This window comes from Streptomyces sp. NBC_01591 (genome assembly GCF_035918155.1).
Lineage (GTDB): Bacteria > Actinomycetota > Actinomycetes > Streptomycetales > Streptomycetaceae > Streptomyces.
Genome location: NZ_CP109328.1, coordinates 907089 through 1135228 on the forward strand (window position 1 = coordinate 907089; position 228140 = coordinate 1135228).

At 68.8% G+C, this 228140-nt stretch carries 192 protein-coding genes and 50 pseudogenes (1 of these 242 only partly in view); 122 read left to right on the forward strand and 120 right to left on the reverse strand.

Annotated features, from left to right (window positions below):
- Positions 1-235 precede the first annotated feature (235 nt).
- Positions 236-451: pseudogene (locus OG978_RS45500) on the forward strand (maleylpyruvate isomerase family mycothiol-dependent enzyme); the annotation flags it as partial.
- Between the two features lie 63 nt (positions 452-514).
- Here OG978_RS45500 and ligD read toward each other — a convergent pair.
- Both ligD and ku (OG978_RS45510) read right to left on the reverse strand, forming a co-directional pair.
- Positions 515-1468, reverse strand: a complete 954-nt coding sequence (gene ligD / locus OG978_RS45505; protein ID WP_442817896.1) for a non-homologous end-joining DNA ligase — start codon at positions 1466-1468, stop codon at positions 515-517.
- Between the two features lie 22 nt (positions 1469-1490).
- The gene (gene ku, locus OG978_RS45510; protein ID WP_326770915.1) at positions 1491-2450 is read right to left on the reverse strand and encodes a non-homologous end joining protein Ku; all 960 of its coding nucleotides are present in this window, start codon (positions 2448-2450) and stop codon (positions 1491-1493) included.
- 226 nt (positions 2451-2676) lie between these two features.
- Between ku (OG978_RS45510) and OG978_RS45515 the strand changes: the two are divergent.
- From OG978_RS45515 to OG978_RS45525, 3 genes and pseudogenes are all read left to right on the forward strand, one after another.
- Positions 2677-3244, forward strand: a pseudogene (locus OG978_RS45515) (hemerythrin domain-containing protein).
- 45 nt (positions 3245-3289) lie between these two features.
- On the forward strand, positions 3290-4063 hold the full coding sequence (locus OG978_RS45520; protein WP_326770916.1) for a VOC family protein: 774 nt from the start codon (positions 3290-3292) through the stop codon (positions 4061-4063).
- Between the two features lie 320 nt (positions 4064-4383).
- Positions 4384-4665, forward strand: a complete 282-nt coding sequence (locus OG978_RS45525) for a hypothetical protein (RefSeq protein WP_326770917.1) — start codon at positions 4384-4386, stop codon at positions 4663-4665.
- Positions 4666-4982: 317 nt separating this feature from the next.
- Here the strand turns inward: OG978_RS45525 and OG978_RS45530 are convergent, their stop codons facing one another.
- Together OG978_RS45530 and OG978_RS45535 are read right to left on the reverse strand one after the other, a co-directional pair.
- Positions 4983-5285 carry a hypothetical protein gene (locus tag OG978_RS45530; protein ID WP_326770918.1) on the reverse strand — a complete coding sequence of 101 codons (303 nt, stop codon included), beginning with the start codon at positions 5283-5285 and terminating at the stop codon, positions 4983-4985.
- A 94-nt stretch (positions 5286-5379) separates the two neighbouring features.
- Positions 5380-5592 carry a hypothetical protein gene (locus tag OG978_RS45535; RefSeq protein ID WP_326770919.1) on the reverse strand — a complete coding sequence of 71 codons (213 nt, stop codon included), beginning with the start codon at positions 5590-5592 and terminating at the stop codon, positions 5380-5382.
- Positions 5593-5747: 155 nt separating this feature from the next.
- On the opposite strand from OG978_RS45535, the gene OG978_RS45540 reads away from it, so the two are divergent.
- Positions 5748-5924 (forward strand): hypothetical protein, encoded by a 177-nt coding sequence (locus OG978_RS45540; protein ID WP_326770920.1) that lies wholly within the window; start codon positions 5748-5750, stop codon positions 5922-5924.
- A gap of 179 nt (positions 5925-6103) precedes the next feature.
- Here OG978_RS45540 and OG978_RS45545 read toward each other — a convergent pair whose 3' ends face one another.
- The gene (locus OG978_RS45545) at positions 6104-6430 is read right to left on the reverse strand and encodes a hypothetical protein (RefSeq protein ID WP_326770922.1); all 327 of its coding nucleotides are present in this window, start codon (positions 6428-6430) and stop codon (positions 6104-6106) included.
- A gap of 1221 nt (positions 6431-7651) precedes the next feature.
- Here OG978_RS45545 and OG978_RS45550 point away from each other — a divergent pair.
- A pseudogene (locus tag OG978_RS45550) lies at positions 7652-7795 on the forward strand (IS630 family transposase); the annotation flags it as partial.
- A 50-nt stretch (positions 7796-7845) separates the two neighbouring features.
- Positions 7846-8708: pseudogene (vph, locus tag OG978_RS45555) on the forward strand (viomycin phosphotransferase).
- 136 nt (positions 8709-8844) lie between these two features.
- On the opposite strand, the gene OG978_RS45560 reads toward vph, so the two are convergent.
- Positions 8845-9507 (reverse strand): response regulator transcription factor, encoded by a 663-nt coding sequence (locus OG978_RS45560; protein WP_326770923.1) that lies wholly within the window; start codon positions 9505-9507, stop codon positions 8845-8847.
- Complete coding sequence (locus OG978_RS45565) at positions 9504-10631, reverse strand: sensor histidine kinase (RefSeq protein ID WP_326770924.1); 1128 nt, start codon at positions 10629-10631, stop codon at positions 9504-9506. Before OG978_RS45565 ends, OG978_RS45560 begins: the two co-directional genes overlap by 4 nt.
- A 227-nt stretch (positions 10632-10858) precedes the next feature.
- Here OG978_RS45565 and OG978_RS45570 point away from each other — a divergent pair, with 227 nt between their 5' ends.
- The 4 genes and pseudogenes from OG978_RS45570 to OG978_RS45585 all read left to right on the forward strand — a co-directional run bounded on the left by OG978_RS45570 (position 10859) and on the right by OG978_RS45585 (position 13604).
- Positions 10859-11242, forward strand: coding sequence for a DUF6223 family protein (locus tag OG978_RS45570; protein WP_326770925.1), 384 nt, complete (start codon positions 10859-10861; stop codon positions 11240-11242).
- Between the two features lie 197 nt (positions 11243-11439).
- Positions 11440-11946 (forward strand): annotated as a pseudogene (locus OG978_RS45575) (IS6 family transposase); the annotation flags it as partial.
- Between the two features lie 64 nt (positions 11947-12010).
- Positions 12011-13191, forward strand: a protein-coding gene (locus OG978_RS45580) for an IS3 family transposase (protein ID WP_326770926.1) whose coding sequence is annotated in 2 segments (ribosomal slippage) — positions 12011-12278 and positions 12278-13191 — 1182 coding nt in all. Because the reading frame shifts where the segments join, the coding sequence is not laid out codon by codon here.
- Positions 13192-13232: 41 nt separating this feature from the next.
- Complete coding sequence (locus OG978_RS45585; protein WP_326771080.1) at positions 13233-13604, forward strand: hypothetical protein; 372 nt, start codon at positions 13233-13235, stop codon at positions 13602-13604.
- A 136-nt stretch (positions 13605-13740) separates the two neighbouring features.
- Here the strand turns inward: OG978_RS45585 and OG978_RS45590 are convergent.
- The 5 genes and pseudogenes from OG978_RS45590 to OG978_RS48730 all read right to left on the reverse strand — a co-directional run.
- A pseudogene (locus OG978_RS45590) lies at positions 13741-14277 on the reverse strand (IS630 family transposase); the annotation flags it as partial.
- Positions 14278-14392: 115 nt separating this feature from the next.
- Entirely contained in the window at positions 14393-15904 is a 1512-nt protein-coding gene (gene ltrA / locus OG978_RS45595; RefSeq protein ID WP_326770927.1) for a group II intron reverse transcriptase/maturase, read from the reverse strand.
- Between the two features lie 605 nt (positions 15905-16509).
- Positions 16510-17058 (reverse strand): annotated as a pseudogene (locus OG978_RS45600) (IS630 family transposase); the annotation flags it as partial.
- A gap of 35 nt (positions 17059-17093) precedes the next feature.
- The gene (locus OG978_RS45605) at positions 17094-17249 is read right to left on the reverse strand and encodes a hypothetical protein (protein ID WP_326770928.1); all 156 of its coding nucleotides are present in this window, start codon (positions 17247-17249) and stop codon (positions 17094-17096) included.
- Positions 17246-17482 (reverse strand): annotated as a pseudogene (locus OG978_RS48730) (hypothetical protein). The gene OG978_RS45605 and the pseudogene OG978_RS48730 overlap by 4 nt, the downstream one beginning before the upstream one ends.
- A gap of 211 nt (positions 17483-17693) precedes the next feature.
- Between OG978_RS48730 and OG978_RS45615 the strand changes: the two are divergent.
- Together OG978_RS45615 and OG978_RS45620 are read left to right on the forward strand one after the other, a co-directional pair.
- Positions 17694-18500, forward strand: a complete 807-nt coding sequence (locus OG978_RS45615) for a hypothetical protein (RefSeq protein ID WP_326770929.1) — start codon at positions 17694-17696, stop codon at positions 18498-18500.
- Between the two features lie 147 nt (positions 18501-18647).
- A pseudogene (locus OG978_RS45620) lies at positions 18648-19363 on the forward strand (IS6 family transposase).
- A gap of 94 nt (positions 19364-19457) precedes the next feature.
- Here OG978_RS45620 and OG978_RS45625 read toward each other — a convergent pair.
- A complete protein-coding gene (locus tag OG978_RS45625; RefSeq protein WP_326770930.1) occupies positions 19458-20141 on the reverse strand; it encodes a DUF899 family protein in 684 nt (227 codons plus the stop codon).
- 216 nt (positions 20142-20357) lie between these two features.
- Here OG978_RS45625 and OG978_RS45630 point away from each other — a divergent pair, with 216 nt between their 5' ends.
- Both OG978_RS45630 and OG978_RS45635 read left to right on the forward strand, forming a co-directional pair.
- Positions 20358-21077: an IS6 family transposase gene (locus OG978_RS45630; RefSeq protein ID WP_326770931.1), complete on the forward strand. Its 720-nt coding sequence runs from the start codon at positions 20358-20360 to the stop codon at positions 21075-21077.
- Positions 21078-21415: 338 nt separating this feature from the next.
- Complete coding sequence (locus OG978_RS45635; protein ID WP_326770932.1) at positions 21416-21784, forward strand: hypothetical protein; 369 nt, start codon at positions 21416-21418, stop codon at positions 21782-21784.
- A 180-nt stretch (positions 21785-21964) separates the two neighbouring features.
- On the opposite strand, the gene OG978_RS45640 is transcribed toward OG978_RS45635, so the two are convergent.
- The 3 genes from OG978_RS45640 to OG978_RS45650 all read right to left on the reverse strand — a co-directional run bounded on the left by OG978_RS45640 (position 21965) and on the right by OG978_RS45650 (position 23280).
- Positions 21965-22306, reverse strand: coding sequence for a transposase (locus OG978_RS45640; protein WP_326770933.1), 342 nt, complete (start codon positions 22304-22306; stop codon positions 21965-21967).
- Positions 22307-22350: 44 nt separating this feature from the next.
- Entirely contained in the window at positions 22351-22989 is a 639-nt protein-coding gene (gene map / locus OG978_RS45645; protein WP_326770934.1) for a type I methionyl aminopeptidase, read from the reverse strand.
- Between the two features lie 162 nt (positions 22990-23151).
- Entirely contained in the window at positions 23152-23280 is a 129-nt protein-coding gene (locus OG978_RS45650) for a hypothetical protein (RefSeq protein WP_326770935.1), read from the reverse strand.
- A 371-nt stretch (positions 23281-23651) separates the two neighbouring features.
- On the opposite strand from OG978_RS45650, the gene OG978_RS45655 reads away from it, so the two are divergent.
- The 6 genes from OG978_RS45655 to OG978_RS45680 all read left to right on the forward strand — a co-directional run bounded on the left by OG978_RS45655 (position 23652) and on the right by OG978_RS45680 (position 36667).
- On the forward strand, positions 23652-24518 hold the full coding sequence (locus OG978_RS45655; protein ID WP_326770936.1) for a DUF4132 domain-containing protein: 867 nt from the start codon (positions 23652-23654) through the stop codon (positions 24516-24518).
- The gene (locus OG978_RS45660; RefSeq protein WP_326770937.1) at positions 24515-29431 is read left to right on the forward strand and encodes a DNA-binding protein; all 4917 of its coding nucleotides are present in this window, start codon (positions 24515-24517) and stop codon (positions 29429-29431) included. Before OG978_RS45655 ends, OG978_RS45660 begins: the two co-directional genes overlap by 4 nt.
- A gap of 149 nt (positions 29432-29580) precedes the next feature.
- Positions 29581-30735: an ATP-binding protein gene (locus OG978_RS45665; protein WP_326770938.1), complete on the forward strand. Its 1155-nt coding sequence runs from the start codon at positions 29581-29583 to the stop codon at positions 30733-30735.
- Complete coding sequence (locus OG978_RS45670) at positions 30732-34505, forward strand: vWA domain-containing protein (protein WP_326770939.1); 3774 nt, start codon at positions 30732-30734, stop codon at positions 34503-34505. Before OG978_RS45665 ends, OG978_RS45670 begins: the two co-directional genes overlap by 4 nt.
- On the forward strand, positions 34502-36373 hold the full coding sequence (locus OG978_RS45675) for a hypothetical protein (protein ID WP_326770940.1): 1872 nt from the start codon (positions 34502-34504) through the stop codon (positions 36371-36373). Before OG978_RS45670 ends, OG978_RS45675 begins: the two co-directional genes overlap by 4 nt.
- A gap of 153 nt (positions 36374-36526) precedes the next feature.
- A complete protein-coding gene (locus tag OG978_RS45680; RefSeq protein WP_326770941.1) occupies positions 36527-36667 on the forward strand; it encodes a hypothetical protein in 141 nt (46 codons plus the stop codon).
- A 3-nt stretch (positions 36668-36670) separates the two neighbouring features.
- On the opposite strand, the gene OG978_RS45685 is transcribed toward OG978_RS45680, so the two are convergent.
- On the reverse strand, positions 36671-37270 hold the full coding sequence (locus OG978_RS45685) for a TetR/AcrR family transcriptional regulator (protein WP_326770942.1): 600 nt from the start codon (positions 37268-37270) through the stop codon (positions 36671-36673).
- A gap of 111 nt (positions 37271-37381) precedes the next feature.
- On the opposite strand from OG978_RS45685, the gene OG978_RS45690 reads away from it, so the two are divergent.
- Entirely contained in the window at positions 37382-38434 is a 1053-nt protein-coding gene (locus tag OG978_RS45690) for an alpha/beta hydrolase (protein WP_326770943.1), read from the forward strand.
- 377 nt (positions 38435-38811) lie between these two features.
- Here the strand turns inward: OG978_RS45690 and OG978_RS45695 are convergent, their stop codons facing one another.
- Both OG978_RS45695 and OG978_RS45700 read right to left on the reverse strand, forming a co-directional pair.
- Complete coding sequence (locus OG978_RS45695; protein ID WP_326770944.1) at positions 38812-39810, reverse strand: helicase associated domain-containing protein; 999 nt, start codon at positions 39808-39810, stop codon at positions 38812-38814.
- Between the two features lie 76 nt (positions 39811-39886).
- The gene (locus OG978_RS45700; protein ID WP_326770945.1) at positions 39887-41422 is read right to left on the reverse strand and encodes a hypothetical protein; all 1536 of its coding nucleotides are present in this window, start codon (positions 41420-41422) and stop codon (positions 39887-39889) included.
- Between the two features lie 295 nt (positions 41423-41717).
- Between OG978_RS45700 and OG978_RS45705 the strand changes: the two genes are divergently transcribed.
- Entirely contained in the window at positions 41718-42344 is a 627-nt protein-coding gene (locus OG978_RS45705; protein WP_326770946.1) for a type I-G CRISPR-associated protein Cas7, read from the forward strand.
- On the opposite strand, the pseudogene OG978_RS45710 reads toward OG978_RS45705, so the two are convergent.
- The 3 genes and pseudogenes from OG978_RS45710 to OG978_RS45720 all read right to left on the reverse strand — a co-directional run.
- Positions 42270-42449: pseudogene (locus OG978_RS45710) on the reverse strand (hypothetical protein); the annotation flags it as partial. The gene OG978_RS45705 and the pseudogene OG978_RS45710 sit on opposite strands and share 75 nt — an antisense overlap.
- 84 nt (positions 42450-42533) lie before the next feature.
- On the reverse strand, positions 42534-42956 hold the full coding sequence (locus OG978_RS45715; RefSeq protein ID WP_326770947.1) for a DUF4267 domain-containing protein: 423 nt from the start codon (positions 42954-42956) through the stop codon (positions 42534-42536).
- Positions 42957-43019: 63 nt separating this feature from the next.
- The gene (locus tag OG978_RS45720; protein WP_326770948.1) at positions 43020-43733 is read right to left on the reverse strand and encodes a 2-oxoglutarate/malate transporter; all 714 of its coding nucleotides are present in this window, start codon (positions 43731-43733) and stop codon (positions 43020-43022) included.
- Between the two features lie 40 nt (positions 43734-43773).
- Between OG978_RS45720 and OG978_RS45725 the strand changes: the two genes are divergently transcribed.
- Positions 43774-44400, forward strand: coding sequence for a TetR/AcrR family transcriptional regulator (locus tag OG978_RS45725; protein WP_326770949.1), 627 nt, complete (start codon positions 43774-43776; stop codon positions 44398-44400).
- Positions 44401-44456: 56 nt separating this feature from the next.
- On the opposite strand, the gene OG978_RS45730 is transcribed toward OG978_RS45725, so the two are convergent.
- Positions 44457-45098, reverse strand: coding sequence for a TetR/AcrR family transcriptional regulator (locus tag OG978_RS45730; RefSeq protein WP_326771081.1), 642 nt, complete (start codon positions 45096-45098; stop codon positions 44457-44459).
- Positions 45099-45199: 101 nt separating this feature from the next.
- Here OG978_RS45730 and OG978_RS45735 point away from each other — a divergent pair, with 101 nt between their 5' ends.
- The 3 genes and pseudogenes from OG978_RS45735 (at position 45200) to OG978_RS45740 (ending at position 46740) form a co-directional block, all read left to right on the forward strand.
- The gene (locus tag OG978_RS45735; protein ID WP_326770950.1) at positions 45200-46243 is read left to right on the forward strand and encodes an FAD-dependent oxidoreductase; all 1044 of its coding nucleotides are present in this window, start codon (positions 45200-45202) and stop codon (positions 46241-46243) included.
- A 46-nt stretch (positions 46244-46289) separates the two neighbouring features.
- Positions 46290-46460: pseudogene (locus OG978_RS48735) on the forward strand (hypothetical protein); the annotation flags it as partial.
- A gap of 46 nt (positions 46461-46506) precedes the next feature.
- On the forward strand, positions 46507-46740 hold the full coding sequence (locus tag OG978_RS45740) for a hypothetical protein (RefSeq protein ID WP_326770951.1): 234 nt from the start codon (positions 46507-46509) through the stop codon (positions 46738-46740).
- 410 nt (positions 46741-47150) lie between these two features.
- Here the strand turns inward: OG978_RS45740 and OG978_RS48740 are convergent.
- From OG978_RS48740 to OG978_RS45765, 3 genes and pseudogenes are all read right to left on the reverse strand, one after another.
- A pseudogene (locus tag OG978_RS48740) lies at positions 47151-48213 on the reverse strand (IS630 family transposase).
- A gap of 48 nt (positions 48214-48261) precedes the next feature.
- Positions 48262-49164: an IS5 family transposase gene (locus tag OG978_RS45760; RefSeq protein WP_326770955.1), complete on the reverse strand. Its 903-nt coding sequence runs from the start codon at positions 49162-49164 to the stop codon at positions 48262-48264.
- Positions 49165-49989: 825 nt separating this feature from the next.
- A pseudogene (locus tag OG978_RS45765) lies at positions 49990-51373 on the reverse strand (IS1380 family transposase).
- A 169-nt stretch (positions 51374-51542) separates the two neighbouring features.
- Between OG978_RS45765 and OG978_RS45770 the strand changes: the two are divergent.
- From OG978_RS45770 to OG978_RS45780, 3 genes are all read left to right on the forward strand, one after another.
- Positions 51543-52754, forward strand: a complete 1212-nt coding sequence (locus OG978_RS45770) for an IS4 family transposase (protein ID WP_326770956.1) — start codon at positions 51543-51545, stop codon at positions 52752-52754.
- A gap of 262 nt (positions 52755-53016) precedes the next feature.
- Positions 53017-53439, forward strand: a complete 423-nt coding sequence (locus OG978_RS45775; RefSeq protein ID WP_326770957.1) for a hypothetical protein — start codon at positions 53017-53019, stop codon at positions 53437-53439.
- Positions 53440-53636: 197 nt separating this feature from the next.
- Entirely contained in the window at positions 53637-54233 is a 597-nt protein-coding gene (locus OG978_RS45780) for a hypothetical protein (RefSeq protein WP_326770958.1), read from the forward strand.
- A gap of 149 nt (positions 54234-54382) precedes the next feature.
- Here OG978_RS45780 and OG978_RS45785 read toward each other — a convergent pair whose 3' ends face one another.
- On the reverse strand, positions 54383-56089 hold the full coding sequence (locus OG978_RS45785; RefSeq protein WP_326770959.1) for a tetratricopeptide repeat protein: 1707 nt from the start codon (positions 56087-56089) through the stop codon (positions 54383-54385).
- 575 nt (positions 56090-56664) lie between these two features.
- Positions 56665-57327, reverse strand: a complete 663-nt coding sequence (locus tag OG978_RS45790; RefSeq protein ID WP_326770960.1) for a M15 family metallopeptidase — start codon at positions 57325-57327, stop codon at positions 56665-56667.
- A gap of 133 nt (positions 57328-57460) precedes the next feature.
- Between OG978_RS45790 and OG978_RS45795 the strand changes: the two genes are divergently transcribed.
- From OG978_RS45795 to OG978_RS45805, 3 genes and pseudogenes are all read left to right on the forward strand, one after another.
- Positions 57461-57688, forward strand: coding sequence for a hypothetical protein (locus OG978_RS45795; RefSeq protein WP_326770961.1), 228 nt, complete (start codon positions 57461-57463; stop codon positions 57686-57688).
- Between the two features lie 447 nt (positions 57689-58135).
- Positions 58136-58435: a hypothetical protein gene (locus OG978_RS45800; RefSeq protein WP_326770962.1), complete on the forward strand. Its 300-nt coding sequence runs from the start codon at positions 58136-58138 to the stop codon at positions 58433-58435.
- Positions 58436-58552: 117 nt separating this feature from the next.
- Positions 58553-59542 (forward strand): annotated as a pseudogene (locus OG978_RS45805) (integrase core domain-containing protein).
- A gap of 76 nt (positions 59543-59618) precedes the next feature.
- Here the strand turns inward: OG978_RS45805 and OG978_RS45810 are convergent.
- From OG978_RS45810 to OG978_RS45820, 3 genes are all read right to left on the reverse strand, one after another.
- The gene (locus tag OG978_RS45810; RefSeq protein ID WP_326770963.1) at positions 59619-61262 is read right to left on the reverse strand and encodes an amidohydrolase; all 1644 of its coding nucleotides are present in this window, start codon (positions 61260-61262) and stop codon (positions 59619-59621) included.
- Between the two features lie 154 nt (positions 61263-61416).
- Positions 61417-62880, reverse strand: a complete 1464-nt coding sequence (locus tag OG978_RS45815) for a sodium:solute symporter family protein (RefSeq protein WP_326770964.1) — start codon at positions 62878-62880, stop codon at positions 61417-61419.
- Positions 62877-63098 carry a hypothetical protein gene (locus OG978_RS45820; RefSeq protein WP_326770965.1) on the reverse strand — a complete coding sequence of 74 codons (222 nt, stop codon included), beginning with the start codon at positions 63096-63098 and terminating at the stop codon, positions 62877-62879. Before OG978_RS45820 ends, OG978_RS45815 begins: the two co-directional genes overlap by 4 nt.
- A 162-nt stretch (positions 63099-63260) precedes the next feature.
- Between OG978_RS45820 and OG978_RS45825 the strand changes: the two genes are divergently transcribed.
- Entirely contained in the window at positions 63261-64298 is a 1038-nt protein-coding gene (locus OG978_RS45825) for an Lrp/AsnC family transcriptional regulator (RefSeq protein ID WP_326770966.1), read from the forward strand.
- A gap of 236 nt (positions 64299-64534) precedes the next feature.
- Here the strand turns inward: OG978_RS45825 and OG978_RS45830 are convergent.
- The 5 genes and pseudogenes from OG978_RS45830 to ltrA (OG978_RS45850) all read right to left on the reverse strand — a co-directional run.
- Positions 64535-64858, reverse strand: a pseudogene (locus OG978_RS45830) (transposase); the annotation flags it as partial.
- A gap of 257 nt (positions 64859-65115) precedes the next feature.
- Positions 65116-65400, reverse strand: a complete 285-nt coding sequence (locus OG978_RS48745) for a tyrosine-type recombinase/integrase (RefSeq protein ID WP_442817897.1) — start codon at positions 65398-65400, stop codon at positions 65116-65118.
- 495 nt (positions 65401-65895) lie between these two features.
- Entirely contained in the window at positions 65896-66699 is an 804-nt protein-coding gene (locus OG978_RS45840; protein ID WP_326771095.1) for a hypothetical protein, read from the reverse strand.
- 388 nt (positions 66700-67087) lie between these two features.
- Positions 67088-67612: pseudogene (locus OG978_RS45845) on the reverse strand (GNAT family N-acetyltransferase); the annotation flags it as partial.
- Between the two features lie 396 nt (positions 67613-68008).
- Complete coding sequence (gene ltrA, locus OG978_RS45850) at positions 68009-69463, reverse strand: group II intron reverse transcriptase/maturase (protein ID WP_326763267.1); 1455 nt, start codon at positions 69461-69463, stop codon at positions 68009-68011.
- Positions 69464-70181: 718 nt separating this feature from the next.
- Here ltrA (OG978_RS45850) and OG978_RS45855 point away from each other — a divergent pair.
- A complete protein-coding gene (locus tag OG978_RS45855) occupies positions 70182-70973 on the forward strand; it encodes a hypothetical protein (protein ID WP_326770968.1) in 792 nt (263 codons plus the stop codon).
- 37 nt (positions 70974-71010) lie between these two features.
- On the opposite strand, the gene OG978_RS45860 is transcribed toward OG978_RS45855, so the two are convergent.
- The gene (locus tag OG978_RS45860; RefSeq protein ID WP_326770969.1) at positions 71011-71766 is read right to left on the reverse strand and encodes a helicase associated domain-containing protein; all 756 of its coding nucleotides are present in this window, start codon (positions 71764-71766) and stop codon (positions 71011-71013) included.
- 255 nt (positions 71767-72021) lie between these two features.
- A pseudogene (locus tag OG978_RS45865) lies at positions 72022-72516 on the reverse strand (ATP/GTP-binding protein); the annotation flags it as partial.
- 156 nt (positions 72517-72672) lie between these two features.
- Here OG978_RS45865 and OG978_RS45870 point away from each other — a divergent pair.
- From OG978_RS45870 to OG978_RS45885, 4 genes and pseudogenes are all read left to right on the forward strand, one after another.
- Complete coding sequence (locus OG978_RS45870; protein ID WP_326770970.1) at positions 72673-73140, forward strand: hypothetical protein; 468 nt, start codon at positions 72673-72675, stop codon at positions 73138-73140.
- Positions 73141-73713: 573 nt separating this feature from the next.
- Entirely contained in the window at positions 73714-74040 is a 327-nt protein-coding gene (locus OG978_RS45875; RefSeq protein ID WP_326770971.1) for a hypothetical protein, read from the forward strand.
- 13 nt (positions 74041-74053) lie between these two features.
- Positions 74054-74362 (forward strand): hypothetical protein, encoded by a 309-nt coding sequence (locus OG978_RS45880; RefSeq protein ID WP_266424830.1) that lies wholly within the window; start codon positions 74054-74056, stop codon positions 74360-74362.
- A 112-nt stretch (positions 74363-74474) separates the two neighbouring features.
- Positions 74475-74885 (forward strand): annotated as a pseudogene (locus tag OG978_RS45885) (helix-turn-helix domain-containing protein); the annotation flags it as partial.
- Positions 74886-75089: 204 nt separating this feature from the next.
- Here the strand turns inward: OG978_RS45885 and OG978_RS45890 are convergent.
- A complete protein-coding gene (locus OG978_RS45890; protein WP_326770972.1) occupies positions 75090-77306 on the reverse strand; it encodes a hypothetical protein in 2217 nt (738 codons plus the stop codon).
- On the reverse strand, positions 77293-77763 hold the full coding sequence (locus tag OG978_RS45895) for a hypothetical protein (RefSeq protein ID WP_326770973.1): 471 nt from the start codon (positions 77761-77763) through the stop codon (positions 77293-77295). The genes OG978_RS45890 and OG978_RS45895 overlap by 14 nt, the downstream gene beginning before the upstream one ends.
- A gap of 467 nt (positions 77764-78230) precedes the next feature.
- On the opposite strand from OG978_RS45895, the gene OG978_RS45900 reads away from it, so the two are divergent.
- Entirely contained in the window at positions 78231-79568 is a 1338-nt protein-coding gene (locus OG978_RS45900; RefSeq protein WP_326771083.1) for a DUF6801 domain-containing protein, read from the forward strand.
- On the opposite strand, the pseudogene OG978_RS45905 reads toward OG978_RS45900, so the two are convergent.
- Positions 79534-79804: pseudogene (locus OG978_RS45905) on the reverse strand (transposase); the annotation flags it as partial. The gene OG978_RS45900 and the pseudogene OG978_RS45905 sit on opposite strands and share 35 nt — an antisense overlap.
- A 131-nt stretch (positions 79805-79935) precedes the next feature.
- On the opposite strand from OG978_RS45905, the gene OG978_RS45910 reads away from it, so the two are divergent.
- Together OG978_RS45910 and OG978_RS45915 are read left to right on the forward strand one after the other, a co-directional pair.
- On the forward strand, positions 79936-80625 hold the full coding sequence (locus OG978_RS45910; protein WP_326770974.1) for a hypothetical protein: 690 nt from the start codon (positions 79936-79938) through the stop codon (positions 80623-80625).
- 124 nt (positions 80626-80749) lie between these two features.
- Positions 80750-81397: a hypothetical protein gene (locus OG978_RS45915; RefSeq protein WP_326770975.1), complete on the forward strand. Its 648-nt coding sequence runs from the start codon at positions 80750-80752 to the stop codon at positions 81395-81397.
- Positions 81398-81488: 91 nt separating this feature from the next.
- On the opposite strand, the gene OG978_RS45920 is transcribed toward OG978_RS45915, so the two are convergent.
- The 7 genes from OG978_RS45920 to OG978_RS45950 all read right to left on the reverse strand — a co-directional run bounded on the left by OG978_RS45920 (position 81489) and on the right by OG978_RS45950 (position 86538).
- A complete protein-coding gene (locus tag OG978_RS45920) occupies positions 81489-81842 on the reverse strand; it encodes a hypothetical protein (RefSeq protein WP_326770976.1) in 354 nt (117 codons plus the stop codon).
- A gap of 534 nt (positions 81843-82376) precedes the next feature.
- Positions 82377-83096, reverse strand: a complete 720-nt coding sequence (locus OG978_RS45925) for an IS6 family transposase (RefSeq protein WP_326770977.1) — start codon at positions 83094-83096, stop codon at positions 82377-82379.
- Between the two features lie 32 nt (positions 83097-83128).
- A complete protein-coding gene (locus tag OG978_RS45930; RefSeq protein ID WP_326770978.1) occupies positions 83129-83461 on the reverse strand; it encodes a hypothetical protein in 333 nt (110 codons plus the stop codon).
- Entirely contained in the window at positions 83458-84435 is a 978-nt protein-coding gene (locus OG978_RS45935; RefSeq protein WP_326770979.1) for a helix-turn-helix domain-containing protein, read from the reverse strand. Before OG978_RS45935 ends, OG978_RS45930 begins: the two co-directional genes overlap by 4 nt.
- Positions 84436-84675: 240 nt before the next feature.
- On the reverse strand, positions 84676-85239 hold the full coding sequence (locus OG978_RS45940) for a dihydrofolate reductase family protein (RefSeq protein WP_326770980.1): 564 nt from the start codon (positions 85237-85239) through the stop codon (positions 84676-84678).
- Positions 85240-85324: 85 nt separating this feature from the next.
- Positions 85325-85717, reverse strand: coding sequence for a hypothetical protein (locus tag OG978_RS45945; RefSeq protein ID WP_326770981.1), 393 nt, complete (start codon positions 85715-85717; stop codon positions 85325-85327).
- Positions 85705-86538, reverse strand: coding sequence for a helix-turn-helix transcriptional regulator (locus OG978_RS45950; RefSeq protein WP_326770982.1), 834 nt, complete (start codon positions 86536-86538; stop codon positions 85705-85707). The genes OG978_RS45945 and OG978_RS45950 overlap by 13 nt, the downstream gene beginning before the upstream one ends.
- A 117-nt stretch (positions 86539-86655) precedes the next feature.
- Here OG978_RS45950 and OG978_RS45955 point away from each other — a divergent pair, with 117 nt between their 5' ends.
- Complete coding sequence (locus tag OG978_RS45955; protein ID WP_326770983.1) at positions 86656-87720, forward strand: aldo/keto reductase; 1065 nt, start codon at positions 86656-86658, stop codon at positions 87718-87720.
- A gap of 143 nt (positions 87721-87863) precedes the next feature.
- On the opposite strand, the pseudogene OG978_RS45960 reads toward OG978_RS45955, so the two are convergent.
- The 3 genes and pseudogenes from OG978_RS45960 to OG978_RS45970 form a co-directional block, all read right to left on the reverse strand.
- Positions 87864-89552 (reverse strand): annotated as a pseudogene (locus tag OG978_RS45960) (ISAzo13 family transposase).
- Positions 89553-89773: 221 nt separating this feature from the next.
- Positions 89774-91150, reverse strand: coding sequence for an IS1380 family transposase (locus OG978_RS45965; protein WP_326763658.1), 1377 nt, complete (start codon positions 91148-91150; stop codon positions 89774-89776).
- 122 nt (positions 91151-91272) lie between these two features.
- Positions 91273-91452, reverse strand: coding sequence for a hypothetical protein (locus tag OG978_RS45970; protein ID WP_326763659.1), 180 nt, complete (start codon positions 91450-91452; stop codon positions 91273-91275).
- Between the two features lie 645 nt (positions 91453-92097).
- Here OG978_RS45970 and OG978_RS45975 point away from each other — a divergent pair.
- A complete protein-coding gene (locus OG978_RS45975) occupies positions 92098-93840 on the forward strand; it encodes an endo-1,4-beta-xylanase (RefSeq protein WP_326770984.1) in 1743 nt (580 codons plus the stop codon).
- Between the two features lie 201 nt (positions 93841-94041).
- Here the strand turns inward: OG978_RS45975 and OG978_RS45980 are convergent, their stop codons facing one another.
- Complete coding sequence (locus tag OG978_RS45980; protein ID WP_326770985.1) at positions 94042-94593, reverse strand: DUF6225 family protein; 552 nt, start codon at positions 94591-94593, stop codon at positions 94042-94044.
- A 1-nt stretch (position 94594) separates the two neighbouring features.
- Here OG978_RS45980 and ku (OG978_RS45985) point away from each other — a divergent pair, with 1 nt between their 5' ends.
- A complete protein-coding gene (ku, locus tag OG978_RS45985; protein ID WP_326770986.1) occupies positions 94595-95584 on the forward strand; it encodes a non-homologous end joining protein Ku in 990 nt (329 codons plus the stop codon).
- Positions 95585-95842: 258 nt separating this feature from the next.
- Positions 95843-96151, forward strand: coding sequence for a hypothetical protein (locus OG978_RS45990; protein ID WP_326770987.1), 309 nt, complete (start codon positions 95843-95845; stop codon positions 96149-96151).
- A 162-nt stretch (positions 96152-96313) separates the two neighbouring features.
- Here OG978_RS45990 and OG978_RS45995 read toward each other — a convergent pair whose 3' ends face one another.
- The 5 genes and pseudogenes from OG978_RS45995 to OG978_RS46020 form a co-directional block, all read right to left on the reverse strand.
- On the reverse strand, positions 96314-97078 hold the full coding sequence (locus tag OG978_RS45995; protein WP_326770988.1) for a cytochrome c biogenesis CcdA family protein: 765 nt from the start codon (positions 97076-97078) through the stop codon (positions 96314-96316).
- A 1-nt stretch (position 97079) separates the two neighbouring features.
- A complete protein-coding gene (locus OG978_RS46000) occupies positions 97080-97694 on the reverse strand; it encodes a TlpA family protein disulfide reductase (RefSeq protein WP_442817898.1) in 615 nt (204 codons plus the stop codon).
- 268 nt (positions 97695-97962) lie between these two features.
- Positions 97963-99343: pseudogene (locus OG978_RS46005) on the reverse strand (IS1380 family transposase).
- Between the two features lie 122 nt (positions 99344-99465).
- A pseudogene (locus tag OG978_RS48750) lies at positions 99466-100543 on the reverse strand (IS630 family transposase).
- Between the two features lie 120 nt (positions 100544-100663).
- Positions 100664-101026 (reverse strand): annotated as a pseudogene (locus OG978_RS46020) (hypothetical protein); the annotation flags it as partial.
- Positions 101027-101385: 359 nt separating this feature from the next.
- On the opposite strand from OG978_RS46020, the gene OG978_RS46030 reads away from it, so the two are divergent.
- Both OG978_RS46030 and OG978_RS46035 read left to right on the forward strand, forming a co-directional pair.
- Positions 101386-101544 (forward strand): hypothetical protein, encoded by a 159-nt coding sequence (locus OG978_RS46030; protein WP_326770991.1) that lies wholly within the window; start codon positions 101386-101388, stop codon positions 101542-101544.
- 236 nt (positions 101545-101780) lie between these two features.
- A complete protein-coding gene (locus OG978_RS46035) occupies positions 101781-102134 on the forward strand; it encodes a hypothetical protein (protein ID WP_326770992.1) in 354 nt (117 codons plus the stop codon).
- A 123-nt stretch (positions 102135-102257) separates the two neighbouring features.
- Here OG978_RS46035 and OG978_RS46040 read toward each other — a convergent pair whose 3' ends face one another.
- Complete coding sequence (locus OG978_RS46040) at positions 102258-102989, reverse strand: helicase associated domain-containing protein (RefSeq protein ID WP_326770993.1); 732 nt, start codon at positions 102987-102989, stop codon at positions 102258-102260.
- A 395-nt stretch (positions 102990-103384) separates the two neighbouring features.
- Here OG978_RS46040 and OG978_RS46045 point away from each other — a divergent pair, with 395 nt between their 5' ends.
- From OG978_RS46045 to OG978_RS46050, 3 genes are read left to right on the forward strand one after another with little or no spacing between them, the layout of a single operon-like run.
- Complete coding sequence (locus OG978_RS46045; RefSeq protein ID WP_326771096.1) at positions 103385-104272, forward strand: hypothetical protein; 888 nt, start codon at positions 103385-103387, stop codon at positions 104270-104272.
- The gene (locus OG978_RS48755; protein WP_442817899.1) at positions 104256-104519 is read left to right on the forward strand and encodes a Tn3 family transposase; all 264 of its coding nucleotides are present in this window, start codon (positions 104256-104258) and stop codon (positions 104517-104519) included. The genes OG978_RS46045 and OG978_RS48755 overlap by 17 nt, the downstream gene beginning before the upstream one ends.
- A complete protein-coding gene (locus tag OG978_RS46050; RefSeq protein WP_442817900.1) occupies positions 104449-104811 on the forward strand; it encodes a Tn3 family transposase in 363 nt (120 codons plus the stop codon). The genes OG978_RS48755 and OG978_RS46050 overlap by 71 nt, the downstream gene beginning before the upstream one ends.
- Positions 104812-104915: 104 nt before the next feature.
- On the opposite strand, the gene OG978_RS46055 is transcribed toward OG978_RS46050, so the two are convergent.
- Positions 104916-105482: a TetR/AcrR family transcriptional regulator gene (locus tag OG978_RS46055; RefSeq protein ID WP_326770994.1), complete on the reverse strand. Its 567-nt coding sequence runs from the start codon at positions 105480-105482 to the stop codon at positions 104916-104918.
- Positions 105483-105633: 151 nt separating this feature from the next.
- On the opposite strand from OG978_RS46055, the gene OG978_RS46060 reads away from it, so the two are divergent.
- The 13 genes and pseudogenes from OG978_RS46060 to OG978_RS46120 all read left to right on the forward strand — a co-directional run bounded on the left by OG978_RS46060 (position 105634) and on the right by OG978_RS46120 (position 120621).
- Positions 105634-107103: an MFS transporter gene (locus OG978_RS46060; protein ID WP_326771085.1), complete on the forward strand. Its 1470-nt coding sequence runs from the start codon at positions 105634-105636 to the stop codon at positions 107101-107103.
- A gap of 265 nt (positions 107104-107368) precedes the next feature.
- Positions 107369-107455 (forward strand): annotated as a pseudogene (locus OG978_RS46065) (antibiotic acetyltransferase); the annotation flags it as partial.
- A 934-nt stretch (positions 107456-108389) separates the two neighbouring features.
- Positions 108390-108708 (forward strand): annotated as a pseudogene (locus OG978_RS46070) (AAA family ATPase); the annotation flags it as partial.
- 716 nt (positions 108709-109424) lie between these two features.
- Complete coding sequence (locus OG978_RS46075; RefSeq protein ID WP_326770995.1) at positions 109425-110681, forward strand: ATP-grasp domain-containing protein; 1257 nt, start codon at positions 109425-109427, stop codon at positions 110679-110681.
- Entirely contained in the window at positions 110678-111511 is an 834-nt protein-coding gene (locus tag OG978_RS46080; protein WP_326770996.1) for a Rossmann-like domain-containing protein, read from the forward strand. Before OG978_RS46075 ends, OG978_RS46080 begins: the two co-directional genes overlap by 4 nt.
- A complete protein-coding gene (locus tag OG978_RS46085; RefSeq protein ID WP_326770997.1) occupies positions 111508-112599 on the forward strand; it encodes a PLP-dependent cysteine synthase family protein in 1092 nt (363 codons plus the stop codon). Before OG978_RS46080 ends, OG978_RS46085 begins: the two co-directional genes overlap by 4 nt.
- Positions 112596-113651 (forward strand): dipeptide epimerase, encoded by a 1056-nt coding sequence (locus OG978_RS46090; protein ID WP_326770998.1) that lies wholly within the window; start codon positions 112596-112598, stop codon positions 113649-113651. The genes OG978_RS46085 and OG978_RS46090 overlap by 4 nt, the downstream gene beginning before the upstream one ends.
- Positions 113648-114907, forward strand: a complete 1260-nt coding sequence (locus OG978_RS46095) for an MFS transporter (RefSeq protein WP_326770999.1) — start codon at positions 113648-113650, stop codon at positions 114905-114907. The genes OG978_RS46090 and OG978_RS46095 overlap by 4 nt, the downstream gene beginning before the upstream one ends.
- A 14-nt stretch (positions 114908-114921) precedes the next feature.
- Positions 114922-115728 carry a class I SAM-dependent methyltransferase gene (locus OG978_RS46100; protein ID WP_326771000.1) on the forward strand — a complete coding sequence of 269 codons (807 nt, stop codon included), beginning with the start codon at positions 114922-114924 and terminating at the stop codon, positions 115726-115728.
- 45 nt (positions 115729-115773) lie between these two features.
- On the forward strand, positions 115774-117360 hold the full coding sequence (locus OG978_RS46105; RefSeq protein ID WP_326771001.1) for an ABC transporter substrate-binding protein: 1587 nt from the start codon (positions 115774-115776) through the stop codon (positions 117358-117360).
- Positions 117357-118310: an ABC transporter permease gene (locus OG978_RS46110; RefSeq protein WP_326771002.1), complete on the forward strand. Its 954-nt coding sequence runs from the start codon at positions 117357-117359 to the stop codon at positions 118308-118310. Before OG978_RS46105 ends, OG978_RS46110 begins: the two co-directional genes overlap by 4 nt.
- A complete protein-coding gene (locus tag OG978_RS46115; protein ID WP_326771003.1) occupies positions 118307-119089 on the forward strand; it encodes an ABC transporter permease in 783 nt (260 codons plus the stop codon). The genes OG978_RS46110 and OG978_RS46115 overlap by 4 nt, the downstream gene beginning before the upstream one ends.
- Positions 119086-120621 carry an ABC transporter ATP-binding protein gene (locus OG978_RS46120; protein ID WP_326771004.1) on the forward strand — a complete coding sequence of 512 codons (1536 nt, stop codon included), beginning with the start codon at positions 119086-119088 and terminating at the stop codon, positions 120619-120621. The genes OG978_RS46115 and OG978_RS46120 overlap by 4 nt, the downstream gene beginning before the upstream one ends.
- Positions 120622-121095: 474 nt before the next feature.
- Here OG978_RS46120 and OG978_RS46125 read toward each other — a convergent pair whose 3' ends face one another.
- From OG978_RS46125 to OG978_RS46135, 3 genes are all read right to left on the reverse strand, one after another.
- A complete protein-coding gene (locus OG978_RS46125; protein WP_326771005.1) occupies positions 121096-121377 on the reverse strand; it encodes a hypothetical protein in 282 nt (93 codons plus the stop codon).
- 217 nt (positions 121378-121594) lie between these two features.
- The gene (locus tag OG978_RS46130) at positions 121595-121960 is read right to left on the reverse strand and encodes a hypothetical protein (RefSeq protein WP_326771006.1); all 366 of its coding nucleotides are present in this window, start codon (positions 121958-121960) and stop codon (positions 121595-121597) included.
- Entirely contained in the window at positions 121957-122220 is a 264-nt protein-coding gene (locus tag OG978_RS46135) for a hypothetical protein (RefSeq protein ID WP_326771007.1), read from the reverse strand. The genes OG978_RS46130 and OG978_RS46135 overlap by 4 nt, the downstream gene beginning before the upstream one ends.
- Positions 122221-122350: 130 nt before the next feature.
- Between OG978_RS46135 and OG978_RS46140 the strand changes: the two genes are divergently transcribed.
- Together OG978_RS46140 and OG978_RS46145 are read left to right on the forward strand one after the other, a co-directional pair.
- Positions 122351-122878 (forward strand): hypothetical protein, encoded by a 528-nt coding sequence (locus OG978_RS46140; protein ID WP_326771008.1) that lies wholly within the window; start codon positions 122351-122353, stop codon positions 122876-122878.
- Between the two features lie 111 nt (positions 122879-122989).
- Positions 122990-124087: an integrase core domain-containing protein gene (locus OG978_RS46145; protein ID WP_326763383.1), complete on the forward strand. Its 1098-nt coding sequence runs from the start codon at positions 122990-122992 to the stop codon at positions 124085-124087.
- Positions 124088-124656: 569 nt separating this feature from the next.
- Here the strand turns inward: OG978_RS46145 and OG978_RS46150 are convergent.
- Positions 124657-125289, reverse strand: coding sequence for an SMI1/KNR4 family protein (locus OG978_RS46150; protein ID WP_326771009.1), 633 nt, complete (start codon positions 125287-125289; stop codon positions 124657-124659).
- 473 nt (positions 125290-125762) lie between these two features.
- Between OG978_RS46150 and OG978_RS46155 the strand changes: the two genes are divergently transcribed.
- Complete coding sequence (locus tag OG978_RS46155) at positions 125763-125942, forward strand: hypothetical protein (protein ID WP_326771010.1); 180 nt, start codon at positions 125763-125765, stop codon at positions 125940-125942.
- Positions 125943-126152: 210 nt separating this feature from the next.
- Positions 126153-126533 (forward strand): hypothetical protein, encoded by a 381-nt coding sequence (locus OG978_RS46160; RefSeq protein ID WP_326771011.1) that lies wholly within the window; start codon positions 126153-126155, stop codon positions 126531-126533.
- Between the two features lie 38 nt (positions 126534-126571).
- On the opposite strand, the gene OG978_RS46165 is transcribed toward OG978_RS46160, so the two are convergent.
- Positions 126572-127921, reverse strand: coding sequence for an IS630 family transposase (locus OG978_RS46165; protein ID WP_326771012.1), 1350 nt, complete (start codon positions 127919-127921; stop codon positions 126572-126574).
- 245 nt (positions 127922-128166) lie between these two features.
- On the opposite strand from OG978_RS46165, the gene OG978_RS46170 reads away from it, so the two are divergent.
- The 3 genes from OG978_RS46170 (at position 128167) to OG978_RS46180 (ending at position 130011) form a co-directional block, all read left to right on the forward strand.
- Entirely contained in the window at positions 128167-128394 is a 228-nt protein-coding gene (locus tag OG978_RS46170; RefSeq protein WP_326771097.1) for a hypothetical protein, read from the forward strand.
- A gap of 742 nt (positions 128395-129136) precedes the next feature.
- Positions 129137-129286, forward strand: coding sequence for a hypothetical protein (locus OG978_RS46175; protein WP_326771013.1), 150 nt, complete (start codon positions 129137-129139; stop codon positions 129284-129286).
- 74 nt (positions 129287-129360) lie between these two features.
- Positions 129361-130011 (forward strand): hypothetical protein, encoded by a 651-nt coding sequence (locus tag OG978_RS46180; protein ID WP_326771014.1) that lies wholly within the window; start codon positions 129361-129363, stop codon positions 130009-130011.
- Between the two features lie 57 nt (positions 130012-130068).
- Here OG978_RS46180 and OG978_RS46185 read toward each other — a convergent pair whose 3' ends face one another.
- Positions 130069-133848, reverse strand: a complete 3780-nt coding sequence (locus OG978_RS46185) for a DNRLRE domain-containing protein (RefSeq protein ID WP_442817901.1) — start codon at positions 133846-133848, stop codon at positions 130069-130071.
- A gap of 582 nt (positions 133849-134430) precedes the next feature.
- On the opposite strand from OG978_RS46185, the gene OG978_RS48760 reads away from it, so the two are divergent.
- A protein-coding gene (locus OG978_RS48760) for an IS630 family transposase (protein ID WP_442817902.1) occupies positions 134431-135508 on the forward strand; the annotation gives its coding sequence in 2 pieces (ribosomal slippage) (positions 134431-134912 and positions 134911-135508; 1080 coding nt in all).
- A gap of 521 nt (positions 135509-136029) precedes the next feature.
- Here OG978_RS48760 and OG978_RS46200 read toward each other — a convergent pair.
- The 3 genes and pseudogenes from OG978_RS46200 to OG978_RS46210 form a co-directional block, all read right to left on the reverse strand.
- Positions 136030-136788: an IS6 family transposase gene (locus OG978_RS46200; RefSeq protein WP_326771087.1), complete on the reverse strand. Its 759-nt coding sequence runs from the start codon at positions 136786-136788 to the stop codon at positions 136030-136032.
- Between the two features lie 90 nt (positions 136789-136878).
- Positions 136879-136968: pseudogene (locus OG978_RS46205) on the reverse strand (hypothetical protein); the annotation flags it as partial.
- Between the two features lie 299 nt (positions 136969-137267).
- On the reverse strand, positions 137268-138713 hold the full coding sequence (locus OG978_RS46210) for an MFS transporter (RefSeq protein ID WP_326771017.1): 1446 nt from the start codon (positions 138711-138713) through the stop codon (positions 137268-137270).
- 102 nt (positions 138714-138815) lie between these two features.
- Between OG978_RS46210 and OG978_RS46215 the strand changes: the two genes are divergently transcribed.
- A complete protein-coding gene (locus OG978_RS46215) occupies positions 138816-139706 on the forward strand; it encodes a helix-turn-helix transcriptional regulator (protein WP_326771018.1) in 891 nt (296 codons plus the stop codon).
- A 60-nt stretch (positions 139707-139766) separates the two neighbouring features.
- Positions 139767-140150: pseudogene (locus OG978_RS46220) on the forward strand (IS701 family transposase); the annotation flags it as partial.
- Positions 140151-140348: 198 nt separating this feature from the next.
- Here OG978_RS46220 and OG978_RS46225 read toward each other — a convergent pair.
- Positions 140349-141349, reverse strand: a pseudogene (locus OG978_RS46225) (IS5 family transposase).
- A 72-nt stretch (positions 141350-141421) separates the two neighbouring features.
- Complete coding sequence (locus OG978_RS46230; RefSeq protein WP_326771088.1) at positions 141422-142336, reverse strand: ketopantoate reductase family protein; 915 nt, start codon at positions 142334-142336, stop codon at positions 141422-141424.
- A 483-nt stretch (positions 142337-142819) separates the two neighbouring features.
- Here OG978_RS46230 and OG978_RS46235 point away from each other — a divergent pair, with 483 nt between their 5' ends.
- Together OG978_RS46235 and OG978_RS46240 are read left to right on the forward strand one after the other, a co-directional pair.
- A complete protein-coding gene (locus OG978_RS46235; protein WP_326771019.1) occupies positions 142820-144463 on the forward strand; it encodes a hypothetical protein in 1644 nt (547 codons plus the stop codon).
- A gap of 11 nt (positions 144464-144474) precedes the next feature.
- Positions 144475-145062: a DUF6262 family protein gene (locus OG978_RS46240; protein ID WP_326771020.1), complete on the forward strand. Its 588-nt coding sequence runs from the start codon at positions 144475-144477 to the stop codon at positions 145060-145062.
- A 159-nt stretch (positions 145063-145221) separates the two neighbouring features.
- Here OG978_RS46240 and OG978_RS46245 read toward each other — a convergent pair whose 3' ends face one another.
- Positions 145222-145947: a dienelactone hydrolase family protein gene (locus OG978_RS46245; protein WP_326771021.1), complete on the reverse strand. Its 726-nt coding sequence runs from the start codon at positions 145945-145947 to the stop codon at positions 145222-145224.
- Positions 145948-146331: 384 nt separating this feature from the next.
- On the opposite strand from OG978_RS46245, the gene OG978_RS46250 reads away from it, so the two are divergent.
- Complete coding sequence (locus OG978_RS46250) at positions 146332-146616, forward strand: hypothetical protein (protein ID WP_326771022.1); 285 nt, start codon at positions 146332-146334, stop codon at positions 146614-146616.
- 159 nt (positions 146617-146775) lie between these two features.
- The gene (locus OG978_RS46255) at positions 146776-147564 is read left to right on the forward strand and encodes a DUF6892 domain-containing protein (protein ID WP_326771023.1); all 789 of its coding nucleotides are present in this window, start codon (positions 146776-146778) and stop codon (positions 147562-147564) included.
- A 550-nt stretch (positions 147565-148114) separates the two neighbouring features.
- On the opposite strand, the gene OG978_RS46260 is transcribed toward OG978_RS46255, so the two are convergent.
- A complete protein-coding gene (locus OG978_RS46260) occupies positions 148115-149350 on the reverse strand; it encodes an IS110 family transposase (RefSeq protein ID WP_326763311.1) in 1236 nt (411 codons plus the stop codon).
- A gap of 782 nt (positions 149351-150132) precedes the next feature.
- Here OG978_RS46260 and OG978_RS46265 point away from each other — a divergent pair.
- Positions 150133-150402 carry a hypothetical protein gene (locus OG978_RS46265; protein ID WP_326771024.1) on the forward strand — a complete coding sequence of 90 codons (270 nt, stop codon included), beginning with the start codon at positions 150133-150135 and terminating at the stop codon, positions 150400-150402.
- 1159 nt (positions 150403-151561) lie between these two features.
- Here OG978_RS46265 and OG978_RS46270 read toward each other — a convergent pair.
- Positions 151562-151930 (reverse strand): VOC family protein, encoded by a 369-nt coding sequence (locus OG978_RS46270; RefSeq protein ID WP_326771025.1) that lies wholly within the window; start codon positions 151928-151930, stop codon positions 151562-151564.
- Positions 151931-151993: 63 nt separating this feature from the next.
- Between OG978_RS46270 and OG978_RS46275 the strand changes: the two genes are divergently transcribed.
- From OG978_RS46275 to OG978_RS46285, 3 genes are all read left to right on the forward strand, one after another.
- On the forward strand, positions 151994-152452 hold the full coding sequence (locus tag OG978_RS46275) for a MarR family winged helix-turn-helix transcriptional regulator (protein ID WP_326771026.1): 459 nt from the start codon (positions 151994-151996) through the stop codon (positions 152450-152452).
- A gap of 194 nt (positions 152453-152646) precedes the next feature.
- Complete coding sequence (locus OG978_RS46280; RefSeq protein WP_326771027.1) at positions 152647-152901, forward strand: hypothetical protein; 255 nt, start codon at positions 152647-152649, stop codon at positions 152899-152901.
- A gap of 14 nt (positions 152902-152915) precedes the next feature.
- Entirely contained in the window at positions 152916-153272 is a 357-nt protein-coding gene (locus OG978_RS46285; protein WP_326771028.1) for a PIN domain-containing protein, read from the forward strand.
- 32 nt (positions 153273-153304) lie between these two features.
- Here the strand turns inward: OG978_RS46285 and OG978_RS46290 are convergent.
- The 4 genes and pseudogenes from OG978_RS46290 to OG978_RS46305 form a co-directional block, all read right to left on the reverse strand.
- A pseudogene (locus tag OG978_RS46290) lies at positions 153305-153937 on the reverse strand (DUF6225 family protein).
- A 230-nt stretch (positions 153938-154167) separates the two neighbouring features.
- Positions 154168-154322, reverse strand: a pseudogene (locus OG978_RS46295) (IS481 family transposase); the annotation flags it as partial.
- A 34-nt stretch (positions 154323-154356) separates the two neighbouring features.
- On the reverse strand, positions 154357-154860 hold the full coding sequence (locus OG978_RS46300; RefSeq protein ID WP_326771029.1) for a hypothetical protein: 504 nt from the start codon (positions 154858-154860) through the stop codon (positions 154357-154359).
- Between the two features lie 213 nt (positions 154861-155073).
- Positions 155074-155751, reverse strand: a pseudogene (locus tag OG978_RS46305) (ATP-binding protein).
- Positions 155752-155938: 187 nt separating this feature from the next.
- On the opposite strand from OG978_RS46305, the gene OG978_RS46310 reads away from it, so the two are divergent.
- The 4 genes and pseudogenes from OG978_RS46310 (at position 155939) to OG978_RS46325 (ending at position 158700) form a co-directional block, all read left to right on the forward strand.
- Positions 155939-156373 carry a DUF6892 domain-containing protein gene (locus OG978_RS46310; RefSeq protein WP_326771030.1) on the forward strand — a complete coding sequence of 145 codons (435 nt, stop codon included), beginning with the start codon at positions 155939-155941 and terminating at the stop codon, positions 156371-156373.
- 43 nt (positions 156374-156416) lie between these two features.
- Complete coding sequence (locus OG978_RS46315; RefSeq protein WP_326771031.1) at positions 156417-157508, forward strand: IS630 family transposase; 1092 nt, start codon at positions 156417-156419, stop codon at positions 157506-157508.
- Between the two features lie 43 nt (positions 157509-157551).
- Positions 157552-158012 (forward strand): annotated as a pseudogene (locus tag OG978_RS46320) (IS5 family transposase); the annotation flags it as partial.
- Positions 158013-158112: 100 nt separating this feature from the next.
- On the forward strand, positions 158113-158700 hold the full coding sequence (locus tag OG978_RS46325) for a hypothetical protein (RefSeq protein WP_326771032.1): 588 nt from the start codon (positions 158113-158115) through the stop codon (positions 158698-158700).
- On the opposite strand, the gene OG978_RS46330 is transcribed toward OG978_RS46325, so the two are convergent.
- Complete coding sequence (locus OG978_RS46330; protein ID WP_326771033.1) at positions 158621-159448, reverse strand: IS5 family transposase; 828 nt, start codon at positions 159446-159448, stop codon at positions 158621-158623. The two genes, OG978_RS46325 and OG978_RS46330, sit on opposite strands and share 80 nt — an antisense overlap.
- 165 nt (positions 159449-159613) lie before the next feature.
- Positions 159614-160063 (reverse strand): helicase associated domain-containing protein, encoded by a 450-nt coding sequence (locus OG978_RS46335; RefSeq protein ID WP_442817903.1) that lies wholly within the window; start codon positions 160061-160063, stop codon positions 159614-159616.
- Positions 160064-160179: 116 nt separating this feature from the next.
- Here OG978_RS46335 and OG978_RS46340 point away from each other — a divergent pair, with 116 nt between their 5' ends.
- Together OG978_RS46340 and OG978_RS46345 are read left to right on the forward strand one after the other, a co-directional pair.
- Positions 160180-160488, forward strand: a complete 309-nt coding sequence (locus OG978_RS46340; protein WP_326771034.1) for a transposase — start codon at positions 160180-160182, stop codon at positions 160486-160488.
- Positions 160485-161399: an IS3 family transposase gene (locus tag OG978_RS46345; protein ID WP_326771035.1), complete on the forward strand. Its 915-nt coding sequence runs from the start codon at positions 160485-160487 to the stop codon at positions 161397-161399. The genes OG978_RS46340 and OG978_RS46345 overlap by 4 nt, the downstream gene beginning before the upstream one ends.
- 207 nt (positions 161400-161606) lie before the next feature.
- Here OG978_RS46345 and OG978_RS46350 read toward each other — a convergent pair whose 3' ends face one another.
- The gene (locus OG978_RS46350) at positions 161607-162002 is read right to left on the reverse strand and encodes a hypothetical protein (RefSeq protein ID WP_326771036.1); all 396 of its coding nucleotides are present in this window, start codon (positions 162000-162002) and stop codon (positions 161607-161609) included.
- 266 nt (positions 162003-162268) lie between these two features.
- On the opposite strand from OG978_RS46350, the gene OG978_RS46355 reads away from it, so the two are divergent.
- Both OG978_RS46355 and OG978_RS46360 read left to right on the forward strand, forming a co-directional pair.
- Positions 162269-163438: a PP2C family protein-serine/threonine phosphatase gene (locus OG978_RS46355; RefSeq protein ID WP_326771089.1), complete on the forward strand. Its 1170-nt coding sequence runs from the start codon at positions 162269-162271 to the stop codon at positions 163436-163438.
- 188 nt (positions 163439-163626) lie between these two features.
- Positions 163627-164085 carry a hypothetical protein gene (locus OG978_RS46360; protein ID WP_326771037.1) on the forward strand — a complete coding sequence of 153 codons (459 nt, stop codon included), beginning with the start codon at positions 163627-163629 and terminating at the stop codon, positions 164083-164085.
- Between the two features lie 301 nt (positions 164086-164386).
- On the opposite strand, the gene OG978_RS46365 is transcribed toward OG978_RS46360, so the two are convergent.
- Positions 164387-165295, reverse strand: coding sequence for a helix-turn-helix domain-containing protein (locus OG978_RS46365; RefSeq protein WP_326771038.1), 909 nt, complete (start codon positions 165293-165295; stop codon positions 164387-164389).
- Positions 165296-165430: 135 nt separating this feature from the next.
- Here OG978_RS46365 and OG978_RS46370 point away from each other — a divergent pair, with 135 nt between their 5' ends.
- The 3 genes from OG978_RS46370 (at position 165431) to OG978_RS46380 (ending at position 168426) form a co-directional block, all read left to right on the forward strand.
- Positions 165431-166699 (forward strand): MFS transporter, encoded by a 1269-nt coding sequence (locus OG978_RS46370; RefSeq protein ID WP_326771039.1) that lies wholly within the window; start codon positions 165431-165433, stop codon positions 166697-166699.
- 113 nt (positions 166700-166812) lie between these two features.
- Entirely contained in the window at positions 166813-167835 is a 1023-nt protein-coding gene (locus OG978_RS46375) for a zinc-dependent alcohol dehydrogenase family protein (protein ID WP_326771040.1), read from the forward strand.
- Positions 167836-167898: 63 nt separating this feature from the next.
- Positions 167899-168426 carry an SDR family NAD(P)-dependent oxidoreductase gene (locus OG978_RS46380; protein ID WP_326771041.1) on the forward strand — a complete coding sequence of 176 codons (528 nt, stop codon included), beginning with the start codon at positions 167899-167901 and terminating at the stop codon, positions 168424-168426.
- Here the strand turns inward: OG978_RS46380 and OG978_RS46385 are convergent.
- The 3 genes and pseudogenes from OG978_RS46385 to OG978_RS46395 all read right to left on the reverse strand — a co-directional run bounded on the left by OG978_RS46385 (position 168398) and on the right by OG978_RS46395 (position 172090).
- Positions 168398-169933, reverse strand: a complete 1536-nt coding sequence (locus tag OG978_RS46385; RefSeq protein ID WP_326771042.1) for a bifunctional phosphatase PAP2/diacylglycerol kinase family protein — start codon at positions 169931-169933, stop codon at positions 168398-168400. The two genes, OG978_RS46380 and OG978_RS46385, sit on opposite strands and share 29 nt — an antisense overlap.
- Positions 169934-170597: 664 nt before the next feature.
- A pseudogene (locus tag OG978_RS46390) lies at positions 170598-171455 on the reverse strand (Helicase associated domain protein); the annotation flags it as partial.
- Between the two features lie 326 nt (positions 171456-171781).
- On the reverse strand, positions 171782-172090 hold the full coding sequence (locus OG978_RS46395; protein WP_326769874.1) for a hypothetical protein: 309 nt from the start codon (positions 172088-172090) through the stop codon (positions 171782-171784).
- 288 nt (positions 172091-172378) lie between these two features.
- Between OG978_RS46395 and OG978_RS46400 the strand changes: the two genes are divergently transcribed.
- The 3 genes from OG978_RS46400 (at position 172379) to OG978_RS46410 (ending at position 174750) form a co-directional block, all read left to right on the forward strand.
- Positions 172379-172573 (forward strand): helicase associated domain-containing protein, encoded by a 195-nt coding sequence (locus tag OG978_RS46400; RefSeq protein ID WP_266767368.1) that lies wholly within the window; start codon positions 172379-172381, stop codon positions 172571-172573.
- Positions 172574-173524: 951 nt separating this feature from the next.
- Positions 173525-173833: a transposase gene (locus OG978_RS46405; RefSeq protein ID WP_176740405.1), complete on the forward strand. Its 309-nt coding sequence runs from the start codon at positions 173525-173527 to the stop codon at positions 173831-173833.
- The gene (locus OG978_RS46410) at positions 173830-174750 is read left to right on the forward strand and encodes an IS3 family transposase (protein WP_326763363.1); all 921 of its coding nucleotides are present in this window, start codon (positions 173830-173832) and stop codon (positions 174748-174750) included. The genes OG978_RS46405 and OG978_RS46410 overlap by 4 nt, the downstream gene beginning before the upstream one ends.
- A 28-nt stretch (positions 174751-174778) precedes the next feature.
- On the opposite strand, the gene OG978_RS48765 is transcribed toward OG978_RS46410, so the two are convergent.
- Positions 174779-175471: an ATP-binding protein gene (locus tag OG978_RS48765; protein WP_442817635.1), complete on the reverse strand. Its 693-nt coding sequence runs from the start codon at positions 175469-175471 to the stop codon at positions 174779-174781.
- A complete protein-coding gene (vanY-N, locus tag OG978_RS46415; RefSeq protein WP_266694172.1) occupies positions 175452-176003 on the reverse strand; it encodes a D,D-peptidase/D,D-carboxypeptidase VanY-N in 552 nt (183 codons plus the stop codon). Before vanY-N ends, OG978_RS48765 begins: the two co-directional genes overlap by 20 nt.
- 86 nt (positions 176004-176089) lie before the next feature.
- Between vanY-N and OG978_RS46420 the strand changes: the two genes are divergently transcribed.
- Positions 176090-176785: a response regulator transcription factor gene (locus OG978_RS46420; RefSeq protein WP_317865726.1), complete on the forward strand. Its 696-nt coding sequence runs from the start codon at positions 176090-176092 to the stop codon at positions 176783-176785.
- Positions 176778-177899 (forward strand): sensor histidine kinase, encoded by a 1122-nt coding sequence (locus OG978_RS46425; protein WP_326769889.1) that lies wholly within the window; start codon positions 176778-176780, stop codon positions 177897-177899. The genes OG978_RS46420 and OG978_RS46425 overlap by 8 nt, the downstream gene beginning before the upstream one ends.
- Before the next feature lie 118 nt (positions 177900-178017).
- Here OG978_RS46425 and OG978_RS46430 read toward each other — a convergent pair.
- Both OG978_RS46430 and OG978_RS46435 read right to left on the reverse strand, forming a co-directional pair.
- Positions 178018-178314: pseudogene (locus OG978_RS46430) on the reverse strand (peptidoglycan bridge formation glycyltransferase FemA/FemB family protein); the annotation flags it as partial.
- A 263-nt stretch (positions 178315-178577) separates the two neighbouring features.
- Positions 178578-179960 carry a UDP-N-acetylmuramoyl-tripeptide--D-alanyl-D-alanine ligase gene (locus tag OG978_RS46435; protein WP_317865730.1) on the reverse strand — a complete coding sequence of 461 codons (1383 nt, stop codon included), beginning with the start codon at positions 179958-179960 and terminating at the stop codon, positions 178578-178580.
- Positions 179961-180401: 441 nt separating this feature from the next.
- On the opposite strand from OG978_RS46435, the gene vanH reads away from it, so the two are divergent.
- Genes vanH through OG978_RS46455 form a run of 4 tightly spaced genes read left to right on the forward strand, consistent with a single transcriptional unit; the run spans position 180402 to position 183718 of the window.
- Positions 180402-181442: a D-lactate dehydrogenase VanH gene (gene vanH / locus OG978_RS46440; protein ID WP_326763362.1), complete on the forward strand. Its 1041-nt coding sequence runs from the start codon at positions 180402-180404 to the stop codon at positions 181440-181442.
- The gene (gene vanA / locus OG978_RS46445; protein WP_326763361.1) at positions 181430-182470 is read left to right on the forward strand and encodes a D-alanine--(R)-lactate ligase; all 1041 of its coding nucleotides are present in this window, start codon (positions 181430-181432) and stop codon (positions 182468-182470) included. Before vanH ends, vanA begins: the two co-directional genes overlap by 13 nt.
- Positions 182467-183075, forward strand: a complete 609-nt coding sequence (gene vanX / locus OG978_RS46450; RefSeq protein WP_326763360.1) for a D-Ala-D-Ala dipeptidase VanX — start codon at positions 182467-182469, stop codon at positions 183073-183075. Before vanA ends, vanX begins: the two co-directional genes overlap by 4 nt.
- On the forward strand, positions 183047-183718 hold the full coding sequence (locus OG978_RS46455; protein ID WP_326763359.1) for a hypothetical protein: 672 nt from the start codon (positions 183047-183049) through the stop codon (positions 183716-183718). The genes vanX and OG978_RS46455 overlap by 29 nt, the downstream gene beginning before the upstream one ends.
- A gap of 160 nt (positions 183719-183878) precedes the next feature.
- On the opposite strand, the pseudogene OG978_RS46460 reads toward OG978_RS46455, so the two are convergent.
- Positions 183879-184152: pseudogene (locus OG978_RS46460) on the reverse strand (IS5/IS1182 family transposase); the annotation flags it as partial.
- 865 nt (positions 184153-185017) lie between these two features.
- Between OG978_RS46460 and OG978_RS46470 the strand changes: the two are divergent.
- The 3 genes and pseudogenes from OG978_RS46470 to OG978_RS46480 all read left to right on the forward strand — a co-directional run.
- Positions 185018-185716, forward strand: a pseudogene (locus OG978_RS46470) (ABC transporter transmembrane domain-containing protein); the annotation flags it as partial.
- Positions 185717-185903: 187 nt separating this feature from the next.
- Positions 185904-186650 carry a cation:proton antiporter gene (locus OG978_RS46475; protein WP_326770304.1) on the forward strand — a complete coding sequence of 249 codons (747 nt, stop codon included), beginning with the start codon at positions 185904-185906 and terminating at the stop codon, positions 186648-186650.
- Between the two features lie 217 nt (positions 186651-186867).
- Positions 186868-188007 (forward strand): lipid II:glycine glycyltransferase FemX, encoded by a 1140-nt coding sequence (locus tag OG978_RS46480; protein ID WP_442817634.1) that lies wholly within the window; start codon positions 186868-186870, stop codon positions 188005-188007.
- A 30-nt stretch (positions 188008-188037) separates the two neighbouring features.
- On the opposite strand, the pseudogene OG978_RS46485 reads toward OG978_RS46480, so the two are convergent.
- Both OG978_RS46485 and OG978_RS46490 read right to left on the reverse strand, forming a co-directional pair.
- Positions 188038-188237, reverse strand: a pseudogene (locus tag OG978_RS46485) (ferredoxin).
- 631 nt (positions 188238-188868) lie between these two features.
- A pseudogene (locus OG978_RS46490) lies at positions 188869-189528 on the reverse strand (TniB family NTP-binding protein); the annotation flags it as partial.
- 32 nt (positions 189529-189560) lie between these two features.
- On the opposite strand from OG978_RS46490, the gene OG978_RS46495 reads away from it, so the two are divergent.
- Entirely contained in the window at positions 189561-189749 is a 189-nt protein-coding gene (locus OG978_RS46495) for a hypothetical protein (protein ID WP_326763357.1), read from the forward strand.
- A gap of 27 nt (positions 189750-189776) precedes the next feature.
- Here the strand turns inward: OG978_RS46495 and OG978_RS46500 are convergent, their stop codons facing one another.
- Together OG978_RS46500 and OG978_RS46505 are read right to left on the reverse strand one after the other, a co-directional pair.
- Positions 189777-190253 carry a hypothetical protein gene (locus tag OG978_RS46500; RefSeq protein ID WP_326763356.1) on the reverse strand — a complete coding sequence of 159 codons (477 nt, stop codon included), beginning with the start codon at positions 190251-190253 and terminating at the stop codon, positions 189777-189779.
- 160 nt (positions 190254-190413) lie between these two features.
- On the reverse strand, positions 190414-191049 hold the full coding sequence (locus OG978_RS46505; protein ID WP_326763355.1) for a TetR/AcrR family transcriptional regulator: 636 nt from the start codon (positions 191047-191049) through the stop codon (positions 190414-190416).
- 128 nt (positions 191050-191177) lie between these two features.
- On the opposite strand from OG978_RS46505, the gene OG978_RS46510 reads away from it, so the two are divergent.
- The 5 genes and pseudogenes from OG978_RS46510 (at position 191178) to OG978_RS46530 (ending at position 194381) form a co-directional block, all read left to right on the forward strand.
- Positions 191178-192116 (forward strand): alpha/beta fold hydrolase, encoded by a 939-nt coding sequence (locus OG978_RS46510; RefSeq protein WP_326763354.1) that lies wholly within the window; start codon positions 191178-191180, stop codon positions 192114-192116.
- 337 nt (positions 192117-192453) lie between these two features.
- Positions 192454-192726, forward strand: coding sequence for a DUF6225 family protein (locus tag OG978_RS46515; RefSeq protein ID WP_326763353.1), 273 nt, complete (start codon positions 192454-192456; stop codon positions 192724-192726).
- A gap of 104 nt (positions 192727-192830) precedes the next feature.
- Positions 192831-193322 (forward strand): NUDIX hydrolase, encoded by a 492-nt coding sequence (locus OG978_RS46520; RefSeq protein WP_326769886.1) that lies wholly within the window; start codon positions 192831-192833, stop codon positions 193320-193322.
- Between the two features lie 82 nt (positions 193323-193404).
- A pseudogene (locus tag OG978_RS46525) lies at positions 193405-193785 on the forward strand (transposase); the annotation flags it as partial.
- A 62-nt stretch (positions 193786-193847) separates the two neighbouring features.
- A pseudogene (locus tag OG978_RS46530) lies at positions 193848-194381 on the forward strand (hypothetical protein).
- Here the strand turns inward: OG978_RS46530 and OG978_RS46535 are convergent.
- Together OG978_RS46535 and OG978_RS46540 are read right to left on the reverse strand one after the other, a co-directional pair.
- Positions 194338-195255 carry an IS5 family transposase gene (locus OG978_RS46535; protein ID WP_326763352.1) on the reverse strand — a complete coding sequence of 306 codons (918 nt, stop codon included), beginning with the start codon at positions 195253-195255 and terminating at the stop codon, positions 194338-194340. The pseudogene OG978_RS46530 and the gene OG978_RS46535 overlap by 44 nt on opposite strands.
- 176 nt (positions 195256-195431) lie before the next feature.
- Entirely contained in the window at positions 195432-195581 is a 150-nt protein-coding gene (locus OG978_RS46540) for a hypothetical protein (protein ID WP_326770308.1), read from the reverse strand.
- On the opposite strand from OG978_RS46540, the pseudogene OG978_RS46545 reads away from it, so the two are divergent.
- The 7 genes and pseudogenes from OG978_RS46545 to OG978_RS46570 all read left to right on the forward strand — a co-directional run.
- A pseudogene (locus tag OG978_RS46545) lies at positions 195538-195666 on the forward strand (undecaprenyl-diphosphatase); the annotation flags it as partial. The gene OG978_RS46540 and the pseudogene OG978_RS46545 overlap by 44 nt on opposite strands.
- 286 nt (positions 195667-195952) lie before the next feature.
- Positions 195953-196765 (forward strand): annotated as a pseudogene (locus OG978_RS46550) (IS110 family transposase); the annotation flags it as partial.
- 428 nt (positions 196766-197193) lie between these two features.
- Complete coding sequence (locus tag OG978_RS46555) at positions 197194-198435, forward strand: IS110 family transposase (RefSeq protein WP_326769885.1); 1242 nt, start codon at positions 197194-197196, stop codon at positions 198433-198435.
- Between the two features lie 23 nt (positions 198436-198458).
- A pseudogene (locus OG978_RS46560) lies at positions 198459-198866 on the forward strand (transposase); the annotation flags it as partial.
- An 82-nt stretch (positions 198867-198948) separates the two neighbouring features.
- Positions 198949-199161: pseudogene (locus tag OG978_RS48770) on the forward strand (DUF3761 domain-containing protein); the annotation flags it as partial.
- Positions 199162-199494: 333 nt separating this feature from the next.
- Positions 199495-199752 carry a hypothetical protein gene (locus tag OG978_RS46565; protein ID WP_326769884.1) on the forward strand — a complete coding sequence of 86 codons (258 nt, stop codon included), beginning with the start codon at positions 199495-199497 and terminating at the stop codon, positions 199750-199752.
- A gap of 158 nt (positions 199753-199910) precedes the next feature.
- Complete coding sequence (locus OG978_RS46570; RefSeq protein WP_326763351.1) at positions 199911-200588, forward strand: IS6 family transposase; 678 nt, start codon at positions 199911-199913, stop codon at positions 200586-200588.
- A gap of 152 nt (positions 200589-200740) precedes the next feature.
- Here OG978_RS46570 and OG978_RS46575 read toward each other — a convergent pair whose 3' ends face one another.
- The 3 genes from OG978_RS46575 to OG978_RS46585 form a co-directional block, all read right to left on the reverse strand.
- Positions 200741-201535, reverse strand: a complete 795-nt coding sequence (locus OG978_RS46575) for an SDR family NAD(P)-dependent oxidoreductase (RefSeq protein WP_326763350.1) — start codon at positions 201533-201535, stop codon at positions 200741-200743.
- A gap of 88 nt (positions 201536-201623) precedes the next feature.
- The gene (locus tag OG978_RS46580; protein ID WP_326763349.1) at positions 201624-202241 is read right to left on the reverse strand and encodes a TetR/AcrR family transcriptional regulator; all 618 of its coding nucleotides are present in this window, start codon (positions 202239-202241) and stop codon (positions 201624-201626) included.
- A 10-nt stretch (positions 202242-202251) separates the two neighbouring features.
- On the reverse strand, positions 202252-202458 hold the full coding sequence (locus tag OG978_RS46585) for a hypothetical protein (protein ID WP_326763348.1): 207 nt from the start codon (positions 202456-202458) through the stop codon (positions 202252-202254).
- Here OG978_RS46585 and OG978_RS46590 point away from each other — a divergent pair.
- Together OG978_RS46590 and OG978_RS46595 are read left to right on the forward strand one after the other, a co-directional pair.
- Positions 202457-202726: pseudogene (locus OG978_RS46590) on the forward strand (hypothetical protein); the annotation flags it as partial. The gene OG978_RS46585 and the pseudogene OG978_RS46590 sit on opposite strands and share 2 nt — an antisense overlap.
- A 155-nt stretch (positions 202727-202881) precedes the next feature.
- Positions 202882-203072, forward strand: a pseudogene (locus OG978_RS46595) (IS630 family transposase); the annotation flags it as partial.
- A gap of 418 nt (positions 203073-203490) precedes the next feature.
- Here the strand turns inward: OG978_RS46595 and OG978_RS46600 are convergent.
- From OG978_RS46600 to OG978_RS46640, 9 genes and pseudogenes are all read right to left on the reverse strand, one after another.
- Positions 203491-205446 (reverse strand): hypothetical protein, encoded by a 1956-nt coding sequence (locus tag OG978_RS46600; RefSeq protein ID WP_326763347.1) that lies wholly within the window; start codon positions 205444-205446, stop codon positions 203491-203493.
- A gap of 26 nt (positions 205447-205472) precedes the next feature.
- A complete protein-coding gene (locus tag OG978_RS46605; protein ID WP_326763346.1) occupies positions 205473-206846 on the reverse strand; it encodes a glycoside hydrolase family 5 protein in 1374 nt (457 codons plus the stop codon).
- A gap of 8 nt (positions 206847-206854) precedes the next feature.
- Positions 206855-207727, reverse strand: a complete 873-nt coding sequence (locus tag OG978_RS46610) for a carbohydrate ABC transporter permease (protein ID WP_326763345.1) — start codon at positions 207725-207727, stop codon at positions 206855-206857.
- Positions 207717-208574, reverse strand: coding sequence for a carbohydrate ABC transporter permease (locus OG978_RS46615; protein WP_326771045.1), 858 nt, complete (start codon positions 208572-208574; stop codon positions 207717-207719). Before OG978_RS46615 ends, OG978_RS46610 begins: the two co-directional genes overlap by 11 nt.
- 116 nt (positions 208575-208690) lie before the next feature.
- Positions 208691-209986, reverse strand: coding sequence for an extracellular solute-binding protein (locus OG978_RS46620; RefSeq protein ID WP_326763343.1), 1296 nt, complete (start codon positions 209984-209986; stop codon positions 208691-208693).
- A gap of 24 nt (positions 209987-210010) precedes the next feature.
- Entirely contained in the window at positions 210011-211606 is a 1596-nt protein-coding gene (locus OG978_RS46625; RefSeq protein WP_326763342.1) for an FAD-dependent oxidoreductase, read from the reverse strand.
- 11 nt (positions 211607-211617) lie between these two features.
- Positions 211618-212664, reverse strand: a complete 1047-nt coding sequence (locus tag OG978_RS46630; protein ID WP_326771044.1) for a LacI family DNA-binding transcriptional regulator — start codon at positions 212662-212664, stop codon at positions 211618-211620.
- Positions 212665-213152: 488 nt separating this feature from the next.
- A pseudogene (locus OG978_RS46635) lies at positions 213153-213369 on the reverse strand (MBL fold metallo-hydrolase); the annotation flags it as partial.
- Between the two features lie 211 nt (positions 213370-213580).
- Positions 213581-214126, reverse strand: a pseudogene (locus OG978_RS46640) (PLP-dependent aminotransferase family protein); the annotation flags it as partial.
- Position 214127: 1 nt separating this feature from the next.
- Here OG978_RS46640 and OG978_RS46645 point away from each other — a divergent pair.
- A pseudogene (locus OG978_RS46645) lies at positions 214128-214277 on the forward strand (NUDIX domain-containing protein); the annotation flags it as partial.
- On the opposite strand, the pseudogene OG978_RS46650 reads toward OG978_RS46645, so the two are convergent.
- From OG978_RS46650 to OG978_RS46685, 8 genes and pseudogenes are all read right to left on the reverse strand, one after another.
- Positions 214245-215471, reverse strand: a pseudogene (locus OG978_RS46650) (IS1380 family transposase); the annotation flags it as partial. The pseudogenes OG978_RS46645 and OG978_RS46650 sit on opposite strands and share 33 nt — an antisense overlap.
- A gap of 432 nt (positions 215472-215903) precedes the next feature.
- Positions 215904-216833, reverse strand: coding sequence for a phosphotransferase family protein (locus tag OG978_RS46655; protein ID WP_326763340.1), 930 nt, complete (start codon positions 216831-216833; stop codon positions 215904-215906).
- 201 nt (positions 216834-217034) lie between these two features.
- The gene (locus OG978_RS46660) at positions 217035-218447 is read right to left on the reverse strand and encodes an NF041680 family putative transposase (RefSeq protein WP_326763339.1); all 1413 of its coding nucleotides are present in this window, start codon (positions 218445-218447) and stop codon (positions 217035-217037) included.
- 189 nt (positions 218448-218636) lie between these two features.
- The gene (locus OG978_RS46665; protein ID WP_326763338.1) at positions 218637-219296 is read right to left on the reverse strand and encodes an HAD family hydrolase; all 660 of its coding nucleotides are present in this window, start codon (positions 219294-219296) and stop codon (positions 218637-218639) included.
- A complete protein-coding gene (locus tag OG978_RS46670) occupies positions 219293-219817 on the reverse strand; it encodes an orotate phosphoribosyltransferase (protein WP_326763337.1) in 525 nt (174 codons plus the stop codon). Before OG978_RS46670 ends, OG978_RS46665 begins: the two co-directional genes overlap by 4 nt.
- Positions 219814-220368 carry an LOG family protein gene (locus OG978_RS46675; RefSeq protein ID WP_326763336.1) on the reverse strand — a complete coding sequence of 185 codons (555 nt, stop codon included), beginning with the start codon at positions 220366-220368 and terminating at the stop codon, positions 219814-219816. Before OG978_RS46675 ends, OG978_RS46670 begins: the two co-directional genes overlap by 4 nt.
- Complete coding sequence (locus OG978_RS46680; RefSeq protein ID WP_326763335.1) at positions 220365-221279, reverse strand: nucleotidyltransferase domain-containing protein; 915 nt, start codon at positions 221277-221279, stop codon at positions 220365-220367. The genes OG978_RS46675 and OG978_RS46680 overlap by 4 nt, the downstream gene beginning before the upstream one ends.
- 40 nt (positions 221280-221319) lie before the next feature.
- Positions 221320-222189, reverse strand: a complete 870-nt coding sequence (locus tag OG978_RS46685; protein ID WP_326763334.1) for an aspartyl/asparaginyl beta-hydroxylase domain-containing protein — start codon at positions 222187-222189, stop codon at positions 221320-221322.
- Positions 222190-222383: 194 nt separating this feature from the next.
- Between OG978_RS46685 and OG978_RS46690 the strand changes: the two genes are divergently transcribed.
- Positions 222384-223937 (forward strand): hypothetical protein, encoded by a 1554-nt coding sequence (locus tag OG978_RS46690; RefSeq protein ID WP_326771043.1) that lies wholly within the window; start codon positions 222384-222386, stop codon positions 223935-223937.
- 20 nt (positions 223938-223957) lie between these two features.
- Here the strand turns inward: OG978_RS46690 and ku (OG978_RS46695) are convergent, their stop codons facing one another.
- The 5 genes from ku (OG978_RS46695) to OG978_RS46715 all read right to left on the reverse strand — a co-directional run.
- Positions 223958-224905: a non-homologous end joining protein Ku gene (gene ku, locus OG978_RS46695; protein ID WP_326763332.1), complete on the reverse strand. Its 948-nt coding sequence runs from the start codon at positions 224903-224905 to the stop codon at positions 223958-223960.
- 236 nt (positions 224906-225141) lie between these two features.
- Positions 225142-225333, reverse strand: a complete 192-nt coding sequence (locus OG978_RS46700) for a hypothetical protein (RefSeq protein WP_326763331.1) — start codon at positions 225331-225333, stop codon at positions 225142-225144.
- A gap of 5 nt (positions 225334-225338) precedes the next feature.
- The gene (locus OG978_RS46705; protein WP_326763330.1) at positions 225339-225665 is read right to left on the reverse strand and encodes a hypothetical protein; all 327 of its coding nucleotides are present in this window, start codon (positions 225663-225665) and stop codon (positions 225339-225341) included.
- A gap of 915 nt (positions 225666-226580) precedes the next feature.
- Positions 226581-227951, reverse strand: coding sequence for an APC family permease (locus tag OG978_RS46710; protein WP_326763329.1), 1371 nt, complete (start codon positions 227949-227951; stop codon positions 226581-226583).
- Positions 227948-228140, reverse strand: the 3' end of a protein-coding gene (locus tag OG978_RS46715; RefSeq protein ID WP_326763328.1) for a carbon-nitrogen hydrolase family protein. It continues 686 nt past the right edge of the window; the window shows 193 of its 879 coding nt (coding positions 687-879); its start codon lies off the right edge, out of view; its stop codon occupies positions 227948-227950. Before OG978_RS46715 ends, OG978_RS46710 begins: the two co-directional genes overlap by 4 nt.

The window sequence follows — 228140 nt, forward strand, 5'->3', positions numbered from 1 at the left end:
ACGCACCGGTTGAACGGCTGCGCGCACTGGTTGTTGGTGTGCGGTGGGAGGGATAGGCCCCAGGGTTCCGCCAGGTGCGGGCCTGGGGACCCAGCGGGATGTCGACCGAGGCGGGGGAGTAACCGTGACATCCGATGAGATTGTGACCTGCCGGGCGGGGATGCAGCAGCACCGGTTCCGGCCCGGGTCGGGTGTCTCACTCCACTGGTCTGCGGCCGCGACTGTTGCACCCACCCGCCAGCAGATCCGCCACGCCACCGGCCAGGACACCGACCCCGGTCCGCGGTTCCTGTCCGTGGTCCTGGACACCTTCATGCGAGCCCTGCCCCACACCCTGCGCGAGGTCACCGCGCCGGTCGGCACGCAGATCCAGATGCGGATCAACGGCCCAGCCGACGGCACCTGGACGGTGACGGCCACCGGGGATCGATGGTCGCTCGCCGAGCCGGACAAGCCTTGCCAGATCTGTAATCCGCAGACGGGACTGCAGGCGCCGCAGTAGGAAGCGCCCGGGTCAGGTGATGTCGTCCGGGGCGAGGTCGGGCCGCAGCCGGTGCCAGGAGGGGTGCCGCAGCAGTCCCGCCCGGGTGCTGCCCGTGTAGCGGACCTCGCCGACCAGGCGCGGCAGTACCCACCGCGCGCCGGTCACGCCCGGCGCCGTCTCGAAGGGGCACTCGTCGATCGCGGCAACCTGGAGCAGTTCGGCGAGCGTGGTGCGTTCGGTGTCGCTCCATCCGGTGCCGACGCTGCCCACATACCGCAGGCCGCCTTCATGCACCTCGCCCACCAGCAGGGCGCCGGGCAGGCCGGTGAGCCGGCCGCGGCCGGGCACCCACCCGCCCACGACCACATCGACGGTCCGGACGTGCCGGATCTTGATCCACGCACGGGACCGGCCCCCGGGCTCGTACACAGAGGCAAGCCGCTTCGCGAGCACCCCCTCCAGGCCCGCGGCCCGGGTCATCTCCAGCGCCTGCTCGCCGTGCCCGACGACCGCTGCCGGTGTCGACCAGTGCTTCCCGTCCAGTCCCAGGTCCTCCAGGCGTGTGCGGCGCTCGGTGTACGGCAGCCCGATCAGGCTGTGGCCGTCCAGGTGCACGGCGTCGAACAGAATCAAGTGGGCGGGTACGACCTGGGCCGTGCGGGCGGCCTTCGCCGGTGACCCGGTCAGTCCCATGCGGGACTGCAGTCGCTCGAAGTCGCTGCGACCCTGGCTGTCGAGCGCGACGATCTCGCCGTCCAGGACCGCGGGCCGTCCGAGCACGGCCCCGAGTACCGCGAGCTCCGGGTAGGCGCTGGTGATGTCCGCCCCGGAGCGGGACCGCAGTGTCACCGTCCCGTCGCCCGGCAGGTAGACCATGGCCCGCTGCCCGTCCTGCTTCACCTCGAACGCCCACCGGTCCTCCACGGCCGCGGGCGGCAGGCTGCCCGGCGTGGCGAGCATCGGAGCGATCCGCGGCAAGCTCATGACCATCCCGCTCCGCGCCCGCTCAGGAAGCGCTGCGCTTCCTCGCGGCCGCGGTCTTCTTCGTGGTCGTCTTCTTCGCCGTGAGCTTTTTCCCGGCTGCGGTCTTCTTCGCGGTGGTCGTCCTGGCCGGGGCGGCCTTCTTCGACGCGGTCTTCTTGCTTGGCTGCATCGTGTGCACGGTGGCGTCCTGGCCGTTCTCGCCGCGTGACTCCCTGGCCGCCTTGACGGAAGCGTTCAGGGCAGCCATCAGGTCCACTACCTTCCCGGACTCCCGTTCCTCGCCCTCGGCTGGCTCCGGGAGCTCCTTGCCCTCCGACTTCGCCTCGATCAGCGCCTCCAGGGCGTCGCGGTACTCGTCCCGGAAGCCGGTGATGTCGTCGAGGGCCATGGTGTCGGTGAGCTGGACGGCACGCTCGATCTCGTCATCGTCCAGGTCCACGGCCTTGGGCGCGAGGGACTCGGGACTGCGGACCTCGTCGGGCCACCGCATCGCGTGCAGCACGATCGCGTCATCGCGCACCCGGAGCAGCCCGAGGCGCTCGCGGTTGTGCCACGCGAACTTCGCGACGGCGACCTTGTCGGACCGCTCCAGCGCCTTGCGGAGCAAGGTATAGGGCCGGGCTGCGACCTTCCCGTCGATCGCGAGGAAGTATGAATCGCTGATGCGGATCGGGTCGATGCTGTCGGCGTCGACGAACGCCACGATCTCAATGGCCTTCGCGGTGGGCAGCGGCATCTCGTCGAGCTCTTCATCGGTGACCGGGACGACCTCGTCCCGGGTGAGCTCGTAGCCCTTGCCGATCTCCTCCTGCGGCACGACCTCATCCTCGATCGAGCACACCTTGCGCGTGCGAACCCTGCCCATGTCCTCCAGATGCACCTGGTGGAAATGAACCGAGCGGTCCTCGGTCGCGCTGACCACCTTGATCGGGATGCTGACCAGGCCAAAACTCACCGCTCCGGTCCACAAGGGCCTCGGCATCCGTACCTCCAGGCCCCCCTGGCGGGCATGGGCCGGGAAGTGGACCGGCGCGTCGGGAAAAGGAGGCTGTCCCCGCGGTCGAGACCGGGGGGCAGGGCGCGGCCGGGCCACCGCCCGTAGTCCGATCCTTGTGCGGGGCGGCGGTGATCGCATCACGGGACATGGGCCGGGGAGGTGAGTACGGCGTGGTTCCCGCGCGCGTGGCGCGGAGAGGTGCTGTGTCGCGATGGGACCTGGTGGCGATGCGATCGCGGAGCTCGCGGCCGATCACCGTGAGCTGGAGGCGTTGTTCTCGCAGATCGAGTTGCAGCCGGTCGACCACCCCCGGCGGCGGGAACTCGCGGACCGACTGACCGCGGAACTGGTACGGCACACGGTCGCCGAGGAACTGCATCTCTACCCCGTGGTCCGCGAGCATGTACCGTACGGTGCGGCACTGGCGGACAAGGAACTCGCCGATCACGCCAGAGCCGAGCGCATGCTCAAGGAGCTCGAAGACCTGAGCGTCGATGACCCGCGGTTCAACGACACGATCGCGAAGCTGAAGTTCGAGGTCGCCTCCCACGTGCGCGAGGAAGAGCACGAACTGTTCCCGAAACTCGCAGCCACCCTCCCGCCCGAGAAGCTGGACGAACTCGGCCGGCTGGTACGCCGGGCCAGGGAAACCGCCCCCACCCGCCCCCACCCGCCCCCACCGCTCGCTCCCGAACACCCCGCCCACCGGCAGACTCCTCGCTCCGGGCGCCGGTCTGGTGGACCGGGTACGCGACCTGCTCCGCACCACCACCCGTTGAACCCGACATGGCCCGCCGTCCATCACGCACCCGCAGGAGCACCGAATGCCAGCCCTCGAAGGAACCGTGCCGGTGGCCGGTGCGCCCTGCTGGGTGAGCCTGATGGCACGGGACCTGCGCGCGGCACAGTCCTTCTACTCCGGTGTCATGGGCTGGACGTTCAGGCCCAGCCCGCTCGGCAGCGACTTCTCGGTGGCTCTGGCCCATGGTGAACCGGTTGCCGGGATCGGATGCTGCCCGGGCGGTGGCCATCTGGCCGTCTGGACCCCGTACTTCGCCGTCGGGGACGCGGACGAGACGGCGGCCCGGATCAGTGAGCGCGGCGCCACGCTCGCCGTCGGCCCTCTGGTCCTGGGTGAGGGCCGTGCCGGGATCGCCGCGGACCGGGACGGGGCCGTGTTCGGATTCTGGGAAGGCCCGGCCCTGACCTGGCCGGTGGGACGGGGCAGGGCCCCGGTGAGGCTGGACCTCCAGACCCGTGACGCGTTCGACGCCGCCATCTTCTACGCGGAGGTCTTCGGCTGGGCCCAGCCTCCCGGCGGCTGCACGGTCGACTACGCCCAGGACCACATCATCGTCCAGGCCGGGGGACGCACCGTCGCCACCCTGCGCGGCGGAGGCGACGAAACCGCCCCGGACCCAAGAGTTCAGCCCCGGTGGAACGCCCACTTCCGGGTGAGGGACGGCGGACAGGCCGCGGCAGCCGCCGTCACGGCCGGAGGTGAATCCTCACCGGTTCCCACACCGGCCGGTACCCCGGACAGCGCGTTCATCATCCGCGACCCCGACGGCGCCCTCACCACCCCGTCCGGCGCCTGACGAAGGCCACCCCAGCCAGGCACTCACGCCGACCAGGTCGGCTCCCAACCCGGGGCTTCGCCCGTAGTCAGTTCGTCGCGCAGCCCCCAGACCGTCCGGACGGGGCGATCGTCGCCACCACTGCCCCGAAGCGATGGGAAGGCGAGCCGGTGCGCGTCCTGAACCTCAATACGGTCTCTGGCGGCCGTCGGCCACGCGTCGGTGGCGGCCGTCACACCCATCGATGCCTCCTGACCACCGGCTTTCAACCTCGCCCCCACCCCTGCGACAATCGGAAGCCGCAGCCTCGCCGCTATGACACTCACCTGGGAGAGCCGACCGTGCCTGAAGACCCCATCGCCCACAGCGAGCTGTCCGCCCTGACTCGCCGCTACGAAGAGACTGCGCAGAAGACCGACCGCGAGTTCGGCATCGTCAAGAGCGACCTGACCGCGCTCCGCCTCCAGGTCGGCAATCTCGACCAGAAGGTCGACGGCCTGGGCGAGCGCCTCGATGGGCTGGAACGGAAGATCGACGGGTTCCTGACCGAACAGCGCAGTGTGAATACCACCCTGGTCGAACTGCTCTCGGGCCTCGTCGGCAAGGACACCTCCTCCAGCTGACCCTGTGGGCCTTGCCGGAGGGGTCTCTGCCGGTTCGCCGTCTCCGCTCGCTGCGAGGCCGCTCCGCCGTCCCGGACGGGCCCGGCCCTTGTGGAAGCGGTGCGGTGGGAGAGCCGGCGATGCGAGGGCTGCCCTGCCGCATGTTCCCCGAGTCCGGGCGACGGATCTGGCTGTGGAGGTGCCCGGGGGGCTTGGCGGCTGGCGTTTCCTGGCTGAGGTCACCGGCGCGTGGGCCCGCCGGCCCCCGGGTGGAACTCCGACTGGGCGGGAGGCGGACTTCCGAGGACCTCCGAGACCTGGTGTCGGTCCCACCTTCCTTACACCGTCACCGTGGGGCATTCCTCGCAGGTGAGCCGCATGCCCAGCACTCCTCCACTGCCAAGGGTCCGGTCTGTGTTGCAGGTGCCGCACCACTCGTTTTCCTTGCGGTCGGCGTGTGCCTGCGGCCCGGGGATTCCGTCCCGGATCTGTACGGCGATTTCCCGGGCGAGTTCGGGCAGTTCCAGGATGACGGTGTCGACCGCCTGCTCGGCTGTGGTGGCCCGGGCAGCGATGTAGGGACCGACGGCCGCCGCTGCGGCGGCGAATGCTGCCGCCCTGATCTGCTGTTCCTGATTCATGTCCTGACTCCTTGCTGACTGTCCATGTGACGTCTGGATTGCTGGCGCGCTCGGTGTGAGCTGCGCGTTCGGGTACAGCGGCGGCCCCTCCGGATCAGGTGTGCCGTCCGCGGTGGGCGGTGACCAGGGGCTGCCACCGTTGGCGGGTGGCCTGCTGTCCGTCCAGCCAGTGCGTCGGCGAGGGGCCGGCGGCGGGGAGGCCCGTGATGAAGCAGGCGATGTCGGTGTAGTACGTGTAGTCGCCGCTGCGGGTGAGTTCTTCCAGCCGGGCGATGCCGTTCCGGGCAGCGGTGTCGTCGCCGCGCACGGTGTGGTGCAGGACGAGGGCGAGTTCGAGGAGCAGCGCGGCCCGCGGTGATTCCGGCGGTGGTGATCTCTGTCCGCAGCAGGGCGGCGCGGTCCTCGATGTCCGGGCCCGGTGTGCCGGCGTCGCGGGCGAGGGCGGCGATTTTGGCGGTCAGGGTGGGGCGCGTTGCGGTCGCCGGTGTCCTCGAACGTGTCGAACAGGACTACCGGCACGACGGATTTGTCGGCGGGGAGCCGGGCGAGCTCCCAGGCCAGCAGGTACGGGTAGTAGGACAGGGCGTCGATGTCCGGCTCGGCGTCCAGGAGGTCCGCGAGCAGGGGGCAGTCGGCTAGGGCGCGTACGGTCTGTCGGCGTTCGCGCAGCGCGCTGGTCAGGGCGCCGGTGATCTGGCCGACGGCGGAGCCGACGCTGCCGGGCAGCAGCAGGGCCTGGGCGACGTCGCCGAGCGCGGACTGCATCTGCTGCGGCAGGGCCTTGCCCTGTCGCGGACCCTGGAGGCCCGGTTCGCTTATCAGATGATCACTTGCACGCCATCCGGCTTGGGGAACGGCATCATGTCCCAGCCGGAGGGCCAACCCCGTTCGCGGCTTTCTCCGGCTTCACCCTCAAGCAGTCGAGGGATGCGCCACTTCCACCACTGGCTCTCTTCCTCCCCCCGGCCGGGCCACTGGATCGTTGCCGCGCGGAACCGCCCGTCGAGTTCATGCAGTGCTGATTGCTGGATGAACTGGACGCGCGGGGGCAACAGGGGCCAGACGCGCGCCAGCGCACTCCGACACCAGATGTCGTTGTCGAGCTCTGGCGCGCACTTTGAATAGCCCTCTTCCAGCTCTGCCACAACATCACTCCACCGCGTGAGCAATGAGTTGAGCGTGCATGGCTGTCCGCCAGCCCAGCGGCCAGCACCAGCAGATACCGCGGCATGCACTGCCTCGTACTCCTCCTGAGACAGGAGCATCCCGTCGCTGTGCTGGGGCGTTCGATCCATTCGTCGACTATCCCAGGGATGTCATGTCGTTGAGGCGGGATAGAGGGAATGCCCAGGTCCACGGGGGGAAGCTGCTGCGAGCGGTGGACCTGGGACCGCCCATGAAACGAGGACATGCAGAGATCCTCTGCACCCACCAGGCAGAGCACCAGCCGATCACCAAATTGGTGCAGTCAACAGACCAGGCCCTCCACCGCGCATCGGCATCGGCGCCGCCGCCGTCACCACCTGGCTAACCACCCGCCCCGGCGCCCACCGGTGAGCCGCACCCGCCTGGACCGCGTCCGCGCCTCCGTCGGCATCGCCCAGCTCGCCCTCCACTGATCAGCCGCACCGGCCACCGCTGGCGCTCCTGCCGCCTCGTCTCCTGACCCCGCCCGGCAAGCCTTCGTGCAGTGGGCCGGCGGCGCGATTTCCCCGCCGCGCCGCCGGACGCCGTTGCGGAGCGGCCAGAGGGTTGCACCGGCAGCCGTCTGCACCGTTTTCCATGCGATAGCCGTGGATGGGGAGGCTGAGGTTGTCCGGCGGGCGGCGTGTCAGTAATCGGGTCAGTGCCCGTTCCTGAACCCCCGGAACGCGGGCGCTCGGTAGCGTGGCGTCAGGCGGACCGAGGGCGAAGGTGACGGCCGTCACCTTCAGATCGATCAAGCTGCCGGGCTCCGGATGGTGGTGGTGCTCACCACCACCATGGCGTTCGCCGCTTCTCTCACCCGCATGACGCCAGCTTCAGCCTGGTGCGCAACGGGTCGCTCAACAGGTTGCCAACGCCTCTGATGGGTGGGTGCTGCGCCGCAGATCACCGCCGGTGGGTCAGCGCTGCTCAGGGGCCGACACTTCTCTCTGCAAGAGAGAGGTCCCCCTCATCCACCTTCCCCGGGGCAAGAGCCGTGAGCGTGCGGCTGCGCCGCGTTACGGTGGGCGTCGACTGATCAACGCGGGGGTGGCCTGGATGGTGACGACTCGAACGAGGCGCATGGCGGCGCTGTGCCGCTCGCTCTGCTGCTGGCGGGATGCGGTTGGCGGGCGACGACGTTGCGAAGCCATCTGGGGGCCACACCAGCCGCCTCGGCGCAGGCCCTGCACCGCTACCTTCGCTGGCGCAACGCCAACGCCCGCCACCCCGACGTCCTCGCCGCCCAGCGCAAGGAACGCGCCCGCATCCGCAGCGAGAAGGGCATCCGCTGGGGTGGACGTCCGCTTGTCCACGCAGCTTGACAGCACCCCGGGTTCACCTCCGCGCCAGGAAGGATCCAGAGGTCATTCTCGTGAACATCCGCACAACGCATCACGCTCTGCTGAGCCGTCTGCTGCCTGACGACAAACCGGAGGACCTTTCCGTACGCCAGGGGCAATTCCATAACGTAGTCATTGACTCAGACCGCGTCGTGTGCCTGCCTCGCACCCGGGCGGCGGCCGCCCGGCTGCCCGAGCGGGTGGCCACACTGCGCGCACTTGCCGGCTCGACCTCGGCTTCCGCACACCTGAGCCGCTGTTCGAGGGCGGAGCCGATGGCACCAGCGAGGTGCCGTTCCTTGTGCTCAGCCGCATTCCTGGGGAACCGTTGTTGGCTGACGCGCTCAACGACGCCCAAGTGGCTGGCACCGTGGCGGCGCAGTACGCCACGCTGCTGGCCGGGCTCGGCCGTGCCAGCACCGACGAGACGGTACGAGCGGTTCTGCCCCAGGCATTGCAAGGCCGGTGGCATCGATTCGCGGAGAGCGTGCGCGCGGAGTTGTTCCAGCTCATGTCCGACAGCGGGCGCCTACGGGCTGAGCGGGAACTCGCAGCACTCGACAGCCTTTCCCACCTCACCCGTGCAGTGGTGCACGGTTACCTCGGTGCCGAAAACGTCCTGTGGGAGTGGAGGCACGGCCTGCCGCACCTCGCCGGAGTACTCGACTGGGACGATGTCACACTCAGCGACCCGGCCGAGGACCTCGCAGCCCTCAGCGCCAGCTACAGCCGCGACCTCCTGGAGCGAGTGCTCGCCCTTGGCAGCCGGTCAGACAACGGTCTCGCCACCCGCATTGCCGCGATCCGCGGCACATTTGCCCTTCAGCAAGCCCTCTACGCCATCCGCGACGGCGACGCAGAAGAACTGGCGGACGGACTGGCCGACTACTGCTGATGGTCGTCCGGCTCGCAGGCGACACCGCCAGGCGGGACAGCACCCCGTCCAAGGCGTCTGACGACACTGATGACGCTTGCGAGGGTGTTCAGTTACAGGATCACCGGCGGGCAGGCATCCAGCCGGACCATGGATGTCAAGAGCTGCGCGGGGCTACCAGACCGGATTCGTAGGCGAGGACCACGAGTTGGGCCCGGTCACGGGCATGGAGCTTGGCCATGGCCCGGTTGATGTGGGTTTTCGCGGTCAGTGGGCTGATCACCATACGGCCCGCGATCTCGTCGTTGGACAGGCCATGCGCGACCAGAACGACGGCCTCGCGTTCGCGGCTGGTCAGCTCCTCCAGCCCCGTGCCGGTGCCGGTGTTGAGCGGCTGGGTGACGAACCTGTTGATCAGCTTGCGGGTGATCGTGGGTGCGAGCAGGGCGTCGCCGCGCGCGGCGACGCGTACGGCGTGTAGGAAGTCCTCCGGCACGATGTCTTTGACGAGGAATCCGGCTGCGCCGGCGCGCAGGGCGTTGAAGACGTATTCGTCCAAGCCGTAGTTGGTCAGGATGACGACGTGCACCCCGGCCAGGGCCGGGTCCGCGGCGATGCGCCGGGTCGCCTCGATGCCGTCGACGACCGGCATCTGGATATCGATGAGAGCGATGTCGGGCAGGTGCTCTTTGGCGAGCGCCAGGCCCTCCTTCCCGTCGGCGGCCTCGGCCACCACCTCGATGTCGTCTTCGAGATCGAGGAGCGCGCGAAATCCGCTGCGGATGAGCGGCTGGTCGTCGACCAGCAGGACACGGATCATGACGCTCGGTCCAGGGGGAGTTCGGCCTGGACGGTGAAGCCACCCTCCCTGCGCGGTTCCGCCCGCAGCCGGCCGCCGAGGGCGGTGACGCGTTCGCGCATCCCGAGCAGCCCGACGCCAGGCGTCAGTGCGATGACTGGTGTGGCCTTGCCGTCGTCATCGATGCGTACTGCGAGGGTGTCCGGGCGGCAGTCGATCCGGACTGACGCCGTGCCTGCGTTCGCGTGACGGGCGATGTTGGTGAGCGACTCCTGAACGATCCGGTAGACGGTCCGGCCCACCGCGGCCGGCACATCGTGCTGCTGTCCCTCGAACGTCAGAGTCGCGTCCAGGCCGGTCCTGCTGGCCCCTTCCACCAGTTCCGGGATGTGGTCGAGCCCGTGCGGCGGGGTCGTGTCGTCGTCGCGCAGTGCCTCCAGGGTCGCTCGCAGTTCCCGGGCCGCCTCACGACCGGCCTCCCGGATCGCCAGCAGTGCCTCCGGTACCTGTTCACCCTGCTTGCGGGCCACGTGGACGGCGACCTCGGACTGCACCTTGATGACCGAGATCTGGTGGGTGAGCGAATCGTGCAGCTCCCTCGCGATGTGCAGCCGCTCTTCGTCGGCGCGGCGCCGCGCGGTCTCCTCCCGGGTGCGCTCGGCCTCATCCGCCCGCCACTCGGCCTGCCGCAGTGCTTCCCCCGCCGCACCGGCGGCGATCAGCCAGGCCAGTTCAAGGGCGCCTCGGGCCTGCGCGAACGCCTCACCAGTGTCGTGCAGGCCCGAGGCCAGGGCCGCGAGGGGGAGAGCGGCCAGCATGGTCACGCTCGCCACCACCGTGATGGTGCGGTGTCCCGCCCGCACGGCGGCGTACACCGCGAACAGATACGCGACGGCAGGCACTTCGAAATCGGCCGCCTGGTACCCCACCGCACACAGCCCGGTGACGGCCAGGACGGGCACCGGAGCCCTGCGGCGCGCGGCCAGCGCTAGGCCGCCGGCCACCAGCAACGCGTAGCCGAGCAGGCCGAGGCTGGTGGCGGAGTGCTGCCCGGACAGGCCGGTAACCAGCAGCGCCGCCGCCACACCAACGGCGATCACCCAGTCTCTGACACCGGCCGGAACACCGAAGCGTCCTTTGCTCATGCGCGCACCCTAGCCGGATGCCCCCGCGGGGGAGTCCCGCTCGCGGACGAGCGGCCGACTACCGCGCGCGCAGTACCTTCGCGGCACCTGCCGCGCCTGCAGCAGCCGGGTGTGCCATCGGCGGCAGCGCGAAGTTCCTGCGCCTGCAGGACGACCGGCGATGGGTCCAGCGGACATGATCAGGCGACGTCCAGTCGTCGTAGTCGTCGTATGAGAAGGAGCACGTCATGCCCGTCCGTCACCTGCTCGCCACACCGGCGGCCGCGCACGTCTCGGTCCAGCCGGTCGCCGCCAGTGTTTCCGGCCTGACCCCCGAGCGAGCCTGGGCCACCACAGCCGCGCTGCTGGCGCTGGTCGGCGTGGTCCTCGGCGGGATGGCTCTGGCCCGCTCCGCTGGTCATATCGGCAACGGCATCGGGGGAAGGGGGGCCATTGCGGCCCTGGGGGCGGGGCTGATCGCCGTGGTCAACGGCGGGCTGGTGGTGGTCACCGCCGACGGTGGTCTCGGCACCGGCAACGGGATCGCCGGCGGCTACGTGGCCCTGGTGCTGGGGCTGATCGCCGTGGTCCTCGGCGGGTTGGCTCGGACCCGCTCCCGCCGCGCCGGCTGACCGCTGCAGATACGAGCGCGCGTTTCGGGTCTGCCTGAAGACCGATCAGATGCTGCCGCGAACATCGCTCGTGCAGCACGCAGGCAGATGGCGGTAGTCGCCTCCGAAAGAGGGGCGACTCAAAACGCTCGCCGAGCCCAGGTCCCCAGGGCCCGAAAGGTCCCAAGGGCACTGTCACGTTGACTGACCGGCCTGGGATGATCTTCTGGTTGGTCGTGCTGGGAGGGGGCGTCCGTGGACAGCGCACCCCGTCGTACAAGGGGCACCGGTACCCGGTGGAGATCATCGCGCACTGCGTGTGGCTGTACTTCCGTTTCCCGCTGTCGTTCCGCGAGGTCGAGGAGCTGATGCTCGAGCGCGGCGTGATCGTCTCCCACGAGACGGTCCGCCGCTGGTGTACGAAGTTCGGGCAGGCCTACGCCAACGGCCTACGCCAACGGCCTGGGCCGCCGGCGTGTGCAGCCGGGCGACAAGTGGCACCTGGACGAGGTCTTCCTCAGGATCAACGGTGAGCTGAAGTACCTGTGGCGGGCCGTCGACGCCGATGGCAACGTGCTCGACATTTTGTCCAGAACCGGCGGGACACCGCTGCGGCCAGGCGGTTCTTCCGCAAACTGCTCAAGAAGACCTGCTTGGTGCCGAGGGTGGTCGTCACCGACAAGCTGCGCTCCTACGGCGCGGCCCACCGCGAGGTCATGCGGGCGTTTCCCCTTGATCGTGGACACCCTGATCATTGGATCGTGAAGATCCATAGGACAGGAGTTCCCGTTGGGGACGTCGAAGTACTCGCCTGAGTTCCGGGCCGATGCCGTCGCGCTGTACCACGCCAGTCCGGGTGGGACGTATGCGTCGGTGGCCAAGGACGTGGGCGTCAGCCACGAGACGCTGCGCACGTGGGTGCGGGACGCCGGGCAGGCCGCCCGGCCCGGGGCCGTGGAGGCCACCGCGATGGAGAAGGAGAACCGGCAGCTGCGGGCACGGGTGAAGGAACTCGAGCTTGAGCGGGAGATCCTGCGGAGGGCCGCGAAGTATTTTGCGGCGGAGACCAGCTGGTGAGCAGCCGCTTCCAGTTCGTCGACGATCACCGTGGCGCCTTCGGCGTCAAGCGGCTGTGCCGGATGCTGCATGTCTTGCGTTCCGGCTTCTGCCGGTGGCTGGCCGGCGCGGACGCGCGGGCTGCCCGGGCCCAGGCAGATGCAGAGCTCGCCGAACGTATCGCTGAGATCCACCGGGAATCGGACGGCACCTACGGGGTCCCGCGCGTCACCGCCGAGCTGAAGGACGCCGGGAGGCGGGTCAATCACAAGCGCGTCGAGCGCGTCATGCGCACGTTCCGCATCGTCGGGCTGCACCTGCGCAAGAAGGTCCGCACCACCATTCCCGAGCCATCGGCGACGCCGGTGCCAGACCTGCTGCGGCGCGACTTCACCGTCCAGGCGCCGAGCACCAAGTACGTGGGCGACATAACCTGTCTCCCGATCGGAGGCGGCCGATTCCTCTATCTGGCAACGGTGTTGGACCTGCACTCGAAGCGGCTGGCGGGCTGGTCGATCGCCGACCACATGCGCACGGAGCTGGTCACCGACGCACTCAGGGCCGCCGCAGCGGCCCGCGGCGCCGACGGCCTGCACGGGGCGATTTTCCACAGCGACAACGGAGCCCAGTACGCGTCGAGGGAGTTCGCCCAGGTCTGCTCGGAACTCGGCGTGACCAGATCACGCGGCGCGGCGGGCACGAGCGCGGACAACGCCACCGCGGAGAGTCTGAACGCGACCATGAAACGCGAGACGCTCCAGGGACGGAAACGGTGGGACGGGGCCCGCGAGGCCCGCCTCGCGGTCTTCCGATGGGCAACCCGCTACAACACCCGCCGACGGCACTCCCGCCTCGGCCAGATCAGCCCGATCGCCTACGAACAACGATCAACTACGCTGGCCACCGCCGCATGACAACCGGTGTCCACGATCAAGGGGAAGGCCCCACTCCCCGGATGACCAACACAGGGAACGAGGTTCACCAGGGCTGGGATGAACCTTGGTACCGCGTCCGCACAGATCGCTTCGAGGCGTCGTTCTTGCCCAGCGCGGGCGAGGATCTGGATGCCGTCTGCAACGTCGACGTCGAGGTGCGGTTGACAGCGGACGGCTCCCGCTGGAGCGCAACCGTGTTCACTCTCGCCGAGGTCGAGCGACTGATGAAGAGGTGGTCCCAGACAGGCGAGGAGTTGGGCGGTCGCTACTTCTGGTGCTCTGACGGCCTGATCGTCCGGGACCCCGGCATCGAGAGCATGACTCAGGTGCTCGCCGGCCTGCTCGATGCTGGTGACTTCACGCAGGTTCTTCAGCGGCTCGACGACGAGTGACCGGCTGACTCATTCTGAAATGATCAGTAGGCATAGTGTCCGTGACTCACGTCCCTCACACACCCACATCGGCCTGAACTGCGGATAAGTCCCGCGAACCCCAGATAACGATCGTCGTCGTCGCCTTCATGGAGTACTAGTCTTCCGAGTCAGGAATTCTGTTCAGATAGCTGGCGAGGCGTTCGAGGATCTCTTCTGCGGTCTTGGTCCAGACGTAGGGCCTGGGGTCGGTGTTCCACGCGGCGATCCAGGTCCGGATGTCCTTCTCCAGGGCCTGGACAGATCTGTGGACGCCTCGCCGTATCTGCTTGTTCGTCAGCTCGGCGAACCATCGCTCCACCAGGTTGAGCCAGGACGATCCGGTGGGTGTGAAGTGCAGGTGGAACCGTGGGTGTGCCAGCAGCCAGGTCTTGATCGCCGGGGTCTTGTGGGTGGCGTAGTTGTCCAGCACCAGGTGGACCTCGAGGCCGGCCGGGACTTCCTTGTCGAGCTTGATGAGGAATTTCTTGAACTCCTCGGCGCGGTGGCGGCGGTGCAGGGAACCGATCACCTTGCCGGTGGCGACCTCCAGAGCGGCGAACAGGGTGGTGGTGCCGGCGCGTACGTAGTCGTGGGTGGTCCGCTGCGGAACCCCGGGCATCATCGGCTGAGAGCGGTCCAGGGCCTGGATCTGTTGGGTCGAGGACGGGACGCCTTTCGGCCTTTCGACCGTAGGTCTTCCCGTCCCCGCCCGCCGAACCCGCCGTGCGGGTCATCCCCGCAACGGGCTCTCCACGTGATCCGATGGGTCAGTTGACGAGTTCCAAGACTTGCCCGACGAATGCCACATCGTCGTGGCCGATCCGGCGGAAGCGTGCTCCCGACGGGTCGACCTCGTCGATGTTGTACGGCGTCGCGATCTGCGCTCCGCGGAAGCGGTAACGCTCAACTGGCATCTTCGCCGGGTTATAGAGGACCAGGCCGTCCTCACAGATCCGGTCAGTCCCGTAGAAGCGGCGCCGGGTCTGTTTCCAGGTCATGTGCGGGTGCTTGCGGCGAATCCAGTAGATCATCCTCCACCAGGCATACCAGCCCAGGTAGGAGAAGGTCCTCTTGGAAGCGCCGTAGCGGAAGTAGGCAGCCCAGCCCCGCAGGACCGGGTTGATCATCCGCAGCACCTGCCCGATCCGGAGTGAGGTCGTACTCGCCCTCGTGGCCTCCTTGATCTTGTGCATCACCCTGGCCAGAGCGTCCTTGGACGGGATGGTCAGCACCACACGGCGCCCGTCTCCCCGCTGCCACCGCTGGATGCGGAAGCCCAGGAACACGAAACCGTCATCGATGTGGGTGATGTGGGTCTTCTCCACCGAGAGAGTCATCTTCAACCGCTCGGCCAGCATCTGCGCGATCTCCGCCCGGATCGCCTCCGCGTCCGATCGTTCACCGTGCACGAGCACGACGAAGTCATCCGCGTAACGAATCAGACGGTAGTTCGGCTGTCCGCGCCGTCGTCGCTGCTGGCGACGCCAGGGCGGACTCATCTCCCGTTCCCAGATGCCAGCGAAGTGGCGGTCCAGGACAGAGAGATAGATGTTGGCCAGCAGCGGAGAGGCAACCCCACCCTGCGGCGTGCCGGTCAGGCTCGCGGCAAGGCCACCGTGGCGTTTGACGATCCCCGCCCGCAGGAACGCGCGGACCAGCCGCAGCACCTTGCGATCGGAGACGCGTTCTTCCACCAGGCCCATCAGGACCTGGTGGTCGACGTTGTCGAAGCACGCGGTGATGTCCCCTTCCACCACCCACTCATACGAGCGGCTGGTGAGCTGGTGGATCTCGGCGATGGCATCCTGAGCCCGGCGCCCGGGCCGATACCCGTAGCTGGACGGGTAGAAATCGACCTCGAACACCGGCTCCAGGACCAGCTTGAGGGCCATCTGCGCAACCCGGTCACGCAGGGTCGGAATCCCCAGCAAACGGATCTTCCCGTTGCGCTTGGGGATGGACCCCTGCCTCACGGGCAGCGCGGTGAACGTGCCATCCCTCAAGGCGGAGCGGAGCTCCTCCAGGAAGGGCAGCACTCCGACGTCCTCCTCGACGTGGCGGCGGGTGACCGCATCCACGCCGGCTGTCCTGGCACCCTTGTTGCCGGCGACCCGCTCCCAGGCCACTAACAAGGTCGCCCGGTCGCAGATCAGGTTGATCACGTCACCGAACCGGCGCTCCGGATCGGCCCGTGCCCATCGGTGCAGCTTGCGCTGGTGGTCGAGTACCCGCCGCTCGGCCTCGTAGACGTTCGGCCACGACGGTGCACTGCTGTTCAACGGCGCATCTCCCCTCCACCGGTCCTGCTGCTGATCACGCTGCCGCCCTTCCCCACGTGGCCAGCTCTCCTGACCTCCGAGTACTACGGCGGCTCCGCCACGATCCGATGCTCTGGGCGGGCGTCGCGCCTGCCCTCCGCCCGGTTGGGAGCCGGACGGGTAGGGCGGCACCGGACCGCTTCCCACGTTCACTGATGTCCGTTATGACGGGTGTCGGCGTCCGGCTATACCCCGACGGCATCGCCACGGGCCGCATATCGCAGTCTTGGCCCGGGCCTCCCGCCGCCCAAATCACACGGACGACGAAAGCGGGCAGGTCAAAAGCCACGACCTGCCCAGCACCGCAAAGTGATCCATCCACCAGATTCAGCAGATCACTGACGACTAACGGGGCTTCTGACACCGGTTCAGTTCCCTTACGCCCTTCCCGTCCTCGCTAGCGGGCACGAGCCGTCTGGTAGTATCGACCCGCCCCTACATTGTCGAGTCCGCTTCCAGCCTCACCCCCAACCCGGGGTTCAGCCTGCCTCCAGCTTCGACCGGTCACTACGATGACCGGCGGCGGGTCCTTCCTCCCGCACGGTTCCATCAGCGCCTCGTGGCGCACGCGACTTCTCGTCGACGCAGAACACCAAAGCTCTCTCAGGCGGGTCCAGGTAGAGGCCGACGACGTCGTGGACCTTGTCGATGAAGTACGGATCCGTCGACAGCTTGAACGTCTCCGAGCGGTGCGGCTGCAGGCCGAACGCCCGCCAGATCCGCGACACGGTCGACTGCGACAGGCCCAGTTCCTTCGCCATCGAACGCGTCGACCAGTGGGTTGCGTTCCTCGGCGTGGACTCCAGTGTTCTGGCGACCAGCGCGGCCACCTGCTCGTCCGTCACTGTCCGCGGGCCACCCGGACGCGGCATGTCACCCAGCCCGGCGATTCGATACTGCACGAACCGGGCCCGCCAGCGGCCCACCGCGTGGGGTGTGGATCCGAGTTGAGCGGCCACGTCCTTGTTCGAGGCACCTTGGGCGCAGGCCAGGACGATCCGACACCGCAGGGCCCACGCCTGCGGTGTCGAACGGCGCCGCACCCACCCCTCGAGAGCGGCCCGCTCCTCGTCCGACAACGTCAACTCGGCCTTCGGCCGCCCCGTCCGTGCCATAGGGCAAGCCTACACATCTGAACAGAATTCCTGACTCAGAAGACTAGCGGCATAACCGAGCTGGTGCTGGACAGGCCTACCCGCTCGCCGATCTGCCGGACGGACGGGCTCTCGCCATTCTCGGCGATCCAGTCCCGGATCGTGCGCAAAATCGCTTCCTGCCGGGCGGACAGGGCATCCGGCTGGGTCATGTCGCTCGCGTCCCGCGCTGCTCCTGGCGGTGGACGAGCCGGCGCAGCTCGACCCGGGCGGCGGGTGTGCCGGGCGGAGTGGACCAGAACGGATGTCACTGGACCTGGGCGGACAGGTCCAGGAGGCGGCGGCGCAGGGCGGTGGTGTGACGGGGGCGGGATTCGGCGAGCTGCCGGTAGGTGGCGAGCCAGTCGCGCTGGGCCCGGACCAGGTCGTCGGGGAAGGGGAACATCATACCTCCGCTTCGCCACGCTTGATCGAGTGCCTCAGCTGGCACCGGGACTGTGCAGTCGGCAAGAGTGATTCCTCGCGCGACGGAACGATCAAGCTGCGGAAGACTCTGCCGGCGACAGGGGAGGGAGCCGTGATGGTGAGCGATGGTGCTGCAGCGGCCACCGGCGCCCCATGGTCGGCGCATCCGCAAGTGAAGGTGGGGAACCGAAATGAGTTTGCGCCTCTATCTGAACAGCGCCCGGCAGCCCCGTACGCCGAACGGGTCGGCGGGTGAATGGGCCGACTTCTTCGACGGGGCGATGGAACTGGAGGCCAAGAACTGGCCACCGCTGCTGTGGTGGGCGATGTTCAGCCCCGGAGACCTCGCGGAGGCGAGGATCGCCGACACCGAGGACGCCGGTACCGATGAGCATGCGGAGTTGCTGAGCGAGTGGGGCGAGGCCACCTACCCGTACCTGGTGGTCGACCAGCCGACGGCGCTGTCGCGACTGCACGCCCGGCGGCAGGGCCTGACCAGTCGGCTCGGCGCGCAGTTCTCGCCCCTCTACGATGAGTTCGTCGCACTCATCGACGCCCGGTTCGGCCCCTACGTGCTGCTGCGGACCGAGGCGCTGGCCGATGGCGGTGAAGGCGGCGTCCGCCTGCTGTTGGAAGAGACCCTGGCCGACGTGGAGCGCCTCGACGCCGGTCATTCCACAGCTGCCGGCGGGCGAGTGGACAGCCTGATCTCGGATTTTCAGCGGTGGCAGCACACGGATCCGGTCTGGCTGCTGTCAGGCATTGGCGACGGATGGCCGAGCGTCACGCTGCGGGAACGCTACGCCGCCACTGCAGTCAGGCGGCCATCCAGCCCGAGTGCCGAGCAGTCCACCGCTGTGGGCTGGGTGTGGGGCTTCCTCGTCGTGGTCTGCAGCATCGGTGCGTACTGGCTCACCGGGAGTGCCTGGCCGATCGTCGTCGCGTTCGGCGTGATCCTGGCCGTGCTGGTGGCAGGTTTCGTCCGGCGACGGGGGTGAGCGGGCAGGCCGGCACGATGGGTCAGGTGACCAGCGCGTAGAACCCGCTCGACTTGAGGTGATCGGCCCATGAGTAGGGCGGGCACTGTCACGTTTGCTGACCGGGTGGGATGATCTTCGGGTTGATCACGGTGGAGGGGGTTGTCCGTGGGCAGTACGCCGCCGTCGTACAAGGGGCACCGGTACCCGGTCGAGGTGATCTCCCACTGCGTGTGGCTGTACTTCCGCTTCCCGTTGTCATTCCGTGAGGTGGAGGAGCTGATGCTGCAGCGCGGCGTCATCGTGTCCTACGAGACGATCCGCCGGTGGTGTCTGAAGTTCGGGCCTACGCCAACGCGCTGCGCCGCCGATGTCCCCGCCCCGGCGACAAGTGGCATCTTGACGAGGTCTTCATCACGGTCAACGGCGAGCAGAAGTACCTCTGGCGCGCGGTCGACCAGGACGGCAACGTGCTGGACATCCTCGTCCGGAACCGGCGCAACAAGGCTGCGGCCAGGCGCTTCTTCCGTCGGCTCCTCAAAGGAATCGAGGCCGTGCCGAGGGTGATCGTCACGGACAAGCTCCGTTCCTACGGAGCGGCCCACCGCGAGGTGATGCCCTCGGTCGAGCACCGCTCCCACAAAGGCCTGAACAACCGGGCCGAGAACTCCCACCAGCCAACGAGGCAGCGCGAACACGCCATGAAAGGCTTCCGCAGCGTCCAAGGAGCTCAGAGATTCCTGTCCGCGTTCAGCGGCATCTCACCCCACTTCCGGCCACGCCGGCACCGGAGGACCGCCCCCGACCACCGCACCGAGATGACCGTCCGCTTCGTGATCTGGGACCAGATCACCGGCGCCACCGCCCCGCCCACCGCAGCGTGACCCAGGCCCCCGCCCAACCCCCACACGCCCTCAACCGATCAACACCCCACCAACGTGACAACGCCTTCGAGCCAGCACCGCCGGTCGTCGGGGGTCAGTAGTCGAGGCTCGCGTACCAGTCGTCGCGGCCCTGCGGTGTCAGGTCGAGGAGGTGCCAGACGGGCGCTAGGAGGTCGATGCCGCGCTGGTCGGTGTCGTCGGCCATGCGTGGGTGGGTGGAGTAGAAATGGCGGACCGTGCCGTCTCCGTCGCGGGTGAAGACGGAGACGGTGGAGTCCTGTTCGCCGTCCTTGTCCTCGCTGCCCAGGTCGTACTTGAACGTGCTGTCGCCGCAGCTCAAGAGCCGTAGTCGGTGCCAGCCGCGGTTGCGGGCGTGCTGTCGGAGGGTGGGCACGTCGGCGGCCGCGGCGATGGCGAAGTCGGCGTTGCGGGCGATGTGGTGGGCGATGCCGTTGAAGCCGTCGATCCACAGGGTGCACATCGGGCAGGGGTCGGTCTGCAGCTTGCCGTACATGAAGTGGTAGACGATCAGCGGGCGGTCCGTGGCGGTGAACAACTCGCTCAAAGTAACCTCGCGGACGGGTGCGTCGCCGGCGTCGAGGTCGGCGGGGCCCTCGATGAAGGCGTAGTCGTCGACGGGTGGCCCCTGAGGGAGCGCCCGTCGTTGGGCCGCGACCTTCTCTCGGTGGCGCATGAGGTCGATCTCGGCCAGGCGCAGCTCTTCGCGGGCGTCGAGGTAGTCCGCCGATTCACCGGCCAGTCTGGTATGCCGCAACATCGCGTCCTCCTGGGGTGGCCGTCCCCCCTGGTCCCCAGTCCGGATCACGAACTCCCGAGCTCCCAAACTGGTTCTTTGAGTCTATAGCGGTTCCACGGTCCGCCGACAGTTGAGCTGGGTCCGGCTCTGTGCTAATCCGCGAGTGGTCCAAGGGGCGCTGTCACGTTGGCTGGCCCGTGGGTGATCTTCGGGTTGATCACGTTGGGGGAGCCGTCCGTGGTGGGTGCACCGCCGTCGTGCAAGGGGCACCGACACCCGGTCGAGGTCATCTCGCACTGCGTGTGGCTGTACTTCCGGTTCCCGCTCAGTTTCCGTGAGGTGGAGGAGCTGATGTTCCAGCGCGGCGTGACCGTCTCCCACGAGACCGTGCGCCGCTGGTGTCTGAAGTTCGGCCAGGCGTACGCCGGCGCGCTGCGCCGCCGGCGGCCCCGCCCCGGGGACAAGTGGCATCCGGACGAGGTCTTCATCAAGATCAACAGCGAGCAGAAGTACCTGTGGCGGGCGGTCGACCAGGACGGCAATGTCCTGGACATTCTCGTTCAGAACCGGCGGGACAAGGCCGCAGCCAGGCGATTCTTCCGCAGGCTGATGACGAAGACGGGCAGGGTGCCGCGGGTGGTCGTCACCGACAAGCTGCGTTCCTACGGCGCCGCTCACCGCGAGGTCATGCCCTCGGTGGAGCATCGCTCGCACAAGGGCCTGAACAACCGGGCCGAGAACAGCCACCAGCCGACGAGGCAACGCGAACGGGCGATGAAGGGCTTCCGCAGCGTGGGCGGGGCCCAGCGGTTCCTGTCCGCGTTCAGCGGTATCTCACCCCACTTCCGGCCCCGACGCCACCTGATGACCGCATCCGAACACCGAGCCGAAATGACCAACCGCTTCACCATCTGGGAACAGAACACCGGCGTCACCGGCCGACCTACCGCGGCCTGAGCCCAGGCCGGCACCCGGCCCCACCACACCTCGACGCACCGTCAGACACCCACACACCCAACAACGTGACAACGCCCCCCAGCCCCTTCACCCCCAGCCCCTTCACCCCCCGCCCCGAACCCGGCACCCCCTGACCCCGCCCGCGAGACAGAGCTCACCCGTGGCAGCCGGACGACCCGTGGACTGCGGCACCACCGGCAGGGACGGAAATCAGGTTCACGTCCGGCGGGCCCGCCGCCATGATTGACTCGGCCCTTGCCGCTCCGGCATGAAACTCCCGCCGGAGCCGGTCTGTTACGCACGGAAAGCAACGGGGAAACGTGAAGAACACAGCTCGAATGATGGCCACGGCTCTCGCCGCGGCAGCACTGCTGGGAACGTCCGTCACCGCCGCTCAGGCCCAGACAACCCGCGCCGCCGGCACATGGCACTGCTCAGGCGTGAAGATCTCGCGGTGCATCCAGAAGGTCGCCGCGGACAAGGTACGGGTCAACTTCGTCAACAAGACGTACAAGGCCGTCAAGGGCACGTTCGGCGTGACGTGCCAGGGAGGCTCCGGCCAGCGCGTCTACGAACTGAAGAAGAACCTCACGGCGCGTGGCGGATACCTCTCCGGCACGATCACCTGCCCCGCCGGGTCCCGCACCACTGCCGTCGGTTGGCAGATCACCGCCGACACCTACTACAGCCCGACGATCAGCATCTGACCCTTCGCCGAATGGCGGTGCCGCCCCCAACGTCCGTGCGGCGGCCACGTCGTGACAGCACCGCAGCCCTCCGCCCCGGGGCTCGCCTCAGGGCGGAGCGGCGCAGCCGATCAACTCACCTCTCGAAGAAAGAGCCCCGCACCGGACCGGACCCTGTTGGTTAATTCCGCCCTGCTGGAGCTATCCGGCGGGGCGGAGTGCTGCGAAGGGTGGGGTGCGGGTCGGTGCGAAGGGGGTGCCGGTGAGCCAGGCGTCCAGGCGGGCGAAGTTCATCGCGGCCGCGGTGAAGGAGTGTTGCAGGGAGGTCTTGGCGGGTCTTGGCGAGTCCTCGGTAGCGGGAACGGCGGGCCTCGAAGCGGTGGACTGCTTGCGCATGGTGCCCTCGACTCCCGCCCGGTGCTGGTACTGCCGCTTCCAGATGTCCGTCTCCTGCCGGGCTTTGGCTTGTTGGAGAGCTTCGTGCTCGCGACGGGCCGCAGCGTGCTGGACCTCCGGCCAGAGCAGTAACCCACGCGCGAGCAAGGAGCCCTTCCTCTGCGTGCCGTAGGGGCATGGGGTGGGCTCTCTTACGGCCGTGCCTGCGAGGGCAGGGTGAGGATTTCGACTCCGTCGTCGGTAATGGCGATGGTGTGCTCGCTGTGTGCGGTCCGGCAGCCCGTCGCGCTGCGCAGCGTCCAGCCATCGGCGTCGGTGACGAGCGTGGCGGTGTCGGCCATGACCCAGGGCTCCAGGGCGAGCAGCAGGCCGGGGCGCAGCTTGTATCCGCGGCCGGGCCGTCCGGTGTTCGCGACGTGCGGGTCCTGGTGCATGGTCGAGCCGATGCCGTGGCCTCCGAACTCGGTGTTGATCGGGTAGCCCGCCTCACTGAGGACCGTGCCGATGGCGTGGGAGAGGTCGCCGATGCGCGCCCCAGGCTTTGCGGCGGCGATGCCGGCGGCGAGCGCCCGTTCGGTCGTCTCGATCATCGCGACGCTCTCCGCGGGCCTGGTCTTGCCCACCAGGAAGCTGATCGCGGCGTCCGCGGCCACCCTCCCCCTGGCGACGGCCAGGTCGAGGGTCAGCAGGTCCCCGTCGGCCAGCGTGTAGTTGTGGGGCCGCCCGTGGAGCACGCCGTCGTTGACGGCCGTGCAGATGTAGTGACCGAACGGGCCGCGCCCGAAGGAAGGCGCGTAGTCGACGTAGCAGGACGACCGAGCAGCCCGCAATCGTGCACGACCCCGAAGACCGAAGCCTGCTCCGCACCAGGCTCCTCGGCGGCGGCATCAACGAGTATCGATACGCCGCGTGACCAGCAACGACGACTTTTCGAGCCCCACACGCTGTCGCATCGAGGGCGACGAGCGCGGCGCTCAACGACTCGTCGACCCTCATTCGACGGCCGCCATCTCCATCATGCGGGCGAACTCGTCGAAGTTCGCGAGTCGGCGCTTGCCCCGCACCGGTGCGCATGTCGACGAGCACGACGAGGTCGTCCATCCGGCAGTAGGTGCGGTCACCGTCGAGGTAGAACGCCCGAGCGCCCCAGACCGGCATGAAGTCGGCATCGTCTTCATACCAGCCGTCGACGTGGAGAGTGTGCCGCGAAGCCGGCCCGCCGTACGGAGGCACCACTCGGCCAGCGTCCTGCTCGCAGCCGGGCAGCGCCCTGCTGACGTTCCGTCGGCCGCACCGTCTCCCGCCGTCGGGCGCGACGCCTACCGTCCCCGGCAGCACCAAGATCCCTGCCAGGCCGCCGCGAGGGCACCGCGGACCAACCTGCGTTGTCAGTGGCCCTCGTTAGTCTCCCCTCATATCGCAGTTCAGGGGCTTCGTGGCCCTTGGTTCGGGCTGCGCTGACATCTGATGGACAGGCGGAGGGGCACGGCTGATGGCGTGGCTGGCAGCGGGTGAGGGGTACGAGATCACCCTCGAGGACGGGCGTGTGGTCGCACGGCGAGTCGGGGGGCGGCAGTTGAAGGCGCTGCCGAAGGCGTTGCGCGACAGTCCCGAGGTCGACCGGCTGAGGCAGCTGGCCGAGTGGCTGGACCGGCACGCGGCCTTGTGCGTGGCTCAGGTGGATGCCTGGATGGTGTCGTCGCTTCCGGTTCCGACGGAGCTGATCGCGCGGGTGTGGCCGGACGAGGCGTGGCAGGCGGCGCTGCGTGACATGGCCGTCGTGGGCGACGATCCGGACGAGGTCGGCTTCCTGCGGGACGTCACCGGCGACGGGGAGCTCAAGGTGGTCGACCTCGACGGTGAGACCGTGCGGCTGTCGCCGCGCACGGTGACGCTTCCCCACCCCGTGCTCCTGCCGGACCTGGACGACGTACGGGACTTCGCGGCCGACCTCGGCATCACCCAGAAGGTGGAGCAGATCCACCGGGCGACCTGGACCAGGCCGGACGGGCCGGATGCCGGGCGTCCGGAGACGGCGACGGAGATACGGGACTACGCGGGCGGGAAGTTCGCCTCGCGGTTCGGGCTCGCGGCACGTGCCACAGGCCTCGGCTACCGGGTGTCCGGTGGCTACGCCACGTGCAAAGTACGCGACGGGGGCCGCAGCACGGAGGCGTCGGTGTGGATCGGCGAGCCGTACTGGGACGGGGAGTCGGAGACCGGCGGGCTGAGCTGGCACGACGAGGACGGCCGCGCGGTGCGGCTGACCGAGGTCGGGCCGGTGGCCTGGTCCGAGGGGATGCGCATGGCCGCTGCGCTGTACGCCGGCCGCACGATCGAAGAGGGTGGGGACGCGTGACCGGGACGGTTGGGAACGACAACAAGGAGCTGCTCGCGGCAGGCGCGGTCCTCCCGGCCGACGTGCGGGGTGCGGGCCCCTCAGCGGTCGAGCTGACCGCGCGGGCCTATCGCCACGCGGTGCTCGGCGAGGATCGGGTCGTCGTGCGGCTGGCCGCGGCCGAACTGGGCCCCGCCGAGGACCTCGCCGCTGGCTTCCTCGGACTCGAGCCGCAGGGCGAGCCGGCCGTGGTCGGTCTCGGTCGGCGCCAGGAACTCGGCTTTCCCGAGTGGGTGCTGGTGCACCACCCCGAGGACGGGCACCACGCCCTGGCGGTCGTGCCGGAGCTGGACCGGCTGGCCCGGCAGGCCAAGACAAAGCCCAAGGCCGCCCTGGACGCCTGCCACGAGCTGGCTGGGCGGCTCGCCTCGGCCGTCCCGCACTTCCTGCCCGTCTTCTACGAGCAGGCCGCGCGGGTCTTCCTCGGCGTCGAGAACAGCACGTACGCCGGCCAGCTGTTCGGCCGTGCCCGCACGAGCGAGGCGCAGCACGGGCTGACGGTCGACGAGGACCGGCTCGACGCCCTGTTCCTGGAGTTCGCCCTGGCCGGCGCGCTGCCGGTGAAGGTCCTGACCGGTTACGGCAAGGACCTGTCGGCCCGGCTTGCGCCCGTCGAGGCGTACGAGCGGTTCCGGCGGCTGTGCGTGCGCCGGACCGCCGGCGGTCTCGCGCCGTCCGCCCAGGCCGCGGTGGAGCTGAAGCGGCTCGCCCGCGCCGCGGCCCTGTCCGGCAACGAGGCGGAGCAGGACTACCTCGCCGAGCTCCTTCCGCTGCCGGCCACCTTGCGGGCCGCCGCCGGTTGGTGGAAGTCGCACCGCGGCGCGCTGGTCGCGCTGGCCCGGCGCGTTCCGTCCGTGCGGGGCACGCTGCTGTCGATGACCCCGCCCGGGGACAACGGGGATATGACCGAGCTGTGGCTGGGAATCATGGCGGAGTCGGGGGCCGACGCCGGTCTCGCGGACGCCGGCCTGCCGCAGGAGGAGCAGTGCTCCGACGGTGCGGCGGGCTGGCTGGAGCGCTTTCACGGTGCCCGGCATCGCGGTTGGGGGCCGCGCCCGACGCCGCCCGCCCTGCTGGATCTGGTCGAGCGGGCGGCCGGCCGGCTGCGTGCCGGTCTGGCGGCGCGGCCCGAGGGCGAGCGGTTCCTGCGGATCGGTGTCGAGGACGTGAACCTGCTGGACCTCCTGCTCTCGCTGGAGATCGCGGTCGCCGACCCTGAGGAGAAGTCCGCCCACCACCAGCGCGGCAGCGCCCTGAACCTGTCGGACTGGGCCCGCGGCGAGGAGCCGCGGGACCTGGTCGCGCTGGCGGCCGACCCGCGCTTCCGGCCCGCCTTCGGGCGAGGGGCGGACAGCTACAGCAGCGCGTCCTCCGGTGCGGACGTGATGCAGCGGCTGGCCGCCTCGCCCGGCGGCCGCCCGATGCTCACCGAGTGGATGCGCGAGGTGGCCGCCTCGTCGGTGGCGGCCGGGCTGCCCGGACTGCCGAAGGCGATCGAGCGGCTTTCGTGGCTGCCCTCCGAGGCTCTCGCGCTCGCGCCGCAGGAGGTCGCGGCCGCGGCCGGTGCCGATCTCGGCGAGGCCGTGGCGCGCACGCTTCGGGGCGGTCTGTGGGAGGAGCTGCGCTGGCCGGCGTGGGAGGAGGCGCTGACGGAGCTGGCACCGGGGCACCACACCACCGAGGGTCTGACGGTCGTCGAGGCCTGGCCGTATCTGATCGTCGCCAACGCGACGCAGGTGCGCGTCATCGATGCCGACTCCACCGTTCTCGTGCACGATCTGCGGCTACCCACCACGTCCGTGTGGCGGACGGGCTTCCATTACGTGGACGGTGCGTTGCTGGTGTTCTGGAGCACGTACGGTCGCGGCGAGCCGCAAGGCTACTGGCACACCGCGCCCGACACGGTGTTCGCTCTCGCCGGCATCGGCGCCGGCTCCTGGGCCATGCGTTCGGACCACCTCAGCCTGCAGCTGCCCGGCGGCGGCCGCACCACCGGCGGCGGGGTCCTCCACAGCGGCGACACGAAGCTGCCCGCGGAGCGCGCGCTGCTGTCCGACGGCACGTCGTACTGGGTGTGGCAGGACAGGGACGGGGAGGACAAGGGCGGCTGGCTCGAATACGACCCCGTGGGCGGTGCGTACGGCCGGCGCTCGCAGCCCGGCTTCCTCGCCGACGCGCTGCTGCGGCACGCCCCAGGGGTCGAGTTGGCGGCCGGCTCGTGCCGGCTGCGGCCCGCCCCGGCGGTGGCGGGTTCGGCCCAGGGGACGTCCGCGGACGGGCTCCTCGGCTGGCGTGTCGTGCGGCTGTCCGACGGCGGCCACCACGGCGAGGACACCACCGGACGGGTCGTCACCCTTCCGAAGGGGGCCGACAGGCTGGTCGCCGCGCTGACGTTCCCCGGCGACGACCGGCCGCGGGCGCTGACCCAGCAGTGGCGCGAGCTGTTGCTCAGCGACCCGGAGGGCACGGTCACGATGTCGGCCGAGTGCGACCACCGCAACGAGCTGTACGGGACCGCGGCTCAGGCCCTGCCGCCGCTGCCGTACCTGCACATGCTGCGCGCGCGAGATCCGCAGGGGTCGGCGGCGCTGCGGGGCGCCGACGCGGAGTCGGCCGGCGTCCTGCTGAAGGCGGCTGTGCTCGCGGAGCGGGTGGCGGACCTGCCCGAGTTGGTGAGCGCCGCGCTGCCGCAGGTCTCGGCACCCGAGCTGGTCGCCGGCGTGGTGAAGGTGCTGCGCTTCGCGGTGCGGCAGCAGAAGGCCCTGGACGCCGTGGCCGCACGGCTCGACCCCGCCGCCGAGCCCACGGAGGTCCGGGTCCAGGGACCGAGCGACCACGTGCTCGCCAAGGCGCTGCACGGCATCGTCAACACCGGCTACTACCGGTACGGCGCGGACACCGACGTGACCCTCCGATACCTGGAGACTCTGGCGTCCGTGCGTGCGGACACCGCCGCCACGGCGCTGCCGGGCCGGCTGCACTTCGATCTCCCGTCGCTGCCCTACTCGGGACTGCCGTTCGTCTCGCTCCTGGACGAGCCGGCCGCGATCGCCTACCGGGCCGTCGCGCCCGGCAGCGAACCGGCACACCGGGCAGCCCTGCTCGAAGTCCTCGGCCGGGTGGACGCGCTGGGGCTGGCCTCGACGGCGGCCTCGGCCGGTCACTGGCGCCGGGTCCTGGTCCGCCTGTCGACGCCCCACCTGCACACGCCGGACGGCCAGCGGCGCAACGTCGCGCACCGCAGTGTGCTGCCCCTGGGCGGCGGTGCTCTGCTCGGCATCACCGAGCACAACTCCAGTGTCGACGACGGGTGGGAGTTCGGCGCGCTGCTCCACGATCCGAGCGGCCGTGTCGAGGTGCCCGGCCCCTACACCGTGAGCAGTGACGCGCCGGTGGGCGACCGGTTGCGCGGCGCCGACTGGCTGACCGGCTTCCTCGGGGAGGCGCAGTCCCGTGAGGCGGTGCCCTTCCTGCCGGGGGCCGCCGACGAGTTCAGCCGACTCACCGGTGTGTCCCGGGCGCTGGCCCGGATCGTTCTCGCGGGCATGCCCGACGTGGACAGCTGGGAGAACAACTTCCTGCCGACCGAGCTGCGCAAGACGCTCGGGCTGAAGGTGGCCGAGGCGGGACACGCCCGCGACGAACTGCGCGCGCTCCCGGTCGAGGTACGCCGGGCGGTGCTCGCGGCGCTCCTGCCCGACGACCCGGCCCGGCTGTGGAGCGAGGGCCCGGACGTGGCGTCGGCGGCCGCCGTGTGGAACGAGAAGGTGGGACGGCGCCGGCAGGTGCCCGACTGGCTGGCGGCGGAGGCCGCGCGCGCCGCGCGCAGCGGCTGGCCCGTGCACCGGGCGCTCCCGGCGCTGCTGGAACCGGCGTCGTCGCCGGAGCTCAGCGTCGACGTCCCGTGGCGCATCGAGGACGATCACCCGGCGACGGCGTCCCCCGCCGATGCGCCGTTCACCTCGGCGGTGCTGGTCGGCTCGATGAGCCTGACGGCCTGGCTGGCCCACCGGCTGCCCGCCGGCGATCCGGTACGGGCGGCGCTGCCGAGTGCGCTGACCGCCGTGCGGCAGCGTCTTGCGGCACCCGAACTGCTGCTCTCCGCCGGGCACTACACGAGCCTCGCGGACTTCCGGAAGGTGGCCGGCGCCCCGACGGAGACGGCACCGGACCACGAGCGGTACGGCGCGGTGCTCATGGCCACGCAGGACGGCCAGCCCCAGCCAGCCGTACGGCCCGCCCTGCTGGACTCCACCGGCTCCGACCCGTACCTGGTGGCACTGCGCGGCGCCGATCAGCAGCCGACCGGGGTCGAGACGGCCCTGCGGTGGGCGTACGACCCGGCGTTCGCACGGCTGCTGGCCGACCCGGGCGTGCCCGTGGCCGGCACGGCGGACGACGAGGGCCTGTGGTGGCCGCAGGATCCGTCTCGTTCGGTGCCCGAGCGGGTGGCCGAGGTCGCCGAGGCACACGGTCTGACCGCCGACGCGGCGACGCTGTACCTGATGCTGCTGGCCATGCCCGACCCGACGGACCGCAACACCGCGCGATGGACGGGGTGGAAGCCGGCCCGTCTCAAGACGGCGCGGGCCGAACTGGCCGAGACCGACCTGGTGGTGTCGGGCGTACGGGCCCGGGCGGGACGCTCGCTGGTCCTGCCGGGCGCCTGGGCGGAGCAGTCGGCGCCCGTCCTGCCCGTCGAGCAGTGGAAGCTGCCGATGTACGGGGTGGCCACGGGCGGCCGGCCGGTGCTGGGCACCCTGGTGCCGACCGAACCGGCTGCGGAGCTGTTCGCCCGGGCCTGGCAGCGGATCCTCGACGGCGACCTCCCGCGCTTCGAGGAGCTGAAGGTGCGGCGTACCAGGCGCCGCTGAGGCGCCGCTGAGGCGCCGCCGAACGGCACCTGAGCCGCCGCTGACCGGCCGCCCGTAGTCAGCACGGCGCGGCGCGCCCGTCCCCGGGTGCGCCGCGCCGGTCCCCGACCCGTAAGAACACCTGTCGAACCATGACGAAGGAAACCCGCATGACCGCCACCGAACAGACCGCACCCGTCCGGCAGGGCCAGCCGGCCGAGGAGCGCCACGCCGTCGAACTCGCCTTCCTCGCCGCCCAGGACCCCGGGCCGCGGCCGCCCGGCTGGGCGCTCACTCCTCGCGCGGTGGTCACGTTCGTCTGCGGCAGCGACGGCGTGGAGCTGGCCCTGCCCGGGCGTCGCGCCGGTCTGCCGTCGAAGCTGGTGATCGCCCCGAAGTTCGTCGGCGAGCGCGCGCTGGTCGAACGCTGTGTGGTCACCCTCGCCGGAGAGCGCGGGCTGCTGCTCACCGGTGAGCCCGGCACGGCCAAGTCGATGCTGTCGGAGCTGCTCGCGGCCGCTGTCAGCGGGACCAGCGCCCTGACGGTGCAGGGCACGGCGGGCACCACCGAGGACGCGTTCCGCCACGGATGGAACTACGCCCTGCTGCTCGCCCAGGGCCCCACCCCGCAGGCCCTGGTGGACTCCCCGGTCCTCGCCGCCATGCGGGCCGGCCGGGTGGTGCGGGTCGAGGAGATCACCCGCTGTCTGCCCGAGGTCCAGGACGCCCTCGTCTCCATCCTGTCGGACCGGCGGATCACCGTACCCGAGCTGACCTCCACCGAGGACGCGGTCGTCCGCGCCGCCCCCGGCTTCACCGTCATCGCCACCGCCAACCTGCGCGACCGGGGCGTCTCCGAGATGTCGGCCGCGCTGAAGCGCCGTTTCAACTTCGAGACCGTCGACCCGATCGCCGACGCCGACGCCGAGGCGGTTCTGATACGCCGCCAGGCCGTCGCCGCCGTGCAGCGGGCGGGCGCGGCCTTCGCCGTCGATGACGCCGTCCTCGACGCCCTCGTCACCGTCTTCCGCGACCTGCGCTCCGGCCGCTCCGACGAGGGCTGGGACGTGGAGCGGCCGGGCACGGTCATGTCCACCGCCGAGGCCGTCCAGGTGGCGGCGTCGCTGGGGGTCGCGGCCGCCTACCTGCCCGCCGAGGACGTGCTCGATCTGCTGCCGGGACATCTGCTCGGTGTGGTCCGCAAGGACGACCCCGCCGACCACGCACGGCTGCTGGGCTACTGGGACGGCCCGGTGCGCCGCCGCGCCGAGAACGGCTCGGCGATGTGGCGCCGGCTCTGGGACCTGCGCGGGAGCCTGCGTTGACGACCGTCGATCCACGGACGGCCGTGGACGCACTGGCCGCATCGCGTGTGCCGTACCTGCTGGGAGTGCGCCACCACAGTCCGGCGCTGGCCGCGGTGGTACCCGCCCTGCTGGAAGAGGCGCGGGCCGAGGTGGTCTGCGTCGAGCTGCCGACCGACTTCCGGCCCTGGCTGGAACACCTGGCGGACCCCGAAACCGTCACCCCGGTCGCCCTGGCCGGGGCGGGCGAGGGAGGACGGCTTTCGTTCTACCCGTTCGCGGACTTCTCACCGGAGCTCGCCGCGGTCCGCTGGGCCAGAAATCGCGGGGTGGAGGTCGTGTGCTGCGACCTTCCCCTCGGCGACCCGCGCTGGTCGGCGGGGGCACTCGGGCCGGTGCGCGAGCGGGACGGGAGCGAGGCCGTACGTCCGGAGGCCGATGCGCCCTTGGGGGCCACGGGTGCGCTCGACACCGGTCCCGGCGCCAGTCCTGACCCTGCTCCCGGCGACGGGACGACGCGGGTGCGGCGCTCGTACGCCGAGGCGCTCGCCGCCGCCGGGACCGGCCGGGACGGTGACGATTTGTGGGACCGCGCGGTGGAGGTGCTGGCTCCGGGGTGCGCCCCGGACGCGGTGCGCCGAGCCGCACTGGGCGTGGGCTGGGCCCTGCGCGCCGACGCCGTCGTACCCGCCGCCGACCTGGCGCGGGAGGAACGGATGCGGCAAGTGATCGCCTCTGCCTCGGCGGACGGGCGTCGGGTGGCAGCCGTGATCGGCGCCTTCCACGCACCCGCGCTTATCGCGTCCACGGAGGCGGATGCCGGAACGGAGGCCGGGGCCGGGACGGCAGGCGTCTCCGGCGCTACGGGGCGGGCGGCCGTCCCGTCCGAGGCCGCCCCGCGCGGTGCGGGGCCCCGCACGTGGGGGTCCGATACGGACGCGGCAGGGGTTTGGGCGGCCGGCAGGGCCGGGGGAGTGGGCGCCGCAGCGACCGACGGCTCGGCGGTGACCTCGCTCGTGCCGTACTCCTTCGACCTGCTCGACTCCCGGTCCGGCTACCCGGCTGGAATCCGCGACCCGTTGTGGCAGCAGGCGGTGCTCACCGCCGCCGGCGATCCGGAACGGATCCGGGAGGCGGCTGCCGACGCGGTGACCGGCCTGTGCCGCGAAATGCGCCGCAACGGTCACACCGCGGGGACCGGCGAAGGCGCCGAGACGCTGCGCCTGGCCTGCGACCTGGCCGCCCTGCGCGGATTGCCCGCGCCCGGACGCGGCGAACTCCTGGAGGCCGTCACCACTGTCCTCGGCCAGGGCGAACCGCTCGGCCGGGGCCGGGCCCTGGCCCGCGCGCTGGAGGCCGTGTTCGTCGGCACCGCACGCGGCCGGATCAGCCCGCACGCACCCCGGTCCGGTCTCGGCCCCTCGGTCGAGACCGAACTCGCGGAACTGCGGCTGCCCCGACCGGACGACCCCGACCGCCGCGACCTGCGCCTCGACCCGCTCCGTTCACCGCTGGACGGCCGCCGCGAAGTGCTGCTCCAGCGGCTGCTGGTGATCGGCGCCTCGTACGGCGAACCCCTGGACGTGGCGGGCACGGGCGACGGCACCGCGCTCGGCACCAGGTGGCGTCTGACGTGGACGCCGTCCGTGCCCGCACGCCTCGACCTCGCGGGCGTGCGCGGGGTGACCGCGGCCCAGGCCGCCGCCGGTACGCTCGCCGCGACCGCGCGCCACGAGGCCGCCGAGGGCGGCCCCACCCCGGCCCAGATCCTCACCGGGCTGACCGCCGCCGCGCGCTGCGGCCTGCCCGAACTGGTCGACGCACGCCTGCACGAGGCATCCGTCGTGCTGCCCGACAGCGCCGACCTGCCCGAGCTCCTCCAGGCCCTGGACCTGTTGGAGGGACTGCGGCGCGGCCACTACCCCGAGACGCTGCAGGACGCCCGCACGACGGCCGGCGCCCTCACGGAGGAACTCCTCGACGCCGCGGTCCGGGCCCTGCCCGGCCTCGCCGGGAGCGACAGCGGAGCCGACGCCGGGGCGCTGGTGGCGCTGGCGGACCGGACGGCCGCCCGTCATCTGGGCCTGCGACTGGACCGGGCGCTCGCCGAGCTGGCGGCCGAGGGCTCCCCGCTCATCCAGGGCGCGGCCCTGGCCGTACGCGTGCTGCTCGACCTGGACGACGCGGCCGCACTGGGCGAGCGTACGGCCGGCTGGATCGACGGGGCCACGGCTCCGGACACGCGCCGGGCGCTGGCGAAGCGTCTTGCCGGGCTGCTCACAGCCGCCGGTCCCCTGCTCCAAGCGTCCCCGGACGCGCTCGCCGCGCTCATGGACCGGATCGACGCGCTGACCGACCAGGACTTCCTCGACCGGCTCCCGGCCCTGCGCGGCGGCTTCGACACGCTGGCCCCGGCCGCGCGCGACAGGCTACTCACCACCGTGACGGAGCGGCTCGGCGACCGGCTCGACCTGTCACTCGACGCCCCGCCCGAGCTGCTCGCCCTGTGGGCGACGGCCGACGCGGCCGGATCGGCAGCGCTGAAGGCCCTGGGCCTGCCAGCCGCGGACACCGACGCAGGAACGGACCCGGGCTCGGACTCGGCCGACAATCCCCGCCCCGTACCCCCACCCGCAGCGGACAGCGCCGCCGCGGACGACGCGGACCGACGGCTCGGCCGTGCCGACCGCTGGCGGCTGCTGCTCGGCCGCCACAAGGAACGGCTCACCCGCGACGCGCGCCGCTACGCCCACGCCCTGGACGAGCTCTACGGCCGCGGGCGCGGCGAAGGCGCCCAGGACCTGGCCGGCGGCGCACCAGGTCAAGGCGGCGGTCAGGACCCGTCCTTCCCCACCGCGCGGGAGTGGGCGCAGGAACTGGAGGCCCTCTTCGGCACCGACGTACGCGAGGAGGTCCTCGCGGAAGCCGCCGACGCGGGTCGCACCGACGTGCTCGCGCAGCTCGATCCGGCGTCGGTACGCCCGTCGGTGGAGCTGCTCGGTTCGGTGCTGTCCCTGGCCGGAGGCATGCCCGAGGCCCAACTCGCCCGGCTGCGCCCGCTGGTGAAGCGGCTCGTCGACGAGCTGTCCCGGGAGCTGGCCACCCGCCTGCGCCCGGCGCTCACCGGTCTGGCCACCCCGCGCCCGACCCGACGGCCCGGCGTGCGCCTCGACCTCGCCCGTACCCTGCGGGCCAATCTCGCCCACACCCGGCGGACGGAGGACGGCCGGCTCGTCGTCGTACCGGAGCGCCCGCTGTTCAGCACGCGGGCGAGCAAGGAGGCGGACTGGCGCCTGGTCCTCGTCGTCGATGTCTCCGGCTCGATGGAGGCATCGGTGATCTGGTCGGCGCTGACGGCCGCGGTCCTCGGCGGGGTTCCGACCTTGTCCACGTACTTCTTGGCCTTCTCCACGCAGGTGATCGACCTGACCGACCGGGTCGAGGATCCGCTGTCGCTGTTGCTGGAAGTCAGGGTCGGCGGCGGTACGCACATCGCGGCCGGTCTCGCGCACGCGCGTTCGCTGATCACCGTGCCGAGCCGCACGCTGGTCGTCGTGGTCAGCGACTTCGAGGAGGGCGCACCGCTCGGCGGGCTGCTGGGCGAGGTGCGTGCCCTGGCGTCCTCCGGCACCCACCTGCTGGGCTGTGCTGCACTCGATGACACCGGCACGCCGCGCTACTCGGTGTCCGTGGCGCGCCAACTCGTCGCGGCCGGTATGCCGGTGGCCGCTCTCAGCCCGCTCGAACTCGCCCGCTGGGTGGGCGACCGCCTCCGTGGAGAACCCCGTTGAGCACCGAACTCCTGCCTCCCGTCGCCCCCGACGTCCTCGCCGAGGCCGTGGAGCAGCTCAGCGCACGGCTGCGCAAGAAACTCGACGCGGCGATCTCGGGCTGCGCCGACCAGACCTCCGCCACGGCCGACGGGGCGGTCGAGGTCCACTTCGGCGAGGACACCACGGTCACGCTGCGCCCGGGCCCGTCCGGCACGGTCACGAAAGCGGAACAGGCCGTGTGCACCTGCCTGTTGGCCCCGCGCTGCCTGCACCGGGCCGCGGTCCTGGGCGCGGCACCCATCGCCGACGGGGAGGGCGACGAGGGCGGGGGTGACGACTCGGGTACGGGTAAGGCCGCAGGCTCGGGCACAGCCTCCGACACGGGTGCGGGCCCCGAGGAGCCCGCACCCACCGCCCCCGCCGCCGACGTTGCGGCCACGGTAGTCACGCCGGCCGCCCTCACCGCGGCGCAGGTCCTTGCCGCCACGGCGCTGTGGGACGCCGCCGCCGAGGCCCTGTCCGCCGGCGTCACGGCGGGCGGCGCCGTGGTGCAGGCCGAGCTGCTCCGCGCTGCCCACACTGCGCGGCTGGCCGGGCTGCCGCGGGCCGAAGCAGCCGCGCTGCGAGTCGTACGGAGCCTGAGGGCCGCGCGGGAGCGGAGCGAGGGACAACGTCTCGCCGACCTCACCGGAGCCTTCCGTGAGCTGCTGGCCGGCACCGCCCTGCTCGCATCCGGGTCGGCCGACACGGATGCGGCGGGCTCCGCGCGCCGGGTCTACGAACAGGGCGGCAGCCTGCGGGTGTACGGCCTGTGCCGGGAGCCGGTGCTGTCCGCGACGGGGTACGGCGGAGTGACCACGCACCTGGTCGGTTCGGACGGCGCCGGTTACACGGTGTCCGACGTGCGCCCCGGTGGCCTCGCCCGCGTGAAGGGTGCGGGGTCCGCGTCCGTGGCGCTCGGCGGTGCCGTCCTCGACCACGCCGGGCTGGCGCGCGGGGGTCTGCGGATCGTCGGCGCGACCGTCTCCGCGGACGGGCGGCTCGGGGCAGGGCGGGGGGTCAGCGCGACGCCACTGCGCGGGGTGGACTGGTCCGAGGAACCCGCCGCCGCCCTCTTCACCCGACCGGTGCAGGAGGCGATGGCCGCTGTGCTCGCCGACGGCGCGCCCGAGGCGGGCGGGCCCGGCAGGACGGCGCCGAGTCTGCTGGGCTGCGACGTCGAGGTGATCGGTGCGGCCGGCGACTCTGTCCTCGTCCGCGTCGCCGGTGAGGGACCGCTGCTGCGGCTCCGCCCCGCACACCCCCACCCGGAGCTGCCGCACGCCGCCAACCTGCGCCGGATCGCCGAACACCCGGGGCTCGCCCTGCGTGTGCTCGGCCGTCCCGACCTGGACCAGGCGGCGACGCTCCGGCCGCTGGCGGTCGGGCCGGTGCCAGGGGCGTCCGCCACACTGCGGCTGCCGGACGCGTGGAAGGGCCGTGCCGACCTGGGATACGACCGGCTCCAGGGCGAGCACTTCCCCCGCGAGACGGCAGGATCCGCGGACTGCGGGCCGGTCACCGCGGGCCCCGACCCGCTGGCGGAGGCACCGCTGTGGCGTGTCCGGCGCCTCCTGGAGACGGGCGTCGCGGGCGGTCGCCGTGCCGTGGCTGAGGCGGGCCGCGGGACGGATGCGGCCTCGCTCTCCGCCCGCCTGACCCGGGCGGAACTCGGCGTAGCGGCCCACCTCGCACAGGCCCTGACAACGGAGGCGGGCCGCCGCCCCCGCGACACCTTCGGCCGCCTGACCGACCCCTCGGCCGACGCCTACGCGAGGGCCTGGCTCGCCTCGGCCGTGCACCTGGCGGCTGCGGAACGCTCGCTGGTGGCCGCGTCCTGGTCGTGACCTACCGCTGAGCCCACCGGGCCGCCTGGGCAGCCCGGTGGGCTCAGGCGGTCCCGGGCCCCGGTCCTTCCGACGTTCCGCACCACCGGGTGTGGCAGCCTGTCTGCGAACTCCTCCACCGAGCCGCTCCCGAACCACCGGTCCCTGCTGCCCGTGTTCGACGCCCTGCGCGCAGCGGGGTCCGGTGGCATGGCCCAGTTCCGTATCGGTGTCACCCGCGAGGGCGACAGCCTCTCCGTGACCGTGACCGTGACCGCGACCGGTCAGGCTGGGCAGGCGTATCTCCGGGGGTAGCCCCTATCTCTTCTCCTTCAGACCGTCCAGTACCAAGTCCGTCAAGCGCTCCGGCAGGTCCGGCTCGATCGGGCGGTGGCCGAGCAGGGAGCGGGTCTGGAGCGGGGAGCAGAGCAGTTCCAGTGCCAGGGCCGCGTCCGTGTCCGCCGGGAGTTCCCCGCGTTCGACGGCCCGGCTGATGATGGCGCTGGCCTGATCGAGGCGGGACTGCCAGAAGGTGTGCCAAGCCGCGGCGAGGTCGGGGTCCTCGGAGCTGAGTGAGGCCTCCCGGGCAACGGAGCGGCCGGTCGGGGTGGCCAGGTATTCGGCCAGCGCGCGGGCGAAGGCGGCCAGGTCGGTGCGGACGTCTCCGGTGTCGGGGACGGGGATGCCCTCGTCACTGCCGACCAGCATGGCGTCCAGCACGAGCTTCTCCCGACTGCCCCAACGCCGGTACACCGTGGTCTCGTTGACCCCGGCACGGGCCGCGACCTCGGCGATGCTGAGCCGCGCGATGCCCTCCTCGGCCAGCACCTCCATGGCGGCTGCCAGAACGGCCTGGCGGACGCGCGCGGCGCGGCCGCCAGGGCGGCGGCGGACCGGCTCCGGTTCTTCCTCAGTCATGTGTCGATCACCTCGACCACCACCTTAACGCAGGAAGGCTTGCATTAAGTGCTGCTCGGGCGCATAGTCGCTAATGCAAGAGTTTCGGCTTTAAGTACAGGAGGCATCACCATGTCCTTCACCTGGCCCCTGAACCCACAGGACCTGTTCGTCGAGCGCTACCCGCAGATGACCCTCGGCCTCCCCGTCGACGAGGTGGACGCGGTCCGCGCCGCCGTCACCGAGATGTGGCCCGACCGGCCCGGCAGCTGGGTGTACGAGTGGTCCGCCCTCGCCGCCCGGCACGCCGAGGCCGGGCGCCACCGCCAGGCCGCGCAGGCGTACGGCTGGGCCAAGTTCCCCTCACTGGCCGATGAACCGAAGCGCACCGCGCTCGCCCGCCAGGTCGAGCAGTACGCCCTCGCCGCCCCCGGCTTCCCGGTGGAGTTCGAGCGCCGCACGCTCACCGTCCCGTACCGCAGCGGCGAGGCCACCCTGCCGATCCACCTGATAGCCGCCCCCGGCCTGCCCGCCGACGCGCCGGTCGTGCTGGCCAGCGGCGGGGTGGACTCCTGGAAGACCGACCTGCACGGCATGTGGGAGCAGCTCGCGCTCGCGCTGCCGGTACGGCTGCTGCTGTTCGACATCGTCGGCACCGGCGAGACCGCCCACCTGCCAATGACCCCGGATGGCGGGGCCGAGGTCATTGCCGGACTGGTCTCCTTCGCCCGCACGATCGGCAACGGGAAGGTCGGCCACTTCGGCATCTCGATGGGCGGTTACTACTCCGCCCGGACCGGGCTGACCGCGGCGGTGGACGCCTCTGTGGTGCTCGGCAGCCCGGTGGAGCGCTCCTTCGGTCCGGACCGCGGCTTCGCCTTCGGCATGGACGGCATCGTCGGCAACGCCCTCGGCTTCGACGCCATGCCGAGCACGGCCGAGCGCGAGGAGGCCTTCGCGGCCTTCGACCTGCGCCCGCTGCTGGACCAGGACGCCAATGGGCCGATGCTAGTGGTCAACGGCACCGAGGACGTCCACGTCCCACTGGACGACACCTTGGTGTTCGAGGGCCGCCGGGACACCCAGGTCGAACTGATCCCGGACACCGGCCACTGCGCTATCTCGCGCTTCGGCGAGGCGATGGCCGTGATCGCCCCCTGGCTGAAGGACACCCTGATCGGCTGATCCGACGGTCCTGTCGCGACACGAAGCCGCCAACCCGCGAGCGCTGTGCGTGGCGTCGCCGAGAGGAGACGCTCAACGCACGGCGCTCGCGGGTCCGCATCGGCGCTTACAGGAGCGGTGGGTTCCCCCGGGGCGCCGGTAGTGGCCGCCGATGAGACGCAGGATCGTGTGCCGGACCTTGCGAAAGGCCAGACAGCGGTGGTGTTCCTCTCGGTGCGCGGGGTCGTTGCCCGGGTCGGGGCTGAAGGGCGTTGATGGACCGCCATCCACTCCGGCTCGGCGAGGCGAGTACCCAGAGCCGGCGGTCCGCACCCGGCGGGCGCGACCGCGAAGTGCAAGAACGGGACCTACAGCTACGCGGAGAAGCTCCGCGGCACCTACAGCCACCACGCCCACGCCGGAGCGGAACGCGAGACCGCCCCGGCGTGGGTCGCGCCGTCACCTGACACCGGCTTGTCCAGACCCTCACCGAAGTTCGCGGCGCCGCACGTGAGAGCAGGGGGGCTCAGGGCGGCCCTGCTCTCGGCTCGGCCGTCTGCGGAGAGTACACGCGGCTCGAAATTGCCCTCGCCTCCCACCCGTCCAGATGCCCATCGCATGCCGAGCTGGTCGAGTTCGGCCCGCCGTTCCGTGCTGAGCCTGTCCGCCCGTTTGCGGGTGTTGTCGAGCCATGTGCCGAGCTTGACCACCACGGGCCCTCCAGCACCTGCCTGACGGCCCGTCGAGGTCTTCGTACCCTCCGCCACGCCCTCCACCTGTTCGGCGTGCTTGCGGGGTACGCGTAGATGCCCTTCCCGGGCGTGGAACTGCCGTGCCGCTGCCAGGTTGAGGGCCCACATATCGCCCTGCGTCCGTTTTACTGGCCGTTCTGCTTCCTCGGCGGGTTCGATCCCGATCACGTTTTCCAGGAGCCATTGCTGTGCGGGCAGGAGCTGTTCCCACCCGTGCCGCTGCGCCGTAACCCAGCGGCCGAGGTCTTCTCCTTGCATGATCGCTTTCCCGGCCGCCACCGGCAGGGCCCCGCCGTTCTGGAGCAGGTTCTGAACGAGGCGGAAGCACCGCTGCCACCCGGTGTCCCATACCGGGCACCATCCCGGGTCGATCTCTTCCAGTGCTGCGCGCCGTGCCTCGGTCAGCGCGCCCGCGCTGGAAGCAACGGGGAGGCCGGCCCGCCGCCGCTGCGCGTTCTGATCTGCGGCCCGGGCGGCGAAGCGCTGGTTCTTGGTCCAGGTCCCGACCGGGTACCCATCCCAGACCGCAGTTGCCGGAGGCAGGAGATGCCCGTGCGTGTGGTGCAGGCCGGTGCAGTACCACGCTCCTTGCGTTCCGTTACGCCGGATCGGGCGGCGGTCGGAACGTGGCCCGCCTCGGGCCATGCCCGCCCATCATCCAGCCGATGGGCGGCCAGGAGGGACGACACCGTCACGGGTTCACTCGGACGGGTGCTGTGCCTCAAGCCCGGAGGGGACAGGTGAGCGGGAGGACGCGTTCGGTCATCTGCCCGGTGAGCTGGGTGTCGGTGAGTGCGGCGTCGGTGAGCCAGTCCGCTGCGGTCAGCTGGTCGACCAGGTGCTGCAGCTCGCCGGGGCCTGTCGGGACCCAGTCGGCGAGAGCGTTCAGGGTGATGCCCTGTCCGCCGGGACCGAGGCGTCCCGAGGCGTCGGTCCCGGCGGCCAGCGTCAGGGCGAGCAGCCGGGTGCCGGCGGCGGCCTTGGCCTTGCGGAGCTTCTTGTCCGAGACGACTTTCTGGGCCCAGCCGGAGAGCTTGGGCCGCATCTTCTTGCCGAACGTGAACGGGCCTGTCCCGTCCTCGTGGGGCGTCAGGGAGGGGACGGTGATCGGGGTGGGGTTTTCCGGCCGGGAGGCGAGCAGGTCGCCGACAGTGCCGGGCAGGCTGAGCCAGCCGGAGCCGGTCAGCTTTTCGACCAGGTCCTCCGGGTCGGTCAGGCCCAGCGCGGTGAGGTCCTGGCCGACGAGGTTGCCGGTGCCGGTGCCGGTGTGCGCGGTGCGCAGGGTCAGCATCAGCACGAGCAGACGAGCTTCCGGTCCGGGCAGCGGGGTGTGGTCGGCCACGTGCGCGAGGACAGAGCGCGCGTGGTCCCACTGTGTCGCCACGGTCAGCAGCCGGGCCACTGCGGGCCTGTCGTCGTCCGTGGTGCCGCCGGTGCGCTGCTGGTGCTGGAGGCGGGCGGCGGTGGCGGCCTGCTCGGCACGCTGGGCGTCCAGTCGCAGGCCGGTGTCGCCGGTGGCCTCGGCCCAGGCCGCGAAGGCGCTCGCCTTGCGGGTGTGGAGGTCGGCCAGGAGCGCCAGGTCGGGCTGCTCGCGTTGCTGGTAGGCGCGGAAGAGGTCACCGAGTTCGATGAGTTCGTCCCGCAGGGTGACGGGGCGCAGATGGTGCGGGATGACGCGCTGGGCGATCTTCACCTGCGGTGGGCGGCGCCGTGCGGGTGCGGAGCGGGGCGCTGGCACCGCCGTTCCGGCCGCGACCTGGCGGTCGGAGAACTGCGGCGTGCCCGCGCCCGGGGCTGCGGGGGTCGGGCGTTCGGAGGGCTGGGGTCCGGGGGCCTGGGAGGGGGTCGCGGTCTTGGCTCCGGGTGTGGCGGCCGCGCACCGCGAGCAGCATTCCATGGCCTGCCACCAGCGTCCTTCCCGGTCGGTGATCACGGCCAGGACGACCGGTCCGCCGCACCGCCAGGGTTCGGCGCGCGGGTGCCGGCCGGTGTCGGGCAGATGAGTGTGGCAGCCCTCGGCCCTGCACGCGCAGTACATCCCGGCCCTGGGGGCGGGGGCGGCGCGCAGGTGGGCCTTGAGGTGGGCGACCGCAGCAGCACGGCCGGCGGTCGCGGACGGCAGACGCTGCTCGGCACAGGCGGGGCGGCTGCACGAGATACGCACCGCCGCACTGCCCCGGCCGGCAGCGTCCAGACGCACCGTCCACCGGCGTCCCGGCACCCGCTCATCCAGCTCGCTCCCCGCAGCCTGCGTCATCCCGCTCTCCCTCCCGCTTTCGTGTCCCTGACCGCCGCACCTGCTGCCTGGGCCGATGGCGCGCGGCGGGCCCAGCGTATGCGGCAAAAGGGGGCGGAGATCGGTGAACTCGCCCTGTGGCGTGCGGCGGACTCGAAGCCTCGCTCAGCAAAGATCCTGCCCAGGGCGGTCTATTTGTCGTGGTCGGTACACGCCGGGTCTGACATGGGCGGCGATCGGATGGACGCCATCCGGGGCGGATCCGCATACCTTCCGCATCTGCTGATGGCCTGAGTCGGCGGGGATCCCGGTGAGGATGACGAACCTGGACGCGCCCCACCGGTCGAGGGACGCCTACTTCCGGGACGCAGAGGACTGCGCCGGGACCGCCTTCGACAGGACGGAGCCGGGCCGGGCCCTGAGCCAGGCGAGCCCCGAGGACTGGAGCTCCTACCTGCGCCTGGTACCGAGCGACCTCGCGTACGGGGTGTGGGACTCGCACCGGAAGCGGCGGATCCAGGTGAAGATCCCGCGCGCCTACAAGTCGGCGATGATCGGCATCGAGCCGTTGGTCGGCGTACGCGGAGCAGGCCGCGTCGACCCGCTGAACCTCGCCGGTGACACGGTGAAGGTGTCCGAATCCGGCTGGGCGCCCATCGAGGGGACCAAGGCACCCAAGGGCGCGAAGACGGCGCGGATGTCCGAGCTCGGTCACGGGATGATCCCGCCGTCCGAAGGGCTGGGCGGCGTCTCGGTCCGGTCCGTGCGGCGCGAAGCGACTCACAGTCGGCGGTGCGGAGTGAGAGCCGGGCCGGCGCCCGTCGGCGGCCCGGATCCAGTTCCGCAGCGTCTCGGTGTTCACCCCGAGATCAGCCGCGACCGACCTGATCGTCGCTCCTGGCTTCGACCGGTACAACGCGACCGCGTCCGCCCGACGGGATAGTGCTTCATCCCCACGGGGACTCCGTTCTCCTGGACCATCAAGATCCAAGTCTCTCCGGTGTCCAAAACCCGGGGTCAAGGCCCACCGCGACTTCGCCACCCGCATGATCACCGAAGCCCTGTCCGCAGCGAACCAGAACTGACGCGCAGAATCCGATCGCCCCCGCTCAAGGCCCGTCGAAACGGCGGATCACGAGGAGGGGGTCAGCTGCGGCTGCTGTGTCGTGCGCGTGCTGCCCTCGGTCAGCAGCATGACGGCGGTGAGTACGACGACGGCGGCCGCCGATACGTGAACGCTCAGCGCTGTGGTGAACGTGCCTCCATGGGTGACGACCGTGAGCATGTCACCGAGCGGAATGATGGCGTCGATGAGGACCACCCAGCCGAGGGTTCGCCGCTGCCCGAGCGCGAGCAGCAGGAACACGGTGAACGCCACGGCGATATCGCGTATGCCCTTCACCACGAAATAGCCGTCGGCGTTGCCCTTCGGCCAGGGGGCGATACCGAACCCGGCGGGTGCACCGTCGGGGTTCAGCAGGAAATTGAGCCCGAAGAACAGAACCGTGGCGCCGGTCAGTACGGCAAGGGCAGTGGTGATGTGATGCCTCTTCATGAATCCTCCCAAGGAATGCGGGCCTTGCGGACCTCGCGGATCCGCGCATTGCGGCGTTGTCCGTCAATCGCTGACCACTTGCTCAGGGGGACCGGGGTGCGGGGGCTGCCGGATCAGGGTGATGCCGTACACGACGATCCAGACGACCCACAGCAACCAGCCCGCGAGACCGAGGAGGCCGAGGGCCCCGCCGTTGTCGATGACCCAGTGGGCGAGGGTGGCCGAACTGAACTGCAGTACGGCGGCGAGCAGCCCCAGGCCGGCGTGCCAGGGCCGGGTCAGGCCGGTGTGCAGGCCGCCGATGGACAGGCCGAGGAGGGCGAGCGCCAGAAAGGTTCCGTTGAGGGTGAACACCGCATCGTGCAGCGCCCAGAGTGCCGCGGTCGCGGAGGGGTCGCGCGGGGCTGTCGAGGTCAGAGCGAGGCGGGTGGCGACGACCCCGGCGAAGGTGACGTTCTGAAGGACGAGGCCGGCGAGCCCCAGCAGTGACCATGCCTCGCCCCGGTCGCGCTCGGAGCGCCGCAGCGCGACGAGCGCTCCGGCGCCGAACAACGTGGCCAGTATCCAGGCGGCGGGGGTGAGCGCGGATCCGATGCCGACGGCGACGCCTTCCGCGGCGAAGAACTCGGTGACCTCGCCGGTCTCCGTGCCGGTGAGGGGAAGGCCGGCGGGCACCATGATCACGTTGCTGAGGGTGATCATGGCAGCGAAACCCAAGGCGGCGATGCCGCCGATCCGGGGGAAACTGCTGGTGGTTAACTTGAATTGATCTGCCATATATTCATTATATGCAGCGTAAAGCAGGGGAGGGCAAGGCATGACCGAGGAACAGGGCCGACGTCGTTACGACTCACTTCGCCGGGCCACGCAGGCGCTGGAGACCCGGGCCGAGATCGCCCGCGCCGCGCGTCGGCTCTTCGACGCCCAGGGCTGGGCGAGCACGACCGTCCGTGACGTGGCGCGCGAAGCGGGAGTCTCCGTGCCCACCGTCTACGCGACGTACGGCAACAAGACCGGGCTGACCCGGGCCGTGGCCGATTCGGCCGACCTGTCCGCCGACGCACCGCAGATGCTCGCGGAGTTGGAGGCCGCAGCGGCGGACCCCGAGCGCCAGCTCGCGGCGATGGCCGGCTACGACCGGAGGCTGTTCGAGCGCGCGGGCGACGTCATCATGCTGATCCGCGAAGCGGGCCGCAGCGAACCCGAGCTCGCCACGGCCTACCGGGAAGGCCGCGAGCGGGGCGACGAAACCCGGATCCAGGTCTTCTCGTCCTGGCCGGAGGGCACCCTCCGACGCGGCCTGGATCTGCAGGCGGCCGTCGACATCTACGCGGCTGTCTGCAACATCGGCGTCTACACCACGCTCACCACCGAACGCGGCTGGCAGCCCGGCCGCATCGAGGAATGGTGGGGGCAGACGCTGGCCCGTGAGCTGCTCGGATAGGCGTACGCCGAACATCCCGATCGTCCGGACGGCGGCCCGGTCGGGGTGTACCTGCGTCAGATCCCTCCTGGTCCCCCGGCCCGGGAGGGGGCCGGACCTGCCGCAGGTCCCTCCTGGGCCTCCGGATACACCGCTTGGAGGAGGTCGCGGACGAAGCGGTCGGGGTCGTCCAGGCCGGCCGCGGCCAGCGTGTCGGGGCCGTCGGCCAGCACATGGGGGATGGCGGCGTGCATGGCGAGGGTGACGGTGGCGGCTCGCTGCGGAGTGACAGGCAGTCCGGCGGCCCGCTGGGCCAGCTCGAACCCCGCGAAGTCGGAGGCGGCGATCGGGTCGAGGATGGTCGACAACCAGGGCTTGCGGGCCGCCTCGGCCTGGAGCTCCAAGTAGGCGAGCAGGCGGGGGCGGCCGGGCCCGGCGACGTTCTCCAGGAGCGTCCGGAACAAGACGACCAGGCCCTCGCGGTCGGTGGGCCCCGGTCCGGTGGCCGCGATCCGTGCGGTGATCGCGCGGTACTGCTCCAGGCAGCGCTCGGCCACCGCCCGCAGCACGGCGTCCCTGGTCGGGAAGTAGTTCTTGGTGGTGCCGGGCGGTACCTCTGCGGCCGCGTCGACGGCGCGGTGCGTCAGGCCGCGGCCGCCCGCGTCGGCCAGTACCCCGATGGCCGCGTCGCTCAGCCGCTCCCGCCGGTCCGCATTCACCGTCGACATCTCCTCTCCTTGACTCCTTGCTCACACTACCCCAGCCGTGGTACCACAGCTGTGGTACTCGAATGAGGGTGGACGAGCCGGGGGAGGCTGGCATGACCGGAACGGCGGTTGTGGTCGGAGCAGGAGTCGGTGGGCTGACGACGGCGATCGGGCTGCGCCGTGCGGGATGGGTGGTGTCGATCATCGAGCGGCGGACGGAACTGGAGCGGTACGGCACCGCGTTCGGCATCCACCCCACCGCGCAGGCCGCACTCGACCGCCTGGGCGTGGGCGAGGCGTTCCGCGACCGGGCGGTGCCCTACCGGGGCGCACGGATCCGCACCCCGGAGGGGAAGGTGATGGCGAGCCTCCCGCTGGAGCGGATCGAGCGGAAGGCCGGGCGCCCCGAACTGCTGATCTCCCGGCCCTATCTGATCGATGCTCTGCTGGCCGGGCTGGAAGCCTTCGGGGACGTGCCGCTCAAGCTCGGGGAGAACGTCTGCGATGTGAAAGCACTGGCGGCCGGGCACGACCTGGTGGTCGGCGCCGACGGAATCCGCAGCGCCGTGCGCACCGCACGCTTCGGCGAGCGCAGCGGCCCGCGACGCGTCGGGACCGTCGCCTGCATCGGTGTCGCCGACTTCGAGAGCGGCGTCTACGGCGAGACCTGGGGCAGGGGCCGGTTCTTCGGGATGACCCCGGTCGAGCCGGGCCGCACCAACTGGTACGCCACCGTGCCCGAGGCCGTCACCGCCGAGGACCTGCGCGGGTACTTCGAGGACTGGCACGACCCCATCCCGCGCATTCTCACCGAGACCGACCCGTCCACCTGGATCCGTTACGAGATGCGACACCTGTTCCCCGCCCTGCCGACCTTCGTCCACGGTGGGCGGGTCGCGCTGGTCGGCGACGCGGCGCACGCCATGACGCCCAATCTGGGCCAGGGCGCCTGCACGGCGATCCTCGACGCGGAGGCCCTGACCCGGGCCGTCGCCGAGCACGGCCGGGCCGGCCTGCCTTCCGCCCTGCGCGCCTACGACTCGGAACGCCGCCGCAGCGCCCAGCGGATCGCGTTCGGCTCCCGGAGCCTGCACCGCTTCATGAGCACCGAGCGCACCCGGCTGCGCGACTCGCTGGTCAGCATGTTGCCGAGCTGATGGAGACCTGGGGCATGCGCATTGCGAACCCGCCGCGGACCCTGTCATGGCTGCGGCATACGGTGCTGATGTGACTTCCACCCAGCGCCCCCATGCACAGCCGGACAAGGACGAGGACGGCGTACTTCTGCCGAGGCTGCGGCTCAAGGACGTGGTGCTGCGCGGTGTGCTGTTCGGCGCTGTGGCCGGCATCGTCGCCGCCGTCGTGGCAGCGGTCCGCCGAGAGCACCCCACTTGCGTGTCATGGACGGGCTCCTGGAAGGATGCCTCCCTGGTCCCCGTGGGACTTCGACCGGAAGCCGTACGGCGACGACCGCGCGCCCGCCGACGCCGCCGTGTTCGCCTACACCACGCCCGACGACAGAGCCGACGCCCTGGCCGTTGCACTAGGCCAGTACAACGATGCCACCGCCCGCATCAAGGCCCAGGCCGCCGAGAGGCCGTCGCCCGGCTCGACGCTGAAACCACCTGACCGCCGCCCCGCTCGGTCCTACTGACGCAGTGCACCCTTGTCCGTGCCGCTGGCGCCCGAAATCCAGCGGGATGCGTGGAGTTCCGCGGCGGGGCCTGTTACAGGGATGAGGGCATCCTGCCCCGGACTCCGCTGCGCGGAACGCCGGCTGTCCGAGTTGGAGAGCGTCATCACGCTTCTCCGGTGGGACGAAAGTTAGGGGACGATCGATGTCCAGGGCGGCGTTTGGCCTCGTAGGCGAGTTCCGAGAACGCCTGTTGTTCAGCGCTGAGATCGCCTGGTTCCACGTGAGCCAAGGCGGCGCGGCCCTCATTCACCACTGCCGAGGCTCCCGAAGACACGAGTGACCCACTGATCCATTCGGGCCACGAAGTCCGACGGCGAGGTAATTCCCGAGGCTACTGAACTTGAATGTGTGATGTCGGCCTGATCGTGTCAGCTGGTCAGGGTCAGGCCGGTGCCTATGAGGCAGCCGTCGATGAGGTGCGGTCGGTACTGGGTCTTCTTGAGGCTGCGCTTCACGGCGGCGGCGAGCTGGTCGAGGTTCGCGGCGGCGAGGTTGCCGATCGCCCGTTTCACCAGGGACCAGATGCCCTCCTGCGGGTTGAGGTCGGGTGCGTAGGACGGGAAATGAAGACGGTCAGCCAGTCCTCGTTCGCAGCGATGAAGTCCTTCATCTGCGGCATGAGATGGGTGCGCAGGTTGTCCCGGACCAGGACGATGGGGCCTTTGAGCTGGTTGTGCGCCCGCACGATGAGGTCGCGGTAGTCCTGCCAGGTGAATCCCTTGGGTTCGCCCTTGCGGCCCCGGTGGACGCGAAAGCTGTAGATCAGCCTCGACCGGTCTCCGCGTCGGAAGCAGACCATTCCCGCCATCGAAACCCGTCCGGAACCCCTGCCCCGGACGCGGACGACCGGCGTCTGGCCGATGCGGCCCCAGGACCTCGCGCGTGGCGGCCTCAGCGACTGGCTGGCCTCGTCCTCACAGACGATCCAGGCCCCGCAGGCCGCCGCCGTACTTTTACCTGCGGCCACACCTCCTTCTTCCACAACTCCACCGCGCTGTCGTCACGTTCGATCGCCCGGCGGGCCGGCTGCTGCCACGACCAGCCATGGCGCTTCAGCAGCCGCCATGTCCCCTCCACCGTGTAGCCGACGTGGAACAACCGTCCGATCAGAGTCTTCACCCGGGCCAGTGTCCACCGCTGGTCAGCCCAGCCATGGGCGAGCGGGCCGCGCCCCAACTCCCGCTCCAGTTTGGCGATTTGGTCTGCCGAAAGCCTCGGACGCCCTGGCGATCCCTTTGACCGGACACCCTCTTCACCCCGCTCACGCCACTGACGGCGCCAGCGCTCCACCGACCGCTCGCTCACCCGCAGCGCGGCCGCGATCTCCCGGTTCTTCGCGCCGCTCTCGAAGCGACCGACCGCTTCCAGCCGGATCCGCTCTCTTGCAGCCCTCCTGGCATCGGTCAAACCGCCGCCCTGCGCGTATCTCACACCCCACAGCTACCGACTCGACTCAGAGCCTGTCGGGTGGCCGGTTGATTACGCTGCGATGAGGTCCTCGATGGTCTTGGTTCGGGCGGTCTTGCGGTGGGATTCATGGCTCCACCGTGATGGCTGCCCGGCGAGCCGGACGAGCATCAGGCGGATCATCGCCACCTTGATCATGGCCTCGGAGGTCGCGGTAAGCCGTTCGTAGTCGCGGGCCAGCCGACGGTTTCGGACCAGCCAGCCGAAACTTCGCTCCACCACCCAGCGGCGGGGCAGGACCTTGAAGCCCTTGACGTCGTCGGTCCGCTTCACGATCTCCACAACGATGTCCAACGTGTCGCGGGCCCATGAAAGCAGCGTGGAATCAACGGAGTTGGCGTATCCGCCGTCGGCCCACACCAGACTGACCGTGCGGAATCCCTTCGCGAGACGGGCCAGGACGATGCGGCCTTTGGCCCGGTCCTGCACGGACGCGGAGGTGACGGCAACGACCAGCAGCAGGCCCATCGTGTCCACGATCACGTGTCTCTTCCGCCCTGTCGTTCGCTTGCCCGCATCGAACCCACGCGCCTCGCCGCCCTCGCTGGTCTTGATCGACTGGGCGTCGATCACGGCGGCCGACGGCTCGGGATCGCGTCCGGCCCCGACCCGGACCTGGCGGCGGAGCCCGTCGTGGACGCGGTCCCAGGTGCCGTCCCGCCGCCACTTGGTGAACCAGCGGTGGGCCGCGTCCCAGGGCATCAGATCGCGCGGAAGCATCCGCCACTGGCAGCCCGACCGCAGCACGTAGAAGAGCGAGTCGAGCACCAACCGGTCCCCGTACTTGCGCACGCCGCCGCCTCTTCGCAGGTCACGCACGGGAAGAAGCAGCTGGATGATCTCCCACATCTCATCGGTCAGGCTGGACGGACAGCATGGGCCGCTGACGGCCTCGGAGTTTTCGCACTGGCACACATCACGTGATCATTCCGGGGCCGTCGCCATGCCCGGAGGGCAGATCGCGACCGTCACGCTTCACGCATAATCGGCCACCCGACAGGCTCTCAGCCGTCTACCAGCGCATGCCGAGTTGGTCGAGGTCGGTTCGGCGTTGTTCGGGGAGTTTCGCGGCGCGTTTGCGGACGTTGTCGAGCCAGGGCGATCTCGGACCTGGAGCGGTCGCCGAAGGACCTCCCGGCGTAAGGGGCGTGGAATGGTCGGAGGGTTGTCCTGGGAACTGGAGAGGGCCTCCTCGGCCCCGGGTTTGCGGCCCGGGAAGCGTGGCCTGCCTATAACCGGCAGAACCGGGAAATGGTGGGCTGTCGAGAGGCAGTCGGAGGGGTTCGTAGTAGTGGTGATCGGTGGGACAACACAACCCGCTGGGAGCGAAGGGCCCCTGCTTCATCGATGCGATCCGCGATCAGGGAGGGACCCGGATGAGTGCCGTTTCGGCTAGCCTCGATGTTTCGTGACGGTCCGTTGGTTTCTCCGGTGGGCCGTTTCGGCTTGTCGGGGCGGCTGTGCGGGTGCGGCTCAGCGGGCAGAACCCCTGGCAAGTCCCATCGTTGCAGCTCAGCAGCACTCTCCACCTATCTGATCAAGACCCGCACAAGCCCGCTCGTGAAAGCCCAAGGCTAAGCCTCGATCCACCGACGCGGTTTTGAAGTGGTCTCCGAGGGTTTGCGGGGCGGGTTCTGGACTGTCGGCCGGGTGTGGACAAGTGGTATCCGCTGGTCTGCCCAGCTTTTCCACAGGTTCGGTTCCGGTTGGGCCCTGGCGGGGCGGGTCGGGCAGAGGCGGTCAGGCCGGTTCGGGTGGGCGGTGGACAGTGTCGAACAACTGTGTCCACGCGTCTCGCCAGGGCCAGTTGTGCGGTAGGTGCAGTGTGATACGCCGTGCGGAGCGGGCGATCCGGGCCGGGACCTGGATCAGGTGGGCGCGGAGGGTGGCGGTGGTGGCCTTGGCATGGAAGGCGGAGGTCAGTGCGCCGACTGCCCGCAGCAGGTTGTAGGCCATCGCCCACAGGGTGAGCCAGGCGGCGTTGGCGTTGAACTTCCCCGACGGCAGGTGGGCCAGTGCGGAGGCTTTGCTGTCCGCGATGACCTGCTCGACGACGGCGTGGTGACGGCGTTCCCGCTCGGCTTGGAGGGTCTCGGCGGGGTTGTCGGTGAAGAACGGGTGGTGGCGCCAGACCGGGAACAACTCGCCCTGCTCTCCGACGACCGCGGGTTTGGCCAGGTCACGGACCCGGCGCACGACCAGCCGGGCCGTGACCCGCTCCGATTTCTTCCGGCTGGCGAACGCCGTGTATGCGGGAATCTCGGCGACTTCGGCGTCCGAGACGAGTTCGCCGGTCTCGGGGTCCGGCACCGCGGTCGGGTAGGTGATCTGCTGCCATGCGTTGTCGGGGATGGCAGCGATGGCCCGTTTGATCGAGGGGTTCATGCCGGTGGTGATGGAAAAGTGGGCGCCGGTCCGGCGGCAGGCGGCAATCACACCGGCGTTGTAGAACTGGGAGTCCGCGCGCAGTGCAGCCGGCCTCGTGGGCGGTGGCCAGGGCCTCGCTGACGAACTTCGGGGCGCCACGGGAGTCGGCCGCTTTGCCGCGGCGCAAACGCACTGTGGCGATCACCGGCCGGGAGTGCGGGGTGCAGATCGTGGCGAGCAAGGGGTGCAGGGTGCGGATGCCCTTGAACCGGCCGTACTCGGCGCCCTGCTTGGTGCGGCCGTAGACCCGTTTGTGGGTGGAGTCGACATCGATGAACGCCATTTGCCCCGCGCCGGGCAGCAGCGGGGTGTGCACGGCCAGTTCGCCGAGGAACCTTCGGTGCACAGCGTGGAGCTGGAGCGCATGACCGTGGGTGAACGCGCGCAGGAACGTGCCGAGCGTGGACGGGGCACGGATCCCGCCGAACAGGGTCGGCATCGCGCCATGGCGCAGGACGTCCAGGTTGTCGATGCTGTCTGCGCCCACGGCCATCCCTGCGACGATGCTGGTGACCTTGGCGTCCGCTGCCGCACCCGCACCGTTCCCCGCCCCGCTCAGCCTCACCTTCCCCACTGTCAGCCGGGCAAGCCCGCACCGCTCGGCCAGCCGCATCATCGGGACCAGCCCGGCATACGCGACCACATTGGCGTCATCGAACGCGGCGGACACCGCCGAAACGGCATGGGAAGATTGCATCTCGCGGGTGTTCTCTTGCTCTGTGGATGTGGAACCGTAGGAAGTCCCATCGTCCCAACTCAGAGGGCATCCGCGTATTCATGCCCAAGCCTTGGACCGGCTATTGCTCGGCGGATCAAGGCTAAGCCCAATACCGTTCAGTTAAGGGTCAGGGCGGTACTGTGGGGGCATGCCGCGTTCTGGTTGGGTGAAGCCGTCTTCTGGTGTCCGGTTGTCGGATTTGGTGTCTGTGGGGTTGCTGACGCGGGTGTTTCCCGCGGACGTGGTTGACGCGGTGATCGAGGAGGCGGGGCGTACTGAGCGGCGTCGCCGGTCGTTGCCCGCCCGGGTGATGGCGTACTTCTCGATGGGGATGGCGTTGTATTCCGATGACTCGTACGAGGATGTGTTCGCGCAGCTCACGGACGGGCTGTCGTGGGCGTCGGGGTGGTCGGAGTCGTTCCCGCCGCCGTCGAAGTCGGCGATCTTCCAGGCCAGGTCTCGTTTGGGGTTCGAGCCGGTGCGGGATCTCTTCGCGCGGGTCGCGCGTCCGCTGGCGGGGCCGGGCACGCCGGGGTCGTGGCTGGCGGGGCGTCGTCTGGTGGCGGTCGATGGGACGTGCCTGGACGTGGCGGACACGTCAGTCAACGCAGAGTTCTTCGGGCGGCCCGCTTCAAGCCGAGGGGAGCGGTCCGCGTTTCCGCAGGCCCGCCTGGTGGCATTGGCGGAATGCGGTACTCATGCGGTCTTCGACGCTGTTACCGGCCCGTGCGGTGTGTCGGAGATGGAGTTGTCCCGGCAGCTCGTCGGGCGGCTGGAGCCGGGCCAGCTGGTCCTGGCCGACCGGGGTTTCTACGGGTTCCGCCTCTGGCAGCAGTCCGCAGCCACGGGCGCGGATCTGCTCTGGCGAGTGAAGACGAACCTGAGGCCCCGGTATCTGGAAACCCTGGATGACGGGTCGTGGCTGGCCAGGATCGTCCCGACGTCGGGCCCGAACCGGGCCACGGCGGAGCCCCTCACGGTCAGAGTGATCGACTACACGGTCGATGACGGCCGGGACAACCCCGAGGAATACCGTCTGCTGACCACGATCCTCGACCCGGCCGAGGCCGGCGCCGAGGACCTCGCAGCCGCCTACGTCCAACGGTGGGAAATCGAGACCACCTTCGACGAGCTGAAGACCCACCAGCGCGGGCCCCGCGCGGTACTGCGCTCGAAGGCCCCCGACCTTGTCCAGCAAGAAATCTGGGGACACCTGTGCTGCCACTACGCCATTCGCACCCTGATGGCCGACACCGCCGCCCACGCCGGCCACGACCCCGACAGAGTCTCCTTCGTCAAAGCCCTCCGCATCGCTCGCCGTTCAGTCGCGCAGAGCGCATTTTCCCCCTCCGGGCACTGACACGGCCGACACGATCTGGCATCACGCCATCCGATGGCTCGCCCAACACCTCAACCCACCACGCCGAAAGCGCACACACCCACGAGTCGTCAAACGCAAGATCCTGAAATGGGCCGCGAAACGCTCCCACCACACACACTGGCCCCAACCCAAACACAACCCCCACATCACCATCCAAATTCACTAACTGAACGGTATTGAGGCTAAGCCCTCCTCCCGCCTGAGTGCTTGGTGTATTGCCGCCGTGAGGTCGAGGGCCCACATGGGTCCTGCGTCCGCTTCATTCGCCAGCCAGGTGAACCGCGCCTGCGTCATCGAGCCCCCCGCTGAGCTGGCGGCCGTCGAGGCCGCCCGTGAACAGAAGCTCTACGCCAGCCTGCTGGACTACCACGCCGACGTGGCCCTGGGAGAGGCGGTGCCGGCCGCCCGCGCCGCCGGACCCGGTGCCAACCGGCTGGCGGAGCTCGTGGCGCCGGCGATCTCCCGGCCGGTCGCCCTCAAACTGGCCAAGCGCTACCCGGACTACCTCAGCGTCGGTCACCAGGTCTCGGTGCCGGAGTACAGCGTCCCGGAGGGCTGGGCGCGCAAGGGGGAAATCGTCTCCGTTGACGAGCAGGCCGCCGTTGTCGAGCTCAATGACGGCCACCGCCAGGAGCTCCCGCTCGATGAGCTCACTCCGGCCTGATCCAGGCGCTGAACCCACGCGCGCTGGAGCTGACACCTTGACCACCACCCAAAAGCCCGTGCAGCTTGCCGTGACCGGAGAGGCCATCACCTGATGAGCCCGCGCAAAGCCGCACCCTTCACCCTCAGCAGCGCGCGCAGGTCCTGGACGCGCTCGCCCGGGGCGAGTCGGTCTACAAGGCCACGCAGCAGGCCGGCGTGAAGCACGCTCGGTTCTACGCCCTGCGCCGCACCGACCCGCAATTCGAGGCCGCCGTCATCGCCGCCGCAAAACGCGGCACCAGGACCGGCAGGACCGTTGCCCCGATCCTCGCTGCCTCGTCCCGCATCGACGAGGACCGCGTACGCCGCCTGGTCCTGCGGGCCCTGGAGCAAGGGGAGACACTGCGCGGGGCGGCTGCTGCCCCCGGGACCACCCCGACGACCGTGCTGCGGATCCGCCGCGACCACCCCGACTTCGACCGGCAGGTGGTCGCCACCGCGAGACGGGAAGGGCACAGAGGCCCGCCACCACACAGAGTCTCACCCAAGAGTGCCTGCGCCGTGCCCGGATGCCCCGCGGCGAAGACCAAGGCCCGGAGACTGTGCGCGCGGCACTACTACCAGTGGTACCGCACCAGCCGCACCGGACCCGCGGAGCAGACCTACGGACGTCGCCCGGTGTGCCAGACACCCGGCTGCGGCCAGCCGCACCGGGCCCGCGGCTACTGCGTGAACTGCGTGAACTGCTACGACCGTGCCATCCGCTGCGCCCGCCGCAGACCAGGCGGAGCCCCCGAACCGCGTTCGCGCTGACGGGCCGTTTAAGGGCGGGCAGCGTGGTCGAGGATGGCGCACATGCGCGCCAGGCCGCGGCGCACTCGATAACGTGGCCAACTGCCCGCCCGTGGGCAGCGCCAGCCCTTCTACTTCGCGCGCAGAAATCCGAGCTGAACGGGCCCCCTTTACAACGGAGGCTCCCCAGAATCACCCCCCGCCGACCGCCACCGGTGCAGAACATTACGAGCAGAAAGGGTGTCAGGGTGTTCGCTGCCGAGCAGCCGTTCGCGGTCGGCGAGGACGCGTTCGAGCAGGTTGATTGCGTCGTTGGTGCGTCCTGCCTGCTGGTAGGAGGTGGCGAGGTTGGCGCGGGCGGTCAGGGTGTCGGGGTGTTCGTTGCCCAGCAGCCGCTCGCAGTCGGCGACCATGTGTTCCCAGTACGTCGAGGCGGTGCCGTGCAGGTGTGCGTTGAGGAGGCTTACCCCCGCGCCGTAGAGCACGGGGTGGGCGACGAAGCGGGCGTCGGGCATCCATAGCGACTCTCCGGCATGGGTGGTGAGTGAGTCCGTGTTGGTGCGTAGTGTGCTGGCCAGTTCGCGTTGTGTGTGGTCAGGGTCTGGCCATATCTCGATGAGGGCGTCGGCGGCGGTGACGGCGGTCGCCGGCTGCTGGTCCTGAGGGATGGTCTCGCGTAGGGCCCGGGCGGTGAGCGCGTGGATACGCACCGCGCGGAGGCTGTCGATGGAGCTGTCGTACGTGATCAACCCGTACCGGTCGAGGAGCCGCAGCGCTGCGAGTGCCTCGTCGCCTGTAACAGTTCGCGCCGCGCTTGTGCGCCGGCGGCGCAGGACGCGGTTCCGTCGGGCCGGGACGGTGGGGTGCTCCTGGGTGAGATAGGTGAGGAAGGCGTTGGTGGTCCACAAGTCGGCGGGCTGTCCGGCGGGGTCGAGGAAGGCGGCGATGCGGAGGGCGGCGCGGGCCAGGGGCCCGTGGGGGTCCTGGTCGGTGGCGTCGAGAGCGAGGAGCAGAGTGGTAGTGACCTGCCGGCCGTAGCGTTCAGCGTCGGCCCAGTGAGGCAGAAGCTCGTCCAGGTGCGTGGCACGGTCAGCGAACCGCTCCAGGTAGGCACTGCAGGAGGCGCTCTCGCGAAGCATGTACGCGGCGGCGTGTCCCAGTGCCAGCGGCAGGTGTCCGAGTGCCTCGGCGAGGGCCGGGGCCTGGTGGTCGATCAGGTGGGCTTTGCGGTCGTGGGTGAGGCGGGCGGTGAGGTAGCCGGTCGCCTCGGCCGGGGTGTAGACATCGACGTCGATGCGGGCCCGGCCGCCGCCGGTCAGGCGCGGATCCTTGAGTCGGGTGGTGGCAAGGGTCCAGCCGGTGCCGCGCTGGCTGTCCGGCCACCAGGGATCGATCGCGTCCGGGTTGGTGATGTCGTCCAGGACCACCAGCCACCGTCGGTCGGTGGCCGCCAGCCAGTTGACGAAGGCCCGTGCGTCCGCTTCCAGGTCAGTGCCGGTAAGGCCGGGCGCCTGCACGAGCGCAGCGGCCTGCGCATAGACGGTCAGAACCTGCTGGATATCGGTTGCCGACGTCCACACCACCAGATCGGCGCCACCTTCGACCGCATCACGGGCGTAGGCGGCGGCCAGCTGCGACTTGCCCACCCCGCCACCACCCGACATCACCTGCACAGACGCACGCGTACCGGACCGCGACTGCTCACCGTGCGGGGCGTCGCTCGCCAGCACGACGCTCCGGCCGTGCCCGCGGGCCTCGTCGACCGCCTGACGCAGTACCTCGCGCGGCTGGAACGCGGACGCCAGCACCGGCACCGTCCCCACCACCACCGGCCACCCCACCGGCACGCCGGCCTCTTCCACGTACTGCTTATCCACATACGTGACCCGGCTGTTGTCACCCAGCGCAGAACCAGTGATCGCCCCACCCGCCGCAACCGAACCCGCCCCGGCGGACACCCGACGCGCCGCCCCCGCCCCTGAGGGAGCCGCACCGTCTCCAGGGCCGCCGGTCTTACCCCCGCGACGGGCCCGAGGGAACAGGCTCACCGCTCGCTTCCCTCGCCAAGGGCACGGGTGTGGGTGTGGGTGACGGCGGTGGTGGCGTTCCTGGGAACGGTGGGGCTGGTGTTGGTGGCGGTCCTGGCTGATCTGGATACGGCTGGTCAGGCTGCAGTTCAAGACACGAGAGCCGAGAATCCAACGTGCCGTCAGCTCTACTGAGACCGTAGCGGCCCAGCGCTCCCTCACCCCAACCAAGCACGAAACTCGCGCGCCCTCCCAGGGCGGGCTCGCCGCCGCTGGCCGACTACCTGCTCAGTCTCTGTCCGTACGACGTCGGCGTGGTCCTGGACGAGGCCGTCGACCCCTACGCGGCCACGAACAAGGCTGCCACCGCCAGCAACTGAGTACGACTCACGTCTGAATGGTCGGGTTCGGCAGGGCCGGGCTGGTCAGTGGCGCGGGGTGATCTCCTTCGGGCCGTAGAGGGCCGCGGTCTTCCCGGTGATCAGAGCCCAGTAGCGGTCGCCGAAGGACCAGTGCCACCATTCCGTCGGGTAGTTCACCAGGCCCGCAGCGGTGAGTACAGAGCCCAGCAGCTTCCGGTTGGCGCGGGCCTCCTCGCTGATGTTGAGGGCGTGGGTGTAGCAGGCGCCCTCGCTCTCCTCCGGGTCCGTGTTCATCCGTGTGCCCAGGTCCAGCTCTCGGCCGCTGGTGTCGGCCAGGGTGAGGTCGACGGCCGCGCCGGCGCTGTGCGGGGCGATGTCGGGCGGGGACACATAGCGGCTCGCCGCCGAGTGGATCTGTCCATTGGGCCACTCCGGGTGGCTGACGCGCAGTTGGTTGGCGTACTCCTCGAAGTACTCCCGCTGGAGTGAAGGTGGCCTGTACCCCTCGACGAACAGCAGCCGCAGTCCTTGCGGAAGCATCGCCTGGGCCTTGAGCAGCCGGTCCAGCACGCCGTCCCGCAGGTACGCGAAGGTATCTGCCGGGTCCTGTTGGCGTGCGTCGACCAGCAACGAGCCGCCGCGTCGGACGTCCACGAGACGTTCACCGCATTCCGTAACGGGTATCGCGGCCACCTTCGGGTCCGACATCAAGACGATCTCATCCATGGCGCGATCATCTCGCACGCCTCTGGGGTGCCGCTGCCTGGGAGTTCTTGCTTCCGTGTCCGAGGTGGTTCTCAGTTCGGTGTCCGGTCTTGGGCGCTGTGGGCCGGGCCGGTTCGGGTGTTTGTATGGGGTGTTGAGCAGTGATGGCCGGGCGCTGGTGCGGCTGGCGGAGCTCGTGGCGCCGGCCATCTCCCGGCCGATCGCCCTCAAACTGGCCAAGCGCTACCCGGACTACCTCAGCGTCGGCCACCAGGTCTCAGTGCCGGAGGACAGCCTCCCGGAGGACTGGGCACGCAAGGGAGAAATCGTCTCCGTCGACGAGCAGGCCGCCGTCGTCGAGCTCACCGACGGCCACCGCTAGGAGCTCCCGCTCGATGACCTCACTCCGGCCTGACCCAGGCGTTGAAAAGGCGCCCTCCTTGTGCCCGTACGGCACCCGGGCGTGAAGCTCACGTTTGGTGAACTTCTTGAGCGACGCCCAGCCGCGCGCCCAGTCCTGCTTCTCCGTGTCGATCACGTTGAAGGACACCCAGTCCGCATGCCGAGGGCGTCGAGGTCGGCGCGTCGTTGTTGGGTGAGCTTCCCGGCCCTTTCGCTCCGCTCTCACTACGGAAGCACCCCAAGGTCAAGTGGCATGTGGAGGTGCGCGTGCAGTGCGGTGTGCGCACGAGGGACCCTTGCTGAGGACAGGTACGATAGCGCCACAGCCAAGTGATTTTTCGAACTAAAAGCGGAGCTCGGCACCACGGTTTGGGGACCCGCGAGCCGCCCGCGCCGACGTCTCCGCGACCACCAGGTCGGGAGAAACATGCTGAACCAGGCTCATGATGAACAGCGACAGGAGCAGACGAAGGAATCTGTCGTCTCCTCCATCAGGTCGCTCCTGCTCATCGTGCCGGCGCTGCTGCTTCTGCGGTTCCTTGGGGAGCACGCATGGGCCTACTGGAGCGCGGCGGCCATCGGCGGACTCGGAGCGGTTCTCGCGGCTTTCGACATCGTCAACCAGGTCCGGTTGTTGTTGCTGCGCCGCCGAGGCGTGACGGCCTCGGTCTGGGTGGTCCTCGTGCTGATCGCGGGAATCTTCGCGCTGGGCGTACGACTCATCTGACAGTGACGCAGCAGCTTCTGGAGCGGCGGACCTGGAAAGGCCGCAGGAGGCGAGTGTGGTTCGTTCGGTGTCGCTCCGTCCGGTGCCTGCGAGGTGGAGCGGACCAGGGGCAGATTCATGTTCTCGCAGATCGCGGTGACGGTGCTGCGCAGGCAACTTGCAGGTCCGGTGCGTTACGAGCCGGCGGACCGGCTGTGGTTCGCGGCGTTGTCCTCGCTGATACCCCGGCGTCGTGGGCGCAGGTGTTCCCGGTGGCTCCGGGCACCGTGCCGGCGTGGCATCGAAGGCTCGTGGCGCGCCGGTGGGACTACAGCAAGCGCCGGAGCAGGCCCGGCCGGCCACCGACCACGAAGGCGATCAAAAGCTGGTGCTGCGGCTGGCCGCAGAGAATCCGCGTTGGGGTGTCGCAGGATCCAAGGCGAGCTCGCGCGGCTCGGGCATCGGGTCGGAGCCTCCACGGTCTGGGAGATCTTGACTTTTGCCGGAGTAGGCCCTGCTCCCCGCAGAGGTGGGCCGACGTGGCGAGAGTTCCTGACGGCGCAGGCCGACGGCGTCATCGCCTGCGACTTCCTGCACATCGACCTGGTCGATCTTCGCCGGGTCTACGCGCTCGTCTTCCTCGAGCACGGCACGCGCCGCCTGCACATCGCTGGTGTGACCGCGCATCCGACCACGCAGTGGACGGTCCAGCAAGCCCGCAACCTCGCCGTCGACCTGGGCCTGCGCTTGGAGTCGCTGCGCTTCTTGGTCCGCGACCGGAACCGCAAGTACACCGAGTCCTTCGACGCGGTCTTCGCGTCCGAGGGCATCGAGACCCTGAAGACGGCGCCGCGGGCCCCACGGATGAACGCGCACTGCGAAAGGGTCATCGGGACACTCCGGCGCGAGGCCCTCGACCACCTGCTGCTCCTGAACGAAGCCCACGCTCGACGCGTGCTCGACGTCTACGCCCTCCACTACAACGGCCATCGCCCCCACCAGGCCCGGGGGCAACTTCCTCCCCTCGCCCAGGAGCACCCGGCGCCCCCGACCGACTTGACCGCGCACCGACTCCTCCGCACCCGAGTACTGGGCGGCGTCATCAACGAGTACAGATACGCGGCTTGACCAGCAGCGATGAGTTTCTGAACGGCACAGGGTGCGAATCACGTTGGCCGCCCCGTCCCGCGCGCCACCGTGGCGCTCACGCGTCGCCGTTCGACCAGACCTGACGGGCGCCGACCCACGTGGCGCGCACCGGAACGGCCGCGAGGGCGTCGGGGGCGGTGGCGAACAGGTCCTGGCCGAGCACGGTGAAGTCGGCCAGGTATCCGGGAGCGATGCGGCCCTTGAGGTGGGACTCGCCTGTGGCGCGCGCGGAGCCGACGGTGTAGACGCTCAGAGCCTCACGCACCGTCAGGGCTCGGTCGGCGCCGAGGACATCGCCCTCGCTGGTGCGCCGGGTGACCATCGTCTGGAGTGCGAGCAGCGGCTCGAGGGGACCCGCCGGGTGGTCGGACGAGCCCGCGACGACGACGCCGGCGTCCAGAAAGGAGCGGTGGTCACTGACCCGTTCGGCGCGCGCGTCACCGTAGTAGCGGCGCAGCTTGGAGCCGTGCCCGTGGACGAATGCGCCGAACGGCACAGGGGTGACCTCTGCGGCGCGGATCCGCCGGACCAGGTTCTCGTCGACGAGGGAGCAGTGCTCGATGCGGTGGTTGATCCGCTGCTCGGGGTGGGCGGCGCGGGCTGCCTCAATCGCGTCGAGGACCTGAGAGACAGCCAGGTCGCCGTTGGCGTGCACGCCGACGCGCAGGCCCGCGGCGTGCAGGGCGAGCACCGCGTCGGCGAGCTCGGCCTCGTCCAGGAGCTGAATGCCGTTGTCGGACCCGGTCTCGGCCGGGTAGGGGTCGCGGCACAGGCAGGTGCCCCCTGCCAGCGCGCCATCCATGATGATCTTGACGCCGACGATGCGCAGCCACTCGTCGCCGAATCCGGCGTGCAGGCCCGCGTGGCGCAGGGCGTCCGCATAGCGATGCCACAGGAGGGTGCCCACCCGCATGGTCAGCCGGCCGCGCTCGCGCATGTGCTGATAGGTGCGCAGTGCGGCCGGGGGGGTCACGGCGTCGCAGACGGAGGTGATGCCGGCGGCGTGGTAGGCGGTGAAGACGTTGGCCAGCGGTTCGAGCAGGGCCTCGGGCGCTTCCTGCGGGAGCAGGGCGGCTTCGCCGGAGGCACGGTAGAGCTGGTCGAACCAGGTCCGCTCGTAGAGCCAGCCGTCCAGTCGGCCCGTCGTGTCGCGGCCCAGGTCGCCGCCGGTCTGGGGGCCGCTGCCGTCGTGCAGACCGGTCAGCGTCAGGGCCGCGGAACCGGCGACCGCCATGTGGAACGAGAAGTGGATCACCAGGACCGGGTGGCGGGTGGTGATCGCGTCGATCGCGGCGCGATCGAGGCGGCCGTCGGGGTCGTCGGCAGGGTTGTAGCCCTGGACGACGATCCATCGGCCCGGCTCGGTGGCGGCCACTCGCGCCGCGAGCCGCTCCCGGGGGGTTCCGGCGCCCGCCCCCAGGTCGAGCCGGAGAGCGGCGTTGGCCACCTCCATGGGGTGGCAGTGCGCGTCGTGGAAGCCGGGCACCAGGTGGGCATCGCCCAGATCGACGGTCTCGGCGCCCGGCAGTGCCGCGTACGCCTCGGCTGCCTCGCCGACTGCGGCGATGCTCTCGCCGACGGTGGCGAGGACCTGGACATCGGCCTCGCCGTCCAGGGTGGTGATACGGCGGGCCCGGACGATGCGCACAGGCGCGGGAGGGGCGACGGGGCCGTGCTGCCGGTTGATCGCGGTGGTCATACGTTCGGTCTCCTTCTTGTGCCTCGTTCCCGTACGGCTGGACATGTCGCCGAGGACGGCGGCCGGACGGGAACGAGGGGGGCGGTGCGGTGGTGCGGCGACGTCCGGCGGACGGTCGCTCGTGACGGTGTGTCTTCGGGAAGGGACTGCGAGGTCAGCGCACGGGTGTCGGGGCCGGCGCCGGGGCCTCTCGCTCCTCCTCGGCGGCACGGCTGCCCCGCAGGCGCAAGACCGCCTCGGCCACCACTGCCACCAGGACGTTGACCGCCAGGGAGATGAGACCGTGGCTCACCGGACCGTCGTAGATGCCGCTGAAGGTCAGCCAGATGAGGACGGCCTCGCCGGCGACGATGCCCGCCCCCGCCGCTGGTGCGCGCAGCAACGGGCGCCTGGTCAGGGCGGCGGCCGTCGCCGGGGCCATCTGGGTGAGGCCGCTGTAGGTGAGCAGGAGCAGGTTGGCGAGAGCGTCGGGCCGGGTGATACCCAAGACGAGGGCGACCCCGACACCGGCCACCACAGTGGTGTGGTTGACGATGAGCGCGCGACGGGGGTCCTGTACGCGCAGCACATTGCGGGCCACCATGGTCGACATGCCGAGCACGATGGCGGCGGCCGGGACCATGGCAGTGGCGGCCGCTGCGACGGCCACGACGCCCACGAGCCAAGCGGGCAGTGCCTGGGAGACCAGGGTGAGCAGGACTCCGTTGTTCCCGTTCACGGGAGCCGAGAGCGCGGTGATCGCGACAAAGCCTACGATGATCGGGATGGCCTGGGTAGCGCCGTAGACGGGCATCCAGATGCTGTTCTTACGCAGGGCGCGCTCGGAGTCGGCGGCCATGACCGCGGGCCAACCGTGAGGCATCGTCATGAACAGCACGCTGAACAGACTGGTCAGCATCGCGGTGAAGAACCAGACGGTGCCGTGCGGGCCACTGTGCGGGACACTGAGCAGCTCACTATGGTGGGCGCGCAGTTCACCGCCGAGGCTGCCGAGCCCGCCATGAAAGTGGGCGGGGACAGCGACGAGCAGGATGATCAGGACGACCAACATCAGGGCGTCCTTGAAGTACGCGGTCCTCGCGACACCGTGGATGCCGGACCACAACACGAAGGCAACGATGAGCACCGAGGCGAGGATCATCGCGGGGGTGCCGACGTTGTCCTTGCCGGTGGCGAGTTCGACGACCAGTCCGAGTCCGGTGATCTGCAGTTGCAGATAGGGCAGCAGGAAGAGCACGCCGAAGACAGCGGTAACGGTGCCGAGCAGGGGGCTGCGGTAGCGATCGGCGAAGAAGTCACCTTGCGTGACATGGCCGCGTTCGCGCCCCATGCGCCACACGATCGGACTGACGACGTAGAGGCCGACGTAGGCGATGGGCAGGTACGGCAGGGCGTAGACGACCGCGACACCGGAGCTGAAGGCCAGGCCCGCGAGGCCCAGGAACGTGAAGGTCGTGTAGATCTCCCCAGCCTGCAGGAACCAGGTGGTCAGGGCGCCGAAGTTACGGCCTCCGACGCTCCACTCCTCAAGATTCGCGGCGGGCTTGCGACGGCCCATCATTCCGAGTAGGCCGATGACGACTATGCCGACGACGCAGACGACAAGGACGGTGCTCATCGGTGCTCCTCCTGGAGGTTTTGGCGGCCGGCAGCGAGCGCAGTGCGGCGCCGCTCGACGAAGGCGAGGGCAGGGGTCAGGGCGAGGACCCAGACGACGGACCAGACCAGCAGGGACGGCATGCCGAACCACAAGTGCGGTCCGTTGACGAAAGGCAGCCAGACAGCTGACAGCAGGGCCACTACAGGCACGGCCGTCAGCAACCACGGAAGGCGCATGGCGAACTCCGAGACATGTCGCGAGTCGGTGGTCGGCTGCCGAGAGACGGACAGCCACCGCGGCGGACGGCCGGCGGCCGTTGCCAAATCACACAAGGAGCTTGAAACTCCTGGAGTACACCCCATGGATTTCTGCATAATTCATTCAGGAGAGGTGCCACAGTGACCGATTCCGCCACCGGCTTGCTGGACGAGCTGGACCTGTCCCTGGTCAATGCGCTCCAGGCCGCGCCCCGCGCGTCCTGGGCGCGGGTAGGAAGGGCCATCGAAGTCAGCCCGGTGACAGCGGCGCGGCGCTGGGAGCGGCTGCGCGCCCAGGGCCTGGTCTGGGTGACCGCGTACGGCGGAGCCTTCGTCAACCACCACCACTGTGTCGCCATCGTCGGCGTGGACTGCGAACCCGGCCGCATCCCAGCGATCTCGGCCGCGCTTGCCGAGCAACCGCAGATCGCCAGCATCGAGCACACAGCGGGCCACCACGACCTGTCCCTCAACGTCATGGTGGACTCGCTGGCCGACCTCTCCCGGCTGCACACCGAGGTCCTCGGGAGACTGCCCGGGGTGCGTGCCACACACAGCCGGATCGTCACCCGGTTCTTCACCGAGGGCTCCCGCTGGGACATTCGCGCCATCAGCCGCGACCAGCGCGAGACAGTCCGCTCCGGGACGCCCCCCGCGGTGGGTGACGTCGATCCCGCACCGGCCGAGGCCGACCGGGAGCTGCTGCTCGCACTCGGCGCCGACGGGCGCGCCGGATACGGCGAATTGGCCCGGCGCACGGGAATGAGTGAGTCGACGGTGCGGCGCCGGGTGGCGTGGATGGTGCGCACGGGGGCCGCGCTGCCGCGCTGCGAGATGGCCCACACCTACTCGCCGTATCCGGTGTTCGCCACCTTCCACGCGAACGTGCCCTCCGACGCGCTGGCCCGGGTCGGCCCCGCACTGGCCGCGCTGCCGGAGGTGCGGATGTGCGCGGCGACCACCTCGAACCACAACCTGGTGGTCAACAGCTGGGTGCGCTCCACGCCCGACGTGCTGCGCCTGGAGTCGTACATCGCCGAGCGCTTCCCGGAGATCGCTGTGACCGACCGCTCCCTCACGCTCGGCAATCCCAAGCGCATGGGCTGGATCCTCGACGAGGCGGGGCGGGCGGTGCGGCACGTACCCATCGACCTGTGGCGACGGCCGGGGGCCGGCTGAGCCACCAGCGTCAGTGCCTCTCACGCCGCGACGAGCCAATGGGCAGCGACACCAGCGCCGAGACGGCAGCCAATAGTTATCGCACAGCGGCCAACCCCCGACGCAGACGGCTGATGCCGGTCCGCTGAGGCTGAGCCCGTCGTCGAGCGCTCCGTGCCCTCGGGCGGTGTTCCGGAGCGAGCGCGAGGTCGACCAGCGTCCGCACCGGCTCGTCCGTGCATACTGACTTCGGCGTATTAGGGTCTGTCCGGTCTATCGAGAGCGAGGCCCGTCCCGGCGAGGAATCCGCCGAGGATGCCGTGCCGGTACTGCAGCGCTTTGAGCCGCCTGCGGAGCAGAGTCTCCAGCTCGCTGAGGGTGCGGGCGGCCAGGTTGGCCAGGCTCCGCTTGATGTGCGCCCACAGGCTCTCGACCGGGTTGAGGTCGGGCGTATACCCGGGCAGCAGGACCACCGTCAGCCAGTCCCGCTCGGCAACGAGTGCCTTCATCGTCTTGGAGATGTGGGTGCTCAGCCGGTCCCACACCACGATCAGCGGGGCCTTGAGCAGTTGGTGGGCGCCATGGTCTTGTGAGCTTCCAGGCAGTGTCGGCAGAGCAGACCCCGGGAGGGCATCATGGTCCAGCACGAGGTGGTGATGCACTTCGAGGCCGAGGTGCGCGGGTTGTCCACGTCGCCGTCGAAGAACCAAGCCTGCTGTGACCACTCGCCGGGCCGCCAGAGGGGATCGACCTGCTCTTGCAACCAAATGGGTCCAGGCCGTCAGGTCGAGCGGAACGACGTCGGAGAGCGGCTCCGCTGTGATCGGCGCGGGACTGGTCACGACCGCCTCCCCGCCGCCACCAGCTCGACCGCCGCCCGCTTGTCCGCCTCGCTGGCGTGCAGGTAGGGCGTCAGCGAGGACCGGGAGACGTGCCCCATCAGGTCCTGGACCACGTCCTCGTCGACGCCGCCGCGGACCCAGGCCGTGGCCGCCCCGTGCCGCAGCATGTGCGGACGTGCGGTGAGCTGGGTCTTCTTCGCCAGCCGGTCGAAGAGCTCCTTCGCTGTGCCGTAGCGCATCGGCTTCCCCAGAGGGGCATGGAAGAGGTTCACGAAGACCATGTCGCAGCCGGCCGCCTCGGGGACCTCGTCCCGCTCGAGCTGGTGGCGAACTCGGCAAGGAAGGACGCGCAGATCCGCTCGATGAGCACCTCGCCGAGCTGCGTGCGTGCCTGCCCGCGCGAGCGGAACTCCTCGGCGGAACCGACGATCCACGTCCTGTGTCGGCGCTTGAATCACTCGCCCTGCGGCTCGCTCTTCCGCTGACCATGATTGAGGGCGCAGGGCACGAACCCTGGTTGGAGCAGCCCGACGTCGTGCGTACGCACCTTCGGAGATTCGTGCAAGACACCTTGGGCACGTAGGGCTTTGGCAGGTTCGCTGGCCGGCCTCAGCCCCGGCTTTCGGCGCCGCAGGCCAGAGCGCCGGAGTCTCCAAGCTGGCCGAGGCCCGCCCGGCACTGCCGACGAGCCCCTACCGTCGGGCACGCTGACCGCACCGCTTGAGGGCCCGTCCGCACGGACGGGCCCTCAAGCACACCAGCCGGGAGCTGTACCCCTACCCTTCCGCCTCGGTCTGGTGCTGCTCCTGGTCGTGGCGGGTGGCGAGTTCCGCGCTCCGCGCGATGATCTTCTGTTCCAGAGCGCTCATTTCGGCGGGGGTGTACTCGCGTTCCTGGACGACGGCCCAGCCGACGGTGCCGTCCGGCCCGGCCGCGGTGGTGATCCGGGGTTCGGCGGTGTCGGGGCGGGCCAGGGCGTGACGGCCCTGATGCACGATGACGTTGTTGCGGGTGATGGTGAGGCGGTCGGGGCCGGCCTCCATCCATGGCGTCTCGACCGGGTCGGCCCCGTACAGCTCGGGCGGACCGGCATACCAGCCTCCCGCAGCCCCCTCGGGCGCGATGTCCACCAGGCGCAGCTCCATGCCGTCCTCGCAGCCCTCGGTGACCTCGTACAGCTCCGTCGTGCGCAGGGTGTGCCCGGTGGCCTCCAGCGTGAGCAGCAGCCGGTCGCCGGGGCGGGACGGGTACCACGGCGCCTCGGTCAGCGCACGATGCCCGCCGACCAGCGCGCTGACCTCCGCGCCGATGTCGCGGTGGCGCTTGGCCTCCTCGGCCTGGACGAGCGGCGATTGCGCGGCGCCGCTCTCGCCGCAGGGGCAGGACACCGTGGTGAGCCCCGTCGCGAGTTTGCCGTGGGCCCGCAGCCACGCCTCGGCCTCCCCGGCCCCGAACTGCGGACTCTCGTCGGTGCCGCCGACCGGCTCCGGGAAGTCGGGGTGCCGGCGCCGCCAGTTGACGACAGCGGCACGGCCCACGCCTGCGCGCTGCCCGATCTGCGACAGGTTCAAGGTCTCCATGACGATGTCCTCGTGGTCCCCGGACACCGGTCGGTCCGGCCCGTGCGCAGCACCGTGACAAACAAGAAGAAAGTATGTCAACTACCTGAATTTCAGGCGTAATTGGGCACGCTCGCCTAGATCCGCGCCCGCGTACGCGAGGCCCCGAGTTCACCCGTCCGGGCCATTTGGCACCCGCCGCTGACCCGGTGGTACATGTACCGGTGTGCCTAGACTCCAGTGGCTGGCTTTGTCAGCGAGTTACGAGAGCGCCTGTAGCTCAGCCGCGAGAGCGCCCGCTTCGCATGGAGAGTGGTGTCGCCGAGTCTTGAGAGCACCCAGATGCTTGCTTCGGGACCATGGTTGTGCTCTGCACGACGAGGGGGTCGTGTAGCCCGTGGGCTTCTCTGCGGAGGATCCGGTACAGCACACACTGGCGAAGCGGCCCTTCGGGCACGCTCGGATCCTCGAAGTCGTCGGCCGGGTCCCGGGTCATGCCGATCCGGCGCATCACTGCCTGGGAACGAAGGTTGTTGACGGTCGTCGACGCAACGACCTCCCGCAGCCCGAGGGCCTCGAAGCCGAAGGCTAGGCAGGCCAGGGCGGCCTCGGTGGCGTAACCGTGACCCCACGCCGAACGCACCAACCGCCACCCGATATCCACCCCCGCGAACGGCATGTCCTCGTCCACCCCGTCCAAGCCGGCGCGGCCGATGAACTCACCGGTCTCCCGTGCTTCGAGCGCCCACCACCCAAAACCTCGCTCGTCGAACTCGGCCTGCATGAGCGCCACCGCGGCAGCGCTCTGCTCCCGCGTCAGCAGTGCCCCCAGGTGTTCTCGGACTTCGGGATCGGCGTTCATCGCCGCCCACGGTTCGAGGTCGGACTCCCGCCACCGGCGGAGCAGGAGACGGTCGGTACGCAGCTCTGGCATGCTGGCCAGCTAACGCCATCACGATCAGGGTGTCGATCGGTTATGTCGAACCCTATGGTGCTCGCCAATGCCAGCCCCGCGGCACAGATCTTCACGGCCTACACCGCTTGGCGGGACGCGATCCCGACCGGACTCACCGCTCTCAAGTGCTGCTACTTCTCAGGTTCTGGCTCAACTTCTGTGGTGCTATGCCTTGCCCGCCCGTCTCCGCGCCGGACCGTTCGTCTGACCTGCCGGTTCTTCGAGTACGCCAACCGGATCCATTGACCGTCGACCCGTCACCGCTGAGTAGGCCCGGAGCGCGGTGCCGGGATTGCTCCCGGTCCGTTTCTCCGGACCTCTCGCCGAACCCGCCGTGCGCCTCTCAGCGCAACGGGCTCTCCACGGTCTCTGCCGTCAGACGGGGTTCGCAGGGTGCCATGGGTTGGGGATCCTGCTGGCCCGGTATCGGTAACGGCTGACCGTGACCGATGCGATCTGGAACAGTTCGGCCCCGTCCGCCGCGATCGGTAGCCACCGCCCGGTGGGGGTGGTGAACCGGCGGCGGACTTCGCCCCAACTCCAGTGGTGACGTTCCCGCAGCATGCGGATCAGACGCCACCACACGAAGGCGTCAAGCTTCGTGAAGACATGCTTGGCGACAGCGTGCTTGAAGTAGTTGGCCCAACCGCGCATGATCTGAGTGAGTCTGATCAGCACGGTGGCGAGATCCTGCTGCGATGTCCTGCCTGTCACAGCACGGACCTTCGCCTTCAAGGACCGGATGGGCCGGTCCGCGATGAAGGTGTAGACGTGCCATCTGTCCGTGCCTCCTTTGCGTTTCCACTGGATGCGGAAGCCCAGGAAGTCGAACCCATCACTCATGTGCGCGATCCGGGTCTTCGCCTGCGACAGGCGCAATCCCAGAGGTTCGAGCACGTCAGCGACTTCTTCGCGCAGTGCCGCAGTGTCGGCCTCGGTGCCGTGCACCAGGACGACGAAGTCGTCCGCGTAGCGGACGACCCGCCACGTCGGCCGACCCTTGCGGCGCCGGTGGGCGCGTTTACCTTCGGTGGCCATCGTCCCGCCCGGCTCCCACGTCTCGTGCAGGTGCTCATCGAGCGCCGACAGAGCAATGTTCGCCAGCAGCGGGGAGAGGATGCCGCCTTGCGGGGTGCCGGTCAACGTCTCCTTGTTCTCACCGAGTTCAGTAAGAATCCCGGCCTTGAGGAAGGCTTTGACCAGCGACAGGACACGCTTGTCCTTCACCCGATGACGCACTCGGTCCATCAGGGCCGTGTGGTTGATCGAGTCGAAGCACGCCTCGATGTCCGCATCCAGCACCCAGCGATATCCCCGGGTGCCGAAATAGTGGATCTCGGCGATGGCGTCCTGGGCCCGCCGTCGGGGCCGGAACCCGTAGGAGACCGGCTTGAAGTCGGCCTCGAAGATCGGTTCCAGCACCAGTTTCAGCGCTGCCTGAGCGACCCGGTCCGCGATCGTCGGAATCCCGAGTTTACGGACCTTTCCCGAGCCTCCCGGCTTGGGAATGCTGCGTTCCCGCACCGGCAGAGGACAGAACGCACCGCCCTTGACGGCGACCCGCAGGTCGTTCAGGAATCCGGGGACACCGATGGATTCCTCGACGTCGGTGGCGGTCAGGCCGTCGACGCCGGGAGTCCGGGCTCCCCGGTTGCCCGCGACCCGGTCGAACGCCACCAACAGCGTCGCCGGATCGTGCACGAAGTTGAACAGGTCATCGAACCGGCGGCCGGGATCGGCCACCGCCCAACGGTGAAGCTTGGCCTGCATCTCCAGTACCCGGGCCCGAGGGCCCGGGGCTCCGCCATTCGGCGGGGCATCTTCCGGCATTGCAGCGTCCTTCCCTTCTCGATACCGCTGCCGCCCTTCCCCATGCGGCCGGCTTTCCCGGCCTCGGAGTACTACGGCGGCTCCGCCCCGTCCCGGACCGATCGGCGGTCGATGCGCCCAGCCCCGGCAGCCTGCTGGAGACAGGTAGCGGGGCGAGGTTCGGGACGGTTCCCGTGTTCACTGTGGTTCGCTCGACGGAGTAGGAGCCCGACTGTGTCCCTGCGGCATCGCCACGAGTACGCCGCAGGCTTTCCTCGTGGCCTCCCGGCCAGCTTTCGTAAACCGACCCAGGAGTTGTCAGACCGCCCGAAAGGATGACCCGAGTACGCACCGCTTCCGGCCCAGATCCACCAGGTTGGAGCCGGAGGCTCGTTAAGAGACGTAAAACGCCGGTTCCTTGCGTACTCCTCTCCATCACACTTGCCGGACCCGCCCCATCTGGCAGTACTGGTCACGTCCCGGCTTCGTCAGGGCCGCTCTCACCCTCCCCGGCATCACCCGGATCAGGCTGCCCTCAGCTTCAACCCAGCTGCTGCGACAGCGGGTTGGTGCAGGCCTTCCACCTCCACTCGAACCAACAGCGCCTCACGGCGCAAACAGAAGTTGAGCCAGAACCACTTCTCATCGACATTCCTGGGCCTCTTGACAGCGAACCGATGCCAAGAACCACCGACATTCGCTCTCCGCTCGCACCTACGCAGCCAAGTGGCCGAGCATCGTGGACCGTGCCGCCGACATCGTCACCAGTTACGACCGGGTAGGCGGCTGCACCCTCCGGCAGGCGTACTACCGGCTCGTCTCGGAGGGGCTGATCCCGCACACCGCGCCGACGTACCGGCGTCTGTCCTCCCGTCTCGCCCAGGCCCGACGACAGGAGCGGTTCCCCGACCTCATCGACCCCTTGCGCGAGGTCCACGTCTCCCCGGCCTGGCCGGACGCCGGTGCCTTCCTCCAGGCCGCGCCCGACTGGTTCGCCCTGGACCGGACCGCAGGCCAGACATCAGCCCTGTACGTGGCCTGCGAGAAGGACACCCTGCGGGCTCAGCTGACCGGCTGGCTGGAGCGTACGGGCGTCCCCGTGCTTGTCGTCCGGGGCTTCGGCAGCCAGAGCTACGTACAGGTCGTACGCGAGCGCACCGCCCGCGATCCGCGACCGGCCGTTCTGCTCTACGTCGGCGACTTCGACGCCTCGGGCGCAGACATCGAACGGGTCCTGCTCACCCACGACCAAGTCCGGGACTACGAATTGCCCGCGGCTGTGGGGAAGGCCGGCGACCCACGCTGGCCAGGGTTCGCCAGCCGATACAGGCTCGACCCTGGCCGGCCGGTGCAGTGGGAGGTTGAGGCACTCGACCCGACCGAGCTTCAGCGCCTGGTCCTCGCTGCCGTCGCCCCGTACATCGACCAAGCCGTCCTCCGCGACCGTATCGCGGAGGAAGAACGGCAACGGAGGCAACTCAAGGCCTTCGCCGAGGGGTGGCCCCCAAACCGTCCGCCGGGACGTGAGTGACTAGGACACCCCGCAGGTTTCCTCTGCCGCGCTCGATCTACCAGCGCATCCCGAGTTCATCGAGGTCTGCCCGCCGCTGCTCGGGGAGCTTTGCGGCGCGTTTGCGGACGTTGTCGAGCCAGGTGCCGAGCTTGACCACCACGGGCCCGTCAGCAGCGTCCTGACGGACCGTCGGGACCGCTTCCGCATCCAGCTCCTCAACGTGCTTCCGAGGCACTCGCAGATGCCCCTCACGGGCGTGGAACCGCCGCGCCGCCGCGAGGTTGACCGCCCACTTCGCATCCTGCGTCTGCTTCACCGGCCGCTCGTCTTCCTCGGCCGGTGTGATCGTGAGGGTGTTCTCCAGGATCCACTGCTGCACGGGCAGGAGCTGTTCCCACCCGTACCGCTGCGCGTTCACCCAGCGTCCGAGGTCTTCGCCCTGCACGACGACGTCGCCCGCAGCCTCCGGGAGGGTTCCGCCGGCCTGGACGTGGTTCTGGACCAGTCGGTAGCACCGCTGCCACCCGGTGTCCCAGGCCGGGCACCATCCCGGATCGATCGCGTCCAGCTCATCCTGCCGCGCTTGGGTCATCGCGCCGGCTGCCGAGGGGACGGGGAGGCCGGCTGCGCGCAGTTCCTCGTTCTCTCGCGCCCTACGGGCCGCCGCCCTCGCGTTTTTCGCCCACACCCCGATGGGATGCCCCTCCCACGTCGCGGTCGTCGGAGGGAGGAATTGGCCGTGGGCGGCGGCGTACTCCTTGGCGACGGCGATCCCGTCCGCCCAGGCCGCTTCCTGCTCGGACCACACCATCCCGAGCTTTTCCAGCTCGGCTAACGCTGGGGGTGGTTAGTTGCGGTGGTGGGTGGTTTGTGAGCTGGGGTGTTGATGATTGATTGAGAACGGTGTCGGGGTGGTTTTGAGGGTGTGGATGGGGGTCTGGCCTGGGGTTGTTGCAGTTTCGTTGAGACAGGGCGCGGGATGTCGCGGATATGCCCCTGGGTCTAAAGGCACTGGCTGTGTTTTTGCTGGTCAGGACTGTTTTCCTGGTCAGTGCGGTGGCGGGGGTCAGGGCCGTCGTGTACGGGAACGGGGCCGGGTTGGTGCCGGGGTAGGGCGGGGGTGGGTTTCGGCGAGGTGGTCGAGCTGGACGCTGTCGAGCAAGGGTTTGGTGATTTTTTCGGTGCCGTCACAGATGGCGGTGATCGCGGATTGGCGGATCAGCCGGGTCAGGCTCCCGATCCGGCTCGCGGTCCGCTGGTGGAGATATGCGGCATGACGGGGGAGGGTTCCGGGCCGATGCTGCTGGAGGTCGAGGGCGTCCTCAAGGCCTGCGATGAGTTCTTTGAACGGCTCGTGTGTCCCGTGCCGGGCGGGCAGCGGCCCGCACTCGATGAGTGAGGCCCTCCCGGCGAGCTGCGCGCCACGCACACCACTGAACAAAGCGGTCGTGGTGACGTCGATGCCCGCGTACACGAACGTCGCACCGATGCGTTCGGTGAGGTCTTTGAGGAGGTCGGCACTCTGCGCGCCGGTGGTGGTGCGGGGGTTGAGGCGGTGGATTGCGGATGCCGCGTTCGGCGATGGCCTGCCACCGCACCTGCAAGATCGGCTACACGACTTGGCGGTACACCATTGTGGGAAGCTCACGTCCACCGCGCCCGAAGGCTGTCCGGGCTCGCCAAGTACCTTCTGGTGCAGGCGTGTTGGAATGCCTTTATGGTCACTTCCGCTGACGGAACCACGCGCCTGAGCCCGGACGAGTTCGCGCACCGCCTGCGTGCCGAGATCGAGCGGATGAGAGACGAGGCGACGCGCCAGAGGAAACTCGCCCACCGCCGGGCCGAGTTCTGGGCCAAGACGGACATCGCCCTCGGTTTCCCCGCGGCCCTGCTCGCGGGCACGGCGGGAGCGGCAGGACTGGCCTCGGCGGACGTGCGCGTTCCCGCCGCCCTCGCCGCTCTGGCCTCTGCCGGGTTCGCGGCGGGAGCGGGCTTCCTGCGCAGCGACACCAGGCGACGCGCCAACAAACGCGCCCGGCACGCATGGGCCTCGGTCGAGGCCAGGGCCATGGTGGCACTGACTCAGGAGCACGTGTCCCACGAGGACCTTGGCGACCTGCTGGAATGCCGCCAGGCTGCGCTGGCGGCCTACGACGGCGAGGAGCCCCAGCCTGGGTCGTCGTGATCCGCAGCCCTTCGGCTGCCGCCCCGTGTTGAAGAACTCGGAGTGGGCGACCTGACAGGCGTAGCCGCCCCCGCGTAGTCGCAGCCGAGCGACGGTGAAGGTCACCGGCAAGATCGGCTGCACCCATGGCGGGACACCATCGGGTGGTGGATCACTGGGTATCTGCGGGACAGGGTCGTGGGATGCCGAGGTCGGTGACGGGCCTCTTCGCGAGACGGGCGGCCTCGGCTTGCTTGGCGCGGAGGAAGGCCAGGGTCGAGTCGATGCCCTCGGTGTCGCCGGGCCAGTGCTCTTCCTTGGCCTGTTTGCGGCGCAGGAAGGAGGTCCTTCTCGATCTCCGCGAGGCGGGGCAGCATCTTGGGGTTGACCTTGAGCATGGGGCAGTGGATGCATGAACCTTCCCCGTGATGCTGGACCAGAACATCCAGCGAGCGGCGCTCTCATACTCTCGCGAGTAACTGTCGACCATGCCAACACGGCGCCACTTATGACGCTTTGCAGGCAACGGCACGAGAGCCGCGCCATGGACCGCTGGCGATCCCACCGGAGGCTGAGGGCGGTATCTTCTGCGGCATGGATCCGCTCACGTTCGATGACGAGGACTTGCACCTGCGCGTGGACCGCGGGATGTTCGAACGGTTCAATCTGAACAGCCCTATACATACCTTCCGGGTTCCGTTGCGCCGGCTCGGGGCATTGGTGCACGACAAGAAGCCTCACAAGCTGGGCCAGTTGTTCTTCGGCATCGTGCGTGATCCGAACTCCGAGCTCTATGGCACCGCTCGGTTCGACTTCAGGTTCGCCGGCTCGGAGGCGGTCCAGGTGCCGCCCGGCGACGAGCCGTTGTTCCGCGCCGGCTTCAGCCAGGTGGCCGTGCTCGCCGGCCGACGGGTGGTCTGAGATGGAGTCAAAGGTGTTCGAACACGACGACGTACATATGCGGGTCGATCACGGGATCTTCGAGCTGTTCCGGCGGAATCGCATCATCGGTTCCTACCGGTCCCCACTGAGCTGGGTGAAGATTCGCGCGGAGGCGCGCAAGGGCGGGCTGACCCGGCTGCACTTCGGCAACGTCGAGCAGCTCGACGAACCGATCTACGCGAGCACAACGAGCTCCAGACATTTGCTCGCCACCGTCGAGATCCCCAGCACCGACGAGCCCCTCTACCGCGCCTTCTTCACCGAACTCGCCCACCTGTCCGACCGCCCGATCGCCCCGTAGCGCGCGGGCAGACCTCCGCCTGAGATCCTCGGTGCGGCCCGTGCATTGCGGGCCCGTGGGTCACTCACCTGTCCCGCCCTCCGTGAAGGGTCCGAGATGGGGGACTCCTTCCCTCGCCGGAGTGGTGCCGGTGACGGTGGACCGCTGCAAGGCCCGCTATGCCGCGCGCGGGCTGGCTGGTCTGGAGGAGAAACGCCGTGGAGGACCGCGCGATCAGGTGCCGCCGCAGACACGGGGACGGGTGATCGCGCTCACGAAGATGTCGCCGCCGGCCACTTCGGGTCTGTCGCACTGGTCGACGCGGACCTTGGCTGATCACCTGAAGCGGCGCGAGGGCATCTCGGTGTCCTGGCATTACGTCGCGAGGATCTGGCGCGAGGAGAACCTCAAGCCGCACCGCAGCGGAACATTCAAGGTTTCGAAGGACCCGGCGTTCGCGGACAAGGTGGCCGACGTGATCGGCCTCTCCCTGGCCCCTCCGGGCGGCGCGGTGGTGCTGTCCATCGACGAGAAGACGCAGATCGTGTGACCGGGCTGAGGTTCTTGATGCTGCTCGTTCGACTGCATGTGGAGTGGGTGGAGGGCCGCACTCAAGATGGCCTTCCGCCTCGCATCGGCCCACCTGTCGGTGAGTTCGTCACCTTCACCCCGCACTCCTCATGAAACCGAGCCCCCGAAGACCCTCGGCCAGGAGCGTCGACGTCCCCGCCCGCCGCGCCGAGCTTCGTCATCGGGCCGTTCCCTCCTGGTATGCATCGCTCAGGTGCTCCTGGAGCCGCGCGTGGCGGAACTGGTAGACCACGCCTTGCTGGCGTAGAACACCTCGCACGTAGGCGTCCCGCAGGAAGGCGTCCAGGTCCTTTGGCAACTGCCCCGTCAGACGAAGCCAGATCCGGCCCAGGACGACCCAACGCCCCCAAGCGGTCATGCTGCCGACTCCGAGCGCGACCGCGGCCCCGGCCGCCAGTCCGGCCCCGAGTCCGTTGAGGGCGCTGTTCCATGCGAACCCGAACAAGGTTCCGTGCCCGACGCCGATCACGAGCCCGACAGTGATGAGCTGCTTGAGCACCGTGGCGCGGTTCGTGTCCAGCAGGTCCGACGAGGCGTCGGCTTTCTCTCTCGGAATGACCTTTTCGAACCCGGCCCCGACGGCGGCGACGAGGCCCAGCACGAGCCCCAGTCCGGTCCCTTCCGCGAACAGCAGCCCCGCGAACGGCCAGATCACGGACCAGGTGGCGCCCGCGAGGGCATTCAAGGCCGCGACTCCGAGTGCCCACACGAGCCCGAACAGGAGCCCGCCGACGAGCCCGCCCTGGACTCTGGGGCGGAAGTTCTTCCGCAGCCTCGACTTGTCCCAGCCATGACGACTGATCTCCATACGCGACGGTTCGAACATCGGTCCGCCGTCCCGCATCTTCGTGGCGAACCCATGCATGAGCCCGAAGGTCAGCCCCAGCCCGGCTCCGTCCGCCAGGCCACTGAGGCCCGCCGACATGAGCCCGTAAGCGGGCCCGTACAAGAGCGCGCCTTCGGCCCCGAACACGAGTCCGGCCACAAGACCGGAGGCGACTCCGACCGTGACACCGACCCGCAGCATGACCCAGCGCAGCTTCATGGCGGTGCCCAGCCGCCACCACTCGATGTCGGGCGTACCGAGCTTCGTCAGATGTGTGGCGAGGTAGCCGAGCCAGTGCCGGACGCGCTCGGTGTCCCAGCGGTGGTCTTGCGCCCCGTTTCCTGCCCCTCCCACGGACTCGATTTCCAGGAAGCGCTCATAGGCGGTACGGATGAAGAAATCCAGGAGGTGCTTCTCGAGGGCGTCCTGGGAACCGAACTTCTCGGTGTCCAGCAGCTCCGACGGGTCATGGCCGGACCGCCTCGACTCGTAGGCGAACCGGGCGAGTGTGGTCATCAGTGGGGTGGCCAGCACGGTGGCGAGATTGTCACTGGCTCGGGTGCGACGAGGGCTACTCAACTCGTCCACCACGTGGCCCCACCCGGTCCGGCGGGCGGCGGTCGTGCCGTCGGGGGGAGCCGTGCCGGTGGCCTCGCACAGGTATCGGATGGAATCGTCCAAGCCGAGGTCGACCAATTCGATGGCGGCGGCGGAGGGCACGATATGACTTCCGTCCATGACGGCTTTGATCGCGTCACGGCGGCTGGTCACCACCAGTGGCAGGGTACTGCTGTTGAGCTGGTTCAGCGCGCGTTCATGCAGATCGACAGCGATCTCGTCGAACCCGTCCAGAATCGGCAGCACATAGCCGGTTCCCATCAGTTCGGCGGCCCACGTCTTCGTCTTTCTGGGGCCGGCATCGGCCAGATCAGGATAATCTCGTTCCAGCCGGTCGATCAGCCATGTTCGCAACGCGACAGTGCCGGGATTCCATGATCCCATACTGAAGATCACCGGAACCGGCCCTTTGCGGTCGTGAGAGCGGCGTTCCAAGCGGGACTTCGCAAATTGCAGGGCCAGGACACTCTTCCCTGACCCTCCCCGCCCCAACACCATCAGCCAGCGGGAATCCGCCGTGATTTCATCCAGTCGACTGGTCAACCCCGTTAGAGGAATACCCGATGCCCCGCCCGGGGTATCGCGGGTGTCTCCCCCGCCGCCGGGTGCGCTCCTGAACGCCGGCCGCCAGTGCACAGGCAGCGAGTCCCGGTCCGTCAACCGTAACTGTTCCACTTCTAACGTCAGTCGATGCAGGACATCGCCCGCGAGCTGATCGGCCATGCCGGCCCGCTCCTCGTCAACGGGGCTGCGCCCGACCCGCATTTCACGTACGAGTCGAGAGGTCAGCTCGTCCAGCGCATCCCCGGCGGAGGCCCCGTCGATGTAGAGCGTGACGACGATGTTGTTTTTGCCGGTCACCACAGGGCCCTTGATGTCCCTGGCCTTGACCGATCCCTCGCCGGGAGGAGGCTGGTCAGAGGTGAGCACGGCGGGAGCTCTCTCCTCCGGACCCGGTGTGAGGTTCGCCGAGAGAGACGATCGTCGCGTTATTGCCGGTGATGACGGGTCCCTCGATGCTTCCGCCCACCGCCACGCTGCCCTGGCCGGTGGCCTGCACGGTCGGGCGCTGAGGCAGCATCGCCGACAACTCCGCGGCGAAGCCGGGGTCTTCCCGCAGGGCCTTCTCGATCTGGAAGCGCAGTGCGGCCTGCGCGTCCCGTGCGTCCCGGTCCTCGCCCGGCTCGGCCAGGTCACTGACGGCGGCCTCGACCGACGCGGCGTCGGTGCCACGGTTCAGGATCCGAGCGAGCAGCCGCTGCCCCAGCCGTACCGTCTCACCGGCCGCGAGGTCCTCGGCCTGGGTCAGCACGCTGACGCCGTACGCACCCACCGCCGCTTCGACAGCGGGCACGACCTGGCCGAGTAGAGCGTCGACACTTGTCACCAGGGCCCTCCCTTGATCCGCGTACATGGTTGTTCCCGGGCGCAGGGGTGAATCCCCTGGTGCGGGACATCTGGACCTCAGAGTAGCGCCGGCTCAGTGTCACAGTCGGTGGATTCGGGCGCCAGTACGAACCTGTGACGTGGTATCAAGTGTGCCCCGGAAAGCGCTCCGCGCAGCGAAGATCAAAAACGTCAGTACAGGTCCCTGACATGCAGTCATTCGTGTCAGTCCACAAGGGAACTGGAGCCGTCCGCGGTACGTCTTTCCAGGAGTGGTACGGACATGATGGACGAAATTGCCCAGGCGCCACGGATTCGGTGCCGAGCAGGCGATCAGGGCAGCGTGTCGATCTTCGGGAAACAGGAGTTGTTCTGTAATCGAACACCTCAGTAGTGGTCGGAGTGGAACTCATGAGTACCAGGTGCACCAGACCAAGGATGAGGATCATCCTTGGGACCGTGACGGCAATGACGGCGGCGACCGGAATGGTGGGCGCCGTCGGGGCCGGTACGGCATCGGCGCGACAGCTTGCGCGGACATTCGGCTACACGTGTTCGCTGGTCGGGCCCGGCGTCCAGTCCTTCACAGTGGACGTCTCCGCGAACGTTCCGGACCAGGTCGTGGTCGGCCGGCCCGGCAGGACCATCGCCGTCAACGCGGTGGCGAAGGTGAACGCCGGCGTCACCCAGTGGCTTGCCAACTCCGGCATGTCGACCATCGAGGGCACGGTGGACGCATCGGCCCATGTGAGCGCCCCGAAGCAGCAGATGGACATCGCGGTCCCGTTCCGCCTGGCCAAGACCACCGCACCCGCCTCCGGTCCCTTCACGGTCAGGGCGACCGCCAGCGTGACCACGCCGACGTTCAACCACCAGGGCAGGGGGACGGTCACGACGGGCGGCTTCACCCTCCATGTCGTCGCGAAGAACGCGGCGGGCAACATGTGGCTCCGATCCGACGGGCAATGCACCCTGAACTCCGGCCAGAGCAACGTCGTGACGTCCTTCGACATCACGGCAGCGAGTTCGAAGCCCTCCACCCCTCCGAATCCGCCGACCGGATCGGCGGGCTCCAGCCGCCCCAAGCCGACGACCGGTTCGGCTGGTTCCATCAATCCGAAGCACACAGCCGGATCCGTCATCCCCACCGCTCCGGGCCGGACGACCGGATCCGTGGCCGCCGACGCCCCGAAGGCGGCCACGCCGAAGGACGCCGGGCCCGCGACGGAACGCGCGGCCACGCCCGGAAGCCCGAGTTCCCAGCCGTCCAGCGCGACCGTGGCCGACCCAGTCCGTGAGAAGCCGAGGCCGGTCGAGCCCGCGATCGTCGGCAAGCACCGTGCCACCGGCCTTGAGATGAGAGACTTCATCTGGCCCGCCGTCGGCGTACTCCTCGCCTGCGTCGCCGCCTTCTACCTCGGTTCGCGGATGAGGAACCGCCGCCGCACCAACGGCGACGGAGAGGTTCAGCCGCCCCGCGACCCGAAGCCGGGCTTGCTCATCGCGGCCGTCAGGGACGGAGGGCCCGACACCGATCACCACAAGAAGCTGTACGCCGCCGTTTGCCGCCCTCGTGCACAGGGGTGCGGGAACGCATCACGCGGCAACGTGGCCAGGGGCGTCACGGAGGGCCGGAACCTCCTGTGGGCACGGCACGTACCGCACCAGGCCGACCACCAGACCCTCGGCACACGAGCGCGCGGTGGCACCGACGTACGGGTGTGTCAACTTAACGGCCCTGTCTCACTTTCGGTGGTAACGGAGGGTGGCGCTACCCGAGGAGGATGCGGTGGCGAAGCAGGGTGAAGCCTGCTCGTCCATGCATCTGGCGTGCGATCCGCTTGGTCTTGGTGTTGACGCCCTCGGTGGGGCCGTTGCTGTACGGGAGCGTGAGCGCGGCGATCACGGCGTCGCGGTCTCGCTCCAGTCCCCCGGGTGAAGGCGTGGATATGTGGCAGGTCGGCTGCGCGGGCCTGGGCGATCCAGAGTTCGAGTGTGGTGATATTACCTGGATCAGGCGTCAGGAGTGGGGCGAAGCCCCTGATGCCTGAGCCTGGATCCACCGGTTGATGTGCGGTGGTGATGTTGTCGGAAACGAGGAAGTGCCCTGTGAACTGCGATGATGGGAGTTCTTCACGCTTCCAGCACGCACGACCACGAGGGCACTTCCGAGATGCAATCTTCCCATGCCGCAGCGAGAGTCTCCGCACGGTTTGGTGATCCGAATCTGGTCGGCTACGGCGGGCTGGCCCCGGTGGTGCGGCTGGCCGAACGGTGCGTGCTGCCCGCACTCGTTGACGAGCACGTCCGGCTGCCTGCCTCGAAGGATGGCACCGGGGCCTTCCCCGCGGCAAAGCTGATGTCGCTGGACGGTGGCATGGTCGCCGGGGCGGACAGCATCGATGGCATGGACCGGCTGCGGCACGGTGGGCTGCCGCGGCTGTTCAACGGTGTGCGGGCGCCGTCCACGCTGGGCTCCTTCAGTCACGGACACGTGAAGCAACTGCACGCGGCGGCCCGCCGGTTCCTGCCCGAACTGGCCGCGCACACCCCGCTGCTACCCGGCGCCGACCAGGTGGCCCACGTGGATATCGACGACACGATCCGCCGCACCTACGGCTACGCCAAGCAGGGAGCCGGCTACGGATACAGCAAGGTCAAGGGCCTGAACGCGCTGATCGGGGAACAGGCGCTCTACTCCAAACGTCGGCGGCGCCGAGGTCATGCGCTCTCAACACGACCGATTGGCGCGACGTTGAGGCTGGCACGGATCAGCCTCGGCGTCATCCCCAAGGCAGCGCGCACCGAGATCTGGCTGGGCCACTCGTTCTCCATGTTGCCCAGGGCTTTTCTTGCAGAATGATGGTTATATTCCGCCGGAATGCCGGGCACGACGGGTACTGCCATGCACGACCGTGTAGTGTCCGGCTGCCATTGCAACGATCACGGTCCCGGCGACGGGACGCGTCACCAGCAAGTGGGGGAACATGCGCAAGGCACGTATCGCGTTCGCGGCCACCCTGGCCACCGTCGGACTCGGCCTCACGGCCTGCAACGACGGCGGCGACGAGGCAGGGCCGGCGAAGGAGTCGCCCGCCGCGTCGGCCGAGGCGTCGTCCATACCGCAGGAGCAGACTCCGGCGCCCGACGGAGGAAAGGAAGAGGAGGACGTCCCGGCCGTCGGGGACGTCACAAAGCCGGGCACGAAGCTCAAGATCGGCGACCGGGCCGTACTTCCGTTCACCTACGGGACGTCGAAGAAGGGCACCATCGCCGTCACCGTCACGGAGATCGAGAAGGGCGCCGAGGCGGACATGGCCAAGTTCGGCGACAAGGCGAAAGGCATGACGCCGTACTTCATCAGGATGAAGGTGGAGAATGTCGGCGGCACCGACCTGTCGTACTCCTCCCTCAAGCTGGACGGCGTACTGGAGGGCGGCGGCGGCACCGGTGTCATCCTGATCGGCGGCCTCCCGGACAAGTGCGACAACGAGTCCGCGCCCGCCGAGTTCAAGACCAAGGGCGCCTCGTTCGAGACCTGCTCGCTGTCCGCCACGAAGACCGCGCCGGTCACCGCCGCCGAGTTCGACGAGGGCGACGCGTACAGTGACAACCCCGTGGTCTGGGGCAACTGACGGCGCGGTCCGCCGCGCTCGCGGACCACGGGCCCAGACCGTCCGACGGGACGTTTCGGTTCCGACCGAACTGTCTTGCACTGGAGGAACGTCAGGCCCGGTCTGGCAGCAGGTCCGCGTTGAGGACGGCGATGCCCGCCTCGCCCTCCTCGAACAGGGCGATCAGCTTCTCGGGCCCGGCATCCGGACCGGCGGTGTGGTCGACGAGGAGGACCGGCTGGAGCTCCCCGTCCTGCTCGGCGGGGACGAAGCTGGTGGTCAGCTCGCGGCGGAGCAGGACGACCCGGCTGGCGTCGAGCGGATCGGAGGGCAGTGTTCCGGGCAGTACGCGCTCCTCCTCCGGGCGCGCCCGGAGGCTGTGGGCGAGGACGTCCCGGCGGGCGAGGAGTGTCACCGCGCCCCGTGAACCGTGGCCGCGGGTCACGGGGCGCGCAGACGCTGCCACGCTTCCGCGGAGGGGCGCGGTCGTGAGGTGCCTGAATCGGCCAGCAACGTGCGTCGAAACCGCGCACCTACTGACTTCGGCGTGTCAGGGTGGCATCGGGGTGTCGAGAGCCAGGCCCGTACCGGCTGTGAAGCCGTTCCCCATCGACAACGACGTCAACCTGCTCACCCTCGCGGAGCACCGGCGGTATCGAGTCCCGGTGTGGGTTGGGGTGTGGGAACGGGGCTGGGCTGGGGTGTTGCAGGTTGAGTGAGAGCCGTTCGTAGTGGCTTTCGGGTGGGGTGGCAGGTGGTCTGGCCTGGGTGTGTGTCGAGTCCGGTGAGAATTACCGGTGTTGTTGCAGATGGTTTTTGCTTCTCATGGCAGTGTCTGTGTTTTTGCTGGTCAGGCCCCCTGGACGCACGTCCACCAGCCAGGAAGCCCCCGCCGCGAGCACAAGGAAGTCCGGGATGTGCGATGGCGTTGTCACGTTGTTGGGTGTGTGGGTGTCTGACGGTGCGTCGAGGTGTGGTGGGGCCGGGTGCCGGCCTGGGCTCAGGCCGCGGTAGGTCGGCCGGTGACGCCGGTGATCTGTTCCCAGATGGTGAAGCGGATGGTCATTTCGGCTCGGTGTTCGGATGCGGTCATCAGGTGGCGTCGGGGCCGGAAGTGGGGTGAGATACCGCTGAACGCGGACAGGAACCGCTGGGCCCCGCCCACGCTGCGGAAGCCCTTCATCGCCCGTTCGCGTTGCCTCGTCGGCTGGTGGCTGTTCTCGGCCCGGTTGTTCAGGCCCTTGTGCGAGCGATGCTCCACCGAGGGCATGACCTCGCGGTGAGCGGCGCCGCAGGAACGCAGCTTGTCGGTGACGACCACCCGCGGCACCCTGCCCGTCTTCGTCATCAGCCTGCGGAAGAATCGCCTGGCTGCGGCCTTGTCCCGCCGGTTCTGAACGAGGATGTCCAGGACATTGCCGTCCTGGTCGACCGCCCGCCACAGGTACTTCTGCTCGCTGTTGATCTTGATGAAGACCTCGTCCGGATGCCACTTGTCCCCGGGGCGGGGCCGCCGGCGGCGCAGCGCGCCGGCGTACGCCTGGCCGAACTTCAGACACCAGCGGCGCACGGTCTCGTGGGAGACGGTCACGCCGCGCTGGAGCATCAGCTCCTCCACCTCACGGAAACTGAGCGGGAACCGGAAGTACAGCCACACGCAGTGCGAGATGACCTCGACCGGGTGTCGGTGCCCCTTGTACGACGGCGGTGCACCCACCACGGACGGCTCCCCCAACGTGATCAGCTCGAAGATCATCCCACGGGCCAGCCAACGTGACAGTGCCCCTTCGCGCGGTGGACGTCGTAGGCGGCCAGGTAAGCCAGCGCACCGCCGCGGTCGTATTCGTGGTTGACGCGCATCGCCCGGGCCTGCCCTGGCGCCAGGGTCGGGTGGCAACGGCAGCGCGCCTGGATGGAGGTCTTCTCGTCCGCGGAGATCACATACTCGTCCTCGCCCAGCGGGACGCCGTCGAAGATGCGGGCGTACAGGTCCAGCAGCGCGCGGCCTTCGGCCGGAAATCCGGGTCGCGCACGAAGATCCAGGACCGGTACTGCCAGGGCTTGATCGCGTCGTCCTTGAGTCAACGCCGCACGGTGGAGGGGGAGATCGACCCGGCGATAGACCGGGCAACCACCTCACGAGCCAGTTCCGGACACGACCAGCGCGACAGAGGCGCGCCCGTCTCGGCGGGTAACTGGCAAGCCAGCGCCTTGACCTCGGCAACCTGTAGCGGTGTGAACGAGACCGGCCGACCGGACCGCCTACGGTCGGCGAGGGCCGGCAGGCCGCCGGCGGCGAACCGGCCCCGCCACGTGCGCACCGTGTCCACGTGCATCCGGGTCTGCGCGGCTATCCAGGCGTTGGAGCGCCCCCGGGCCGCCAGCAGCACGATGGTTGCCCGCTGCCGGCCCTCGAAGGCTCGGACGTGTCTGATCAGGGCGTTCGTCGTGCGGGTGTCGATGTCCAGAGCCTTCTCTGAGCGGCCCTTGGGGCGGCGAACAGGGACACGGATGCCGATCCCGGCGCCGATGTACCCCTTGTCTGCCAGGGTGGGCAGGCCATCGGCGGCGGCCTTGTACAGTGCCGGCAGCACGTGCAGTCGCGCGGCCGTGATGTCCGGCGTGGAGCCCGGCTCCACATCCGAGATCCACAGAGGCGTGCCGTCCGGAGCGGACAGGAACTGAATGTTGCCGCCAAAACTCTTGTGTTTCTGGCTGAACCACAGGTCGTTGCCGTTCTCGCGGACACCGGCGACCCGGTCGCATGCGATCAATGTGCCGTCCAGTACCAGGTGCGTCATGCCCTCGGCGCGGCAACGGTCCAACACTGCATGGAGGTCGGGGGCTTGGTCTGCGAGGACGTCGATGCCCTCGTGCAGGTAGCGGTAGCCGGTCGCCTGGGATACCCCGGCGTCCCGGGCGAGGCAGTGCACACAGCCTCGCTCACGGAACCAGCGCAGCACCAGCACCGCCTGACGGAATGGGCCCAGCGCCCGCGCCCCCTTCGGGGTTCCGATCCGTCGACGGTGCAGGGCCAACAACCGGGCCAGGTACTCCACGACGTGGCGCGGGACGTCGAGTGTGGCGATGTAGGTGACCAACGTGAAGCCTCTGGTGGTTGCGGCCGTGATCTTGTGGTGAGACCTGTCCTACCAGGGGCTTTACATGCGTCTGCGGTCGGGTGTGGTCCGTCCGACTCGGCTTCGCCAGACGGTGGTTCACACCGCTTCGCGTAGGTCATTTCGCTGAGGGAATATCACTGGCAGCCCGTTCGTCCCAGGGTTCGGCGGACCAGTCGGCTAACGCGCCACGCGGTAGCGGAGATAGACGACTCTTGAGCTGAAGGTGCGGGTCTCGACGAGTTCGAGATCCACCCGGCGCTCGTGCTGGGGGAAGAACGGAATGCCGCCGCCGACCAGCACCGGGTAGACCCTGGCCCGGTACTCGTCGATCAGACCCAACGCGGCCGCCTCGGCGGCGAGAGTCGCACCGCCGATCGCGATGTTGCCGTCCCCCGGCTCGGCTCGCAATCGCTCGATCTCCTCCGCCAGGCCGCCGGAGGCCAGGCGGGCATTGCCCTGCACCGCCGACAGCGTGGTGGAGAACACCACCTTGGGGAGCGCCTTCCAGACCGCGGCAAACTCGAGCGTTGAGAAGTCGAGCGATGGATTCTGGTCGACGGTCTCCCAGTACAGCATCGTCTCGTACAGCCGTCGTCCCAACAGGTGGACACCGGCCTCTCGCACCTCGTCGGTAGCGAAGCGAAAGACCTCCTCGTCGGGCGGCGTCCAGTCGAAGCCGCCGTCCGGCCCGACGATGTAGCCGTCCAGTGAGACGCCCATCGAATACGTCACGCTGTGCATCAGAAGTCCTCCTCGGTAACGGGTTCGACAGTACGACCGCCGGACGCCGCAGGACTCATCGCGACGCGAGATCCACTGGGTCGAGTCACCTCACGAGATCATTTCGTTGAGAAAACCTCAGTGACTCCTGTTTTCCACCGTCCAGTGCCAGCGAACCAGACCGGATGGCTTCCGGCGTTGCCTGATCGGCGGTCAGGCTGGTGACCTCGTGCACAATTTCCTTGGACAGCCGGTTGCCAAGGTGGTCGAAGGTGTCTCGGCGGATCCGGAACACTTGTGCCGCACCAGGAAACGTGATGCCCTCGGCGGGCGCGATCCAGATCGCCCGACGCACGACCCTGCGCCCACTACGGTCCTCGGTGGCATGATGTTCGCTGCCCGGCGCGGCCGGTCCGTCCTCCGGCATACTTTCGGCCCGGATCTTACCGATGGACTCCGAAGGCACGCCGGAATGACGGTTCGACGTCACCGTGCGCACAACCGGTCCAATGCCGACTGGCTCTCATCGTCCGCGGCGCGGCAGATCATCAACCGCTGGTCCGGATCTTGGAGGGGCATAAGCACTTCGAAGTGCACGGCGATCACACCGGCGCCCGGATGCCGCATCACCTTGTGTCCGCGGCCGTTGACCTTCACGTCTCGTTCGGCCCACAATCGCGCGAATTCCTCGTTACGGGTGCTGCATTCGGTGATGAGGTCGGTCAACGCCTGGTCCTCCGGGTGCGCGGCCCACGCTGCGCGCAGGTGAGCGATTCCCTCCCGCACGACGCGCTCGCGGTCGACATAGAGCTCGCGTATTTCCGGGTGTACCAGGCACAGCCACATCGCATTGCGCTGCGCCGGCGGCAGGGTTTCGAAATCCAGCAGCAGCCTGGCCATTTCGCTGTTCCAGGCCAGGATGTCGTAGCGGTGGTTCATCAGCATGGCCGGCAGTGGCGACAGGTCGGCGACCAGCCGGGCCAGCGGCGGCGCCGCAGTGGTGGCGGGCTTGTCGGCGTTGCGGGGGCGCTGCTGGGCCAGGCTGAAGAGGTAGGCGCGTTCGCCGGGGGCCAGGCGCAGCGCCCGGGCCAGCGCCTCCACCACGTTCGCTGAGGGCCGCAGTCCCCGGGCCTGTTCCAGCCGCACGATGTAGTCGATGCTGACCCCGGCCAGTTCGGCGACCTCTTCGCGGCGCAGTCCTGGGGTCCGACGGGCCTGCTGACGCGACGGCAGGCCGAAATCGTCCGGGTTCAGGCGTTCGCGCCGGGTCCGCAGGAATGCGGCCAGCTCCTGTGTCGTGTCCACCGTGCGGGTCGTCATGTTCGGCCCAACAGACAGGGTAGGACTGGTGTTCCCAGGAACTTCTTTCCCTTATCCCCGGCTCGCGGCGGTCACAGACTTGTGCTCGACAACGGATCACAAGCACAGGAGGACACGATGTCGCTCACCCTCGACACCTACCGGCTGCTCGGCCGCTCCGGGCTGCGGATCTCACCGCTGGCGCTGGGCGCGGCGACCTTCGGCACCGAGTGGGGCTGGGGCGCCGAGCAGGACGAGGCGCGCAAGCTGTTCGACCTCTACGTCGAGCGCGGCGGCAACTTCATCGACACCGCCAACACCTACACCAATGGCAGCTCTGAGCGCTTGCTGGGTGAATTCACCCGCGACAACCGCGAAAGCCTGGTGCTGGCAACGAAATACACCACGCTGCGCCGGCCCGGCGACCCGAATTCCGGGGGCCCTCACCGCAAGAGCCTTTTCGCGTCGGTGGAAGCCAGTCTGCGACAGCTGAATACGGACTACATCGATCTGCTGTACCTGCACGTGTGGGATTTCACGACACCGGTCGGGGAGATCCTGCGCGGCATGGACGATCTGGTCCGGCAGGGCAAGGTCTTGTACGTGGCGATCTCCAACGCCCCGGCCTGGCAGGTGTCGCGCATGCAGGCGATCGCCGACCTGCGCGGCTGGTCGCCGCTGGTCGCGCTGCAGATCGAATACAACCTGATCGAGCGTACCGGGGAACGTGACCTGATCCCCATGGCACGCGAGATGGGGTTGGGCGTGGTGCCGTACTCGCCACTGGCCGGCGGGGTGCTCACCGGCAAGTACAGCCGCGACGACCTGACCGCGGCGAACGCCGCGGTCGACGACGGCACCCGTAAGAATTTCAACATCGCCAACGGCGGGCTGACCGAACGCAACTTGGACATCGCTGATGTCGTGATGGAGGTCGCCGCGGAGCTGGGCCGCACAACCGCCCAGGTCGGGTTGGCCTGGACCCTGCAGAACCCGGACGTGACGGCATCGCTCATCGGCGCCCGCACTCTCGCGCAACTGGAGGACAATCTGGGTGCCCTGGAGGTCGACTTCACGGCCTCCCAACTGGCCCGCCTCGACGAGGCCAGCGCGATCGAACTCGGCTTCCCGCACGACATGCTCGCCAGCGACAGGATGCGCGCGGTGACCCACGGCGACCTGAAGGTCGAAACCCGCCGCTGATACCCGATATCGGGCCCCGGGGGCAGCACTGCTACCCCCGTCGGGGTGATCATCGGCAGACCTCTGCCGTGGATATGGGTCGTGATTCCTCTGACGAATCCGGGGCGTTGACCCAAGGCCGGGTGGTTAGGGCTCGTAAAGAATCAACACGTTGGTTTGGTCTCTGTCGTGAGGGTCGCGCCGTGTGCGGTGGCGTGGACGAGGAGTCCTGCCAGGGTGCTGAGGTGTGCTGCTGGGGGCTGGGGTGTGTGCGTGCTGGTCCATCAGTCGTCGGATCTCGCTGGTGGTGTGGCGGATGGTGTCCTTGCTGACGGCGAAGAGGTGGGCCAGCACGGTAGGCGGCAGAGCGAGGTTTTGTTGCAGCACGGTGGCCAGGACCCGGTCGGCCAGGTCGAGTTTGGCTTTGCGGCCGCCGCCCGGGGCCCGGCGCCGGGTGCCGCCGTCGCGTCGGGTGGCCGGGTCCTGTTTCTGCAGCGCCTGCCAGCCAGGGGTCAGGGTCTCGGTCAGCTCGGCCAGTGCGGTGCAGGTCATGCCGGTCAGCGCGGGATGTGACAGGGCACCGCGGTCGAAGACCGCCGCCGGCCCGGGCGTCGGCCTGGTGGGGTCTGCCGGGCTGGCGGGGTGGGGGTGCACGGTGTAGTTCCATTCGCCGTGGAAGGCATGTCCGGTGACCGGCGCCGCGTTCAGCTCGGTGTCGCTGACCTTCACACCGGTGGGATAGGTGCCGGTGTCGAGTTCGGCGTGGACGGTGAGACCGGTGCGGGTGGTGGTCGCGGCGATGGACTGCACGACGACCTCGTGGCTGTTCAGCGCTCTGCCGCGCCAGTTCATGGTGATCGCGGAGAACAGCCGATGCTCCACCTTGTTCCACTTCGATGTGCCCGGCGGCATGTGGCAGACCGTGACGGCCAGGCCGGTCCGGGCGGCGAACGCGGCCAACTCGGTCTTGAAGGCCCGGGTGCGGTAGCCGTTGGAGCCGCCGGCATCGGCAGTGATCAACAGACGTCTGGCCTGCGGGTAGTCGAGGCGTCCTTGCCCGTTCCACCAACGGCGGATCGATTCGACCGCGAAGGCTGCGGTGTCGTGATCCGTACCGACATTCACCCAGCCGGTGTCCGCCGCCAGATCGTAGATGCCATAAGGCAGGGCCTTGCCCAGTGCATCGCTGGGGAAGTCATGGACGTCAACCCGCACGGGTTCACCGGCCGGCCGCCATTGACGTCCCGCATTCTTGAAATCCCCGACGACTTCCTTCTTTTTCGTGTCCACACTGACCACCGGCTCGCCCTCCGCCTGATGGTCCTTGACCTGGTCGTTGATGTACCGGAACTGCGCGTCCCGGTCGGGGTGCTGAGCGCCCTCAAGGGTCTTGGCATTGGCCTGCAGACTGAAACCGTTCTCCCGCAGCAGCCTGCCCACGGTCGGCGCCGACGCGGTATGGCCCTGCCGCGTCAGCTCCCCGGCCAGAGACCGCAGCGACTTGGTCGTCCACCGCAGCGGCGACATCGGATCCCCCGCTCATCCGGCTCGACCAGCGCCAGCAACGCCGGAACGAGCAGCCGGTCAAGCTTCTCGGCGCTCTTGCGACCGCCGCCGTCCCGGCGGACCCGGCCATCGGGCAGTGGGTCCTCACCGCCCTCCAACTCGAAGACACCCTTCCGCACCGTCGTCTCGCTCACCCCTGCGGCACGCGCGACGGCCCGGACCCCACCGTGCCCCAGCAGCCGGGCCTCGGCGGCCAGCGCCAGCCGCTGCTGCCGCTCATTCAGATGAGGGAACAACACTCCGAATCTCAGGGCAAGTTGGTCACGAACCTCACTCGGTATGCGCATACCACACCAACGACAGGGAGACCGTGAAGCAACGTGTTGATTCTTTACGAGCCCTTAGCCTCGATGTTTCGTGACGGTCCGTTGGTTTCTCCGGTGGGCCGTTTCGGCTTGTCGGGGCGGCTGTGTGCATGTTGATGGCCCGGCTGTCGCGTCGGGTGGGCGTCGGGTTCCACGGCTCCGAGGGCATTCGGCTGCTGGTCGGGGTGGGTCGTTGTTGCTGTTCAGTTGGGGTTCGGCAGGGCTTGGAGCCGGGCGAAGGCGCTGGTGATCGTGTCGGTCCAGGGCCAGTGGCGGGCCAGGCGGAGGATGCGTCGGCGGCTGGTGGTGACCAGGCGGGCTGCGGCGGTGAACAGTCGCAGCCGTAGGCGTTTGGGTTCCCAGCGGCGGGCCGTGCCGGTCAGGGCGAGCATCGGCATCCATGCCAGCAGGTCCAGGGCGAGCTGGACGATCTCCAGCCAGACCTGGTTCTGGGCAGTGTGGTGCAGGGGCGGGTTGCGCAGGCCGGTGTCGCGGGCCGCGTGGATCCGGTCCTCGGCGCGGGCGCGCTGGCGGTGCCGCAGTTCCAAGGCCGCGATCGCGGTGCCGGTGGTGTTGGTGGCGAAACAGGTCAGACGCATGCCGTCGGTGTCGGTGAACCTCAACTGCGCTCCGGGATGGGGACGTTCCTTGCGCACAATCAACCGCATCCCGGCCGGCCAGCCCTTGAGGAGGTCCCCGGCCAGTCCGGCCACCCAGGCGCCGTCGCGGAGCTGGCTGTCAGGTTCGACCGCTGCCGTCCAGGCCGAGTCCGGGACCCGCAGCACAGCGTGGTGGACGGCGTCGGTGATCGTCATACCGACCGAGTAGGACAGCCACCGGCCGCGCGCAGTGAGCCAGTCCAGGAACTCGTGGGTGCCGCCGGCGGAGTCGGTGCGGATCAGGGTGCGGCGGCCGCGCCGGTACTGCTTGGGCAACTGGGCCAGGGCCAGCCGGGTGGTGGTGATGTGGTCGGCCGCGGTGTTGCTGCCTGCGTTGCCCGGCCGCAACAGGGCGGCCACCGGCTCCCCGGACCCGGCCGACCCGTGGTCGACGAACGCGACCAGCGGATGGTGCCCGAAGGTTCGCTTCCAGGTCGCGGTGGCGTCCTGCTTCTCGGAGTGCGCCAGGACCAGCACGCCGTCGATGTCCACGATGACTTGACCGTTCGCGTCGGGGGCATCGGCCTGGGCCAACTTCCATACGTGCTCGCGCACTTCGGCCCTGGCCCGGCGGATCGCGGCCAGCGCATGAGAGCCGGCCCCGGCCAGGGTGTCCACCAGTCTGGAGACGGTGGGATCGGAGGCCACTGGTCCGAACAGCGCGGGCTCGGCCCGCAGCACCGCCACGTCTGACAAGCAGTCCCCGCCCAGCGCGACCGCCAGCGCGAGGTCCAGCAGGATCTTGCCCGGGTCGTGCACCGCCCGCGGCTTGCGCCACGGCGCCAGCGCCGCCGATATCGCCGTGTCCAGACCGGTCTTGCGGACGGTCTCCGCCAGCAGCACCCCGCCGGCCTGCGAGACCACCGCGCCGCCGTCGCCCTGGACGCGGACAGGCGGATACGACCCGATACGCTTGTTCACCTGGAGAGTGCTTCTTTCCTTGCAGCTGACAGGACCCTCACCGAGTCCCATCGTTGCAGGTCAGAAGCATTCTCCGTTTATCTGATCAAGACCCGGACAAGCCCGCTCGCAAGGGCGCGAGGTTAGCCGTTTTCCCGGCCCGGCAGGGGCGCACCCTCCAGGAAGGCGTGATAGGTCTCGACGGCTTCCGGATCGACTTCAGGGTTGGAGGGGCCGTAGCGGGTGTCGGTGCGGTCCCGCTTCGGCCCGGAGACCCAGAACTCCTCGTTGGTCTGCACGTCGTAGAAGTTCGCATCGAACATCCCCCCTGCCCGGCGCAGTGTCCTCCCGTGAAAGTACCCAGTGCTCCAGGTCTTCGAGAAGTCCACCCACCCGATCCACGAGGGTCCGCGGTCGGTGTTGTAACCAGTCTTCAACTGCACGAACATGAGACGTCGAGGCATACGCTCAGGGTCCTGCACAGACCGCACCCGTGACCAGCCATTTTGCGGGCGCCTACGAGACCCCGCGCCACCGCCGACAAGGGCTCGGGCAGGTGGGTACGGCCCGATGCGCTCGTTCACCTGGAGAATGCTTCTTTCCTTGCAGCGGGCAGAACCCCTGGCAAGTCCCATCGTTGCAGCTCAGCAGCACTCTCCACCTATCTGATCAAGACCCGCACAAGCCCGCTCGTGAAAGCCCAAGGTTAACTCCGCACGCTCTGCCTCGCTGAGTGCCATCCGCCGGTCAGCGAACGCGAGCGCCACTTGCGCACCGTCTCCGTGGATACCCTGAAATCCGCTGGCACACGTGTGTTTGACGCGCCTTCCGCGCAGGCAGAACGATCCGGGCCCGCTCCGCCACACGAGGTGGGACGTGCCACACAGGGCCGCCGTACCTCATGTGTGATGAACTATGGCTCGGTTTCGAGATGTTGATCTCGTCTCGGCAAGAAAGTGGGAGGGATCGTGAACCTTGGCGGGGGGACGTGGCAGCGACTGACCGCCGTGGTGCTCGTCATGGCGGTGGCGGCTGGGTGTACGGGGCAGGGCGAAGGGCCGGACGGCGGAAACGACAAAGACCTGCTGCGGAACCACGACTGGACGCAGATGCCAGGCACCACCGCGCGGAACGACATCCTGCGGGTCAGCGCATCGGATCGGCACATCGTGGAGCAGGACTCCTCCGGCGGCCAGCCCAATCCCCCGCTGAACCTGGCCGGCCCGCATCTGAGGTCCGATGGCGACTTCACCGTCACCGCACGCATGTCCGGTGTGGGCGACGATGACGGCGACTCATGGCTGCGGCTGTACGGACGGGTACCGGTCATCTACGACGAGTGGCGGCAGGAGCGGCCCTCACTCCGCGTAGGCGTGACCGCCGACGGACAAGTGAAGGTACAGATATGGGACGGCGAGGGCGACGAGCCAGCCACCTCCAAGGTTTTCGACTGCGGCTGCTCCGGGACGGTGACGCTCGCCGTGTCGAGCATCGGTGACACCTTCCGCGTGAAAGCCGACGGGCGGCTTCTGGGAACCGTGCAGGACCCGGGGGTGTTCGCCGAGGGCACTGTCTGGTTCGGTCTGGAGGCGGACGCGGGCGAAGACGAGCGCCGCGAGGGATGGCGTCTGACGCAGCTGATCGCGCGGGCAGAGAGCGGTGACTCGCTCCGCGTGGTCAACGCGCCGCAGCTACGCCAGGAGCAGTCCGACGACTCGCTGCGTGCGCGGGCCGCAGACGTGGGGCGGCCGTTCGACGTCGGCGCCGCCCTAGCCGAGAACCCGCTGCTCACCGACTCCCGCTACCGGGCGCTCGCGGGGAGCCAGTTCTCCATGCTCACTCCGGAGAACGCGTTCAAGCCACAGTTCCTCCACCCGCGCCGGGGCGTCTACGACTTCCGCGACGCGGACCTACTCGTACGCTTCGCCCGCGCAAACGACATGAAGGTGCATGCGCACACCCTCGTCTGGCACGAGGCTCTGCCCAACTGGATGCGGGAGAACGACGATCCCGAGGAGGTGCGCCGGACCATGCTCCGGCACATCGCCACGGTCGCCGGTCACTTCAAGGGAAAGGTCGCGGAATGGGACGTGGTCAACGAGCCCATGTCCGACGACGAGAAAAGCTACACCAACGGGGATCTTGGTCTGCGCTCCGAGCAGAGCCCGTGGTTCGAGGCCATGGGCGAGGAGTACATCGACGAGGCGTTCAGGGCCGCCCACCGGGCCGATCCGAAGGCACGGCTATTCCTCAACGAGTACGGGGTCGAGGAGGAAGGCGAGCGGTGGGACGCCCTTTACGATCTGGTCAAGCGGCTCAAGGAACGGGGCGTACCGATCGACGGCGTGGGTTTCCAGAACCATGAGTACGCACCCGGCGACCGCATCGACCCGGAGACCTTCCGCAGCCATGTGCGGGATCTGGCGGAGCTCGGGGTCCAGGCGCGGGTGTCGGAGATGGACGTCCCCATAGGCGAGGACGAGGAGGACGGGCGGGAGACCCAGGCCGACGAGATGGTGGGCAAGCTGCGGGTCTGCCTGGAGGAGCCGAACTGCACATCGTTCTCCACATGGGGATTCACCGACCGGTACGGTTCCACCGCCGACACCAAGATCTATCCTCCGCGCACGGCCGATTCCCTGCCGTGGGACGCGGCCCTGCGGCCGAAGCTGGCGTACGAGCGCCTGCTCGAGGCCTTTGACGAGGCGTGAGGCATCAGGGCTCCCGGACCACTGGGGCCCTACCCACGCTGAAAGCATGGGTAAGGCCCCACCTCGGGGCCAGCTTTAACGGCGCCGCCGGTACGCGGTCCGACGCTACGCACGGAAGTCACGAGTTCTTCGTCGTGAACATCAGCACGAAGACGCTCGACGGCAAGGTGAGCTGGACCAACGACAACACCGGCAATCAGACTATCGATGTGAGCGGTGGACGCGACGGACTGGAGGAACGTGGACTGGCCGGTGGCTCACGCGGCTGCGATCGCCTGGCACGCGGTGAAGGCAGGGAATGTCCTGTCTCTGGAGCCCGAGCTGTACGCGGGTACTGGTATCACTCCGCTGAACCCCGCCTGACCCCGTACCCCAGGCGAGGCGCCGCGGTGGGCACGGGTTCAGTCCAGATGGGTGGTCGTATGCGCCCGGCTCCCAGTCGGCGAACAGCGCCTCCGCCGTCTCGGTTCGTTCCGGCGCCGTGGACGTGGCCGGCCACCAGTTCTCCACCTGATGCGCGTCCACGAGGACGAAGTCCCGTACCCGTCGAAGCCACCCGGGGTCGCCTGCCACGCAGATATGGACGGGTGCGTCATCGGGCAGGTCCTTGATTGCGTCGCGAAGCTGCGCGGCATTCCAGACCTGCGGGGTGTGCTCGAAAGCTGTGTCCCGGCGATCACGACAATGGTGATCAGGCGTCGGGCGGGGAAGGAGCCAAGGAGCACGGCACCGCAGGTCGAGGTGGTGACCCAAGATGGCCAGACCGATATGGACGGGGATCGTCTCCTTCGGGCTCGTCTCGCTGCCGGTCGCGTTGTATACCGCGACCGACAGTCACACGATCCGCTTCCACCAGCTCCAGCGCGGCACTGCGGACCGGATCCGCAACCGGCGTGTCAATGAGCGCACCGGTGATGAGGTGGACCTGGACGAGATCGTCAAGGGTTACGACACCGGCAGCGAGTACGTGATTGTCGAGCCCGAGGAGCTCGACGACATCGCGCCGGGGCGGTCCAAGGCCCTGGAGGTGTCCGAGTTCGTCGATCTCGACATGGTGGAGCCGATCTTTTTCGACAGGACGTACTATCTCGGGCCGCGGGGCGAGCAGTACGGCAAGGTATATGCCCTGCTCCAGAGGGCCCTGGCGGAGTCGAACAAGGCAGGCATCGCGACGTTCGTGATGCGCGGGCGCGAGTACCTCGTCGCTCTGAAAGCCGAGGACGACCTGCTGACCCTGCATTCCCTGCACTGGGCGGACGAGATCCGCGACCCCCACGAGGAGGTCCCCGACCTGCCGGACAAGACGGAGCCGACCGCCGCCGAGGTGAAGATGGCCCACCAGCTCATCGACGCCCTCACCACCGACTGGGACCCGGAAGACTTCCACGACACCTTCCAGGAGAAGGTCGAGGCGCTGATCGAGGCCAAGGCCACAGGCGAAACCGTGGAGAAGGCCGAGCCGGCCGCGCAGCCCACCGGTGTGGTCGACCTGATGGAAACCCTGCGCGCCAGCGTCGAGCGGGCCCGCAGCCCGAAGGACACCGGGGAGAAGGCCGGCGCCTCTGAGAAGACCGGGCGCGGGAAGAAGCCTGCCGCGAAGAAGCGCACCAGGGCCTCGGGCGCCGGGTCGCTGCGGTCGCTGACCAAGGCCGAGCTGTACGAGAAGGCCGCCAAGGCAGGGATCAAAGGGCGTTCCGGCATGACCCGTGATCAGCTCGCCGACGCCCTCGCCAAGGGCAGCTGAGGCCGCCGCGGCCGACTGCTTCGGGGCTCTGGGAACGTCTTGCGGATGTGCGGCTGGGCGGGGGCTGACCCACAGGCGATGGGAACGGCGCTGACGCGCAAGGTGTAGCCCTGGCCACCTCGAGCGCTCCGCGTTCGGCGGGTTCCAGCTCGGCGGCAGTTCGGCTGGCTTTATCGACGACTCACGGGTTCTGGCACAGATCTTGGGGAGCGGTCGCGGGGCGTCCGCCCCCTTCGGCGACCGGTCTACCGTTGAGCCGTGACATGGAACGAAGCTGAGTACCTCGACTGCCTGCACTCCGAGCGGCGTGGCTACGCATGGGTAATGCAGCATCACGGCGGGCTGGCGCCGAAGGAGGCCAGGGAGGCCGCCCTGGAGCGATACCCATACGAACCGGCTGAGGCGCCGTACCGCGGACTGATCTTTCACGACGAGGCGTGGCACTGGGCGATGCTGGCGATCCACAGCGATCGGTACGTAGCGGAACACCCCGAGCTGGTTCATCCGTCACCTGACTACCGAGCCCTCGAGCAGCCAATCAACGAGCGCAATCGAACACCGAGGTAACGCTCCGCGACCGCTCCCCAAGATCTGTGCCAGAACCGAAACTGGTGAACAAAGCCACGGCCAGACGCTCGGCTGGGAAACCCCAGCCGAGCGTCTGGCCAAACTTCCCGCGGCCTGATCGAACCGACCACGCGTTGCGACGACCGCTAGAATCCGCCTCCGTCAGATTCCAACGGTGAAGTCGCTGGACCATGTCTGCATCTGTTGCACCAGGAGGTCCCAGGCGCCGGTCAGCAGCAGCACGCCGGTGGCGATCATCATCGTGCCACCGATGCGCATGACCCACACATAGTGGCGCTTGGCCCAGCTGAAGGCACCGAGTGCTTTGCGGAAGGCGATGGCGGTGAGGATGAAGGGGACACCGAGACCGAGACAGTAGGCGACGGTCAGTATCGCGCCCCGGCCCGCGCTCGCCTGCTCGGAAGACAAGACGATCACGGAGCCGAGAGTGGGACCGACGCATGGCGTCCAGCCGATCCCGAACAGGGCTCCGAGGACGGGGGCGCCGATCAGCCCGGCGGTGGGCCGCCTGTGGAAGCGGAACTCACGCTGCGTGAGCCAGGGCATGAGCCCCATGAAGAACACACCCAGCAGGATCATCAGCACGCCAAGTACCTTGGATAGCGTGCCCTGGTACTCCAGCAAGGTGGAGCCGAAGAAGCCGAAGAGTGCTCCGCCGGAGACGAACACGGCGGTGAAACCGAGGACGAACAGGAAGGCGCCGGTGGCCATCCGCCCCCGCCGCGCCTCCGCCAGGTCGGTACCGACGACGCCGGTGACATAGGAGAGGTAGCCGGGGACCAGCGGCAAGACGCAGGGAGAGAAGAAGGATACGAGCCCGCCGAGCAGAGCGATCGGCAGGGCGAGCAGCAGGGCACCGTGCTCCACTGTCTCGTTCTGTGCGGCCAGTGCAATGAGTGCGGACACGTCATTTCTCCCCGACGATCGGCTGCACCATCTTCAGCAGGGCGCTTTTATCGAGCGCTCCTATTGCTCGTGCTGCGACTTTTCCGTGCCGATCGATGACGAGTGTGGAGGGAACCGGCTGTATGCCCAGAGTGCCCCTTTGGAAGCGGAGAAGCAGCCTGCCTGAGCGGTCGTAGAAGCTTGGATAGGTAATGCCTTGATCGCGCTGAAAGGCCATGGCAGGAGCCGGACTTGCGTCACGGGTGTTGATGCCGACGAACTGCACGCCCTGACTTTTGACATCCTGGTAGACCGTCTCAAAGCCTTTGGCCTCAGCACGGCAGGGCGGGCACCATGAACCCCAGACGTTGAGCACCACGACTTTCCCCCTGTAGTCCGCAACGTCCAAGACCCTGCCATCGACGGTCTTGCCGGACAGGTCCGGGGCCATGACACGCTGGCTCGCGGGTACGGCGTCGGTGCCGTCCTTCCCTGCGACGAAGTTCGGTTCGCCACTACTGCCTGACGTGCCGCCAGAAGCGCACGCAGTGAGCAGTAACGCGCAGGCTGCGGAGGCGATCACGATCGGTACTCCACGCATACGGCCAACGGCGGTACTGGAGTCTTTCGCACTCATGTGAAAAGTTTCCCATGGCCGTTCAGGAGGATCCGGGCAACCCCCTGCCGGGGAACCGTTGCCTCTGGTGAAGCTTCTCAGCTGCCAGTTACTGACTTCGGCGTATTAGCCTCGATCTTGCATGACGGTCCGTCGGTTCTTCCGTCGGGCCGTTTTGCTGTTGCGGATGTGCGAGGGCATGTTGGTGGCCCGGTTGTCGCGTCGGGTGGGCGCCGGGTTCCACTCCCGGGGTGGTCGTGCAGGTTGTTGGGACGGGTGAATTTACTGGTCAGCCGGGGTTCGGTAGGGCCTGGAGCCGGTCCATGGCGCTGGTGATCACGGATGTCCAGGGCCATCGGGCGGCCAGGCGGAGCCAGCGGCGGCGGCCGGTGTTCACGAGCTGGGCGGCGGCGGAAAACAAGCGGAGGCGGAGGCGCTTCGGCTCCCAACGGCGGGTTTCGCCTGTCAGGGCGAGCATCGGCATCCAGGCGAGGAGGTCGAGCGCGATGGAGACGATCTCCAGCCAGATCCGGTTCTGGGCTGTGTCGTGCAGGGGCAGGTTGCGCAGGCCGGTATCGCGGGCGTTTCGGATGCGGTCCTCGCAGCGGGCCCGCCTGCGGTGACGCAGTTCGAGGTCGGCGAGCTGGCCGCCCTTTGTGTTGGTCGCGAAGCAGGTCAGTCGCAGCCCGTCAACGTCGGTGAAGCGCAACTGGGCGCCGGGGTGTGGCCGTTCCTTGCGGACGATCAGCCGCATGCCCTTGGGCCAGGTGCTCAGGTCGGGCATGTCGGTGATCTCTGCGACCCAGGCGCCGGGCCGTTCGGTGCCGTCGGAGTCGTAGGCCGGTGTCCAGGCCCGTTTCGGGATCTTCAGCACAGCCTGGTGGATGGCGTCGGTGATGGTCATTCCGACCGAGTAGGACAGCCACCGGCCGCGGCGGGAGAGCCAGTCGAGGAAGGCGTGGGTGCCGCCGAGCGGAGTCGGTGCGGACCAGCGTCTGCCGTCCCCGCCGCAGGTGTTTGGGCAGTTGGGCCAGGGCGAGGCGGGTGGTTTCGATGTGATCGCTCGCGGTGTTGGAGCCTGCGTTGCCAGGCCGCAGCAGCGCGGCCACCGGTTCCCCGGAACCGGCCTGGCCGTGGTCGACGAACGCAACGAGCGGATGGTGACCGAAGGTCTTCTTCCAGGTCGCGGTGGCGTCCTGCTTCTCGGAGTGCGCAAGCACCAGCACGCCGTCGATGTCCACGATCACGCTGCCACCGGCGGCCGGATTGTCTTCACCGGCCAACTCCCATACTCGCGTGCGCACTTCGGCTCGTGCCGCGCGGATCGCGGTGAGCGCCTTCGGCCCGGCCGCGGCGAGCGCGTCGATGAGCCGGGAGACCGTGGGGTCCGATGCCACTGGACCGAACACGTCGGCCTCGGCCCGCAGCATGGCGACATCAGCGAGGCAGTCCCCGCCCAGAGCCGTCGCGAGTGCGATATCCAGCAGGACCTTGCCCGGATCATGCATCGTCCGCGGCTTGCGCCAGGGCGCCAGCGCCGCCGATATCGCATCGTCCAGGCCCAACGTGCGGACCGTCTCGACCAGCAGCACCGCCCCGGCCTGCGAGACCGCCCCTCTGCCGCCGCCCTCGACGCGGACACGTGGGTACAACCCGATACGCTTACTCACCTGGAGAGTGCTTCTTTCCGTGCAGCCAACAGGACCCTAGACAAGTCCCATCGTTGCAGGTCAGAAGCACTCTCTGCTTATTTGATCAAGGCATGGACGAGCACGCTCATGAAAGCGCGAGGTTAGGGTCTGTCCGGTCTGTCGAGAGCGAGGCCCGTCCCGGCGAGGAATCCGCCGAGGATGCCGTGCCGGTACTGCAGCGCCTTGAGCCGCCTGCGGAGCAGAGTCTCCAGCTCGCCGAGGGTGCGGGCGGCCAGGTTGGCCAGGCTCCGCTTGATATGCGCCCACAGGCCCTCGACCGGGTTGAGGTCGGGCGCATACCCGGGCAGCAGGACCACCGTCAGCCAGTCCCGCTCGGCAACGAGTGCCTTCATCGTCTTGGAGACGTGGGTGCTCAGCCGGTCCCACACCACGATCAGCGGGGCCTTGAGCAGTTGGTGGGCGCCATCCAGCAGGCGGATGCAGTCCGCCTCGCCCAGCGAGCGACGCTCGCCCTTGCGGCCGGTATGCCGACGCAGCCGGCAGCACAGACGGGCGGGCAGCCCCGGCCGGAAACACAGCAGACCGGCCACCGAGAGCCGTCCCCGGCTGCGGCCGGACACCTTGATCCTCGGGGTGATGCCGCGCCGGCCCCAGGTGCGGCCCTTGGGCGGCCGACCGGTCACACCCGCTTCGTCCTCGAAGTAGATGAACGCGCCGGTCGCCGCCCGGAGGGTTTTACCTCCTGCCAGGTCACCTCCCGCCATGCGGTGATCGCGTCCTCGTCGCGTTCGGCGGCAGGCCGGGCGGGATCTGCACGCTGTAGCCCATGCGGTGCAGCAGCCGAGTGACCCCGGAGACACTGTAGGAGAGGTGGAACTTCCGCCCGATCAGCGTGCGTACCCGGGCGGCGGTGCACACCTGGTCGTCCGCCCAGCCGTGCGCGGCCGGCCCCTCATCAAGCCACATCGCGAGCTTGGCCTGCAGGTGGGGGCCGAGCCGACAGTCGTAGCCGGAGGGGCCTCTGGAACGCAGCGCCTCGCGTCCGCCCGTCCTCCAGGTACGGCGCCACTGGTAGACCGACTTCTCACTCACCCGTAACTCCCGGGCGATGCACGGGACTTCCACGCCGTCATCGAAGAGGTCAACGGCCCGCATCCGTACCTCTTCCCGGCGCCTGCGCTGCTCGGCGGTCAGCCCGCCCCCATCCGGATACCGCATGCCTCCGGCGTACCAGCCCGGACGGACCGCGTCACCCCTCCCGACACAAATCCAGACCCCGAAACGCCGAAATCAGTAAGGCGCGGGGTGTGTCGTCTTCCCTGCCGAAGCCGTTCCTGCCTATGGGTGTTCGCCGAGTTGGAGGAGGCCGGCGAGGGAGAAGCACAGGGCGCCGGTGAGGGTGCCCCAGTTGGCGATGTCGGCGTTGACCGGGTTGCCGGTGGCGGGGCGGGTGTAGGCGGCGAGTGCGGAGACCATGAAAAGGAGGGAGCCGAGCTGGTTGACGGCGACGATCCGCCAGCCAAGGTTGTGCGGGCGGGCGCATGGTCGGCCGTGGCAGATCTCGACGAAGGCCAGGTGGCCGGAGACCAGGAAGAGGACGCAGCCGATCACGTCGGGCGTCCAGATCAGCCGGTTGATCTGTTGGACGTTCAGGCCCTGCAGGAAGGAGTCCAGCAGGTTGACGGCGAAGACGAGGGTGCCCGTGACCCGGTGTTATATCCCGGGACCTGCTGCTTGGTGTGTGATGTCGGATCGTGCCAGGAGATAGTGGCTTCGCCGGTGAAGCGGCGGGCCATGAGGTCGGTCATGGCGAGGTGGATCACGGCTTCGGAGAGGGCGGGCAGGGTTTCGTAGCCGCGGGGGGACGTACGCCGCACGGTGCGCCGTGGCGAAGCCCCAGGAGCTCCCATCTCCGACGTTCAAATGCCGGTGCGGGTGGTGGGACCAGTGAGCGCGGCGACGTCCGGCTGGCCGCGGGCTGGTACGGTCACGGCGCATCGTCCCCGAACACAAGGAATCGGCTCCTAATGATGGCTCAGTTGGCACGGTATCGCCGTCACATGATCATGCTCGTCGTCGTCGGCGTCCTGCTGATCATGGTTTCTCGGATGGGGCAGTCCTCAGGGGGCTTCCTTGCCACCGGAATCGCCGCAGTCGTGCTCGGGGTGGCTCTCCTCGTCGTGACGATAGTGGGCGGACGTCGTCCTCAGCGCCCATAGCGGGCCTCCGCTTCCTTCGCTAGCCAACCGAGCCCGACCGACGGCACATGCCCTCGCTCAGCGTACGAAGCGGGCCCGGTCCTCCGAACCGCCGGAGGACCGGGCCCGTGCCGTGCGCCGACCCGCCCAAGCGATGTGTCGTTTCGGGGTGGTAGTTGGTGTGCTGGGAGTGGTGTGGGCTGTCCGATCCGGGCCGTAGAGTGGGTGCCCTGGCCGAGATCTGGGAGGGACGGGGCATGGAGGCAGCCACCGCACGGTTCATTGAGGAGTCCACGGCTCTGCCGCCTGCGGCGCTCGCAGCGTTGTACGAGGACTCCCTTGACCGCTGGAACCGGGGCGGCCGCGATGCCAGCCGTGCGACCAGGGTCTCCGCGTCGGAGAACTCCGCGATCGAACGTGCCGTCCGCACCGCTCTCCTCCGCCGCACCCACGAACTGGACGCCTTCCGCCCGCACCTCTGCTTCGACATCAAACCCGCCTGCTCGATCGCCGCGCGCGCTGTCTGCAAGCGTACGAAACTGACGGAGGAGCAGTACCGGGTGCTGCTGGACCCGTTCGCGGCGGCAGGGGTCACGGTCCCAGAGTGGTGAGTACCGAGACCTAGACGGCAAGGCAGCGACCCGCCTGTCCCTGCTGACCTCCATGCCCGGTGTCCCGATCGACGCGTTCGACGAGATTGAAGGCGAGGCTGCGGCGCTTTGGTGCGGGTGGGTTCAGTCGGTGATCACGAGGTTGTCGGTGCTGTTCCACTGGGCGGTGAGTTCGGGCGCCCAGCCGGTGGCGGCGGTGTTGCCGTAGCCGATGTCCAGGCTTGCTGACGAGTCGCTGCTGATGCCCCGGGGCACTTTCAGGTGTCCTTCACGGGCGTGGAACTGCCGCGCTGCTGCCAGGTTGGCCGCCCACTTCGTATCCTGCGTCTGCTTCACCGGCCGTTCGTCTTCCTGGGCCGGTGTGATTGTGAGGGTGTTCTCCAGGATCCACTGCTGTACGGGCAGGAGCTGTTCCCACCCGAACCGCTGCGCCGTGACGCAGCGTCCGAGGTCTTCGCCCTGGACGACGACGTCGCCCGCAGCCTCGGGGAGTGTGCCGCCGGCCTGGACGTGGTTCTGGACGAGGCGGTAGCAGCGCTGCCACGTGGTGTCCCATGCCGGGCACCATCCCGGATCGATCGCGTCCAGCTCGTCCCGCCGCGTTTCGGTCATCGCGCCGGCCGCCGAGGGGACGGGGCGGCCGGCCGTGCGGAGCTCCTCGTTCTCCCGCGCCCTCCGGGCCGCTGCCCTCGCGTTCTTCGCCCGCACCCCGATCGGATGCCCCTCCCACACCGCGGTGGTCGGAGGGAGGAAGCGGCCGTGGGCGGCGGCATACACGCGGGCGACGGCGACCCCGTCCGCCCAGGCCGCCTCCTGCTCGGACCACACCATCCCGACCTTTTCCAGCTCGGTCACTCGCCCGGCTTCCATCGTTCCGGCCGTGTAGGCGCGGCGCTGCTCGGCGATCCGCTGCCCGAGCGGATACCGGCCGACGCCGCCCGTGCCGCTGAGGTCACTGCGCTCTGGCGTCTCGCCGGCACTTGACGATCAGCGCCGGTTGTCGCCGGGGGCGAGCAGGCTGGTGACCTCGGCGATCGCCTCCGGGTAAGGGAGGAAGCGCACTTCCGGACTCGCGCTGGTGGTCGGTGTCGACATCGGGCCGGGGCTCACGGCATCCGGTGGATGCGATCGCAAGGCGGAGGAGGCACCGGCCACGCAACCGTTCGAGTTCGATAAGAGTCTAGTGACCGGAAACTTTTCTCCTGGAAGTCACCGCCCGTTTTCCCGCGTCCCAGCAGAGGATCTCTCCAATGCCGATTCCCCCGCACAACCGTCGCGCCTCCCGTGCCGTTGCTGCCACCCTCAGCGCTGCCGGCCTGATCGCACTGGCTGCGGCTCCTGCCGCCTTCGGCGATGAAACCGCACCCGAGTTGGTCATTGGAGGCATCGAGCCGGTCAACGGGGTGAAACCTGGGAGCAGCTTCGATCTGTCGGCAACCGTGGCGAACAAGGGCACCAGGGCGGCCGAGAAGGTGTGGGTCTCCTACGGCGTCACCCGAGGACTCGACTTCGCGGAGGTTCCCTCCAACTGCCGGACACAGCAGGTCCGGTCCTACGACGAGATGCCCGAGAGATGGATCGCGGTGTGTGCGTTCGACCAAGTGGTGGAGCCGGGCACCGTCTACACGCCCGAGAGGCCTCTCCGCGTCGAGGCACTGGACCGCGCGCTCAACGACGAGCTGCGAGTGAATGTCTGGGACGTCGATCCCGGAGCGGACGAGAACGGCACCCAGCCGGTGGCGGGAACCGCGCCGGCGGTGAAACTGGTCGAGGGACAGGCCGGGAGCGAGGGGACCGCACGAGTTGTCAATGTGCCCGTCAGCTCCGTTAACACGGCCGACTACCAGGTGACGGGTGCCGCGCTGAAGGGAAGCGTCGGTGACACGGTGAAGATGAAGGTGAAGTTCATCAACGCTGGGCCCGCCTGGATCCTGACCAAACAGGGGGAACGGTCCGTCAGCGTCATGATCACGCCTCCCGCCGGAACGTCGGTCGTCAAGCGCGGCCAGTTCTGCCAGGCCAAGGGTAAGGCGTACGTCTGCGGCATGCGGTCGCTAAACGAGGCCAGTTCGACGACGGCGAACAGGCCGCCGGGCGCGAGCGCGTCGTGGACGTTGCGCAGTGCGCGGTCGGGGTGAGTCCGCGAGGGCGCCATCTCCTCCACGCTGCTGCTGCGCCCGGCTGCGCTCCGGGTCCAACAAGAACGCCACATACACCGCCTTCCGCGAGGTCGGACGGGCCATCCGTACCATCCAGCTGCTGCGCTACCTCTCCGACGCCTCGCTGCGCCGCAGAGTGACGGCGGCGACACAAGGTGGAGGCGTTCAACAACTTCTCGAAGTGGGTCGTTGTCGGCGGCATGCTCGCCGACAACGACCCCCTTGAGCAGGAGAAGGCCGCGAAGTTCAACGCCCTGCTGGCCAACGCGATCATCTCCCACAACGCGCTGGACATCGCCGAGATCGTCCGCCGGCTGCAGGACGAAGGAGAGAAGGTCGACCCGGAGGACCTGGCGCAGGTCTCGCCGTACCTGACCGAGCACATCCGCCGCTTCGGCGGATACTCCACCCACGAGCTCGCCGACGAACCCGACGCCTACGACCCGCACCTGGACGTCGACTTCACCCCGATCTGCGGCGACGGCCCGCCGACCGACGGATTCAGCCAGGCCGCGTGAGCCGGCCAATGGCCGGGTGCCGAGCGGGCCGGGCGCGTGTCGGCGAGCACCTCACGGTGCCGTGGCACCGCGTCCGAGGGCTGATCGCGGGAACCGGGTTGAGGTCACAGCAATCGGTCGACCAGCCCGTCGATGTAGTCCGGGGTGAGCGGGCCCATGCCGAACAAGACGCGGATATACATCGGGGCCAGGATGTGGTCCAGCACGTCGAACGCGTCGGGTGCGTGCTCGCCTCGGTCGCGGGCGCGATCGAGCATGGACTGCAGTTGCCGCATGCGTTCGGCGCGGAGGTCGTCACCAGCCTGCAGGCCCTGCTGACCGTTGCTCGACAGGGCGACGGCTAGGTGCAGCACCGCCGGGCCGTCAGGTCCGGTGATCTCGCAGGCCACGTTGGCCGCGTAAGTGCGCAGGTCGCCGACCAGGCTCCCGGTGTCGGGCATCGGCGACTGCGTGTTGAGGCGGGTGAGCGCCACGTCGGTGAGCAGGGTTTCCAGGCTGCCCCACCGGCGGTAAATGCTGCTGTCGGCTACGCCTGCGCGGGCTGCGACGTCGCCGACGGTGAAGTTGCCGTAGCCGCGCTCGCTGATCAGGTCGGTGACGGCCTGGTGCACCTGCGCGCCGACGCGGGCGCTGCGCCCGCCAGGCCGCCGGGCTCGCTGTCGCTCGTTCATGCCCCCACCTTAACGCAGTCAAGACTTGCGTTTGCGGGGCGAGCCTCCTTACAGTCACCTAACGCAGTCGCTGACTGCTTTAGAGCGCTCAGGTGTATCGCCACCCGCGTCGACCGTGGCCGGGCGCAACTACCGATTGAGGGGAATTCCCATGGCTGCATCGCATGCGACCGTAGGCAGTCGATCAAACCGGGCCGTGCTGCTCACGGTGACCTGTCTAGGCCAATTCATGGTCCTGCTCGACAACACGATTGTTGGAGCGGCGCTGCCCGATATGCAGCACCGGCTGCACACTCAGCTGACCGGTCTGCAGTGGATCGTCGACGCGTACGTACTGCTGGTCGCCATGCTGCTGCTGTCCGGCGGTGTCTTCGCCGACCGGTTCGGCCGCAAGCGGGTGTACCTGACCGGCGTGGCGGTATTCACCGCCGCGTCGCTGCTGTGCAGCCTCGCGCCCTCGGTCGGCTGGCTGGTCGCCGGCCGGGTGCTGCAGGGCATCGGGGCCGCGGCGCTGAGCCCTGCCTCGCTCGCCCTGCTCGCCGCCGCCTATCCCGTGCCGCAAGAACGAATCAAGGTGATCGGGCTGTGGGCCGGATTCAGCGGAATCGGTCTGGCCGCAGGCCCCGTGGCCGGCGGCGTGCTGACAGAAGCCTTCGGCTGGCCCGCCATCTTCCTGGTCAATCTGCCCATCGGCGTGGTCCTTCTGCTGGTCGGCCTGCGCCACCTCGGCGAGTCCCGCAATCCGAGCGCCCCCGCGATCGACATCCCGGGCACGGTGCTGTCCGTTCTGGCGGTGGGGGTACTGACCTACGGGCTGATCGAGGGTGGTGCCCGCGGCTGGACCTCACCGGTCATCCTGGGCAGCTTCGCCGCCGCGGTGATCCTCCTCGCCGCCTTCGTCGCCGTCGAAGCGCGTCGCTCCGCACCGATGCTGCCGCTGCGGCTGTTCCGGCAGCGCCTGTTCACCGTGTCCAACACCGCCATGGTCGTGGTGGGGTTCGCGCTCATGGGCTCGTCGTTCTTCTTCTCCCAGTTCTTCGTCTACGTCCAGGGCAGCTCGATCCTGCGCGCCGGCCTGCAGACCCTGCCGGTATCCCTCGCCATGGTGATCGTCAGCCCGTACGCGGGCCGGCTCGCCGCCCGGTACGGCTTCCGAATCGTGGTTACCACCGGCCTGGCCCTGGCCGGCCTGGGACTGCAGGCGCTCGGTATGGTGCACGCCGACACCGGCTACGGGAACGTGTGGTGGCGGCTGGGACTCGCCGGCATCGGCTTCGCCCTGGCCATGTCCCCACTGACAGGCGCCGCCATCCAAGCAGTCAGCCCGCAGGAAGGCGGCCTCGCATCAGGCATCAGCAGCACCACCCGGCAGATCGGCGCGGTGCTCGGCGTGGCGGTACTCGGAGCCATCGTCCGCACCCGGCAATCCGGCGGCGCCTCCTTCGAGACCGGCCTCAACAGCGCCTTCCTCGCTGCCGGCACCGTCACTTTGGCCACCGCCGTGTTCACCGGCCTGTGGCTGGCGAGGTCCAAGCCCGCGGAAGGCTCCGCGGCGCCGCATCGTTCCACCGATCCAGATGCGGTCACCACCTCGAACGAGGCATCCGTGAACAGCCGTTGACAATCACAACCGCCTTGGCCGGGAGAAGCGGCTGCGCGCCGAGGGCGTCGACATCACCATGCCGCTGCCGAGGACCCCTGGGTGAACGCTACTTCCAGGTCACCGACCCCAGCGGCGTGATCGTCCAGTTCATCGAGTGGGTCACCCCGCCCCCAGCCCCGGGAACACCTGAAGCCCCACCGGGCCAGGGTGATCCGGCCCTGGCCCGGCGACGCCCCGCCAGGGCCGTGTGCGACATCCCGCAACCACGCAAAGGACCCCGACCTTGTCCCCTGACCCGACCACCGTGCACCCGCTGCCCGCCCACGAACGCGTGGTGTTCCTCAACCCGCTGGTCACCTCACCGAACCTGGGCGAAGCCGTTGAACGCCTCGACCTTGTTCGTGGCGGCGCTTGCTGACTGCAAGAGCAACCGCCGGCACGAGCGAGGCTACGACCGGAACCAGCGGCCGGTCACGGCCTCGCTCGCGCTGTGTGCGCCATCTGCCCCGCCCCTGGCCACAGGATCCGCGTGCGTATGGGTTCAACACGCTGCACTTGACAGGGAACGAACCTGGTCCGACGAGACCACCCACGCCATCCACGAAGAACAGACCCTGCGCCCCGCCTGACATTTCCTCGGCGATGGGGCGGTGAAGTGGTACGGCACGATCATCAGCCCGGCACTCGCGGACGCCGCCCACTGGAGCAGCGCGGCCAGCACTGGTCTCCGATGCTCAGATTTGGCCCAAGTGGAGGGCGGCGGTGCGCGCGGGTAGGCCAGGGTGCGAGGTATGGATGTGAACTACTGCCCACCCCCGGTGCCTTGGTCCTGGTCTGCTGGGGGTGCCGACACGGACGGCGCGGGTACGGGGCTGGTGGGCGGGTTCTGTTCGGTTGTGCCGCTGCTGGCGAAGATGAGCAGGCCGATGAGCATGATGAGGACTTTGGTGGCCTACAGGAAGAGCTGGGAAGTTACTCGACCGCTTCCAAGGCCACGGCGTAGTTCTCCCGGGTCCGCCTGATACGGCGAACGTCCGCAACCACAGCCGGACCGCACGGCGATGGACTATGGCGCTCCGTGGCGGTGCTCACCGTCCGCCGCTCCGCCGACGGAGCGGCATTGATGCCGAGTCGCCGACGGTCTGGCCCCGTAGCCAGCGCTTTCGTCCTCAGCGACCTGAGGACTGATGGTGTCGCAACGGCGAAGCGTCTTTCCGGCAGGCGCGGTGCTGTCCGCCGTCGTGCGCAACAGCCCTGGGTCGGCCGTCAGAATGCCTCCCGAACTGTGCGAGGAACGCTGCTACCGGTTCGACTACGTCATTCCGGTCGGTCCCCCCGATCCGAAGGCCCGGGCGGCAATCTGGCAGCGCTACCTCGGCCCAGCCGCCGACGACATCAAGCTGCATCGACTGGTGCTGGCCAGTGAGATGTTCACACCTGCCGACATCGAGTTCGCCGCCCGCAAAGGCTCCCACGCTGCATTCGAACGCGAAGTCACTGACCGCAAAGGCGCGCCGGCCAGCACCGAGGACTACCTCGCTGCCATCGCCGACCCGTCCCACACTCACCGACCAGGCTCTCACCAAGTTCAGAGAAGACATCGAGCACCACGCGCGCATGTGATGTCGGGTGTTCCCGGCCGGGCCAGCACCCGCCGAGAACCCGACGTTGAAGTCGAACTGGCTGGCGAGCAGAAGGCGGGCGAGCGGAGTCACGATACGAGCCCCCTTCGCTCGCCGTCAGAACGCGGTCGCAGACGTGCCGGACCGTCGCGTGGTCGTGAGAGATGAACAGAAAGTCGAGCGCCAGCGCGGAGGCCGTCTCGTCGACTACCAGCAGCTCCGGCCGGTCGCCAGTGCACGCGGGCGATGACTACACACTGGCACCGGCCGCCGGACAGCTCATACGGGCACCGCTTCCCGTGCGCGGGGGGCGAGGCCCCGGCGGCGCGGGCTGAGCGACCTGTACAGGTCATGGAACACCAGCTGGAACCGGGGGTGTGGCGGCCGGAGTTCACGTTCCCGCGGTCGGAAGCGAGCGGCGCCGGCGCCGATGAGGGGCAGGGCCTGGACCGGATCGCGGCGGCGATGTCGTGCGCGCGGTCGGCTGGTGCAGCGGTCGGCGCCGCCCGCGTGACGGCGACGGAAAGGAGGGCGCACAGGAGGTTCCGGGGGCGTACGGCGGCTGGCACGGGTCCTGCATCGGAGAGTACTCCACCCATAACAGATGACAATGAAAACGATTATCGATAAGGTCTCCTCGGTCAATCGAGCGCGCCCTGCCGGTGTCGCCACTGTGACCGGAACACGCCTCAATCCGCGCCGTGAGAAAGGGAATTCGTGGCTCATCTGCTGATGGTCGAGAGCTGGGTCGGGTCCATGGGCAGACTGCTGCCAAGAGCCATTCGCGAGGCAGGTCACGAGTTCACCTTCCTGACCCGTGACCTGCACCACTACCTGCGCTCCGCTCCGGAGGGCACCGCGCACCCCCTCCTCGCAGCCCGCCATGTGCTCACCACGAACACCAACGACACCGACGCACTGCTGCCCTTCGTCGAGCGCACCCACGACGTCCTGCGCTTCGACGGAGTGATCACTTCCTGCGACTACTACCTCCGGACGGCTGCGCAGATCTCGGGGCGCCTTGGGCTGCCCGGCCCCACGCCCGAGGCGGTCGAGAACGCGTGCCGCAAGGACTCGACCCGCCGAGTCCTGGCCGAGACCGGTTTACCGGGACCTCGGTTCGCTGTGTGCGCGGACTGGGCCGAGGCCGCCGCAGCGGCCCACGACATCGGCTACCCGCTGGTACTCAAACCCGTGGACCTGTGCGCCGGGATGTTCGTACGCCGCGCCGACGACGAGGCCGCCCTGGCTCACGCCTACCGCGCGCTCGCCGCCTTCCCCGTCAACGCCCGCGGACAGCGCCGCGACCCTGTAGTGCTGCTCGAAGAACTCCTCGAGGGCCCGGAAGTAAGCATCGAGACCGTGTCCCACGGCGGAGCCGTGCACGTCATCGGCGTCACCGACAAAAGCGTCGGCGGAGCCCCTGCGTTCGTCGAGACCGGCCACATGTTCCCCGCCGTCCTGGACCCGGCGGACACCGAGGCCGCCGAAGAGACCGCGCGCCGGGCGCTCAAGGCCCTCGGTCTCGACCAGGTCGTCGCCCACACCGAGATCAAGCTGACGGCCGACGGGCCACGCCTCGTCGAGGTCAACCCCCGGCCCGCCGGCAACCGCATCACCGAGCTCGTACGTCACGTGACCGGCATCGACCTCGCCGCCGCCTGCGTGGACGTCGCCCTCGGCCGCGCGCCGGACCTCCGCCGCCGTGCCACCGGACTGACCAGCGCCGCCATCGGCTTCCTGGTACCCGACCAGGACGGCGTACTGGAGACCGTCGACGGCGCCGACACCGTCCGCGCGGCCGACGGCCTGCTGGAACTCCAGCTCGCCGACCCCGGCAAGGCCGTCAAAGCCGCCGGCAGCAACAACGAGTACCTCGGCCACGTCATGGCCGGTGACGCCCAGGGCCCCGCCGCCCGGACACGCGTCGAAACCCTCCTCGCGCAGCTGCGTCCCCGGGTGGTGACCCGATGACCGCCCCCACCGGCATACGCGCCGCAGCCGCCTCGTACGACGACCTCGTCCAGCTGGTGCTGGCCGGCCGCATCGGCCCCGATCCGCGCACCCAGCGAATCGCGGTCGCCTTCACCACCCGACAGGCGGTACGACACGAAGGACGCGGCTCCGGCTACCGGAACGAAGTGCTGAGCCTGCGCCTGGCCGAAGTCGTCGGGTCCTGTGCGGTCGAGCCGGGCGAGCTGCCCGACGGCGCCGTCGAGGAATGCGTCGGCGCGGACATCGCCCGCCTCGTCGAACACGAACTGCCCCCGGTCCGGGTCGCCGCCCTCGACGCGTACCTCATGCACGCCCTGCCGCACAGCCCCGGGAACGGCGCACGGCCCTGCCCGCTGACCGCCGGAACGTCGCTGGAGAAGTCCAGGGCCAGGGCCAAGGCCGTGGTGGACCTCATCGACGCCTCCCCCGGAGCGACCGTGCTCGTGGTGGGAGTGGTGAACTCGCTGCTGGAGGCCCTGCGGGCACGCGGCCTCGCGTACATCCCCTGCGACCTCAAGGGCGGCACGACCGAATGGGGCGAAGCGGTACGCACCAACTCCCTGGCGGAGCTGGAGCGCTGCGACGCGATCCTCGCCTCCGGCATGACCCTCGGCAACGGCAGCTTCGAGCCACTGCGCCGGCACGCACAGCGCCACGGCACACCTCTGGTGATGTTCGCGCAGACCGGCAGTGCGGTCCTGCCGCGCCTGATCGGCTCCGGCGTCACCGCGGTGTGTGCGGAGCCGTACCCCTTCTTCTGGCTGGACGGCGGCCCGGGGACCATCCACCGCTACGGAGACGCCCGATGACCACGATCCTCCTCGGCTCCGCACGCGCCACGGGCAACCGGGAGCTCCTCGGCCTGCTCGGCCGCACCCCTCTCGCCCGCGTCACGGTCGACCTGCCCTGCCCGCAGCCGGGCTTCTGGGCCAAGCTGGAAGGACTCGGCGTCGGCGGCATGAAGGCCCGTGCCGCCGTCTCCATGTTGCTGGGCGCCCAGGAACGCGGCGAACTGCGGCCGGGCGCGCCCGTGGTGGAGTCCACCTCCGGGACGCTCGGCATCGGACTGGCCTTCGCCGGACAGGCCCTCGGCCACCCGGTCGTGCTGGTCGGCGACAGCGAGCTGGAACACTCGATGCGCCAGCTGCTCCGCGCGCACGGTGTCCACCTAGAACTCGTCGACCGCCCGGCGGCCGAGGGCGGCTGGCAGGCCGCCCGGCTCGCCCGGCTGCGCCAACTGCTCACCCTGCTGCCCGACGCTTACTGGCCCGACCAGTACAACAACCCGGACAACACGGCGGGTTACGCCTCACTCGCGGCTGAGCTGGCCACCCAGCTCGATCACCTCGACGTGCTGGTCTGCAGTGTCGGAACCGGCGGCCACAGCGCCGGCATCACCGGACCGCTGCGACGCCACTGGCCCCGCCTGCGGCTCATCGGCGTGGACGCCACCGGCTCCACCATCTTCGGACAGCCTGCCAGGCCCCGCCTCATGCGCGGCCTCGGCAGCAGCATCCACCCGCGCAACGTCACCTACGACGCCTTCGACGAGGTCCACTGGGTCGGCCCCGCCGAGGCCGCCGACGCCTGCCGCCGACTGGCCCGCGGTGCCTTCGTCAGCGGCGGCTGGAGCACCGGCGCCGTCGCCCTCGTCGCCGCCTGGGCCGCCCGCGTCCACCCCGGCGCGGTCGTCGCCACCGTCTTCCCCGACGGACCGCACCGCTACCTCGGCAGCGTCTTCGACGACGACTTCACCACCACCCACGGCATCGCCCCCGCCACCGCCGCCACCCGCCCCGTCGAGATCTCACACCCCAAGGCCGTGGAAGCCACCGGCTGGGCCCGCTGCCGCACCGTCACCGATCCGCTCGCCACTCCCCAGGAAGAGAAGCCGTGAAGGCCGGCCTGCGCACCGTACGCCTCGACCTCGCCGAGCCGCTGCGCATCTCCCGCTCCACGATGGCGGCCCGCGAGGCCGTGTGGCTGACCATCGAGCACGAAGGGCAGCATGGCCACGGCGAGGCCGTCACCAGCGTGTACTACGGACTCGACGCCAACGCCCTCGGACGGCTGCTGCACACGCAATCCCAGTGGCTGGCCGGGTTCACCGATCCCGAGACCGCCCTGGAAGACTTCCGGGTTGGTGCCGGACACGCCGCCCCGCCGGCTGTGACCGCCGCCGTAGAGTCCGCGCTGCTCGACCTCGTCGGCAAGCGCGCAAGCGTCCCGGTCCACCAGCTCCTGTGCGCCCGAGGTGCCCCGCCCCGTGCCGCGACCGCCCGCACCATCGGCATCACCGCACCGGAGCGAGCCCAGGCGCAGGCGGCCCGCCTCGTACGCGACGGATTCTCGGTCCTCAAACTCAAGGCCGGCGCTCCGGACGCGGCCGAAGACCTGGCCCGTGTGCGGGCCGTCCGCACCGCCGCCCCCCACGTCCGGCTGCTTCTCGACCCCAACGGAGCATGGACCGTCCAGGAGTCCGAGCGACTGCTCCCACTCTTCGCGGAACTGGGCGTCGAAGCTGTCGAGCAGCCATTGGCGCCCGGCGATCCCGAGGCACTGGCGAAGCTCGCGGAGCGCTCGCCGCTTCCCGTCATCGCGGACGAGGACGCGGTCGACCTGGAGGACGCCCGCCGCCTCGCCGGGAGGGTTCAAGGCATCAACGTCAAGCTGGCCAAGTGCGGCGGCGTCAGCGCCGCCCTGCGCATCGCCGAACTGGTCGCGGGCACCGGAACCGAGCTGATGCTCGGCTGCCTGACCGCCAGCACCCTTGGCATCGCCCCCGCTGTCCACCTCGCCGACCGCGCCCGCTGGGTCGACCTCGACGGCCACCTGTTGCTCGCCGACGACCCGTGGACGGGCATCGGCGGTACCGACGGCACCGTACGGGCGAGCCGGGACCCGGGCCTGGGCATACGCGAGCGCGGCGCCGAGGAGGCCGCGGCATGAAGACATGGCACGAGATACGCAGCTTCCCGCTCGCGATCCGGCTCCTCCTGGTCAACCAGCTCGGCGTCAACACCGGCTTCTACCTGCTCGTCCCGTACCTCGCCCTGCACCTGAGCGAGGACCTGGGGATGTCTGCGGCCGTCGTCGGCATCGTGCTCGGCGTGCGCAACCTCAGCCAGCAAGGGCTGTTCCTCATCGGCGGGACGGCGTCGGACCGGCTCGGAGCACGCGGCGTCATCATCGCCGGATGCGCCCTGCGCACCGTCGGCTTCGGACTGTTCGCACTCGGCGACGGACTGCCCGTGCTCCTCGCCGCGTCCGTGCTCAGCGGTCTGGCCGGCGCCCTTTTCAATCCGGCGGTACGGGCCTATCTCGCCCTGGAAGCAGAGGAGCGCAAGGCGGAGGCGTTCGCCCTGTTCAACGTCTTCGCCACCATTGGCGCCCTGATCGGACCACTGCTCGGCAGTGCACTGCTGCTGGTCGACTTCCGTGTCTCCGCACTCACCGCGGCCGGGATCTTCGCGGTGCTCACCGCCGCCCAGGCCCTGGTGCTGCCGGCCCGCCAGGTCGCTCCGACTGGCAGCACCGTCGTCGCCGACTGGCGCGAGGTGATCGGCAACCGAGGTTTCCTCGCCTTCGCCCTGGCCATGGTCGGCATGTTCACGCTGGAGAACCAGCTGTACCTGCTGCTGCCCGACGGGGCCCGGCGGGCCACCGGCTGGGAAGGCGCCGCCGGGCTTGTCTTCCTCATCGGCACGCTCGCCAACCTCTGGCTCCAGTTGCGCATCACCACCGCGCTGAAGAAGCGGGGCAGCAGGGCGCGCTGGATCAGCGCCGGACTCGTGCTGATGGGACTGTCCTTCGTACCGCCGATGGCGATGTCGGGGCACGACAACACCCCTGACGATCTCGCAGACGCGGTGCTGCGCGCGCTGCCCGTCCTGGCCGGTGCCCTGCTGCTCCACCTGGGCGTGATGCTGGCCCAGCCGTTCGTGATGGAACTGGTCCCCGGCTTCGGCCGAGCCGAACTCACCGGCACCTGCTTCGGCCTGTTCTACATGGTCTCCGGCATCGCCGCCGCCGTCGGCAACACGGTCGTCGGCTGGGCCATGGACACCGGTGAACGCACCGACACGCCGTGGCTGCCGTGGGCGTGCTGCCTGGCCTTCGGACTCTCCTCCGCCGCCGGTGTCGCCTGGCTGCACCGCCGCCGGGTCCTTCCGGCCCGCCCCACGTCCGTTCCGGCGACAGCATGAGGAGCACGCCACCCATGACCGCCACCACTGCGAACCTGCTCACCGACAACCCCGCGCTGTACGAGACCTGCTTCCCCGACCCCGAACGGCTCGCCGGACGCTGGGCCGAGGACTGCCTGCGCCGGTACGGGCCGCCCGGCCCACGCGTCCTGGACATCGGCTGCGGCACCGGCCGCGACGCCGCCCACCTGCACCGCGCAGGGCGTACGGTCACCGGCGCCGACCTGTCCGACGCGATGCTGGAGTACGCCCGCGTCCGGCACCCCGGTCCGGCATACGTCCGGGCCGACCTGCACGGCTTCGACTTCGAAGAACACTCCTTCGACGCCATCGTGTGCCTCGACAGCGCCCTGCTGTACTGCCACACCAACGACCAGCTCGACAGGTTCCTGGCATCCTGCCGCCGCACACTGATGCCTGGCGGACTGCTCGTCGCGGAAATGCGCAACGGCGCCTTCTTCCTCGGCCGCACGGAACTCCTCGACGCTCCGTCCACCAACGGTTTCACCTGGCGGGGAACCGCCTACCGCTCCACCACCACCCTGACCGTGGACAGGACCGCCCAGCTGCTGCGCCGCACACGGGTGTGGACCGCCGACGACGGCACCGCGCCGGTCGAGCAGCGCTCCGCGTGGCGCCTGCTCTTCCCCCAGGAGCTGCGCCATGTCCTGGCCGCCCACGGCTTCGAGGTGCTCGCCCTGTACGACGGGCCGGGCCCGCGCACCGAACCACCGTGGCAGGAGGGCGACCTGCCCGCCGCGACAGCCGACGCAGATCGGCTGCATCTGGTCGCCCGCCTCATCCCAGCACCCCGCCCCTGAACCCCTCCGCTTCCATCCGCCCGTACAGCAGCAAGGAACACCCCCATGAACGACACCTCTGTGAACGACCCGCGCTTCCCCGGTCTGCGCCGCCGAGGCGTCCTCGCGGCAGGTGCCGTCGGTCTCGGCGCCCTCGCCGTCACCGGCTGCGCCGGCACCGGACCGGCCGCCGACACCTCCAAGGCCGACGGCAAGCCCCGGCGCGGCGGACGGCTGCGCGCCGCGTTCGCCGGCGGCGGCGCGAGCGAGACGCTCGACCCGCACCTTGCCAACCTCTTCGCGGACGTGGCCCGCGCCAAGGCCCTCTTCGACAAGCTCGCCGACTACGGCCCCAACCTGTCCGCCCAGCCGCGGCTCGCCGCGACGTGGGAACCGAGCGCCGGCCTGAACCGCTGGAAGGTCACGCTGCGCAAGGCCGGTTTCCACAACAGCAAGCCGGTCACCGCCAAGGACGTCCTGTACAGCTATCGGCGCATCACCGATCCGAAGCAGGCGTTCCGCGCGAAGGCGTCCCTGGAACCCATCGACCTCGATGCGAGCCGTGCGCTGGACGACCGGACCGTCGAGTTCGTCCTCAAGCGCCCGACCGCCGAGTTCCCCAACGTGCTCGCCGCGTTCGGCGCGTACATCGTGCCCGAGGGCGAGCAGGACTTCGACAACGAGCCGGTGGGCAGCGGCCCCTTCCGCTTCGTCTCCTTCGCCCCTGGCAAGTCCGCGGTCTTCCGGCGCAACGAGGACTACTGGGACGGCGCCCCCTTTCTGGACGAGCTGGAGTTCATCGTCGCCAACGAGGAGTCCGCCCGCGTCAACGCCCTCCTCGGCGGCCAGATCGAATACGCCCACGAGCTCAACCCCACCACCGCCCGCGCCCACGAAGGCAAGGGCCGGATCGAGATCATCCGGCTCCGCAACAGCGCCATGCAGTCCTTCGCGATGAAGACCGACCGCCCTCCCTTCGACGACAAGCGCGTACGGGAGGCGTTCTTCCTGATCGCCGACCGGAAGGAGCTGGTCGACGGCGCCCTGTCCGGCGCCGGCGAGATCGGCAACGATCTGTTCGGCAAGGGCTACGAGTACTACGCCGCGAGTCTGCCCCAGAGGGAACAGGACCTCGACCGGGCCAAGGCACTGCTCAAGCAGGCCGGCGCCGAGGATCTCAAGGTCACCCTCGACACCTCGCCCGTCGCCGCTGGATTCGCCGAAGCCGCCACCATCTTCCGCGACCAGGCCGCCCGAGCGGGTGTGACCATCACCGTCAGGACCGGCAGCAAGGACAGCTACTGGAAGGACATCCTCGAATCCGGAACCCTTTGCTCCTACCGCTCCGGCGCCATGCCCATCGAGACCCACATCTCCCAGCGCCTGCTCACAGGTTCCACCACCAACGCCACCAAGTGGCAGCACAAGGACTTCGACGCCCTCTACCAGCAGGCACAGTCCACCAAGAACAAGACCGCCCGCGCCGCAGTCCACGAGCGCATGCAGCGCCGCCTGTACGCCGAAGGCGGCTTCCTGGTCTGGGGCTTCGCCGACTGGATCCTCGGCACCGCCCGCAACGTCCGCGGCGTCGAGACCAAGGCACCGGCCAACTCCCTCGACTGGGCGCGCTTCGACAAGGTGTGGCTCGCGTGACCGGACTCCGGCCCTGGATCGCCCGGCGGCTCCTGCTCGGTGCGGCACAGACGGCAGCCGTCGTGCTGCTCGTCTTCGCCCTCACCGAGGCGCTGCCGGGCGACGCCGCCGTCGCCCTCGCTGGCGACCAGCCCGACCCGGAGCGCATCACCGCCATCCGCGAGGCGATGGACCTCGACCGGCCCGCACACGAACGCCTGGCGGACTGGGCGGCCGGGCTGCTGCACGGGGACTTCGGCACCTCCCTGGCCTCCGGTCGCCCCGTCAGCACGTACATCGCCGAAGGCTTCGGGCCGACACTGCTGCTCGCCGCCCTGACGGTCGCGCTCCTCATCCCCGTCGGTGTCGGCCTCGGTGTCCTCTCCGCCCGCCACGAGGGCCGATTCGCGGACCGGCTGATCAGCTCGGTGACGCTCGGCGCCTACGCCGTACCCGAGTTCGCCTTCGGCATACTGCTGGTCACCGTCTTCGCCCTGCGCCTGGGGTGGCTCCCGCCGACCGCCGTCGGCTACGGCACCGACCTCCTGGCCCACCCCGCCGCGCTGGTGCTGCCCGTGCTCGTCCTGCTCTCCCGCCCCGTCTGCTCCCTGGCCCGACTCGTACGCGCCGGCATGATCGACGCACTGGCTTCGCCCTACGCGGCACACGCCCACCGCTACCGCGTTCCGGGCGTCCGCATCCGCTACGGACACGCTCTTCCCAACGCCATCGCGCCCGCCACCCAGCAACTCGCCCGCACCATCGACTGGTTGCTGTGCGGCGTCATCGTCGTGGAAGCGATGTATGTGATCCCCGGCCTCGGCACCGTCCTGATGAACGCCGTCGCCGAGCGGGACGTACCGGTCGTCCAGGGCCTCGCCGTCGTCTTCGGCATCACCACCGTCCTCCTCAACCTCGGCGCCGATCTGGTCACGCGCCGCTTCGCCCCGCGGACGGAGGTGGCCGCATGAAGTCCCGTTTCGCACTCGGCGTCGTCGTCGGCGTTCCTCTCGCCCTGGCCCTCCTCGGACCGCTGTTCACGGGCGGCCCGGGGCCCCGGGCCGCTTCGTTCACGCTCGGCGGCGGACACTGGCTCGGGACCGACTTCGTCGGCCGGGACGTCTGGCGCCAGGTGCTGCTCGGGGGACGTTCCGTGGTGGTCGTGGCGCTGGCCGCGACCACCCTGGCCTACCTCGTGGCGGTCCCCATCGGCCTCGCCGGCGCGCTCACCCACCGCGCCTGGCTGGAAGAGCTTGCCATGCGGCCGCTGGATGTGCTGCTCGCCGTGCCGTCACTGCTGATGATCCTGCTCGTCTCCGCCGTCTTCACGCCCGGTGCCGTCGGTCTCGCCATGCTGGTGGCGCTCGTCAACATCCCCGACGCCGCCCGGATCGTACGGGCCGCGGCGGCCGAGGCCGCATCGCGTCCGGCGGTCGAAGCACTGCGGATGCAGGGCGAGACGTGGTGGCGCACGGCCGTCGGCTACGTCGGCCGGTCCCTCACGCGTACGCTCGCCGCCGACGCCGGCGTACGGCTGACCGGTGTGCTGTACCTCGTCGCCACCGCGGCGTTTCTCGGCGTCGGCGTCGAGCCGGACGCGGCCGACTGGGCGGTGATGGTGGACCGAAACCGCACCGGACTGTACGTCCAGCCCTGGGCCGTGGTCGTGCCCGCGCTGCTCATCGTCGGCCTCACCATGGGGACCAATCTGCTCGTCGACGCCCAACTGGAGAAGAGGAAGCGGAAGTGAACGCCGACAACGCCGTGAACGCGGTCGCGGAGATCGAGAACCTGCGCGTGGAGGTCGGCGGCCGGGCCATCGTCGACGGCGTCGATCTGCGGGTGCTCCCCAGCACGATCACCGCCCTCGTAGGCGCGTCCGGCAGCGGCAAGACAACCACAGGCCTCGCCCTGCTCGGGGAGTACCCTGCCGGCGCACGCGTGACCGGCAGCGTACGAGTACCCGACGGCCTGGTCGGATACATCCCGCAGCACCCGAGCGCCGTCCTCAATCCCGCCCGCCGCATCAATGCCCTGCTTTCCGACATCGCCCGCACGCAGATACGGCACCTGCCACGGCAAGGCCGCCGAGCCGCTATCCGCAAGCGCGTCCTGCGCGCCCTGTCACTGGCCCAGATACCCGACGCCGAGGCGATGCTGGGCCGCTACCCCCACCAGTTGTCGGGCGGCCAACAGCAGCGCGTCGTCCTCGCACAGGCACTACTGCTCGGAGCCAGGGTGGTGGTGGCCGACGAGCCGACCACCGGCCAGGACGCGCTGACGAAACGAAACATCGTCGACCAGCTCGCCGCCGTGGCCCAGGAAGGAATCGCCGTCGTCCTGCTCAGCCATGACCTCGATGTCGTACGCGCACTTGCCGACGAGGTTCTGGTCATGCGTGACGGGCACGTGGTCGAGTCCGCGCCGGCCGAGCGCCTGTGGCTCACCCCACGGCACCCCTGGACAGCCGAACTCCTGGCATCCGGAACCACCACCGGACCCATCGAACCAGCATCCGAAGGAGACACGGTCCTCCAGACCGGGCCCCTCACCGCCCACCACGGCCGAACGGCAGTACTCCGCACGCCCGGGCTCACCCTACGCACCGGCGAATGCCTGGCCGTTGTCGGCCGCTCGGGCAGCGGAAAGACCACCCTCGCCCGCTGCCTGGCCGGCCTGCACCGGAACCACGACGGCGAGATCCGTCTCAACGGCACCCCGCTTCCGCGCAGCCTCAGGGACCGCACGCGCGAGCAGCTCGCCGCGGTCCAGTACGTCTTCCAGGACGCCAGGGCGGCGTTCGACGAACACCGCCAGGTCCTCCACCAGGTAGCCCGAACGGCGGTGCGGCTGCGCGGGACGGTCGAGGAGGATGCCCTGGCCGAAGCACTCACCACTCTCGTCGGCCTCGGCCTGACCGAGGACCTCGTACACCGTCGCCCTGGCCGACTGTCCGGCGGCGAACTCCAGCGCGCCGCGCTGGCCCGCGCCCTGCTGGCCCGGCCACGCGTGCTGATCTGCGACGAGATCACCTCAGGCCTCGACACCGTCACCCGGCAGAGCATCCTCGACACGCTCACCGGACTCGTGTATGGCCGAGGCGACCTGTCTCTGATGCTGGTCACGCACGACCTCACCACAGCTGCCCTGGCCACCCGTATCGCCGTCCTGGAGGCCGGCCACCTCGTCGAAGAGGGACCGGCACAGCAGCTCCTCACCACGCCGCAGCACCCGTCCAGCGTGCGGCTGTTGGAGACCGCCGGGGCCAGGATCGATCCATGACGACCACTGTTTCCGACGGTGTGTTTTGGCCCCACTGGAATCCGCCCTCCTCGACGCTTTCTCGTCATTGCAACACCTTTGGGGTCTTGCGTTGCGACGAGATCTAGAACTCACCCCGGTACCCCGGGGCCAAAAGAGGCCGCCCTACTGCGGTCGGCGCGGCACCAATACCGGCGGTGGGTGACCCGGAGCTGCTCACCGGTTGGTGACCGAGGGGGGATTTCGGGCCGCTCGTCCGTCTCGGTGCGGCTGGGTGGCGACGCACCCGGCGGCGGCCAGCGCCCCCGGGCACCTGCGTACGGGCGGGCGCCCCGGGCCGGTCCGGCGGACGGGCTGTTCCGCGTCATCACACGGGCATTCGCAGTGTTCGTACGGCGCTTCGGCGCGGCCGCTGTTCACGGCGGCCCGCTGCCCGGTGTCACCGGTGGCACTGTCGCGGAGGACACCGGTTCGGGTGGTTCCTCTGTGGGCCTGTCACCTGTTGCGGGGGGTGCGTCGTTTCGTGCTGCGGTTCTTGCGCCGGGCCTTGCGGCCGGGAGGGCGGGTCGGGGCGGTGTCGGCCGACTGCGTGGTCAGGGCGGCGAGGGTGAGTGCGGCCAGGTCGATCCAGTTCTCGGGGAGCCCGAGCTTGAGTACGTGGCGGCTGAGACATCGCTCCCGTACCCCGTACTCGCAGACCTGGCCCTGGGCTGCTGCTCGGCGAACCGGTGAGGCTCTCGTAGAGCCGGTCCTTCCATGCCGTGTCTGCCGCCGCATACCGCGCGTGCCGATGTACGGGAAGCGCTTCGCTCGCGGACACGGCCACCGACGGGAAGCCACCCGTGCCCCATGCCCCGCAGGACCGGCCGTCAGCCAGCGCAGCCTCTACAGGCTCACTCCGTCCCCGGCCCGGCACTCTGTGTCGGGACGTGGCGCGCCACCACCGCTTCCAGCTCGGCCCGGACCTCCGGAGGGATCCCGCCCGGCGAGAGGATCAGCTCGTCCAGGTCTTGATCTGAGCGGCGACTTCCCGCGCCGGGAGCCCATCCCGGGCGGCGCGGGCCAGCGGGAGAACGGTGTCCAGGCCAGGGCTCACCGGCTGGCCGCACGCCGACAGGTAGGCCGCGGTCACGGTGGCCGCGAACAGCAGGTTCCGCATCTCCAGGCTCGGGTTCCTGGCCAGCTCGCACAGCAGCGCCGCAGCCTTGTGATGGGGCTCGGGGTAGACCTCGTGGTCAAGGATCTCCGCCCGGTGACGTGCTTCCGCCGCGACCGGGACGCCGTAGTCGACGACCTGGGGGTCTCCCGGAATCTGCTGCGCCACGGCCAGGATCCATGCGAGATCGATGCGGAGGTTCACGCGGCGTCCCTCGTTGCCGTCTCCGCCACTTTGTCCGGGAGGCCGGGGTACCGGTCCTCGCCGACTTCCGCCTCGAACTCGTCCGTGTACGCGGCTAGGAACGCCGCAGCGCCCGCCATGAAGGCGGCGCGTGACTGGTTCACATCGGCCTCGATCAGGTCGGCCACGTACCCCTGGAAGCTCAGGCCGCGGCGCCTGGCCCGGTCCTCGGCGGCTGCTTTGACGTCTTCTTCCAGCCGGATGTTCGTCTGCTTTCCCATACCAGCACTGTAGCTATGTGCCGGTACCAGCACATAGCTACGAGGAGAGTTCGGTCCGGGACCTCGGACCCGAAGGGGGAGGTGGGATCATTCCGGGGGCAAGAGGGACAGGCATGCTGGGAGGGGCAACATGATCGACCTTGAAGAGCGCGTGAACCGCGTGTTCAATCCGGACCTGCGCCCCCTCGTCAGCGAGGCATACCGCTGCTACGTCTCCGGATCGGCCCGCGGCGCGATCGTCCTGACGTGGACGGCTGTCTGCGCCGACCTCATTGCCAAGGCCCAGATCCTCCACGAAGAGGGCGAGAGCGACGCGAAGGACCTGGTCGCCGATGTGGAGCGAGCCCAGGGCAGCGCGGAGACCGTGGCGATTCCGATCATGCTCGCCCTGGAGAAGACTCTGCTCGACACGGCGGAGAAACTCGAACTGATCGACTTCACCCAGCGAAAGCAGCTGGAACGGATCCGCGACGACCGCCACCTGTGTGCGCACCCGTCCATCCGGCCCCTCGGCGAACTCTACGAGCCGACGACGGAGTACGCCCGCGCCCACCTCGCGGCCGCGCTGGAAGCCGTGCTCATCCATCCTCCGAGCCAAGGCCGCAAGATTGTCGGCAGCTTCCTCAAGCACGTCGTCGACCCCTGCGCTTGCCGATAACCTCATCCGCCCTGGTCGGAGTTGGTGTGCGGGGTGTACGGGATGTCGAGCGCGGTCGGTCGAGTCTGCTCCGTCGCGCGGCTATCGATCAACGCGGCATGATGACCAACCGTGCTGCTGCGACTGGCCTACTTGAGCATGGCGAACGCGTTCGCCATGCTGCGCCTGCTACCGATGAGCGATCGGGACAAGGACGTGGAGATCCTCGCCCTGCGCCACCAACTGTCGGTGCTGGAGCGCCAACTCGGTAAGGAGAAGGTGCGGTTCAGCCCGAGCGACCGGGCGTTCCTGGCGGCGCTGCTGCACCGGCTGCCGCGGGACGTGCTGCGCAGGCTGCGGCTGCTGGTCCGGCCGGACACGGTGCTACGTTGGCACCGCGACCTGGTCGCCCGCCGCCACGCCGCCGAGTCCAAGCCGAAGCGCCCGGGTCGGCCCCGCACCGTGCGCTCCATCCGTGCCCTGGTGCTGCGCCTGGCACGGGAAAATCCCACGTGGGGCTACCGGCGCCTCCACGGCGAGCTGCTGGTGCTGGGCGTGACGGTGGCCCCCTCCACGGTCTGGGAGATCCTGCGGGAGGCCGGGATCGATCCGTCACCCCAACGGAGCTCAAGTACGTGGGCGGGCTTCCTGCGCTCGCAGGCCGACGCCCTGCTGGCGTGCGATTTCTTCGAGACGGTCACCTTGTCCGGGGCACGGATGTACGTGCTCGCAGTGATCGAGCACGGCAGTCGGCGGATCCGGATTCTGGGCGCCACGGCACACCCGACCGCCGCCTGGGTGGCGCAGGCCGCGAAGAATCTCGTCATGGACCTGGAGGACGCACGCTGCCGGGCGCGGTTCTTGATCCGGGACCGGGACGGGAAGTTCCCCGCCTTGTTCGACGCGATCCTCGCCGATGCGGGCATCGAGGTTGTGCTCAGCGGCGTCCGGATGCCGAGAACGAACTCGATTATGGAGAGGTGGGTGCAGACCTGCCGGCGCGAGCTGCTGGACCGCACGTTGATCTGGAATCAGCGGCATCTGCTCCACGCCTTGCGCGCGTTCGAACAGTTCTACAACTCCCATCGGCCGCATCAGGGCATCGCGAATGCCCGCCCGCTGTATCCATTGCCCACGCCGATCACTGATCCGGACGAGATCGCCCGCCTCGACATACACCGCTGCGATCGCCTCGGCGGCATTCTCCACGAGTACCGACATGCCGCATGACCTCAATGGATGACGTTTTCGGCAAGGGCAACGCCACGCTCGACGCGACGCTGGCCCGTACGGATGCCGACGCCAAACACACGAGGTAATCCGAAACATCAAAAACGCCCCCTCCAAGAATTGGCGAATCCCAGGGACCGCCGATAGCACGAGGCCCGGCGACGAGCACGACCAGTGAGCGCGGAGTCGACACTGCGCCCGCGGCTGCTGTCCGCCGAGCGGATCGAGCCGGTGTGCTCCTGGGCGCTGCTGACGCCGAGCAGCTGCCCGCGCGAAAAGGCCGGCGGGATCCTCGGGCCTGGGATTTCCTGCGTCCTCCCCTGCGCGATCCCTTGCGGCATCTCTTGAGCCCGTCTTTCGAGGCACCAGGCGTTTGTGCAGGTCATCATGCCTGTAGAGGCGTGGTCGGGGTGCTGGCATCCCCTCTGTGGCTGCGTAGGTCACGAGTAAGAACGTTTGTCGACGCGTTGTGAGAACGACCGTGGGTCAGAAGCCTCGGAAATGTTTGTGAGAAGTAGGAGCGGTCGGGCGGTCGCGTCGACTCGGCGGCGGTCTGCATTGGCTGGTGGTTAGGGCAGCCCGATCGGTGCGGACCTCAGCGGGTGACCGTTCAGCTCGCCGCAGCCCTCTTCGTCCCACCAGATCCCACCTTGCGTGGTGAGGTAGGGGTGTAGTCCGCGGACGTCTCCACCTTCATGAAGTGCTTGCGCGACCGCGTGGAGAAGGCTCGCCAGATCGGGCCAGGATTCGGTGAAGTCACCGCCACCGCTGTGGCCCGCCCAGCCGAGACGCCCCGTGTCAGGACCAGGACGTTGGTCGATGACCTGTGCCGCGCCATCGGCGCTCTCAGCCCAGGGAACCCAGAGGCGGTGCCACCAAGGCTCCTCTTCCCAGGGGCGAGGGGTCAGGCCCTCGTTCTCCGCCGCGACGTCCATGCAGGTCTGCCAATGGTCCACGATGCCGCTCACTGCGAGCGGGGACTGCTCCGGCAGGATGGTTGTCCAGGCGCTCACGCCGTTGTGGCATTGCAGAGATTCAGCGAGATCATCGGGCAGTCGGGCGCCGAGGATCCGTTCCGCATTTCGGATCTCGTCCGGTGTCGCTGGCGGATTGAGGAGTGCGAAATCGGAGGCCACGTGAGTGGCCAGCCAGGCGTCGATCAGGCGCCAGGACTCCGACGGGGGCAAGATCTGCTGTGGCATGGCGTCATCCTGCCCCACACGTCTGACAAGGCGAATCGAGGCCCCTGCCGACCGATGAAGCGAGGTCAGCCAGCGGCTTGCTGTCCGGCTCGGGCGCGGGTTGTGGCGAGACGGTAGGAGTCGGTTCCGGTCTTCGATGATGCCGCCCCGCCACGGGCCGACGTGGGCCGACCACGGGCTCGACCACCGCAGGCCAGGGCTATCACGCTGCTCCTGGACCACGGTCCCGGCCGCCGCGCCGGCACCCTGCTGCAGGATGGTGATCGGTGTCGTTTCAGGGTTTCGTAGCCGCGGGGGGACGTACGCCGCACGGTGCGCCGTGGCGAAGCCCCAGGAGCTCCCATCTCCGACGTTCAAATGCCGGTGCGGGTGGTGGGACCAGTGAGCGCGGCGACGTCCGGCTGGCCGCGGGCTGGTACGGTCACGGCGCATCGTCCCCGAACACAAGGAATCGACTCCTAATGATGGCTCAGTTGGCACGGTATCGCCGTCACATGGTCATGCTCGTCGTCGTCGGCGTCCTGCTGATCATGGTTTCTCGGATGGGGCAGTCCTCAGGGGGCTTCCTTGCCACCGGAATCGCCGCAGTCGTGCTCGGGGTGGCTCTCCTCGTCGTGACGATAGTGGGCGGACGTCGTCCTCAGCGCCCATAGCGGGCCTCCGCTTCCTTCGCTAGCCAACCGAGCCCGACCGACGGCACATGCCCTCGCTCAGCGTACGAAGCGGGCCCGGTCCTCCGAACCGCCGGAGGTCCGGGCCCGTGCCGTGCGACGACCCGCCCAAGCGATGTGTCGTTTCGGGGGTGGTAGTTGGTGTGCTGGGAGTGGTGTGGGCTGTCCGATCCGGGCCGTAGAGTGGGTGCCTTGGCCGAGATCTGGGAGGGACGGGGCATGGAGGCAGCCACCGCACGGTTCATTGAGGAGTCCACGGCTCTGCCGCCTGCGGCGCTCGCCGCGTTGTACGAGGACTCCCTTGACCGCTGGAACCGGGGCGGCCGCGATGCCAGCCGTGCGACCAGGGTCTCCGCGTCGGAGAACTCCGCGATCGAACGTGCCGTCCGCACCGCTCTCCTCCGCCGCACCCACGAACTGGACGCCTTCCGCCCGCACCTCTGCTTCGACATCAAACCCGCCTGCTCGATCGCCGCGCGCGCTGTCTGCAAGCGTACGAAACTGACGGAGGAGCAGTACCGGGTGCTGCTGGACCCGTTCGCGGCGGCAGGGGTCACGGTCCCAGGGTGGTGAGTACCGAGACCTAGTGTGATGCGCCAGAAAAGGTGATCTTAAGTCTGCCGCTGGTTTTCGGTGCTGGGTGGGCTGATTTTGGTGAGGTAGTCGGCGAGGGACTTGAGGATCTCGTCGGCGGTCTTGGTCCAGGTGAACGGCTTCGGGTTCTCGTTCCAGGTGTCGATCCAGGCGGTGATGTCCTTCTCCAGGGCTGTCACGGAGGTGTGGACGCCGCGGCGGATGAGTTTGTCGGTCAGCAGGCCGAACCACCGCTCGACCTGGTTCATCCAGGAAGAGCCGGTCGGGGTGAAGTGGACGTGGAAGCGGGGGTGTTTTCCCAGCCACGTCTTGATCTCGGCGGTGTTGTGGGTGGCGTAGTTGTCACAGACCAGGTGGACGTCGGGTCCGGTGGGCACGGCCTTGTCGATCCGGATCAGGAACTTCTTGAACTCGATGGCGCGGTGGCGGCGGTGCAGTTCCGATATGACGGTGCCGTCGGCGATGTTGAAGGCGGCGAACAGGCTGGTGATCCCGTGCCGGTAGTAGTCGTGGGTCCGGCGTTCGGGCATGCCCGGCATCATCGGCAGTACCGGCTGCGAGCGGTCCAGTGCCTGGATCTGGCTCTTTCCATCGACGCAGAGAACCACCGCCTTCTCCGGCGGCTGGTGGTAGAGGCCGACGACGTCGACGACCTTGGCGACGAACTGCGGGTCGGTGGACAGTCTGAAGGAGTCCTGCAGGTGGGGCTTGAGGTCGAACTTCTTCCAGATCCGCCCGACGGTCGATTTCGACAGCCCGCTGTGCTTCGCCATCGAGGCACGCGACCAGTGCGTGTCCTTGCCCGGGACGGACTCCAGAGTCGCCACGAGTACGTCCTCGACCTGGTCGAGCAGGACCGAGGGCGGCCTGCCGGGGCGGGGCTCGTCCGTCAGTCCGTCCAGACGCAGGGTGATGAACCTGGAGCGCCAGCGGTTCACCGTCGCGTGGGCGATGCCGAGTTCGGCCGCGACCTCCTTGTTCGTCCCGCCCTCCGCACACCGCAGCACGATCTTCGCGCGCAGTGCCAGGAACTGCGCGGTCTTCGCCCGCCGCGCCCAGCGCGTCAGCTCCGCACGCTCGGCTTCGCTGAGCACCAGGTCCGGCTTGCGCCGGCCCGGCCGCGGCTCATCCACCAAGCCCGCCAGCCGCCGGGCCACGAACCGCGAACGCCACTTGCGCACCGTCTCCACGGACACCCCACAGTCCGCCGCCACAGCGGTACTTGACGCCCCGTCCGCACAGGCCAGGATGATCCGCGCCCGCTCCGCCACACGGGCCGGCACCCCGCCACCCGCCCAGCGCAGCAACTCCGCACGCTCCTCAGCGGACAGCACGACTTCGACAGCACGAGGGCCTCGATGCGACATAAAAACAGCCTACAGACTTAAGACTGCCTTTTCTGGCGCATCACACTAGCGGTTCGTGGTCGGGCCCGCCCCGACCATGGGCCCGACCACGGGCCGACGTAGGCCGACCAAAGACCCGACCACCGCAGGCCAGAGCCAACACGCTGCTCCTGGACCACGATCCCGGCCGCCGCACCGACACCCCGTTGCACGGGAGCCCCGGCAGCCGGGGCGATCGGCGATGTGCTGCCCGTGCGATGACCGGCGTGACCGTCCGCCGTTCCCTTGGCGCAGGCCCTCAGGCTCCCGCGCCCAGCATCCGCGCCGCCCAGGCCGACCTGCTCGACGCTCTCCCCGGAGAGGGCCTGTCCGACCTCGACGAACTGCGAGCCCGAGGCGTGCTCGGCACGAGCCCGGCTGCGCCCCCGTCCCCGCGGCGGACCCTCGGAACCGGTGGCCACGCCGACGAGGAACAGCCCCACCATCCGGCCTGACAATGACCAGAGCTGCGTTTGCCTTTCAGGGAATCGGCTGAGATCTGCTTCTTTCCCGGCTGGGCCAGTTTGGCTTTGTTCACGAGTCGTGGTTCTGGCACAGATCTTGGGGAGTGGTTGCGGAGGGTGACCGTGGTGTTCGATTGCGAGACCCGGTTTCGCGTGAAACCACGCATGCCGCAGCAGCGCCCCACCCGCGGGTTGGGGAACGAACGAGGACGGCAAGGTCGCGTCGATCGATCCTGGAGGGCCGGTGTTACACCTCTCGCTGGCGGATGCGTGGGCAGTGCGATTCACGGACGCCACACCGTCTCGGAAATCCGCTCGGCAGCACGTAACAGCACAAGGCACAGTAGCCGCATGGATGAACGAGGACTGGACCGCGACGGAACGATCGCACGCGAAGGCGCACTGGACCGAGTGCGGGCAGCGTTCGTTGCGGAGTAGTTCGAATCCGGCTCGCCCGTAGAGCTGCCTCTTGATCTTCTTGATGCGGTTCACGGCGCCCTCGATGCTGGCATGGTTCCTCAACTGGTGTGAATCGGTGAGGAGTTTGGCATCGCCTGCTTCTCCGGAGGCGGGTTCGACGGCCTGGCCGGCAAGCACGAAGCGGCCGTGCGAGTGGTGGAAGGGGGCCGGAAAACCCTTGTACTCCACCTTGGTGACCACGACCCGAGTGGTGAGCATCTGTTCAACTCGCTCGCCGAGGACGTGATCGCGTTTGCGGAGGCCGCGGCCGCCGGTGGAGTTCGAGCGAGTCGCGGTGACCCCCGAGCAGATCGTCACCTACGGCCTGCCGACCGTTCCACCCAATGCGACCGACCGGCGCTCGTTTTCCGGCACCGCCACCACCCAGGCCGAGGACCCCAAGGCGTCCCCGTCTACAAGCTGATGGTGGCGGCGCTGATGGCGAGCATGATGCTCCTCACAGAGATCCCCTTTCTGCCCGCCGGTTAGGTTGGCGGGATGAGCGATCAACTGAATGTAGAAGGCCAGGCGGCCCAGGTCGAGGCGGCGTGGGGCCGCATCGTGGCGTGGCTGGAGCAGCATGCCCCCACCTCGTACGCCTCCCTCCTGCCGCCCGCGACGGACGAAGAGATAGCCGCCGCCGACTCCCAGCTGAGGCAGCACCTCGGGTTCGGGCTGCCCGTGGAGCTGGGCGCGCTGTGGCGGCTGTGTGGCGGTGTGGAGCACCAGTACATCGAGGCTAATGAGGAAGAGGGCGAGGTCGGGTCGGGGGCGTTCTTGCCTGGCGGGATCCTGCTCGGCCCGGCGGATGCGCTCGGTCCGCGGCTGCCCGAGATCGGCCGCAGCGACGGGTGGGGCGCCGCGGTGGTTCCGTGGCTGACCGGCGACGAAACAGGCCCCGAGTCCGGGCACTACGTGGGCGCGGATGGCGTCGGAAACTGGTCGCTGCCGGACAACCTGGCCTGCGACAAGCCCGGCTATCCGTCGATCGCCGCCTATCTCGAAGCTGTGCACCGCACGCTCACCGAAGGGCCGGCGGATGCCATGGGGCCAGATGTGCCCGGCCTGGTGTGGGGCTGCCTGGTCTGGGATGACCCCGGCAGCCCGCTCCTGGACGATGCGCTGGAGCACTGGCGCCCCGTCCACTGACCACGCCCCGCCCGGGGGCCCGCCTGGCTGACGGACCTCCGGGCAGACGTGCAGTGGCTACGGCTTCTTCATCTCGCAGATGAGGTTCACCGCACCGGTGTTGCAGTCCTTGAACCACAGCTGACCGGGATTGACGGCGAACTCGTCGTCGTCGATGACCCGCATCTGCGCCAGGAACTCGTTGCCGTACTTGTTCATCGCGCCCTGGTTGACGAACCCCGACATCGAGGAACGGCCGCACTTCTCGCTGAACGTCGGCGCGTCGTAGCGGGTGTCATCAAGGAGGTGTTCACTGCCGTCGTCGGCCTTCGCCGCTACGGTCTGGATGCACTCGCCACCCCCGGCCGTGCCGGCCGGGTTCAACCCGCCCGCGGAAGCGGGCAGGCCGACAGACTCGTACGTCGAGGCGAACGGCACCTCATCACAGTTCACCTTGTCCGGTGTCGGAAGGGGGACCTGCGGACGGAACTCCGGGTGTAGGAACGTCTTCGGATGAGGCACGAATCCCTTGGTGGGAACGTACCCGTCCGCTCGGTTGCCGCCGTAGTAGCCGCAGACCCGGCTACGGATCTTCTTCTTCGTCCACGTGGAGTCCACACGGCCGTTGTCCGCGTCGGGACGGTAGTGCAGTGGCTTGTCGATGGTCCCGAGGCCCTTGATCCCGGACTTGCTCTGAACCATCCACAGGTGAGCCGCAGCGGCCGGGTAGCGGGCAGCATCCATCTGGTACTCGGGAACGTACTGCGTCAGCACACATCCCGGCACGCCGTAGGAATCGACCTTGTCGCAGCGCACATCGATGCCGGGTGAGCGGCCATCGCCGCTGTCAGTTTCGTCGTCCTTGCCCTCGACCGGCTCGTACTCGCTCTCCGGGTTGAAGATGAACCAGACCGGCAGCTTCCTGGACAAGCCGGCGTCGGAGGGGCCGACGCCGTCGGTGGACCCGTCCCACTTGTGCGTGGCGGTACCGGTGGCCATGTGGGAGTCGACCGGTGTGCCGTCGCCGCCACCCTTCCAGCTGAGGTCGCCGTAAAAGTCGAAGTTCCTCACATCCCTGCCGTCAGTGGCACCTTCGCAGGCACCGCTGAAGCACATCGAGTCGATGTGAGCGATGGGGTTGCCGTCGCCGAACAGTACGGACCTGTCATGCCCGGGGAAGTCGTTGTGAACCGGGTTCATCTGGATCCACGTCTTGATCGTCCCGTCGTGCCGGTCGGTCTTGACCTGGAAGGCGATCTCGAACTTGGCGTGGTGTTCTTCGATCTTGATGCCGTTGAGGTAGTACTCCTTCGTGTAGTTCAGGTCATAGAAGACACAGGCTTCGTTACGGGTGATCAGCGACTTCTGAGCCTCCCCGTACAGCGACGGCTGGCACCAGGAGCCGGTGACGACCGGATCGGGGTAGGAACCGGCCCGCGTCTTGTTCTGCTCGGCCAGTTCCTTCGCGGCCTTACGGGTTCCTTCCAGCGACCGCTCATCCTTCGGCAGGATGGTGACCGTCTCACCGCCCTTGCTCACGGTGCGCGACGAGCTGCCCTGCTTCCAGTCAGCAATACGCTGCGGGTCGTTGAAGTACGCCGCGACGTCGGAGTTCAGGTCCGGCTGCGGCAGCTTGATGTCGATCAGCCGAGCGCGGTTGTAGTCCCGGTTCCCAGCGGTGAACCCGTAGTCCTTGATCGGGCCCACGTTGCCCGCCCGGTCCACGCTGCGCGTCTGCGTCACGTGGTTGCCGTCAGCGGCCGGCGTTGCGGTGTAGGAGGCTTCGGGCGCTACGGCCTTGCCGGACAAGGCCGGCGTGGTGGTGCGTACCGATGCCCAGCCGTAGTCCTCGGCGTCGTCCTCGTACGGGTCGAAGCGGTACTGCACCTCATACGGAGACGGGTCGCCGGTCGTGACGTCGAAGAGGCCCTCGATTCCGGCGCCGCCGCCGCCCCAGTTCTCCGGGTAGGTGGCCGAGGTGACGCTCTGCGGCACATCAGGGGCGGTGGTGTCGACGACGAACTGGGTCCAGGGGGACCAGCTGAGGTTGTAGTGCGTGCCGTCGTACGCGTTCGTGCGGAACTTGTACGTCTTGCCGTCCTGGAGCTGTCCGGCCGGGACGGTGACGGAGGCCGGCTTGCCCGAGGCGACGAAGGCGGACACGATCAGGCCCTCGCCGGCAGGGGTGGTGATCGGCGTGTTGGTGGCGGCGTCGTAGACCTGGAAGGTGCCGTTGACGGTGTCGCCGTCCGGGTCGGTGAAGGTGTCACGCAGGGTCGGGGTGGTGGTGTTCACCGCCCACACGCCCGCGTACGACCGGAAGGGCGCGCCGGCCTGCCGGTTCGTGCCGTCGGAGGGGCGGTAGTTGTAGGTGACGGACAGCTTGGGCTGGTTGGCCGCATTGTTCGCGGAGTTGACCCGCTTCCACGCCTTGGTGTCGTCGGTGGCGGCGCGCAGACCCATGTGGCCGCTGGTTGCCTTGGCGGACGCCCAGGACTGGACGAGCGTGTCGACGTCGGCGTTGATCCACCCGTCGGGCTGGGTGGCGGCGCAGTCCGGGTTGCCCTTGGTCTGCGTGGAGGAGTGGTACTCCTGCTTCCAGGTGGGCTGCGACGTCCACCGCGAGGACGTGGAGGGGGCGCTGGTGTCCCAGACGGTCCAGGACTGGGCGCTGCAGTCGGTGTTGCCGGAGTGGAAGTTCCACAGCGCCAGGTTGGTGTCGACGATCAGCGCGTCCTGGATCGGCGTGGTGTTCCAGGTGATGAACGAGCGTGCGGTGCGCGGGGTGCCGTCGGCGTTCTTGGTGCCGGGGTTGCCGAGGTCGAGTTCGGTGTCGGTGGACCAGTCGACGGTCTCGCCCTGCTGCACGTAGGTGTCGAAGGTGTTCGACAGTGCGGAGGTGGACGGGTCGACGGTGACCGGGTACTGCGTATCAGGGTCGGCCAGGTAGTCGGCATCCGGCGTGACGACCAGGTCGACCTCACCGGCGCCCTTGTCGACGACCTGCATGTCGACGCGGACCCTGTTGGTGTGCTCCCCGGAGGTCTTGTCGACGGCCGCGTCCCACATGACCGGGGCGGGCATCGTGGCCCGCACGGCATTGGTCTTCACGTCGGTGAAGGTGACCGAACCGTCTCTGTTCGCCTTGGCCTTGAGGCCCTTGGCCTTGACCGGGAGGGTGTAGGCGTAGCCGCTGGCACTCGGCCGCTCCGCGATCTCGACGAACTGCTCGAAGCCGGTGCGGGTCGCCTCCACGATGACATCCGCCCCGGGCACCGCGTTCTTGTAGCGGGCGCGCGTACCCTCCAGCACGGGCTCCGGAAGACCGCCCTTCCACTGCAGCGTCACGCTCTCGTCGCCTTGGCCGAGGGTGACCAGGTCGCGGGGCGCGGCGTCCTTCGCGGCACGCATGGAGGCGGCTTTGGTGCCGCCCTTGCCGGCCAGGCGCAGGCCCTTGGGGTGGTTCTTCGCGCCCACGGAGCCGTCGGCCGCGCGGGCAAGGGTGACGTCGACCTGCTGCCACTTCCCGCCGCGCCAGACGCGTTCGGGACCGGAGGTGAGCTCCGTGGTCAGGGTGCCGTCGGGGTTGGCGACGGTGTACGTCGTCTCGGTCGTCTCGTCGGTGACGACGACCTTCTTACCGGTCTTCTTCGCCTCCAGGATCGCCCACGCCTTGGAGCCCTTGGCATGTGCGGCGGCCCAGGCCATGTCGGAGGCGAGGATCTCGCCCTCGGACGGCTGCTGGGCCTTCGTCGGGGCCGACTTCGGCTCGGGGGTTGCCGCGACGGCCGTACCGCCGGCGACGAAAGCGGCCTCGGCGACCAGCAGCAGCGCTGCTGCCGCCGCCCTACGGGACATCCGTCTGCCCCGTTTCGGCCCGGAGAACTGTGTGTCAAGAGACACGAAGTGATGCCTTCCTCTTGGGAATTCGATCGTCTGTGCGAAGCGCACAGACGGATGACGGTATGCACGCCAAGCGGAGGGCAGTAGTCCGGTTCCGGTCGTACGGAGGGCTTCGGATTGTGCAGGCCGTGATGGAGTTGATCTTGCAGGGGTGAGGCGCCTCAAACATCGGATTAGTCACACACTGGCGCAGGGCGAGGGGAGTACGCGGCTACTCGCCAGTCACCGATTCGCGGACATTCCGCGAACGATCCGCGGATATTCCGCGAGTAAACCGTGGATCTCGGACGAACCGACGACAAAGCCTCAGGCGGTTCTCAAGTCGTCGTGCCGAGTGGTGAATTCTGGCTGGAAACAAGCGTCCGGGCCTTCGACGCCGAGGAGAGATGCGGGCGACCACCCGGTGCAGGCGGAGTCACGCAGTGCTACACGCCACCTGGCCGTAGACAGCTCAGGGGCCTACTGACTTCGGCGTCTTGGGGTCTGGATTTGTGTCGGGAGGGGGACGCGGTCCGTCCGGGCTGGTACGCCGGAGGCATGCGGTATCCGGATGGGGGCGGGCTGACCGCCGAGCAGCGCAGGCGCCGGGAAGAGGTGCGGATGCGGGCCGTTGACCTCTTCGAGGAGGACGGGGAAGTCCCGTGCATCGCCCGGGAGTTACGGGTGAGTGAGAAGTCGGTCTACCAGTGGCGCCGTAGCTGGAGGACGGGCGGACGCGAGGCGCTGCGTTCCAAGGGCCCCTTCGGCTACGACTGCCACCTCGGCCCACACTTGCAGGCCAAGCTCGGGATGTGGCTGGAGGAGGGGCCGGCCGCGCACGGCTGGGCGGATGACCAGGTGTGGACCGCCGCCCGGGTACGCACGCTGATTGGGCGGAAGTTCCACCTCTCCTACAGCGTCTCCGGGGTCACTCGGCTGCCGCACCGCATGGGCTACAGCGTGCAGATGCCCGCCCGGCCCGCCGCCGAACGCGACGAGGACGCGATCACCGCATGGCGGGAGGTGACCTGCAGGAGGTAAAATCCTCCGGGCGGCGACCGGGGCGTTCATCTGCTTCGAGGACGAAGCGGGCGTGACCGGCCGGCCGCCCAAGGGCCGCACCTGGGGCCGACGCGGCATCACCCCCAGGATCAAGGTGCCCGGCCCCGGCCGCAGCCGGGGACGGCTCTCAGTGGCCGGGCTGCTGTGCTACCGGCCCGGGCTGCCCGCCCGCCTGTGCTACGGGCTGCGGCGGCGCACCGGCCGCAAGGGCGAGCGCCGCTCGCTCGGCGAGACGGACTACATCCGCCTGCTCGACGGCGCCCACCAACTGCTCAAGGCCCCGCTGATCGTGGTGTGGGACCGGCTGAGCACCCACACCTCCAAGACGATGAAGGCACTCGTTGCCGAGCGGGACTGGCTGACGGTGGTCCTGCTGCCCGGATACGCACCCGAGCTCAACCCGGTCGAGGGCCTGTGGGCGCACATCAAGCGGAGCCTGGCCAACCTGGCCGCACGCGCCCTCAGCGAGCTGGAGACTGTGCTCCGCAGGCGACTCAAGGCGCTGCAGTACCGGCACACCATCCTCGGCGGATTCCTCGCCGGAACCGGCCTCGCTCTCGACAGACCGAACTGACCCAGATATGCCGAAGTCAGGTAACGGGCAGTCCACAGACTGCCCGACTCGCCGGAAAGTTACGGGGCCGTGATCGCTCGCCCCGAAGCAGCTCCACCGACCTCACTATCCGCTGCTGTGTCATGACCGATGCAAGGTCCGGTCACTGCGCAGCGGTATGAAGTTCCAGTCCAGCCTCTGCTCCTCGTCCACTACCGGCGTGTAGTCGTTGAGGGGCTGGTTGCTCGAGAGACGTGGCGATCGCCTCCATGAGCAGCGGCAGGGACGTCCACATCTCGTGTGATCCGCGCATAAGGCCTTCCGCGGCCTCGGCTTCGTGGACGCGCCCCCGGTCGATCTCGGGACGGTGGTCCAGTACGAGGCAACCCCCGCCGACGTTCCGCGCGATGGGGATCAACTGCGGATGTCCGTACAGGAGGCTGCTGACCCCGATCTTCATGAAGGGCGCTGTCAAGTTGTTGAGTATGTCGGTGTTTGACGGTGCGTCGTGGCCTGGTGGGGCCCGCGGTCCGGGCCTGTGGTCAGGCCGTGGTGGGCCGGCCGGCAGCTTGGGTGATCTGGTCCCAGATCGCGAAGCGGACGGTCATCTCGGCTCGGTGGTCGGAGGCTGTCATCAGGTGGCGGTGAGGGCGGAAGTGGGGTGAGATGCCGCTGAACGCGGACAGGAACCGCTGGGCCCCGCCGACGGAGCGGAATCCCTTCATGGCGCGTTCGCGCTGCCGCGTGGGCTGGTGGGAGTTCTCCGCCCGGTTGTTCAGGCCCTTGTGGGATCGGTGTTCCCCCGAGGGCATGACCTCGCGGTGCGCCGCGCCGTAGGAACGGAGCTTGTCGGTGACGACCACCCGCGGCACCGTACGGGTCTTCTTCATCAGGCGGCGGAAGAAGCGTCCTGCCGCGGCCTTGTCCCGGCGGCTCTGCAGGAGGATGTCGAGCACGTTGCCGTCCTGGTCGACGGCCCGCCACAGGTACTTCTGCTCTCCGTTGATCTTCACGAAGACCTCGTCCAGGTGCCACTTGTCCCCGGGCCGTGGCCGACGGCGGCGCAGTCCGTCCGCGTAGGCCTGGCCGAACTTGGCGGACCAGCGGCGGATGGTCTCGTAGGAGACGCTGACGCCGCGCTCGAGCATCAGCTCCTCGACCTCGCGGAAGGACAGCGGGAAGCGGAAGTACAGCCATACCGCGTGCGCGATCACCTCCACCGGGTACCGGTGGCCCTTGTACGACGGCGACGCGGACGACACGAACGAATCCCTCCCCGGCACGACCAACCAGAAGATCATCCCACCCGGCCAGCCAACGTGACAGTGCCTCCCGAGCTGCTCCAGCTCGGCGACGCGCCTGGCCTCCAGCGTCCCGGCCGCGTAGGTGCGGCGTTGGTCGGCGATCCACTGTCCGAGCGGATACCCGCCGACCCCGCCCCAGTCCTCCGGGGTGACGGCCGTGTACGGCACCCGCAGCATGGTGTTCCCGGTCTCGCGCACCGTCCGGCCGCCTCGATCCCGCGCCGCCAGTAGGCGCCTTCCGGGTCGATGACCCGCAGCCGCACGAACTGCGCCGCCGCCCCGGGGTCGCGTTCCTCGCTGAACCGCAGCACCCCGCCGCCGCCCCGCTCACCCGCACGCCTGTGGTGAGTCCGCGTTCTCGTCTCTGGTGTTCGTACCGTCGGGGGTGTCGCGTCGTTGATCACACGAAGTCCGACCCGACGACCAGGGCTCATGAGACACCCAGGCCGCGAAGAACACCTGCACATCCACATGCGTCAGGCCGCCCCGGCCGGTGCGATACGAGCGGCCAGGAAGGCGAATGCCAGTGCCAGGGCGGCCTGCACGGTCACGGCGACGGCGAAACCGTGGGGCAGTCCGGCGGCGGGACCGCCCGCCGTTGCGGCGGCCGCGGCGTGGAAGACGCCTCCCAGGAGCGCCACGCCCAGGCCGAGACCGAGCTGCTGCAACGTGGTGAAGAGCCCACCGGCGACACCCGCCGCCCACGTCGGTGTGCGGGACAGGACCGTGCGGAGGACCGGCCCGTACATCAGGGCCTGAGTGACACCGAGCACGATCAGGAGCGGCTGCAGGGCCGATGGGGACCCACCGTGGGTGCCGTTCACGGTGAGGGCGAGGCTCAGGAGCACAGCCGCTTGCCCGATGGCCGCACCCGTCATCGTCCAGCGTCCGGTGCGGCGTTCCACGGCCGGCAGGGCGAGGGCGGTGACGACGAACGCCGCGCCGAACCCGAGCAGCAGCACGACGGTGCCCCAGGCGTCCACGCCGAACGCGCCCTGGGAGAGTGCCGAGAACTCGTACAGGAAGGCCCCGTAACCGGTGAAGAACAGCAGCGTCATGATCAGGCCCTGGCGTACGGCCGGGGTGCGCAGCAAGCTCGGCGGTACGACGGGCAGTTCGTCGCGGCGTTCCGCGGCGCGTTGCGAGCGGGCGAAGACGGCGAGCACCGCACCGCCTGCGGCCAGCATCGCGAGCACCGGGGCAGGACCGCCCGCGGAGGTGCCGAGCGTCAGGGGCACCACGACGAGGAGCAGGCCCGTGCCGAGGAGCGCGGCCCCGCGCAGATCGAGCGCGAGCGGTGCCGTCGAGCGCGACTCGGGCACGGTGCGCAGGGCGAACAGCGCGGCCGCTCCTATCGTCCCGGTGAGAATCTGGACGAGCCGCCAGCCCCAGTGGTCACCGGCGGCCTGGGCCACGGCGCCCGCGAGGAGCTGTCCGGTGACGGTCGCGATGCCGCTGACGGCGGCGAACAGTGTGACGCCCAGCGCCCGCAGCTTCTCGGGTGCCGTGGACTGGATGGTGGACAGGACCTGCGGGGTGAACAGGCCCGCGGCGATGCCCAGTACGGCGCGCAGCGCGACGAGTGTGACCAGGTTCGGTGCGAGTGCGGCGAGGACGGAGGCCACGCCGAACGCGCCGACGCCGGCCGCGAGCAGCCGGCGCCGTCCGAACCGGTCGCCCAGGCGCCCCGCGACGACGAGGGTCGCGGCGAACGCCGTGGTGTACGCGGACAGCACGAGCTGTCCGCCCGACACGGTCACGCCGAGGTCATCGGTGATCGCGGGTTCGAGCAGGTTGACCGACCCGAACGTCATGTTCACGGGCAGGTAGGCGACGAGCAGGACGGCGAGGCCGGCGCCGGTGAGGGCGCGCGCCGGGTGCGGCGCCACAGTGTGCGCGGTGGGAACGGTCTGTGTGGTCATGACCACGACCCTGCGCCCACCGTCATCCTGGTACCAGGAGCCCAGCTATAGGGGTACCAGTACTAACTGGATCCACCGGCCCCGAGCCATGACACTGGGGTGGTGACCTCTTCGACACCCGACCGCAGCACCCTCGGCGCCTTCCTGCGCGCCCGCCGCGCCCGCGTCACCCCCGGTGAGGTGGGCCTGCCCGCAGGCGGCCGGCGCCGTACACCCGGTCTGCGGCGCGAGGAGGTCGCGCAGCTCGCCGGCGTCGGGGTCACCTGGTACACATGGCTCGAACAGGGGCGGGCCAAGAACGCGTCCGACCAGGTACTGAACGCGGTGGCACGCGTCCTGCGCCTGGATGCCGCCGAGCACCGCCACCTGATGGTGCTCGCGGGCCGTAGCACGGCCACCGAGCCAGGACCGCCCATGGACCTGCGCCCCGAGCACACCGCCGTCCTGGCCAAGCTGCTGCCGTACCCGGCCGCCGTGCAGACTGACTGCTACGACCTGGTCGCGGCCAATCGCACCTACCGGTACCTGTTCGCCGACCTGGACGCGTACCCGGTCGAGGAACGCAACTGCGCCTGGCTGATGTTCACCGAACCGAGCTGGCGCAACAGCCTGGTCGACGAGAACAGCGTCCTTCGCGAAATCACCGCGAAGCTCCGCACCCGCCAGCCGGAACACCGCGACGACCCCCGCTGGAACGCGCTGATCACCCGGCTGCGTCAGGAGTCGCCGGACTTCGTACGGCACTGGGAGTCGTACGAAATCGTGGGCGACCGCACCCAGCTGCGCCGCTACCAGTCACCGCGCGTCGGCGCCCTCGACGTCCAGTTCCAGAGCCTGTGGCTGGACCGGGCGCGGGGCGAGCGGATCATCGTCATGACGCCCACCGACGTCGCCACCGCCCAGCGTCTGGAACGCCTCGACTCGCTGGTCGGCGCCGCACCGGCGTGGACCTCCCGCGGCGACTCCGCCGACGGTTCGGCCGCAGGGGCCTGAGCACCGGCCCCGGGCCGGCCTGAGAGCTGCACCCCGACGCCGTACGTCCTGTTGGCGGCACTGGCCCGCTGCAGCATCACCAAGCCCGAGGAGATCGCCTACTACCTCGCCTACGCACCACTGGAGACGACCGTGGAGGAGCTGGTGCGGATCGCCGGGACACGCTGGGCGATCGAGGAGTGTTTCCAGGCGGCCAAGAACGAGTGCGGCCTGGACCAGTACGAGGTGCGCCGCTACCCGGCCTGGTACCGGCACATCACGCTCGCCATGCTGGCCCACGCCTTCCTGGCCGCGATGACTGCCCGGGCCCGTGAAAAAGGGGCTTCACAAGTGGGACTGCCGAGGCCGTCGAGCTCACCGTGGCGGAAGTTCGGAGACTCCTGGCAGCTTGTCTCGCCCAGCCCCCGCACCTGCAGCACCCCCGCGGTCACCACCATGCGGTGAGATGGTCGAATTGGCGCCGACGACGCCAAGCAGTTGCCCGCCGATGCCACTACCGGCGTCGGCTGAACACGATCGAGGGGCGGTCTCCGAAAGACCGCCCCTGACAAGCCCTCACCCACTACACTCCAGGCGCTCGGCATCGTCCCAGCTCAGGACGCAAAGTCCTGCTGGAGTACTAGGGCGCGTATTTGGTTGTGATCAAGGGATGCTTCGGGTGAGCTGCTTGATCCAGATCATCGAGGCGCGAAGCTGGAGGCCCTGCGAGGTAACTCCCAGGTGTCTTGTCGTATCGGGTGGCGATGCCACGCCAGGCCTTCAGCTTGTTGATCAGGCGCTCGACAGTGTTCCGCTCCTTGTAGGGGTCGGCGTCGTGGCTGACGGGCCTGCCGCCTCGGCTGCCCTTCTTCTTTCGGTTGGCGGCTTGGTCCTTCTTCTCGGGGATGACTGCCTTGATGTGGCGTTTGCGCAGGTGGGCCCGGTTGCCGCGCGACGAGTAGGCCTTGTCCCCGGCGACCGCGTCCGGGCGGGTGCGGGGGCGGCCAACGGGCCGGCGGACCCGTACCTTATTGAGCACGGAGATGAGCTGCGGGCTGTCCGCGGCCTGGCCGGCGGTCAGGGTGAATGCCAGCGGGCGGCATTTACGGTCGGCGGCAAAGGTGGACCTTGCTGGTCTGTCCGCCCCGCGAGCGTCCCAGGAGGGCGGCCTTCAGACGGAGTTTCCGCCGATGCCGGATACGTCGTCGCTCTTCCCGCGCGGGATCGGTCCCGGCGTCCTGCCTGTTTTGTCCTTCGGGGCTGCCCCTTTTGATCTGGTTTTCTTCTGTGGCAGCCTTTTCCAGGGCAGTGAGGACGTCCTCACCCAGGTGCATCCCGGCGGCGTCGTGGTGAGCGCGCGCGGTCGTGGAGTCCACACTGACCAGGGACAGGTTCACCTCCCCCCGCTTCGCAGCCTCCGCGATCAGGCCCTCCAGCAGGGCCTCGAAGACACCGGCGTCACGCCATTGCCGGAAGCGGTTATGGATGGTCGACCAGGCACCGAACTCCTGCGGCATCTCCCGCCACTGCCCACCGGTCCTGAACCGCCAGATCACGCCCTCGAACTGCTGCCGCAGCCGCTCGGGGTACGGGCCGTATCTCCCGATCGGTAGATACGGCCCAATGAACTCCCACTCCACGCCCGTCAGTTGCGCGCGAGTCATCCAAGATGATCTTCCGGATCAATCCCTCCCGTAAGGGTCGATCCCTAGAACGATCACGACTCGATATATGCCCTAGTGGCCTGCGGACTGCAGTTCCCGTACCACGCGGGTCGCCACCGGCACGAGCACACCGTGGCGGTCGGCCGCGCGCAGCAGCGCTCCGCCGATGGCGTCGAGTTCCAGCGGCCGGCCCGCTTCCGCGTCGCGCTGCATGGAGGATTTGGCGTCGGGAGGGAAGGCGTCGTAGCGCGCCAGGGCCTGAGCGGGGTCCACCGGTGCGCCGCAGGCGCGGCTGACCGCGGCGGTTTCGGCGACCAGGCTCTCCAGCTCCTCGTGGTGGCGGGTGCGGACCTCTCCGAGGGGCGCGCCGTACCGGGTGGTGAGGAGGGCGAAGGGGGCGAGGAAGGCCATTTTTGCCCACAAGGCTGTGGTCTCGTCCTCAGTCAGGCGGGCCGTCACGCCCGCGGCGGACAGGGCGGTCGCCAGGGTTTCGACGTGGGGGCGGGGTGCCGTGCCGGCGGCCAGGTCGACCTCGACGAACGGGCTGCCGTGCTCGATGACGACGGGCCCGGTGCCATCGAGGGCAAGGCGGGTTGACTCCACGCGGATCACTCCGGGGGCCACCCGGTCAGGCCGGTAGCGAGCGCGGAGGGTGGCGGGGTGTTCGACGCCGTTCAGCAGCGGTACGACGAGGGCGTCGCCGAGGGCTGCGGGCGGGACGCGGGTAAGTGCGGTATCCAGAGCGATCTGCTTGACGGTGATCAGGCACGCGTCGACCGGCTCTCGCAGTTCGGTGTCCGTTTCCACGGCTGCGGTGAAGTCGCCGAACTGGCGGCTATGTACCTCGATCCCGCTGCTGCGCAAGGTGTGTGCCGTGGCTTCGCGGGCCAGGCAGATTACGCGGTGGCCGGAGCGGGACAGCAGGGCGGCCAGCAGACCGCCGATGCCGCCCGGACCCAAAATGGCCACCGTGGACTTACTCGTCATGAGCGTCACGAAGTTGTCCTCTCGTAGGTCGGCCCCGATGATCGGTGGCCGCCTTCAAGACGATCTTTGCAGAGGTGCCCGCCATGCGTGCGACTGGGGGTGCGGACCAGAACGCGCAGAGGCGCCGTATCAGGAGAGCTTGATCCTCAACCGGACCACCCAATGATCACGACTCAATACGCGCCCTAGCGCCGTCCGCGCGCGTCTCTGCAGGTTTGTCCCGCAGCACCACTGCGGCTCCACCATCGAGATGGTCAGCGCCTCGTCATCCGCCAGCTGCGCCATGTCTTGCCAGGTGTCGGTGATTTTCAGACGAAAGGCGCTGAACAGCCGACGGGAACTTGGGCAGCGAGCACGCTGAACGCGACGGTGTCCGCGTTTGTTGGAGGTTGGCTCAGCTTGGAGAGCATGACGGCTGCGGAGTTGCAGGAGACGTTCGGCATCAGCCGGGCAGACTGGCGGCGGGTGGCAACCGATCCTGGTATGCCCAAGCCAATAGACCCGAAGTACACCCAGGGCGAGACGGAGTGGTCCGGCCCCGGCTTCGTCCGTTGGCTCGCCGCCGACTACCCCGACCTCGCACACCTAACCCCGCACCTTCTGCGGCCCGCCGGCCAGGTGGAGTCGAAGTACATCGGCGGCCTGTACGGCAAAAACGAGCCCGAGCTGCGCGAGGAGCACTTCGCCGGCCACTGGCGCACCGGCTACGGACGTCTGGCCGTGGTCTATCCGCGTCACCACGCCTTCAGCCCCCGCCGGGCGCTGGAGCACCTGTCCCAGGCGGACACGGTCGTCATGGTCCACGCCGACTGGAGCATCTACGGGCTGCCCAACCTCGTTGCTGTCGACCGCGCCCGGCCGGAGCTCGAATACGAGCCGAGGTGGTCGGAGGTGGCCGCCCACGTCGGCGCTCCGGTGCCGTGGTGGCCGGCGGACCTGCGACGCCGGGAACACCTCACCACCTGGTCCCCGGGCAAGAAACCGGCGGCAGTGGAAGTGGTGACCTGGCCGTCGTGGGAGCCGCTCTACGACATGGCCCTGCGGGAGGCACAGGGCACGCCGGTACGGGTCGCCTGCTTCTCCCTCGGCCACGAGATGCGCCGCCGCGCGGTCGAGCACGTCGACTGGGAGATCGGCCAGATGAACGGGGACGACGACTCCGACTCCTCCGCCTTCGCCAAGCGCCGGGCGGCGCAGCGCGACTCCATGGTGATCCCGGCCTTCCCCGACCGCACCGATCCCGGCGCGAGCGAGGCCGAAGACGAGGAGTCGATCCGCGAGGGCGTGGCACAACTGTGGCGGCGCACCGACGAGCTGGCCGTGGAATGTCTGGAACAGATCGCCATGTGGAGCGGGGCGTACATGCCGTTCGGCGGCTCCTTCTCGGTGAACACCGCGGACGCCACCCCCGCCGGACGGGAATGGGTCCGACGCGTACAGAAGAGCGAACCGACAGCCATTCACCAGGTGTGGGAAAGCGAGATCAAGGAGGTCACCGGCACCTTCACCGACCCCGTCACGGGCGCCCCGGTCATCACGAAAAAGGGCTACTACATGTTCCGGCCCAGTGACGAAGTGACCTTCCACTCCTACGCTCCCCGCCGGCAGCGAGATCAAGGAGGTCATCCTGGACAACCCCATCTGGGTCCGCGTCCAGGACGGCACGCTCTACCCGGCCCCGACGATGGACGCCCCCGGCCTGTCCTGGGGCTACACCGGCTCCGGCCCCGGCGCCCTCGCCACGCTGATCGGCCGCCTCCTGGACGACGGAGCCGCCCACGCCCTCACCTACGGCGACAAAGGCGACGTACTGAACGGCGAACCCAAACTGGAGAAGTTCCTCCAGCTCAAACACCAGACCGGCACCCGCCTCAACCGCCGCCTGCTGGAAAACGTACGGGCAAACGGACCGGACAACCTCAGCCTCCTCACCCGCCTGCGCCTCGGCCGACCCGATCCCTCCTGACACATCCGCTCCGTAGCCCCGAGAAGGCCGGCCACGCGGGATCGTGGCGGCAAGGACGAACGCGGCGTCCGTCCCGGGCACATCCCCGGGACGGGCGCCGCCGTTACTCCGTCACGCCGTGGCCCACTCCAGGCCGGGGCCGCCCAACTGGTGAAGCTTGACGGCGGAGAGCTTGGCGAGCGGCAAGCGTGTCCCCGCCGAGGTCCTCAAGGCAGCCCGTCTCCGCGACAGCCAGACCAAGCGGACCAAAGTCCTGGCGGTACTGCACGACATGGTTGCCCGCGGCGAGCCCGTCACCTTCGCGGCCGTCGCCAAGACCGCCGGGGTGTCCAACTGGCTGGTCTACGCCGAGGGCGTCCGTGAGCACATCGACGCCGCCCGTGCCCGGCAGGCCGTGCACCCGCCGAAGCCCAGCACAGGGGCTTCCGTCAGCTCGGCGGGCTTGAAGACCGATCTGGCGCTGGCTCGCCAGGAGATCACCGCACTGCGGGAGGAGCGGGACAAGCTCAAGGACGCCGTGCGACGACAGCTGGGGCAGCAACTCGACCAGGTCGGCACGGGCGAGCTGGTGGCCCGCATCGACGAGCTCAGCCGCCAGAACGCCGAGCTGACCGCCGAGAGAGACGCGCTGACTCGGGGCAAGGCCGAGCGGGAGGAGAAGCTTGCCGAGGCGGAGGAGGACCGGGACGCGGCTCGCGCGAGCCTGCGCAGGATGATGCGCAGGAAGAACACCAACCCGGATGTCCCCGAAGCCGGATGAGCCCTGTCATCGGGCGGAGCCGGTTCCCGCCGCCGAGTGGGAACGCCCTCGCAGAGCACCTCGTCACAATTTCTCTGAGCTGCGGTGATGTCCCACAAACCGGAGCCGGTGGCGGTCTACCGCCTGGCTCGCGGCCCGGAATCGCGGTTGCTGACCAGATCACTCCGTTACGGGCAGGCACTCGGCGAGCAGGTCGATGACGTCGTGCCAGGCGCGCTGCGCGTGCTGTGGGTGGTAGCCGACGCCGGGGACCACGGGGTGGTCGACCGGCGGGTGGTGGAAGGCGTGCAAGGCGCCGCCGTAGACCACGAGGCGCCAGTCGACGCCCGCGGCCTGCATCTCGGCGGTGAACGCCTCCCGTTGCGCGGGCGGCATGATCGGGTCTTCCGACCCGACCCCGGCCCACACCGGGCAGCGAATGCGCGCCGCCTCGCCCGGTCGGCCCGTGGTCAGTGCGTTGACTGTCCCGATCGCGCGCAGGTTGACGCCATCGCGCCCGAGTTCCAGCCCGACGGCGCCCCCGGTGCCGTAGCCGACGGCGGCGATCCGGTCGGGGTCGGTCCGCGGTTCGGCGCGCAACACGTCGAGAGCCGCATGGCCGATGCCCCGCATCCGGTCGGGGTCGGCGAGCAGTGGCATGCAACGGGCCAGCATCTCCTCGGGGTCACCCAAATAGCGCCCGCCGTGAAGGTCGAAGGCCAGCGCTACGTATCCCAGCTCGGCGAGAGCATCGGCCCGGCGGCGCTCGACGTCGCTGAGCCCCGTGCCCTCTGGTCCGAGCAGCACCGCGGGCCGGCGGTTGACACCGGCCGGGAGTGCGAGGTGCCCGATCATCGTCAGACCGTCGGCCGGGTACTCGACTGTGCGCGTTGTAATCGTCGTCATGGGACTGGACCGTAGTGATCGTCGAGCCCGGTCGGGCCGGTGTTCACCGCTGGCAGAACGGCGCGGGTGTGCCTCTGAAATGCGGCGATGGCTCACAAGATCCGTCACAAACCCCGTTCCCGCGGGGGCATCGACGCCCAGCAACATGCCTAACTTCCCTTAACAAGCAACAAGGGCCTGAACTGAACTGTGACCGGGCCCTGGTCGCGTTCTGGATCTCTGCCGGAGTAAGGGCTTCGGAGCTGATCGGCATTCGCCATTGCGACGTCGCCCCTGGCGAGCAGTTGATCAGTGTGGTGCGCAAGGGTTCCCAGGCGGTGCAGCAGGTGCCGGCATCGGCGGACGCTATGGCTGCGCCTGTATCAGCAGGAGGTACACGGCGAAGTGCCGCGCGGTCGCAAGCAGCCGCTGTGGTGGACGCTGCGGCGCCCCTATCGCCCGTTGACCTATCACGGCGCCCATCGCATGTTCGAGCGGGTCAACACCTCGCTCGGAGCCGACTGGACACTTCATGATCTGCGGCACAGGGGTTTCCCCGGCAGCGGCCCGCTCCCGCTCCACCACCACCCCGACCACTGTGCCCGAGAGCCGGCCCCGGCCGAAGCCGCCGTCCCCGCCCACCGGCAACAGGGCGCGCCCACCAGGGCGCGGGACGCGGCCGGTTGGTGATGGCCGGCAGGCAGCGCCGTACCGGCGCCGGCGTGCTGGCGGGGACGGTGCTGGCCCGGCTCCTCGCACACGGCAAGTTCCGGATCCCCACCGCCCCGCCGGACCGGCCACGTCCGATAAGGGTGACGTGCTACCGGACAAGGGCACTAGAGTCCTGGCATGCGCATCGCAGGCCCTCTCGACGAGCTCCCCGACACCAATTTGAGTTTGGCTGTGGTCAGTCAGCTGATGGAAGCGGGCACGCTGCCGCTCTTCCAACCCCCGGTGCCTGAAGGCGCGCATGTCTGCATGGATGCGTGCGATGCCGTCTGCGAGGAGTGGCTCGACGGCCTCGACAGCTTCGACTACCGACAGGACGTGGCCGACGCCCTGCTCGGACTGCCCGTCACCGAAGCCCAGTGCGCCACCGTACGGGAACTGAAGTGGCACACCTCCTCGAAGGCCATTGCCCTGGTCTGGAGCGAGTGGGGCGGCGAGTGCGAGGAGTTCCACATTCGCGCACTCGACGGCATAGGCGCGGCCCTTCCCGGCCTGGAAGCACTGCATCTGGAACTGACCGAGGTCACCGACCTAACGCCCCTGACCTCCTGTGACCGGCTCCGTGCGCTTACCCTGGCCGGGGGTTATGACGACGAGACCGACCTCGCGCCTCTCGCCGGCACCCGCATGCTGACCTCGCTCGCAATGCGCTCCAAACGAGTGGAGGACCTGCGCCCCCTGAGCGGCCTCCCGCTGGAGCACGTCTCCCTCGACGGGTGCCACGACGGCAACGGCCACCACGTGATCGACCTCGCACCACTGGAGCACATCACATCCCTGCGCACGCTCCGCTACCGCCGCTTCGCCCGCATCCGCGGGGACGAGCACCCGGCCCTTTCCGCATTCGGCAACGCCCGGGTCATCGACAGCCTCGCTGCACGCGGTGTCGACCTCAGCTTCGACTGGTGACACGCTGCAGAGCAGCCTGACCGGATCGGGCGGGGCCGGCCGGTGACCGCGCCGGCCGACGTTGCCGCCAGATCGCGGGGCAATCAGACGAGTGACCAGCTCATCGGGCTGACTCGCTGCTGATCTTCATTGGCCTGGTGACCCTCGATGTTCCCGGGGCCCTGGCTGCGATCTTTCGGTTTTGGGGAGGTGGGGTGAGAGGCAGCCTTCCCCGAGGACGCGTACGGATGCGAGGAAGGCCCGGTGCACGCGGTGTCCGGTTGCGTCGATGCCGTTGGCGAACTGGCGCAGGACCTCGCGCCGCTCGGTCGCGAGGTGGTCGCCGCACAGCCATGCCGACCAGACGCGGTCCGGGGGGTGCCCCTATCTGTTTCGTCAACCCTGTCAGGGTCGGTTCGTGGGAGTTGGTGCTGGTTTTTGGGAACGTCCCGCGAAGCGGGACGTTCCCGGCGGATCGGGTGCCTGATGGGCAGCCCGGTGGCCGGCACGGCGGGGGTGGCCGTGCCGGTGCGCGCGTGATGGGGTCAGGAAGGGAGGGGCGGTGGTGCTGTCAGGCCGCGAGGCCGATGTCGCCGGGGGTTCGTGGTTCGTAGAGGGCCCCGGTGCGGATCATTGCGTGGATGACGTTCACACGTTGGCGGGCCAGGCGGAGGATCGCTTGGGTGTGGGTCTTGCCGCGTGCGCGTTGACGGTCGTAGTAGGTGCGGGAGGAGCGGTCGGATTTGCAGCCGATCGCGGCGAACGCGGCCTGGAAGAGGGCGCGTTTGAGGAGTCGGTTGCCGCGGTGGGGTGCGTGCTCGCCACGGATGGAGGTGCCCGAGGACTTGGTGGCGGGGGCGAGTCCGGCGTAGGAGGCGAGGTGTCCTGCGGTGGGGAAGGTGGTGCCGTCGCCGATGGCGACGATCACGGCGGCGGTGGTCCTGACGCCCATGCCGGGCATGGAGGTCAGGAGGTGGAAAAGAGGGAGGGCCTCCAGCAGGGCGGCGATCTCCTGCTCGGCCTGGCGGCGCTGGGTGTGGGCGGCGGCGAGCTGGGCGGCAAGTCCGGGCACGATCAGCGCGCTGGCCTCGGTGCCGGGCACGATGACGGTCTGCTCGGCAAGCGCGTCGAAGATCTCCGCGGTGAGGTGGTGGGCCTTGCGCGAGCCGTGCGCCTTGAGCAGGGCCTCGCAGCGGGCGTGGCCCAGTTTCTTCAGCCTGGCCGGGGAGCCGTGCCGTTCAAGGAGGGCCAGGATGTAGGGGTAGCCCAGCCGGGGGCCGACCACCCGCTCCAGGGTGGGATGGATCTGGGAGAGCAGGCCGCGCAGCCGGTTGGAGGTGCGGTTGACCTCGCCGGCCAGGTCGTTGTCGTAGCCGGTGAGCATGGTCAGCTCGGCCAGCTTCTCGTCGTCGCGGTCCACCGCGCGCAGGGTGTGCGGCATGGTCCGGGCGGTGTCGGCGATGACGAAGGCGTCGCGGGCGTCGGTCTTGGCTTCGCCCGGGTAGAGGTCGGCGGCCCGGCGCATCGAGAGTCCCGGCAGGTAAGCGACCCGGCAGCCGGTCGCGCGGGCCACGGTCAGTGGCAGCGCGCCGATGTTGGCGACCTGGTCCACGATCACCAGGACGGTGCCGAACTTGGCCCTGAGCTTGTCGAACAACTCCCGCAGGCGGGCCTCGGTGTTGGGCAGCTTCTTGTCGTGGACGGTCTTGCCCTGCCCGGTCAGGCCGCGGGCGTGGTGGAACTCCTTGCCCAGGTCCAGGCCGAGGAACAGACCTATGCCGGAGATATCGATGACGGTGTCGGCCATGCGCGATGCCCCTCTTCGGTCGTGCCTTTCGCATCCGTCCCGGCCGTCCCTGCGGCACCACACGCCGGCAACCACGTTACGCAGACATCCCGCCCGTGAAGAGGTCCGGCGTTGCACCGGACCAGGCAGTCGTCAGGCCCCTCATCAGCGGTCAAGCGGTGCCCCGAAGCCCGGCGGCAACACCCCCCAGGTCATCGACTTCGACAGGGGGCACACAGCCATACCGGACCCGGGGGCCAGGCGCCCCATTTCGGGGCCACAGAAAAGGTAACGGGGCTGTGGCGGCCGGCCTCCAGCTCGTACAGCTCCGCGTCGATCGACGTAGCAGACCCCCACGCGGACCGAGAAGTCCATGGGCGTCTCCGCTGGGCCGACCTGCAGCACCACCGCGGTTGGTACATACCCGACTGGGTCTCCTCGGCGGTGCTGGCCTCTCTGTGGGCCTTTCCCGCACCACCACTGCGGCGTCTCTCCGATCCTCGGGCAGATCCACTGTGACGGGGGCGTTTCTGCGAGTTCGTTCCGCAGCATCACTGCGGCGCCGACTACCGACGCAGCCCTGGGCGCCGGCCGCACGGCGTCTCTGCGGGTTGGTCCCGCAGCACCACTACGGCAGATAGATCGTTAGCGCGGTGAACCCGTGGGCCACCGGGTGTCTCTGCGGGTTCGTCCCGCAGCGCCACTGCGGCACCCGGTCCGCTGACGCCCGCCTTCTCGACGGCCGGAGCGTCTCTGCGGGTTCGTCCCGCAGCACCACTACGGCGGCTCCTACCGACGCCGCCATGGACGCCAGTCGCACGGCGTCTCTGCGGGCTTTTCCCGCAGCACCACTACGGCTGGCGGTCGTTGTCGATCAGGGCGAGGCCTGGGAGCGTGACGAGTTGGGTGACCTCGGTGAGGAGACCCATGAGCAGTACGCGCTGCGGGACCAGGCTGGTGATCTGGCACTGATCGGTCTTGTGATCTCGGAGCGTGGCCGCTGGGAGGGTGAGGGGGTCGTGATCGGCCTGGATGTCGTCTTCGCGGGGGCAGCCGTGCGGGCGTCGCTGTAGTCAGGCCGCGGCGGCCACCACCATCGGGACGATGGCGAAGAGCGGAAAGTTGCCCTGCGGCGTCGGCAAGGGAACGGTTGGATGACGGTGAAGGTCGTCGGGAGGGACGGATGGGTCGCTGAGGAGGTGTGGGGATCGTCCGGGCCCGCCGAACCGAGGGCCAGGCCGAAACCCCGGACGAGTGACGGACGGCTGGGTGCCGTTCCGCAAGGGCCCGCGCCCTGAGTAGGGTCCTCGCGAAGCCGGCAGCGCGCCGGTCTGGACGTGAAGCTCACCGGCCACTCCGCCCGCCGCGGACACTCGTCACGGCGGGGCATAAGCCCGCCAAGCGCACCGGAAGCTGCGCAAGCAGGGTGGCTGGGCACCGGACTCGCCGGTCTTCTGTGAGTACCTCGACGAGGGCTGAACGCTGGGAGGACACTGCCACCGGGGCATCAGGGTGCAGTCCACCGGTGGCGGCGACGCCGCCCGTGGAACCGCCCGGGGAATGTCGACGACCAAGTAGTGGGGCTACGCGAGCCCCAGGAACATCAAGCCGCCGCTGGCGGACCAAGGTGCCACGATCTTGCGGTGGCCGGCCCAGGAGCAGGAGTGAGATATGCGTTGCGTTAACTGTGGACAAGAGACTGAGTATGAACACCAGCCCCTCATGGGGGGCTCACCGGAGATAGGGTTGGTGCACGTCAGCAGCGGTATGATGGCCTGTTTTCCGGAGCGTGGTCCGGCAAGCCCGTTTGTCGAAGCTCCGGTGCCACCGCACATCCGCCGCTTTCTGGAGCAGAGACTGCGGTTGCCTCCGCCGCCACCACCCGGATTCCTGATCGAGGAGGACGGGCCCGGTTCGGGGGCTTGCAGTCCAACGGCACTGTGACGTCCGTGTCAGCGGGCTGCCCCAGCCGTCGGGACCCGGACCGTAACCCTGGCAGGTTCTCTTCGATCTCCGTGGCCGGGCCGGGGCTGTGCTGCGGGTAGCGCAGGCGCGAGCCGGCCGGGCCGTTTTGGCGGTGTGCCGATCACCGGTGTCACGATGCTGGTCCGTCTCACGGGCCAACTCGCGTACCCCCGCCCCCGTCGGCTCCTGTGGGTTCTTAGCTAATTAGGGTGCAACCGCGGTCCTCGGGGATTGGTGATCGGTGATCGTGCGGTGGTGTTTGGCCGATCAGGCGCGGTCGTGGAGAGTGACCTGGTAGCCGTCGGGGTCGGCGAAGGTGAATGTCCGGCCGAAGGGGCCGTCGATTGGTGCGGAGACGATGGTGTGACCGTCGGCGACGAGAGCATCGTGGATGGTCTGGACGTCGGTGGCGTGGAGCCAGATCGCGGCACCGATGCCGGGCTGAGCAACGGATGCGAGATCGGTGCCGGGAACGACGTCGCGGAGTGCGAACGCGATCGGCTTCGTCTCGAAGACGACGGCGTGCGGAGGTCCGGCCTGCGAGCGGACGAGGCCGAGGTACTGCTCGTAAAACGCCTGCGAAGCGTCGAGGTCGCGCGCCTGGAGCGAGATGAAGTCGGGGCCGGTGGCGGGCATGACGATGCTCCTTCTTTACGTGTCAGTATTCTGACACAGGTCAATCTATGTCAGAATGCTGACATGAATCAAGACGGTGTCGGCGTCGACCTGGAGACGTCACTGGGCTACCTGCTGAAAGAGGCGTCGAGCGCCCTCCGCGCAGCCATGGAGGAGGTGCTGCGGCCGCTCGGGATGAGCGTGACGCACTACTCCTGCCTCGAGCTGCTGGCTCAACGGCCGGGCTTGTCGAACTCCGAGCTCGCGCGTGGCGCGTTCGTGACACGGCAGTCGATGAACGTGCTGCTCCAGGCCCTGGAACGAGACGGCTACGTGACCAGGCCCGCGGAGGCACCCGTCGGGAAGGTTCTTCCCACGCGGCTCACGCCTCGCGGCCGACGGAGCCTCGAGAAGGCGACCGTAGCGGTCCGGTCCGTCGAGGTCAGAATGCTGGCCGGCATGACCGAGACCGAGCAGTCAGGCGCGTTCCGAATCCTGCAGAGCGTGATCCATTCCCTGCGCGATGGCAACGACGGTGCATAGCTCGTCCCCGGCGCACGTCTCGTCGGCGGAGACGGAACTGGTCGTGGAGGTGCTGGCCGGGTCCGCCCGGCACGGCACCCTCACCGTGATCCGGATGAGGTAAGGGTGCCGTCATCTTGGTGTGGTCGGTGGCCGGAACCCGGTGGACCGACGGTACTCACCCCATGAGTTCTACCGGCGGTAGAACTCATGGGGTGAGCAAACCGACGAGCATCAAGACCAGCGAGGAAGTACGCGACCGGCTGCGGGTTCTCGCCGACGAGCGCGGCACCACCATCACCGAGCTGCTGGAAGAGCTCGCCGGTCGCGAGCTCACGGAAGCCGAGCGTGAGCAGCGTGCTGTTGAGGCTGCCCGTGAGCTCGGTATCGAGTACACCGAGCAGGTCCAGCAAGTCGGGCAGGATGCCTGGGCGAGGATCCGCGCGCATCAGGGCGGCGCTGCCGCGTGAACCTGACGGTCGTCTTGGACCACACTGCTCTGGCTGCTCTGTGTCGTGCGGATCCCTTCTTCACCGGCCTGTACATCGAAGCCTCGCGTGGTACCGGCCGCGTCATCGTCCCGTCGCTGTCGGTTCTTGCTGCGGAGCGGCAGGTCACGGGTGCGGGCCGGCATGCGGCGTCCTTGCGGTTCGCGGAGAACGTCCCGTTCACCGCGGCCCACGCGGTGGGCGCGATGGACTGGAGGAACGTGGACTGGCCGGTGGCGCACGCGGCTGCGATCGCCTGGCACGCGGTGAATGCAGGGGAGCCGCTCACGGTCCTGTCGCTGGAACCCGAGCTGTACGCGGGTACCGGTATCACTCCGCTGAACCCCACCTGACACCTGGGCGAGGCGCCGCGGTGGGTTCCGGTTCAGTCCAGACGGTCGTAGGCGCCCGGCTCCCAGTCGGCGAACAGCGTCAGCGCCTCCGCTGTCTCGGTACGTTCCGGCGCCGTGGACGTGGCCGGCCACCAGTTCTCAACCTGATGCGCGTCCACGAGAACGAAGTCCCGCTATCCGCCGAAGTCGCAGGGATCGCCTGCCACGCCGATGTGGATGGGCGCGTCATCGGGCAGGCCTTTGAGCGCGTCGCGAAGCTGCGCGGCATTCCAGACCTGCGGGGTGTGCTCGAAGACGTCGGTCATGGGCGCAGAGTGCGGGATACAAATATGCCGGAAGCGATCGCGGTGCACCGGCGGCTCGACACGACGATTTCCGAGCGCCACCACGATCGAGTGCGGATCAAGTCGAATCTGGCCTCGCTGCTCGCCGCGAAGGCCGAATTGGACGGAGACGTCGAGATTGGCAACGAGGCCATCGAGCGTGGGCGGGAGGCCGTCGAACTCACCCCCGAGAACAGCCCCATGCGCGCGCTTCGCCTCTCCAACGTCGCGGCCGCACTCGCCATGCTGGGGGAACTCACCTCCGACGGCGCCGTCCTCACCGAGGCGGCAGACCAGCTTCGGGAGGTCGTCGATCGCGCGCCGGACGGCTCCGAACTGCATTGCTCAAGCCTGATCGCCCTCGGTCGTTGCCTGGTGAAGACCGCTGCCCTCGGTCCAGGCGACGACGAGCCAGCCGAAGCGATCGCTGTCCTGCGCCTGGCCGTCGGCCTCACAAGAAAAGAGGACGCCCTCCGCCCGGCGGCACTGGCAGAACTCGCCACAGCTCTGAAGCAGGGCAAGCACAGCACCGAGGCGGCCATTCCGGAAAGCGCCACGGTGGCCGCGAAGATCAGTGCCAGCCGCAGCGGGCCGATGCGGTGTTCGCGCCGCAGACGGATGACCTGTTCCTCGACGGCGACGGGGTGCGCAGGGGCTGGTGATGCGGGCAGCTGGAGCGGTCCTCCATTCCTGCCGGGCCGTGTGCTCGGTAGCGGCCGGCCCACCGGGGCCGCGGTGGTGTGTCAGTAATGCGTCAGGGGTCAGTTTGCCCGCTCGCGCCATTGCGCGGAGTTGCCCTGCACCTCGGCAATGCTCGGGTGACGCACGGCGTCCAGCCTGTCATCGGCGAGAAGATCGGCAATCAGGGCCGCAGGCCCGAACACCTCCGTGGCGCTCAGGTCCCAGTCGGTCAGGACGAACCAGGAACCCTCCACGGGCCACCAGTGCGCGGGGAACTGGATGCCTGTGCTTCGGTCGGGCCATGTGCTGGCATCGTGGTGAGCCAGTGCCTCATCCAGTCGGCCCCGGCGGGCCGGGATCGGCCGGCCGATGTCCTCGATCGCCGCCTGGGCCCAGTAGCACTCCGTGCGATGGCCTTCTGGGCTGTGGCGGGCGAGGATCTCGACCAGGTGAGTCAAACTGTCGCGGTCGATCTCCCCAATGTCCGGCCTCTCAAGGTCTTCGGGCAGGTCCAGCCCCTCAAAGACCCTGAAGGAGGGAGTGAACTGCCAGTCCTCCAGGCGTTTGCCGACGTGCGCCAGCACGTCGTTCCAGCGAGCTCGTTCCCCCTCACTGTGACGGCGTGCAGGACCCAGCAGCGGTCCGGGAAACCCTCCTGGGGCTCGTAGCCCGAGACGGCCTCATCTCTGTCAAGGACCGGACGCATGCCGCCCAGCGAATCGTCATCCGACACCAGCTCCAACACAGAATCCCTCGAGACTTCGATCACGCATATGACGTTCTGCAACCAGCCGAGGTTAGGTGACAAGCTCAGTCCGGGTTCGGGAAGAGGGATTCCGGGTGGTCTGAAGGCGGTAGGACTCGGTCCCGGTCTGGATCAGCGTGCAGCGGAAGGTGATCCGGTCGGCGATGGCCGCGCAGAGGCGGGCGTCGTCGAAGATCTTGTCCCACTCGGTGAACGGCGAGTTCGTGGCGACTGCGGTGGCCTTGCGTTCCTCGCGCTCGGTGAAGATCTGGAACAGCAGCTTCGCGCCCTTGCGGTCCAGGTTGAGATATCCGAACTCGTCCAGGCAGAGAAGATCGATCTTGCTGTCGCGGTGCCGATACCGATCAGCAAGTGGGACTTGCCGGTGCCGCTGTCGCCGATCAGCACCGCCGGGCGGCCCTCGCGCACCCAGGTCGGGGACTTCAGGTCCGCGACGACTTCCGGGGTGACATTGGGGTTCTTCGCGAAATCGAAGTCCTCCAGCCGCTTGGGACGCGGGAACGGCCAGCCGCAGCAGCCGCTGCTGGCGGCGAAGGTCCCGGTCGGCGAGTTCGACCTGCAGCAGGTCCAACAGGAACTGCTTGTAGGTGGCCTGTTCGCGCCGGGCGGTCGAGGCCAGGTCGATGAACCGCTCGCGGAACGCCGGCAGCCGAAGCTTCCGGCATGCCTCATCGATGAGCATGTCCTCCGGGTCGCCGGGCAGCGACATCCTGCGTCCTGTGGCTCTGGCCGCTGCCGCGGCCGGTGACCGGGCTCAACAGCCGGTCGTACTTGGTCATGTCGGGGAGTGCCTGGCGTGGATCGGGCGGCAGGCGAGGGGCGTGCAGGGAGATCACCCGGGCTCCGTCGTCCGCGGGATGGAGGAGGCTGTCAGCGCCTGCTGATATGCATGAGCCATGACCGTATTCCGTGATTTCAACTTCAAGCTCCTCGTCGTCGAGAAGCTCATGTACTGGGACGAGACGCTGACCCCGGCCTTCAGCATCGAGGAACACATGCGGGCGCGCGGTGTCGAGGACCTCGAAACCTACGTCGAGGAGAATGAACTGGAGTACACCGTCCTCGACGAGGCCCGCGCCTACTTCGAGGCGCTCGAGATCCCGGCCGAACTGCTCGCCACGGTGGACGAGTTGACGTTCGACGGCGGGCACCAGGTCTTCATTGAGTGCGCTCCGGTCTGGGACGGCGAGGACGACCTCTTCGACCTGCACAGCCTCGACGATCTCGATCTGCTGCCGAACCTCAAGCTCTTCACCGGGGGGCGGGCGCTGAAGCACATGATCCCTGAGGGGCCGGAGATCCTAGCGGCCAGAGATATCACGATGCGCTAGTCTTCTGAGTCAGGAATTCTGTTCAGATGTGTAGGCTTGCCCTATGGCACGGACGGGGCGGCCGAAGGCCGAGTTGACGTTGTCGGACGAGGAGCGGGCCGCTCTCGAGGGGTGGGTGCGGCGCCGTTCGACACCGCAGGCGTGGGCCCTGCGGTGTCGGATCATCCTGGCCTGCGCCCAAGGTGCCTCGAACAAGGACGTGGCCGCTCAACTCGGTTCCACACCCCACGCGGTGGGCCGCTGGCGGGCCCGGTTCGTGCAGTATCGAATCGCCGGGCTGGGTGACATGCCGCGTCCGGGTGGCCCGCGGACAGTGACGGACGAGCAGGTGGCCGCGCTGGTCACCAGAACACTGGAGTCCACGCCGAAGAACGCAACCCACTGGTCGACGCGTTCGATGGCGAAGGAACTGGGCCTGTCGCAGTCGACCGTGTCGCGGATCTGGCGGGCGTTCGGCCTGCAGCCGCACCGCTCGGAGACGTTCAAGCTGTCGACGGATCCGTACTTCATCGACAAGGTCCACGACGTCGTCGGCCTCTACCTGGACCCGCCTGAGAGAGCTTTGGTGTTCTGCGTCGACGAGAAGTCGCAGATCCAGGCCCTGGACCGCTCTCAGCCGGTGCTGCCGATGATGCCCGGGGTTCCGCAGCGGACCACCCACGACTACGTACGCGCCGGCACCACCACCCTGTTCGCCGCTCTGGAGGTCGCCACCGGCAAGGTGATCGGTTCCCTGCACCGCCGCCACCGCGCCGAGGAGTTCAAGAAGTTCCTCATCAAGCTCGACAAGGAAGTCCCGGCCGGCCTCGAGGTCCACCTGGTGCTGGACAACTACGCCACCCACAAGACCCCGGCGATCAAGACCTGGCTGCTGGCACACCCACGGTTCCACCTGCACTTCACACCCACCGGATCGTCCTGGCTCAACCTGGTGGAGCGATGGTTCGCCGAGCTGACGAACAAGCAGATACGGCGAGGCGTCCACAGATCTGTCCAGGCCCTGGAGAAGGACATCCGGACCTGGATCGCCGCGTGGAACACCGACCCCAGGCCCTACGTCTGGACCAAGACCGCAGAAGAGATCCTCGAACGCCTCGCCAGCTATCTGAACAGAATTCCTGACTCAGAAGACTAGGGTGCGTTTCAGAAGTGGATCTTGATGTGTCAAGATCCACTTCGTGGGAAGGCATGATCTGACGAATGCGCAGTGGGCGAAGCTGGAGCCGCTGCTCCCGGTCGGGAAGAAGCCTGGACGGCCGCCGGTGCACACCAAGCGGCAGCTGATAGACGGCATACGCTGGCGCACCCGCGCTGGTGCTCCGTGGCGGGATGTGCCCGAGCGGTACGGCCCGTGGGAGACGGTCTATGGCCTGTTCCGGCGCTGGCAGCGGGACGGCACCTGGCACCGCGTCTTCGAGCAGCTGCAGGCCCGGGCCGATGCCGAGGGACTGATCACCTGGGACGTCTCGGTGGACTCGACCGTCGCCCGCGCCCACCAGCATGCGGCGGGTGCCCGTAAAAGGGGGATCTGCAGGTCGAACGGCCAGGCGGTGTCTTCACCGAGCCCGATGACCATGGGCTCGGACGCTCCCGGGGCGGGCTGACGACCAAGCTCCACCTGGCGGTCGAGCAGGCTCAGTGCGTTGTGGCAAAGGGAGTCCCTGTTCGATGAGCGGGGGCTTCTTCGTGCTCAGAGCATGACCGTGGAGGGGTAGGGGCAGGCAGCGGACGGCTTGTTGTTGATCGAGGAGGATGCGATGCCGTCGGTGCTGGGGTTGATGGAACGGCGTGAGGCGCGGGCGAGGCAGGATCTGGAGTCCTGGACGGAGGTCCTGGAGCAGGCTCAGGCGGAGGTGAATGCCGCGCGGGAGCGTGTCGATCGGGCTCGGGTGGGGCGGGAGGAGCTCGTGTCGATGCTGGCCGAGGAGAGCGCGGTGAATACGCCGGCTTCCGTGCCGTCTGGTGGTGAGGTGGCTGCCGCTGTGGGGTCGAGCGGCTCTGGTGCGGGGGCGGGGTATGACGAGCGGCCACCGGTGTGGCGGTCGGGTATGGGTGAGGAGGTGCTCAGTGGCCTGTATCGGGAGGTGTTCGCCGCGGTGGCGGCCGCGTCGGGGCCGGTGAGCGGGGTGGAACTGGCGCGGGCGGTGGGCCGGGAGACGGAGATCAAGAACGAGGTGGAGAAGGTCCGTCACCGTGCCTATGCGCTGGAGAAGCGGGGCTGGCTGCTGCGGGAGAAGAACGGACGGTTCATGCCCGCGTGGGCAGTCGGTCGGGACGCTTCTCCGGCCAGCGCGGGGCGTCTCCGGCCAGGCGCCGGGACAGCCTGATCACGGCGGCCCACCACACCATCTGGGTGTGGTGATCGGCCCGGCGTTCGTGGTCGCGGTTGAGGCGGCGTGATCGCGAGAGCCAGCTCAGCGTTCTTTCCACCACCCACCTGCGGGCCAGTACGACAAATCCGCGTTGTCCGTCGGATCGGCGCACGACCTCGATCCGGACCCCGTGGCGGGCGAACGCCTTCGCCAGGGCCGGGCCCTGGTAGGCGCTGTCGACCCACACCAATTTCAGCAGCCGACCCGGATCGGTCATGAACGTCTCCAGCAGCGCGGGGGCGGCTTTTGAGTCGTGGACATCGGCCGTGGTCACGGTCACCTCCAGGAGCAGGCCCTCGGTGTCGGTCAGGATGTGGCGCTTACGCCCGTCACGTGATTTCCCGCCGTCGTATCCGCGACTGTCCTCGCTGACGGTTTCGGAGGCGTCCACCGACTGACTGTCGGTGATCCCGGCACTGGGCTCGGTGTTTCGGCCCTTGCGTTCCCTGGCCGTGCGACGCAGGCGTTCGTGCAGCTCACGCACGTAGTCGTAGGTCCGCCAGCGGCGAAAGAAGTCGTAGACGGCCCGCCAGTACGGAAAGTCGACCGGCAGGGCCAACCACTTGACGCCGTTGTCGACGAGGTAGCGCACGGCGTCGAGCATCTCGCGGTGGCAGTACGCCTCGGGGCGCCCACCCTGCCTGCGGAGCCAGGCCGGCACCGGCATCGCGGAGCGGACCTCGGCCCACTCCGCATCCGTCATGTCACTCGGACAGCACCGCGCCCGCCGCCCCGGAGCGATCGAACCGAACCGGTGCACGTAGCAGTCACACCCAGGGGTGACCGCGGTGGACTCGGCCACAGAGATACTGCTCAACTGGTCGGACAACGGGCTTCCTTGGTCGTGCTGGGTGTCGTAACCGCGTCACTACCAAGGGGCCCGTTCTTTCATGCCCGCGGCCGCACCCGTAACTCTGTCCAGATGGCCACCCGCGCCGCACACCTCGAACGAGATCCGGTTTGCCACAACGCACTCATCAGCCGGCGACCAGACCATGCCCAGTTTCTCCAGCCGCCGGGCGCGCAGGCCGGTCATCTGCCCCGCCCCGTAAGCCCGTCGCTGCTCCGCGATCCACTGCCCGAGGGGATACGCGCCCTCCTTGTGCCCGTACGGCACCCGGGCGTGAAGCTCACGCTCCGCGAACGTCTTGAGCGACGCCCAGCCGCGCGCCCAGTCCTGCTTCTCCGTGTCGATCACGTTGAAGGACACCCAGTCCGCGACCATCACCGGGTCACGAGGAGCAGCAAAACGGAGCAGCAGACGGGATTCTTCCTCGCCTTCCCCGGGCGGCGGACCGATGTACTCGGACGGCTGCACGACGTGGGAGTACTCGCTTCTGTGTCCGGGATGGTTCTCAGTCTGGTTGAGGTTCCCCCGAGATGCGGAGTGGGTTGACAGGGGGTCAGATGGGACTCATGAGAGGAACATCGACCATGGCTGCCCCCAGGAAGTACTCGCTGGAGTTGCGTGAGCGTGCGGTGCGGATGTATCGCACCTCCGACCCGAGGCCGCAGATCAAGAAGCTCGCCGCCGACCTCGGTGTGCATCCGGAGGCCCTGCGCGGCTGGATCCGCCAGGCCGAGGCGGACGCCGGCGAGCGGGATGACCGGCTCACCACCGATGAACGCGCCGAACTCGCCGCGCTGCGCAGGGAGAATGCCCAGCTCAAGCGGGCGAACGAGGTTCTGCGGACGGCCTCGGCGTTTTTCGCGGCGCAGCTCGACCCGACCCGGCCCAGGTGACGGCGCTCGTTGACGAGCACCCCGGCCTGGGGGTCGAGTGCGTACTCCGGGAGCTTTCCATCGCCTCCTCGACGTACTACCGCTGGCGCCGTGCCGAGCGCGAGCCGTGCGACCGCGTCCAGGACGCGGAGCTGACCGAGCAGATCCGGCAGATCCACGCCGACTCGGGCGGGATCTACGGCTCGCCGCGCGTCCACGCGATGTTGAAGCGCGAAGGCGTGCACGTGGGCCGCAAACGGGTCGAGCGCCTGATGCGCGAGGCCGGCATCGCGGGCGTCAGCCCGCGCCGGGGCAGCTTCACGCGCCGCGATCCCAAGGCCACGCTCGCCCCGGACCTGGTCGGGCGCGACTTCACGGCGCCCGCGCCGAACCGGCTGTGGGTCACCGACCTCACGATGATTGCGACCAGTGAGGGGCCCTTGTGGCTGTCGACGATCCGGGACGCGTTCTCCCGCCGGGTGGTGGCCTGGGAGACCTCCGCCTGCGCGGACGCCGACCTGGTCCTGACCACCCTCGAGTACGCCCTCGCCTCCCGCGAGGTCGAGCCCGGCACACTCGTCCACCACGCCGACCACGGCTGTCAGTACACGTCTGTGAAGCTCACAACTCGCTTGGTACGGGCGGGAGTTCACGCGTCCATGGGCTCGGTCGGGGACTCGTACGATAACGCTCTCGCGGAGAATTTGTGGATACTGATCAAGACGGAGTGCATCCGCGGGCGCGTCTTTGCTACCCGAGCCGAGGCGAACCTCGCACTATTCGAGTACATCGACGGCTTCTATAACTCCCGGCGCATCCAGAAACGACTCGGCTACCTCAGCCCGGTCGAGTTCGAGGAGAAGCACTACGCCGACCAGGCAACGGCCGAACGAACGAACCTGAAAGTCCGTCAACCCGCCCTGACCAGCTGATCAGCACCTCCCGCACACCGGGGGAACCTCAGGTGTCCGGTCTTGGGCGCTGTGGTCCGGGCCGGTTCGGGTGTTTCTATGGGGTGTTGAGCAGTGATGGCCGGGCGCTGGTGCTGGACAAGCAGTGAGGATTGGCTGGTCACTGAGTGAGGAATACGTGGTCAGCGGGGCGGGAGCTCCAAGAGGGGTGGGCCCGGCGTCAGCCGGTCACAGGCGTCCCGGCTGCTCGACGTCGCCCACGCCCTGGCCGCCATCCAGGCCGCCGTGGCCGCAGGCCCGTGCCGCCGCCAGGCTGACCGCCCACTTGATGTCCTGCGTCTGCTTCACTGGCCGTTCGTCTTCCTGGGCTGGTGTGATTGTGAGGGTGTTCTCCAGGGTCCACTGCTGTACGGGCAGGAGCTGTTCCCACCCGAACCGCTGCGTGTTCACCCAGCGTCCGAGGTCTTCGCCCTGGACGACGACGTCGCCCGCAGCCTCGGGGGGTGTGCCGCCGGCCTGGACGTGGTTCTGGACGAGGCGGTAGCAGCGCTGCCACGTGGTGTCCCATGCCGGGCACCATCCCGGATCGATCGCGTCCAGCTCGTCCCGCCGCGTTTCGGTCATCGCGCCGGCCGCCGAGGGGACGGGGCGGCCGGCCGTGCTTCCCCGTTCTCCCGCGCCCTGCGGCTTTCAGGGCGTCTTGTTGCGCTTCGGGATGTTGATCGCGCCTGGACGAGGCCGGGGCGGTCTTTACTGTTACTGGTCACAGATTGACACTCCCCGTGGCGGTTCCCAAGCTGATATGAGGGGCGCTGGTAGGGAGCGTGGTCGTGAGTGCTGAGCACAGCGAACTTCCCCGGTTGCTGGCGGCTGCGGAGACGGCGGCGCCGGTGGAGGCCGTCGATGTGGTCGCGGAGGACCTGCGGCGGCGTTTTAAAGCTACGAAGGTCTCTTTCCTCATCGTGGACCTGACGGGGAAGGCGGTGGCGCGGCTGTCCGTCGCCGGCACCGTGGGGCGGGAAGCGGAGCGGGTCCCCCTGTCCGGCAGCGTCTACGAGCAGGTGATCCGTACCCAGCAGCTGTATCAGAAGGCGACCGGTCAGGAACAGCGGGTGATCGCGCCGGTCACCAACCGAGGGGATGCTATCGGGCTGCTGGAATTGCTCCTGCCGGCCGACCCCGGCGAGGACTTCCTCGATGCGATCAGGGAAGCCGCCCACATCCTGGCCTACATCGTGATCGCCAACGGGCGGTTCACCGATCTCTACACCTGGGGCAAACGTTCCAGGCCTTCCACCTTGGCTGCAGAAATCCAGTACCAGCTGCTGCCCATGTCACTGTCGTGCGAGGCTGCACAGTTCACGCTGTGCGGGAGCCTGGAGCCCTCCGAAGACCTCAGCGGCGACACCTTCGACTACGCCCTGGACCGCGACACCCTGCACCTGTCGGTGACCGACCCCATGGGCCACAACATCGACGCCGCCTTGGCCGCCACGGTCTTGGTGAGCGCCCTGCGCAGCGCCCGCCGCGCAGGAACCGACCTGGCCGAGCAAGCCCACCGGGCCGACCAGGCTCTGGCCGACCACGGCCACGGCCACGCCACCGGGCAGCTACTGCGCATCAACCTCCACACCGGGCAGGCCCAGTTCGTCAACGCCGGCCACCCCTGGCCGCTGCGCATGCGCGAGGGGGCTCTGGAGGTGATCACCTGCGAGGTAGACCATCCCTTCGGCCTGTCCGTGCCCGCCCCCCACCCCTACCGCGTTCAGGACATTGATCTGCGCCCCGGCGACCGTCTGCTCATGTTGACCGACGGCATGCTCGAACGTCATGGGGAGAATGTCGACCTGCTCGCCCTGGTGGAGCGCACCCGGGACCTGCATCCGCGGGAGACCGTACTGACGCTGACGTCCGCAGTCCTGGACGCCGCTGGCGGCCGGCTCGAAGACGATGCCACCGTGATGTGCCTGGACTGGCACGGCCCCCAGGAGACCCAGCGGCAAGATGCCAGCTCCGGCGCGGACACTCAGCAAGCCTCAGCAGGCCGCACGAAGTCATAGCCGTGACCAGGGCGCTCTCCTGGACGGTGTCAGGCGGCCGGCGAGTACCTCTCGCTCGTCGGGGCATCGCCTCTGAGCACCGTGAAGTCGATGTCCAGTTTCGAATCGTACGCCTCGGACTGGATCTTCCCCGCCGAGAAGGAAGCCCTCGGCTTCCTGGCCATCGAGGTCGAGAAGGTACAGCCCCGGTGAGCGGCGAGGGCTCCAGGCCCCGGAGGATCCTGACGGTCTGCAAGGGCGGCCACTGCCGGGCCCCGCTCGCCGCCGCCGTCCTGGCACGCCACGGCGGGAGCGCGGTCCAGACACGGGCCGCCGCTGTCAGGGACAACCCTGACGGCGACCGGCTGTACGCGGTCCAGCGGGAGCAGGCCCGCCGCCGGGCGGAGCGTGAGGCCGCGGAGCGGGAGGCACAGCGGCCGGTGTGCACGCGCTGCGGAGCGAAGTTCACCGACGACCGTTGGCAGTCGATCCGGCAGTCCACGTGGCGCAGCGAGGGACACGACCTGTGCGGGCCGTGCGAGCAGGAGGCGGCCGGCCGCGCGGAAGCCGACCGCGTCGCGCGGCGCCAGGCCGAAGAGGCAGCCGCGCGCGAGGCGGCCGAAGCGGAGGCGAAGAAGAACCGCGGCCTGTTCAAACGACGCCGGTAGTCGCGGGCAAGCCCAAGGCACCCTGGGCAAGCCCGCGTGTGTCCAGGCAGCCATCGAGGACCCGCAGCAGAACGCGAACCCGACAGCAACCGACCAGCAGGCGTAGCTGACCCCTCCCACCTAGGACTGCTGTTCAGACGGCTGTCCAGTGCCACTAACCAGGAGAGCCCACACCTGTCATCAACCACCGGCCGCCATGGGGGGCGACCGGAGGCCGCTGCTGGGCTGATGGGCCCGGGCGTCTTGCCTGCCCGGCTCGCCCCGGCTTCGCTGCTGTGAGGTTCTGGTCGGCGTTCGGGGTTCAGGGGGCCTGCCCCCCGGTAGTGCTCGTCTCTTTGGACTTGGTCGCTGCCCAGCTTGCGAGTAGTTTGAGCCGGTCCTCGTTGGGGGTGCCCGGCTCGGCCGTGTAGATGGTGAGCGAGTGGACCTCGCGTGGGGAAATGGGCAGGTCCAGCGGCTGGTAGACGAGCTCGACGCTCCCGGCTTCAGGGTGCTGGAACTGTTTGATCCCGCCATGGTGGATGCGCACGTCGTGGGCGGCCCAACGAGTGCGGAACTCGGTGCTCACCGTGCACAGTTCACCGATCAGTTCGCGCAGTGCCTTGTCGTGTGGGTAGCGCCCCGCCTCGGCACGCAGCAGGGCGACGGTGGCGGCAAGGGCGCCGTCCCAGTCGGCGACGAAGTCGGGAGCCTCTCGGTCGAGGAACCAGTAGCGGGCGAAGTTCGGCTGTCCTCGAGCGTCGGTGGTCTCGCTTTCGAACAGTGGCGCGAACAGGGCGCGGGCCAGGGCGTTGGTGGCGACGATGTCGAGGCGACCGTTGGTGACGAAGGCCGCGGACAGTGTCATGGAATCGAGCAGCCACTGGACGCGGGGCGGCACGTCGACGGCCTTGCGGCGGCGGGGGGTGCGGCTGGACGGTTGTGCGGTACGGGCCAGGTCGAACAGGTAGGTGCGTTCGTCGTCGTCCAGCTGGAGCGCACGGGCGACCGCGTCGAGGACGTCTTCGGACACGCCGTTGATGTGGCCTTTCTCCAGCCTCGTGTACCACTCGGTGCTGACGCCGGCGAGGACGGCGACCTCCTCGCGCCGCAGGCCAGGAACCCGGCGCCGGCCGCTGATGGGCAGTCCGACCTGCTCCGGGGTGATCTTGGCGCGCCGGGTGGCGAGGAAGTCGCGGATGTCCGCGCGGCGGTCGGGGAGGCGTTCCATGCCCTCCACGCTACGGCGCGAGGCCCTGGCCTGGGGGGTTGAGCTTGTCCCCCCTATAAGTCCGGCCTCCCGCGCCTGCGGCAGAAGCGGTTTCGTGAGGTGCACCCCGATTTCGACCCGCTGCGGAGATGAAGCATGACGACGCGAGGAGACACCCTCCACGCCCCCGACGCCCTGCAGGGCACCGGCCCTGGGCAGCCGCCCGCCCGGCTTCCGCTCGTCGTCCACGTCCTGGCACTGGGCACGTTCTTGATGGGCACGACCGAGTTCGTGGTGGCGGGCCTGCTGCCGGCAATTTCCGGTGACATGCAGGTCAGCCTGGCTCAGGCCGGTCTGTTGATCACTGTCTTCGCGGTCGGGATGATCGTCGGCGCGCCGCTGATGGCGATGCTGACGTTGCGGCTTCCCCGGAGGCTGACGCTGATCCTGGCGCTGGGGGTCTTCGCGGCCGGGCACGTGATTGTCGCCGTCGGCTCCAGCTTCTCGCTGTTGCTGGCCGCCCGGTTCCTGACCGCGTTGGCGACCGGCGCGTTCTGGGCGGTGGCCAACGTGGTGGCCGCCCGTGCTGCGGGCCCCGCCTCGAGCTCCCGCGCCCTGGGCGTCGTGGGTGCCGGCGCGATGCTCGCCAACGTCGTCGGCGTGCCGCTGGGCGCTTTCGCCGGACAGGGCATGGGCTGGCGTGGCCCGTTCTGGGCGCTCGCGGCGCTGGGGGCAGCCGCCATGGTGCTCATCGCCCGCCACGTCCCGCACGACGAAGTGAGTCACACGGCGGTGTCGATCCGATCCGAGCTGTCCGCGGTGCGCTCGGGCCGGATGTGGCTGGTCCTCGCGGCCTGCGCGACCACGACGGGCGGCGTGCTATCGACGTACTCCTACATTTCGCCGCTGCTGACCGACCGGGCAGGGCTGGCCTCCGGCCTCGTGCCGCTGGTCCTGGTCGGATTCGGCATCGGTGCCCTGGCGGGCTTCCTCGTGGGCGGCCGCCTGGGAGACCACCGTCCGCACGCGACGGCCATCGCTGCCGCTGCGACCACCACGATCCTGCTCCTGGCGCTGTGCCTGCTGTCCCGGTCCGCCGCGCCCACGATTGTGCTGGTCGCCCTGCTGGGGCTGTTCGGACTCGGAGCCAACCCGGTACTGATCTCCCTCGGCGTCCGCTTCGCCGGCCAGGCCCCCACCCTGGGCTCCGCCCTCACCGTCTCGGCATTCAATCTCGGCACGGCCGTCGGCTCCTGGATCGCCGGCCTCGCTCTCGAGTCCCCCCTGCAAGCCACCGGTCCCGCTGCCGTCGGCACCGCCATCGCGGCTCTCACGCTGATCCCCACGCTCGCCATTGCCCTCACCCAGCGCCGCCGCTCGACGGTGGCAATGCCGAGCCCGGCACCGGACGCTTCGGCCCTTTGAGCGGGCTCGACCGCAAACGCCCCCGAACCGAGGAAGCCTCGGCTGCGCCGCGCCTTCCTGAACACGCACCGGTGCCCCCAGGCACCCGCACCATGAAAGCAAGGAGATCCACGATGCGTGGAGTAGTGATGTACACCGCCGGCGACGTCCGCGTCGAGGAGCGCGAGGACCCGAAAATCATCGAGCCCACCGACGCGATCGTGAAGCTGACCGCGACCTGCATCTGCGGCTCGGACCTGTGGCCGTACCGCGGTATCGAACCCGCCGACCACACCCTCATGGGCCACGAGTACGTGGGCGTGGTCGAAGAAGTCGGTGACGCGGTGAAGACCGTCAAGCCCGGAGACTTCGTCGTCGGCTCCTTCGTCATCTCCGACAACACCTGCGAGATCTGCCAGGCCGGCTTCCAGTCCAAGTGCGTGCACGCCGAGTTCGTCCACGCAGGCATCGGCACCCAGGCCGAGAAGGCCCGCATCCCGCTGGCCGACGGCACCCTGGTCGCCACCCCCGGACAGCCCGACCCCGAACTGATCCCCGCCCTGCTCGCCGCCTCCGACGTCCTGGGCACCGGCTGGTACGCAGCCGTCGCCGCCGAGGCCGGGCCTGGCAAGACCGTCGCAGTCGTCGGCGACGGCGCGGTCGGCCTGATGGCAGTCCTGGCCGCCAAGCAGCTCGGCGCCGAGCGCATCATCGAGATGTCACGCCACCCCGAACGGCAGAAGCTGGCCCGCTACTACGGCGCCACCGACATCGTCGAAGAGCGCGGCGACGAGGGCATCGCCAAGATCAAGGAGCTCACCGGCGGCCTCGGCGCACACTCGGTCATCGAGGCCGTGGGCACACAGGAGTCGTTCATGCAGGCCGTCGGCTCCACCCGCGGCGGTGGGCACCTGGGCTATGTGGGCGTCAACTACGACGTTCAGATTCCTGGTATCGAGCTGTTCTTCGCCGGCATCCACACCCTCGGCGGGCCCGCCCCCGTGCGCCGCTTCCTGCCTGAGCTGATCCAGCTCATCTGGGACAAGAAGATCGATTCCGGCAAGGTCTTCGACCTCACCCTCCCCCTGGAGCAAGCTCCGGAGGGTTACAAGGCGATGGATGAGCGCCGCGCGACCAAGGTCCTGCTTACCCTCTGACGACCGGGCCGACAGCCCCGCTCGTGCCCTCCACCCCGACGCAAGGACGGAGAACCCGACCACATGGCCCTGATCTTGGTGACCGGAGCCTCCAGCGGGATCGGCTACACGACGGCGACCACGCTGGCCGAGGACGGGCACGACGTGGTCGTCCACGCCCGCACCCCGGCACGCGTCACCGCGCCAGCGGGAGGGGGCCGGTGGGCGGGCGTGGTGACCGGGGATCTCGCCGAGACCGGCGAGATCCCCGGCCTCGCCCGGCAGGCCAACGCCTTCGGCCGCTTCGACACGGTCATCCACAACGCCGGCACCATGCACACTCCCGAAGCAGCCACCGTCAACCTGGTCGCGCCCTACCTGCTGACGGCCCTGATGGACAAGCCGTCCCGACTCATCTATCTGAGTAGCTCCATGCACCGGGGCGGCTCCACCAGCCTTGCGCAGTTCGCGGACGGCACCGCCTCCTACAGCGACAGCAAGCTGTGGGTGACTACCTTGGCCATGGCTGTCTCCGCCCGGTGGGAGACGACAACTTCCCATGCCGTCCGCCCCGGTCTCTCTGTCACAGGGGCATGGGGCAGTAGACCGTGAGCGCTTCTGTCAGCTTGTCGATCGTCAACTCCGTTCCTGAATAGGCCACTTCACCGTCGTACGCATACGGGGTCCCCGGTGCCAGGCCGGCGATCCGTACTCGGTGCCGCCGTACCGCCGCGTGGACGGGGGAGCGGGTCAGCGGACCGGCCACCGCTGCTGCCAGCAGCCGCAGCCCTGGAGTCCGGCCGCCGTGGACCGCTCTGATGTCCAGCAGGCCGTCCGCCAGGTTGTGCCGCCGTCCGGGAGCGGGCCCCACCCGCTGGAAGAGCCCGTTGCCCACGAACAGGAGCCACAACGGCCGCCGCTTTCCCTGCAGCTCGGCCGCCAGCGGGCGTCGACCACGCAGTACTTCGAAGGCCGCGAGGACTCCGGCGGGCCAGCCGCCGATGCGGGGCGCCCAGCGCTCCCGGGTCCGCACGAGCTCCGGATAGACCCCCAGGCTGAACGCGTTGAGGAAGTAGCCGTCCGCCCCGCCCGGCCCCTCGGGACCGGGCCGGAACCGGCCCAGGTCCACCCGGACCGCGCCCCCCGAGGTGAGGGCGGCCGCCGTGTCGTGCACCGTCTCGATGCCCAGATCGTACGCAAAGTGATTGAGCGTTCCGCCAGGAAAGACGGCGAGCGGCATCCCGTGCGTCGCCGCGACAGACGCCGCCAGATTTACCGTGCCGTCACCCCCGCAGACCCCCAGCGCCCGGCCCCGGCCCGCAGCCTCGGCCAGCGCCCCGGACAGCTCGTCGGGCGCGCACTCCACGACCTCGGCCAGCGGCAACGCCTCGCGCACCAGCGAAGCGGTCGCGGTGGCGGTGCCGGACTCCTGGTTCACTACGACGACCAGGTCCTTGCCGGCGGGCAACGGCGGAGCCGCCGCCGGCGGACGGCCCGGTGCGGGCAGCTGACCCCGCGTCGGTACGACCCCGCGCAACGCGAACGCCGCCCCTATGCCGAGCGCCACACCGGCCAGCACATCGCCCGGATAGTGCACACCCGTGTAGACGCGGGAGGCGGCCACGGCCACCGCGACCGGGGCGACGACCGCGCCCCAGCCCTTCGACTCAAGGGCGACACCCGTGGCGAAGGCGGCCGCGGACGCCGCGTGCCCGGACGGGAACGACGTAGTGAACGGCTGCCGCTTGAGCTGCCGCACCACCGGAACCAGGTCCAGTAGCGGCCGCTCCCGGCGCACCGCCTGCTTGCCGACGGTGTTGATCGCGGCCGAGGCGACGGCCAGCGACGCGACCCCGCGCAACGCCGCCCGGCGTGCCCGCGTGCTGCTGCCCAGTGCCGCCATACCGGCCGCGGCGCCGAACCAGAGAAGTCCGTGATCGGCGCTGCGGCTCAGCCGGGGCAGCACCTGATCGGCGCCCGGCCAGCGCCGGCCGGCGACGCTGCGGAACAGGGCGAGGTCGCGGCTGTGCAGCAGACCGCGCAACCGGGCGGGGACGGCAAGGGAGACGGAATAGGAGGCGGAGAAGGGAAAGGAGGGGCTGCTGCTCGTAGTAGACATGAGTCAGCGAATACCCGGCCCGGACCCGATGAAGCGGCAGACGCGCCGAGACGCGGGCGGTGCCATCGTGACCGGGCTCGCCTGGTGGAGCCAGCGATAACCATCGGCCCGCCACCCAAGCGGATGGTGGGCCCCTCTCACGCCCGTGGTTCGGGCCCACCCGCCAACCCGCTCGTGCCAGGACCTGCCGTTCTACCAGCGCATGCCGAGTTGGTCGATGTCGGCTCGCCTGACAGCCCGCCAAGCCCGCTTCCGTCCCCACCTGCTCGACGTGCTTACGGGGTACCCGCAAGTGCCCCTCGCGGGCGTGGAACTGCCGTGCCGCACGCAGGTTGAGGGCCCACTTGTCGTCTTGCGTCCGTTTCACCGGCCGCTCTGCCTCTTCGGCGGGTTCGATCCCGAGGACGTTTTCCAGCAGCCACTGCTGTGCGGGAAGGAGCTGTTCCCACCCGAGCCGCTGCGCCGCGACCCATCGCCCGAGGTCCTCGCCCTGCACGATCACTTTGCCGACCACCACCGGCAAGGCCCCGCCGTCCTGGAGGAGGTTCTGGATGAGCCGGAAGCAGCGTTGCCACCCGATGTCCCATATCGGGCACCAGCCCGGGTCGATCTCCTCCAGCGCCGCGCGCCGCGCCTCGGTCAAGGCACCCGCACTGGAAGGGACGGGGAGGCCGGCCTGCCGCCGCTGCACAATCTGATCCGCGGTCCGGGCGGCGAAGCGTTGGTTCTTGGTCCAGGTCCCGACCGGGTATCCGTCCCAGACCGCGGTCGCGGGCGGCAGCAGGTGCCCGTGCACGGCCGCCCAGGCGCGGGCTGCTGTGAGGCCTTCCTCGAACGCGACGTCCTGGTGCGACCAGACCATGCCCAGCCCGTCGAGCTGTTCCACCCGCCCCGCATCCAGACTCCCCGCCTTGTGGAACTTCCGCTGGTCGGCGAGCCAGGTCCCCAGCGGGAACCCGGCCGGCGCCCAGTCGTCGGGGGTGACGTAGTCGTACGGCACCCGCAGCTGATCCGCCCCGGTCTCCTTCACGTACCGCACGCATGCCTGGATACCGCGCCGCCAGAACGTGTTCTCCGGCTCGATCACCCGCAGCTTCACGAACCGTGCCAGCAACGCGGGATCCCGGGGCGTGCTGAACTTCAGCAGTTCCTGCGCAGGCGCACTCGGTCCCCGCTCACCCGCCAGCTCCTCCATCTCGCCTTCCTCGCCCTCCTCAACCACCCAACTACCGCTGCGCACACGAGGATCGGCGAGGCTCTCGATCGTGTCGGTGTCGTGCGCCCGCAGCGCTGAGAGGACCTTCGCGAGGGTTCCGTAGGCGTCCGAGGTCAGCATGTCGTCTGGCTTTTCACCCGGTGCGAGGAATACCGGAACAATTAGAGAAGCGATCTTCCCTTCACCGGGCTTGATTCGCAGGGCGCGGCCGACCATTTGCACGATATCGATCATCGATCCCCGCGCGTCGCAGAACGCGACGGAATCACAATTCGCCGTATCGACACCCTCGCCCAGCACCTTCACCGTGGTGATCGGTGTCGTTTTGTCGGTGGGTGTTCGTCATCGTTTTGTCAGTGGCTCGGTGGTGTTTCCTGGCCGATGATGCGGGGTGCTGGGTTCTGACAGCGGATGCCGATGAAGGACTGTCGTTCTTGCGGGGCGTGGTGGTCGGTTTGCTGCTGATCGCTACGAGGGTGGGGTGTTCGTGCTGGTCAGTGGTGTGGTGTGGGCGGGTGTCCGATCCCGGTGAAGGTGGCGAACGGACCGCTGATCACGGCGAGCCGGTGAAAGGTCGAATTGAGTGTGCGGCAGAGTGGATCTGTCCGTCTCCTCCGTGGCCGTCCGATGGGTCAGCGGCCGGGGCGTGGTGCCGCGCGCATGGATTCGCGTGACGCGTCCAGGAAGGCACTGCGAGCTTTCCCTGCATTCCTGTACATGTCGCGATATATGTCGTAGTTGGGCCAGCCCGAGGTTCCGGATTTCGAGCGCACCGAAGATCCCAGGGCCTCCAGCGCCTCGGCAAGGTTGATGCACGCCTTGTCCACAAGCTCCGGGACGAGAAGCAGCACCCGCTCCAGGGGACGCTGCACACCTTCAGAGATCCGATCCACATGGGCCGCCGTACTCTCTTCGTGGTCCTCCCAGAAGCTGTCGCCCATCCGAGCTTCCTCATGCGCCGCTATTTCGTCGAAGTACTCTCCCTGGTCGATCTCCTCTTGGAATTCCTTCACCGCGGTGTCCCAGGCATCAAGGAGTGCAACGTATGCGTCCTGACGCTGTCCACGGAGCCACTGGCCGTGCTCAACCGCAGCTTGGTCCCTGACCTGCCGCCGACCGAGGAAGAAGCCACTAACCACTCCCGCCAACGCCACCCCCTCGCCTATCTGCTGCGCCGTCCCCGCGGGGCGTCGCAACGTGCCTTCAGCAAGGGCCTGCATGCTGCCTACATGTTCTGGCGCCGCCACGAACACTTCGACGTCCCCTACGGTTACCTGCATGAGGAGGACGGCCAGAGCCTCCATCTGGGGCGCTGGATCGCGGAACGACGCCGGAACGTAACCCAGCTCAGAGCTGAGCAGATCGCCGCCCTCGAGGCCCTCGACATGCGCTGGATCCCTCGCCCCAGCCACACAGGCGCTTGACCGGCCACACCCGCTTACGAACAGTCGTGCGTCGTACTTGACCAGCAACGGCCGCCGCAGCGGCTTGGCTGGCTCAGTCCCGTCGAGTTTGAGGAGAAGTATTGCGTCGGCCAGGTGACGGTCGAACAACTGAACCTGAAACCCCGTCAACCCGCCCTGACCAGCTGATCGGCACCTCCCGCACACCGGGGAAACCTCATGGCCGGCCCGGTCCGTGCCGCTGGATCCGCGCTGGTCGGACGCGGAAGCGGCCTGCCCTATGCCCAGATGAGCGCTTGGACCGGTATTCCTGAAGACGACCTGGCCCAGCAGGTCCAGGACTATCACCGCCTCATGGCTCTCTGAGCTGCTGCACGATCGCTGTCGCGAGGCTCGACGGGTCGGACCCGGGGCTCGCACGCCCGATTCCTGAATGCTGGTCTGGTGGGTGAGGGCAGCGCTGGCGGGGCGGGTTGGTCACCTGGTGGCGGGGGCGAGTTGCACGCGCATGCTGCGAGAGTTCGTCACGTGACCGCAGAGTCATTCCCGGCGGTCACGCTCTGGTACCGCCTGGCCAACGCGGGCCCTAGAACCCACGTGATGTCGTCGGATCCCGGGTCGTACGACCACCCGTCCGCTACCCGGGCGGCAACCAGCCGGTCGAGGGTGGCAGTCAGGGCGCCAGGTGTGTCTGCTGCGCACACGCGCCCGAGTCGGTCTGCCTCGATGATGCCGTGCACGTGGCCGGGGGAGAGGTAGGTGGCCAGCGCGAGTCCGGCGAGCTGTTCTGAGGCCGACAGGCTGCGAAGCGCCGGGCAGGATGTCAGGCGCAGCGCTGCGTCGGCGGCATGGGCACGGTCCCGGCGCCCAGGGGCCTGTGTCAGGACAGCAGCGTCGAGAAGTTGAGGTTCCCCCGAGATGCGGGGATGGGTGACAGAAGGTCAGATGGGTCTCATGAGAGGAGCCCAGACGATGCCTGCGCCGAGAAAGTACCCGCTGGAGTTGCGTGAGCGTGCGGTCCGGATGTACCGGACCGCCGAGCCGAAGCCCGTGATCCGCCGCATGGCCGAGGAACTCGGCGTGCACCACGAGGCCCTGCGCAACTGGATCCGCCAGGCCGAGGCCGACGCCGGCGAACGCGACGACCTGCTCACCACCGCCGAGCGTGAGGAGCTTGCCGCCCTGCGCAAGGAGAATGCCCAGCTCAAGCGTGCGAATGAGGTCCTGCGGACGGCCTCGGCTTTTTTCGCGGCCCAGCTCGACCCGACCCGGCCCAGGTGACGGCGCTCGTTGACGAGCACCCGCATCTGGGGGTCGAGCCCGTACTCCGGGAACTGAACATCCCTTCCTCCACCTACTACCGGTGGCGCCAGGCCGAGAAGGAACCGTGCGAACGGCGCCGCCGGGACGCCGAGCTGACGGGCAGGATCCAGCAGGTCCACGACGAGTCCGGCGGGATCTATGGCTCACCTCGCGTGCACGCCGTCCTCAAGCGTGAGGGCGTCCACGTCGGCAGGAAGCGCGTCGAGCGGCTCATGCGGGAGGCCGGCCTGGCCGGGATCAGCCCCCGCCGGGGCACGGGTTTCACTCGCCGTGACCCGGACGCCGATCTGGCCCCTGACCTGGTGCAACGCGACCTCACCGCGAATGGGCCGAACCGGCTGTGGGTTACCGACTTGACCATGATCTCCACCGGGGAGGGGCCGTTGTGGCTGTCCGCGATCCGCGACGCGTTCTCCCGCCGGGTGGTCGCCTGGGAGACCTCCGCCCGCGCGGACGCCGACCTGGTCCTCACCTCGCTGGAGTATGCCCTGGCCAGCCGCGAGGTCGCCCCCGGTGAGCTCATTCACCACGCCGACCACGGCTGTCAATACACGTCCGTGAAGCTCACAACACGCCTGGTCAGGGCCGGTATCCAGGCGTCCATGGGCTCGGTCGGCGACTCGTTCGACAATGCCCTGGCGGAGAACCTGTGGATGGTCATCAAGACCGAGTGCATCCGCGGCCGCGTCTTCGCCACCAGAGCCGAAGCGAACCTCGCGCTCTTCGAGTACATCGACGGCTTCTACAACCCCCGCCGCATCCAGAAACGACTGGGCTACCTCAGCCCGATCGAGTTCGAGGAGAAGTACTACGCCGCCCCGGCAGCGACCGAACAAGTGAACCTGAAACCACGTCAACCCGCTCTGACCAGCTAGTCAGCCACTCCCGCGCTGCGGGGGAACCTCAGCAGCGTCGAGAAGTTGCACCGCGAACCCGCGCTGCTTTGCCCAAGGCGGGTTCGTAGCCAGACGCGTGAGCCAGCCGGATTGCTCCAGCTCTTGCCAGAGAGACGAATGACGATTCATGCGCAGGCCTCGCAGTAGCCCTGCCAGCATCCAGAGCCGGCCGGAGACAGTTGCCCGCAGCGCGCACTGCAGAGCCAGCAGCCGCGCAGCGGCACCGACCTCGGAGGGGAGGGCGGCTGCGAGGTAGCTGAGCATTTCCTGGATCCGAACTGCCGCCCCTGGCCCGCGCTCCCGTTGCTTGCGGCGTTCTGGGAGAGCGTCGGGGTGGGGTGCCGTCGCGCGCGTCGTGGGTTCGGGGACGATGGCGCTGTGTGCGGTGGCCTGCGCGCAGGCGCTGCACCGCCCTGGCCTCGGCCACGAAGGCTGCGGGGGACTCCTCGAGACTCCGCCCGTCCAGCATCAGTACGGTGCGATCCGCTGCTGCGGCCCGCTGGGCGAAGCGTCCCAGCAGCGCCGACTTGCCGACACCGCCGGGGCCATGAATGAACAGCACTCGGCCGCCGGTGCACAGCGCCTCCTCGAAGGCAGCGAGCTCTTCCTTTCGTCCGACGAAGGCACGTTGCCTCGCGGCCTGGAGACGCCCCTCCAGGCGCCCGGCATGCTGCCCCTCGTCAACGAGCTTGCAGGGCATCGCGGATCTCCTGGGTCGTTGGTGGCACGTCGGCGTCCGGGCGGTACTCGAAGTGCCACCACTCGTTGTCGTAGATGCGGTAGAGGTCGTAGCGGGCACCGTGTTCCTCGAGCCAGCGCGCGCCTTCGAACGGGCGCACATCCAGCGCGGTGCCCTTGACGTGCCTGGATTCCGCCGGTGGCAGTACGAGCATCCGGGCCGCGGCCGGTGAGCCGACGCGGCGCACCTCCTCGTCGAACAACCGCTGCTGGACGAGGGGATCGCGGTATCCCGAGGTGAGGCCGACGAGCTGCCCATGACGCCAGAGCGCCTCAGCGCGTGCAGCGGTGAACGCCGCCCTGGCACCGTCGGTGAGCCCGGTGAGATCCTCGGCAGGAAATCGGATCCCCAACGCCCAGTGGCAGGCCAGTTCACGGGCGCGGCCGGGATCGCGGACGAACGCAACGGGGAGCAGGAGCACGGCGAGCACCACCGCAAGTACGGTGAACAGCCGGTCACGGGGCCGAAGCGGGATAACGTGTGGCTCGTTCATGCCCCCAGTCAAGGGGGCGTGATGTTGCCAGCCCGTATCCAGTTTTCGATATACCGACGATACGTACCGGCTCGTAACATCGGACTATGCGTGTATTAGTCGTCGAGGACGAACCCTACATGGCAGAGGCGATCCGCGATGGGCTGCGCCTGGAAGCGATCGCGGCCGACACCGCCGGTGACGGTGATACCGCTCTGGAACTGCTGAGCACCAACGCTTACGACATCGCCGTCCTCGACCGGGACATCCCCGGACCTACCGGTGACGAGATCGCCAAACACATCGTCGCCTCCGGCAGCGGCATGCCGATCCTCATGCTGACCGCTGCCGACCGGCTCGACGACAAGGCCACCGGGTTCGAGATCGGCGCCGACGACTACCTCACCAAGCCCTTCGAACTCCGCGAACTCGTGCTCAGGCTCAGAGCACTCGACCGCAGGCGAGCCCACAACAGACCACCTGTGCGAGAGATCGCAGGCTTACGTGTGGATCCGTTCCGCCGCGAGGTCTACCGCGAGGGCCGCTACATCGCGCTGACCAGGAAGCAGTTCGCTGTGCTCGAAGTCCTCGTCGCTGCCGAAGGCGGTGCCGTCAGCGCAGAAGAGTTGCTGGAGCGAGCGTGGGATGAGAACGCCGATCCGTTCACCAACGCCGTGCGCATCACGGTCTCGGCCCTGCGCAAACGCCTTGGCGAGCCCTGGCTGATCGCCACCGTGCTCGGGGTCGGTTACCGCATCGACGCAGGACCGGACGCCGATGACCGGGGAGCGGTGCGTGGATAGGCGTCAAGGGTTGAGCGTCCGCCTCAAGTTCACCCTCAGCTATGCCGGGTTCCTCGTGATCGCGGGCGCATTGCTGCTCGCCGCCGTGTGGGTGTTCCTTCTGCGGGGAAGGTCGAACAGCCTGGCCGTCCCCGATTGGTCCGACTTCCTACGCGTCTTCAAGCCAAGCAATTTCGGCCCAGTCGTCTTCGTCCCGGCGGGAATCCTGGCGCTGGGGTTCCTGCTGGTGTTCGGTCTCGTGGGCGGGTGGATTCTGGCCGGCCGGATGCTCGCCCCGCTGATACGCATCACCGACGCCACACACAGGGTGGCGAACGGACCGCTCTCCCACCGGATCCGCCTACCGGGCCGCCGAGATGAGTTCCGCGAACTCGCCGACTCCTTCGACACCATGCTCGCGCAGCTCGAAGCCCACGTCGCCGAACAGCAGCGATTCGCGGCCAATGCCTCTCACGAACTGCGCACCCCGCTGGCGGTCACGCAGACGCTTCTCGACGCGACCCGCAACGATCCGAACCGCGACACCTGTGAGCTTGTCGAGCGCCTCCGCGTGGTCAACACCCGAGCCATCGACCTCACTGAAGCACTGCTCCTGCTCAACCGCGCCAACCAGCGGTCATTCACCAGGGAAGACGTCGACCTGTCCCTCCTGGCGGAAGAAGCCACTGAAACGCTCCTCCCCTTGGCAGAAAAGCATGGCGTCACCATCGAAACCTCCGGCGACATGAGCACCACCATCGGCTCACAGGCGCTCCTGCTGCAGATGGTCATGAACCTTCTGCACAACGCGATCGGCCACAACCTGCCTGAACAGGGCACCGTATGGGTGCATACCAGCGTCCGCCCCGACACTGTTGTGCTCACTGTCGAGAACACTGGCGAGAAGCTCACCTCACAGCTGGTCTCGACACTCACCGAGCCATTCCAGCGCGGCACCGAACGCATACACAGCAGCCACGCAGGTGTCGGCCTCGGCCTGGCCATCGTCAAGACCATCACCCAGGCACACGACGGAACCCTCACCCTCACCCCCCGCCCCGCCGGCGGGCTCCGCGTCACGGTGCAACTGCCCGCCGCGTCAGCGCACACACAAACAGATGGCGATCAGGCCTGAAGAACGTCCGAATCTCACCGGGGAAACCCGCTGCCTGCTCACGCCCGAACTACGCCGGTCGCTGCTTCCACGCCCACTTCGCGTCTCGCCCGCCGAGTTCCGCCACCGACAGGCCGCCTCAGCCTCGATGGGATATGGAGACGTCGAATGCCTTACAAAGCAGGCGATTCAGCGGCAGATCCCATTCGCCGAGATACTCCAAGGCTTCGCCGCCGGTGCCGACCTTGAACTGGATCAGGCCCAGGTGCAGGAAGTTGTCGTCCACGGCGCCGGTGATGCCGCGCAGGTCGTGGACCGTACATCCGGCAGCCAGAGCATCAGTGATCATCTTCCGCTGCACGGCGTTCGACCCACATACCTCCCGTTCGGCCGTGGCGGAGGCGCCGTAGCTGTACCAGGCGTGTTCTCCGACCCGGGCCCGCAGCTCGCAGCACTCCAGATGCGGGCCACCGCCGTCGACCCGATGCGTAGGGCGAAGGTGCCAGAGTGCTTCAGGTGGTCCACCAATGGGTCGAGCCAGCCGGCCAGATCATCCGAGGCCCAGTCGATCACCGGCCCTTCGGGCAGGTACGCCAGCGATGTCTTGAACCCGGGCAGCCGCCACCGCAGGTTGGGTCGCGTTGGACGAGGCGTGATCGCTCACCGTGATGGCACGTACCCGAAAAGCCACAGCCGCTCCTACCTGTCGTCCATCGGTCGACCTACCAGCACATCGTGGGGTCCGGACGCGAGCGCGGCGGCGACCTTGTCGAGGCGCGCCCCGCGGGAGGCCTTGACGAGCACCACATCGCCGGCAGTGAGCCGACCGCGCAGCCACTCGACGGCCGCGGCGTTGTCGGCCAGCGCCACCGCCCGCTCTCCGGCACCGTCGGCGAGCGGCCGGGTGCCGACCGCGACCACCACGTCGGCCCGGGAGGCGGCGTACTCCCCGATGGCGCGGTGCTCGGCCTCGTTGTCGTCGCCGAGTTCGAGCATTTCGCCGAGGACGGCGATGCGGCGCCCGCCCTCGATTGCCGCCAGCGCGTCCAGGGCGGCGCGGGTCGAGTCGGGGTCGGCGTTGAAGGAGTCGTTGAGCAGCGTTGCGCCGCCGACGAGGTCACGTAGTTCCAAGCGCCACTTCGACAGCGAGACCGTGGGCAGCGCTGCCGCGGCCCCATCGAGGGGAACGCCGGCCGCCAGCCCTGCCGCCGCGGCAGCCGACGCGTTGAGCGTCTGGTGAGTGCCCACGAGCGGCAGCCCGACGCGAGCCGAGGTGGCGGCGGTCCGCAGTGTGAAGGACGGCCGGGCGAGCCGGTCAAGGACTACGTCGAGTACGCGAACGTCGGCGTGTTCCGCCTGGCCGAACGTCAGCACCGGGCAGTCGGTGAGCGAGCGCATCGCGACCACCCGGGGATCGTCGGCGCTCAGGACCGCGGTGCCGCCGGGCGCCAGACCCTGCACCAGCTCACCCTTGGCCTGGGCGGTTGCCTCGCGCGACCCGAGATGGCTGAGGTGGGCCTGGCCGACGTTGAGGACGACACCGACGTCGGGCGCGACCAGGCCGGTGAGTTTGGAGATGTCGCCGATGCGGCGGACTCCCATCTCAAGGACGAGGAACCGGGTGGCCGCGTTGGAACGCAGCATGGTGAGCGGCACGCCGAGGTCGTTGTTGAGCGAGCCGATCGTGGCGATCGTCGGCGCGGCGCTCGACAACACGGCCGCCAGCAGGTCCTTGGTGCTGGTCTTGCCGCGGGATCCGGTCACCCCGACGACAGTCAGCCCGTCGCGCAGCCGTGCCACGACGTGGGTGGCGAGCGCCTGCAACGCGGCCTTGGCGTCCTCGACCACGACGGTCGGTAGCGCCGTGGGCCGGGAGCCGAGCACGGCCACCGCGCCGGCCCGGCCGGCCTGGATGGCGTAGTCGTGGCCGTCGACGTGTTCGCCGGCGAAGGCCACGAAGAGGCCGCCCGGCTCGGCCTGCCGGCCGTCGAGCACGGCCGGCGCGGTCACTGTCACGGCGCCGTCGCCCTCGACCGTCCCGCCGACAACTGTGGCGATCTCACCGAGGCTGAGCGGGATCATGCCCGGACCACGCAAGGATCGGCGAAGCACATCAACAACCGTCCGGTCGCTGTGCTGGCGATCGGGGGCGGGCTGGCGAAGTAGAGGATGGCAGAGGCTGATTCGCTGGAACTCATGCCTTCCAGTCAAGAGAGCGTGGTGTTGCCGGCGCGTATGCAGTTTTCGATACGTCGACGATATGTATGTTGCCGGCCGCTACAGGCGCAGGACGATGCTCGTCCTGATCTTCAAGGACGAGTCCCCAGCCCGTAGAGGTGCCGGCGAGGCGAATGCACAACACGTTGCGTGTCGCCCGCAGAGCTCCGGTCGATCCCACGGGCGAAGCCAGCGCGGCCGACCAGCCGCATCCATGCTCGCGCAGGGTGTTGGCCGGCAACGTATCGTCGGCGTATCAAAAAATGCATACGCGCTGGCAACACCACGCTCTCTTGACTGGAAGGCATGAGTTCCAGCGGACCAACACGAGCAGCGGCGTGCCGCACCCGAGCGCCAGCGTCGCCCTCACGGGCTGTCTCGGCAACGGGAATCACAGTCTATGGGTGCGAGCAGGACGAGGCCCTTCTATTCCGAGAAATGGCGCCTCGCTTTGGCATGGCGCCAACCATCACAAAGGAAGCGGTATCTGAAGCCAATATCGACCTGGCAGTCGGGAACCGATACATCAGCATCGGCCACAAGACGCACGTCACCCGTGCCACACTCAGCGCACTGAGCCGCGCCGGTGTGGAGTATCTCTCCACACGAAGCGTCGGATGCAACCACATCGACGTGAGCTACGCGGACAGCGTCGGTATCTCCGTCGGAAACGTGGCGTATTCTCCCGACAGCGTTGCCGACTACACGCTCATGCTGATGCTGATGGCCGTGCGCCACGCGAAGGCCACCGTCCGCCGCACCGATGCTCATGACTACCGGCTGAGTGAGATACGCGGCAAAGAGCTGCGCGACCTGACTGTCGGAGTGGTCGGCACGGGGCGTATCGGCACAGCAGTCATCGACCGATTGCGAGGCTTCGGCTGCCGCGTGCTGGCCTACGGCAATCGCCCCAAGACCCCCGCCGATTACACGCCGATCGACGAGCTGCTTCAGCACAGCGACATTGTCACGCTCCACACCCCGCTCACCGCAGAAACCCGCCATCTCGTCGATCGCCGACGTATCGACCAGATGAAACACGGCGCGTTCATCGTCAACACCGGACGCGGGCCACTCATCGATACCGAAGCCCTTCTATCGGCATTGGAGAGCGGCAGATTGGGCGGCGCGGCGCTGGACGTCCTCGACGGCGAAGAAGGAATCTTCTACACCGACTGCCGGAACAAGCCCATAGAGAACCGCCAGCTGTTGCGACTACAGGATCTGCCGAATGTGCTCATCAGCCCGCACACGGCCTATTACACCGACCACGCGCTGAGCGACACCATCAGAAACAGCCTCATCAACTGCCTCAACTTTGAAAGCGGGAAAACATGGACAGGTTGAAGATCGGCGTCATCTTCGGGGGCTCTTCCGAAGAACACCCCGTCTCCGTCAAGTCCGCCCAAGAGGTCGCAAAGAACCTCGACACCGGTAAATACGAGCCGTACTGGATCGGCATCACGCAGTCCGGTGCCTGGCAGCTCTGTGACTCCCCTGGCACAGACTGGGAGAACACCGACGCTCGGCCGGTCATGCTGTCACCCGACCGAAGCGTCCACGGACTGCTCGTCCTGGAACAGGACCGATTCGAAGTGATCCGTCTGGACCTCGTGCTGCCCGTCCTGCACGGCACACTCGGCGAAGACGGGGCGATCCAGGGCCTGTTGGAGCTCTCTGGCGTCCCCTATGCCGGCTGCGATATCCAGAGCTCTGCCATCTGCATGGACAAATCCCTGACCTACGCCGTCGCCAAGAGCGCGGGCATCGCCACGCCAAATTTCCGGGTGGTCGCGGGAGACGAGAAGGTCGACGCCGAACAGCTTCCTTATCCCGTCTTCGTGAAGCCAGCCCGTTCGGGCTCATCCTTCGGCGTCAGCAAAGTCGCCGGAGCAGAGGACTTGCCGAGTGCGCTGGAGGCCGCACGGCAGTACGACTCGAAGGTCCTGATCGAAGAGGCCGTGGCCGGGAGTGAGGTCGGCTGCGCGATCCTGGGGGACCCATCCACCCCGATCGCGGGCGAGGTGGACCGCGTAGCCCTCTCCCACGGATTCTTCAGGATCCACCAGGAGGAGTCACCCGAGAGTGGTTCGGAGAACTCGACGTTCATCGTTCCCGCCGACATCTCCGAAGAATCGCGTCGGCTCGTCCAAGAGAGCGCCAAGACCATCTACCGCACACTGGGCTGCCAGGGGCTTGCCCGCGTGGACGTGTTCCTCCAGGACGACGGCCAGGTGGTACTCAACGAAGTCAACACCTTTCCCGGCATGACCTCCTACAGCCGCTATCCACGGATGATGGGCGCCGCAGGAATGCCGCTTTCCGACGTCATCGACCGGCTCGTGTCAATGACACTGCACCGGAAAAAGCGATGAACGGCGACTTCGGGTACCTGGACGAGCTGGTGCCCGGCATCCGTTGGGATGCCAAGTACGCCACCGGGGACAACTTCACCGGAAAGCCGGTAGACGGATACCTGGTGAATCGGATAGTCGGCACCAGAGCCTTGTGCGCAGCCCTGGGGCGAGCGCAGGAAAAAGCCGCGTCCCGCGGCTTCGGCTTGCTTGTCTGGGACGGATACCGTCCGCAACGCGCCGTCGACTGCTTCATGCGCTGGTCCGAACAGTCGGAGGACGGCCGGACAAAGCAGCGGCACTACCCCAATATCGACAGGTCCGAGCTTTTCGACAAGGGATACGTGGCTGCCAAGTCAGGCCACAGCCGCGGCAGTTCCGTCGACTTGACGCTCTACACCCTTGCCACCGGAGAAAATGCTTGCATGGGTGGTGAACACGACCTCATGGACTCGATCTCACATCATGGAGCAGCAGGAATAAGACCCATCGAAGCGGAAAACCGCGAGCACCTTTGCTCCGTAATGGAGGACTGCGGATTTGCTCGCTACGCCTGCGAGTGGTGGCACTACACGCTGGAAAGCGAGCCTTACTCAGATGTCTATTTCGACTTTCCCATCACCTGATGGAAGCCTCCCTTACGTCTCACAGTGGGGAAGCCTGGACCGGAACGACGAGGTCGTCATGCGGCGTGCCGCCCCATCCAGGATCGACGTCTTCCTGAGGCGCACCGATCCATCGCAACTGCACGACTGGACCTCCGACGGGTACCACTCGCGCGAGGAGTACCTGTTCTGGTCCCGCAAAGTCTGCGGCTTGGCATGTCTGCAGTCCCTGCTCCACGGCTGGACGGACACCCGACTGCTGATGCGTGAACTCCTTGCGCTGGCCCTCGACTGGGGTTGCTACGTGGTGGAACCCCAGGGCAAGGTCCAAGGACTGATATACCGGCCATTCATGGCTTGGGTCAGCTCACACTTCGGATTCAAATGCCAACTGGTCGAGAACACACCGATTCAAGCATCCGCCCGAGCGGTGCGCCCCGGGCAAGCCCTGATCGCTTCAGTGTCTCCTGAGATTCGCGACCCAAGCACCTATAAACCGCGGCGGGGAGGGCATCTTGTGCTGGTTCATGAGGTCCATGGCGGGACGGTGCGGTTCCATAATCCGTCGGGCTACTCCCACAATGCGGACTCCGCATCGCTGCCCATGCGCGTATTCGAGCGCTTCCACGCAGGACGAGGAATCCTGGTCAGTGTGACACCGTGAGGCCAGGCGAACCGGCACCGCGCGCCGCTGCGAGCGCACGATTGAGGGTCTGCTGAGCCGGCATCAGCCCGGCCCGGGCGGGCGCGGGAGGAGTGTGGTCCCTCACGGCCCGTCCCCCGAGCCGTGGTCGGCCTGAAAGAGCTCCAGTTGAGCTTCTTCGGCGCTGCCGCTGCGGGCTGGAGACCGCTTCGACGATTGACGTCCTGCGGTGGGACTGCCACGGTATCTGCGGACGACCCGCCAGGACGTCAGGCGGGCGGCGCCGCGCTCGACCGGTGCCCGGGCCCGCCGGGGGCCCCGGTGACGCCCGCGCTCAGCCAGGGGCCGGCGCCCTGGGTCGGCGGGATCGGCCAGGACGGAAACGGCCTGGCCCTCACAGATGCGGATGATCCGGTGAGTGCGGGCGCGGTCAGGTCGTGAGCCCGGCCCGACAGCGTGCGGGCGGAATACCCCACGACGGTCGCTGAGATGTACCACGGGGGTCGGGACGCCCCCGTACACAGCCTTCTCCACACCCAGCTCCACCGGCCGGTCCGCGTTGCCGGACCGGTCCGACCCCTGCGGTACGGCGATCACCGGGGCCCTGTTCGCGGCGGTGCCTCACTGCAGTCGGGGCCGACCACTTCGGTGGTGGGCTGCATGACCCTCGGGATCAGGACCAGGGCTTGTTCCGGGCTGCCCGGCATGAAGGTGAAAGCCGGCCGCCCGGTGACTGCCCGCACCTGCACCCCGTGCCGGCGGCGCGTGGGGGAGCAGTCCGCGCGTGAGACTGCGACCCGGTCGCACTCGGCGAGGGCGCCGCCCGGCAGAGGGTCGAGTACGGCAGGACAGATGACCAACGAGGCCCCCCGGGCAGCATGATGGAGACATCAGACATCTCGATCAACAGCCCCGGGGCCTCGCTCGTGGCGGCTCGCAGACCGTCACTTGACGCGGCCACCTCGAAGAGGCTCACCGTCGGCAAAAGCGGGATCACGTCACGGCGGCAAGCCGACGAGCCCCGGGGCGAGAGGGTGATCGCGGTGGTCCCCCGCGCCGCGGCAGCCGTGCGGCACGGACACCGACAGATGCGTCCAAGTGCCCGAAGTCTTCAGTTGGACTCACTCGTGGACATCGACTTGGTTCAGCACGATTGAGATTCGCTGACTTCGTGAGCCGTGTGAGAGGGGCACCTGCGTGGAAATGGTGTTGCGCTACCAGGGGGTGAGGAAGAGCGATGACGATCCCGATCCCTGGCGGACCACGATCCACCCGGGGACGGTGCGCCGAGTGCTCGCCTACTTCCGCCCGCACATCCGCATGGTGGCGCTCTTCGTCGTAGTCGCCACGATGGAGGCGCTGACCGTCGCCGCAACTCCCTTGCTGCTGAGGGAGCTCGTCGACAACGGCATCGTCAAGAACGATCGCGGGGTCGTGATCTTGACGGCCTGCCTGGCCGTCGGCCTTGCCGTGCTGGGCGCGGGGTTGTCGCTGGTGTCCGCCTATATCTCCGGGCGGATCGGGCAGGTGGTCAGCTACGACCTCCGGGTTCAGGCGCTCGACCACGTCCGGCGGCTGCCGCTCGCGTTCTTCACCCGCACCCAGACGGGGGTGCTGGTCGGCCGGCTGCACACCGAACTGATCATGGCACAGCAGCAGTTCAGCGGCTTGCTGATGGCGGCCACCAGTGCGGTCATGGTCGTGGTGGTGCTGGCCGAGCTGTTCTACCTGTCGTGGCTTGTCGGCGTCATCACGCTGGCGCTGGTTCCGATATTCATCGTGCCCTGGGTTCACGTGGGGCGGGTGATACAGCGGCGCACCCAACGGCAGATGGACGAGAACGCCGGCCTCGGCGGACGGCTGCAGGAGCGGTTCAACGTACAGGGGGCGATGCTCTCCAAGCTCTTCGGCCGTCCGGACGAGGAGATGGCCGAATACGCGGATCGTGCCAATAGGATCCGCGAGATCGGCGTGAACCTTGCCGTCTGGGGCCGGATGGCCTTCGTGATGATGACGCTGATGGCCTCGCTCTTCCGCTATCCCACCGCGGAGGAGGTCTCACTGGCGTCTCTGGAGCATCTGCGGACCGATCGCGAGCACGGGAAAGCGACGCCGGATGTCCTGCGCGACGTGAGTTTTCACGTGCAGGCCGGAACCCTCACCGCAGAACTCCCGCCTGGGGCGGCTGTCCCTGGTCGCCGCCTCGATCGACGACGCGGCGGCCTGGTGCTTCCTGGCCACGCTGACGGCCGTGCACACCGGTTCCGGGGCCGCCGACGCTCTGCCCATGATCGGCTACAGCATCCTGTTCACCGCCGTGATGCTGCTCGGAGTGTCCCGGCTGCTGCGGCCGCTGGCGCGGCACGTCGGCCGACAGGGCACGCTGAGCCCCGGCGTGATGTACGTCGTCGTCATCGTCCCGATCGTCTGCGGATACCTCACCGACCTGATCGGGATCTACTCGGTCTTCGGCGGCTTCATCGCCGGCCTGGCCATGCCCCGTGACCCGCAGTTCCGCCAAGCGCTGCACAGCCGGATGATGGATACCGTCTCCACGCTACTGCTGCCCGTCTTCTTCGCCCTGTCCGGCCTCACCACCGACCTGCGGAGCATTTCGGCCGACACCCTGCTGTTCGGCGTCGCCGCGCTCCTGGCGGGACTCGCGGGCAAATACTTCGGCAGCACCCTGGCTATGAAGACACTCCGCTTCAGTTGGCGCGAGGCATTCGCTGTGGGAGGACTGATGAACGCCCGCGGCATGATGATCATCATCTTCATCAACATCGGCTTGGCGCAGGGCCTGATCACCAAGCCGGTGTTCTCCGTTCTCGTCATGGTCGCCGTCATCACGAGCACCGCGGCCCTGCCGCTGTACCGCCGGGCGCTCCCGAAACACCTGGAGATGCACTCGGCAGCGAAGCGCCCACTCCGGCGCCGGCACCACGCCCCCTGACGACAACCGACATGCACTGATGTGCAAGTACCCGCCGGAGGTCCAGACCCATGGTCGGGTCGAGGACATCCCGGCAGCCACCGGCTGGTGGCGGCCAGAACCAGATAGTGAGCCGCCGGGTGGTGACATATCGTCGGCGTATCGAGAATCGCATACGCCCGGGCAACACCCTGCTACATTGACTGGTGGCATGTCCTTCAACCCCTCCAGCGAACCAATGCGACCTGCAGCCCGGAATCCGGTCGTCAGGCCGATCAGCGCCGCCGAGCATATGGCGTTCGTGCGGGCCCAGCGGTCGGTCAGCTTTCTGCAGACCCCGGCGTGGGGCCGCGTCAAGACCGAGTGGCGCAGCGAGTCCCTCGGCTGGTTCGAGGGGCGGCGCCTGGTTGGTGCTGGGCTCGTACTGCACCGCCCGGTGCCGCGGCTCGACCGCTTCACGCTGGCGTATCTACCCGAGGGCCCGGTCATCGACTGGAGCGGCGAGATCGGTGCTTGGCTCGATCCGCTGGCGATCCATCTCAAGGCCCACGGCGCGTTCGCGATCCGGCTCGGCCCGCCGGTGTGCACACACACCTGGAGCGCCGCCCAGGTCAAGGAGGGCATCGCCGACCCGGGCAGCAAACGGCTCACCGACATCTCCGGCCACTGGGCCGACCCGGTCGGTGCCCGCGTGGCCAGCTGGTTCCGGGACGCCGGCTGGCTGCCGCAGAGCCCGGAGGACGGGTTCGGGGTCGGGCATCCACAGTTCAAGTACGAGATCCCGATGGTAGGCAGGACCGAGGACGAGCTGCTCAGGGGCATGAACCAGCAGTGGCGTCGCAACATCAAGAAGGCGGCTAAGGAGGGCGTCGAGGTCACGGTCAGCGACAGGGGCCCGGAGGACCTCAAGGCGTTTCACGACCTCTACGTCCACACCGCCGAGCGCGACCACTTCACACCCCGGCCGCTGCGCTACTTCGAGACCATGTTCGCGGCGCTGAGTGCCGAGGACCCCGAGCGGATCAAGCTCTACCTGGCCCGCCATCAGGGCGACTTGGCCGCCGCTACTCTCCTGGTCCGCGTCGGCACCCACGCCGTGTACGCCTATGGCGCCTCCTCCACCGCGAAGCGCGAGGTGCGCGGCTCCAACGCCTGCCAGTGGGCGATGATCCGCGACTCGCTCGCGGCCGGCTGCGACGTCTACGATCTGCGTGGCATCACCCCCACCCTCGACGCCGACGACCCGCACGTCGGCCTTGTCCAGTTCAAAGTCGGCACCGGCGGCCAGGCGATGCGGTACATCGGCGAGTGGGACCTGCCGCTGCGACCGATGGTTTACCGGGCCTTCGATCTCTATATGAGGCGGCGCGGACGCTGAACCGCACACACGACTCGATCGGTGCGGCGGTCACGACGACTCCCCGAGCCGGATCGCTGTCGCGGGGCATATCGTGGCCGACTCGCGTACGGCGTCGTGGAGTTCGGAGGGCGGAGTGTCATCGAGGAGTTCGACCATGCCGTCCTCGTCCCGCTGGTCGAAGACGTCGGGGCGAGCATCACGCACTGGCCCGAGGCAACACACCTGGGAACGTCGACCTCAACACGCATCATGGTTCTTCCCTGTTTCTCTGTGTGGGGCCCGTCACCAGATGACGGGTATTTACTCGACGCCGTAGACGATGGAGCCCTGCCTGAAGTCGATCTCCCTCCGGGGCACGGCAATCTTCAGGTCGGGAGGTGCCGGAAGAGCTCGGGCAGGACGATCCGCAGTTCGGTACGGGGCGGGCACTGGAAGGGCCGGGGATGACTCCGTTGCGCGAAGGGGACTTGGGAAGGTCACCTCCGCAACGGAGAAGCTTCGTTGCGTGTGGTTGCGCATCCATCCATCGTCGTCTCGCTACTGTGACCTGCGCACTCACAAGATCCCCGGGGCTTTGCAATCGCCCTGCCTGGCTACCGGCGACTGCGATATTCGCGTTACGCCGACGACACCATGCTCGGTGTCGTTTCGTGGGGTGTAGTTGAGGTACGGGGAGGGGTGTGTGCTGGGGATATCCGGGATTGGTTGAGACCGTGTGAGCGCGGGTTCGCGGGGGCGTAGGCCTGCTGGTCTGGGGATGTCTCTTCTTCGTTGAGATCACCTTGGCGTTCCTCAGATAGCGTCAACTCCTAAAGGACCAAGTGTGTTTTCCCTGGTCACAGCCTTCTGCGTCGACCGCTGGGCAGAAAATGAGAGGGGCTACCGGCGGGGTGCGCGGGACCCGTTCGGGGCGGGGCGGCGGTGGGTTTCGGCGAGGTGGTCCAGGCGGACCTGGTCCAGGGACGCCTTGGTGATGCGTTCGGTGCCGTCGAGGATGCTCGTGATCGCGGCTTGGCGGATCAGCCGGGTCAGGCTCCCGATCCTGCCTGCGGTCCTTTGGTGGAGGTAGGCGGTGTGGCGGGGGAGTGTCCCGGCCCGGTGCGCGCGGAGATCGAGTGCGGCTTCTACGCCCGCGATCAGTTCTCTGAAGGGTTCGCGTGTGCCGAGCCGTGCCGGGAACGCCCCGCATTCCACGAGGGAAGCCCGCCCGGCAAGCTGGGCCCCGCGCACACCGCTGAACAACGCGGTGGTGGTGACGTCGATGCCCGCGTACACGAACGTCGCCCCGATGCGTTCGGTGAGGTCTTTGAGCAGGTCGGTGGTTTCCGCGCCGGTGGTGGTGCGGGGGTTGAGCCGGTGGATCTCGTCGATGAGTACCAGACGCACGCCCGCATGGTTGTAGGTGTGGCAGACGGCGTCGGTGATCTGGGCCTGGGTCATGCGGGCGGTGACGGGGATGCCGAGGTAGCGGGCGAACTCCGTGGCCAGGGCTTTTGCTGTCGCCGCGGGCGGTACCAGGACGTAGGCGACCGGCACCGGCGCAGGAGGCGGCGGCCTGGCTGCGCGAGCTGGTGGCCGGCGGCGAACTCACCGCCGGCGAGGTCCTCGACGAGGCGGCCGACTCCGCGGTGCTGACCGGTCTGCTGGCGCTGCAGGAGGCGCGCATCGCGTCCAATCCGTGCACGGCGGCGGAGCTGTGCCTGAGCGCTGTGCCCCACATCGCGCTCGCGGTCACCCTGGCCAGCGCCGACCTGGACTGAGCGAGACCAGGAAAGAGACCCCCTATGTCAATCATCGGACCCGGCTACGACGACCCCGAGTACGACAACTACGACGGCAGCGCCGGTCCGGGTGCGCGGGTCAGGATTCGGGTCAGACGCACAGCGTTGAGCACCAGGAGGACGACATCGGTCCGCGGCTGCTCCGGCCGCGGCGGCCGTGAGGACCGGTTCTCGTCCAGGGCTGTTCGGTTGGCTGACCAGTGTGGATTCCTGAAGGTGGACGACCGGCTTCAGCGGACCAGGTCGTCCACCCCCGCCCAGCAGACCTCGGGGCAGGGCCGATTCTTGAAACCAGCTCGCCGACGCCCGCTGCCATGGGGTGGCCAGTTGCGGCTCCTCCAGGATCTCGGCGACCTTCCGCGCCAGCCCCGCGACCTGCGGCGGCAGGTAGCCGTCCAGCGAGTCGACGTCGTCACACAGCCTGGCCCTCAGCCCGTGCAGGCACGCCTCGGTGAACAGCTGCTGCTCATCGACCTCGGCCATCAACCCACCCTCGGCATAGCCCTGACCACAGCAATCGTCAAAACCTGTGGGTCGAGGCGTTAGCGTCGCCGAGCGGGGCGTTTGCAGCGGCGCCGGATGTGTTGCCTGAATCCTTCAGAGTCGCGCACTATCCGCGTGCCACAACTGCCGCAACGGCACGTCAGATTGGATTCTCCCCAGCCACCGACGTCTCGACGGTCACGAAGATCCGGTCCAGGTGATGATGGAGTACCTCGATGGCCGACTCCGGACTCCGCTGGCCCACGAGGATGCTGGTGCCCATGGTCGCCGCCATCGCAAGCAGACTGATCGCCTCCGTGCGTGCGTCGATGTCGGGACCGGCCAGGCCTGATGCCTGGGTCTGTTCGAGCAAGCCTGTCAGGGCGTTTTCCGCGGCGTCGGGGTTGTCGAGGAAGGGCTGAGCAGCCAGCGCCTCATTGGTCACGGACAGGATCGAGTAGGAGCTGTAGAGGAGGTGGAAGGTGCGGCTCTCCTCGTCGGTGGGGAGGGACGCCACGAGGATCGCCTCGATAGTCGCGCGGGGGCCCGGGTCCGGGCCGGCGGCAGCCAGGCGGGTGCCCACCCGTGCGGTGAAGCGATCGGTCAGGTGCTGGACCCCGTAGAAAAGCAGCTTCTCCTTGGTCTCGAAGTAGTACTGCACGAGCCGGAGTGACACTCCGGCCTCCGCGGCCACGTCGCGCATGCCGACGGCGTGCAGTCCTCGCCGCCCCGCGACCCGGATGAACGCATCGGCGATCTGGGTGCGCCGCTCCTCGTGATCCACACGCTTTGGCATGTGCCGGTGTCTCCGCCCGTCGGTGGTGGGGTTCGCCGTCCGCTCTCTCCGGACCCCTTCATGGTACCGCCGTACCACCATCATGGTACGGTCGTATTACGAAGAACGGATCTTCCCGGAGGTGCCCCGTGCCCGAGAACACGACCCGTGTGCGCCGCGACGTCGGCCGCTACGTCAACGACACCCTGCGCGACCGCTACTTCGCCGCCAGCGACGTCCTCTACGCGATGGGCGCACCCGTTCGTTCCGAGACGGACGTCGAGACGAGCTTCGGCACCACGCACGTCTACCGGTACGGCCCCTCGGACCCCGCCGCCGAATCCCGCACGCCGGTCGTCCTGATCCACGGCGCGGGCTACTGCTCGGCGATGTGGTACCCCAACACCCCCGCGCTCAGCGGCGAACGGCCCGTCTACGCGCTCGACACCCCAGGTGACGCCGGGCGCAGCGTGCACCGGGAGCCCATGTGGCAGCCCGAGCGTGCCGCCCAGTGGATGGACGAGGCCCTCGACGCGCTCGGCCTGGACCGGGTCCACCTCGTCGGCTCCTCATATGGCGGCTGGCTGGTGCTCAACCAGGCGCACCGCCGACCCGGACGGCTCGCCTCGGTCACCGCCCTCGACCCCGGCGGCCTGGAGAAGGTAGGCCTGCGCTTCTTCGCCTGGGTCTTCGTGAGCCTCTTCGCCAGCTTCGCCCCCAAGGCGCTGCGCCCCCGCCTCGCCTCCTGGCTGGAGCAGCCGGTCATCGCCGTTCCCGAGTTGCGAAAGTGGGTCCAGGTGGGCGCCCGGGCCTTCAGGATCCGCCGCCCCGCACCGCTGCCGCTGGCCGAGGATGCACTGCGCTCCATCCGGACCCCGCTCTACGTCATCATGGGCAAGCGCAGCCTTCTGGTACACCCGCAACGGCAGTTGGAGCGGGTGCCGCGCCTGATCCCCGGGGCCCGTGCCGAGATCATCGCCGCGACGGGCCACGGACCGCAGATCGACCATCCCGACGTGGTCAACGCCCGGATGCTGAGCTTCATGGAGGATGTCGACTCCCTCGACCCGGCCGCAGTCGACGCGTAGGACCTGCGGCTGGGGAACACTGGCGCAGGTGTGGCGGCTGCAGTCAGTGCAGGTGCAGCGGTGGTACGACCAGGACCACGGCGAGGAGACGTGGCCTTGGTGACGGATATCGCCTGCCCCGAATAGGCGAGAGTCGACACCGTTGGCCCGAGAGGCTGGACCCTCCCCGAAGCGGACCGACCTCGAGGCCGCCCGGTACGGTATCCACCGGCTGGGCCTGCTTCACCACCGGTGATCAGCTTTTCACCCCAGTCCCCTGTACCCCGGATCAGCGCTCTGGCCCGGGGTACAGCCGTGTCTCCACCAGCAACGCCGCCTGGTTCGGCACTCTGTGCGCATGACCGACGTCTTTGACCACGCGCCGCAGGTATGGAACGCCGCGCAGCTCCGCGCAGCACTCAAGGACCTGCCCGACGACACCCCCATTCACATTGGTGTCGCTGAAGACCCCGGCGACTTCGGCGGGTACCGCGAATCCGTCCTCGTCGACGCCGACCACGTGGAGAACTGGTGGCCGGCCACTGGCACCACGCCCGAACGGGCAGAGAAGGAGAAGGCGCTCACTCTCTTTGCCGACTGGACGCCCGGAGAGTACGACCTGCTCGACTGAACCTGTGAACCTGAATCCGGCTCTGACCGGAATTGCGTGAAAGCTCAGCCCGGTGACCAACTCCGTTGGTCGCCCAGGGACAGCGGCTCTAATCTGACGAGGTGATGAAACCGGAGGGGAGCCTGGTGCCGCGCCCGAGCGCGCGCGTGGTGTTGCTGGACGACGTCAGTCGGCTACTGCTGTTCTCCGCCCTGAACAAGGGGGACGGTTCCGTCCGGTGGTTCACCCCTGGAGGCGGGCTCAAGCCAGGCGAAAGCCACGAGCAGGCAGCCCTGCGGGAGTTGCAGGAGGAAACCGGGCTGACGAACCTCTCGCTGGGTCCGGAGATTTGGCGAGGGCGTCCGTGGACAGCGGTCCGGGGCAGCGTCGCTTATGAGGTTCGCCAGCGCTACTACATGGCCCGGGTGCCTGCGTTCCAGGTCGATACCTCGGCTTTCGAGGAGATCGAGAAGGCCGCGATCACTGGGCACCGCTGGTGGACCGTAGCGGAACTGGCCGCGACCTCGGATGTATTGCGGCCGGCTGGGCTGCCGAAACTGTTGGCGTCCTTGCTGACCGACGGCCCACCGGACCGACCGATCCCCGTAGACGGCTGAGCGCACGTCCTTACTGATCGTTTCAGAATGAGATCGGTGTGTTGGCTTGGCACTTAGGTGTTGCGTCGGCAGGATCTGCCGGGTGTCTGCTGATCTTGTGCCTGATGACTTGTGGGAGCGCATAGCCCCGCTGCTGCCGGTTCGTCCGCCTCGTCGGCAGCGGTATCCCGGGCGGTTGCCCGCCGATGACCGTGCTGCCCTGCGGGGCATCGTTTACGTGCTGCGCAAGAGTGTGAGCTGGCGGGATGTACCTGCAGAGCTGGTCGGCTGCAGTGGGGTGACGGCCTGGCGGCGCCTGCGGGACTGGACCGAGGCTGGCGTATGGCCCCGCCTGCATGAGGTCCTGCTTGCAGAACTACGCAGAGAAGGTCTGCTGGAGATGGATGACGCTGCGATCGACGGTTCGCACGTCAGAAGCTGTTGTCTTTCCGGACGTGATGGACGTGTTTCCGCTGGTCGGGGATAGGAGTGGTGGGTTCGTGGGAGTGGTGGCCTGTCGGGTCGTCGTTCCCCGGGAGGTCGCGGATGCCGTCGGTTGTTGGACTGCTGGAACAACACGAACTCGCTGCTCGGCGTCGAGTCGACGGGCTGCGGGCGGAGGCCGACCGCATCCAGGCCGAGCTGGCTGCGGCCGAGCTGGAATGGCAGGAGTGGGCGATCGCTCGCAGGCGGGTCGATGCGGTGCTGGCTCCGGTCGGCGGCACCGCCGAAACGGAGGTCCCCGAGGATCCGCGGGACGCGGAGGCGCGGTCAGTGTCTGGGGAGGCGGCGAAGCCGAAGTCGCAGGTGCCGGTGTGGCGTGACGGTCTTTCCTCGGCGGCGCTGTCGGTGGACTACCAGCGCATTCTGCAGGCTCTCGCGGACCGGGCCCGGCTCGGTCAAGGGCCGCTGACCTGCCAGGAGATGGCCGCGGTGTTCGGCGTGGACCCGGTGCCGGCCAAGGTGGAGGCGCTGCGGTCGAAGGCGAAACGTCTGGTCGCGCGCGGCTGACTGGCCGAGCGGCAGCCGGGCCGGTTCACGCTCGCTGCGGGTGTGGCCGGGCCAGGCGGCGGGTCATGAGCAGGGTCATCGACCAGTAGATCATCGCCTCGGCGCTGGTGGTGCGGCGCTCGAAGTCGCGGGCCAGGCGGCGGGTGCGCATCAGATGCGCGAAGAACCGTTCGACGATCCACCGCTTGGGCAGCACCACGAAGCCGCGCATGTCGTCGCTGCGTTTGACGATCGCCAGGACCAGGGCGAGCGTGGCCAGGCAGTGCTCGACGAGGCTGCCGGTGTAGCCGCCGTCGGCCCAGACGCGGGCGAGGCGGTGGTGCGAGTCGGCCACTTGCCTCAGCAGGACGTGGGCGGCAGCGCGGTCGCCGGTGTCCGCGGCGGTGACCATCACGCCCAGCAGCAGGCCGAGGGTGTCGACCACGACGTGCCGCTTGCGCCCGTTGACCAGCTTGCCGCCGTCAAAGCCGCGGCTGTCCACGCCGACGACGGCGTCCGCCTTGACGGACTGCGAGTCGATCACACCCGCACTCGGCTCCGCATCGCGGCCCAGCCTCTCGCGGACCCTGGCACGCAGCCGGTCGTGGAACTCCTTGACCAGCACGTGGTCGCGCCAGCGGCGGAAGAAGGCATACACCCGGTCCCACGGCGGGAAGTCGGCGGGCATCGCCCGCCACTTGATCCCGTTGTCCACGAGATACCGGACCGCGTCCAGCAGCGCGCGGTGGCAGTACCCTTCCGGCCGGCCGCCCCGCCCGCGCATCCAGCCCGGCACCGGCAGCAGCGGCCGGACCTCAGCCCACTCCCCGTCCGTCATGTCCGTCGGGTACCGGCGCTGCCGCGCGGGCCGGTCGGCCGCGTTGCCGTACACGTGCGCGAGGCAATCACACGATGGAGCAGCCGAGTTGGACTGCCCGGCCGTCGGCACGGAAGACTGCGGCATCGGGGCCTCCTGTTGCTCTATGGATTCGACACCCACGAGCTGTTCAGGAGGTCCCGTCTTCATGCCCTGGCCACGGCAGGATCACCCAACCGGGAATCCACGTTCGACCGCCACCGCTCAAGATCGAAAAGACAACAGCTTCTGAGCGGCGGGATCACCATGTGGCGCCCATGAGATCAGGTACCCGATGCGTTCGGCTCTTGGCGGGCCTCGCGCCTGGCCTTCTGGGCGGCGGGCTGGGCGGGCTGGGCGGGGGCAATGAACAAGCCGTCGAGCACCCTGTTCATGAAGTTCATCACGACCAAGAGCTTCATGCCGTTCGTCATCTACCGGATCATTCTGGGCATTTTGCTTTTTGTCCTGGTCGGCGCGGGAGTCCTGAGCCCGCACGCAGGCGAGTCTGCCGGGTGATCCACTCTCCATCCCCTGCCTCCCCCCGTTATGTTTTTCGCGGTCCTGCAAGAGGGCCGCTGGCCTCCGGGCCCGGCATGACTGTGTCCCCCTGTCGAACGGATGACCTGGGGGGTGGTGTCACCGGGCCCGGGAGGTGCCGTCGGAGACGCTGATGAGAGGTCCGGCCACCGCCCGGTCCGGCGCAATGCCGGACAGCTCGCGGGCGGCAGGTCTGCATAACGTGGATGCGCGCGTACGACACCGACGCCGAGGCCGGCACGTTCAACTCCCCTGGAAGGGAACAATGTTCGAAACCGAAGACGTGGGCGTGTTCCTCGGCCTGGACGTCGGCAAGACGGCCCATCACGGCCACGGGCTCACCCCGGCAGGCAAGAAGGTCTTCGACAAGCCCCTGCCCAACAGCGAGCCGAAACTGCGGGCCGTCTTCGACAAACTGGCCGCCAAGTTCGGCACCGTCCTGGTGATCGTGGACCAGCCCGCCTCCATCGGAGCCCTGCCCCTGGCCGTCGCCCGGGACACGGGCTGCAAGGTCGCCTACCTGCCCGGCCTGGCCATGCGCCGGATCGCCGACCTCTACCCCGGCGAGGCCAAAACGGACGCCCGCGACGCCGCCGTCATCGCGGACGCGGCCCGCACCATGCCGCACACCCTGCGAACCCTGGAACTCACCGACGAGATCACCGCCGAGCTGACCGTCCTCGCCGGCTTCGACCAGGACCTCGCGGCCGAGGCCACCCGCACCAGCAACCGGATACGCGGCCTGCTCACCCAGTTCCACCCCTCGCTGGAACGTGTCCTCGGCCCCCGTCTCGACCACCAGGCCGTCACCTGGCTGCTGGAACGCCACGGCTCGCCGGCCGCCCTACGCAAAGCCGGACGCCGCCGCCTCGTCGAGCTCGTCCGCCCCAAGGCCCCGCGCATGGCAGGACGGCTGATCGACGACGTCTTCGACGCCCTGGACGAGCAGACCGTCGTGGTCCCGGGGACCGGCACCCTCGACATCGTCCTGCCCTCCCTGGCCCGCTCGCTCGCCGCCGTCCACGAACAACGCCGGGCCCTGGAAGCCCAGATCAACACCCTGCTGGAGGCCCACCCTAATGGGCAGTGATGCGGGGCACCGCCAGGCCCACCCCGGCCCGTCGACGCCTTGAAAGAGACTGCGGGCCCCGCATCACCCTCGTGACGGTGGTCGGTGCCGGAGAAGCCGCGCACACCCCCAGGGACTTGGATCCCTTGGTCAAGAGTCGGCCTCCGGTGCCGTCCAGCGTCACGAGTCCGTACCCCACCGCATCCAGTCCGATGATCGGATCGTTGAAGTTTGTGGTCCGAGCCGCCCACAGGGGTCACCTCTCACCACGCCTGGAGCCGCCGAGCTCTGGAGCAGACCGAGGGCCCTGTGAGTCGCTGGGGTCACGAACGGCTAATCGGATGCAGGGCCATCGAGCCCTTCCATTAGGGAGACGCGTGCCCCCGCACGGCTGCGACCAGCAGGACACCCCAGACCGAGAGGACGAACACGCCACGATGACCGTCACCTGCGGAATCGACTGGGCCAGCGACCACCACGATGTCGCTCTGATCGACCACGAGGGCACCTTGTTATCCAGGGCCCGAATCAACGACGACCTCGAGGGCCTGCACCAGCTCCTCAGTCTCCTCACCGCTCACGGCGACAGCGCGAACACCCTGATTCCTGTCGCGATCGAGACCTCCCGCGGCCTCCTTGTGGCCTGCCTGCGAGCCACCGGCCGGCCCGTCTACGCGATCAACCCGATGGCCGCCGCACGCTACCGCGACCGGCATACGGTCACCCGCAAGAAGTCCGACCACCTCGACGCCATGGTGCTCGCGAACATCTTGCGCACGGACAAGGCCGCCCACCGGCCGCTGCCCGACGACAGCGAACTCGCCCGCGCTATAGCCGTCCTGGCCCGCGCTCAGCAGGACGCGGTCTGGGACCGCACCCAAGCGGGCAACAAACTCCGCTCCCACCTGCGCGAATGCTTCCCCGGCTTCCTCGCGACCTTCCAGCACAACCGCGAAGGAATCAGCAGCAACGTCGCCCGCGTCCTCCTGGCCGCGGCCCCCACACCCGAACAGGCGGCCAGGCTCACCCGCGTCCAGCTGCGCTCGCTCCTGAAAAGGGCCGGCCGCCAACGCGGCATCGAGGCGGAAGCCGAACGGCTCCGAGACGCACTGCGCATCCCGCAGATGCGCCAGCCTCCGCAGGTCGAGCAGGCCATGGGCCGCCAGGCCATCGCCCTGCTCAGACAACTTGATGCCGCCTGCACCAGTGTCGACGACCTCGCCGAAGCGACGGTGGAGTCTTTTGACACGCACCCGGACGCCGAGGTCATCACCAGCTTTCCAGGGCTCGGGGCTCTCACCGGCGCCCGGGTGCTCGCCGAGATCGGTGACGACCGATCCCGCTTCACCGACGCTAGAGGGCTCAAGGCCTTCGCCGGAGCCGCACCGGTCACCCGGGCGTCCGGCAGGAGCCTCGCGGTCATGGCCCGACGGGTCAAGAACCAGCGTCTGGCCTCGGTCGGCTATGTCTGGGCCTTCGCCAGCCTGACCGCTTCACCCGGAGCCCGGGCCCACTACGACCGGCGGCGAGCCGATGGAGACCGTCACACCGCCGCTCAGCGCAACCTCTTCAACCGCATGCTCGGCTGCCTCCACCACTGCCTTACCAAGCGAACCCGCTATGACGAGCTCGCCGCGTTCCCCGCACCGTCAACCCCACAACTCACCATCGCCGCTTGACAGATCAACTGCATCGGATGTCTCTTTCCCCGGTCCTGACCTCGATGCCCGGAGTCGGCGTCAGGACCGCCGCAGTCCTGCTGACCACCGTCGGCGACGGCACCGGCTTCCCCACCGCCGCCCACCTCGCCTCCTACGCCGGCCTCGCCCCCACCACCAAGCAGTCAGGCATATCGATCCACGGCGAACACGCACCCCGAGGAGGAAACCGGCAGCTCAAACGCGCCATGTTCCTCTCCGCCTTCGCCTGCATGAACGCCGATCCCGTCTCCCGCACCTACTACGACAAACAACGCGCCCGCGGCAAGACCCACACACAGGCCCTCCTCCGCCTCGCACGCCAACGCATCAGCGTCCTGTTCGCCATGCTCCGAGACGGCACCTTCTACGAGCCCCGCGAACCCCGAACCAACACCCCAGCAACCGCATGAACCCCACCCCGGCAAACCACCCCAGAACCGGCACCTTGGGGTTGACGAAGAACATAGAGGCACCCCCCGCCAGAAAGCGAGATTGCTCCGCGTCGTCAGGGCGTGGGGGGCACCGCGTTCGCCGTCGCCGCCGCGCTCCTGGTCCCGGCTGTTCAGGCCGAGGCGACGGCCGCGTGCGCGCCCCGCGCCACCGGCGTGTGCAAGGCCGGCAGCGCGCACCCCGGCGGGTGTCACCGCCCAATGCAAGGACGGGGCCTACAGCTCCTCGAAGACGTTCCGCGGTACTTGCAGCCGCCACGGCGGTGTTCGGTACAGGTACAAGTACAGCTGCTTGGAGACTACTTGGTGCGCGATCGACCTGCTCGGCCACCACGGAGCCGTCCACGTGTGGTGGTGGCACATCACGACACGCGCCTCAGGTTCGCCGAGCGAAGGAGACCGCCCCACTCGCCCTCACCGGCTGCTGTTTCGGGCGAGGGAAACGGGATCGGCCACGAGTCGAGCCAGGCGCCGATGTCCTTGGGTGTCTTGGGATTCGGGCCCGGTTTTCAGTGACCGCCTGCCCCAGGTGCAGCGGACGGTTTCCTGCGCGACGGTGGATGGGGGCCATCTGACTCTCGGGAGAGCCATGATCATCAAAGTGCTGCACGAGAAGGGCCTGAAGTCCGAGCACGCGTACTGCGCCGGCTTCCTTTCCGTCGGTCTGGCCGTTGCCTCGTGGGCCGGGTCGTTGAAAGCGGAGTGCCGGACGGGGCGTGCAGATCACTGGGGCATCTTCGTCGGCGAGTGGGCGCCGACCTTCTTCGCTATCGGTCTGGCCCTCGCCAACTACGAGCACGACGACCAGGAGACCGCATCTGAGGCGTTGCACACCGTGGCCGACTGACAACCGAGCGCGCTGTCGTCGTGATCACCCACCGTGAAGCCCTCGCCCGGGCACTGTCACGTTGACTGACCGGCCTGGGATGATCTTCTGGTTGGTCGTGCTGGGAGGGGGCGTCCGTGGACAGCGCGCCGCCGTCGTACAAGGGGCACCGGTAACCGGTGGAGATCATTGCGCACTGCGTGTGGCTGTACTTCCGTTTCCCGCTGTCGTTCCGCGAGGTCGAGGAGCTGATGCTCGAGCGCGGCGTGATCGTCTCCCACGAGACGGTCCGCCGCTGGTGTACGAAGTTCGGGCAGGCCTACGCCAACGGCCTGGGCCGCCGGCGTGTGCAGCCGGGTGACAAGTGGCACCTGGACGAGGTCTTCCTCAGGATCAACGGTGAGCTGAAGTACCTGTGGCGGGCCGTCGACGCCGATGGCAACGTGCTCGACATTTTGGTCCAGGGCCGAAGGGACAAGGCTGCGGCCAGGCGGTTCTTCCACAAACTGCTCAAGAAGACCTGCTCGGTGCCGAGGGTGATCGTCACCGACAAGCTCCGCTCCTACGGCGCGGCCCACCGCGAGGTCATGCCCTCCGTAGAACACCGCGCCCACAAGGGTCTGAACAACCGGGCCGAGAACAGCCATCAGCCGACGAGGCAGCACGAACGCGCGATGAAGGGCTTCCGCAGTACCGGCGGGGCCCAGCGGTTCCTGTCCGCGTTCAGCGGCATCTCACCGCACTTCCGACCACGCCGCCACCTGATGACCGCCACCCAATACCGCACCGAGATGACCACCCGCTTCACCATCTGGGACGAGATCACCGGCGCCACCGACCAGCCCATCGCAGCGTAAGCCAGGCCCCCACCCGACCCCTACACACCCTGACGCGCCCTCAATCGATCAACACCGCACCAACGTGACAACGCCCCGCTGCGCACTCACCCACCGTCCGAGGTCTTCGCCCTGGACGACGACGTTGCGTTCACGGTTCGCCAGCGGGCCTTTCACGCGCTGGGGCGTACGCTGCGTTCGGCGATGCGGATCAGGGGGCGCTCGGGTACCAGGCGGCTGACGACGCGTGACACCAGGGCATTGCCGGCGCCGTCGACGACGGTCGCCTTGCGTCCGCCGAGCGCCGCGAGTGCTGTGGCGACGACCTGCTGCGGTGTGCGCCGGCTGCCGACCGACGCGTTGTCACCGGCCACGTCGAAGAACGGGGTGTCGGTGGCGCCCGGGCAGATCCCGAGGACGGTCACACCGGTGCCGCGGGTCTCGCCCCAGAGGGAACGCGTGAAGGACAGGACGAATGCCTTCGTCGCGGAGTACACCGCCATGTGCGGCACCGCCTGGAATCCGGCCGTGCTGGCGACGTTGATGACGGTGCCGCGCCCGCGCTCGACCATGCCGGGCAGGAGCCGGGTGGTGTTGCCGACGAGCGTGCCGACGTTGAGCTGCACCTGGGACGCCATGTGGCCGGGGTCGGCCTCGGCGAGGTCGCCGTGGGAAGCGAAGCCGGCGTTGTTGATGAGGATGTCCACCACGACGCCCTGCTTGTCGAGCGTGCGCGCGAGGGTCTCGGAGGAGTCGGGCAGGGAGAGGTCGAGGGCGATGGGTCTGACGGTCACGCCGTGCTTGGTCCGCAGGGTCGAGGCGAGCTCCTCCAGCTTGTCTTTCGAACGGGCGACGAGGACCAGGTCCACACCGCGGGCGGCCAGCTGTCGGGCGAACTCGGCGCCGATCCCTGACGAAGCGCCGGTGACGACGGCCAGCTGGGAGGTGAGAGTGTCCGAGTAGTTCATGTCTGTCTCCATACCGACTTGAAGGTTTTTTTCTTGGCGATGAAAAGGCCGACGTGGCCGACGTGCGTGATGTCCGGCCTGCCCGCGTTCAGTGAGCTTCGATGGTCGCCTCAATGACTTCGGCGAGAGCGCCTGCTGCACGGCGCAGCTCTTCGGGAGTGGCGCGCCCCGTGGCCTCGAGGACGCCCTTCAGCCCGTCGAACGCGCCCACGAATACGGTCGCCAGCACGTGGGCGTCGGCCGGAAGGTGCAGGTCGCCCGCGCGGGCGCCGGCCAGAAGGAGTTCTTCGACCAGGCCGACCCACTCCGCGAGAACGGACACCTGAGCGCGTTCCTGCGGTGACTCGGTGGTGAGCTCGCGGTCGAGCCGCACGACGGACCATCCCGCGGGTTCGGCGATGACGAGGTCCACGAGGACGGGGACGAGTCCGCGTACCTGCGCAGCCGGCCCTCCGAGCCCCTCGAGCTGCCTGCGCACATGCGCAAGCATCCCCTGCTTCTGATCGTCGACGACCGCATGGGCCAGGGCGGCCTTGCTCTTGAAGTGGAAGTACACGGCACCCTTGGTGAGGCCGGTCTCGCTCACCACGTCGTCCATCCGGGCCAGGGCGTACCCCTTGGCATCGAAGACACGGGCGGCGGCGCGCAGAATCTCCCGGCGCGTCGCCGCGCCCTTCGGTGTCAGTTGATCCACTGGCCTTCCCATGCCCCCAATACTAAATACCTTCGAGTCGGTTTTTCAAGTTGATCAAGAGCCGCGTCACCCGGAGGGCCCCGGCCGCGGCGAGCGGCGAACTGGTGTGTTCGGCATGACCGGCCGGATGCAGGTGCCCGATCCGGGAATCGTGGAGGCGGCCCAGACCGCCCTCGACGAGGCCCTGGCGCCGCCCGCTGGTCTCAGCCAAGCGGTTCTGCCCGTCCATGCGCTCCCTGTACGCCGGGCCCAGGCCGCGCACCCTGACGCGGCCGGCGCTAGCGATCGGCTGCTGTCCCGGCTGGGAACAGGCCGGTTTCCCCCACGCGGTCCTGGCCGCCCAGGACCGTGTCCGAGGGGCCGAAAAGCGGCACGGCTGGACCAGTGTCGTGGACAGCGAGGCTGCCGAACTGCTTCCACTACGCCCGCCGGTCATCATGGTCAACCCCGAAGACCTGGCCGAACTGGGCATCGCCGACGGCGATCCGGTGGACCTGGCCAGCGGGCGGCGCAATGGCTGGGAGCGCTGCGCAGAAGGCTATTGCATGGTCGTCTACCCGGCGAGCGGGGCCACGGTCTGGCGCTCTGGGGCCCTGCACAATGAAAAGGGGCTGAAGGGCGAACCAGGCCCGCGTGGGCGGCATAGTGTCGGGGACTTTCGCAGTCATCGGTGTCACGGATCTGGCGGGCGTTCGACCCACAGCCGCACCGCTCGGAGAAGACCTTCAAGCTGTCGACCGATCCGTACGTCGTCGACAAGGTCCACGATGTCGTCGGCCTCTACCTGGACCCGCCGAACGGGCATTGGTGTTCTGTGTGGATGAGTCGGGTCGGACTGGGGCGCGGTGACACCATTTCTGGTGTTCCGTTTCCCCGGCCCGCCCGCCCGCCGAACCGGACGTGCCCGTCTCCGAGCATCCGGCTCTCCACGTGCTCTTGCCGCCGGTTGGCCGACGGCTGCCGGTATTGGCGTCCATGGTGTCGGTATGTTCCGCCTCCGATATCGGTAGCGGACCACCGGAACCTTTTGGGGTTGGATCAGCGAGATCCCGTCTTCGGCCGGCGTTTCCCCGGGAGGAAACGCCGGAACAAGGATGCCCACGGGACACGAGGATGTCGTTTACGCAGCCAGCGGGTCACCCGATGCCAGGAATACTCATCGAGATAGCAGCCACGCAACCGTCGACTTTCGTTGAGACGGTCGAATCGTCATGCCTGTCCGATTCTTTCGGGGACGCCGGTGACGTCCCGTTGGTGTGGTTCAGCTGAACGTGATCGTCAGGTGGAGAGCGCCAGGGTGCGGGATGCGGAGTAGGTGGGCGCGGCGGGTGGCGTCGCGCAGGAACGTGGTGGGGCCGCTGGTGAGGCTGGCGGCGCGTGGGGCATCCCACCGGATCAAGATCGTGGTGTCGCCACGGCGCACGGTAAGGCCGTCCGCGGCAGCCGAAGTCGCGCTGCCGTAGGCCGCCTCCGTGCCGTCGGTGAAGGTCACCTGGTCGGTCGGGTGCAGCACGAGCGGGATCAGTTCGCTCGCCGCCGAGCCGGCGGTCACGACGCGACGCACGGACTGCTGGGCGACAGTGACGTCGGTGGTGACCGCGGAGTCGGGGGTGCGATACTGGATGCAGAAGGGTTCGCCGGGGGAGAGGTCGCCGCCGGTCCAGGGCCGTGCGGTGGGCGCACCGGTGAAGTACTCGGCCGTCAGGTCGCTGTTGGCGTCGAGCCGGCCGCCGTCGAGCTCGGTGGCCCAGGAGTCGCCGTTGTTGAGTGAGTACACGACCATGCCTGCGTCGGGGTGCCACAGGAAGGTGAGGCCGGAGCGGACGAGGCTGGTGGCTCGGGTGCCGAAGAAGGTTCCCAGGTAGAGGCTGGGGCGCCGGATGAAGAGGAAGTCCTGTTTGGCGTCACGGCGGAGTTCGACGAAGTTGTCCTGCCTCAGGTACGGCAGATCGGAGATCGCGTCGTTCTTCTCTGCACGGGTCGGGGACCCATCGCCGTAAGGGACGTGCGCGATGACGCGCGGGGAGGTCTTGCCGCGCTCCAGCACCGGCACGGGATTCGGATCCGCCGCCCAGGCGGCGCGTGCGTCCGCCCGGTCCTCACGGGCGGTGAAGAACGCCGCGAGCTCGGGTGTTTCAGGCACGAAGAGCGAGCCGAGGTGCGTGCGGTCGGGCTCCAGCATGACCCCGTCGTACGAGAGGGAGCTGGTGCGGGCGGAGGCGGCGACGTTGGTGAAGTAGCCCGATCCATCGGGCTCCCACACCAGGTTGTAGCCGAGCCAGGGGGCGAATTTGCGGGCCATGGAGAGCATGGCCGGATCGCCGGTGAGGTGATAGAGCTCGGCCATGTCCGGCAGCATGACATCGAAGTTGTAGCCGACATCCATGCCGCGTGGTTCGTAGAAGAAACCTTGTGGGCTCTGACCGCGGTCTGCGATGAAGGTGATGCGTTCTGCCAGCCGTGTCTGCAAAGCGGCATCGGGGTCCAGTTGCAGACTCAGAGTCGCGCCTGCGAGGCCGGCGATGTAGTGGTTGGTGTATCTCAGGGGGTTCTGCCAGACGGTGGTGTTGCCGGGGTCGAGGAACCACACCATCGCTCTGTGCACGGCGGTCCGGATCTCGGTCTGCCGCTCGGGCAGGGCCCCGGCCGTGCGCAGAACCTGCAGCGTCTTGCTCAGATACCCGAGTCCGAAACCGGTGGCCGCTCTGGAATATTCGGTGGGGCGGTACTCCGGCCATGAGCCGTTGTCGTGCTGCAGGCGCAGATAGTGCTGGAGCGCTGCGTCGAGGCGGGCCAGCAGTGCCGGGTCACCGGCGTACGGGTTCCAGGGCCGGGAGTTGGCGTAGAACCAGCTCAGCGTGTACACGTGCTCCTGGATCCGGGCGTTGTACGGCTCGTCCGGCGTGCGCCACCAGCCGCCCTTGAACCAGCCGTATGTGGCCGGGTCGGCATCCTCGATGTCGTTTGCCATCGGCGCGAGGGTCACCAGGTACGGCGCGTACCGCTGCTCCTCGGGGGCGAACAGCGTGCGGTCGGGGAGTCCCGGGGGCAGCGGGTCGAGGAGCCGCAGGGCGGTCGTCCCCTCGGTGGCGCCGGCGGGGCGGGCGGGCAGCGCGGTCAGCAGCGCTGCGGCGCCGGCAGCTCCGAGCAGCGCGCGGCGGCTGAGGCCGGGGAGTCCGGGCGCGGTGTGGATAGGTCTGTCGGTCGGGTGTCGCACTGGTGTCTCCTTCTGAAGAGGTGGTTTCAGCTGCGGGTGAATTCAGTGAGGAGTTCCGCCAGCGGCGTGCGAGGTATACAGGCGTCGACGCGGAATGAGCCGGCCAGAGCTGCGATGCCGGCGTCGTCGACAGTGGCGAAGAGGGCGGCGAAGTCGGCGAGCATGGGCTCCCCGAGCAGAAGTTCACGGACGAGCCTGCGCACGTACCAGCGCTGGCCGAAGGGCTGGGGGTCGAAGTCGGGGTACTCGGTGGCCATCAGCTCATCGAGCGGGGCGAGGGCGTGGCCGATGCCCTCCTCGCCGGTGGACCAAGGCTCGGTGCCCAGCCGCTCCTTCTTCTCCCTGATCGGCTGCAGCAGCCGGGACCAGGGTGAGTCGGGGTCGAGGGACACCAGCCCGGACAGATGGGTGTCCTTGTAGGTCCAGATGGACCAGTTCGCCCCGTGCTCACGGTAGATCTCCAGCTGATCGCGCAGTACGGCGTAGCGGTGCTTGTCGACTGCGGGGTCGCCGGAATAGACCGGCCCGAACTCGCCCACCCAGACTGGTGTGCCCGTTCTGCGGGAGTGCTCGGTTCGCTCCAGGAAGCGCTCCTCCAGCCAGCTGCGGTCGACATACTGTCCGCGTACTACGCCCGGGTACTCGGTCGCGTCACGGATTCCGGCGAGGGCGTAGTCGTGGGCGGAGTACACGGTGTTGTCGAATCCACTGCCGATGGCATCGAAGTCGTTGGCGTAGCGGTTGCCGTCGAGGAAGATCACATGGTCCGGGTCTATGGCCCGTACGGCGTCGACGAGTCGGCGGTAGAACGGACCGATCACCTCGCCGGTGGGATCGCCGGGCTCGTTGAGCAGGTTGAACCCGGCTACCTCGGGCCGGCCCCGGAACCGGTCCGCAAGCGCCTCCCAGATGGCCACCACTCGGTCCTGGAAGTGGCGGTGGCGCCACAGCCAGGCATGGTGGCTCGGATTGTCGCTGTGCTCGGACTGGTTCTGAAAGCCTGGTGCGGCATGCAGGTCGATGATGGTGTAGATGCCGTGCCGGGCGCAGGCGTCGATGGCGGTAGTGAGCCGCCGTATTCCGTCCTCCTTGATGTCGAACGGGTTGGCATCGTCGGAGAGGTGCCGGTAATTGACCGCAATGCGAACGCAGTTGAGTCCGGTGCGGGCGATCAGCGCTGCATCGGCGTCGGTGAAGAACTCGTCCAGGATGAGGTCGAACAGCCGGTCGGCCTTTTCTGCGCCCATGGAATGCCGCAGCGCGTCCCTGGCCTGGTGCTCGGCGCCGGGGAAGCCGTTGAGGAAGTTCTCCATCATCATCCAGCCGCCGAGCCCGGTGCCGCGCAGAGTCACTGGATTTCCGGACGGGGTGACGAACCGGTCACCGGATACTGTGAGCATTTCCATGACTAACCCTTCAGACCACTGTTGACGATTGACTTGATGAACCAGCGCTGGGCCACCAGGAATACCGCGAGAACCGGAATGACCGTGAGCGTGCTGGCCGCGAGCTGCACATTCCAGACCGGGGCTCCAAAGTTGTCCACGATCTGGGTGAGCGCTACCGGCAGGGTGAACATCTCCGGGCTGCGCAGGAACACCAGCGGTTCCAGGAAGGAGTTCCAGCTGTGCAGGAAGGAGAGCAGTGCCACCGCTGAGAGCGAAGGTCCGGCCAGCGGGAGCGCGATCCGGAAGAACAGCCCGAAACGCCCCAGACCGTCGAGCCTTCCGCTCTCCTCCAGCTCGGCCGGCAGGCCAAGGAAGAACTGGCGCATGACGAAGGTGCCGAAGACCGAGTTGCTGCCGAACACGGCCGGAATGATCAGCGGCCAGTGCGTGTCGGTCCAGCCGATCTCGGAGAACAGCCGGAACAGCGGAACGATGATGACCTCGCTCGGCATCAGCAATGCGGTGAGCAGGAGGACGAACATGGTGCCGCCGCCGATGAGGCGGACCCGGGCGAAGGCGTAACCGGCCATGGCCGAGACCACGACGCTGCCGACACACACCAACGCCGCGATATAGAGACTGTTGAAGTACTGACGGCCGAAGGGCTGGTAATCGGTGATACGGGCGTAGTTGTCCCACCGCCAGTCGCTCGGGAGCAGCGAGGGCGGATAGGAAAAGATCTCCGAGATCGGTTTGAGGGAGCTGCTCACCATCCACAGCAGGGGCAGGAGGAACGGCACCGCGAGGGCCACCATCAGTACGTACAGCAGGATCCGCCCGAATGCGGGCTTCCGAGCCCTGCGTCGGAACAGGGCCAAGGGGTTACTGCTCATGGAACACCCACTTCTTGCGCAACCACCACTGCACGACGGTCAGGACCAGGACAGCGAGGAAGAGCAGTACCGCGAGGGCACTCGCGTAGCCGAGGTCGAAGAACTTGAATGCCTGCAGATAGACGTAGTAGGCGAGTACGGTCGTGGCGTTACCCGGACCGCCGCCGGTCAGCACCATGACCTGGCCGAAGACCTGAAGCGAGCCGATCACCGTGACGATCGCGGCCAGCAGCATGGTCGGGCTGATCATCGGCAGGGTGATCCGGCGGAATATGGTCCAGGGAGGGGCGCCGTCGACCCTTGCCGCCTCCCGCAGCTCCGTGGGGACGCTTTGCAGGGCGGCCAGAAAGAGCACCATGTTCACGCCCACACCTTTGAGGACCTGCACCAGGATCACCGAGAACATCGCGGTGTCCGGCTCGCGCAGCCAGTTGGGACCATCGGCGCCGACCATGCGTATGAGCAGGTTGAGGCCGCCGTCCTTGCTGAGCAGGAAGCTCCATACGATGGTCCACGCGATGACCGACACGACGGTCGGGGAGAAGAAGATCGCGCGGAACACTATGGTGCCGCGCAGCCCCTGGTCCAGCAGCACGGCGAGCAGCAGGGCGAGGCAGATGTTGAGCGGCACCAGACCCAGGGAGAACACGGCCGTGTTCTGAGCCACCTCAATCGCGAGCGGGTCGTCGAGCAGCTTCCGGTAATTGTCACCGCCGATGAAGCTGATATCGCCGGTGAGATTGTTGTACTTCGTAAAGCTGTAGTAGACGACGGCTATGAGGGGCCCCAGCACGAAAGCGGCGAATCCCACCATCTGCGGGGCGATGAGTACGTACCCGGCGAGCATGTCCCGCCGACGCCACCGCGGGGTCCGTTGCCGCCCGCCCCGGCGGGCCGGCCGCACCTTGAGAGGCACGGTGGCCCGCCGGGACACGGCAGGGGTCGGGGCCTTCTTTGTCAGGCTCACGATCCGGCCTGCAGCAGGGGCTCGATGGCGGTACAGACGGCACGGGTGACCTTGTGCGTATCGGCCTTCGGCTTCCATGCCGCGTCGAGGGCCGCCCGCGTCTTCTCGTTCAGCTCGGCGTACCCGCTATGGCCGGGGCGCACCGTACCGGACTTAAGCGAATCGATGATGCTCTCTTGGAGCTGGTCCTTGCTGAGCAGCGGGTTGGTTCTGGCAAGGGTCTCGGCCGTCAGCAGTGAGGCGCGCGGCGGCGGGAAGAACTGGGCAAGTTCGGCGGTGTTCTTCTTGTCGGTGGCGAAGAGGAAGAACTGTTTGGCCAGTTCCTGGTTCTTGGCCTTGGCGAAGACGGCCAGGCCGGCCTGCCCGATCACCTGGTGAGCTCCGGCCGGTCCGGACGGCAGCGGTACGACGCCCCACTTCCACGAGACGTCGGCGAGCGGGCCGGCCTTGCTGACCTGGGTAATGATCATGCCGCTTTCGCCGGAGAAGAAGTCTGCCTGCTCTCCGGGCCCCGGCGTACTCCGGTCGGTGAAGGCCATCTTCCGGAAGAAGTCAATCGCGTCGACCATCTTCCCGTCGGAGAACCCGCAGTCGTTGTCGGACGTCCACGGTGCCGCCCCGTACGCGCTCATGATCGGATAGAGCCGGTCCCAGTGCTTGTAGTCGAAATCGTGGACGAGCAGGCCGAACCGTGCAGTCTTGGCATCGGTGACCTTCCTGGCCGCGGCGGCGAGCGCGTCCCATGTCCAGGCGTCTTCGGAGGCGAGCTTGGCCGGATCGTCCGCGTCGGCCTTGGCCAGGGCGTCGGCGTTGTAGAAGACCGCGAGGGGCGAGCTGGAGAACGGGTACGCGTAGAGCGATTTGCCGCGCCGCCACTGGCTGAGCAGCGCCGGCTCCAAGTCGTTGTATCCGTAGCCGCTCTCCGCCTTCATGGCCGGAGCCATGTCGACGAGCGTGTCGGCCTCGATGAAGTCGGCCGCGTTCGTTTCCAGAATCCAGCCCAGGTCGGGCGGGTTGCCCGAGGCGAGCTGAGTGGTCAGCGCGGTGGTGTAGTCCATGGGGTTGAGCGATTCGAACTTGATGCTCTTCACCTTCGGGTTACTGGCTTTGAAGGCGTCCGCGATGCTGTTCAGCAGCGCCAGATGCTCCTTCACCGCCGTCCACACGGCGATGCGCAGGTTGCCGTCGTCGGCTCCCGACCGACCGCCGCCGTTGCCGCAGCCGGCGGTGAGGGCAGCGGTCGCGGCTGCGGCCGCGGTCGCCGCGAGGACGGAGCGTCTCGATGGGTTCATTGCTGTACTCCTTGCGATGATTGGCTAGTAACCCGCTATTCGCGGCCACTGCAGCTCGACCCCGTCGCCGGTGAGACGGTCCTGGAAGTCGGCCAGGAGGCCGGGCGTGTTTCTGACGGCGCGCGGGGAGACCCGGCGCTCCAGGCAGAAGGCGGCCAGTGCACCGGCCGCCTCGCCGACGTTCCACTCGACGGGGTGCAGGCGGTAGCACCCATTGGTGATGTGTGTCGTGCCGATGTTCTTGGAGGCGGGGAGCAGGTTTTCCACCCGCTGTGGGAGCAGCGCACCCAGCGGGATCCGGAACGGGCAGCACGCCACATCGAGGTAGTTGTCGCCGCCGGTGGTGGGGTGCAGGTCAATGCGGTACATGCCGATGCCCACCGTGTCGGGATACTCCACGGCACCCTTGTCGCCCCGTAACGCGATGGACAGGTCCTGTTCGACGACCGTGTATTCGGCGCGGATACGCCGTGACTCGCGGATATACGGTGCCTGTGCCAGACCGTCGGCCGAGCCAGTGATATCGCCGCGCAGCCGCAGACCGGGGAAGCCGGTGCCGCCGTCGGGCCGTGGAGCCTCGGTCTGCAGCCAGTACAGGTACGCGAAGGACAGTTCGCGAGCGGCCGCGAGGTGCTGCGCGGCATCAGGTACGTCGTAGACTGGACCTGCCAGGTAATCGATCATCGGCCAGTTGACCAGCGTGATGTCGCTACTGTACGCGCCGTCGGTGAAGTTGCGCCGTGCCGCGATACGCCGGAACGTCCACAGGTTGCTGTCGCCGGCGCTGAGCCGCTGGTCCGCGACGACGGCCAGCGGGTCGTCGTCGGGATTCGGGGTGAAGCTGCGCTCGACGATCTCCTTGGTCCGTGGGTGAGGCGCGCTCAGGGAGAGCATCGGGCCGCCCCAGAAGTCCGGCTGGTAGGTGCGCCAGAAGTCGTATCGGACCGGTTTGTCGATCGTGTGATCGCCGTCCACATGGTCCAGCGCGAAGCAGACCGAGGCGGCTTGCATGTTCAAGGGCTGCGCCGTGCCCGGGGCGCTCGGCTCACCGGTCTCGGACTGCGCCTCGAAGCCGGTGACGTACTCGGTACCGGTGAGAGGTAGCAGCTCGCCGGTCTCCGTCGCGTCGAGAATGTACGGTGCGGCGATGGTGATCTCGTCGCCATCTCCGCAGTGCCCCACCGTCACGGCACAGACCCGGTCGCCGTCGGTCTCGGCGGACACCGGTCGGTACGGCTGCAGCACGCGCAACCGCCCGCTGCCCCGGTACGGCGCGAGCATTGCCTCGATGACCGCCACTGCCACCTGCGGCTCGTGGCAGAGCCGACTGACGTGTCCGGCCCCCGGGTTGAGGTGGCGCCAGGCCCGGGACCGCTCGGTCAGCGGGTAGTGCTGGCGGTAGTAGTCGCGGATTCCGTCCCGCAGTGCCCGGTAGCCGGCGGTCACACCGAACTGCTCCACCCAGCTGGGCTCGTCCGGTGGGACGGCCTGGCTCGTCAGCTGGCCACCCAGCCAGTCGTACTCCTCGGTGAGCACTACCCGCCGGCCGGCGCGCAGGGCGGCCAATGCCGCTGCCACTCCGCCGAGCCCTCCGCCGATGACGAGGATCTCCGTTTCCATCCACGTTCCTTTCACTGTGCGGGTGCGGGCGCCAGGGTGGCGCCGGTGACGAGTTCGCAGGGCAGCAGTAGCTGCGGGGTGTCCGCGGTGCCTTGGAGGAGGTCGGTCAGCAGCGCGATGGACTGTCGGCCCATCTCCTCTCTCGGGATCTTGAATCCGGTGAAGTCCACATCGGCAGGTACGGGCGTGGTCGGATCGCCGAGAGTCAGGACCGACAGGTCCTCCGGTACGGCCAGGCCGCGCCGACGCGCGGAAGCGACCAGATCCGCAGCGGTGGCGAAGTCTTCGACCAGGACTACCGTTGCGCGTGAGGCCAGCAACGCCGACAGCAACTCGTCGGGTTCGCGTCCGGGAGACAGCTCGTCGAGCGCGATGAGGACGCCGGGCCCCGGTGCCGCCTGGGTGGCCTGCAGAAAGCCTTTCCGACGGTCTGCGGAGGACTCCACGTCGGTGGGGAGTCCGAGGTATGCCACGCGACGGTGGCCGCGGGTCACCGCCAGCTCGACGAGGCGGCTGACGGCCGTCGCGTAATCGGCGCCCACGTGAGGCACCGGGCCTCCGGCGTCATCGCGCCGGCCAACTGCCACGAAGGGGTATCCGTCGGCGACCATCCGCCTCAGGTCGTCGCGGTCGAGCGACCGGCCGAGCAGCAGGCAGCCGTCCGCCAGCCGGAGCCGATTGTCGCCCTCGAAGACACGCCGCCGACCGCCCGTCACTGATGTGCTGGTGAGCAACAGCAGGTCGCAGCCGACCTGTTCGGCCGCGCCCTCGATACCGACCAGGAACGGGTGGTAGAAGTCGCTGGTGGCGCTGGGGAAGACCGCCTCATAGGTGAAGACGCCCAGTATGCGGTTGCGTTTGTCAGCCAGCCGTCGTGCCACTGGATCGGGCACGTACCCGGATTCCCGGATCACCTTCAACACGCGCTCGCGGGTCTCCTCGGGAATCCGGATATCCGCGTCGGCCCGACCGTTGAGCACCAGCGACACGGTCGGCTGACTCACCCCGGCCAGCTTGGCAATGTCCCGCTGCGTGATCCGCCGCGCAGGGCGACCAATTGTCACTTGAGCCTCCGCTAATACGAATTATCTCGCCTCGGGATCAGTGTGAACCCTGTGTTTCAAACACGTCAAGACTTGGGGGCGCTGATAATGCGAATTAGTAAGTCGGGCGTCAACAGCTTCCGTTGGCAGCAGCTGAGCCGGGGGCGGGCCAGAGCGCCGGAGTGTTCCGTGGATGTCTGATTCGTTCCCGGGATGTCGTGGAGGGCGAGGGTGATTTCGCGGGTGAGGGATCCACGCCCCGGTGGTGAAGAGGCGCTTGAGCGCGTCGTAGCGGCTGATGCCCCACTTGGTCACAACCGGAACGGAACCCGTGGACACTCTGGTCAGACCAGCGGATGACCCCTGCCCGCACCCGGCCAACGGCACCGAACGCCGCCCTGCACAGCCTCAGGAAACCACTTCAAACCGGACCGGTAAATCGAGGCTCAGGCGACCGGGAAGCCAGACGGTGTTCACCGCGTCGGGCAGGGCTGAGGTTCCCGGTCCGCGCTGTGCTCGGCGTGCAGATGCGAGATCCAGATCGCGTCCAGCTCATCCAGTTGGACGTGCCGTTGAAGCTGAGCCAGCGTCCCGCTGCCCGCGTCCATCCACACCCGTGTGTCGCCGCTGGACACCAGGTGGCCGGAGCAAGGGATTGTCCACGCTCGGACAAGGCGTCGCACACCCCGGGACGGTGAGACGGAGAAGCTCGGTGGTCATCCGGGGAGAACGCTTGATCCACAGGTGTTGACGACCTTGATACTGCACCGGCGACTGGTCCGCGACTACGAGGGCCGCCCGGCCCCCTCGGAGTCGCGATGAAGCTCTTGTCCTGCGGGTTCCGCTCGACGATCTCGATGCCGATCCCGTGTCTGTGGCCGTGGGCTTCGCCTCGGTCTTCGCCGGACGGTCGCCGGCGCGCGGGCAGGCGTCAGTCGGTGACGAGGTCGTCCGGGGCGGACCGGGCGAGTTCGGCCAGTGTGGCCAGCGCCTGGGAGAGAACGTCGGTCTGCGGGGAGGCAAGCCCCAGCCGGATCGCGTTGGGGGCCTGGTTATTGCCGACGGTGAACGCGGCGGCCGGCACCACTCCGATGCCGTGCCGGGCAGCGGCGGCGACGAAGGTGTCCGCGCGCCACGGGCGGGGCAGTTGCCACCAGCAGTGGTACGAGCGCGGGTCGCTCCGTACAGCGAAGCCGCCGAGGTGCCGGGCCGCGATCTCCTGTCGTACGGCGGCTTCCCGCTGCTTGGCCTGTACGAGCGCCTTCACGGTGCCGTCCTGCTGCCAGTGGTAGGCCGCCTCCAGTGCGAAGCGCATGGGGGTCCAGCCCCCCGAGCGCAGCGACGTGGCGATCTCGCCCACCAGGAAGCCGGGCGCCACCACGAACCCGAGGGTCAGGCCAGGGGCTATGCGCTTGGACAGGCTGTCGACGAGGACGGTCTGCTGGGGGGCCAGAGAGGCGAGCGGCGGCACTTCGTCGTCGGTCGGCGGCGGGGTCGAGGAGGACGACGCGACCATCGAGGCGGCCCTGCACCGCGAGGTATTCGAGGAGCTGGGCGGCAAGCTGCAACGTGCCGAGCTCGTCCACCTGATCACCGACGAGCTGGAGGGCGGCACCGGGGTTCAACACGGTCGCGGCGAGGCTGAGTTCGAGCCATGCGGCGTTGACCAGGAAGTGGCGGGATGGGAAGCGTCCGAAGCCGGTGGTCTTGCCGCACCGGATGTGGTCCTCGACGGTGGCATGCCCGCGGTGGCGGACTTCCAGGAACTGGGCGGAGCCGGCGCCGGCGAGCGGGGTGTCGGTGAGGAAGACCTGGTGCCGCAGGCCCTCGTCCTGGTCGAACAAGGAGAGCTGGGCTCCGGGGTGCGGGCGCTCGCGGCGCACGATGATGCGGGTGCCGTCCGGGTAGCCGGCAATGTCGACCGTGCCGGTCAGCTCGGCGACCGAGGCGCCGGCACGCAGTGTTCCGTCCTGGTCCAGGGCGGGGTGCCAGACCTGTTCGGGCAGGGCCCGGATCGCGCGGCGGACCGGTTCGGTGACCGCGTATCCGACCGAGAAGAAGGTGCGGATTCCTCGTATCCGCATGTCTCGGACGTGGGCGAGGAAGGCTTTCGCCGATCCGGCGCTGTCGGTGCGGACGAGGATGTCGGTGCCGTGCCGGTGGGTGTCGGGGATCTGCGCGAGAGCGTCGTCCAGCACCGCGATGTGATCGGCGGCGGTGTTGGCTCCGGCGTTGCCGGGCCGCAGCCGCCCGGACATGCCCTCGCCGGTGTTGGCCAGGAAACACACCAGAGGGTGGAATCCGAAGCCGCCTTTGTAGGTGGGTGCGGCTTGGTCCTTCTCGGAGTGGCAGGTCACCAGCGTGGCGTCGAGGTCCAGGACCAGGCCGGGCAGTTCCCGTCCGCCGGCTTTTGCCGCCGGTATTCCGCAGCGGGTCTCGGCGGCCTGCAGCCAGGCCACTTCCCGTGCCTGGGCGCGGGCCGCTCGCAGCCGAGCGAGTCCGGTCTCGTCGATGTCGGCGAGCAGCCGCCAGGCCGTCGGTGTCGAGGCGACCGGGCCGAACACCTTGCCCTGGTCCCGCAACACGGCCAGATCCGTGATGGATTCCCCGCCATCAGCCAGCATCACCGCGAGGTCGGTGGCGATCCGGCCCGGGTCGTGGCCAGTGCCGCGTGGCCGAAGTGGTCCCAACGCGGTGGAGTACGCGCTGGTCAGTTCGGTGGCATCGGCAAGATCAGCCAGCAACCGTGCCCCGGCGTGACCAACCACCCCGGCACCGTCAGCAGAGACATGGAGCTTGGGACGCGAACCGATACCCTGCACGCAGAAAGTGCCTTCCGCCTGGACCGACAGAACCCCTTGGCTCTGTTGATGACGAGGAACAGCGATTCGATTCTCGGGCAGTTCGGGAGGCGCGTACGCACTCCAGAGGGCCCGAATGTCGACGAGTCCGGACGGCACACTCCTGGATCCGCGTGACCTAATTCCCGTCTGCGCGTCCCCGCACCGAGGCAAGCTGAGGTCAAAGATGCTGGCTACGGGATCAGGTGGCCGGGTGGACCGACTCCGTTGCCGGCGCGGAGGTCTCCGTGGGCACTGCCTCCCGTACTCGTCGATACCGGGATCGGGACACCGAAGGCGCCTCCCAAACCCATCGAGAAGCGCCTTCACTGCTGCTCGATAAAGCCACGCCGGTCTTTTGACCGGGGTTCGCTTCCTGAGTCAGGCCGTCTTCGTCCAGGTCGATGTCTCAGCTCAGGCGGTAGCCGAGGAGGGCGAGGCCCGCGGCGGCGGCGCGGTGCTGGTAGGCGCGCAGTCCGGGGGCGCCGGGGGTGCGGGTTTGCGGGCGTTGCGGTGCCAGTGACCGGTGAGTGCGGTGAGGAACGCGGTGGTGGCGTCGGGGTTGGTGGCGGTGGCGGGGTGGTCGCAAAGCAGGCGGGCGATGTCTGCGGGTGCGTGTCCGGCGAGGACGAGTTGCGGGGCGAGAGATGCGGCGTCGATGCAGGCCGGGCCGGTGGTGGCGTGTGCCCAGTCCACGAAGGTCACGCCGAGGTGGCGGTCGCGGACCATGTTGTCGGCCCGCAGGTCTCCGTGGACGATGCGGTTGCCGCGGGCAAGGGCGGGCCAGGCGGCTTCCAGTTCGGCGAGCTGGGGCAGGCGGTCACGGGCGGCGGGGGCGAGGTCTGCGGGCGGATCGCGGAGGAGTTCGTCCCAGCCGTGCAGGCCGGCCGCTGTCGAGGGTGTGGTGCTGACCGCCTTGGCGTACGGTGCCGGGGCGGGGCTGGAGGTGAGCTTGTCCAGGAGCGCCCATGTCTGCCCGGCGTCGCCTGAGGCGGGGGAGAGGTCGGGGTGCGGGCCGTCGAGGTGGGCGATGACGACGGCGGTCCAGTTGGCGGCGTGGTGGATGCCCAGCAGTTTTGGGGCCGGGGCGCCGGGAGGCAGCGCGTCCAGGACGGCGGCTTCGTGGACGTTGGCGGCGGTGAGCGGGTCGTCGTCGGGAGCTGCCTTGACGAAGGCCCGTCGCCCGTCGGCCAGACGGAGGGCGGCGGCCAGTTGGTGGCCGAAGCCGCCGCCGGGGGTGACGGTGTCGGTGACGGGTGCGCCGAGGGCGTCTTCGAGGCGGGCGCGCAGCGCCGTGGGGACGTCGGTCCATTGCAGACGGCCGCTGGTGGGCGGTACAGGCATCGGGGCAGCTTTCAGAGGTCCAGGGGACGGGTGACGGGGTGATGGGGGTGCGCGCCGAGCCGGACCGGGAGTCGGGGCTGAGGGGCGGGGTCCGCTCTCTCAGTGCTCCAGCTCGGCGCCGGGCGCTCGTCGCCGCATCACGCGCATTCGCCTGTGTCCTCTGAGCTTGATCTTTAAGGCTGCTGGTCGGCCCCGTCGCGTCTAGGCATTATCCGTTTTGCGCTGTTTCTTGCCGACTGGGTGGCGGGGTGCGGGTGTGGAGGTGCGGCCCTTGGGGCGGCCTGGGCCGGGGCGGGAGGCTTTTGGCGCGCGGGCTGGAGTGCCCACGGTCCGTCGGATGCGGGGATAGCCCCGTCGGACTCGGCCCGGGGTGAGCTGATCCGGTGTCAGGGGTTTCTCCCAGGGCCGCCGGAGGTCCTCGGCCAGAGGCCGGATGAGACGGAGTTGCGCGTAGGCGGCGAGGATCAGCCACACCCACCGGTCGGCCTGTTCGGGGGTGCGCAAGCGGGGTCGGGTCAGGCCGAGCGTCTGCTTGAAGAAGCGGAAAGTGTGCTCGATGTCGAACCTTCGAAGGAAGATCCGCCAGAGGCGGTCGACGTCGTGCGCGGTGGCGTCGGGGTCGCTGTGCCACAGCCATAGCGGCTTGGGGTCGCGATTGCCGGGCAGGTGCTCGACCGCCAGATGGACCAACGTTCCCTCGACGATGGGGAGTTCGCCTTCGTGGTCAGCCCAGGAGCCGCGCCGGTCCAGCCTGGGGTGCAGGCGGCCCCAGCAGCGGGCGAGGACTTGACCGAAGCGGTCGTGGACGCCGGCCGACTCCTGGACCGGCGCGGGATAGGTCGCGGCGTGGGCCAGGCGGAACTCCGCTCCATGCCGGGGCGGGCGCCCGGGGTTCGTCCCGCGGCGCTTGCCGGCTGGGGCGCGCATCACCCGGTCGGCGCGGATGCGTCCCAGTAGCCGCACCGGCTCCTCGCGCAGCAGCCAGGTCAGACGAACCAGGTCGTAGCCGGAGTCCAGGACGAACAGCACCGGCAAGTCCCCCGGGCGCCACTGCCCGGCCCGCTCCAGGCGGGCGACAAGGTCGCGGATCTGGGCGGCGGTGACCTCGGTGGGATCGTCCTCGGGCCCCAACCGCACCGCGTCCAGCGGCCCGGTCCACGAGGAGCGGCCCCCACCCAGGGCCGCCGCGACCTGGTAGGGCCAGCCCGGGATGGTCTGACGCACCCCGTCGCACCGGCACGGACGGTGGCAGTGCAGCCGCTCGGGCGAGCACTCGGCATCCGGACGCGGCCACGGCGTGACATCCAACGCGATCGACAGCTGCCCGTCCGTCCCGCGCGGCAGCCGCAGACCGGCCAGCGCCATCCGAAGCCGGGACACGTTGATGTGTCCCTGGGTCAGCGCGTCGTACATCGCTCCGTGCCCGCGCCGATGCACCCCCGACAGCGAGAGTTCCGGCAGGGACGTCACCGGCCCGTCTGCGCACAGCACCGCATCCATGAGCTCGAACAGAGCATCCGCCCGCAACGTCAGGCACTCGTACAGCTCACGGCGAAACCGGGACAACCTGGCCAGGGCCTCGACGCGCACGGCGCCGTCTTGCAGACTGTCCATCACGGCCTTTGGTTGATCAACGTGTCTCTTGGCGGAAACATATGATCAAGCAGAGGCCGCTCAGCTGTCAGGCGAACGACAAACCCCACCAAGAAATGATCTTGGTGGGGTTTAAAGCCAAGCTGAGTGCAGAAGTGCAATAAGGGGCGCCCGTGGGGGGCGCCCCTTCACTGTAGTGCGGCGGGTGGGTCACGCGCTGTCGGTTGGGGGCAGGTGGTTGAGCAGGGACGGCCCGATGCTGGCGGGTTCGGGCAGGAGGTGATCGGCCCCGGCGGCGTGCAGGGCGGCGGGAGGGTGCCAGCCCCAGACCGCTCCGAGTGCGACGACGCCGGCGGCGCGGGCCGCGGTCATGTCGGTGGGGCTGTCCCCTACGAACACCGCGCGTTCCGGTGGGATGTCGAGCCGGCTCAGGGCGAGATGCAGTCCGTCGGGAGCCGGTTTGGGCGGCGCGTCCTGCCGTGTGACGACGACCTCCAGCAGTTTGGTCAGGGCTGGTGGCAGCAGCCACCGCAGCCGGTCGGGGTCCTGGACCGTGACGACGCCGACGGCCGTGCCCTGCGCGCGCAGGGCCAGCAGCCCGGCGAGAATCCCGGGGAACGGTTCGACGGGGAGGGTTGACGCCGCGCCGTCCCACCACCGGTCGCAGGCGTCGTCGGGATCGGCGACGTCCAGGAGTGCCAGGACCTCGCAGCGGGGGCGGCGCAGGGCAGCAGGCGGAAGGTCATCCGGCATCACCCGGCGGCCGAGAGCACAGGTGGCGACCGCCGCGAGGGTGGAGCGCACTGCGGCGGCACTGTCCAGCAGCACTCCGTCCAGGTCGAACAGCGCCGCTTGGCGGGGCCCGGTCACCGGGCACCGTCCGGATCTTGGACCAGGGCGCGCAGGACGATGTGGTGGTCGGCGAGCAGGGTGGCGGCGCCCGCGTCGCGGTCCAGGACGCACAGGGCCGTGCCGACCCGCGCGCCGCCCATCCGCAGCAGGCGGGCACTGCGCAGGAGACTTGTGCCGCTGCGGGCGGTGTCGTCCAGCAGGACCGTTTGCCGGCCGCTCAGCTCGGCGCCCTCGATCTGCTGCCACGTGCCGTGTTCCTTGGGAGAGGGGCGAAGGAAGGCGGCGGGCAGACCGGTGTGCAGGGACACCGCCGTGACCAGCGGGATGCCGGCCAGCGCGGGACCCGCCAGGACCTCGGTGCCAGCGGGCAGCAGGCTGGCGAGCGCGGCTGCGGTCTCCGCCAGCAGCTCCGGGTCACCGGCCAGCCGGTACGGGTCGAAGTAGGTGTCCAGGGTGCCGCCTTCCGGCAGCCGGTAGGGGCCGGGCCGGTAGGCGACGCCCGCGATCTTCTCCGCGAAGGTGACGGCGGGCAACGTCATCGCTTGCACCGCCCGGCATCGAGGGCCTTGAGATCCGCTTCGAGCGCCGCGGCGTCGGGCAGTTCCCGCAGGAAGCCCAGCGGCCGGATGGGGCTCTCGGTCAGCCATCCCCCGGCCCGCAGGAACGCACCCAGACGGCACGCGGTGGGCCCGAGCAGCCGCACGGGAAGGGAACGGATCGTGGTGGCGTAGTACAGGGCGGCGGTGAGTTCGTGCAGCGTGCCGACCCCTCCGCCCATCGCGACGACCAGGTCGGCGTCGTCGAGATAGGCATGCAGCCGGGCGCCGATGGTCGGGGCGTACACGGTGGCGGTGACGTGGGGGTTGAGCGCTCCCCAGTCGGGGCGGCCGGCCAGCGTGATCGCGGTGACCGGTACTCCGTGGGGTGCGGCGCCGCGCGCGGCGGCCTCCATCAGTCCGTTGTAGCCGCCGTGCCGCAGGGCGTACCCGGCGCGGGCCAGTGCGGCGCCGGCAGCCTCCGCCAGCGGTTCCTCGCCGTCCGGCGGTACGACTCCGGCGAACAGGGCCGCGGTGAGGTCGGTGCTGTTCATACGAGTCCTTCCTCGTGCTGCTGGTAGGAGCGGTATGCGGAGATCTCGTCGGTCAGCGAGCCGGCGGCGTGCGGGGCGATCCGCTGCGCAAGGCGCACGATGCGGTCCAGTGCTTCATCGGCCTGCGCCACGGTGGGGACCGGCGGACTGGTCAGCGCCTGCGTCAGCTGGGCCAGACACTCCCGGCCGGTGGCGGTGCGGCCGACTTCGTCGGGCAGGTGGTACCAGCCGTGATGCCGGGAGTGCGGCACCAGCGCGGTGCGGATCACGTCCCGGCAGGTGGCGTTCAGGTCGTGCAGGAGGCCGTAGGCGATGTAGTGCTGGCCCCTGGCCAGGCGTTTGCGGAGCATCGCGTGCAGGACCATCGCCTGGACGAGGAGACTGCCGCAGTCCGCGGGTGCCTGTGCCGCGCGGGCGAGTTCCTGCGCCGTGCGCTGCCGGGTGCCGGCATCGGCGAGGCTGTCGGCGCCGGGGCCCTGCCACAGCAGGCGGGGGCCGATCCTGCGGCGCAGCGCCCCGACCGTGCTGGTCGGGCACAGGTACAGGTCGAGCTGGAGCAGGTGGCCGTCGTGCGGCAGCAGGTAGACGAACCCGGCGCCGCCGAGATCGCCGACGATGGTGTCCCGCCATCCGGGCAGCAGCGTGCCGAAGGTGGTGGACATCAGCGCGTCCAGGCTGTTCATCAGGTCGGGCAGTCGGCTGTCGTGGACGGCGACGACCAGGTCGACGTCGGAGAGCCGGTCCGCGGTGCCGGTGGCCAGCGAGCCGCGGACCAGGAGGTGGGTCACGGCCGTGGTGGCGGACAGGGCCTGGACCAGGTCGCCCAGGACGGCGAGTTGCGCCGGCCGGTGGGCGTGCGCGAGTTCCTCGATCGCGGGCAGCTCGCGCGGCGGGGATGCCGAGGTGGACATCAGTGTCCTGCCTTTCGGATGAAGAGGATCGGGGCTGGGGTCAGGGGCGGTCGAGCAGGTGCGCCTTCGCCTGGCGCCACCGGTGCGCATCGCTGTCCGCGCCGCGGCCCGTGTGGAGTTCGGCGATCAGGTCGTAGGCCCCGCCCTCCGGCAGGGCGTAGCTGTAGAAAGCGCGCAGCAGGGTCTGTTCCGCCGCGTCGGTGAAGCCGAGTTCGGCAAGCTGCCCGGCCCCGGACAGCAGTGCGGCCCGGTTCGCCCCGGTCATCTCCGGCAGGTCCGCCGCGTCCCCGTCACGCAGGCAGGGGCGGGCGGCCAGGGCCTGGTAGGCGTCGTTGGCGTACACGTCGGCGATCAGGTGGAGCCGGTCCGGGCCGGTCGTGTTGCATACGCCGTGTGCCTGCGAGGGCGTCAGCCGCCACAATGCGCCGGCTGCCATGTGGACCCTGGTCCCTGCGGTGACCAGAACTGCCGAAGGATTGGTGACGAGCGGGATGTGCAGACGGTGCCTGCCCATGTCTCGCAGTTCCGCGTAGTCGCGGTGCTCCCACAGGTAGGAGTGCGGTTCCAGGCGGGCCAGGCGCACGTACATGAAGTCCAGTCCCAGCCCGTCGAGGAACCGCGTGGTGGCGGGCATGGCCTCCAGTAAGGAGGTGGGCCGGGGGCGGCCGTCGCCGATCACGACGTCGTGGGGGTCACCGGAGTGGTTCAGCAGCGACGTGGTCCACCAGCCGCCCGACTGGTACTCGCCGTACGCGACGACGCCGCGGGCGGGCGCTGCCAGCGCCTCGGCCCGCATCTGCTCGACCGTCAGCTCGTCCAGGTCGGCCAGCCGGGCGACCTGGGCAAGGACGTCCGCCCGCCCGGGGCCGGCCTGCGCCACCGGGGTGGCTGCGGGGAGTATGGTCACCATCGGAATCCTCCTGACATCTTGTCGGACGCTGCCCTGCAGGGCAGCCGTGCAAGGACACCGCAGGCACGAACCGCCTCACAGACCGCTGGCGTTGCCGCCCGTTGCAGGCCGTTGCCGTTCACCTCCGGCGGCCTTCCCCCGCCCGCCGGAAGCCGGGAAACTGGTGGCGCCCGCGCCCGCGAAAAGGGATGGCCGTGACCACTGACGCCGCCGAACGCCACCCGCTTGCCTACCTCCTGGCCGTACGCGGCCAGAAGGCGCAGGCGTACCTGCTCCGGGTCGCCGAGCAGCACCAGCGCATGGGATACGGGCAGATGGCGTACCGCCGGGAGAAGGCATCCCGCTGGATCAGGGGGGACTACGCGCCCAACTACCGCACCCAGCTCGCCATGGCCGCGCTCGAAGGCATCCCGCCCGAGGCGATCCACGCCCACGGCTGGCCGGGCTGGCTCCTGTTGGCCCTGCCGGACCACACCCTCTTCACCCTCCCGTGGACGACCACGGGGGTGGTGCAGGCACTGGAGATCACAGGAGGTCCGGTGGACCGCAGGAAGTTTCTGATCACCACATCCGTCACCCTGGGCACCACCGTGGCGCAATGGTCCGCCGCCGCCCCCGCAGGAGCGGCCCCCACCACGGGCTGCCGGATCGGTGACGACGTCCCCGACCTCTTCGAACGCCGCCTTGAGGGCCTGCGCCGGCTCGACGACACCGTCGGCTCCGGCGACGTCTACGACGCGGCCCGCGCCGAACTCCGCCTGATCACCGCCACCCTCAAGAACGCCTCCTTCGGCGAAGGCGTCGAGCGCCGCCTGTTCGCCGCGGCGGCCGAAGCCTCCCGCTCCGCGGGCTGGACGGCCTACGACAGCGGGAAGACCGCCGCCGCCGAACGCCACTACGTCACCGCCCTGCGCGCCGCCGCCAGCGCCGACGACCCCGTGGTCGGAGCGAACACTCTCGCCTTCTGGGCCATCCAGCACTACTCCACCGGCAATCCCCGCGGCGCGGTCGACCTCATCGAGGCCGCCCTGTCAAAAGCACCAAGGACCGGCTCGCCCCGCCTGACCTCCATGCTCCACGCCCGCGCCTGCCGGGCCCACGCCCATGCCGGCGATGCCCGGGCCGCCGACCGGGCCGCCAACGCCGCCCTGGACGCCTACGAGCACGCCGGACCCATCGAGGACGATCTCTCCTGCGTCTACTGGTACAACCTCGGCGAGACCCACCAGCTCATCGGCAGCTCCGCCCTCAACCTGGGCAACCCCAAACGGGCCCTCGCCCACTTCCTGGAAGCCTCCACCGTCCACACCAACCAGGAGGCATACAACGGCGACGCCTTCCCCGCGGCCACGCCATCTACCTCGCCCGGCTCGCCGAGGCCCATCTCGGTCTCGGCGATGTCGATGCCGCCGTGGCCACCGCCCACGACGCCGTCGACCGGATGGGAGGCATCACCTCCGCCCGCAGCACCCACACCCTGGAAGACCTGCGCAGCAAACTCGCCCGCCGCCGCGGGATACCCGCCGTCGCCGAATTCCTGGACTACACCAACACCGAGTGATCGCCCAACGGCCGGCCGCCAGGCACCCCTCCGGCCATGCTCAACCGTTCTCAAAGGCCATGCGGGGTTGTCCGATTGCGGGAGCGGCTGTCTACAACAACCTCGAATGCCCAGTGGTCTTCGGCGCCCGACGGCGGCAGGCTGCCGGGCGTGGCGAGCATCGGAGCGATCCGCGGCAACCTCATGACCATCCCGCTTCGCGCCTGCTCAGGACGCGCTGCGCTTCTTCGTGGTGGTCTTCTTCGCCGTGCGCTTCTTCGTGGCTGTGGTCTTCTTCGCGGTGGTCTTCCTGGCCGGGGCGGCCTTCTTCTTGGCCGCGGTCTTCTTGCGGGGCTGCATCGTGTGCACAGTGGCGTCCTGGCCGCCGTGCTCGCCGCGCGATTCCTTGGCTGCCTTGACTGAGGCGTTCAGGGCCGCCATAAGGTCGACGACCTTCCCGGATTCCCGTTCCTCGCCCTCGGCCGGCTCCGGGAGCTCCGTGCCTTCCGCCTTCGCCTCGATCAGTTCCTCCAGGGCGTCGCGGTACTCGTCCCGGAAGCCGGAGATGTCGTCGAGGGCCATGGTGTCGGTGAGCTGGACGGCCCGCTCGATCTCGTCGTCGTCCAGGTCGACGTCCTTCGGCTTGAGGGACTCGGGGCTGCGGATCTCGTCGGGCCATCGCATCGCGTGCAGCACGATCGCGTCCTCGCGCACCCGGAGCAGCCCGAGCCTTTCGCGGTTGTGCCACGCGAATTTGGCGACGGCGACCTTGTCGGACCGCTCCAGCGCCTTGCGGAGCAACGTGTAGGGCTTGGCTGCGACTTGTCCGTCGATCGCGAGGTAGTAGCTGTCGCTGATCCGGATCGGGTCGATGCTGTCGGCATCGACGAACGCCACAATCTCGATCGCCTTCGCGGTCGGCAGCGGCATCTCGTCGAGCTCTTCATCGGTGACCGCGACGAGTTGGTCCTTGGCGACCTCGTAGCCCTTGCCGATCTCCTCCTGCGGCACGACCTCGTCCTCGATCTCACAGACCTTGCGGGTTCGGACCCGGCCCATGTCCTCCAGATGGACCTGGTGGAAATGAACCGAGCGGTCTTCGGTCGCGCTGACGACCTTGATCGGGATGGTAACCAGGCCAAAAGAAATGGCTCCGGTCCACAAGGGCCGCGGCATACGTACCTCCAGAACCCCCTGATCGCACTGCGCCGGGAAACGGTCGGAGCACCGGGGAAAGGCAGGAGTCGGGGGCGCGACCGGCCGCCAATACGATCCTTGCCTGAGGCGGACGTGATCGCATACGGAGCGGCCGGCTGCCTGGATCGGGTAGCCACCCGTGGCCGCCGGCAGCTGAGGCAGATGCCGGGTACGCCCAGCGGAACGGTACGAGTAGCGATGACAACCGGGCTTGGTCAGTCCGGCGGCCACGACTTCAGCACGCGCCCGTCGGCCGCTTCGTCGGCGAGGGTGACCCGGGCACCGTTTACGCTGCCGCGCTCGCCGATCCATCGCAGGTACTTCCGTTCGGCGGTTGGTAGGTCGGGCCACCAGCCGCGCATGATGGTCCGGGCTCCGATCGCCAGGGTCAGTCGATAGCGATCCATGATCGCTACACCCCGTCAGCGGCAGTCGTCAGGGTGACGCCCGCCGTTCGGGCCGCCTCCCGCAGCACGGCGAGCGGCTCCGCGAGGGGCGCCTGCGGGCCGCCGCGCGGGGTGGTGGCGACGAGGCAGGGAACGCAGCGGTCCACCCAGCGCCGGCCGTGCTCGGGCACTTCGACGACCCCGGCCACGGTCGACGGCCGGCCACAGCGCACGCATGGATGCCTGCCATGGAGACGCTGGATGCCTGCGCTCCCGCACGGCGTCCATGGCGGGGCGGGATCCAGGTCCGACGGGTCGATGGCGAGGGATCGCAGCAGGTCAGCGTTGATCATGCTGTCCTCCTCGTCCGCTCAGTCCCACGGCGTAGAGTAGAACACATATACGATTTGCCGCCCGATCTGCCGCGTCTCCGCACCCTAGAAGTTACGTGGAATCAGCCGGGGTGATCATGTCCCTCGGTGCCCACGGACCGAGGGAAAGCGTGAGGATGACCCCGATAGAGAAGTGGCCGGTCTTTCGCCGTGGCTTCGTTCACTTTCAGCAGCAGCGTTTGTCCGGCACTTTGGTGTCCTGTCTCAACCAAGCCAGTCGATCCCGAGTTGCTGACCAGTGCGGACAAACTTCGTTGAGACGGGCGCCTTGGAACGGAGCCGCTCTCTCAAGGACGCCGACCTGCAGCGACTGGATTCGATGAGACGGATCGGCGGACAACTCGGTTCGTCGAGACAGGACATTTGGTGTCCTTTGTCATCCAACCGAGTCGTTTGACATCGAACCCAGTCGTTCCGACTTCTCTAACAGGGGTATGTACGGTCGACGGTGGATCTTGAACGCGCCAGTCGAGCACGCCCCCTTCCTGCGCATGCCCCGTCTTGCCAGCGCAACGGCCAGCCCTCGTTGGTGCGCTGGGCAACGACTGCCCGTTCGCCGAGCTCTACGAGCGCCGGGTCACGTCTGCCTTCGCAGGCATCGGCCACAACTGGGTCGCGGCGGTGCCGGATGTCGGCGACGCCAATGGGGTCCACTTTCCACGGGTCGGCGAGGAAGCGTACGCGGCTGGTCTGATCCGCCGCCGCACCATCCGCTCCGCCGTGTGCGAGCTGATGGACGCGCTTCCCTTTGTCGACTTCGCCGCAGCCGGCCCTGGACGCAGGGCAAAGGGCAGCTCGGAGGGGGTACGGCCGTGCCTCACCCGGCCGGTGACGCCGTCGCGACACCGCACGACGAGCCCGGGCGAGGGAGGGGAGCTACGCGGTGACTGCGTCCGTGGCCGTGGTGTCGTCGTCGAAGGTCATCTCCGGTGCGGGCCGGCGGAAGCCCTTGGTCAGGACGGCCAGGTAGACGACGCCGATCGCCAGCCAGACGCCGCCGATCTGGAGTGCGACGTCACCGAGCTTCGTGAGCAGGTAGAGGGAAACGCCGGCGCCGATGGCCGGCATCACCAGGAACGAGAAGAGGTTGGGGGTGCGGCCGTGTCTGCGCTCGCGGACCAGGTGGGCGATCACACAGACGTTCACCAGGGCGAAGCCGAGGAAGGCGCCGAAGTTGATGAACGAGGTGGCTGTGGTCAGGTCGAGTTTCATGGCGATGACACCGGCGGCCGCGGTCAGCAGCAGGTTCAAGACGGGCGTGCCGGTCTTCTTCGACAGGTTGCCGAAGACGGCCTTGGGCAGTGCGCCGTCGCGTCCCATGACGTACATGAGGCGGGCGGCGGAGGCTTGCAGGGCGATACAGGAGGCGATGGATCCGGCGATGGTGACGAAGTTGATGATCTCGGCGTACGTTTTGCCGCCGACCTGCACCTTCAGGTGGTAGGCGGCCGCGTCGACGTCGGCGAACTTCGCGCCGGGGTGGACCAGTTGCATCACGAAGGACAGCACGATGAAGATCGCTCCGGCGGCGATGACGCAGCCGATGATGCCGCGGCCGATCGTCCTCGCCCCGCCCCTGGCCTCCTCACCGAGCGTGGAGACGGCGTCGAAGCCGAGGAAGGAGTACGCGGCGATGGCTGCGGCCGCCGTGACCGCGCCGATCGACGTGCCGGAGTTCCACACGGCGTCCGTGGCAGGGGCGGACGAGCCGTGCTTGCCGAGGAAGACGACACACAGGGTGGCGAAGAGGACCAGCGACCCCAGAGCGATGAACATCAGGACCTTGTTGACGCGGTCCGCGAGCTTCATGCCGAAGACGTTGATGGCGGTGGTGATGCCTACCGAGACGATCAGCCAGACCCACTTGGGTATGTCAGGGAACTGGGCGTTGAAGTAGATCGCCGTGATCAGCCAGCCGACCATCGGGATGAAGAAGTAGTCGAGCAGCATCGCCCAGCCGGACAGGAAACCGATGCGGCTGTCGAGCATCTTGCGGGCGTAGGTGTAGACCGATCCCGCGCCGGGCACGGCGCGCGCCATCTTCGCGTAACTCAGCCCGGTGAGCAGCATCGCGAGGGTGGCGATGGCGAACGCGGTCGGGGCCGCGCCGCCGCTGGTGGCGGCGACCACGCCGAAGATCGTGACGACGATGCCGGGGGAGATGTAGGCCAGGCCGAACAGGACGACGGAGAGGAGGCTCAGGTCGCCCTTCAGTCTCATGGTGTTTCCTGTGGTCTCGCTGTTCATCGTGGCGGCTCCTCGGTGGTGTGGGCGGGGTTCCAGGTGGCGGGGTCGATGCGGCCCCCGTACAGCGGGAGTTCGAGGGCTGGGTCGCCGGGGCGGAACTGGTCCCAGATCCGGTTGAGACCGGCGGTGCCGTAGCGGCGGACGTTGCTGACCTCGTCGAGGTCGATCACGTCGGTGAGGGTGGAGTCT

Bases quoted from the DNA above. Each gene is read 5' to 3' on its own strand.
- OG978_RS45940 (WP_326770980.1), bottom strand. From the start codon at position 85,239: ATGCACAGCGTGACGTATTCGATGGGCGTCTCACTGGACGGCTACATC.
- OG978_RS46165 (WP_326771012.1), bottom strand. From the start codon at position 127,921: ATGTCGCATCGAGGCCCTCGTGCTGTCGAAGTCGTGCTGTCCGCTGAG.
- OG978_RS46035 (WP_326770992.1), top strand. From the start codon at position 101,781: ATGGAGGCAGCCACCGCACGGTTCATTGAGGAGTCCACGGCTCTGCCG.
- OG978_RS46085 (WP_326770997.1), top strand. From the start codon at position 111,508: ATGACCACGATCCTCCTCGGCTCCGCACGCGCCACGGGCAACCGGGAG.
- OG978_RS46435 (WP_317865730.1), bottom strand. From the start codon at position 179,960: ATGATCCCGCTCAGCCTCGGTGAGATCGCCACAGTTGTCGGCGGGACG.
- OG978_RS45815 (WP_326770964.1), bottom strand. From the start codon at position 62,880: ATGAGCACCGTCCTTGTCGTCTGCGTCGTCGGCATAGTCGTCATCGGC.
- OG978_RS45910 (WP_326770974.1), top strand. From the start codon at position 79,936: ATGCAATCTTCCCATGCCGCAGCGAGAGTCTCCGCACGGTTTGGTGAT.
- OG978_RS48745 (WP_442817897.1), bottom strand. From the start codon at position 65,400: ATGGTCTTCGTGAACCTCTTCCATGCCCCTCTGGGGAAGCCGATGCGC.
- OG978_RS45665 (WP_326770938.1), top strand. From the start codon at position 29,581: ATGACCGCCACCGAACAGACCGCACCCGTCCGGCAGGGCCAGCCGGCC.
- OG978_RS46375 (WP_326771040.1), top strand. From the start codon at position 166,813: ATGCGTGGAGTAGTGATGTACACCGCCGGCGACGTCCGCGTCGAGGAG.
- OG978_RS45715 (WP_326770947.1), bottom strand. From the start codon at position 42,956: ATGAAGAGGCATCACATCACCACTGCCCTTGCCGTACTGACCGGCGCC.
- OG978_RS46455 (WP_326763359.1), top strand. From the start codon at position 183,047: ATGTCTATTTCGACTTTCCCATCACCTGATGGAAGCCTCCCTTACGTC.
- OG978_RS45605 (WP_326770928.1), bottom strand. From the start codon at position 17,249: ATGACCCAGCCGGATGCCCTGTCCGCCCGGCAGGAAGCGATTTTGCGC.
- ku (WP_326770915.1), bottom strand. From the start codon at position 2,450: ATGCCGAGGCCCTTGTGGACCGGAGCGGTGAGTTTTGGCCTGGTCAGC.
- OG978_RS46055 (WP_326770994.1), bottom strand. From the start codon at position 105,482: ATGAACGAGCGACAGCGAGCCCGGCGGCCTGGCGGGCGCAGCGCCCGC.
- OG978_RS46275 (WP_326771026.1), top strand. From the start codon at position 151,994: ATGAATCAAGACGGTGTCGGCGTCGACCTGGAGACGTCACTGGGCTAC.
- OG978_RS45970 (WP_326763659.1), bottom strand. From the start codon at position 91,452: ATGTTCGATGCGAACTTCTACGACGTGCAGACCAACGAGGAGTTCTGG.
- OG978_RS46615 (WP_326771045.1), bottom strand. From the start codon at position 208,574: ATGCTCGCCGGGTACGTACTCATCGCCCCGCAGATGGTGGGATTCGCC.
- OG978_RS45775 (WP_326770957.1), top strand. From the start codon at position 53,017: ATGGGTCCTGCGTCCGCTTCATTCGCCAGCCAGGTGAACCGCGCCTGC.
- OG978_RS46245 (WP_326771021.1), bottom strand. From the start codon at position 145,947: ATGACGACGATTACAACGCGCACAGTCGAGTACCCGGCCGACGGTCTG.
- OG978_RS46380 (WP_326771041.1), top strand. From the start codon at position 167,899: ATGGCCCTGATCTTGGTGACCGGAGCCTCCAGCGGGATCGGCTACACG.
- OG978_RS45685 (WP_326770942.1), bottom strand. From the start codon at position 37,270: ATGACTGAGGAAGAACCGGAGCCGGTCCGCCGCCGCCCTGGCGGCCGC.
- OG978_RS46315 (WP_326771031.1), top strand. From the start codon at position 156,417: ATGGCACGGACGGGGCGGCCGAAGGCCGAGTTGACGTTGTCGGACGAG.
- OG978_RS45725 (WP_326770949.1), top strand. From the start codon at position 43,774: ATGACCGAGGAACAGGGCCGACGTCGTTACGACTCACTTCGCCGGGCC.
- ligD (WP_442817896.1), bottom strand. From the start codon at position 1,468: ATGAGCTTGCCGCGGATCGCTCCGATGCTCGCCACGCCGGGCAGCCTG.
- OG978_RS46705 (WP_326763330.1), bottom strand. From the start codon at position 225,665: ATGATCAACGCTGACCTGCTGCGATCCCTCGCCATCGACCCGTCGGAC.
- OG978_RS46505 (WP_326763355.1), bottom strand. From the start codon at position 191,049: ATGCCAAAGCGTGTGGATCACGAGGAGCGGCGCACCCAGATCGCCGAT.
- OG978_RS45810 (WP_326770963.1), bottom strand. From the start codon at position 61,262: ATGACCACCGCGATCAACCGGCAGCACGGCCCCGTCGCCCCTCCCGCG.
- OG978_RS45955 (WP_326770983.1), top strand. From the start codon at position 86,656: ATGTCGCTCACCCTCGACACCTACCGGCTGCTCGGCCGCTCCGGGCTG.
- OG978_RS46395 (WP_326769874.1), bottom strand. From the start codon at position 172,090: ATGGGCGACAGCTTCTGGGAGGACCACGAAGAGAGTACGGCGGCCCAT.
- OG978_RS46540 (WP_326770308.1), bottom strand. From the start codon at position 195,581: ATGACGAACGGCATGAAGCTCTTGGTCGTGATGAACTTCATGAACAGG.
- OG978_RS46105 (WP_326771001.1), top strand. From the start codon at position 115,774: ATGAACGACACCTCTGTGAACGACCCGCGCTTCCCCGGTCTGCGCCGC.
- ku (WP_326763332.1), bottom strand. From the start codon at position 224,905: ATGCCGCGGCCCTTGTGGACCGGAGCCATTTCTTTTGGCCTGGTTACC.
- vanH (WP_326763362.1), top strand. From the start codon at position 180,402: ATGAGTTCCAGCGGACCAACACGAGCAGCGGCGTGCCGCACCCGAGCG.
- OG978_RS46400 (WP_266767368.1), top strand. From the start codon at position 172,379: ATGTTCTGGCGCCGCCACGAACACTTCGACGTCCCCTACGGTTACCTG.
- OG978_RS48765 (WP_442817635.1), bottom strand. From the start codon at position 175,471: ATGCCCTGCAAGCTCGTTGACGAGGGGCAGCATGCCGGGCGCCTGGAG.
- OG978_RS45915 (WP_326770975.1), top strand. From the start codon at position 80,750: ATGCGCAAGGCACGTATCGCGTTCGCGGCCACCCTGGCCACCGTCGGA.
- OG978_RS46030 (WP_326770991.1), top strand. From the start codon at position 101,386: ATGATCATGCTCGTCGTCGTCGGCGTCCTGCTGATCATGGTTTCTCGG.
- OG978_RS45900 (WP_326771083.1), top strand. From the start codon at position 78,231: ATGACGGCGGCGACCGGAATGGTGGGCGCCGTCGGGGCCGGTACGGCA.
- OG978_RS46610 (WP_326763345.1), bottom strand. From the start codon at position 207,727: ATGAGCAGTAACCCCTTGGCCCTGTTCCGACGCAGGGCTCGGAAGCCC.
- OG978_RS46710 (WP_326763329.1), bottom strand. From the start codon at position 227,951: ATGAACAGCGAGACCACAGGAAACACCATGAGACTGAAGGGCGACCTG.
- OG978_RS46535 (WP_326763352.1), bottom strand. From the start codon at position 195,255: ATGCCGCAGTCTTCCGTGCCGACGGCCGGGCAGTCCAACTCGGCTGCT.
- OG978_RS46520 (WP_326769886.1), top strand. From the start codon at position 192,831: ATGAAACCGGAGGGGAGCCTGGTGCCGCGCCCGAGCGCGCGCGTGGTG.
- OG978_RS45950 (WP_326770982.1), bottom strand. From the start codon at position 86,538: ATGACGACCCGCACGGTGGACACGACACAGGAGCTGGCCGCATTCCTG.
- OG978_RS45770 (WP_326770956.1), top strand. From the start codon at position 51,543: ATGCCGCGTTCTGGTTGGGTGAAGCCGTCTTCTGGTGTCCGGTTGTCG.
- OG978_RS46230 (WP_326771088.1), bottom strand. From the start codon at position 142,336: ATGACGAGTAAGTCCACGGTGGCCATTTTGGGTCCGGGCGGCATCGGC.
- OG978_RS46255 (WP_326771023.1), top strand. From the start codon at position 146,776: ATGCGCATCGCAGGCCCTCTCGACGAGCTCCCCGACACCAATTTGAGT.
- OG978_RS46150 (WP_326771009.1), bottom strand. From the start codon at position 125,289: ATGCCACAGCAGATCTTGCCCCCGTCGGAGTCCTGGCGCCTGATCGAC.
- OG978_RS46330 (WP_326771033.1), bottom strand. From the start codon at position 159,448: ATGACGGATGCGGAGTGGGCCGAGGTCCGCTCCGCGATGCCGGTGCCG.
- OG978_RS45565 (WP_326770924.1), bottom strand. From the start codon at position 10,631: ATGAGCAAAGGACGCTTCGGTGTTCCGGCCGGTGTCAGAGACTGGGTG.
- OG978_RS46655 (WP_326763340.1), bottom strand. From the start codon at position 216,833: ATGCCTGTACCGCCCACCAGCGGCCGTCTGCAATGGACCGACGTCCCC.
- OG978_RS46365 (WP_326771038.1), bottom strand. From the start codon at position 165,295: ATGGAACGCCTCCCCGACCGCCGCGCGGACATCCGCGACTTCCTCGCC.
- OG978_RS45520 (WP_326770916.1), top strand. From the start codon at position 3,290: ATGCCAGCCCTCGAAGGAACCGTGCCGGTGGCCGGTGCGCCCTGCTGG.
- OG978_RS46515 (WP_326763353.1), top strand. From the start codon at position 192,454: ATGACCGACGTCTTTGACCACGCGCCGCAGGTATGGAACGCCGCGCAG.
- OG978_RS46700 (WP_326763331.1), bottom strand. From the start codon at position 225,333: ATGGATCGCTATCGACTGACCCTGGCGATCGGAGCCCGGACCATCATG.
- OG978_RS45840 (WP_326771095.1), bottom strand. From the start codon at position 66,699: ATGGAGACCTTGAACCTGTCGCAGATCGGGCAGCGCGCAGGCGTGGGC.
- OG978_RS46310 (WP_326771030.1), top strand. From the start codon at position 155,939: ATGACCGTATTCCGTGATTTCAACTTCAAGCTCCTCGTCGTCGAGAAG.
- OG978_RS45735 (WP_326770950.1), top strand. From the start codon at position 45,200: ATGACCGGAACGGCGGTTGTGGTCGGAGCAGGAGTCGGTGGGCTGACG.
- OG978_RS46080 (WP_326770996.1), top strand. From the start codon at position 110,678: ATGACCGCCCCCACCGGCATACGCGCCGCAGCCGCCTCGTACGACGAC.
- OG978_RS46095 (WP_326770999.1), top strand. From the start codon at position 113,648: ATGAAGACATGGCACGAGATACGCAGCTTCCCGCTCGCGATCCGGCTC.
- vanA (WP_326763361.1), top strand. From the start codon at position 181,430: ATGGACAGGTTGAAGATCGGCGTCATCTTCGGGGGCTCTTCCGAAGAA.
- OG978_RS46140 (WP_326771008.1), top strand. From the start codon at position 122,351: ATGATCGACCTTGAAGAGCGCGTGAACCGCGTGTTCAATCCGGACCTG.
- OG978_RS46210 (WP_326771017.1), bottom strand. From the start codon at position 138,713: ATGACCACACAGACCGTTCCCACCGCGCACACTGTGGCGCCGCACCCG.
- OG978_RS45790 (WP_326770960.1), bottom strand. From the start codon at position 57,327: ATGGATGAGATCGTCTTGATGTCGGACCCGAAGGTGGCCGCGATACCC.
- OG978_RS46135 (WP_326771007.1), bottom strand. From the start codon at position 122,220: ATGGGAAAGCAGACGAACATCCGGCTGGAAGAAGACGTCAAAGCAGCC.
- OG978_RS46000 (WP_442817898.1), bottom strand. From the start codon at position 97,694: ATGAGTGCGAAAGACTCCAGTACCGCCGTTGGCCGTATGCGTGGAGTA.
- OG978_RS46340 (WP_326771034.1), top strand. From the start codon at position 160,180: ATGGCTGCCCCCAGGAAGTACTCGCTGGAGTTGCGTGAGCGTGCGGTG.
- OG978_RS46580 (WP_326763349.1), bottom strand. From the start codon at position 202,241: ATGGGAAGGCCAGTGGATCAACTGACACCGAAGGGCGCGGCGACGCGC.
- OG978_RS46270 (WP_326771025.1), bottom strand. From the start codon at position 151,930: ATGCCCGCCACCGGCCCCGACTTCATCTCGCTCCAGGCGCGCGACCTC.
- OG978_RS45870 (WP_326770970.1), top strand. From the start codon at position 72,673: ATGGTCACTTCCGCTGACGGAACCACGCGCCTGAGCCCGGACGAGTTC.
- OG978_RS46405 (WP_176740405.1), top strand. From the start codon at position 173,525: ATGCCTGCGCCGAGAAAGTACCCGCTGGAGTTGCGTGAGCGTGCGGTC.
- vanY-N (WP_266694172.1), bottom strand. From the start codon at position 176,003: ATGAACGAGCCACACGTTATCCCGCTTCGGCCCCGTGACCGGCTGTTC.
- OG978_RS46680 (WP_326763335.1), bottom strand. From the start codon at position 221,279: ATGTCCACCTCGGCATCCCCGCCGCGCGAGCTGCCCGCGATCGAGGAA.
- OG978_RS45530 (WP_326770918.1), bottom strand. From the start codon at position 5,285: ATGAATCAGGAACAGCAGATCAGGGCGGCAGCATTCGCCGCCGCAGCG.
- OG978_RS46235 (WP_326771019.1), top strand. From the start codon at position 142,820: ATGCCCAAGCCAATAGACCCGAAGTACACCCAGGGCGAGACGGAGTGG.
- OG978_RS46185 (WP_442817901.1), bottom strand. From the start codon at position 133,848: ATGTCCCGTAGGGCGGCGGCAGCAGCGCTGCTGCTGGTCGCCGAGGCC.
- OG978_RS46420 (WP_317865726.1), top strand. From the start codon at position 176,090: ATGCGTGTATTAGTCGTCGAGGACGAACCCTACATGGCAGAGGCGATC.
- OG978_RS46350 (WP_326771036.1), bottom strand. From the start codon at position 162,002: ATGACCGAAACGCGGCGGGACGAGCTGGACGCGATCGATCCGGGATGG.
- OG978_RS46575 (WP_326763350.1), bottom strand. From the start codon at position 201,535: ATGAACTACTCGGACACTCTCACCTCCCAGCTGGCCGTCGTCACCGGC.
- OG978_RS46045 (WP_326771096.1), top strand. From the start codon at position 103,385: ATGCCGATTCCCCCGCACAACCGTCGCGCCTCCCGTGCCGTTGCTGCC.
- OG978_RS46670 (WP_326763337.1), bottom strand. From the start codon at position 219,817: ATGACGTTGCCCGCCGTCACCTTCGCGGAGAAGATCGCGGGCGTCGCC.
- OG978_RS46660 (WP_326763339.1), bottom strand. From the start codon at position 218,447: ATGGACAGTCTGCAAGACGGCGCCGTGCGCGTCGAGGCCCTGGCCAGG.
- OG978_RS46385 (WP_326771042.1), bottom strand. From the start codon at position 169,933: ATGTCTACTACGAGCAGCAGCCCCTCCTTTCCCTTCTCCGCCTCCTAT.
- OG978_RS45690 (WP_326770943.1), top strand. From the start codon at position 37,382: ATGTCCTTCACCTGGCCCCTGAACCCACAGGACCTGTTCGTCGAGCGC.
- ltrA (WP_326763267.1), bottom strand. From the start codon at position 69,463: ATGCCGGAAGATGCCCCGCCGAATGGCGGAGCCCCGGGCCCTCGGGCC.
- OG978_RS46125 (WP_326771005.1), bottom strand. From the start codon at position 121,377: ATGCGGCGGCAGACACGGCATGGAAGGACCGGCTCTACGAGAGCCTCA.
- OG978_RS45625 (WP_326770930.1), bottom strand. From the start codon at position 20,141: ATGTTGCGGCATACCAGACTGGCCGGTGAATCGGCGGACTACCTCGAC.
- OG978_RS45860 (WP_326770969.1), bottom strand. From the start codon at position 71,766: ATGGTGTGGTCCGAGCAGGAAGCGGCCTGGGCGGACGGGATCGCCGTC.
- OG978_RS45705 (WP_326770946.1), top strand. From the start codon at position 41,718: ATGACGAACCTGGACGCGCCCCACCGGTCGAGGGACGCCTACTTCCGG.
- OG978_RS45585 (WP_326771080.1), top strand. From the start codon at position 13,233: ATGACCAACACAGGGAACGAGGTTCACCAGGGCTGGGATGAACCTTGG.
- OG978_RS45570 (WP_326770925.1), top strand. From the start codon at position 10,859: ATGCCCGTCCGTCACCTGCTCGCCACACCGGCGGCCGCGCACGTCTCG.
- OG978_RS46260 (WP_326763311.1), bottom strand. From the start codon at position 149,350: ATGGCCGACACCGTCATCGATATCTCCGGCATAGGTCTGTTCCTCGGC.
- OG978_RS45875 (WP_326770971.1), top strand. From the start codon at position 73,714: ATGGATCCGCTCACGTTCGATGACGAGGACTTGCACCTGCGCGTGGAC.
- OG978_RS46685 (WP_326763334.1), bottom strand. From the start codon at position 222,189: ATGGTGACCATACTCCCCGCAGCCACCCCGGTGGCGCAGGCCGGCCCC.
- OG978_RS46620 (WP_326763343.1), bottom strand. From the start codon at position 209,986: ATGAACCCATCGAGACGCTCCGTCCTCGCGGCGACCGCGGCCGCAGCC.
- OG978_RS46060 (WP_326771085.1), top strand. From the start codon at position 105,634: ATGGCTGCATCGCATGCGACCGTAGGCAGTCGATCAAACCGGGCCGTG.
- OG978_RS46565 (WP_326769884.1), top strand. From the start codon at position 199,495: ATGATCATCAAAGTGCTGCACGAGAAGGGCCTGAAGTCCGAGCACGCG.
- OG978_RS46370 (WP_326771039.1), top strand. From the start codon at position 165,431: ATGACGACGCGAGGAGACACCCTCCACGCCCCCGACGCCCTGCAGGGC.
- OG978_RS46200 (WP_326771087.1), bottom strand. From the start codon at position 136,788: ATGATCTTCTGGTTGGTCGTGCCGGGGAGGGATTCGTTCGTGTCGTCC.
- OG978_RS46625 (WP_326763342.1), bottom strand. From the start codon at position 211,606: ATGGAAACGGAGATCCTCGTCATCGGCGGAGGGCTCGGCGGAGTGGCA.
- vanX (WP_326763360.1), top strand. From the start codon at position 182,467: ATGAACGGCGACTTCGGGTACCTGGACGAGCTGGTGCCCGGCATCCGT.
- OG978_RS46585 (WP_326763348.1), bottom strand. From the start codon at position 202,458: ATGGACGGGCAGAACCGCTTGGCTGAGACCAGCGGGCGGCGCCAGGGC.
- OG978_RS45800 (WP_326770962.1), top strand. From the start codon at position 58,136: ATGCTGAACCAGGCTCATGATGAACAGCGACAGGAGCAGACGAAGGAA.
- OG978_RS45615 (WP_326770929.1), top strand. From the start codon at position 17,694: ATGAGTTTGCGCCTCTATCTGAACAGCGCCCGGCAGCCCCGTACGCCG.
- OG978_RS46605 (WP_326763346.1), bottom strand. From the start codon at position 206,846: ATGCTCACAGTATCCGGTGACCGGTTCGTCACCCCGTCCGGAAATCCA.
- ku (WP_326770986.1), top strand. From the start codon at position 94,595: ATGGCCAGACCGATATGGACGGGGATCGTCTCCTTCGGGCTCGTCTCG.
- OG978_RS46180 (WP_326771014.1), top strand. From the start codon at position 129,361: ATGAGCGATCAACTGAATGTAGAAGGCCAGGCGGCCCAGGTCGAGGCG.
- OG978_RS46100 (WP_326771000.1), top strand. From the start codon at position 114,922: ATGACCGCCACCACTGCGAACCTGCTCACCGACAACCCCGCGCTGTAC.
- OG978_RS45820 (WP_326770965.1), bottom strand. From the start codon at position 63,098: ATGCGCCTTCCGTGGTTGCTGACGGCCGTGCCTGTAGTGGCCCTGCTG.
- OG978_RS45560 (WP_326770923.1), bottom strand. From the start codon at position 9,507: ATGATCCGTGTCCTGCTGGTCGACGACCAGCCGCTCATCCGCAGCGGA.
- OG978_RS45635 (WP_326770932.1), top strand. From the start codon at position 21,416: ATGATGGCCACGGCTCTCGCCGCGGCAGCACTGCTGGGAACGTCCGTC.
- OG978_RS46265 (WP_326771024.1), top strand. From the start codon at position 150,133: ATGGACGCCAGTCGCACGGCGTCTCTGCGGGCTTTTCCCGCAGCACCA.
- OG978_RS46115 (WP_326771003.1), top strand. From the start codon at position 118,307: ATGAAGTCCCGTTTCGCACTCGGCGTCGTCGTCGGCGTTCCTCTCGCC.
- OG978_RS45740 (WP_326770951.1), top strand. From the start codon at position 46,507: ATGCCTCCCTGGTCCCCGTGGGACTTCGACCGGAAGCCGTACGGCGAC.
- OG978_RS45720 (WP_326770948.1), bottom strand. From the start codon at position 43,733: ATGGCAGATCAATTCAAGTTAACCACCAGCAGTTTCCCCCGGATCGGC.
- OG978_RS46555 (WP_326769885.1), top strand. From the start codon at position 197,194: ATGACCGTCACCTGCGGAATCGACTGGGCCAGCGACCACCACGATGTC.
- OG978_RS46500 (WP_326763356.1), bottom strand. From the start codon at position 190,253: ATGGCCGAGGTCGATGAGCAGCAGCTGTTCACCGAGGCGTGCCTGCAC.
- OG978_RS45655 (WP_326770936.1), top strand. From the start codon at position 23,652: ATGGCGTGGCTGGCAGCGGGTGAGGGGTACGAGATCACCCTCGAGGAC.
- OG978_RS45700 (WP_326770945.1), bottom strand. From the start codon at position 41,422: ATGACGCAGGCTGCGGGGAGCGAGCTGGATGAGCGGGTGCCGGGACGC.
- OG978_RS46480 (WP_442817634.1), top strand. From the start codon at position 186,868: ATGCGACCTGCAGCCCGGAATCCGGTCGTCAGGCCGATCAGCGCCGCC.
- OG978_RS46675 (WP_326763336.1), bottom strand. From the start codon at position 220,368: ATGAACAGCACCGACCTCACCGCGGCCCTGTTCGCCGGAGTCGTACCG.
- OG978_RS45695 (WP_326770944.1), bottom strand. From the start codon at position 39,810: ATGGCCCGAGGCGGGCCACGTTCCGACCGCCGCCCGATCCGGCGTAAC.